Annotated in this window: 211 protein-coding genes, 4 tRNA genes, 1 other RNA gene and 2 pseudogenes (2 of these 218 running past the window's edge); 101 read left to right on the forward strand and 117 right to left on the reverse strand. The window is 65.3% G+C overall.

Annotated features, from left to right (window positions below; genetic code table 11):
• On the forward strand, positions 1 to 1,366 hold the 3' portion of the coding sequence (locus ACFFF7_RS03250; protein ID WP_379479921.1) for a leucyl aminopeptidase family protein. It extends 17 nt beyond the left edge of the window; only the last 1,366 of its 1,383 coding nucleotides appear in the window; the start codon falls outside the window, past its left edge; it ends in the stop codon at positions 1,364 to 1,366.
• A 4-nt stretch (positions 1,367 to 1,370) separates the two neighbouring features.
• On the opposite strand, the gene ACFFF7_RS03255 is transcribed toward ACFFF7_RS03250, so the two are convergent.
• Entirely contained in the window at positions 1,371 to 3,347 is a 1,977-nt protein-coding gene (locus tag ACFFF7_RS03255) for a TIR domain-containing protein (protein ID WP_379479922.1), read from the reverse strand.
• Positions 3,348 to 3,479: 132 nt separating this feature from the next.
• Between ACFFF7_RS03255 and ACFFF7_RS03260 the strand changes: the two genes are divergently transcribed.
• From ACFFF7_RS03260 to ACFFF7_RS03275, 4 genes and pseudogenes are all read left to right on the forward strand, one after another.
• Positions 3,480 to 3,884, forward strand: a complete 405-nt coding sequence (locus ACFFF7_RS03260) for an SH3 domain-containing protein (RefSeq protein ID WP_379479923.1) — start codon at positions 3,480 to 3,482, stop codon at positions 3,882 to 3,884.
• Positions 3,881 to 4,804, forward strand: coding sequence for an N-acetyl-gamma-glutamyl-phosphate reductase (argC, locus tag ACFFF7_RS03265; protein WP_379479924.1), 924 nt, complete (start codon positions 3,881 to 3,883; stop codon positions 4,802 to 4,804). Before ACFFF7_RS03260 ends, argC begins: the two co-directional genes overlap by 4 nt.
• Positions 4,805 to 5,038: 234 nt before the next feature.
• Positions 5,039 to 5,647: a hypothetical protein gene (locus ACFFF7_RS03270; RefSeq protein ID WP_379479925.1), complete on the forward strand. Its 609-nt coding sequence runs from the start codon at positions 5,039 to 5,041 to the stop codon at positions 5,645 to 5,647.
• Positions 5,648 to 5,685: 38 nt separating this feature from the next.
• Positions 5,686 to 5,781: pseudogene (locus ACFFF7_RS03275) on the forward strand (N-acetyl-gamma-glutamyl-phosphate reductase); the annotation flags it as partial.
• A 15-nt stretch (positions 5,782 to 5,796) separates the two neighbouring features.
• Here the strand turns inward: ACFFF7_RS03275 and ACFFF7_RS03280 are convergent.
• Positions 5,797 to 6,294: a cupin domain-containing protein gene (locus tag ACFFF7_RS03280; protein WP_379479926.1), complete on the reverse strand. Its 498-nt coding sequence runs from the start codon at positions 6,292 to 6,294 to the stop codon at positions 5,797 to 5,799.
• 42 nt (positions 6,295 to 6,336) lie between these two features.
• Positions 6,337 to 7,089, reverse strand: a complete 753-nt coding sequence (locus ACFFF7_RS03285; RefSeq protein WP_379479927.1) for an iron-containing redox enzyme family protein — start codon at positions 7,087 to 7,089, stop codon at positions 6,337 to 6,339.
• A gap of 393 nt (positions 7,090 to 7,482) precedes the next feature.
• On the opposite strand from ACFFF7_RS03285, the gene ACFFF7_RS03290 reads away from it, so the two are divergent.
• The 10 genes from ACFFF7_RS03290 to ACFFF7_RS03335 all read left to right on the forward strand — a co-directional run bounded on the left by ACFFF7_RS03290 (position 7,483) and on the right by ACFFF7_RS03335 (position 16,547).
• Positions 7,483 to 7,821: a P-II family nitrogen regulator gene (locus ACFFF7_RS03290; RefSeq protein WP_379479928.1), complete on the forward strand. Its 339-nt coding sequence runs from the start codon at positions 7,483 to 7,485 to the stop codon at positions 7,819 to 7,821.
• 47 nt (positions 7,822 to 7,868) lie between these two features.
• Positions 7,869 to 9,278, forward strand: a complete 1,410-nt coding sequence (glnA, locus tag ACFFF7_RS03295) for a type I glutamate--ammonia ligase (protein ID WP_379479929.1) — start codon at positions 7,869 to 7,871, stop codon at positions 9,276 to 9,278.
• 430 nt (positions 9,279 to 9,708) lie between these two features.
• Complete coding sequence (locus ACFFF7_RS03300) at positions 9,709 to 10,284, forward strand: lysozyme (protein WP_379479930.1); 576 nt, start codon at positions 9,709 to 9,711, stop codon at positions 10,282 to 10,284.
• A gap of 88 nt (positions 10,285 to 10,372) precedes the next feature.
• A complete protein-coding gene (locus ACFFF7_RS03305; protein ID WP_379479931.1) occupies positions 10,373 to 11,797 on the forward strand; it encodes an aldehyde dehydrogenase family protein in 1,425 nt (474 codons plus the stop codon).
• Between the two features lie 107 nt (positions 11,798 to 11,904).
• Complete coding sequence (locus ACFFF7_RS03310; protein ID WP_379479932.1) at positions 11,905 to 13,029, forward strand: AraC family transcriptional regulator; 1,125 nt, start codon at positions 11,905 to 11,907, stop codon at positions 13,027 to 13,029.
• Positions 13,007 to 14,521 carry a S41 family peptidase gene (locus tag ACFFF7_RS03315; RefSeq protein WP_379479933.1) on the forward strand — a complete coding sequence of 505 codons (1,515 nt, stop codon included), beginning with the start codon at positions 13,007 to 13,009 and terminating at the stop codon, positions 14,519 to 14,521. The genes ACFFF7_RS03310 and ACFFF7_RS03315 overlap by 23 nt, the downstream gene beginning before the upstream one ends.
• Positions 14,522 to 14,589: 68 nt before the next feature.
• Positions 14,590 to 14,910, forward strand: a complete 321-nt coding sequence (locus ACFFF7_RS03320; RefSeq protein WP_379479934.1) for an ArsR/SmtB family transcription factor — start codon at positions 14,590 to 14,592, stop codon at positions 14,908 to 14,910.
• On the forward strand, positions 14,907 to 15,383 hold the full coding sequence (locus ACFFF7_RS03325; protein ID WP_379479935.1) for an ArsI/CadI family heavy metal resistance metalloenzyme: 477 nt from the start codon (positions 14,907 to 14,909) through the stop codon (positions 15,381 to 15,383). Before ACFFF7_RS03320 ends, ACFFF7_RS03325 begins: the two co-directional genes overlap by 4 nt.
• A gap of 7 nt (positions 15,384 to 15,390) precedes the next feature.
• Positions 15,391 to 15,894 carry an arsenate reductase ArsC gene (locus tag ACFFF7_RS03330; protein WP_379479936.1) on the forward strand — a complete coding sequence of 168 codons (504 nt, stop codon included), beginning with the start codon at positions 15,391 to 15,393 and terminating at the stop codon, positions 15,892 to 15,894.
• Positions 15,891 to 16,547 (forward strand): aquaporin, encoded by a 657-nt coding sequence (locus tag ACFFF7_RS03335; protein ID WP_379479937.1) that lies wholly within the window; start codon positions 15,891 to 15,893, stop codon positions 16,545 to 16,547. The genes ACFFF7_RS03330 and ACFFF7_RS03335 overlap by 4 nt, the downstream gene beginning before the upstream one ends.
• Here ACFFF7_RS03335 and ACFFF7_RS03340 read toward each other — a convergent pair.
• From ACFFF7_RS03340 to ACFFF7_RS03350, 3 genes are all read right to left on the reverse strand, one after another.
• Positions 16,544 to 17,401: an arginyltransferase gene (locus ACFFF7_RS03340; RefSeq protein WP_379479938.1), complete on the reverse strand. Its 858-nt coding sequence runs from the start codon at positions 17,399 to 17,401 to the stop codon at positions 16,544 to 16,546. The two genes, ACFFF7_RS03335 and ACFFF7_RS03340, sit on opposite strands and share 4 nt — an antisense overlap.
• 157 nt (positions 17,402 to 17,558) lie before the next feature.
• Positions 17,559 to 18,806, reverse strand: a complete 1,248-nt coding sequence (locus ACFFF7_RS03345) for a threonine ammonia-lyase (protein WP_379479939.1) — start codon at positions 18,804 to 18,806, stop codon at positions 17,559 to 17,561.
• Between the two features lie 11 nt (positions 18,807 to 18,817).
• Positions 18,818 to 19,204, reverse strand: coding sequence for a VanZ family protein (locus ACFFF7_RS03350; RefSeq protein ID WP_379479940.1), 387 nt, complete (start codon positions 19,202 to 19,204; stop codon positions 18,818 to 18,820).
• 84 nt (positions 19,205 to 19,288) lie between these two features.
• Between ACFFF7_RS03350 and ACFFF7_RS03355 the strand changes: the two genes are divergently transcribed.
• Both ACFFF7_RS03355 and ACFFF7_RS03360 read left to right on the forward strand, forming a co-directional pair.
• A complete protein-coding gene (locus ACFFF7_RS03355; RefSeq protein WP_379479941.1) occupies positions 19,289 to 20,185 on the forward strand; it encodes an NAD(P)-dependent oxidoreductase in 897 nt (298 codons plus the stop codon).
• A complete protein-coding gene (locus ACFFF7_RS03360; RefSeq protein ID WP_379480459.1) occupies positions 20,185 to 21,993 on the forward strand; it encodes an amidohydrolase in 1,809 nt (602 codons plus the stop codon). Before ACFFF7_RS03355 ends, ACFFF7_RS03360 begins: the two co-directional genes overlap by 1 nt.
• On the opposite strand, the gene tatC is transcribed toward ACFFF7_RS03360, so the two are convergent.
• From tatC to ACFFF7_RS03405, 9 genes are all read right to left on the reverse strand, one after another.
• Complete coding sequence (gene tatC / locus ACFFF7_RS03365) at positions 21,990 to 22,775, reverse strand: twin-arginine translocase subunit TatC (protein ID WP_379479942.1); 786 nt, start codon at positions 22,773 to 22,775, stop codon at positions 21,990 to 21,992. The two genes, ACFFF7_RS03360 and tatC, sit on opposite strands and share 4 nt — an antisense overlap.
• On the reverse strand, positions 22,775 to 23,146 hold the full coding sequence (gene tatB, locus ACFFF7_RS03370; RefSeq protein ID WP_379479943.1) for a Sec-independent protein translocase protein TatB: 372 nt from the start codon (positions 23,144 to 23,146) through the stop codon (positions 22,775 to 22,777). Before tatB ends, tatC begins: the two co-directional genes overlap by 1 nt.
• A gap of 25 nt (positions 23,147 to 23,171) precedes the next feature.
• Complete coding sequence (gene tatA, locus ACFFF7_RS03375; protein WP_379479944.1) at positions 23,172 to 23,429, reverse strand: twin-arginine translocase TatA/TatE family subunit; 258 nt, start codon at positions 23,427 to 23,429, stop codon at positions 23,172 to 23,174.
• 86 nt (positions 23,430 to 23,515) lie between these two features.
• Entirely contained in the window at positions 23,516 to 24,136 is a 621-nt protein-coding gene (gene scpB / locus ACFFF7_RS03380) for an SMC-Scp complex subunit ScpB (protein WP_379479945.1), read from the reverse strand.
• Positions 24,133 to 24,933: a segregation and condensation protein A gene (locus tag ACFFF7_RS03385; RefSeq protein ID WP_379479946.1), complete on the reverse strand. Its 801-nt coding sequence runs from the start codon at positions 24,931 to 24,933 to the stop codon at positions 24,133 to 24,135. The genes scpB and ACFFF7_RS03385 overlap by 4 nt, the downstream gene beginning before the upstream one ends.
• Positions 24,930 to 25,949, reverse strand: coding sequence for a beta-N-acetylhexosaminidase (gene nagZ, locus ACFFF7_RS03390; protein WP_379479947.1), 1,020 nt, complete (start codon positions 25,947 to 25,949; stop codon positions 24,930 to 24,932). The genes ACFFF7_RS03385 and nagZ overlap by 4 nt, the downstream gene beginning before the upstream one ends.
• Positions 25,950 to 26,020: 71 nt before the next feature.
• Entirely contained in the window at positions 26,021 to 26,758 is a 738-nt protein-coding gene (locus ACFFF7_RS03395) for an SPOR domain-containing protein (protein ID WP_379479948.1), read from the reverse strand.
• 2 nt (positions 26,759 to 26,760) lie between these two features.
• Entirely contained in the window at positions 26,761 to 28,503 is a 1,743-nt protein-coding gene (gene argS, locus ACFFF7_RS03400) for an arginine--tRNA ligase (protein WP_379479949.1), read from the reverse strand.
• A 62-nt stretch (positions 28,504 to 28,565) separates the two neighbouring features.
• Positions 28,566 to 29,216 (reverse strand): hypothetical protein, encoded by a 651-nt coding sequence (locus tag ACFFF7_RS03405; RefSeq protein ID WP_379479950.1) that lies wholly within the window; start codon positions 29,214 to 29,216, stop codon positions 28,566 to 28,568.
• Positions 29,217 to 29,298: 82 nt separating this feature from the next.
• Here ACFFF7_RS03405 and ispH point away from each other — a divergent pair, with 82 nt between their 5' ends.
• Genes ispH through rnhA form a run of 3 tightly spaced genes read left to right on the forward strand, consistent with a single transcriptional unit; the run spans position 29,299 to position 31,685 of the window.
• Positions 29,299 to 30,261 carry a 4-hydroxy-3-methylbut-2-enyl diphosphate reductase gene (gene ispH, locus ACFFF7_RS03410; protein WP_379479951.1) on the forward strand — a complete coding sequence of 321 codons (963 nt, stop codon included), beginning with the start codon at positions 29,299 to 29,301 and terminating at the stop codon, positions 30,259 to 30,261.
• 6 nt (positions 30,262 to 30,267) lie between these two features.
• Positions 30,268 to 31,251: a homoserine kinase gene (thrB, locus tag ACFFF7_RS03415; protein ID WP_379479952.1), complete on the forward strand. Its 984-nt coding sequence runs from the start codon at positions 30,268 to 30,270 to the stop codon at positions 31,249 to 31,251.
• Entirely contained in the window at positions 31,248 to 31,685 is a 438-nt protein-coding gene (gene rnhA / locus ACFFF7_RS03420) for a ribonuclease HI (protein WP_379479953.1), read from the forward strand. The genes thrB and rnhA overlap by 4 nt, the downstream gene beginning before the upstream one ends.
• Here rnhA and ACFFF7_RS03425 read toward each other — a convergent pair whose 3' ends face one another.
• The 3 genes from ACFFF7_RS03425 to ACFFF7_RS03435 are packed head-to-tail and all read right to left on the reverse strand — an operon-like array spanning position 31,686 to position 33,984.
• On the reverse strand, positions 31,686 to 31,868 hold the full coding sequence (locus ACFFF7_RS03425; RefSeq protein WP_379479954.1) for a YegP family protein: 183 nt from the start codon (positions 31,866 to 31,868) through the stop codon (positions 31,686 to 31,688). It lies immediately after the preceding gene.
• 51 nt (positions 31,869 to 31,919) lie between these two features.
• Positions 31,920 to 33,008: an NAD(P)/FAD-dependent oxidoreductase gene (locus ACFFF7_RS03430; protein WP_379479955.1), complete on the reverse strand. Its 1,089-nt coding sequence runs from the start codon at positions 33,006 to 33,008 to the stop codon at positions 31,920 to 31,922.
• 4 nt (positions 33,009 to 33,012) lie between these two features.
• Positions 33,013 to 33,984 (reverse strand): alpha/beta fold hydrolase, encoded by a 972-nt coding sequence (locus ACFFF7_RS03435; RefSeq protein ID WP_379479956.1) that lies wholly within the window; start codon positions 33,982 to 33,984, stop codon positions 33,013 to 33,015.
• A gap of 83 nt (positions 33,985 to 34,067) precedes the next feature.
• On the opposite strand from ACFFF7_RS03435, the gene ACFFF7_RS03440 reads away from it, so the two are divergent.
• From ACFFF7_RS03440 to ACFFF7_RS03470, 7 genes are all read left to right on the forward strand, one after another.
• Complete coding sequence (locus ACFFF7_RS03440; RefSeq protein ID WP_379479957.1) at positions 34,068 to 34,568, forward strand: A24 family peptidase; 501 nt, start codon at positions 34,068 to 34,070, stop codon at positions 34,566 to 34,568.
• 72 nt (positions 34,569 to 34,640) lie between these two features.
• Complete coding sequence (cpaB, locus tag ACFFF7_RS03445; RefSeq protein WP_379479958.1) at positions 34,641 to 35,678, forward strand: Flp pilus assembly protein CpaB; 1,038 nt, start codon at positions 34,641 to 34,643, stop codon at positions 35,676 to 35,678.
• 49 nt (positions 35,679 to 35,727) lie between these two features.
• Positions 35,728 to 37,320 (forward strand): type II and III secretion system protein family protein, encoded by a 1,593-nt coding sequence (locus ACFFF7_RS03450; protein ID WP_379479959.1) that lies wholly within the window; start codon positions 35,728 to 35,730, stop codon positions 37,318 to 37,320.
• Positions 37,321 to 37,335: 15 nt separating this feature from the next.
• The gene (locus ACFFF7_RS03455; protein ID WP_379479960.1) at positions 37,336 to 37,989 is read left to right on the forward strand and encodes a CpaD family pilus assembly protein; all 654 of its coding nucleotides are present in this window, start codon (positions 37,336 to 37,338) and stop codon (positions 37,987 to 37,989) included.
• Positions 37,990 to 37,993: 4 nt separating this feature from the next.
• Positions 37,994 to 39,277 carry a pilus assembly protein CpaE gene (locus ACFFF7_RS03460; RefSeq protein WP_379479961.1) on the forward strand — a complete coding sequence of 428 codons (1,284 nt, stop codon included), beginning with the start codon at positions 37,994 to 37,996 and terminating at the stop codon, positions 39,275 to 39,277.
• Between the two features lie 78 nt (positions 39,278 to 39,355).
• Entirely contained in the window at positions 39,356 to 40,327 is a 972-nt protein-coding gene (locus ACFFF7_RS03465) for a type II secretion system F family protein (RefSeq protein ID WP_379479962.1), read from the forward strand.
• 17 nt (positions 40,328 to 40,344) lie between these two features.
• Positions 40,345 to 41,364, forward strand: a complete 1,020-nt coding sequence (locus tag ACFFF7_RS03470) for a type II secretion system F family protein (RefSeq protein WP_379479963.1) — start codon at positions 40,345 to 40,347, stop codon at positions 41,362 to 41,364.
• A gap of 57 nt (positions 41,365 to 41,421) precedes the next feature.
• On the opposite strand, the gene ACFFF7_RS03475 is transcribed toward ACFFF7_RS03470, so the two are convergent.
• The 8 genes from ACFFF7_RS03475 to ACFFF7_RS03510 all read right to left on the reverse strand — a co-directional run bounded on the left by ACFFF7_RS03475 (position 41,422) and on the right by ACFFF7_RS03510 (position 48,067).
• Positions 41,422 to 42,432, reverse strand: a complete 1,011-nt coding sequence (locus tag ACFFF7_RS03475; protein WP_379479964.1) for a fumarylacetoacetate hydrolase family protein — start codon at positions 42,430 to 42,432, stop codon at positions 41,422 to 41,424.
• Entirely contained in the window at positions 42,429 to 42,884 is a 456-nt protein-coding gene (locus tag ACFFF7_RS03480; RefSeq protein ID WP_379479965.1) for a MarR family winged helix-turn-helix transcriptional regulator, read from the reverse strand. Before ACFFF7_RS03480 ends, ACFFF7_RS03475 begins: the two co-directional genes overlap by 4 nt.
• A gap of 76 nt (positions 42,885 to 42,960) precedes the next feature.
• Positions 42,961 to 43,596 (reverse strand): maleylacetoacetate isomerase, encoded by a 636-nt coding sequence (gene maiA / locus ACFFF7_RS03485; RefSeq protein ID WP_379479966.1) that lies wholly within the window; start codon positions 43,594 to 43,596, stop codon positions 42,961 to 42,963.
• Complete coding sequence (gene mtnP / locus ACFFF7_RS03490; protein ID WP_379479967.1) at positions 43,596 to 44,462, reverse strand: S-methyl-5'-thioadenosine phosphorylase; 867 nt, start codon at positions 44,460 to 44,462, stop codon at positions 43,596 to 43,598. Before mtnP ends, maiA begins: the two co-directional genes overlap by 1 nt.
• Positions 44,462 to 45,094 carry a TetR family transcriptional regulator gene (locus tag ACFFF7_RS03495; RefSeq protein WP_379479968.1) on the reverse strand — a complete coding sequence of 211 codons (633 nt, stop codon included), beginning with the start codon at positions 45,092 to 45,094 and terminating at the stop codon, positions 44,462 to 44,464. Before ACFFF7_RS03495 ends, mtnP begins: the two co-directional genes overlap by 1 nt.
• Complete coding sequence (locus ACFFF7_RS03500; RefSeq protein ID WP_379479969.1) at positions 45,091 to 45,963, reverse strand: crotonase/enoyl-CoA hydratase family protein; 873 nt, start codon at positions 45,961 to 45,963, stop codon at positions 45,091 to 45,093. Before ACFFF7_RS03500 ends, ACFFF7_RS03495 begins: the two co-directional genes overlap by 4 nt.
• A 63-nt stretch (positions 45,964 to 46,026) precedes the next feature.
• Positions 46,027 to 46,809: an SDR family NAD(P)-dependent oxidoreductase gene (locus tag ACFFF7_RS03505; protein ID WP_379479970.1), complete on the reverse strand. Its 783-nt coding sequence runs from the start codon at positions 46,807 to 46,809 to the stop codon at positions 46,027 to 46,029.
• An 85-nt stretch (positions 46,810 to 46,894) separates the two neighbouring features.
• A complete protein-coding gene (locus ACFFF7_RS03510) occupies positions 46,895 to 48,067 on the reverse strand; it encodes an acetyl-CoA C-acetyltransferase (protein ID WP_379479971.1) in 1,173 nt (390 codons plus the stop codon).
• A gap of 111 nt (positions 48,068 to 48,178) precedes the next feature.
• Between ACFFF7_RS03510 and ACFFF7_RS03515 the strand changes: the two genes are divergently transcribed.
• Positions 48,179 to 48,805: a glutathione S-transferase family protein gene (locus tag ACFFF7_RS03515; protein WP_379479972.1), complete on the forward strand. Its 627-nt coding sequence runs from the start codon at positions 48,179 to 48,181 to the stop codon at positions 48,803 to 48,805.
• Here ACFFF7_RS03515 and clpB read toward each other — a convergent pair.
• Positions 48,802 to 51,384 (reverse strand): ATP-dependent chaperone ClpB, encoded by a 2,583-nt coding sequence (clpB, locus tag ACFFF7_RS03520; RefSeq protein WP_379479973.1) that lies wholly within the window; start codon positions 51,382 to 51,384, stop codon positions 48,802 to 48,804. The two genes, ACFFF7_RS03515 and clpB, sit on opposite strands and share 4 nt — an antisense overlap.
• Before the next feature lie 116 nt (positions 51,385 to 51,500).
• Between clpB and ACFFF7_RS03525 the strand changes: the two genes are divergently transcribed.
• The 3 genes from ACFFF7_RS03525 to ACFFF7_RS03535 are packed head-to-tail and all read left to right on the forward strand — an operon-like array spanning position 51,501 to position 57,008.
• Positions 51,501 to 53,699 carry a penicillin acylase family protein gene (locus ACFFF7_RS03525; RefSeq protein ID WP_379479974.1) on the forward strand — a complete coding sequence of 733 codons (2,199 nt, stop codon included), beginning with the start codon at positions 51,501 to 51,503 and terminating at the stop codon, positions 53,697 to 53,699.
• A gap of 60 nt (positions 53,700 to 53,759) precedes the next feature.
• Complete coding sequence (locus ACFFF7_RS03530) at positions 53,760 to 56,663, forward strand: M16 family metallopeptidase (RefSeq protein WP_379479975.1); 2,904 nt, start codon at positions 53,760 to 53,762, stop codon at positions 56,661 to 56,663.
• 45 nt (positions 56,664 to 56,708) lie between these two features.
• Positions 56,709 to 57,008: a hypothetical protein gene (locus tag ACFFF7_RS03535; RefSeq protein ID WP_379479976.1), complete on the forward strand. Its 300-nt coding sequence runs from the start codon at positions 56,709 to 56,711 to the stop codon at positions 57,006 to 57,008.
• Positions 57,009 to 57,069: 61 nt separating this feature from the next.
• Here the strand turns inward: ACFFF7_RS03535 and ACFFF7_RS03540 are convergent, their stop codons facing one another.
• From ACFFF7_RS03540 to rpsU, 7 genes are all read right to left on the reverse strand, one after another.
• Entirely contained in the window at positions 57,070 to 57,981 is a 912-nt protein-coding gene (locus ACFFF7_RS03540) for a hypothetical protein (protein ID WP_379479977.1), read from the reverse strand.
• Entirely contained in the window at positions 57,978 to 58,628 is a 651-nt protein-coding gene (locus ACFFF7_RS03545; protein WP_379479978.1) for a hypothetical protein, read from the reverse strand. The genes ACFFF7_RS03540 and ACFFF7_RS03545 overlap by 4 nt, the downstream gene beginning before the upstream one ends.
• A 98-nt stretch (positions 58,629 to 58,726) precedes the next feature.
• Positions 58,727 to 60,223: an Asp-tRNA(Asn)/Glu-tRNA(Gln) amidotransferase subunit GatB gene (gatB, locus tag ACFFF7_RS03550; RefSeq protein ID WP_379479979.1), complete on the reverse strand. Its 1,497-nt coding sequence runs from the start codon at positions 60,221 to 60,223 to the stop codon at positions 58,727 to 58,729.
• Position 60,224: 1 nt separating this feature from the next.
• The gene (gatA, locus tag ACFFF7_RS03555; protein ID WP_379479980.1) at positions 60,225 to 61,712 is read right to left on the reverse strand and encodes an Asp-tRNA(Asn)/Glu-tRNA(Gln) amidotransferase subunit GatA; all 1,488 of its coding nucleotides are present in this window, start codon (positions 61,710 to 61,712) and stop codon (positions 60,225 to 60,227) included.
• Entirely contained in the window at positions 61,712 to 62,014 is a 303-nt protein-coding gene (gene gatC, locus ACFFF7_RS03560) for an Asp-tRNA(Asn)/Glu-tRNA(Gln) amidotransferase subunit GatC (RefSeq protein ID WP_379479981.1), read from the reverse strand. Before gatC ends, gatA begins: the two co-directional genes overlap by 1 nt.
• Positions 62,015 to 62,094: 80 nt before the next feature.
• Positions 62,095 to 62,676 (reverse strand): FKBP-type peptidyl-prolyl cis-trans isomerase, encoded by a 582-nt coding sequence (locus ACFFF7_RS03565; RefSeq protein WP_379479982.1) that lies wholly within the window; start codon positions 62,674 to 62,676, stop codon positions 62,095 to 62,097.
• A gap of 97 nt (positions 62,677 to 62,773) precedes the next feature.
• Positions 62,774 to 62,980, reverse strand: coding sequence for a 30S ribosomal protein S21 (rpsU, locus tag ACFFF7_RS03570; RefSeq protein ID WP_147088947.1), 207 nt, complete (start codon positions 62,978 to 62,980; stop codon positions 62,774 to 62,776).
• Between the two features lie 215 nt (positions 62,981 to 63,195).
• Here rpsU and crcB point away from each other — a divergent pair, with 215 nt between their 5' ends.
• The 6 genes from crcB to ACFFF7_RS03600 are packed head-to-tail and all read left to right on the forward strand — an operon-like array spanning position 63,196 to position 66,920.
• Positions 63,196 to 63,588: a fluoride efflux transporter CrcB gene (crcB, locus tag ACFFF7_RS03575; protein ID WP_379479983.1), complete on the forward strand. Its 393-nt coding sequence runs from the start codon at positions 63,196 to 63,198 to the stop codon at positions 63,586 to 63,588.
• A complete protein-coding gene (locus ACFFF7_RS03580) occupies positions 63,585 to 64,757 on the forward strand; it encodes an RluA family pseudouridine synthase (RefSeq protein ID WP_379479984.1) in 1,173 nt (390 codons plus the stop codon). The genes crcB and ACFFF7_RS03580 overlap by 4 nt, the downstream gene beginning before the upstream one ends.
• Positions 64,758 to 64,760: 3 nt before the next feature.
• Positions 64,761 to 65,369 carry an FMN-binding negative transcriptional regulator gene (locus ACFFF7_RS03585; protein WP_379479985.1) on the forward strand — a complete coding sequence of 203 codons (609 nt, stop codon included), beginning with the start codon at positions 64,761 to 64,763 and terminating at the stop codon, positions 65,367 to 65,369.
• Positions 65,366 to 66,019 carry an HAD-IA family hydrolase gene (locus ACFFF7_RS03590; protein ID WP_379479986.1) on the forward strand — a complete coding sequence of 218 codons (654 nt, stop codon included), beginning with the start codon at positions 65,366 to 65,368 and terminating at the stop codon, positions 66,017 to 66,019. Before ACFFF7_RS03585 ends, ACFFF7_RS03590 begins: the two co-directional genes overlap by 4 nt.
• The gene (locus tag ACFFF7_RS03595; protein ID WP_379479987.1) at positions 66,016 to 66,228 is read left to right on the forward strand and encodes a hypothetical protein; all 213 of its coding nucleotides are present in this window, start codon (positions 66,016 to 66,018) and stop codon (positions 66,226 to 66,228) included. The genes ACFFF7_RS03590 and ACFFF7_RS03595 overlap by 4 nt, the downstream gene beginning before the upstream one ends.
• The gene (locus tag ACFFF7_RS03600) at positions 66,225 to 66,920 is read left to right on the forward strand and encodes an ATP12 family chaperone protein (protein ID WP_379479988.1); all 696 of its coding nucleotides are present in this window, start codon (positions 66,225 to 66,227) and stop codon (positions 66,918 to 66,920) included. Before ACFFF7_RS03595 ends, ACFFF7_RS03600 begins: the two co-directional genes overlap by 4 nt.
• 486 nt (positions 66,921 to 67,406) lie before the next feature.
• Here the strand turns inward: ACFFF7_RS03600 and ACFFF7_RS03605 are convergent, their stop codons facing one another.
• From ACFFF7_RS03605 to ACFFF7_RS03620, 4 genes are read right to left on the reverse strand one after another with little or no spacing between them, the layout of a single operon-like run.
• Entirely contained in the window at positions 67,407 to 68,009 is a 603-nt protein-coding gene (locus tag ACFFF7_RS03605; protein ID WP_379479989.1) for an ABC-type transport auxiliary lipoprotein family protein, read from the reverse strand.
• Positions 68,006 to 68,944, reverse strand: a complete 939-nt coding sequence (locus ACFFF7_RS03610; RefSeq protein WP_379479990.1) for an MlaD family protein — start codon at positions 68,942 to 68,944, stop codon at positions 68,006 to 68,008. Before ACFFF7_RS03610 ends, ACFFF7_RS03605 begins: the two co-directional genes overlap by 4 nt.
• A gap of 9 nt (positions 68,945 to 68,953) precedes the next feature.
• The gene (locus ACFFF7_RS03615; protein WP_379479991.1) at positions 68,954 to 69,802 is read right to left on the reverse strand and encodes an ABC transporter ATP-binding protein; all 849 of its coding nucleotides are present in this window, start codon (positions 69,800 to 69,802) and stop codon (positions 68,954 to 68,956) included.
• A complete protein-coding gene (locus ACFFF7_RS03620; RefSeq protein WP_379479992.1) occupies positions 69,799 to 70,911 on the reverse strand; it encodes an ABC transporter permease in 1,113 nt (370 codons plus the stop codon). Before ACFFF7_RS03620 ends, ACFFF7_RS03615 begins: the two co-directional genes overlap by 4 nt.
• Positions 70,912 to 70,988: 77 nt before the next feature.
• Between ACFFF7_RS03620 and ACFFF7_RS03625 the strand changes: the two genes are divergently transcribed.
• Positions 70,989 to 73,817 (forward strand): valine--tRNA ligase, encoded by a 2,829-nt coding sequence (locus tag ACFFF7_RS03625; RefSeq protein WP_379479993.1) that lies wholly within the window; start codon positions 70,989 to 70,991, stop codon positions 73,815 to 73,817.
• 172 nt (positions 73,818 to 73,989) lie between these two features.
• Here the strand turns inward: ACFFF7_RS03625 and ACFFF7_RS03630 are convergent, their stop codons facing one another.
• Positions 73,990 to 74,868 carry an aldo/keto reductase family oxidoreductase gene (locus tag ACFFF7_RS03630; RefSeq protein ID WP_379479994.1) on the reverse strand — a complete coding sequence of 293 codons (879 nt, stop codon included), beginning with the start codon at positions 74,866 to 74,868 and terminating at the stop codon, positions 73,990 to 73,992.
• A gap of 243 nt (positions 74,869 to 75,111) precedes the next feature.
• On the opposite strand from ACFFF7_RS03630, the gene ACFFF7_RS03635 reads away from it, so the two are divergent.
• Positions 75,112 to 75,843 carry a 7-carboxy-7-deazaguanine synthase QueE gene (locus tag ACFFF7_RS03635; RefSeq protein ID WP_379479995.1) on the forward strand — a complete coding sequence of 244 codons (732 nt, stop codon included), beginning with the start codon at positions 75,112 to 75,114 and terminating at the stop codon, positions 75,841 to 75,843.
• Between the two features lie 7 nt (positions 75,844 to 75,850).
• Complete coding sequence (locus tag ACFFF7_RS03640) at positions 75,851 to 77,272, forward strand: MATE family efflux transporter (protein WP_379479996.1); 1,422 nt, start codon at positions 75,851 to 75,853, stop codon at positions 77,270 to 77,272.
• Between the two features lie 142 nt (positions 77,273 to 77,414).
• Here ACFFF7_RS03640 and ACFFF7_RS03645 read toward each other — a convergent pair whose 3' ends face one another.
• From ACFFF7_RS03645 to ACFFF7_RS03665, 5 genes are all read right to left on the reverse strand, one after another.
• Positions 77,415 to 79,127 (reverse strand): ATP-binding protein, encoded by a 1,713-nt coding sequence (locus ACFFF7_RS03645; protein WP_379479997.1) that lies wholly within the window; start codon positions 79,125 to 79,127, stop codon positions 77,415 to 77,417.
• Positions 79,128 to 79,218: 91 nt separating this feature from the next.
• On the reverse strand, positions 79,219 to 79,971 hold the full coding sequence (locus ACFFF7_RS03650) for a TIGR02186 family protein (protein ID WP_379479998.1): 753 nt from the start codon (positions 79,969 to 79,971) through the stop codon (positions 79,219 to 79,221).
• Entirely contained in the window at positions 79,968 to 80,882 is a 915-nt protein-coding gene (locus ACFFF7_RS03655) for a sulfite exporter TauE/SafE family protein (protein ID WP_379479999.1), read from the reverse strand. Before ACFFF7_RS03655 ends, ACFFF7_RS03650 begins: the two co-directional genes overlap by 4 nt.
• 52 nt (positions 80,883 to 80,934) lie before the next feature.
• A complete protein-coding gene (locus ACFFF7_RS03660) occupies positions 80,935 to 82,125 on the reverse strand; it encodes a hypothetical protein (protein WP_379480000.1) in 1,191 nt (396 codons plus the stop codon).
• A gap of 2 nt (positions 82,126 to 82,127) precedes the next feature.
• Positions 82,128 to 83,567 (reverse strand): glycosyl transferase family protein, encoded by a 1,440-nt coding sequence (locus ACFFF7_RS03665; RefSeq protein WP_379480001.1) that lies wholly within the window; start codon positions 83,565 to 83,567, stop codon positions 82,128 to 82,130.
• Between the two features lie 148 nt (positions 83,568 to 83,715).
• Between ACFFF7_RS03665 and nhaA the strand changes: the two genes are divergently transcribed.
• Complete coding sequence (gene nhaA / locus ACFFF7_RS03670; RefSeq protein WP_379480002.1) at positions 83,716 to 84,906, forward strand: Na+/H+ antiporter NhaA; 1,191 nt, start codon at positions 83,716 to 83,718, stop codon at positions 84,904 to 84,906.
• Positions 84,907 to 84,910: 4 nt separating this feature from the next.
• Here nhaA and ACFFF7_RS03675 read toward each other — a convergent pair whose 3' ends face one another.
• Positions 84,911 to 85,345, reverse strand: a complete 435-nt coding sequence (locus ACFFF7_RS03675) for a VOC family protein (RefSeq protein ID WP_379480003.1) — start codon at positions 85,343 to 85,345, stop codon at positions 84,911 to 84,913.
• A gap of 87 nt (positions 85,346 to 85,432) precedes the next feature.
• Complete coding sequence (locus ACFFF7_RS03680; protein ID WP_379480004.1) at positions 85,433 to 86,194, reverse strand: TorF family putative porin; 762 nt, start codon at positions 86,192 to 86,194, stop codon at positions 85,433 to 85,435.
• A 284-nt stretch (positions 86,195 to 86,478) separates the two neighbouring features.
• On the opposite strand from ACFFF7_RS03680, the gene ACFFF7_RS03685 reads away from it, so the two are divergent.
• Both ACFFF7_RS03685 and ACFFF7_RS03690 read left to right on the forward strand, forming a co-directional pair.
• A complete protein-coding gene (locus ACFFF7_RS03685; RefSeq protein WP_379480005.1) occupies positions 86,479 to 87,273 on the forward strand; it encodes a metallophosphoesterase in 795 nt (264 codons plus the stop codon).
• Positions 87,273 to 88,583, forward strand: a complete 1,311-nt coding sequence (locus ACFFF7_RS03690; RefSeq protein WP_379480006.1) for a UDP-glucose dehydrogenase family protein — start codon at positions 87,273 to 87,275, stop codon at positions 88,581 to 88,583. The genes ACFFF7_RS03685 and ACFFF7_RS03690 overlap by 1 nt, the downstream gene beginning before the upstream one ends.
• A gap of 6 nt (positions 88,584 to 88,589) precedes the next feature.
• Here the strand turns inward: ACFFF7_RS03690 and ACFFF7_RS03695 are convergent, their stop codons facing one another.
• From ACFFF7_RS03695 to ACFFF7_RS03720, 6 genes are all read right to left on the reverse strand, one after another.
• Positions 88,590 to 88,745, reverse strand: a complete 156-nt coding sequence (locus tag ACFFF7_RS03695) for a hypothetical protein (protein ID WP_379480007.1) — start codon at positions 88,743 to 88,745, stop codon at positions 88,590 to 88,592.
• A gap of 25 nt (positions 88,746 to 88,770) precedes the next feature.
• Positions 88,771 to 89,159: RNase P RNA component class A (gene rnpB / locus ACFFF7_RS03700), an RNA gene on the reverse strand.
• A 91-nt stretch (positions 89,160 to 89,250) separates the two neighbouring features.
• Positions 89,251 to 89,598 carry a hypothetical protein gene (locus ACFFF7_RS03705; protein WP_379480008.1) on the reverse strand — a complete coding sequence of 116 codons (348 nt, stop codon included), beginning with the start codon at positions 89,596 to 89,598 and terminating at the stop codon, positions 89,251 to 89,253.
• Complete coding sequence (locus tag ACFFF7_RS03710) at positions 89,595 to 90,302, reverse strand: N-acetylmuramoyl-L-alanine amidase (RefSeq protein ID WP_379480009.1); 708 nt, start codon at positions 90,300 to 90,302, stop codon at positions 89,595 to 89,597. The genes ACFFF7_RS03705 and ACFFF7_RS03710 overlap by 4 nt, the downstream gene beginning before the upstream one ends.
• Positions 90,299 to 90,940: a histidine phosphotransferase family protein gene (locus tag ACFFF7_RS03715; RefSeq protein WP_379480010.1), complete on the reverse strand. Its 642-nt coding sequence runs from the start codon at positions 90,938 to 90,940 to the stop codon at positions 90,299 to 90,301. Before ACFFF7_RS03715 ends, ACFFF7_RS03710 begins: the two co-directional genes overlap by 4 nt.
• Positions 90,941 to 90,967: 27 nt before the next feature.
• Positions 90,968 to 91,363, reverse strand: coding sequence for a M67 family metallopeptidase (locus tag ACFFF7_RS03720; RefSeq protein ID WP_379480011.1), 396 nt, complete (start codon positions 91,361 to 91,363; stop codon positions 90,968 to 90,970).
• Positions 91,364 to 91,379: 16 nt separating this feature from the next.
• On the opposite strand from ACFFF7_RS03720, the gene ACFFF7_RS03725 reads away from it, so the two are divergent.
• Positions 91,380 to 92,336, forward strand: a complete 957-nt coding sequence (locus ACFFF7_RS03725) for an RluA family pseudouridine synthase (RefSeq protein WP_379480012.1) — start codon at positions 91,380 to 91,382, stop codon at positions 92,334 to 92,336.
• A gap of 99 nt (positions 92,337 to 92,435) precedes the next feature.
• Positions 92,436 to 93,353, forward strand: a complete 918-nt coding sequence (gene rpoH, locus ACFFF7_RS03730) for an RNA polymerase sigma factor RpoH (protein ID WP_379480460.1) — start codon at positions 92,436 to 92,438, stop codon at positions 93,351 to 93,353.
• A 16-nt stretch (positions 93,354 to 93,369) separates the two neighbouring features.
• On the opposite strand, the gene ACFFF7_RS03735 is transcribed toward rpoH, so the two are convergent.
• Positions 93,370 to 94,197, reverse strand: a complete 828-nt coding sequence (locus tag ACFFF7_RS03735; RefSeq protein WP_379480013.1) for a transporter — start codon at positions 94,195 to 94,197, stop codon at positions 93,370 to 93,372.
• Positions 94,198 to 94,244: 47 nt separating this feature from the next.
• Here ACFFF7_RS03735 and ACFFF7_RS03740 point away from each other — a divergent pair, with 47 nt between their 5' ends.
• The 3 genes from ACFFF7_RS03740 (at position 94,245) to mtgA (ending at position 97,687) form a co-directional block, all read left to right on the forward strand.
• Positions 94,245 to 95,576, forward strand: a complete 1,332-nt coding sequence (locus ACFFF7_RS03740) for an acyltransferase family protein (protein ID WP_379480014.1) — start codon at positions 94,245 to 94,247, stop codon at positions 95,574 to 95,576.
• A 137-nt stretch (positions 95,577 to 95,713) separates the two neighbouring features.
• Positions 95,714 to 96,868: an OmpA family protein gene (locus tag ACFFF7_RS03745; protein ID WP_379480015.1), complete on the forward strand. Its 1,155-nt coding sequence runs from the start codon at positions 95,714 to 95,716 to the stop codon at positions 96,866 to 96,868.
• Positions 96,869 to 96,961: 93 nt separating this feature from the next.
• Positions 96,962 to 97,687, forward strand: a complete 726-nt coding sequence (gene mtgA, locus ACFFF7_RS03750; RefSeq protein ID WP_379480016.1) for a monofunctional biosynthetic peptidoglycan transglycosylase — start codon at positions 96,962 to 96,964, stop codon at positions 97,685 to 97,687.
• Positions 97,688 to 97,745: 58 nt separating this feature from the next.
• On the opposite strand, the gene ACFFF7_RS03755 is transcribed toward mtgA, so the two are convergent.
• Complete coding sequence (locus tag ACFFF7_RS03755; RefSeq protein ID WP_379480017.1) at positions 97,746 to 101,474, reverse strand: TonB-dependent receptor; 3,729 nt, start codon at positions 101,472 to 101,474, stop codon at positions 97,746 to 97,748.
• On the opposite strand from ACFFF7_RS03755, the gene ACFFF7_RS03760 reads away from it, so the two are divergent.
• Both ACFFF7_RS03760 and ACFFF7_RS03765 read left to right on the forward strand, forming a co-directional pair.
• On the forward strand, positions 101,370 to 102,353 hold the full coding sequence (locus ACFFF7_RS03760; RefSeq protein ID WP_379480018.1) for a cation diffusion facilitator family transporter: 984 nt from the start codon (positions 101,370 to 101,372) through the stop codon (positions 102,351 to 102,353). The two genes, ACFFF7_RS03755 and ACFFF7_RS03760, sit on opposite strands and share 105 nt — an antisense overlap.
• 92 nt (positions 102,354 to 102,445) lie before the next feature.
• Positions 102,446 to 102,961 (forward strand): nuclear transport factor 2 family protein, encoded by a 516-nt coding sequence (locus ACFFF7_RS03765; protein WP_379480019.1) that lies wholly within the window; start codon positions 102,446 to 102,448, stop codon positions 102,959 to 102,961.
• 6 nt (positions 102,962 to 102,967) lie between these two features.
• On the opposite strand, the gene ACFFF7_RS03770 is transcribed toward ACFFF7_RS03765, so the two are convergent.
• The 4 genes from ACFFF7_RS03770 to ACFFF7_RS03785 all read right to left on the reverse strand — a co-directional run bounded on the left by ACFFF7_RS03770 (position 102,968) and on the right by ACFFF7_RS03785 (position 109,021).
• Complete coding sequence (locus ACFFF7_RS03770) at positions 102,968 to 103,663, reverse strand: aspartate/glutamate racemase family protein (protein WP_379480020.1); 696 nt, start codon at positions 103,661 to 103,663, stop codon at positions 102,968 to 102,970.
• Between the two features lie 13 nt (positions 103,664 to 103,676).
• Positions 103,677 to 104,933: an ATP-dependent Clp protease ATP-binding subunit ClpX gene (gene clpX / locus ACFFF7_RS03775; protein WP_379480021.1), complete on the reverse strand. Its 1,257-nt coding sequence runs from the start codon at positions 104,931 to 104,933 to the stop codon at positions 103,677 to 103,679.
• A gap of 119 nt (positions 104,934 to 105,052) precedes the next feature.
• Entirely contained in the window at positions 105,053 to 105,742 is a 690-nt protein-coding gene (locus ACFFF7_RS03780; RefSeq protein ID WP_379480022.1) for an ATP-dependent Clp protease proteolytic subunit, read from the reverse strand.
• 99 nt (positions 105,743 to 105,841) lie between these two features.
• A complete protein-coding gene (locus ACFFF7_RS03785) occupies positions 105,842 to 109,021 on the reverse strand; it encodes a beta strand repeat-containing protein (RefSeq protein ID WP_379480023.1) in 3,180 nt (1,059 codons plus the stop codon).
• A gap of 137 nt (positions 109,022 to 109,158) precedes the next feature.
• On the opposite strand from ACFFF7_RS03785, the gene ACFFF7_RS03790 reads away from it, so the two are divergent.
• A complete protein-coding gene (locus ACFFF7_RS03790) occupies positions 109,159 to 110,664 on the forward strand; it encodes an amidase (protein WP_379480024.1) in 1,506 nt (501 codons plus the stop codon).
• A gap of 74 nt (positions 110,665 to 110,738) precedes the next feature.
• Here the strand turns inward: ACFFF7_RS03790 and tig are convergent, their stop codons facing one another.
• A complete protein-coding gene (gene tig, locus ACFFF7_RS03795) occupies positions 110,739 to 112,238 on the reverse strand; it encodes a trigger factor (protein ID WP_379480025.1) in 1,500 nt (499 codons plus the stop codon).
• Between the two features lie 56 nt (positions 112,239 to 112,294).
• A tRNA-Leu gene (locus ACFFF7_RS03800) sits at positions 112,295 to 112,379 on the reverse strand.
• A 125-nt stretch (positions 112,380 to 112,504) separates the two neighbouring features.
• Here ACFFF7_RS03800 and ACFFF7_RS03805 point away from each other — a divergent pair.
• Positions 112,505 to 112,669: a hypothetical protein gene (locus tag ACFFF7_RS03805; RefSeq protein ID WP_379480026.1), complete on the forward strand. Its 165-nt coding sequence runs from the start codon at positions 112,505 to 112,507 to the stop codon at positions 112,667 to 112,669.
• Here the strand turns inward: ACFFF7_RS03805 and sppA are convergent.
• Positions 112,666 to 114,555: a signal peptide peptidase SppA gene (gene sppA, locus ACFFF7_RS03810; RefSeq protein ID WP_379480027.1), complete on the reverse strand. Its 1,890-nt coding sequence runs from the start codon at positions 114,553 to 114,555 to the stop codon at positions 112,666 to 112,668. The two genes, ACFFF7_RS03805 and sppA, sit on opposite strands and share 4 nt — an antisense overlap.
• A gap of 145 nt (positions 114,556 to 114,700) precedes the next feature.
• Here sppA and ACFFF7_RS03815 point away from each other — a divergent pair, with 145 nt between their 5' ends.
• Together ACFFF7_RS03815 and ACFFF7_RS03820 are read left to right on the forward strand one after the other, a co-directional pair.
• Positions 114,701 to 115,711, forward strand: coding sequence for an aspartate carbamoyltransferase catalytic subunit (locus ACFFF7_RS03815; RefSeq protein WP_379480028.1), 1,011 nt, complete (start codon positions 114,701 to 114,703; stop codon positions 115,709 to 115,711).
• Positions 115,708 to 116,943 (forward strand): dihydroorotase, encoded by a 1,236-nt coding sequence (locus ACFFF7_RS03820; protein ID WP_379480029.1) that lies wholly within the window; start codon positions 115,708 to 115,710, stop codon positions 116,941 to 116,943. Before ACFFF7_RS03815 ends, ACFFF7_RS03820 begins: the two co-directional genes overlap by 4 nt.
• A 75-nt stretch (positions 116,944 to 117,018) precedes the next feature.
• Here the strand turns inward: ACFFF7_RS03820 and ACFFF7_RS03825 are convergent, their stop codons facing one another.
• Genes ACFFF7_RS03825 through ACFFF7_RS03835 form a run of 3 tightly spaced genes read right to left on the reverse strand, consistent with a single transcriptional unit; the run spans position 117,019 to position 119,675 of the window.
• Entirely contained in the window at positions 117,019 to 118,485 is a 1,467-nt protein-coding gene (locus ACFFF7_RS03825; protein WP_379480030.1) for an SPOR domain-containing protein, read from the reverse strand.
• Between the two features lie 22 nt (positions 118,486 to 118,507).
• Positions 118,508 to 118,939 (reverse strand): hypothetical protein, encoded by a 432-nt coding sequence (locus tag ACFFF7_RS03830; RefSeq protein WP_379480031.1) that lies wholly within the window; start codon positions 118,937 to 118,939, stop codon positions 118,508 to 118,510.
• Between the two features lie 16 nt (positions 118,940 to 118,955).
• The gene (locus tag ACFFF7_RS03835) at positions 118,956 to 119,675 is read right to left on the reverse strand and encodes an AAA family ATPase (protein ID WP_379480032.1); all 720 of its coding nucleotides are present in this window, start codon (positions 119,673 to 119,675) and stop codon (positions 118,956 to 118,958) included.
• Positions 119,676 to 119,921: 246 nt separating this feature from the next.
• Between ACFFF7_RS03835 and ACFFF7_RS03840 the strand changes: the two genes are divergently transcribed.
• Both ACFFF7_RS03840 and ACFFF7_RS03845 read left to right on the forward strand, forming a co-directional pair.
• Positions 119,922 to 121,013: an SPOR domain-containing protein gene (locus tag ACFFF7_RS03840; RefSeq protein ID WP_379480033.1), complete on the forward strand. Its 1,092-nt coding sequence runs from the start codon at positions 119,922 to 119,924 to the stop codon at positions 121,011 to 121,013.
• A gap of 69 nt (positions 121,014 to 121,082) precedes the next feature.
• Positions 121,083 to 122,354, forward strand: a complete 1,272-nt coding sequence (locus ACFFF7_RS03845) for a DUF418 domain-containing protein (protein WP_379480034.1) — start codon at positions 121,083 to 121,085, stop codon at positions 122,352 to 122,354.
• Positions 122,355 to 122,542: 188 nt separating this feature from the next.
• On the opposite strand, the gene der is transcribed toward ACFFF7_RS03845, so the two are convergent.
• The gene (gene der, locus ACFFF7_RS03850; protein WP_379480035.1) at positions 122,543 to 123,943 is read right to left on the reverse strand and encodes a ribosome biogenesis GTPase Der; all 1,401 of its coding nucleotides are present in this window, start codon (positions 123,941 to 123,943) and stop codon (positions 122,543 to 122,545) included.
• 100 nt (positions 123,944 to 124,043) lie between these two features.
• Here der and ACFFF7_RS03855 point away from each other — a divergent pair, with 100 nt between their 5' ends.
• A complete protein-coding gene (locus tag ACFFF7_RS03855; RefSeq protein WP_379480036.1) occupies positions 124,044 to 124,655 on the forward strand; it encodes a CHAP domain-containing protein in 612 nt (203 codons plus the stop codon).
• Positions 124,656 to 124,658: 3 nt separating this feature from the next.
• Here the strand turns inward: ACFFF7_RS03855 and ACFFF7_RS03860 are convergent, their stop codons facing one another.
• Entirely contained in the window at positions 124,659 to 124,949 is a 291-nt protein-coding gene (locus ACFFF7_RS03860) for a DUF3297 family protein (protein WP_379480037.1), read from the reverse strand.
• Between the two features lie 79 nt (positions 124,950 to 125,028).
• Between ACFFF7_RS03860 and ACFFF7_RS03865 the strand changes: the two genes are divergently transcribed.
• Positions 125,029 to 125,103 (forward strand) — tRNA-Val (locus tag ACFFF7_RS03865).
• A gap of 122 nt (positions 125,104 to 125,225) precedes the next feature.
• Here the strand turns inward: ACFFF7_RS03865 and ACFFF7_RS03870 are convergent.
• A complete protein-coding gene (locus tag ACFFF7_RS03870) occupies positions 125,226 to 125,660 on the reverse strand; it encodes a hypothetical protein (protein WP_379480038.1) in 435 nt (144 codons plus the stop codon).
• Positions 125,661 to 126,011: 351 nt separating this feature from the next.
• Positions 126,012 to 127,187: a replication initiation protein RepC gene (repC, locus tag ACFFF7_RS03875; RefSeq protein WP_379480039.1), complete on the reverse strand. Its 1,176-nt coding sequence runs from the start codon at positions 127,185 to 127,187 to the stop codon at positions 126,012 to 126,014.
• Between the two features lie 425 nt (positions 127,188 to 127,612).
• Here repC and ACFFF7_RS03880 point away from each other — a divergent pair, with 425 nt between their 5' ends.
• From ACFFF7_RS03880 to ACFFF7_RS03895, 4 genes are read left to right on the forward strand one after another with little or no spacing between them, the layout of a single operon-like run.
• Entirely contained in the window at positions 127,613 to 127,807 is a 195-nt protein-coding gene (locus tag ACFFF7_RS03880) for a YgaP family membrane protein (protein WP_379480040.1), read from the forward strand.
• A gap of 45 nt (positions 127,808 to 127,852) precedes the next feature.
• Positions 127,853 to 129,130, forward strand: coding sequence for a serine--tRNA ligase (gene serS, locus ACFFF7_RS03885; RefSeq protein WP_379480041.1), 1,278 nt, complete (start codon positions 127,853 to 127,855; stop codon positions 129,128 to 129,130).
• Between the two features lie 20 nt (positions 129,131 to 129,150).
• On the forward strand, positions 129,151 to 129,912 hold the full coding sequence (gene surE / locus ACFFF7_RS03890) for a 5'/3'-nucleotidase SurE (RefSeq protein WP_379480042.1): 762 nt from the start codon (positions 129,151 to 129,153) through the stop codon (positions 129,910 to 129,912).
• The gene (locus tag ACFFF7_RS03895; protein ID WP_379480043.1) at positions 129,912 to 130,778 is read left to right on the forward strand and encodes a peptidoglycan DD-metalloendopeptidase family protein; all 867 of its coding nucleotides are present in this window, start codon (positions 129,912 to 129,914) and stop codon (positions 130,776 to 130,778) included. Before surE ends, ACFFF7_RS03895 begins: the two co-directional genes overlap by 1 nt.
• On the opposite strand, the gene ACFFF7_RS03900 is transcribed toward ACFFF7_RS03895, so the two are convergent.
• The gene (locus tag ACFFF7_RS03900) at positions 130,775 to 131,170 is read right to left on the reverse strand and encodes a DUF1761 domain-containing protein (RefSeq protein WP_379480044.1); all 396 of its coding nucleotides are present in this window, start codon (positions 131,168 to 131,170) and stop codon (positions 130,775 to 130,777) included. The two genes, ACFFF7_RS03895 and ACFFF7_RS03900, sit on opposite strands and share 4 nt — an antisense overlap.
• Before the next feature lie 73 nt (positions 131,171 to 131,243).
• Between ACFFF7_RS03900 and rimO the strand changes: the two genes are divergently transcribed.
• Both rimO and ACFFF7_RS03910 read left to right on the forward strand, forming a co-directional pair.
• Entirely contained in the window at positions 131,244 to 132,614 is a 1,371-nt protein-coding gene (gene rimO / locus ACFFF7_RS03905; protein WP_379480045.1) for a 30S ribosomal protein S12 methylthiotransferase RimO, read from the forward strand.
• Between the two features lie 281 nt (positions 132,615 to 132,895).
• Positions 132,896 to 134,485, forward strand: coding sequence for a DEAD/DEAH box helicase (locus ACFFF7_RS03910; protein ID WP_379480046.1), 1,590 nt, complete (start codon positions 132,896 to 132,898; stop codon positions 134,483 to 134,485).
• A gap of 68 nt (positions 134,486 to 134,553) precedes the next feature.
• Here the strand turns inward: ACFFF7_RS03910 and ACFFF7_RS03915 are convergent, their stop codons facing one another.
• Positions 134,554 to 135,465, reverse strand: coding sequence for a cation diffusion facilitator family transporter (locus tag ACFFF7_RS03915; protein ID WP_379480047.1), 912 nt, complete (start codon positions 135,463 to 135,465; stop codon positions 134,554 to 134,556).
• Between the two features lie 99 nt (positions 135,466 to 135,564).
• Between ACFFF7_RS03915 and ACFFF7_RS03920 the strand changes: the two genes are divergently transcribed.
• Positions 135,565 to 136,962: a serine hydrolase domain-containing protein gene (locus ACFFF7_RS03920; RefSeq protein ID WP_379480048.1), complete on the forward strand. Its 1,398-nt coding sequence runs from the start codon at positions 135,565 to 135,567 to the stop codon at positions 136,960 to 136,962.
• 1 nt (position 136,963) lies between these two features.
• Here the strand turns inward: ACFFF7_RS03920 and ACFFF7_RS03925 are convergent, their stop codons facing one another.
• Positions 136,964 to 137,938, reverse strand: coding sequence for a magnesium and cobalt transport protein CorA (locus ACFFF7_RS03925; protein WP_379480049.1), 975 nt, complete (start codon positions 137,936 to 137,938; stop codon positions 136,964 to 136,966).
• A gap of 103 nt (positions 137,939 to 138,041) precedes the next feature.
• Between ACFFF7_RS03925 and ACFFF7_RS03930 the strand changes: the two genes are divergently transcribed.
• Genes ACFFF7_RS03930 through ACFFF7_RS03940 form a run of 3 tightly spaced genes read left to right on the forward strand, consistent with a single transcriptional unit; the run spans position 138,042 to position 140,885 of the window.
• A complete protein-coding gene (locus ACFFF7_RS03930; protein ID WP_379480050.1) occupies positions 138,042 to 139,535 on the forward strand; it encodes a flavin-containing monooxygenase in 1,494 nt (497 codons plus the stop codon).
• 38 nt (positions 139,536 to 139,573) lie between these two features.
• A complete protein-coding gene (locus ACFFF7_RS03935) occupies positions 139,574 to 140,335 on the forward strand; it encodes a competence/damage-inducible protein A (RefSeq protein WP_379480051.1) in 762 nt (253 codons plus the stop codon).
• Positions 140,336 to 140,345: 10 nt separating this feature from the next.
• On the forward strand, positions 140,346 to 140,885 hold the full coding sequence (locus ACFFF7_RS03940) for a hypothetical protein (RefSeq protein WP_379480052.1): 540 nt from the start codon (positions 140,346 to 140,348) through the stop codon (positions 140,883 to 140,885).
• Between the two features lie 58 nt (positions 140,886 to 140,943).
• On the opposite strand, the gene rplA is transcribed toward ACFFF7_RS03940, so the two are convergent.
• Positions 140,944 to 141,645, reverse strand: a complete 702-nt coding sequence (gene rplA, locus ACFFF7_RS03945) for a 50S ribosomal protein L1 (protein WP_379480053.1) — start codon at positions 141,643 to 141,645, stop codon at positions 140,944 to 140,946.
• A 4-nt stretch (positions 141,646 to 141,649) separates the two neighbouring features.
• Positions 141,650 to 142,081 carry a 50S ribosomal protein L11 gene (gene rplK / locus ACFFF7_RS03950; RefSeq protein ID WP_379480054.1) on the reverse strand — a complete coding sequence of 144 codons (432 nt, stop codon included), beginning with the start codon at positions 142,079 to 142,081 and terminating at the stop codon, positions 141,650 to 141,652.
• Positions 142,082 to 142,294: 213 nt separating this feature from the next.
• Here rplK and ACFFF7_RS03955 point away from each other — a divergent pair, with 213 nt between their 5' ends.
• Positions 142,295 to 143,344, forward strand: a complete 1,050-nt coding sequence (locus ACFFF7_RS03955) for an aspartyl protease family protein (RefSeq protein ID WP_379480055.1) — start codon at positions 142,295 to 142,297, stop codon at positions 143,342 to 143,344.
• A gap of 10 nt (positions 143,345 to 143,354) precedes the next feature.
• On the opposite strand, the gene nusG is transcribed toward ACFFF7_RS03955, so the two are convergent.
• The 4 genes from nusG to ACFFF7_RS03975 all read right to left on the reverse strand — a co-directional run bounded on the left by nusG (position 143,355) and on the right by ACFFF7_RS03975 (position 145,876).
• Entirely contained in the window at positions 143,355 to 143,891 is a 537-nt protein-coding gene (gene nusG / locus ACFFF7_RS03960; protein ID WP_379480056.1) for a transcription termination/antitermination protein NusG, read from the reverse strand.
• Positions 143,892 to 143,915: 24 nt separating this feature from the next.
• Positions 143,916 to 144,110, reverse strand: coding sequence for a preprotein translocase subunit SecE (secE, locus tag ACFFF7_RS03965; RefSeq protein ID WP_379480057.1), 195 nt, complete (start codon positions 144,108 to 144,110; stop codon positions 143,916 to 143,918).
• Between the two features lie 138 nt (positions 144,111 to 144,248).
• On the reverse strand, positions 144,249 to 145,757 hold the full coding sequence (locus tag ACFFF7_RS03970; RefSeq protein ID WP_379480058.1) for a hypothetical protein: 1,509 nt from the start codon (positions 145,755 to 145,757) through the stop codon (positions 144,249 to 144,251).
• 43 nt (positions 145,758 to 145,800) lie between these two features.
• Positions 145,801 to 145,876, reverse strand: a tRNA-Trp gene (locus tag ACFFF7_RS03975).
• Between the two features lie 92 nt (positions 145,877 to 145,968).
• Here ACFFF7_RS03975 and aat point away from each other — a divergent pair.
• Positions 145,969 to 146,745 carry a leucyl/phenylalanyl-tRNA--protein transferase gene (gene aat, locus ACFFF7_RS03980; protein WP_379480059.1) on the forward strand — a complete coding sequence of 259 codons (777 nt, stop codon included), beginning with the start codon at positions 145,969 to 145,971 and terminating at the stop codon, positions 146,743 to 146,745.
• A gap of 35 nt (positions 146,746 to 146,780) precedes the next feature.
• On the opposite strand, the pseudogene ACFFF7_RS03985 reads toward aat, so the two are convergent.
• The 5 genes and pseudogenes from ACFFF7_RS03985 to ACFFF7_RS04005 form a co-directional block, all read right to left on the reverse strand.
• A pseudogene (locus tag ACFFF7_RS03985) lies at positions 146,781 to 147,305 on the reverse strand (DUF2155 domain-containing protein); the annotation flags it as partial.
• Positions 147,199 to 147,612: an NADH:ubiquinone oxidoreductase subunit NDUFA12 gene (locus ACFFF7_RS03990; RefSeq protein WP_379480060.1), complete on the reverse strand. Its 414-nt coding sequence runs from the start codon at positions 147,610 to 147,612 to the stop codon at positions 147,199 to 147,201. The gene ACFFF7_RS03990 and the pseudogene ACFFF7_RS03985, both read right to left, overlap by 107 nt.
• 41 nt (positions 147,613 to 147,653) lie before the next feature.
• Positions 147,654 to 148,304, reverse strand: coding sequence for a glutathione S-transferase family protein (locus ACFFF7_RS03995; protein WP_379480061.1), 651 nt, complete (start codon positions 148,302 to 148,304; stop codon positions 147,654 to 147,656).
• Positions 148,304 to 148,789, reverse strand: coding sequence for a DUF192 domain-containing protein (locus tag ACFFF7_RS04000; protein WP_379480062.1), 486 nt, complete (start codon positions 148,787 to 148,789; stop codon positions 148,304 to 148,306). Before ACFFF7_RS04000 ends, ACFFF7_RS03995 begins: the two co-directional genes overlap by 1 nt.
• Entirely contained in the window at positions 148,786 to 149,328 is a 543-nt protein-coding gene (locus ACFFF7_RS04005) for a regulatory protein RecX (protein ID WP_379480063.1), read from the reverse strand. Before ACFFF7_RS04005 ends, ACFFF7_RS04000 begins: the two co-directional genes overlap by 4 nt.
• A gap of 139 nt (positions 149,329 to 149,467) precedes the next feature.
• On the opposite strand from ACFFF7_RS04005, the gene ACFFF7_RS04010 reads away from it, so the two are divergent.
• Both ACFFF7_RS04010 and ACFFF7_RS04015 read left to right on the forward strand, forming a co-directional pair.
• On the forward strand, positions 149,468 to 151,228 hold the full coding sequence (locus ACFFF7_RS04010; protein ID WP_379480064.1) for a fatty acyl-AMP ligase: 1,761 nt from the start codon (positions 149,468 to 149,470) through the stop codon (positions 151,226 to 151,228).
• A gap of 183 nt (positions 151,229 to 151,411) precedes the next feature.
• Complete coding sequence (locus tag ACFFF7_RS04015) at positions 151,412 to 154,693, forward strand: trifunctional glycoside hydrolase family 18/polysaccharide deacetylase/glycosyltransferase family 2 protein (protein WP_379480461.1); 3,282 nt, start codon at positions 151,412 to 151,414, stop codon at positions 154,691 to 154,693.
• Here ACFFF7_RS04015 and chrA read toward each other — a convergent pair.
• The gene (chrA, locus tag ACFFF7_RS04020; protein WP_379480065.1) at positions 154,690 to 155,997 is read right to left on the reverse strand and encodes a chromate efflux transporter; all 1,308 of its coding nucleotides are present in this window, start codon (positions 155,995 to 155,997) and stop codon (positions 154,690 to 154,692) included. The two genes, ACFFF7_RS04015 and chrA, sit on opposite strands and share 4 nt — an antisense overlap.
• A gap of 231 nt (positions 155,998 to 156,228) precedes the next feature.
• Between chrA and ACFFF7_RS04025 the strand changes: the two genes are divergently transcribed.
• From ACFFF7_RS04025 to ACFFF7_RS04035, 3 genes are read left to right on the forward strand one after another with little or no spacing between them, the layout of a single operon-like run.
• Positions 156,229 to 157,437 (forward strand): toxic anion resistance protein, encoded by a 1,209-nt coding sequence (locus tag ACFFF7_RS04025; RefSeq protein ID WP_379480066.1) that lies wholly within the window; start codon positions 156,229 to 156,231, stop codon positions 157,435 to 157,437.
• Positions 157,438 to 157,443: 6 nt separating this feature from the next.
• The gene (locus ACFFF7_RS04030; RefSeq protein ID WP_379480067.1) at positions 157,444 to 158,190 is read left to right on the forward strand and encodes a hypothetical protein; all 747 of its coding nucleotides are present in this window, start codon (positions 157,444 to 157,446) and stop codon (positions 158,188 to 158,190) included.
• Positions 158,190 to 158,486 carry a polyhydroxyalkanoic acid system family protein gene (locus tag ACFFF7_RS04035; protein WP_379480068.1) on the forward strand — a complete coding sequence of 99 codons (297 nt, stop codon included), beginning with the start codon at positions 158,190 to 158,192 and terminating at the stop codon, positions 158,484 to 158,486. Before ACFFF7_RS04030 ends, ACFFF7_RS04035 begins: the two co-directional genes overlap by 1 nt.
• Here ACFFF7_RS04035 and ACFFF7_RS04040 read toward each other — a convergent pair.
• Positions 158,483 to 158,923 carry a DUF2721 domain-containing protein gene (locus tag ACFFF7_RS04040; RefSeq protein WP_379480069.1) on the reverse strand — a complete coding sequence of 147 codons (441 nt, stop codon included), beginning with the start codon at positions 158,921 to 158,923 and terminating at the stop codon, positions 158,483 to 158,485. The genes ACFFF7_RS04035 and ACFFF7_RS04040 overlap by 4 nt on opposite strands.
• 75 nt (positions 158,924 to 158,998) lie before the next feature.
• Between ACFFF7_RS04040 and ACFFF7_RS04045 the strand changes: the two genes are divergently transcribed.
• Entirely contained in the window at positions 158,999 to 159,550 is a 552-nt protein-coding gene (locus ACFFF7_RS04045; RefSeq protein WP_379480070.1) for a lipocalin family protein, read from the forward strand.
• Positions 159,551 to 159,554: 4 nt separating this feature from the next.
• Here the strand turns inward: ACFFF7_RS04045 and ACFFF7_RS04050 are convergent, their stop codons facing one another.
• The 4 genes from ACFFF7_RS04050 to cysD are packed head-to-tail and all read right to left on the reverse strand — an operon-like array spanning position 159,555 to position 163,886.
• Positions 159,555 to 160,286, reverse strand: a complete 732-nt coding sequence (locus ACFFF7_RS04050; protein ID WP_379480071.1) for an energy transducer TonB — start codon at positions 160,284 to 160,286, stop codon at positions 159,555 to 159,557.
• 35 nt (positions 160,287 to 160,321) lie between these two features.
• Complete coding sequence (locus ACFFF7_RS04055; protein WP_379480072.1) at positions 160,322 to 161,050, reverse strand: 3'(2'),5'-bisphosphate nucleotidase CysQ; 729 nt, start codon at positions 161,048 to 161,050, stop codon at positions 160,322 to 160,324.
• The gene (cysN, locus tag ACFFF7_RS04060) at positions 161,047 to 162,978 is read right to left on the reverse strand and encodes a sulfate adenylyltransferase subunit CysN (protein WP_379480073.1); all 1,932 of its coding nucleotides are present in this window, start codon (positions 162,976 to 162,978) and stop codon (positions 161,047 to 161,049) included. Before cysN ends, ACFFF7_RS04055 begins: the two co-directional genes overlap by 4 nt.
• A 2-nt stretch (positions 162,979 to 162,980) precedes the next feature.
• The gene (gene cysD, locus ACFFF7_RS04065; RefSeq protein ID WP_379480074.1) at positions 162,981 to 163,886 is read right to left on the reverse strand and encodes a sulfate adenylyltransferase subunit CysD; all 906 of its coding nucleotides are present in this window, start codon (positions 163,884 to 163,886) and stop codon (positions 162,981 to 162,983) included.
• 209 nt (positions 163,887 to 164,095) lie between these two features.
• Between cysD and ACFFF7_RS04070 the strand changes: the two genes are divergently transcribed.
• The 10 genes from ACFFF7_RS04070 to ACFFF7_RS04115 all read left to right on the forward strand — a co-directional run bounded on the left by ACFFF7_RS04070 (position 164,096) and on the right by ACFFF7_RS04115 (position 175,953).
• On the forward strand, positions 164,096 to 165,445 hold the full coding sequence (locus ACFFF7_RS04070; protein WP_379480075.1) for a glutamine synthetase family protein: 1,350 nt from the start codon (positions 164,096 to 164,098) through the stop codon (positions 165,443 to 165,445).
• A 106-nt stretch (positions 165,446 to 165,551) separates the two neighbouring features.
• Complete coding sequence (locus ACFFF7_RS04075; RefSeq protein ID WP_379480076.1) at positions 165,552 to 166,823, forward strand: NAD(P)/FAD-dependent oxidoreductase; 1,272 nt, start codon at positions 165,552 to 165,554, stop codon at positions 166,821 to 166,823.
• The gene (locus ACFFF7_RS04080; protein ID WP_379480077.1) at positions 166,820 to 168,172 is read left to right on the forward strand and encodes an aspartate aminotransferase family protein; all 1,353 of its coding nucleotides are present in this window, start codon (positions 166,820 to 166,822) and stop codon (positions 168,170 to 168,172) included. The genes ACFFF7_RS04075 and ACFFF7_RS04080 overlap by 4 nt, the downstream gene beginning before the upstream one ends.
• Before the next feature lie 2 nt (positions 168,173 to 168,174).
• Positions 168,175 to 169,563, forward strand: a complete 1,389-nt coding sequence (locus ACFFF7_RS04085) for a glutamine synthetase family protein (RefSeq protein ID WP_379480078.1) — start codon at positions 168,175 to 168,177, stop codon at positions 169,561 to 169,563.
• A gap of 143 nt (positions 169,564 to 169,706) precedes the next feature.
• Positions 169,707 to 170,828 (forward strand): ABC transporter substrate-binding protein, encoded by a 1,122-nt coding sequence (locus ACFFF7_RS04090; protein WP_379480079.1) that lies wholly within the window; start codon positions 169,707 to 169,709, stop codon positions 170,826 to 170,828.
• 12 nt (positions 170,829 to 170,840) lie between these two features.
• A complete protein-coding gene (locus ACFFF7_RS04095) occupies positions 170,841 to 171,752 on the forward strand; it encodes an ABC transporter permease (protein WP_379480080.1) in 912 nt (303 codons plus the stop codon).
• Positions 171,752 to 172,594, forward strand: a complete 843-nt coding sequence (locus ACFFF7_RS04100; RefSeq protein ID WP_379480081.1) for an ABC transporter permease — start codon at positions 171,752 to 171,754, stop codon at positions 172,592 to 172,594. Before ACFFF7_RS04095 ends, ACFFF7_RS04100 begins: the two co-directional genes overlap by 1 nt.
• Positions 172,594 to 173,724: an ABC transporter ATP-binding protein gene (locus ACFFF7_RS04105; RefSeq protein WP_379480082.1), complete on the forward strand. Its 1,131-nt coding sequence runs from the start codon at positions 172,594 to 172,596 to the stop codon at positions 173,722 to 173,724. The genes ACFFF7_RS04100 and ACFFF7_RS04105 overlap by 1 nt, the downstream gene beginning before the upstream one ends.
• A 1-nt stretch (position 173,725) precedes the next feature.
• Entirely contained in the window at positions 173,726 to 174,463 is a 738-nt protein-coding gene (locus tag ACFFF7_RS04110; protein ID WP_379480083.1) for a gamma-glutamyl-gamma-aminobutyrate hydrolase family protein, read from the forward strand.
• Between the two features lie 110 nt (positions 174,464 to 174,573).
• Positions 174,574 to 175,953, forward strand: coding sequence for an aspartate aminotransferase family protein (locus tag ACFFF7_RS04115; RefSeq protein ID WP_379480084.1), 1,380 nt, complete (start codon positions 174,574 to 174,576; stop codon positions 175,951 to 175,953).
• A 51-nt stretch (positions 175,954 to 176,004) separates the two neighbouring features.
• Here the strand turns inward: ACFFF7_RS04115 and ACFFF7_RS04120 are convergent, their stop codons facing one another.
• The 5 genes from ACFFF7_RS04120 to ACFFF7_RS04140 form a co-directional block, all read right to left on the reverse strand.
• Positions 176,005 to 178,776, reverse strand: a complete 2,772-nt coding sequence (locus tag ACFFF7_RS04120) for a M10 family metallopeptidase C-terminal domain-containing protein (protein WP_379480085.1) — start codon at positions 178,774 to 178,776, stop codon at positions 176,005 to 176,007.
• Between the two features lie 54 nt (positions 178,777 to 178,830).
• The gene (locus tag ACFFF7_RS04125; protein WP_379480086.1) at positions 178,831 to 179,235 is read right to left on the reverse strand and encodes a hypothetical protein; all 405 of its coding nucleotides are present in this window, start codon (positions 179,233 to 179,235) and stop codon (positions 178,831 to 178,833) included.
• 355 nt (positions 179,236 to 179,590) lie between these two features.
• On the reverse strand, positions 179,591 to 179,905 hold the full coding sequence (locus ACFFF7_RS04130; RefSeq protein ID WP_379480087.1) for a hypothetical protein: 315 nt from the start codon (positions 179,903 to 179,905) through the stop codon (positions 179,591 to 179,593).
• A 17-nt stretch (positions 179,906 to 179,922) separates the two neighbouring features.
• The gene (locus ACFFF7_RS04135) at positions 179,923 to 180,216 is read right to left on the reverse strand and encodes a hypothetical protein (protein ID WP_379480088.1); all 294 of its coding nucleotides are present in this window, start codon (positions 180,214 to 180,216) and stop codon (positions 179,923 to 179,925) included.
• Positions 180,217 to 180,247: 31 nt separating this feature from the next.
• On the reverse strand, positions 180,248 to 180,478 hold the full coding sequence (locus tag ACFFF7_RS04140; RefSeq protein WP_379480089.1) for a hypothetical protein: 231 nt from the start codon (positions 180,476 to 180,478) through the stop codon (positions 180,248 to 180,250).
• Between the two features lie 286 nt (positions 180,479 to 180,764).
• Here ACFFF7_RS04140 and ACFFF7_RS04145 point away from each other — a divergent pair, with 286 nt between their 5' ends.
• Positions 180,765 to 181,034, forward strand: coding sequence for a GlsB/YeaQ/YmgE family stress response membrane protein (locus tag ACFFF7_RS04145; RefSeq protein ID WP_379480090.1), 270 nt, complete (start codon positions 180,765 to 180,767; stop codon positions 181,032 to 181,034).
• A gap of 150 nt (positions 181,035 to 181,184) precedes the next feature.
• Positions 181,185 to 181,796, forward strand: a complete 612-nt coding sequence (locus tag ACFFF7_RS04150) for a superoxide dismutase (protein ID WP_379480091.1) — start codon at positions 181,185 to 181,187, stop codon at positions 181,794 to 181,796.
• 46 nt (positions 181,797 to 181,842) lie between these two features.
• Here the strand turns inward: ACFFF7_RS04150 and ACFFF7_RS04155 are convergent, their stop codons facing one another.
• The 3 genes from ACFFF7_RS04155 to ACFFF7_RS04165 are packed head-to-tail and all read right to left on the reverse strand — an operon-like array spanning position 181,843 to position 182,783.
• Entirely contained in the window at positions 181,843 to 182,370 is a 528-nt protein-coding gene (locus ACFFF7_RS04155) for a sigma-70 family RNA polymerase sigma factor (RefSeq protein ID WP_379480092.1), read from the reverse strand.
• Entirely contained in the window at positions 182,363 to 182,548 is a 186-nt protein-coding gene (locus ACFFF7_RS04160; protein ID WP_379480093.1) for a NepR family anti-sigma factor, read from the reverse strand. The genes ACFFF7_RS04155 and ACFFF7_RS04160 overlap by 8 nt, the downstream gene beginning before the upstream one ends.
• Positions 182,549 to 182,582: 34 nt before the next feature.
• Entirely contained in the window at positions 182,583 to 182,783 is a 201-nt protein-coding gene (locus ACFFF7_RS04165; RefSeq protein ID WP_379480094.1) for a hypothetical protein, read from the reverse strand.
• A gap of 32 nt (positions 182,784 to 182,815) precedes the next feature.
• On the opposite strand from ACFFF7_RS04165, the gene ACFFF7_RS04170 reads away from it, so the two are divergent.
• Positions 182,816 to 184,402, forward strand: coding sequence for a CHASE domain-containing protein (locus ACFFF7_RS04170; protein WP_379480095.1), 1,587 nt, complete (start codon positions 182,816 to 182,818; stop codon positions 184,400 to 184,402).
• A 33-nt stretch (positions 184,403 to 184,435) separates the two neighbouring features.
• On the opposite strand, the gene ACFFF7_RS04175 is transcribed toward ACFFF7_RS04170, so the two are convergent.
• Positions 184,436 to 185,236, reverse strand: a complete 801-nt coding sequence (locus tag ACFFF7_RS04175; RefSeq protein ID WP_379480096.1) for a response regulator — start codon at positions 185,234 to 185,236, stop codon at positions 184,436 to 184,438.
• 241 nt (positions 185,237 to 185,477) lie between these two features.
• Here ACFFF7_RS04175 and ACFFF7_RS04180 point away from each other — a divergent pair, with 241 nt between their 5' ends.
• Both ACFFF7_RS04180 and ACFFF7_RS04185 read left to right on the forward strand, forming a co-directional pair.
• On the forward strand, positions 185,478 to 186,137 hold the full coding sequence (locus tag ACFFF7_RS04180; RefSeq protein WP_379480097.1) for a sigma-70 family RNA polymerase sigma factor: 660 nt from the start codon (positions 185,478 to 185,480) through the stop codon (positions 186,135 to 186,137).
• Positions 186,138 to 186,162: 25 nt separating this feature from the next.
• A complete protein-coding gene (locus tag ACFFF7_RS04185) occupies positions 186,163 to 186,549 on the forward strand; it encodes a response regulator (protein WP_379480098.1) in 387 nt (128 codons plus the stop codon).
• Between the two features lie 14 nt (positions 186,550 to 186,563).
• On the opposite strand, the gene ACFFF7_RS04190 is transcribed toward ACFFF7_RS04185, so the two are convergent.
• Both ACFFF7_RS04190 and ACFFF7_RS04195 read right to left on the reverse strand, forming a co-directional pair.
• Entirely contained in the window at positions 186,564 to 188,438 is a 1,875-nt protein-coding gene (locus tag ACFFF7_RS04190) for an AMP-binding protein (protein ID WP_379480099.1), read from the reverse strand.
• Positions 188,439 to 188,461: 23 nt separating this feature from the next.
• Positions 188,462 to 188,965, reverse strand: a complete 504-nt coding sequence (locus ACFFF7_RS04195; RefSeq protein ID WP_379480100.1) for a GNAT family N-acetyltransferase — start codon at positions 188,963 to 188,965, stop codon at positions 188,462 to 188,464.
• A gap of 220 nt (positions 188,966 to 189,185) precedes the next feature.
• Between ACFFF7_RS04195 and acs the strand changes: the two genes are divergently transcribed.
• A complete protein-coding gene (acs, locus tag ACFFF7_RS04200; protein ID WP_379480101.1) occupies positions 189,186 to 191,135 on the forward strand; it encodes an acetate--CoA ligase in 1,950 nt (649 codons plus the stop codon).
• A gap of 48 nt (positions 191,136 to 191,183) precedes the next feature.
• Here the strand turns inward: acs and ACFFF7_RS04205 are convergent.
• From ACFFF7_RS04205 to ACFFF7_RS04225, 5 genes are all read right to left on the reverse strand, one after another.
• Positions 191,184 to 191,259 (reverse strand) — tRNA-Lys (locus ACFFF7_RS04205).
• Between the two features lie 38 nt (positions 191,260 to 191,297).
• Positions 191,298 to 191,789 carry a 2-amino-4-hydroxy-6-hydroxymethyldihydropteridine diphosphokinase gene (folK, locus tag ACFFF7_RS04210; protein WP_379480102.1) on the reverse strand — a complete coding sequence of 164 codons (492 nt, stop codon included), beginning with the start codon at positions 191,787 to 191,789 and terminating at the stop codon, positions 191,298 to 191,300.
• Positions 191,790 to 191,793: 4 nt separating this feature from the next.
• Positions 191,794 to 192,645, reverse strand: a complete 852-nt coding sequence (gene aguB, locus ACFFF7_RS04215) for an N-carbamoylputrescine amidase (RefSeq protein ID WP_379480103.1) — start codon at positions 192,643 to 192,645, stop codon at positions 191,794 to 191,796.
• Positions 192,646 to 192,693: 48 nt separating this feature from the next.
• On the reverse strand, positions 192,694 to 193,140 hold the full coding sequence (locus ACFFF7_RS04220) for a YybH family protein (protein WP_379480104.1): 447 nt from the start codon (positions 193,138 to 193,140) through the stop codon (positions 192,694 to 192,696).
• Positions 193,141 to 193,159: 19 nt separating this feature from the next.
• The gene (locus ACFFF7_RS04225; protein WP_379480105.1) at positions 193,160 to 194,011 is read right to left on the reverse strand and encodes a class I SAM-dependent methyltransferase; all 852 of its coding nucleotides are present in this window, start codon (positions 194,009 to 194,011) and stop codon (positions 193,160 to 193,162) included.
• A 108-nt stretch (positions 194,012 to 194,119) separates the two neighbouring features.
• Between ACFFF7_RS04225 and msrA the strand changes: the two genes are divergently transcribed.
• The gene (gene msrA, locus ACFFF7_RS04230) at positions 194,120 to 194,650 is read left to right on the forward strand and encodes a peptide-methionine (S)-S-oxide reductase MsrA (protein ID WP_379480106.1); all 531 of its coding nucleotides are present in this window, start codon (positions 194,120 to 194,122) and stop codon (positions 194,648 to 194,650) included.
• On the opposite strand, the gene ACFFF7_RS04235 is transcribed toward msrA, so the two are convergent.
• Positions 194,647 to 196,779, reverse strand: coding sequence for a penicillin acylase family protein (locus ACFFF7_RS04235; RefSeq protein ID WP_379480107.1), 2,133 nt, complete (start codon positions 196,777 to 196,779; stop codon positions 194,647 to 194,649). The genes msrA and ACFFF7_RS04235 overlap by 4 nt on opposite strands.
• Positions 196,780 to 196,821: 42 nt before the next feature.
• On the reverse strand, positions 196,822 to 198,057 hold the full coding sequence (locus tag ACFFF7_RS04240) for an RsmB/NOP family class I SAM-dependent RNA methyltransferase (protein ID WP_379480108.1): 1,236 nt from the start codon (positions 198,055 to 198,057) through the stop codon (positions 196,822 to 196,824).
• 54 nt (positions 198,058 to 198,111) lie between these two features.
• On the opposite strand from ACFFF7_RS04240, the gene ACFFF7_RS04245 reads away from it, so the two are divergent.
• Complete coding sequence (locus ACFFF7_RS04245; RefSeq protein ID WP_379480109.1) at positions 198,112 to 198,279, forward strand: DUF1674 domain-containing protein; 168 nt, start codon at positions 198,112 to 198,114, stop codon at positions 198,277 to 198,279.
• Here the strand turns inward: ACFFF7_RS04245 and ACFFF7_RS04250 are convergent.
• The 4 genes from ACFFF7_RS04250 to ACFFF7_RS04265 are packed head-to-tail and all read right to left on the reverse strand — an operon-like array spanning position 198,276 to position 203,953.
• The gene (locus tag ACFFF7_RS04250) at positions 198,276 to 199,652 is read right to left on the reverse strand and encodes a cytochrome P450 (protein ID WP_379480110.1); all 1,377 of its coding nucleotides are present in this window, start codon (positions 199,650 to 199,652) and stop codon (positions 198,276 to 198,278) included. The genes ACFFF7_RS04245 and ACFFF7_RS04250 overlap by 4 nt on opposite strands.
• Positions 199,653 to 199,693: 41 nt before the next feature.
• Complete coding sequence (gene hemH / locus ACFFF7_RS04255) at positions 199,694 to 200,707, reverse strand: ferrochelatase (protein ID WP_379480111.1); 1,014 nt, start codon at positions 200,705 to 200,707, stop codon at positions 199,694 to 199,696.
• Positions 200,707 to 202,974 (reverse strand): xanthine dehydrogenase family protein molybdopterin-binding subunit, encoded by a 2,268-nt coding sequence (locus tag ACFFF7_RS04260; RefSeq protein ID WP_379480112.1) that lies wholly within the window; start codon positions 202,972 to 202,974, stop codon positions 200,707 to 200,709. The genes hemH and ACFFF7_RS04260 overlap by 1 nt, the downstream gene beginning before the upstream one ends.
• A 4-nt stretch (positions 202,975 to 202,978) precedes the next feature.
• Positions 202,979 to 203,953 (reverse strand): Mrp/NBP35 family ATP-binding protein, encoded by a 975-nt coding sequence (locus ACFFF7_RS04265; RefSeq protein WP_379480113.1) that lies wholly within the window; start codon positions 203,951 to 203,953, stop codon positions 202,979 to 202,981.
• 91 nt (positions 203,954 to 204,044) lie between these two features.
• Between ACFFF7_RS04265 and hflK the strand changes: the two genes are divergently transcribed.
• The 3 genes from hflK (at position 204,045) to ACFFF7_RS04280 (ending at position 207,596) form a co-directional block, all read left to right on the forward strand.
• Positions 204,045 to 205,139 (forward strand): protease modulator HflK, encoded by a 1,095-nt coding sequence (gene hflK / locus ACFFF7_RS04270; protein ID WP_379480114.1) that lies wholly within the window; start codon positions 204,045 to 204,047, stop codon positions 205,137 to 205,139.
• 2 nt (positions 205,140 to 205,141) lie between these two features.
• Complete coding sequence (locus ACFFF7_RS04275) at positions 205,142 to 205,981, forward strand: SPFH domain-containing protein (RefSeq protein ID WP_379480115.1); 840 nt, start codon at positions 205,142 to 205,144, stop codon at positions 205,979 to 205,981.
• Between the two features lie 79 nt (positions 205,982 to 206,060).
• Positions 206,061 to 207,596 carry a Do family serine endopeptidase gene (locus ACFFF7_RS04280; RefSeq protein ID WP_379480116.1) on the forward strand — a complete coding sequence of 512 codons (1,536 nt, stop codon included), beginning with the start codon at positions 206,061 to 206,063 and terminating at the stop codon, positions 207,594 to 207,596.
• Positions 207,597 to 207,677: 81 nt separating this feature from the next.
• On the opposite strand, the gene ACFFF7_RS04285 is transcribed toward ACFFF7_RS04280, so the two are convergent.
• The 4 genes from ACFFF7_RS04285 to ACFFF7_RS04300 form a co-directional block, all read right to left on the reverse strand.
• Positions 207,678 to 209,765 (reverse strand): transglycosylase domain-containing protein, encoded by a 2,088-nt coding sequence (locus ACFFF7_RS04285; RefSeq protein ID WP_379480117.1) that lies wholly within the window; start codon positions 209,763 to 209,765, stop codon positions 207,678 to 207,680.
• Between the two features lie 105 nt (positions 209,766 to 209,870).
• Positions 209,871 to 210,272: a peptide-methionine (R)-S-oxide reductase MsrB gene (gene msrB / locus ACFFF7_RS04290; protein ID WP_379480118.1), complete on the reverse strand. Its 402-nt coding sequence runs from the start codon at positions 210,270 to 210,272 to the stop codon at positions 209,871 to 209,873.
• A 37-nt stretch (positions 210,273 to 210,309) separates the two neighbouring features.
• Positions 210,310 to 210,759 carry an NfeD family protein gene (locus ACFFF7_RS04295; protein ID WP_379480119.1) on the reverse strand — a complete coding sequence of 150 codons (450 nt, stop codon included), beginning with the start codon at positions 210,757 to 210,759 and terminating at the stop codon, positions 210,310 to 210,312.
• A complete protein-coding gene (locus tag ACFFF7_RS04300) occupies positions 210,756 to 211,676 on the reverse strand; it encodes an SPFH domain-containing protein (RefSeq protein WP_379480120.1) in 921 nt (306 codons plus the stop codon). The genes ACFFF7_RS04295 and ACFFF7_RS04300 overlap by 4 nt, the downstream gene beginning before the upstream one ends.
• A gap of 111 nt (positions 211,677 to 211,787) precedes the next feature.
• Between ACFFF7_RS04300 and ACFFF7_RS04305 the strand changes: the two genes are divergently transcribed.
• Positions 211,788 to 212,240, forward strand: a complete 453-nt coding sequence (locus ACFFF7_RS04305) for a hypothetical protein (protein WP_379480121.1) — start codon at positions 211,788 to 211,790, stop codon at positions 212,238 to 212,240.
• On the opposite strand, the gene ACFFF7_RS04310 is transcribed toward ACFFF7_RS04305, so the two are convergent.
• The 3 genes from ACFFF7_RS04310 to ACFFF7_RS04320 are packed head-to-tail and all read right to left on the reverse strand — an operon-like array spanning position 212,230 to position 215,926.
• Complete coding sequence (locus ACFFF7_RS04310) at positions 212,230 to 213,411, reverse strand: BaiN/RdsA family NAD(P)/FAD-dependent oxidoreductase (RefSeq protein ID WP_379480122.1); 1,182 nt, start codon at positions 213,409 to 213,411, stop codon at positions 212,230 to 212,232. The genes ACFFF7_RS04305 and ACFFF7_RS04310 overlap by 11 nt on opposite strands.
• Positions 213,408 to 215,027, reverse strand: coding sequence for an NAD(P)/FAD-dependent oxidoreductase (locus ACFFF7_RS04315; protein WP_379480123.1), 1,620 nt, complete (start codon positions 215,025 to 215,027; stop codon positions 213,408 to 213,410). The genes ACFFF7_RS04310 and ACFFF7_RS04315 overlap by 4 nt, the downstream gene beginning before the upstream one ends.
• A gap of 20 nt (positions 215,028 to 215,047) precedes the next feature.
• The gene (locus ACFFF7_RS04320; protein ID WP_379480124.1) at positions 215,048 to 215,926 is read right to left on the reverse strand and encodes a dienelactone hydrolase family protein; all 879 of its coding nucleotides are present in this window, start codon (positions 215,924 to 215,926) and stop codon (positions 215,048 to 215,050) included.
• 130 nt (positions 215,927 to 216,056) lie between these two features.
• On the opposite strand from ACFFF7_RS04320, the gene ACFFF7_RS04325 reads away from it, so the two are divergent.
• The 3 genes from ACFFF7_RS04325 to ACFFF7_RS04335 all read left to right on the forward strand — a co-directional run.
• Positions 216,057 to 216,893, forward strand: a complete 837-nt coding sequence (locus tag ACFFF7_RS04325; protein WP_379480125.1) for an SDR family oxidoreductase — start codon at positions 216,057 to 216,059, stop codon at positions 216,891 to 216,893.
• A 103-nt stretch (positions 216,894 to 216,996) separates the two neighbouring features.
• On the forward strand, positions 216,997 to 219,105 hold the full coding sequence (locus tag ACFFF7_RS04330; protein ID WP_379480126.1) for a PQQ-dependent dehydrogenase, methanol/ethanol family: 2,109 nt from the start codon (positions 216,997 to 216,999) through the stop codon (positions 219,103 to 219,105).
• A gap of 90 nt (positions 219,106 to 219,195) precedes the next feature.
• Positions 219,196 to 219,842: the 5' portion of a YeiH family protein gene (locus ACFFF7_RS04335; protein ID WP_379480127.1), read on the forward strand. It continues 457 nt past the right edge of the window; 647 of the gene's 1,104 nt are visible here — the first part of the coding sequence; its start codon is at positions 219,196 to 219,198; the stop codon falls past the right edge of the window.

Genomic DNA, 219,842 nt, shown 5'->3' on the forward strand with positions numbered 1-219,842 from the left:
CTTGATCCAGCCCGACCGCGACCAGACCGCGATTGCCATCCACCTGATCGACAAGGGCGGCCTCGACGCTTTCGTCAAAACGCTGTCGGCACCGCAGCGTTCCGCGCTGGAAGCACAAAAGTTCGCCGCCGATGGCTTTTCCCACGCGATCCTGCCCGATGGCGACGGATGGTGCGTGGTCGCCGGCGTGGCCAATAAGGACAGTCTGTCGAGCTGGTGCCTGGCCCGACTGGCCGAGGTCCTGCCCGCCGGAACCTATCGGCTGAGCAGCGGTGATCCCGGCCCCGGGCTGCACGGCTGGGTGACCGGGCAATACCGCTTCGACCGCTATCGCAGCGACAGCGAGCCCGATGGGCCGCGCGTGCTGCTGACCAAGGCGGTCAAGGCGATCGAACCTGCGCTGGCCGAGGCAGCGGCGGTGGCGCTGGTCCGCGATCTGGTCAATACCCCCGCTGAAGACATGGGCCCGGCCCAGCTGGAACAAGAGGCCCAGCTAATCGCCAAGGCCCATCACGCAGAATTCAAGGTCACCACCGGCGACGCGCTGGAGCGCGGCTTTCCGATGGTCCACGCGGTCGGCCGCGCCGCTTCGCGCCACCATGCCCCGCGGCTGATCGAACTGCACTGGGGCGATCCCAAGCATCCGAAGATTGCGCTGGTCGGCAAGGGGGTGTGCTTCGATTCGGGCGGGCTCGACATCAAGCCGTCGAGCGGAATGCTGCTGATGAAGAAGGACATGGGCGGTGCGGCCCACGCCCTGGCGCTGGCCAGGCTGGTCATGCAGCACAAGCTGAAGGTTCGGCTCCATTTGCTGATCCCTGCGGTCGAGAACGCCATATCCGGCAATGCCTTCCGCCCTGGCGACGTGCTGCGCAGCCGCAAGGGCCTCAGCGTCGAGATCGGCAATACCGACGCCGAAGGGCGGCTGGTGCTGGGCGATGCGCTGGCCCGGGCGGGTGAGGAAGAGCCCGAACTGGTGATCGATTTCGCCACCCTGACCGGCGCTGCGCGGGTCGCGGTTGGCCCGGATCTGCCCGCGCTGTTTACCCGGCGCGATGAAACGGCGGCGCAGATGCTGGCCTGCGGCACGGCGGCGGACGATCCATGCTGGCGGTTGCCGCTGTACGACGGCTACAAGGACTACCTCAAGAGCGACATCGCCGATCTGGGCAACGCCGGGGGCAACGGCTTTGCCGGGGCCAGCGTGGCGGCGATGTTCCTTGACCGGTTCGTCTCCGAAGGCGTGGACTGGGCCCATTTCGACACCTTCGCCTGGCGTCCCGCGGCCAAGCCGGGCCGGCCCAAGGGCGGCGACGCGCTGGGCTTGCGTGCGGCGTGGGGATTGCTCAAGGCGCGCTACGGCTAGCGCATCATCCGCCGGTGAAGCCGGCCCAGCCAGCCGGACTTGCCGGGCACTTCCAGCGCAGCCCCGGCTCGGCGCAGAAATCGGGCAGCTGCGCCAGACGGGCCCAGACCACCGGCAGGCGCTGCTGGCGCACGAACCGGGCAAAGCGCGGATCGGCGCGAAACGGTGCCATGAAATCCGAAAACCAGCTGAAGCCATAGTGTTCAGCCATCGGCGGCAGAGCCAGCGCGATCCGGTAGGCCGCGTCGATCTGGCCAAGCTGGACCAGGTTGCGCACCGCCAGCACCTTGGCCCGGTCGGGCAAAGCCTCCGCCGCGGCAGCGATGTCCGCGGCGTGCTTTGCGGCCTGGTTCGGGGCCAGCCGTGCCGCGACAAAGGGCCGCCAGACCTCGGGAAATTCGAAGCGGTAGTCGGGATGCGCCGCCGGATCGCTTAGCGCCGCCAGCGCCGCTGCCGGATCGTTCAGCCGCGCAGCGATCTCGAAGCGGAGCAGCGCGGTATAGAATTCGCCGGGCAGGTTCTGCCGGGCGTCGGCCAGCACTTTCAGCGCCAACGTCAGGCGGCCGTTGAAGGCATAGCCTTCGGCGAGGTTGGCTTGGTTGAGCCGCGAGAACGGATCGAGTTTCGCGGCCACTTCGCTCTCGCGCAGTGCCTCGGCCGCCATGCCCAGATTGCCCAGCACGACCGACAGGTGCATGTGTAGCTCACTGGTGCTGGGATCGGCAGCGATGCCCTTCCGCGACATGGCGATGCTCTCCGGAAAACCGTCGAGACCGCGGTTGTTCTCGGACAGGACGAAATAGGCCACGCCGATCCCCGGATCCAGTTCGAGCGCCTTGCGCGCCTCGTTCTGCGCACGGGTGACAACCTCGGCCCATTGGCTTCTCGGCACGCCGGAATAGATGCCTTTTCCCCAATATATCGCTGCGGCGTACATCCCGCGGGCTTGGGCAAAGTCAGGGCGGCGGGCGACCACCTGCTCCAGATAGCCGCGCGCGGTCGGCCAGTCGGTGTGATAGCTTTCGCAGCCCGAAAGGAACAACTTGAGCGTTGCCTGGTCGATGTCTGATGGGCGCTTCGAGCGCGAACCGAAGGCGCAGATCAGCACTTCGGCAATCTTGCCCGCCATCTGCAGGCGCAATGTCCGCGCCTCCGCTGCCGGGGCTTCGAATTCGCGCGACCACAGGATCGAACCGCTGTCGGCGTCGACCAGCCTGACCGTGGCATGCATCTGCCCGGCGTTTGACTGGGCATTGCCGGTGACGGCAAAGCCCGATGCCTTGCGGCCCTGGCCAGGTTCGCTGGCCTCGGTGAAATCGAGCGTCGTGTCGTTGCCGACCACGATCCGCGCCAGGTCGGTCGACAGGCTTTCGCTCAGCAACCGGGCATCGCCGTCTCCCGCGGCGAATTTCAGCGACTGAACCATCACGTGCGGCGCGGCCGGAGCCCGGTGGAACAGTGTCCATCCGCCCAGGGCGGCGACCACCGCGGCCGCGCCCAGTGCAGGCAGCGTCCATCGCCGCAGAGATCGCGGCGCCGGCGAAACCGGGCCAGGCACCACGGCCAATCGCGGGTCGTCGGTGCCGCGGCGGACAACCTGGCGGACATCCTCGACCACGCCGCGCCAGACCGGATCGTCCGCCGCACCGTGCCATGCGGCAAGATCGGCGGTCTGGATCAGTTCGAACATGATCGGGCGCTTGCACGGCTCGATCATTACCGGCACCAGCTTGTTCAGCCGCTCACCTTCGGTCGCTTCGGCGCGGACCCAGCGCGATTCCACCGAATGCTGCGACCACAGCACGACAACCGAGCGGGCATCGGCCAGCGCCTGCTCGGTCACCGCGTCATAGTGCTCGCCCGATCGCAGCGCGGTGTCCCACCACACGGTGAGCCCCGCAGCGGCGAAGGCGTCGGCAAATTGCCTGGCCCGCGCGGCGTCCTGACGGTTGTAGGATAAAAAGACGTCGGGCCTTGCCACGGCGGTCCCCCCAGTGCCGAAATGGTCGGTCAGATCGCCCGCCAAGGCAAGGGAATTGTCCGCAATGCAGCCACCCTACGGTTGCAGCGCCAGGCATTTCCGCGCAGAATTGGCGCGGGGGACAGGCGCACCATGGATAACTTGCTAGTGGGGGCCAGCGGCGCTAATCGCCCGATCTTCCGTTTCGAGGGGCCGAATACCTTGCCAGCCAGCGCCATCCCGACCGAACAATTGCGGCTTTCCGGGCCGAGCGAGAAGCTTGACGCGCCGCACTGGCCGGTGCGCGGCGATCTGGCCCACATCCGCCTGGCCGGCCGTGTCTTCGTGCCGCATTATGCCGTGCCGATGGAACGTCAGATCGTGCCCGCCGGGGCCAAGCTGTTCGCGCTGAACAGCAAGGAATCCGAAGTGCGCGCAACGCTGGGCGGCAACAGCCTGTTCAACGTGCTGGACGTGACCGGCGGCTGGGCCTGGGGCCAGGTCGGCGAGGATGGCTTTGTCGGCTATGTGCCGGTTGAGGCGCTTTCGGCGGGATGACCAGCCGGGTTTTCATCGACGGCGCCGCCGGAACCACGGGCCTTGAAATCGTCGAGCGGCTCGCCCCGCGCAGCGAATTCGAACTGATCCTGCTCGACGACGACCAGCGCAAGAGTACCGAGGCCCGCCGCGAGGCCTATCACGCTGCGGACTTTGCCGTGCTGTGCCTGCCCGACGAGGCCGCGGTCGAGGCGGTCGCGCTGGCCGAGGGTAGCGCGGTCCGCATCGTCGATGCTTCCAGCGCGCACCGCGTTTCACCGGGCTGGACCTATGGCTTTCCCGAACTGGTCGGCCGCGACAAGGTCGCCGCGGCCAGCCGCGTTTCCAATCCCGGCTGCTATCCCACCGGATTCCTGTCCCTGCTTGCCCCGCTGGTGCGCAAGGGCCTGCTGCCGGGCGACTGGCCCTACACCTGCCACGCCGTCTCGGGCTATTCGGGCGGCGGCAAGGCGCTGATCGCGCGATTCGAGGCGGACGGCGACATTGCCTTTCGCGACTATGGCCTGGCCATGGGCCACAAGCACGTTCCCGAAATGCAGAAGTACGCCGGCCTCGCCCATGCCCCGCTGTTCGCCCCCGCGGTGGTCGCGGCGCACCGCGGGATGGTGGTCGAAGTGCCACTGCATCTGGGCGCAATGGCCCACGCCGCGCCGACCGACGGACTGCGCGACTGCCTGGTCGATTTCTATGCCGGATCGCCGGTGGTCCGGGTGCACGAGGAGACCCCGGACGAGCTTCTGCTGCGCGCCTCGGCCAAGCCGTCGGACCGGCTCGACCTCTACGTCTTCGGCAGCCGCGACGGCAGCCAGGCCCGGCTGGTGGCGGTGCTCGACAACCTGGGCAAAGGCGCCAGCGGCGCGGCGGTGCAGAGCCTCAACCTGATGGCCGGACTGGCGGAAACTGCGGGCCTGGTGCTGTAAGCCCATCGCCGCGACCCCGGCCTGCCCGCAATGGATCGCGCTGACGCGCAATTCTGCCGTTGGCAGCGGAACGTCCTGTTCTCAAACGCCTCTTCGGCCAATTTGTTTACGTCCTGCCTTTAGAATTGCCCCACGATTTGGCATGTTGGCGAGCTGGGCGTGGAGGGGATCGTGGGACTTTGGGTTGCAAGCAGGACGAATCGCAAGGCGCTTATGGCGGGCGCCTGCTTCGCGATGCTGCTGTCCGTCACTGCCTGCCAGAAAGCAGATAAAAAGCGTGCCGCAAAGGCTGAAGTTGAGCCTTCCCCAAAGGTCCACGCTACCGCCGGAGCAAGTTCTATGGCCGATGAAGTCTCCTGGTACCAAAGGGCCATCCGGATTCCCACCGTTCCTCCCGACCCGGACTGGAAATGGACCAAGCGCCTCTGGCCAAATGGCGGCTGGACCGTGCAAAACGAGCGCGCTGGCTGGACAGTCCACGTTAATTCCCCTGGTTCGCGGGACAACATGACGTTTATAGATTTTCTTGATACAAATGATAAATTATTAAAATCATATGCAATTGAAGAATTCTCAAATATAAGAGTCTCGAAATTCACAAATCTTCGCGCGTCGAAATTCAAACTAATATTCAGAATAGTTTCAATAATGACTGTTTCTGGCAAAGTTGGAATAGATTATAGCCTGGAAGACGAATCAAATGACAACAGCGGAATTGACGTTGATGATTTGGCAAAGGTGATATCGATGCTATCTGTTCGAGAGGGCGTGGATCAGGATCAATATGAGATACTGTATGACAAGCCCCGGAGGGAGAAGGGAGAGTCGACAAGGTATTGGTGATATCGATGCAGAAATAACCGGATTTCTCAAATCGCATGATGCTCGACAACCTCGGCAAGGGTGCCAGCGGCGCGGCGGTACAGAGCCTCAACCTGATGGCCGGACTGGCCGAGACGGCGGGGCTGGCGCTCTGATCGGATGGCCGGGCGTCAGACCTGCTCTTTCACGTCGGCACCCTTGACGGCCAATCGCGTCCGTTTGTCATAATCGCCCAGAACCGCTTTGGTGAGCCCGAAATCGGTGACCGCCAATATCACCAGGTCGTCAGTTGGCGACAGATTCCGAGACTGGTGGAAGGCCCACCGCGGGACAAAGGCCACCCCGCCCGCCTCAAGCGCCAGCACGTCTTCGCCAATCTGCACCTCTGCTTTGCCGCTGATCACATAAAAAAGCGACTCATGGGCATGCCGGTGCAGCTCGTTGTTCTTCCCGGGCGCGATCCGCACCACGCGCGGGTCGAACACCTGCGTACCGGCAAAGTCCAGCACATCAACCGAGAAATCGATAGCCAAGCGTTCGTTGCGATTGCGATAGATCTCCCGGTTGCCGGTCAGAATGTTTGCGTGAAATTCGCTCGGCGGGCGATCCGCGGCAAGCGGCTTTCGCGCCTCGATGTTGTCGATGATGGAAACGACGTCAGGGTTCATGGAATAATCCTGTCAGTTGCGAAAACGTTTGGGCGGCCGCGGCTAGGCAGCTTCGGCATGATCGAAGCGCGATAGCGCCCGTCCGTAAAGCCAATCCCAGTAAGCCGATCGCAATGACAACGCCTTGATCATGCCTTTGCGCAGTTCGCCCTTGCCCGCCGGGGTGTCGGCAAAGCTGCGCGAGATTTCCTCGAGTGCTTCCTGGTGGTGATCGTCCACCGCCGTGTGCAACGGGAAGAACACCGTATCGCGCGGAGCAAGCGACGAGCGGGCCAGCGCCTTCACAAATGGCCCGTAGATCGTGCTCACGATGTTTTCAGTCCCAAGCCCAAGGGCCCCCAATGCTTCGGCTGCTGAACCGAAGGTAAGGGTCGCGAGGAAAGATTCGCGCCAGCAGACAAGTTCGACAGCGTCGTTTTCGGGCGCATAAGGCGCGACGATTCCGGTCGCCTCACGGAACCGGCGGAACAGCAGGGGATGCGGAATGCCTTCGATCCACTCGCGCTCGATTCCGATCGCGGCCAGCTCGGCATATTCGTCTTCATCATAGACACCTGACTCTTCGGTCAGGTTCTGCAGCAGGCTGGCCCGGTGGGCGGGCACTTCGAGCCGCGAGATGACTGCGGTCAGATAGCGCGGAAAGTTGATCGAGTAGCCGTAATAGTTTTCGGCAAAATCGCGCAGAAGCCAGTCGACATCGGCACCTTCTCCCTCTGCCAGCAGCCTTAGATAGGGGTGATTTACCGCGCGGTGATTCAACGCTTCTTCGACAAGATCCGTTATTGAAACAGGCACATATCCTCCGTAGTCGTTCGAGGTTCAAGCCTGGACAGGCAGGCTTGCAACCGGTCCGGGGAGCTATCCCGGATCGCAATCGCATGGGACCATTGGCGGAGTACCGGTACAATTCGGAACATGGCCCTTGCGGGTTCGATCACATGGAGTGCCTAAAAACTGGGCAGTTGCTGCCGAAGAATTAGGCAAGTCCGTGGCGGCCTGCGCGTGTCAATGTTGCGCATGCCCCGCCTCAGTGATTCATATATTGCGATTCCGGCCTTTTCCCGCCTTCGCACATCGCCTAGGGCCGCTGCACGAGTGCTGGCACGATTCTTGAACCATCAGATTCGTGAGGCAGATGGACTGGCCGGCCCGCAATCGCGGTGCCGGTTTGCTGCGCGGGGGACCCACGTGAAAAAGATCGAAGCGATCATCAAGCCGTTCAAGCTCGACGAAGTGAAGGAAGCGCTTCACGAAGTCGGCGTGTCCGGGATCACTGTTACCGAAGCCAAGGGCTTCGGCCGCCAGAAGGGCCACACCGAGCTCTATCGCGGTGCCGAATACGTCGTCGATTTTCTGCCCAAGGTGAAGCTTGAAGTGGTCGTGCCCGACAGCCTGGCCGAACGCGTGGTCGAAGCAATCGCCGGCGCGGCGCAGACCGGACGCATCGGCGACGGCAAGATTTTTGTAATCCCGGTGGAAAGCGCGCTGCGCATCCGCACCGGCGAACGCGACGACGACGCAATCTGATTACCCGGCTTCCGGGACCGTAAATCCAGACAAAGGAAACTAGTGAAATGGCCAAGGCGAAGGACATCATCAAGCGTATCAAGGACGAAGAGATCGAGTGGGTTGACCTGCGCTTCACCGACCCCAAGGGCAAGTGGCAGCACCTGACTATGGTTTCGTCGGTGATGGGCGAGGACGAGCTGGAAGACGGCCTGATGTTCGACGGATCGTCGATCGAAGGCTGGAAGGCGATCAACGAATCCGACATGATCCTGAAGCCCGACCTCGACTCGGTGTTCATCGATCCGTTCAGCGCGACCCCGATGATGATCATCAACTGCGACATCGTCGAACCGTCAACCGGCGATCTTTACAGCCGCGATCCGCGCTCCACCGCCAAGCGCGCCGAGGCCTATGTCAAGGCAAGCGGCGTGGGCGATACCGTCTATGTCGGGCCCGAAGCCGAATTCTTCATGTTCGACGACGTGCGCTTTTACGACGGCTATGACGGCAACGGTTTCAAGCTTGACGACATCGAGCTGCCGACCAATTCGGACACCAAGTACGAAGCCGGCAACCTGGCCCACCGTCCGCGCGCCAAGGGCGGGTACTTCCCGGTCGCCCCGGTCGACAGCGCCGTCGACATCCGCGGCGAGATGGTCGCGACCATGCTGGAAATGGGCCTGCCCTGCGACAAGCATCACCACGAAGTCGCCAGCGCGCAGCACGAACTGGGGCTGACCTTCGGCACCCTGGTGCAGACCGCCGACCGTATGCAGGTCTACAAGTATGTCGTCCACCAGGTCGCCCAGGCCTATGGCAAGACCGCGACCTTCATGCCCAAGCCGATCATGAAGGACAACGGATCGGGGATGCACACCCACATCTCGATCTGGGAAGGCGGCAAGCCGCTGTTCGCCGGCAACGGTTATGCCGGCCTGTCCGACATGTGCCTGTATTTCATCGGCGGCGTGATCAAGCACGCCAAGGCATTGAACGCCTTCACCAACCCGACCACCAACAGCTACAAGCGCCTGGTCCCGGGTTACGAAGCCCCGGTGCTGCTGGCCTATTCGGCGCGCAACCGCTCGGCCTCGTGCCGCATCCCCTATGGTGCGGGCGACAAGGCGAAGCGGGTTGAGTTCCGCTTCCCCGATGCGATGGCCAACCCTTACCTGTGCTATTCGGCGCTGCTGATGGCCGGGCTCGACGGGATCAAGAACAAGATCCACCCGGGCGAGGCGATGGACAAGAACCTCTACGATCTGCCCCCGGCCGAACTGGCCCAGGTGCCGACCGTGTGCGGGTCTTTGCGCGAAGCACTGGAAAGCCTGGAAGCCGACTATGACTTCCTGCTCCAGGGCGGGGTGTTCACCAAGGACCAGATCGAATCCTACATCGAACTGAAGTGGCCCGAAGTGCTGCGCTGGGAAACCACGCCTTCGGCCGTCGAGTTCGACATGTATTACAGCTACTGACAAGCAGCTGAAATCACCGAGGGGGCGTCCGGAGCAATCCGGGCGCCCTTTTCTGTTAGGGGCAATTTATTGCGCGGACCGGTCGAATTGCGCAGCGATGCTGTCACGCACCGAGCCAGTGCCGAAATCATACGTATACGCACGATGAAATCGTTTTGCATGCACCCCTGTGCTGCCTAAGCGGCGCGCTTTCCGAGAGGGGCTGATGGTCGCTGTAACGGCTGACCGGTCCGGATAACGGCCTCTGCTGCACCATTCCATTGGCGGATCCCGTCTGGGTTGCTGCTTCAGAGTACGTTTCCGCCCTTCGGGTCGCACCAGGGCCAGCCTTCGGGCTGGTCCTGGATTCGACATCCAGGACCAGAAATCATTTTCCTACATCGCCCAAGGCTGCCTAGTTGGCGGGCCTGCAGTTACACGGCGAGGCTCCATGGACTTTTCACTCGACTTCTTCTCCGCGCTGCGGCGGATGAAGGCGCGCCGGCTGGCCGCTGCGCCTGCGCCAGTGCCGGATCATGGCGGGTTTTGCAGCGCAGAAACCCTTCCAACGTCAATCGGTCCAGCCGGGCTGGCGCTTATCAAGACCTTCGAAGGCTGCGCAAAGCGGCGGCAGGACGGTCGGTTCGAGGCCTATCCCGATCCTGGTACCGGCGGTGATCCCTGGACCATCGGCTGGGGCGCGACCGGCAAGGACATCGTTCCCGGCCTGATCTGGACCGAGGAGCAGTGCGATGCCCGGCTGGCGCGCGACATTGTCCGCTTCAGTGCCGAAGTGGCCCGCGCCCTGTCCGGGGCGGCAACCAGCCAGGCCCAGTTCGACGCGCTGGTCAGCTTTCACTACAACACCGGCGCAATCGCCCGGGCCACCCTGACCCGATTGCACCGCGGCGGCGATCATGCCGGTGCGGCGGCCGAATTCGGCAAGTGGGTTCACGCCGGAGGCAAGCGGCTCAACGGACTGGTTCGGCGCCGGGCTGCCGAAGCGGCGCTGTACCGGGGCAAGTGACCCGGACAACATCAATTGCATCTTGCAATCTGCCCCGCAGGCTCCGACATAGAGAAAAATTAATCGTCCAGTTAAAGGAGATTCGAGGATGCGCGAGCGGCTGCAACATTACATCGACGGCAAGTGGGTGGACAGCGAAGGCGGCGCCCGCCGTGAAGTCATCAATCCCGCCACCGAAGAGGCCTGCGCGGTCATTTCGGTCGGTACCAAGGCCGATGTCGACAAGGCCGTGGCGGCCGCCCGCCGCGCTTTCAAGTCGTACAGCCAGACCACGCGCGAAGAGCGCCTGGCCCTGCTCGAACGCATCGTCGAGGAGTACAAGAAGCGCGCGCAGGACCTGGCCCAGTCGATGGCCGAGGAAATGGGCGCACCGCTGTCCTTCGCGCTGACCGCGCAGGTCGGGGCCGGGATCGGCGGCTTCATGTCGACGATCGAAGCGCTGAAGAACTTCGACTTCATGGAAGACGGCCCGGGCTACAAGGTCGCTTACGAGCCGATCGGCGTGGTCGGCATGATCACCCCGTGGAACTGGCCGCTCAACCAGATCGCGCTCAAGGTCGCGCCGGCACTGGCCGCGGGCGACACCATGGTGCTCAAGCCTTCGGAAGAATGCCCGACCAACGCGGCGATCTTTGCCGAAATCCTTGACGCGGCGGGCGTGCCGCCGGGCGTGTTCAACCTGGTCAACGGCGATGGACCGACCACCGGCACCGCCATTTCCAGCCACCCCGACGTTGAAATGGTCAGCTTTACCGGATCGACCCGCGCCGGGATCCAGGTGGCGATTGCCGCCGCCCCGACCGTCAAGCGCGTCCACCAGGAACTGGGCGGCAAGTCGCCAAACCTGGTCCTGCCCGACGCCGACCTGGCAACCCATCTGGCTCCGGTCGCCATGGGTCCGCTGATCAACACCGGCCAGTCGTGCATCTCGCCGACCAAGGTACTGGTCGCCAAGGACCGCGAGGCCGAAGTCGTCGGCTTCTACAAGGCGATGTATTCGGCCACCCCGGTCGGCGATCCGATGGCCGAGGGCAATCACCTGGGCCCGGTGGTCAACAAGGCCCAGTACGACAAGGTCAAGGACCTGATCCAGTCGGCGATCGACCAGGGCGCCAAGCTGGAAACCGGCGGCACCGACCTGCCCCCGGGGGTCAACCGCGGCTACTTCATCCAGCCGACCGTGTTCTCCGGCGTGACCGCCGACATGCGGATCGCGCAGGAGGAAATCTTCGGTCCGGTGGCGACGATCCTGACCTACGACAGCCTGGAAGACGGGATCGAGATGGCCAATGCCACCGAATACGGCCTTTCTGCAGCGATCACCGGCGATCCGGCCAAGGCCGCGGGCGTGGCGGGCAAGCTGCGCGCCGGCATGGTCGCGATCAACAACTGGGGTCCCAGCCCGGGTGCGCCGTTCGGCGGCTACAAGCAGTCGGGCAACGGCCGCGAGGGCGGCCTGGCCGGCCTCAAGGACTTCATGGAAATGAAGGCGATTTCCGGCCTGCCGGCCTGATCACGCTTTCCTGACATGAAACAAGACCCCTTCCCGCCCGCGCGGGGAGGGGTTTTGCTTTGCCCGGCGGGCTTGCTCGCCACGCGGCGATCTGCAAGGCTCAGGTCATGCTGGAAGGGCTGACGTTCGGGTGGCGCACCGCGGTACTGACTGTCGCCCTGGCGCAACTCCTGCTTCTGGCAACAGCCTTGCTGCGATCGCTATCAAACCGGGCCGCCAACCGGATCCTGGCCGCGCTGCTGACCGTGATGGCGCTTATCCTGGTCCCGTGGCTGATCGGGTTTGCGGGGTTCTATGACAAGTGGCGCTGGCTGACCTTTGCGCCGGTCCAGATCACGCTGGCGGTCGTGCCGCTTGGCTGGCTTTACCTCCGCGCCCTGACCGAAGGCGCATTGCCGGCGGGGTGGCGGTGGCACCTTGTGCCGGCAGCGGCGCAGACGCTGTACCTGGGTGCCTGCTTTGCCCTGCCCTTCGACACCAAGATGACATGGGCAGACCTGTCTGCGACCGGGTACAAACTGGTCGGTGCGGCCGCCTTGCTGGCGCAGATCGCATTCTATGGCCGGGACGCCGCGCTGCGGCTGGCCGACTGGCGCAGGCTGCTGGCCGATCATGTCGCCAACACCAACCGCTTTGCCGCGCGCTGGCTGAGCGCGGCGATGCTGGCTCTGGGGCTGCTACTTGCGGTGTGGAGCGGCTATCTGTTGTGGGATCTGGTCAGCCCGCTTGGCTACAAGGGGCTGATGGGGCTTTACCTGGCGATCGCCGCCACCGCGCTGTACCTGGGGATCGAAGGCTGGCGCCACGTCACCCTGCCCTTTCCGCATCTGGCGGACCTTGTCCCCGCCCCGGCGAGCGAGCCGCGCGACTGGGCGGCGCTGGGCCGCGAATGGGCTGCGCAGATCCGCGCCGAAGGCTGGGCGCGCGATCCTGACTTGACCCTTGCCCTGCTGGCCAGGCGGCTGGGCACCAATACCGGCTATCTCAGCCGGGCGATCAACCAGGGCGCGGGGACGAATTTCGCCAGCTTCATCGCCGGTCTGCGCGCCGAGGCGGTGGCAGCGCGCCTGGATGCGGGCGACAGCGCCGATCTGCTGACGCTCGCGCTGGAGGAAGGCTTCGGATCGAAGGCCAGTTTCAACCGTGCCTTCATCGCAAGGATGGGAGAGACGCCATCGCGCTATCGCCGCCGCGTCGCAAAACCTGAAAATGCGTCTGGCCACCGGTTTTGAGGCGCTGAAATTCGCCCTTGGCGTCATGATCACGACCATGACCGACCGCCGCTCCCTGCTCCGCACTGGCGCCGCCCTGCTTGCCGCAGGCACCGCCGCCCCCTTTGCCCGCGCCGCTGCCAGCAGCACTGCCCCGGCGCTTGACGATCCGACGATCGTACGCCGCGCCCTGGCGCTCCACCCGGGCCTCTACCGCTATCTTTCACCCCGCGGCTTCGAACGGCGCATGGCGCAGTTCGAGCGGGAATGGACGGCCAGCCCTGACCTGGCCCAGCGCTTCCTTGCCCTGTCGCGGCTGACAGCCGCCGTGCGCTGCGGCCACACCCAGTGCAACCCGTTCAACCAGAGCAAGGCTGTCAGCACGGCCCTGTTCGAACGCCCGACGCGCCTGCCCTTCACCTTTCGCTGGCTGGGTGGACGCATGGTCATCACCGGCGATAGCGGGGCCATGATCGGGATCGCCCGCGGCAGCGTGGTCGAGCGGATCAACGGGCAAAGCCCGCAGGCCATGCTGGACACGCTTGTCCGCTATGCCCGCGCCGACGGCAGCAACGATGCCAAGCGAATTGCCCAGATGGAAATGCGCGGGACCGAAGAATTCGAGACCTTCGACATTTATCAGGGGCTGCTGTTCCCGCCGGGAGCAGAGGGTCATCGCACTGTCTGGCGCGAACCTGGCGGTAGTCGGCGGCAAGCGCTGCTGCCGACAATAACCGCTGCCCAGCGCAATGCCGCGCATCCCCGCCGGGACGATACCGGACCGCTGTGGGACTGGCGCGTCGATGCCGATGGCATTGCCGTGCTGACCATGCCGTCGTGGGTCACCTATCACGGCAACTGGGACTGGCAGGGCTGGCTGACCGAGCGCCTTGCCGCGTTGGGCGGCGCCAAGGGTCTCGTCATCGATCTGCGCGAGAACGAAGGCGGCACCGATTGCGGCACCTTCCTGCTGGAACGCCTGATTGCCAAACCCTTCAAACCGCTGCGTTATGACAGCCGCATTGCCTATCGCCAGACCCCGGCCGCGTTGCGCCCGTTCTTGGATACCTGGGATGCCAGCTTTCACACGCTGGGCGAGAGCGCCAAGGTGGACGGCCACGGCAACCTTGTAGTCGACGGTGACGGCGGCGAGGACGCGACTATTCCCGCCGCGCCGCGCATTCCGGTGCCGACGGCGGTGCTGATCGGGCCGGTCAACAGCTCTGCCACCTTCAGCTTCGCGCGGCGGGTCAAGCAGGCCGGAGCAGCGCGGCTGTTCGGCACGGCCACCGGCGGTAACCTGCGCGGGATCAATGGCGGTGCCTATTTCTTCGTGCGTTTGCCGCAAAGCGGGCTGGAATTCGATCTGCCGATCAAGGGTTATTACCCCGAACGACCGCAAGCGGATTCGGGGGTCAATCCCGATATCATGGTTGTACAGACCATCGCCGACATCGCCGCCGGGCGCGATCCAGCCATGACGGCTGCCCGTCGGTATCTCCTCAGCCGCTGACCTCGCCCTCTTGACGGGCTGTCCTTAATTCGATATTTCAAGAATCATCGAATTAAGGACAGCCGCCGATGCAACCCAATCAAGCCGTACAATCGCTCGGTGCCCTGGCGCAGGAGCACCGGCTGGCGGCATTCCGCCTGCTGGTCCAGGCCGGACCCGATGGCATGGCCGCGGGCGCGCTGTCGGATGCGCTCGGCATTCCCGCCTCCTCGCTCAGCTTCCATCTGGCCCAGCTCAGCCACGCCGGGCTGGTCAGCCAGCGCCGCGCCGGCCGCTCGATCATCTATGCCGCGGACTATGCCGCGATGAACGGGCTGCTCTCGTTCCTCACCGAAAACTGCTGCGCCGGCGCGAGCTGCGCAGCCACCAGCGAAAGGCGCGTCGCATGAAGCGTTTCCATGTCCACGTCGGGGTCAGCGACCTTGACCAGTCGATCGCATTCTATTCGGGCCTGTTCGGCGCCGCGCCCAGCGTGACCAAGCCCGACTATGCCAAGTGGATGCTCGACGATCCGCGCGTCAATTTCGCGATCTCGCAGAAGTGCGGCGCCGCCAAGGGCGTCGAGCATCTGGGTCTGCAAGTCGAAGATCAGGACGAACTGGCGCAGGTCTATGGCGCGCTTGAAGCTGCCGGCCGGCCGGTGCTGGAAGAAGGCGCGACAACCTGCTGTTATGCCCAGTCGGAAAAGAGCTGGATTGCCGATCCTGATGGGGTGGTGTGGGAAGCCTTTCTGACCAGTGGCGAAGCGACCGTCTACGGTGCCGGGCCCGAGCTGGAACGGCTGGCATCGGCCAAAGCGGCGGCTGGCGCGTGCTGCGCGCCGCAAGTCAGCGCTCCGGCAACCGACACTTGCTGCGGATAGGCCAGCAATGCCTGAAGTGAAATCCGTACTGGTGCTTTGCACCGGCAATTCGGCACGCTCGATCCTGGGGGAAGCGCTGTTCATTCGGCTCGGCGAAGGGCGGATCAACGCCTATAGCGCGGGCAGCAAGCCCAGGGGCGTGCCCCATCCCGGCGCGCTGCGCTTGCTGGCCGCCAAGGGCGTCGATACCGCGCGGTTCCGCTCAAAGAGCTGGCTTGAATACACCGGACCGGATGCGCCGCCGATCGACCTGGCGATTACAGTCTGCGGCAATGCCGCCGGAGAAGCCTGCCCGGTGTTCCCCGGTACCCCGCTGCGTGCGCATTGGGGCCTGTCCGACCCGGCCGATGTGCAGGGGAGCAATGTCCAGGTCGACGCGGCCTTTGCCGAAACCTGGCGCTTGCTGGAAATGCGAGTCCGCGCCTTCCTCGCGCTGGACCTGGCCGCACTGGACCGCGCCGAAGCCGAACGCGCACTGGCCCTGATCGGTCAAATGGAAGGCGCGGCATGAGGGCTGCCCTGTGGACCGAGGCCGTTGGCAGCTTCCTGCTGTTTGCAACGGTGATCGGATCGGGGATCATGGCCGAGAGCCTGTCCGGCGGCAACGTGGCACTGGCCCTGCTGGGCAACACTGCGGCGACTGCGGCAATGCTCTATGTCCTGATCGCCATGCTTGCTCCGCTTTCCGGCGCGCATTTCAACCCAGCGGTGACGCTGGTGATGACCCTGCGCGGCGAAGGGACCTGGGGCGGGTTCATTGCGATGGTTGCGGCGCAAGTGGGCGGCGGTGTGCTGGGCGTGTGGACGTCCCACGCCATGTTCGACCTGCCGATCTGGCAGGTGTCGCAGCATCTGCGCGGCGGCAGCGGCCAGTGGCTGGGCGAATTCGTCGCCACCTTCGGCCTTGTCACCACGATCCTGCTGACTGCGCGGCACCGGCCGCAATCGGTCCCGGCCAGCGTCGCGTTGTACATTGCCGCGGCGTACTGGTTTACCTCGTCGACGAGCTTCGCCAATCCGGCAATCACGCTGGCGCGCAGCCTGAGCGACACGTTTGCGGGGATCGCGCCAGCAAGCGTATTTGGATTTGTTGCTGCGCAGTTTGCCGGTGCGCTCGCCGCGAACGCATTCGACAAGGCGGTAATGAATCAGCCGAAGCCTTAGGCGTCTTCGACCCGGTACTGGACGTGCCCGCCATGGGCACCGTCCTTGGTCAGGCCATCGAGCGGCAAGGCGTCGCTTCGGCGCAGCTGCGCGGCGGCGGCGATCAGGCGGTCCTGCTCGTCCTCGCTGATCCGGCTCCAGCCATCGCGGCCCAGTCGTTCCAGCGGACGATAGCGAACCTTGTACTGCATTCGCACCGAGCCATCGACCCAGTAGCCCAGGTAGACATAGGGCAGACCTTCGTCGGCGGCGCGGCGGATGTGATCGAGGATGATGTAGTTGCCAAGCCCCTCACGCGTCGTGCTCTCCGGCTCGTAGAAGCTGTAGATCATCGACAGCCCGTCGCCCTGGCGGTCAGTCAGACAAGCCCCGACCAGCCGGCCCGGGGTGCCGTCGGCAGTCGGTTCGCGGTATTCGGTTACGCAGGTATCGACCGGGGTGTGCTCGACCATGTCGGCAAAGTCGATCTCGTCCATGTTGGCCATGCCGCCGCCAGGATGGCGATGGGCGAGATAGCGCTGGAGCAGTTCGAACTGTTCGACCGTCGACCACGGGCGGCACTGAGTGGCGACAAGATCGGAATTGGCCTTGAGCGTGCGCTTCTGGGTCGACGAGGGGCGAAATTCACCCGCGACGACGCGGACCGAAACGCAGGCGCTGCAATCGACGCAGGATGGGCGATAGGCCACGGTCTGGCTGCGGCGGAAGCCGATCCGGCCCAGCGCATCGTTGAGCTGATCGGCATGCGGCCCCTTGAGCTCGGTAAACACCTTGCGCTCGCTGCGGCCCGGCAAATAGGGGCACGGTGCCGCGCTCGTCACGAAGAATCGGGGAAAGCGAACGGGTGCCGTCACAGGGGCGCAACATCCTTAAAACTGGATTACCGGCGCACTATGACAAGGCATTGATCGCGTTGAAAGTCTTTTAACCACGAAACAGCGTTAACAGGCACTTAGTTTGCACAGCTGGCGCCGCAAGAGCCCCGGCAGGGCTTGACTCCGATTCGAAGCTTCAGCCCAGCTCGACCGTATCGACCTCGTAGCCCGCGGCGCGCAGACTGGCGACCAGCGCATCGAGCTGATCGCGGTCGCGCGCTTCGCATTCGATATCGGTGATCAGGCCCTTGGCCGGCAGGTGGGTGAAGATCCGCTGGTGGTAGATCTCGATGATGTTGACGTTGTGACGGTCGAACTCGCGCATCACCTTGAACAGCGCACCGGGGCGGTCCTGCAGGGTCAGCCGCAGCCGGGCGAGGCGGCCCGAACGGGCAAGATCACGCAGCAGCACGTTGGCCAGCAGGCGCGTGTCGATGTTGCCGCCGCAGATCGGAATGCCGACCTTGCGGCCCTTGAACAGCTCTGGATAGGCCAGCACCGCCGCCAGTCCCGCCGCGCCCGCACCTTCGGCCACGGTCTTTTCGATCTGCAGCAGCAGCGACACCGCCGTTTCCAGCTGGGCTTCGCTGACCAGCACGATATCATCGAGCAGGCCGGCGAGAGTGCGCGCGGTGAACACACCCGGTTCCTTGACCGCAATGCCCTCGGCCAGGGTATCGCCGCCGCACGGCAGGTGCGTGCCCTTGAGCCGGTTGTACATCGAGGGAAACAGTTCGGCCTCGACCCCGATCAGGCCGATCCCCGGCTTGATCGCGCGCGCCGCGGTGCCCATGCCCGAAGCCAGCCCGCCCCCACCGATCGGAATGACCAGCATGTCGAGCTCGGGCACGTCCTCGAGCATTTCCAGCGCGACCGTGCCCTGTCCGGCAGCCACCAGCGGATCGTCGAACGGGTGGATGAAGGTCAACCCCAGTTCCGCCTCGAGCAGGCGGGCGTGGGCATAGGCATCGTCGAAGGTCTCGCCTTCCAGAACCACCGTGCCGCCGACCGATTCGGTCTGCATGACCTTCACCGTCGGGGTCGTGCGCGGCATGACGATCGTCACCGGAATGCCCAGGCGGCGGCCGTGATAGGACAGGCCCTGGGCGTGGTTGCCCGCCGATGCCGCGATCACCCCGCGGGCGCGCTGCTCTGCCGACAGATGCAGCAAAGCGTTGAGCGCGCCGCGTTCCTTATAGGCGGCGGTGAACTGCAGATTCTCGAACTTCAGCCAGATGTCGGCCCCGGTAATCTGGCTCAGCGTGATGCTGTAATCGCAGTCGGTGCGCACGACCGCGCCTGCGATGCGCTGGGCCGCGGCACGGATGTCTTCGATCGTCAGGGTCTGCGCATCGGCCGATGCGGGCTGGGCAAGCTGGTCCATGGGCAAGGCCGTTACGGCAAAGGTGCGCGCGGCGCAAACCGGATCAGGACCCCGCGCGCCAGCAAAGTGGCGGCGGCGATCGCCGCGCTGTCGGCCACCCAGTCGCGCCAATCGGCATCGCGGTGCAGCGCCGGGATCGCCTGCAGCAACTCGATCAGCGCGCCGAAGCCGCTCAGCGCCAGCGCGATGCGCCAGGCCGGCGCGCGCGGCCAGGCCAGATTCGCAGTTCCGGTCAGTGCTGCGAAAGCCAGCATGTGTTCGGCCTTGTCGCCCAGCCGATCGAGCGGCAGCCCAGGCGGATAGGGGTCGAGCGCGAAAAACAGCGCGGTTGCCAGCAGCATCCAGAACAGCGGGCGCATCAAGGCGGGATCGAACAGGGCGGCGGCAAGGCGAGTCATGCCGCGCCCATAGCCGCTGCGACCGGCCTGTGACAGATGCCTTTGCGCTGGCGGTGCCACTGAAATTGGCTAAGGATCGGCAGCATGAGCCAACCGCTGAATATTGCTTTCCTGGGTCTTGGCGTGATGGGCGGCGCGATTGCGCGGCATATTGCCCAGGCCGGACACCACCTCACCGTCTATAACCGCTCCATGGGCCGGATCGAACGCTGGCAGCAGGCCAATCCCGGCGTGCCGATCCGCATTGCCGAAAGCCCGGCCGATGCCGCCACGGGCGCCGATGCGGTGCTGACCTGTGTCGGCAATGACGATGACCTAGCCGATGTCGTGCTGGGCCCGATGGGGGTTTTCACCACCCTGCGTCGCGGCGCGGTGTTCATCGATCATACCACCGTATCGGCCCGCATTGCACGGCAGATCGCGGTCGAAGCGCGCGATCTGGAAGTGCACTGCGTCGATGCCCCGGTTACCGGCGGCCAGGCGGGGGCGGAAAAGGGCCAGCTGACCGTGATGTGCGGCGGCCGCGCCGATGCAGTCGAAGCCGCCCAGCCGATCATGGCAAGCTATACCAAGCGGATCGTCCACGTCGGCAAGGCCGGCGCCGGGCAGACCTGCAAGATGGTCAACCAGATCGCCTTTGCCGGGATCATCGCCAGCCTGTCCGAGGCGCTGCGCTTCGCCCAGTCGGCCCACCTCGATCTCGACAAGGTTTACGAGGCGATTTCCGGTGGTGCCGCGCAAAGCTGGCAGATGGACAACCGCTGGCACACCATGGCCAGGGACGAATTCGACTTCGGCTTTGCGGTCGACTGGATGCGCAAGGATCTGGGCCTGACGCTGGATGAAGGCCGCTCGATCGGGGTCTCGCTGCCCGTGGCGGCGCAGATCGACCAGATCTATGCGCAGGTTCAGGCAATCGGCGGCGGACGCCAGGATACTTCGGCACTGGTTCGGGTGCTGCCGCGAAAGGGCAAGGCATGATGTTTCGTTTTCTGGCGGCTGCGGCGGTTCTCGCCATTGCCGCGCCCGCACTGGCCGACACCCTGGTCGACAATGTCGACGGGCTGACCCTGGACGAAAAGGGTCAGGTCGAACGCTTTAACGGCCTGCTGATCGGCGAGGATGGACGGATCGTCCAGGTCTTCCACCGCGGCGACAAGCGCCCGGCCAAGGTCGATTACATGGTCGACGGCAAGGGCCGCGTGCTGATGCCCGGGATGATCGATGCCCATGCCCATATCATGGGGCTGGGGTTCGGAGCGCTGACGCTCGACCTGTCGGAAACCACCTCGCTGGCCCAGGCGCAGCAGTTGATTGCAGCCTATGCCGCAGCGCACCCCGATCGGCCGTGGATCCTGGGTCGCGGGTGGAACCAGGAACTGTGGAAGCTGGGCCGCTTTCCCACTGCCGCCGAACTTGACGCGGTGGTCGGCGATCGTCCGGTCTGGCTGGAACGGGTCGATGGCCATGCCGGCTGGGCCAACAGCCGGGCGATGGCCGCGGCGGGGGTTACCGCGGGAAGCAAGGATCCGGCCGGCGGCCAGATCATCCGCCTGGGGCTGAGCGCGGCGGCGCCCGCGACCGCCGCACCGGGCAAGGGCCCTGCCCTGTCTGCCAAGCCCGGCACCAAGATTCGGCCTGCGGCTCCGACGGGCAATCTCGGCAAGCCGAGCGGCATTTTTGTCGACAACGCGATGAACCTGATCGGCGCTGCCGTGCCGCCACCGCGCCCCGAAGACCGCGATGTGGCGCTGGGCAAGGCGCAGGAAATCCTGCTGAAATACGGCGTCACGGCGGCTGCCGACATGGGCTCCAGCATCGAGGACTGGCAAGCCTTCCGCCGCGCCGGCGATACCGGTGCGCTGCGGGTGCGGATCATGAGCTATGCCGCCGGGATCGACAACATGGCGCTGATCGGCGGACCCGGACCCAGCCCGTGGCTTTACGACGACAAGCTGCGGCTCAACGGGGTCAAGCTTTACGCCGACGGCGCGCTCGGTTCACGCGGGGCCAGCCTCAAGCTGCCCTACAGCGACAGTCCAGGTGCCAGGGGCCTGCGCATCACCCAAGACACCGCGCTCAAGAACATGATGAGCCGCGCCGCTTTCGACCACTTCCAGATTGCGGTCCACGCCATCGGTGACGAGGCCAATGCCGCGGTGCTCTCCGCCTATGAGGAACTGGCCCAGACCTACAAGGGTGACCGGCGCTGGCGAATCGAACATGCCCAGATCCTCGATCCGACCGATATTCCGCGCTTCGCCAAGGGCAACATCATCGCTTCGATGCAGCCGGTCCACGAAACCAGCGACCGCCTGATGGCCGAAGCGCGACTCGGCCCGAACCGGTTGAGCGGGGCCTATGCGTGGAATTCGATCCTCAAGACCGGCGGGCGGCTGGCTTTCGGTTCGGACGCGCCGGTCGAGCTGCCCGATCCCTGGGCCGGCTTCGCCGCGGCGATCACCCGGCAGGGCCCGGACGGTGAGCCGCAGGGCGGCTGGCAACCGCAGGAACGCATCACCCGCGAGCAGGCGCTGGCGGGCTATACCACCGGCGCAGCCTATGCCGGCTTCGGCGACGGCCATTTCGGCCGCCTGACCCGCGGCCAGCGCGCCGATTTCCTGCTGGTCGATCGCGACCCGATGCTGGCCAGCCCGGCCGATGTGCGCGCGACCAAGGTGCTGCAGACCTGGGTGGGCGGGCAACTGATGTACGATGCGGCAAAGCCGCCGGCGCCGGTCGCGGAACCCGCGGCGCGCGAACGCCCGGTTGCGACAGACGGGCGTTAGGGCAGGTCTGCGGGGGGAACTGCGGGCAGAACTTCCGACGTCCGCCGCTCGCCCAGGCGCATCACGATCAGCGAGCCTTCGAACAATAGCAGCATCGGCACCAGCAGCATCAGCTGGCTGACCACGTCGGGCGGAGTGATGATCGCCGCGACTGCGGTGATCGCGACGATCACATAGCGGCGCATCCCGGCCAGCTGGGCGCGGCTGACGATCCCTGCGCGGTTGAGCAGGAGCAGCAGGACGGGCAGCAGGAAGCTGATCCCGAAGGCCAGTATGAACTGCATCACCAGCCCGAGGTAATCCCCGGTCGCGGGCAAGGCCTTCAATTGCAGGCCGCCCTTGTTGCCCTCGAAGCCCAGCATCCAGCGGAACGCGGTGGGCATGACCACGTAATAGGCCAGCGCCGCGCCCATCGTGAAGAGCACCGGCGTGGCGATCAGGAACGGCAGGAAGGCTTTCTTTTCCTTGGCATAGAGCCCCGGCGCGACGAAGGCCCACAGCTGGTTGGCGATCACCGGGAAAGCCAGGCAGAACGCCCCGAACAGCGAGACTTTCAGCTCGACGAAGAAGGCTTCGTAGAGCTTGGTATAGATCAACTCGTTCTGCCCGGCACGAATCAGCGGCTGGACCAGGAAGCCCAGTATCGCGTCGGAGAAATAGAGGCACACCCCGAAGGCCACGGCCAGTGCGGCGATAGCGCGCAGCAGCCGGGTGCGCAGTTCGATCAGGTGATCGAGCAGCGGGGCCTGGCTCTCATCGATGTCGCGGATCTGGAATGCCATCAGTCGGCCTTCGGGGCGGGCAGCGGCAGTTCCGGGGCTGCAGCCTCAGCCTCTGCCGGGGCGGGCAACGGGGTCATCAGCGGTGCGGCGCCGGGATCCGGGCCGACCAGCGCAGCCTCGGCACTCGCCGAACCGGGCGGATGGGCGGACATGATCGCGTCGTTCTTCTCGCGCCAGGCCTTTTCCATCTCCTCCAGCTCCGCTTCGCGGATCATGGTCTCGATACCGGTGCGGAAATGGCCCGAAACGCGGCGAATCCGGGCGATCCACTGCCCCGCGGTGCGCAGCGCACGCGGTAGGTCCTTGGGCCCGATGACGACGATCGCGATGATCGCCGTCAGCAGCATTTCATCCCAGCCGATGTCGAACATGGCGCGGGTTCCGCCCCTTCAGGGCTCAGTTCTGCGGCGGAGTGCTGGCGGAATCGATCACCGTCTCGCCATTCAGCGTGGCCTGGCTGGCGGGGGACGGCGGCGGAATCTGCTGGGCCGGCGGCACGGCGGTGGCACCCGGCTTGACCTCTTCGTTCATGCCTTCCTTGAAGCTTTTGATGCCCTTGCCGAAATCGCCCATCATTTCGGAAATGCGGCCGCGGCCGAACAGCACCAGCACGACCAGCGCAAGGATGACCAGATGCGGAAGCGACAGACCCATGGGAAAACTCCTGAATTACCGGGCAACGCGGCCCTGGGGGCCCCTGCTTTGATGCTCATTTAGGCCATGTCGGGGCGCATTGCCAGTCAATCGACGGCTTCGCTGTCGCTTTCACCTTCAACCGCTTCATCCGCTTCAGCCGGTTCATCCGGGGTGTCCATCGCCGCTGCCAGCGCCTCTTCCACCGGGTCGAGCAGCCCGGCGGCGCGCAGTTCGTCGATGCCGGGCAGGTCGCGGCGGCTTTCCAGCCCGAAGTGCGTCAGGAAATCGGGCGTGGTGGCATAGATCACCGGACGCCCCGGCACTTCGCGCCGCCCGACGATCCGCACCCAGCCCGCTTCCATCAGCACGTCGAGCGTACCCTTGGCGGTCTGCACCCCGCGAATCGCCTCGATCTCGGCCCGGCTGACCGGTTCGTGATAGGCGACGATCGCCAGCACTTCTGTCGCCGCGCGCGACAGGCGGCGCACCTCTTCCTTTTCGCGGCGCAGCAAGTGGGCCAGATCGGGCGCGGTTTCGAAATGCCAGCGCTTGCCGCGCTCCACCAGGTGTATCCCGCGCCCGGCATAGGTTTCGGCCAGTTCGGCCAGTGCCGCCTTCACATCGGCGCCGCCCAAATGAAGCGCAATTGCCTCGGCGCTCATCGGCTCTTCTGCGGCGAACAGTGTCGCTTCGACCGCGCGAACCAGATCGTCGGGGAGAGTCATGCCTTGACGGCCTTCAGATGCAGCGGGCCGAAGGTATGCTCCTGGCGCAGTTCCGCCTTGCCCAGCCGGGCCAATTCGAGCGCGGCAACAAAGCTGGAAGCCAGCGCCGAACGGCGCAGCTTGGGATCGGCGTGCGGTGGGAGGAAATCGCGCAGCTCCATCCAGTCGAGATTGACCCCGAGCATCGCCGATACCCGCGACAGTGCGCTGTCGAGCGTCATCACCATGCGGTCGCGGACCATGTGAACCACTGGCTGGGTCCGCGCCTTGATCTGGCCGTAAGCCTGGACCAGCGCGAACCAGTCGCACTGCCACAGTGCCTTGCGATCGATCCGCAGGCCTTCGGGCGCGCCGCGGGCAAACACGTCGCGGCCCAGCCGGTCGCGCCCCATCAGGCGGCCTGCGGCATCGCGCATCGCAGCCAGCCGCTGCAACCGCAATTGCAGGCGCAGCGCAAGTTCCTCGGGGCTGGGATCCTCCTGCTCCTCGCGCGGGAGCAGCAGCGCCGACTTGAGGTAGGCCAGCCACGCCGCCATCACCAGATAGTCCGCCGCCAGTTCCAGCCGCAACGCCTCGGCCTGCTCGATATAGGTCAGGTATTGGTCGACCAGCTCAAGGATGGATATCCGCCGCAGATCGACTTTCTGCCGCCGGGCGAGATCGAGCAGCAGGTCGAGCGGCCCTTCCCACCCGTCGAGTTCAAGGTACAGCGCCTCCTCCCCTGCAGCAGCGGCGGCAACGCCCTGCCAGTCGTCGTCGGGGAAAGTCACCGCGGGGCTATCGATCGCCCCGCTCACGCCTGCTGCTCCGCCAATGCCAGCAACGCGTCGCGCTTGGCCAGCAGCTCCGGCTGACGCCCCGCAGCGCCATCGACGCGGGTGCCAGCCAGCGCGCGCTCAAGCCTGGCTGCGGTTTCCGCTGACATCACCCCGCAGCGCTCGACAATGCCGATCATGTCTTCCATTCTGGCCCAGCAGTTGAGCGCAATGTCGCAGCCCGCCGCAATGGCGCGCGCGGCGCGTTCGGGCACACTGCCAGACAGCGCTTCCATGTCGAGATCGTCGGTCAGCAGCAGCCCCTCGAAACCGATCCTGCCGCGGATGATGTCACGCACGATCTTGGGCGACTGAGTTGCCGGCCATTCGCGGTCCCAGGCGGTGAACAGCAGGTGGCCGGTCATCCCGATCGGCGCGTCGCTCAGGGCGATGAACGGGGCGAGATCGGCCTCCAGCTCTTCCGCGCTGGCGGTGACCGTGGGCATTTCCTTGTGGGTGTCGGTGGTGGTGCGGCCGTGGCCGGGCATGTGCTTGATCGTTCCGGCGATCCCGGCCCGCGCCAGCCCGTCGAGCACCGCGCGGCCCAGCGCGGCGACCCGCAGCGGCTCGTGCCCCAGTGCGCGGTCGCCGATCACGTCATGCGCGCCTTCCTGGCGCACGTCGAGCACCGGGGCGTGGGTGCAGGTGATCCCGACTTCGGCCAGATCATGGCCCATCGCTTCGGCATTGGCGCGCGCCGCTTCAATCGCGCTGGCCGGGGCAATGTCGTAAAGCGTGTCGAACAACGCCCCGGCGGGATAGGCCGGCCATACCGGCGGGCGCATCCGCGCCACCCGCCCACCTTCCTGGTCGATCGTGATCAGCAGGCGGTCGCGCCCGTGGATCGCGCGCAGATCATCGGTCAGCGCGCGGACCTGGGCGAGATCGGCAATGTTCCGGCCGAACAGGATATAGCCCGCCGGATCGGACTCACGGAAAAAGGCGCGCTCATCGGCGCTGAGTGTCAGTCCAGAAAGGCCGAAGATCGCAGGTGTCATGACGGTGTGAGAGTCGCAGGATCGCGCGCCCAGTGCAAGGACGCGCGTTCCCAGACGTGTGGATTACCGGCTCACTTCACCTGGCAGGAGACGCCCGCAGCCTTGAGCTTGCCGCACAGCGCATTGGCTGCACCAGCATCGCCCGCCACCGCCTGCAGGCGATAGACCTTGCCGATATCGGCGCTGCCCTCCAGCACGCGGTGCGACACGCCGGACAGCGCACCGCCGGCCTGGCCGACCAGTTTGTCCCAGCCGGCTTCGGCCGCCGCCTTGGAGCTGTACGCACCAACCTGAACACCAACTCCGCCGCTGGCGGCAGGAGCCGGAGCTGGCGCTGGCGCTGCGCCGGGCTTGGCAGTGGGCGGCGTCGGGGTTGAAACGACTGCGGTGCTGGCATCGCCCATCTTGGCGGGCCGGCTCTGCCCTTCGGAAACGGCAAAGCTGGTGTCGCCGGTGCCGTCGAAGGTCTTGCCGCCGGGATTCTTGGGCGCTTCCTTGTAGGGTTCCTTGGGCGCGGCAATCACGCTGCCATCGGCCACGGCGGTGCCGGCACCGCCGCGATGCGAGGCCCACCAGATCCCGCCGACGATCGCCAGCAGGGCAACGCCGCTCAGCACGATCAGGCCGAGCATGCTCTTGCCCGCGCCGTCCTCGGCGTAGTCATCATCCTCTGCGGATTCCAGCCAGGGCAGGCGCTCTTCGTCCTCGGCCAGGTCGAGTCGTTCCGTTTCCAGCGGTTGGTCTTCCTCGCCAGCGCTCCAGGTCTGCGGCTCTTCGCCTTCGACCCGGTCGTCGTTGTCGCCCGTCATGGTCACATTTCCTCCACCGCCTCGACCCCCAACAGGGCGAGGCCGTTGCGGATAAGTTGCCCGATCTGGGACGCAAGATAAAGCCTCGCCCCGCTGAGGTGGGCGTCTTGTGCCACAATGAAGCGCTTTTCGGGCCGGTCATTGCCCAGGTTCCAGTATCCGTGAAGCGCGCCGGCCAGGTCATAAAGGTAGAACGCGATGCGGTGCGGTTCGCGAGCCTGGGCCGCGGCCTCGACCAGCCGCGGGAACTGCGCGGCCAGCTTGACCAGCGCCAGCTCTTCCTCGCCCAGCAGGTCGATCGCCTCGGCCGAGGGGGTGAAGCCCTCCGCCGCGCCCTTGCGCAGGGTCGAACGGATCCGGGCGTGGGCATATTGGACATAGAACACCGGGTTGTCCTTCGAGGCTTCGACCACCTTGTCGAAATCGAAGTCCATCTGCGCTTCGGGCTTGCGGGTCAGCATGGTGAAGCGGACGACATCCTTGCCGACCATTTCGACGACGTCGGCCAGCGTGACGAAATTGCCCGAACGCTTCGACATCTTGAACGGTTCGCCGCCCTTCATCAGCTGGACCATCTGGACCAGCTTGACCTCGAACGGCTTGGGGCTGCCCTCGGCCCCCGTCAGCGCGGCGACCGCGGCCTTGATCCGCTTGACCGTGCCGGCGTGATCGGCGCCCCAGATATCGACCAGCGCATCGGCCTTTTCCGCTTTCTGGAAGTGGTAGGCGAGATCGGCCCCGAAATAGGTCCAGCTGCCGTCGCTCTTCTTGATCGGGCGGTCTTGGTCGTCGCCAAACCTGGTCGAGCGGAACAGCGGCAGCTCGACCGGCTCCCAGTCGTCCAGCGCCTTGCCCTTGGGTGCCTCGAGCTGGCCGTCATAGACCAGGTCGTGGGCGCGCAGCCACGCTTCAGCCTGTTCGGGCTTGCCGGCCGCCTGCAATTCGGCCTCGGAACTGAACAGGTCGTGGTGGATGCCCAGCAAGGCCAGGTCGGCCTTGATCATGTCGAGCATCGCCGCCACCGCACGGGTGCGGAACAGGACAAGCCATTCGCTTTCCGCAGCCTTGGCATAGCGATCGCCGAATTCCGCGGCGAGCGCCTGACCCACCGGAACCAGATAGTCGCCGGGATAAAGCCCTTCGGGGACGTCGCCGACGTTTTCGCCCAGGGCTTCGCGGTAGCGGACGTGCGCAGAACGGGCGAGCACGTCGACCTGGCCGCCGGCATCGTTGACGTAGTATTCGCGGATGACCTTGTGCCCGGCGAATTCAAGCAGGCTGGCCAGAGCATCGCCGACCACCGCGCCGCGGCAATGGCCCATGTGCATCGGTCCGGTCGGGTTGGCCGAGACATATTCGACATTGACCGTCTGCCCCGCCCCCATCGCCGAGCGGCCGTAGTCGTCGCCCAGCGCGGCAATCGTGCGCAGTTCTTCGCGCCACAGGCTGGCATCGAGCCGCAGGTTGAGGAAGCCCGGACCGGCAATCTCGACCGCAGTGACCCCGGCGACCTTGCCCAGTTCTGCCGCAAGCGCTTCGGCCAGGGCGCGCGGGTTCATCCCCGCAGGCTTGGCCAGGACCATCGCCGCGTTGGTCGCGAGGTCACCATGCGCGGGATCGCGCGGCGGCTCGACCGCGACCGCAGTGCGCGGCAGCGGCGGCAGGGTACCCGCGGCCTGAAGCGCATCGAGCGCGGCATTGACGTGGCCGGCGAAGGCGGCGTGAAGCGTGGTAGTCTCGGTCATGCCGCGCGGTTAGCGGGTTTGCGGCAAGAATCAAACCTCCCCGGATGCGGGGAGCAACGCGCCTAGCGCGTGCCGTTGTAGTTGAGCTGGTTCTGGTCGAGCTGGAAGCCGACCAGCAGTTCGAACGTGGCGCGGGCAACCGCGGCCTTGACGTCGGGTTCGGACAGCGGATCGATCGCCGCATCGGCCTCGCCGGCCTTGCGCTGGCGGGTGATACGTTCACGAATGTCGGCAGGCAGGGTCGCTTCGGCCCGGTCGACATAGGCGGAGCCGGTGCCGCTGGCCTGGGCCCGTTCCTGACCATCGGCGAAGCTCAGCGTGACCTGGCCGACGCGCTTGGAGATCACCGCGGTCCCGCCGCGCAGAACCGTGGCGAAATAGGGGATGCTCACCTGGCGCGCGCCGCGAGTGTCGGTGCGGCGGGCGAGCACATCGAAGGTTGCCTGGGTAAACACCTTGTCGCCGCTGTCGTTGCAGGTCGAACGAACGTTGGTCATCGCGGCGACCACGTCAATGTTGTCGGCAGTCGTGCTGCCGGGCGTACGGAACAGCGTCACATCGCCGGTGTAGTCGGGAATGCCGACGGCCGGGCAGGCGCTGCGCACAGCCTGGATGCCGACGCCCTGATCCACGACGATTTCACCGGTCGAGGAACAGCCCGCCAGGGCAGCAACCAGCGTGGCAGTGGCAATCAGGCGGGGGCGAACGATCATTTCGGCTTCCTTGCTTTTCGGCCTGCGGCTCGATTTCCGCTTGCCCTAGCCGCACACAAGCGAAAGCGCTAGGGGGGCGAACATGAACGCTGCCTTTCCCGACGGGGCCCTGCCTCCGATGCACCTGCTGCTGGCCGCACCGCGCGGATTCTGCGCCGGTGTCGACCGCGCGATCGAAATCGTCGAGCGGGCGCTGGTCCGCTATGGCAAGCCGGTCTACGTCCGCCACGAAATCGTCCACAACCAGTATGTCGTCGATGGCCTGCGCGAAAAAGGCGCGGTGTTCGTCGAGGAACTGGACGAGGTGCCTGACGGTGCCCAGGTGGTGTTCAGCGCTCACGGCGTGCCGAAGTCGGTGCCGGCCGAGGCAACGAATCGCGGGCTCGACTGGCTGGATGCGACCTGCCCGCTGGTCAGCAAGGTCCACCGCCAGGCTGAGCGTCAGATCGAGGCTGGCCGCCACATCCTGTTCATCGGCCACAAGGGCCATCCCGAAGTGATCGGCACGATGGGCCAGGTGCCGGAAGGTTCTATCACGCTGGTCGAGACCGAAGAAGACGCCGAGCAACTGACGTTTCCCGAAGGCGCCGCGCTGGCCTTCCTGACCCAGACCACCCTGTCGGTTGACGATACCGCGCAGATCGTTGCCGCGTTGCAGCGCCGCTTTCCGCAGATCGTCGCGCCGCGCGCCGAGGACATCTGCTATGCCACGTCGAACCGCCAGGCCGCGGTCAAGGCGATCGCGCCGCGCTGCCAGCTGGTACTGGTGATCGGCAGTCCGAAAAGCTCGAACTCGCTGCGCCTGCTTGAAGTGGCGGAACGCTGCGGCGCAAAGTCCTACATGGTCCAGCGCGCTGCGGAGATCGATCCGGCCTGGCTCGACGGGGTCGAGACGATGGGCCTTACCGCCGGTGCCTCCGCTCCCGAAGCACTGGTCGATGAAGTCGTTGCCCGGATCGCATCGCTGCGCGACATCACTGTCGAAAAGGTCGTCATCACCGAAGAACACATGGTGTTCAAGCTGCCGCGCCAGCTGACGGACTGATCCACCGTGGCGGTCTATACCCACCTTGGTGCCGAGGACATGGCCGCGCTGATCGCCGCGTTTGACGTCGGCGAACTGCGCAGCGCCAAGGGCATTGCGGAAGGGGTGTCCAATTCCAACTGGCTGATCGAAACCTCGGGCCGCGATGGAACCGGCGCGCGGTTCATCCTGACAATGTACGAATACCGCATCGACACCGCCGAGCTGCCCTATTTCCTGGGCCTGCTCGATCACCTAGCGGCCAGGGGCTGTCCGGTGCCGCGCACGATCCATGACCGCGAAGGCAACCTGTTCCGCGTGATCGATGGCAAGTGCGTGGCCTTGATCGAGTTTCTGCCCGGAGTCTCGGTCAGTCAGCCCATCCCGGCACAGGCATACGCAGTGGGACAAGCCTTGGCCCAGGTCCACCTCGCCGCGGCGGATTTCCCGGCGACCCGCGCCAACGGCATGGACCTGGCTGAATCGCGCCGCCTGCTCAAAGCCTGCGGACCGTCCGGCCTGGCGGAGATCGACGCGGCGCTGCCCGCACTGGTCACGGATGCGCTGGACACGCTTGAACGGGAATGGCCGACAGGCCTGCCGCGCTCGGTGATCCACGCCGATCTGTTTCCTGACAACGTGCTGATGCTGGGCAGCAAGGTCAGCGGGCTGATCGACTTCTATTTCGCCTGCAACGACATCACGGCTTACGACGTGGCGACTACCCATGCCGCCTGGTGCTTTTCGGGCGATGGCCGGACGTTCGATCCGGCCTTGTCGCAGGCCTTGCTGGCCGGATACGCAGCCGCTCGTCCGCTGTCCGATCCGGAACGCGCGGCCTTGCCGGTGCTGGCGCGCGGGGCGTGCCTGCGCTTTGTCGCCTCGCGCGCCTATGACTGGCTCAACACCCCGCGCGGCGCGCTGGTCATGCCCAAGGACCCGATGGCCTTTGCCAGGCGCATGGCTTTCTACGCCGATCCGGCCAATGCCGCCGTCTTCGCTGCAGCATGAAGCACGTCGAGATTTTCACCGATGGCGCCTGCAAGGGCAATCCTGGCCCCGGCGGCTGGGGCGCGGTGCTGCGCACGGATGAGCGTGAAAAGGAATTGAGCGGCAGCGATCCGGCGACGACCAACAACCGGATGGAACTGACCGCCGTGATCCGCGCGCTCAATGCGCTGAAGCAGCCGTGCGACGTCGCGCTGCATACCGACAGCCGCTATGTGATCGACGGGATCACCGGCTGGGTGTTCGGCTGGCAGAAGAACGGCTGGAAGAACGCGGCAAAGAAGCCCGTCGCCAATGCTGACCTGTGGCAGGATCTGCTGGCCGCCGTGCGCCCCCACAAGATCAAATGGGTCTGGGTCAAGGGCCACAACGGCCACGCGGAAAACGAGCGCGCCGACCGCCTGGCCAGCAACGCAGCAGACGCGGCGCGGGTCTGATCAGTCGGTCGTGGTGTCGACCGTTTCAGCGGCTGGCCCGTTCTTCTTGATCGATTCGATCGCGTTCCTGGCGCTGGCCTTGCTGCTGTAGCCTTCGGTCCAGAAGATCGTTTCCGCATTGTAGCAGAAATAGGCAACGAACTCCCCGCCCTTGTTCTTACGAATTTCAAACCGGTGTGCCATGCGACTCTCCATTGCTGGTGACGCGAAGACTATCGCAAAGATCGGCAATTGCTAGCGGGCAAATCGCGCCGGATCATAGGGGTTCGGATCGACCGCGCCCGGCGCTTGCCCCCGCAGCAGCCGCAGTGCCAGGTCCGCTGCCGCCGGGGCAGTCTGGATGCCGAACCCGCCCTGCCCGGCAAACCAGAAGAAGTCCGGCACTGCCGCGTCGAAACCATAGACCGGCAGCCGGTCCGGCGCGAAGCTGCGCAGCCCGGCCCAGCGCTGTTCGACCTGTTCGATCGGCCAGTCGACCACCTGCTGGAAGCGGTCGATCGCTAGGGCCACGTCAATCTCTTCCGCCGCCGCATCGCACGGTTCGCACGGCGTTTCATCGTGCGGGCTGAGCCACAGCTTGCCGCCCTCTGGCTTGAAATAGAACAGCTCGTCGATCCCGAAGGTCAGGGGCAGATCGGCGGGTACGGGCACCCCCATGCGCAGCTGCGCGACGGTGCGGCGATATGGCTGGATGCCCAGCGGCGCAGCACCGGCCAGTACGGCGACCGGATCGGCCCAAGCCCCGGCCGCGTCGATCAGCACCCGCGCGGTGAACCTGTGTCCCGCCTCGGTTTGCAGGTGCCACAGCCCGTCACGGCGCTGCGCCGTGTCCAGCCGGGCACGGCTCACGATTTCTGCCCCGCCGCGCCGCGCTTCGCTGAGCCAGTGCTGGTGGAGCGCGGCAACGTCGATGTCCTGGCAATCGGGCTCATAGGCGCCGCTGCGCCATTGCGGGTCGAGCTCCGGCAACCGAACTTCCAGCGCGGCACGGTCGAGCGGTTCGACCCGCACGCCAAGCGCGGTGAATTCGGCAATGAACGCGTCGAGTTCGGCCTTTTCCTCTGCCCGCGCCAGAGTCAGCGCGCCGCGCGGTGAGACGAAGCCATGCGCCTGAAGAAAGTCGGCCGACGCCGTGGTCAGTGGCTGCACCAGCGGCCCGCCATAGCTTTCGGTCCAGAACGCGGCGGAGCGGCCGGTCGAATGATAGCCCGGCTGATCCTCGGCCTCGAGCACCAGCACCCGGCCGTCTTCGATCAGTCCCGCGGCCAGCGAGGCACCGGCGATGCCCGCGCCGACAATGGCGTAATCGAAGGCCTGGCTCACCGCCCTAATCCTCGGCGATGCGGTGCAGGAAGTCGTCGCAGGCTTCGACCGCGCGGTTGCGCACGGCGTCTTCCTCGCGCAGCAGTTCGTGGCGGCCTTCCTCGCCAAAGCGGACCAGTTCGCAGTCGCGCAGCTGCGCTACGGCGCGGACGATCGCGGCATAGCCGACCAGCTCGTCATGCGCCGCGCCAAGGATCAGCACCGGCATGCGCACCGCATCGAGCGCGCCGCGCCGGTCGAGCACCCGCATCGAGGCATAGGCGCGTTCGACCCAGCCCCACGATCCTGGCCCCATCGCCAGCTCGGGCCGCGCCTTTCGCCACCACAGCTCGTCGGCATAGCGGGCACCGTCATGGGTCAGCAGATCGATCCGGTCAGAGGGCACCTCACCCGGCTTTTCGCTCCACTTCCAGGCGGGGCGGCGCGGATCGCCGATGCGGCACATCAGCTTGGCCGCCAGATGGGTGATCAGGTCCGGCGCATAGGAATCGCGAAAGCCCAGCATCGGCGCGGACAGGATCAGGCCATCGGGACTGACCCTGCCCTCTGCCGCGGCGCGCAGCACCAGGTGCCCGCCCATCGAATGCCCGGCCAGAACGTGCGGTCCCGGCGTATCAGAACACCACTGCGGCCAGAACGCGGCAAGATCGCCGACCCAGGTCGCGAAATCGTCGATATGACCCGTGACGTCATCGGTGCCCAGTCGGCCCGACCCCGCCTGCCCCCGCCAGTCGATCGCGGTGACGTGCCAGCCCAGTCCGTGCCAGTGGTGCAGCGTTTCCAGATACTTTTCATAGCAATCGCCGCGCCCCGGGCAGAACAGCAGGGAGCCTTGCGCCGGCTGCGCCGCGCCCGGCCAGTCGATCCGGCGGATGGCGTGGCCATCCGGGGCCAGCCATTTACCTTCCTGCGCCGCGGCAGGGATTGCGCGGCGATCGATTGCGCCGCTGCTGGCCGGTTCGCTTGCTTGGTACATTTGCCTAATTCCGGCCTCTTGGGACTGGTTACTTTTTAGTAAGTCCTGCCGTTTACACGTGCTGCCTGAGACCAGGGGGCACCATGCCGGACATCGATATTCGTTACCTACTGCAAGGGGCGTTGGCAATCGCGCTGGTGGTTGCCGCCTTTACCGATATTCGCCGTCGTCAGATCGACAACTGGCTGAACCTGGGCATTGCGCTGACCGCGCCGCTGTACTGGTGGGCCGCCGGCTATTCGCTGTGGCCGGACGTAGCCTATCAGCTGGGCCTGGCCCTGGCCGTCTTCGCGTTTTTCGCGGTTCTGTTCGCGCTGCGCTGGATGGGTGGCGGCGATGTAAAGCTGCTGACCGCGCTGGCGCTGTGGATTGCACCGCACTGGTTCTGGAAGCTTCTGGTCGTCATGGCCCTGGTTGGCGGGTTGCTGACCATTGTTACCGGAGCCTGGCACATCGCCCGGCGTCAGCGCGACAAGGCTGCCATTCCTTACGGCGTGGCCATCGCCACTGCCGGCCTGTGGGTGATCGCCACCCAGTATTCCAACACCGTAACGATCACCAGCCTGTCAACCGGGCTGCAGTGAACCTGATTTTAACCAGTTTGCCCGAAGAAGCATGGAACGATTTCGGGACACTACGAGGGGGCTTGCTTAGCCATGGATAAGAAGAAGCTGATGCTGCTGATGGGGGCAATGGTCGTGGCGATTGGCACGGCTCTGGCTGCCCGCAGTCTTTTCGTAGGCGCCGCCGCGCCCAAGGTCGAAGCGGCCCAGCAGGTGCCCAAGGGACCTAAGGTGCTGGTCGCCCAGCGCGGCCTGCCGGTCGGCACGATCATCACCGCCGATTCGGTTTCGTACCAGCAGTGGCCCAAGGAAATGATCCAGGACGCCTATTACATCGACGGCGAATCCGACATCAACAAACTGCTTGGCACCGTGGTCCGCTATCCGATCACGGCCGGCCAGCCGGTTACCCAGGGCGCCCTGGTCAAGCCAGGCGATCGCGGCTTCCTCGCCGCCGCGCTTGGCCCCGGCATGCGCGCCGTGACCATTCCGGTGTCGAAGCAGACCGGCGTTGCCGGCTTCATCTTCCCGGGCGACCACGTCGACCTGGTGCTGACCCAGCAGGTCAAGCCGACCGACAGCGGCGACACGCTCAAGACCGCGGAAACCATCATCCGCAACCTGCGCGTGCTGGCCACCGACCAGTCAACTGAAACCGAAACCGAAAACGGCAAGACCGTGGTCAAGACCGCCAGCAACGTCACGCTGGAAGTCACCCCCAAGCTGGCCGAGAAGATCGCGGTTGCCGATAACGTCGGCAAGCTCAGCCTGTCGCTGCGCAGCCTTGCCGACAGCCAGGCCGATCTCGACCGCGCGGTTGCCAGCGGCAGCGTCAAGGTGCCCGGCAACATGAGCAAGGAAGAAGAGGACAAGTTCCTGTCGCAGTCGCTCAACCGTCCGATCGACAGCGGCTCGACCTTTGTCACCGGCGGCGACGTGTCGCGCTTCCAGCGCCGCTCGATGCCCAGCCAGGCCCAGGCCCAGCGCGCGTCGGCATCGTCGTATGGCGGTTCGTTCTCGCAACCCTCGCCCGCTTACGGCGGTGCGCGCCCGGCGGTTGTTCGTTCTGGCCCCGTGGTCCGTGTGACCCGCGGCAAGGTCACCACCGAAGAATCCGTGGGGAGCCGTTGAGATGAAGTCTGTCGCCAACCACTCCCGTTCCGCCACGAAAGGCCGATCGATGAACCGTCTTGCCACCAAGTTTCTGGCCGCCGCGGCTCTCGCCGCACCGCTTGCCCTGCTTCCCGCGACTGCGGCACAGGCGCAGTCGGTCTCGCGCCCGGCCAATGACATCGTGCTTTCGATCGGCCGCGGCCAGCTGGTTACCGTGGCCGGGGCGATGACCGATGTGTTCGTTGCCAATGAAAGCATTGCCGACGTCCAGGTCAAGTCGCCGCGCCAGCTCTATGTCTTCGGCAAGGCCGGCGGTGAAACCACCGTCTATGCCAGCAATGCCGCGGGCGACGTGATCTGGTCGGCCAACGTCCGGGTCGGTTCGAACATCGACAGCGTCGACCAGATGCTGCGCATGGCCATGCCAGATGCACATGTCGCCGTATCGACCATGGGGACCAACACCTTCCTGCTGACCGGCACCATCGCCGCGCCGGAAGACGCGGCCGAGGCCCAGCGCCTGGTCCAGGCCTTTGTCGGCAAGGAAGCCAATGTCATCACCCGTCTGAAAATGGCGACGCCGCTGCAGGTCAACCTGCAGGTCCGCTTTGCCGAAGTCAGCCGTTCGCTGGTGCGCCAGATTGGCGTGAACCTGACGACAATGGATGGATCGGGTGGGTTTCAGTTCGGAATCGGACAAGGTCGCACCGGAGCATTCAACGCGTTCCGTCCCAATTCGGTGCTGGGAGTCGGCAATAAGCCGCAGCTCACCATCCCCGATCCCAATGATCCGACCAAGACGATCACGCTGGACGGCAGCTCGATCAATCCGATCACGGCCGGGAGCACTTTGGGTTTTGCAGGCAAGCTGCTCGGCCTCGATCTGCTGGGCGCACTCGACCTTGGCGAATCGCTGGGTCTCGTAACCTCGCTTTCGACTCCCAACCTGACGGCACTTTCGGGCGAAACGGCCGACTTCCTCGCTGGCGGCGAATATCCGATCCCGATCAGCCAGGGCCTGGGCACGACTTCAGTCGAATACAAGAAATTCGGTGTCAGTCTGGCCTATACCCCAACGGTGCTGGCCAATGGCCGGATTTCGATGCGGGTCCGCCCGGAAGTGTCTGAACTGTCGAGCCAGGGAGCGATCACGCTCAACGGCTTCCAGGTTCCGGCCCTGACCGTGCGCCGCGCCGAAACGACGATCGAACTAGGCTCTGGCCAGAGCTTCATGATCGCGGGGCTGATGAGCAACAGCGCGCAGAACACGCTGAAGAAGATGCCGGGCGCAGGCGATATCCCGATCCTGGGTTCGCTGTTCCGCTCGACCAACTTCCAGCGCGGCGAGACCGAACTGGTGATCGTGGTCACCCCGTACCTGGTCAACCCGGTCAACGCCAATGACATCAAGCTGCCGACCGATGGCTATCAGAACGCCAACACGCTGCAGCAGCTGCTGGGCCACTTTGAAAACGACGGCAAGACGGGCGGTGATCGTCCCAAGCCTTCGACCGGTCCTTCGGCTGCGACAGGACCGAAGGTCGGTGCGCTCGACGCCGCTCCGGTTCAGGCCCCGACCAAGGAAGAGAAGAAGTCAAAGCGCAAGGCGCGGACCGCGGATGCATCGAAAGATGCGGCCCCCGGCTTCAGCCTGAATTGAGAGAGGTGACGATCGATGCGTAACTCAACCAACCGGACCGCCTTTGCCGCGGCCATCACCCTCTCGCTTGGCCTGGCCCTTGGCGGCTGCGGCGGTGTCATGGGCGGCAATCGCAGCCTTGAAAGCGTCCACCAGCCAGTGGTCGAACGGACCAATTACACGCTTGATGTAACCGCGGGCCCCGGCGGACTTTCGCTGCCCGAACAGCGCCGCCTGGCGGGCTGGTTCGAAGCGATGGACCTGCGCTACGGCGACCGGATCTCGCTCGACGATCCGCTGTCCAGCGGCGCAACCCGCAGCGCGGTCGAAGCTGTGGCCAGCCGCTTTGGCATGCTGGTCGGTGACGAGGCCCCGGCAACCCCGGGCTATGTCAACGCCGGCACGGTGCGTGTCGTCGTGACCCGCTCGACCGCATCGGTACCGGGCTGCCCGGACTGGTCGCGCAAGACCGACATCACGCTGAACAATGCCACCAGCACCAATTACGGCTGTGCCAGCAATTCCAACCTTGCCGCGATGGTCGCGGATCCCGAACACCTGATCAAGGGTGCCGAAGGAACCGGCCGTACCATCGTGATGAGTTCGACCAAGGCCATCGACAGCTATCGCGAAGCCAAGCCGACCGGCGAAGGCGGACTGAAGCAGGAATCCACGAAGGACGGGAAGTAAGACCATGAACGCTCCCTGGAAGCCCGGCACCCCCGGCAACCGCGACGCCTTCAACGCCTTCATCTGCGATGAAGCAGCGCTGGACGTCCTGCGCCCTGTCGTTATCGAAATGGGCTGGCAGCCTGAAAAGTGCAACAAGGGCGGCCTGCGCAACGCCGTCCAGTCGCTCTCGATCACGGCCAGCCCCAACATCCTGATGGTCGACCTTTCGGAAAGCGGCGACCCGCTGTCCGACATCAACGCCCTGGCCGAGGTTTGCGAACCCGGCACGGTGGTGATCGCGGTCGGGCAGGTCAATGACGTGCGCCTCTATCGCGATCTCGTCGCCAGCGGCATTCACGACTATCTGCTCAAGCCGTTGCAGCCCTCGCAGGTCCGCGATGCCCTGGTCAATGCCCAGGCCGTATTCGCCGCGCCCAAGCATCACGATCCGGCTGTGGCCAAACGGCACATCTCGACCGCGGTGATCGGCACGCGCGGCGGGGTCGGTGCCTCGACGCTGGCCACCTCGCTCGCCTGGCTGTTCTCGGCCGATGAGAAGATGCCGACGGCGATGCTCGACCTCGACGTTCACTTCGGCACAGGTGCTCTGGCGCTTGACCTCGAACCGGGCCGCGGCCTGACCGACGCAATCGAGAACCCGGGCCGCATCGACGGTCTGTTCATCGAACGCGCGATGATCCGCGCCAACGATCACCTGGCGATCCTTTCGGCCGAAGCGCCGATGAATTCGCCGCTGATGACCGATGGTGCCGCATTCGTGCAGCTGGAGGAAGAATTCCGCCAGGCCTTCGAAATGACGGTCATCGATCTGCCGCGCAACATGCTGATCAATTTCCCGCACCTGCTGGCGGACGTGAACGTGGTCCTGCTGACCACCGAAATGACCCTGGCCGGCGCGCGCGATGCGATCCGCATCCTCTCCTGGCTCAAGACCAATGCTGCCCACGTTCAGCCGATCGTGATTGCCAACAAGGTCCAGTCGGGCGTTGCCGAGATCACCAAGGCGGACTTTGAAGCCTCAATCGAACGCAAGATCGGGTTCTCGATCCCTTACGACGTCAAGGCCGCGACCAATGCCGCCAAGCTTGGCCAGACCTTTGCCGATGCCAACCGCAGCAGCAAGGCCGGCAGCGTGATCCGCGACATCGCCCGGGCCGTCATGGGCGTTGGCCAGGGTGAGATCGTCGAAGCGGCGGTCAAGACCAAGACCTCACTGCTCGGCAAGCTCGACTTCAAGACGATGCTGCCGAAGAAGAACAAGACACCCGCTGCGGCCCAGGCCTGATCTGGAATCGATGCGGACCGGCACCGTTCCCGCACCCGTGCGGGACGGCAGCCCTGACAAGGAAGGCGTAAGACGCAGATGGGCATGATCCAGCTCCTGCTCGTGGCCATGGGCCTGATGGCCTTCATGGTGCTCGGCTATCTGGCCTTTTCCGGGCCGTCGGTGGCGAAGGAAAGCGCGCGCCGCCTGCAGGCGGTGCGCTATCGCCATTCGGAAAGCACCATCGACCGGGTCGAGGCGCAGCTGAAAAAGGCGGTCGCCGCACGCAAGCCGAAGATGCACCAGATTGCCGGCTCGGAATCGCGCGTCGCCGCCCTGGCGCTGCGCCTGCACCGCACGGGCAAGGGCTGGACGCTTAGCCAGTACCTTTATGCTTCGGGCGGGATTGCCTTGACGATTTGCGTACTGATGTACCTCAAGACCGGCGCCGCGCTGCTCTCGCTCGGCTTCGGCCTGATCGTTGGTGCCGGCGTGCCGCACATGGTCGTCAACAGCGCAATCAAGAAGCGCTACGTCAACTTCACCACCAAGTTTCCCGACGCGATCGAACTGCTTGTGCGCGGCCTGCGCTCGGGCCTGCCGGTCACCGAAACGCTTGGCGTGATCGCCTCGGAAGTGCCCGGCCCGGTGGGCGAGGAGTTCAAGTCGATCACCGAACGCATCAAGATCGGCAAGACCATGGAGGACGCCCTTCAGGACACTGCCGACCGGCTAAACATGCCTGAATTCAGCTTCTTCTGCATCACTCTGGCGATCCAGCGCGAAACCGGTGGCAACCTGGCCGAAACGCTGTCGAACCTGGCCGACGTGCTGCGCAAGCGCGGGCAGATGAAGCTGAAGATCAAGGCGATGAGCTCGGAATCGAAGGCATCGGCCTATATCGTCGGCGCGCTGCCCTTCACCGTCTTCGGCCTGATCTGGTTCGTCAATCCCAGCTATATCGGCGGGTTCTTTACCGATGAGCGTCTGATCGTGATTGGCCTTGGCGGCCTTGTCTGGATGAGCCTTGGCGGGTTCATCATGGGCAAGATGGTCAGCTTCGAAATCTGAGCGGGAGGAATTAGGACATGTTGAATACCCCGCCCGGACCAACCCTCCTCGGCGTCGACGTCATCTGGGCTGGCACCCTGCTGGCCGGCATGGCAGCCGCCGCGATCATGTTCGCGATCTATGCCGCGGTGACCATCCGCGACCCGATGGCCAAGCGCGTCAAGGCGCTCAACGAGCGGCGCGAGCAGCTCAAGAGCGGCATCGTTACCCAGTCGGCCAAGAAGCGCGCCAAGATCGTTCGCAAGAACGAGACGACCGACAAGATGCGCGACACGCTGTCGTCGCTGAAAGTGTTGCAGGCCAGCCAGGTCGCTTCGGTCCAGCAGGCGCTGGCCCAGGCCGGCATCCGCAAGAAGGAATATGCCGTCGCGGTCATCTTCGCCCGCATGGTGCTGCCGGTGCTGTTCGGCGTCACGGCGGCAGCGCTGATCTACTGGATCAACGTCTTCCCCGAATGGGGTCCGACCAAGAAGTTCGCGCTGTTCGCGGGCATGACCATTCTTGGCTACAAGGCGCCTGATCTCTACATCAACAACATCAAGAAAAAGCGCACCAACGAGATCCGCAAGGGCCTGCCCGACGCGCTCGATCTGCTGGTGATCTGCGCCGAAGCCGGCCTGACCGTCGACGCCGCGTTCAACCGCGTCGCCAAGGAACTGGGCCGGGCCTATCCCGAGCTGGGCGACGAATTCGCGCTGACCGCGATCGAGCTGTCGTTCCTCGGCGAACGCCGCCAGGCCTTCGAAAACCTGGCTTACCGCGTCGACCTTGAAGCGGTGAAGGGCGTTACCACGACTATGATCCAGACCGAACGCTATGGTACGCCGCTGGCCTCTGCCCTGCGCGTGCTGTCGGCGGAATTCCGCAACGAACGCATGATGCGCGCCGAAGAAAAGGCCGCGCGTCTGCCGGCGATCATGACCGTGCCGCTGATCCTGTTCATTCTGCCGGTGCTGTTCATCGTGATCCTTGGCCCTGCGGCCTGCTCGATCAGCGATGCCTTCGCCGGGGGCACTCCGGGTGCCAAGACCGGCTAAGGTTCAGACCTGGACGAAACAATTGCCCCCGTACCGCAAGGTGCGGGGGTTGTTGTTTCAGGGTGCCGTCACCGTCTGCTCGATCGCACCGAAGATGGTGTGCCCGGCGCGGTCTTTCATCTCGATCCGCACCGTGTCGCCATGGCGCAGGAACGGCGTGGTCGCCGCTCCCGTAGCGATGGTTTCGACCATCCGCTGTTCGGCAATGCAGCTGTAGCCGCGTCCGCCCTGGCTGACCGGCCGGCCGGGCGAGCCATCGGGATCGCGGTTGGATACGGTACCCGATCCGATGATCGATCCCGCCCCGACGTTGCGCGTCCTGGCCAGATGCGCGATCAGTGTGCCGAAATCGAAAGTGCATTCCTCGCCCGCCTCGGCACGGCCGAACGGCTGGCCGTTCAGATCGACCAGCAGCGGCAAGCTCAGCCGGCCACCCGACCAGGCATCGCCAAGCGCGTCGGGCGTGACGAACACCGGCGAGAAGTGGGTGGCAGGCTTGGACTGGACGAAGCCGAAGCCCTTGGCCAGTTCGCCCGGAATCAGATTGCGCAAGGACACATCGTTGACCAGCCCGACCAGCCGGACCTGCGCCAGCGCGGCGGCGGCATCGACGCCCTGCGGCACGTCGCCGGTGACGACGCAGATCTCTGCCTCAAGATCGCAGCCCCAGGCCTCGTCGGCCAGCACGATCGGGGCGCGTCCGCCGCGCAGATCGTCGCTGCCGCCCTGGTACATCAGCGGATCGTGCCAGAAGCTGTCGGGAAGCTCCGCCCCGCGCGCCTTGCGCACCAGCTCGACGTGATTGACGTAGGCCGAGCCGTCGGCCCACTGATAGGCGCGCGGCAGCGGGGCCAGTGCTTCGCGCTCGTGAAAGCGTTCGAGCGGGATCGCTTCATGCGCGACGTCGGTGGCCAGCGCGCGCAGCGCCGGTTCGTGCCGGTCCCAGTCGTCCAGCGCGGCTTGCAGCGTGGGCACGAGATGCTGGGCCGATGCGCACCAGTGGAGATCGTCGCTGACCACCACCAGTCGTCCATCACGGGTGCTGCCGGGCAGAGTTGCAAGCTTCATTCAGGGTTCTCCATATGTCCGGCGGCTTCGTTCAGGCGGGCGAGCAGCGTCTTGAACGTGGCGCGCTCTTCCGGGTCGAAGGTTGAGAACAGGCGGCGTTCCATGTCCAGCGCGATCGGCATGATCGCGCCGTGCATCGCCCGGCCCGCCGCGGTCAGTTCCAGGTGGTGCGAGCGCCCGTCGGCATCGTTGGGGCTGCGCGCGATCAGGCCGCGCGCTTCCATCACCTTGCAGGCGCGGTTGACCGCCACCTTGTCCATCCGCGTCGCCCCGACCAGCGAGCGCTGGGTCATCGCCCCGGCATCGCCCAGCACCGCCATGACCCGCCATTCGGGAATCTTGAGGCCGAAGCGGGCGCGATATTCATCGGCGATCCGGTCGCTCACCACGTTCGAGGTGACCGACAGAAGGTAGGGCAGAAAGTCCGCAAGGCGCGCTTGTCTGGCTGTCATTGGCAACCCGGTTCCATATGCAACCAGTTTGCTAGGGCCATGGCCGGCCAAGCGCAATGGCCATGGCCGGCATTTTTCAAGCGGGTCGGACCGCTTCGGGCGCGGCAGCGGCAAAGGCCGGCAGCGCGCGCAGCCGTTCGTCCACCGCGACCAGCCGCGGGAATTGGTCCAGCGGCACTTCGAACCGGCGGGCATTGGCCATTTGCGGCACCAGACACACGTCGGCCAGGTTGGGCCGGTCTCCGCCCAGCAGGCCGTCTGCTGGGGCCTGCTCTTCCAGCGAAGCGAACCCTTCGAGGATCCAGTGGTGATACCAGCGATTGACCGCGGCCTCGTCCGCGCCCAGTTCGCGGCGCAGGTAATTGAGCACGCGCAGGTTGTTGATCGGGTGGACATCGGCGGCGATGATCAGTGCCTGGGCCAGCACCCGCGACCGCGCGGCCGGATCGGACGGCACCATCGGCGGATCGTCGACCCGGGCATCGAGATAGTCGATGATCGCGAGGCTTTGCGTCAGCAAGTGCCCGTCGATCGCCAGGGCAGGCACAAGCCCTTGCGGGTTGAGCGCGGTATAGTCCGCATTGGCTTGTTCGCCCTTGGCCAGATCGATGGGCACTGCGCGATAGGCGATGCCCTTGAGGTTCAGGACGATGCGAACGCGATAAGCCGCGCTGGAGCGCCAGTAATCGTAGAGCACGACCGCGCCGCTCATCACAGCACCCGCCCGGCCACGGCCTGCAGCTTGGCGGCAAGCGCCCGATCGCGCTGCGCCGGGGCCGTCATGATGGCGAAGTCCAGCGCGCGGTCGATCGGGCTCGCTTCGCGCTCCGGCGGCAGGTCGGCGGCGAAGCGGCGCATGGCCTGCTGTGCCGTGGCGACGTTGGCCGCCATCACGGCAAGCACGGCGGCGGCATCGACCCCGGCCTCGTTCTCGCGCCAGGAATCGTAGTCGGTGACCATGCCGAGCAGGGCATAGGGCAGCTCGGCCTCACGCGCGAGGCGGGCTTCGGGCATGGCGGTCATGCCGATCACATCGGCGCCCCAGGCTTGATACAGGCGGCTTTCCGCCCGGGTCGAAAACTGCGGTCCTTCCATCGCCAAGTAGGTGCCACCGTCATGAACGGTCGCCCCTTCCGCCGTCACCGCGGCGACCAGCGCGCTGCGCAGCCGGTCGCAGACCGGGTCGGCCAGACTAACATGAGCGACCATGCCGGGGCCGAAGAAGCTCCCTTCGCGGCCGCTCGTGCGGTCGATGAACTGGTCGACGGCGACAAAGTGTCCCGGCGCCATGGCCTCGTTCAGTGATCCGATTGCCGACAGGGCAATCACATCCGTCACGCCGCAGCGCTTCAACGCGTCGATATTGGCGCGGTAATTTACTGCCGAGGGCGGAATGCGGTGACCGGCACCATGCCGCGCCAGAAAGGTGAAGCGTACCCCGCCCAGGGTTCCAGTCGTTACCGGTCCGGATGGCAGGCCGAACGGACTCTCGACCTCGATCTCTTGTGCATTTTCCAGGTCCAGCCCCGCAGCCAGTCCCGACCCGCCGACAATCCCGATGTGCCAGGCGCCTGCCATCAGTGCGCGAGGATGCCGGCCATGATCGTGTCGATGCAGTGCTGGCGATAGCGGTCGCGCAGTTCTTCGGTAAGCGCCTCGGTATCGTAGCAATGCTTGAGCACCAGCCGCGAAGAGAAGAAGCGGTCACAGGCGCCAGTGGTGGTGAAATAGAACATCTGCGGATCGATTTCGCGGAACACACCCTGCTTCATCCCGTCCTCGATCAGCTTGTCATAGGCGCGGCTGAGCGGGCTGAGATAATTGTCGGCAATCCGGTGCGCCTCGTCAGGGTCGCTTTCGCGCACTAGCCGCATCAGCAGGCGGTTGAGATAGGGGGTCTTGTAATAGGTATCGACCACCGCGCCGATGTGGCGGCGCAGCCGCACTTCGGGGGCCATGTCCTTGGCCAGCAGGGCATCGACCGACTGGACGATGCCCGCCATGTCGCGATCGAGCAGCGCCTTGAGCAATCCGGCCTTGTTGCCGAAATAGTATTTAACCAGTGCCGAGTTGAGCCCCGAGCGCAGCGACAGTTCGGACAGCGAGATATCGACGATATCGCCTTCGCGCATGATGTCCGACGCGGTCTGCAGCAGCAGATCGCGGGCGCCCGGTGGCGCTTCGGTCGTTTCAAGCGGTGCGCTGCTCATTCGTACTCCGGTTCGCTGCCCCACCACGGGTAGAAGTCGGGCATATCCTGTGAAACCCGCAACGGAAAGGCGGGCGGCCGCTTCTCGAGGAAGCTTTGCACACCTTCCTTCGCGTCTGCCCCTTTGGACAGGCGATAGATCGCCCGGCTGTCGACCTTGTGCGCCGCCATCGGGTGATCGCCCGAGGGATTGCGCCACAGCATCGCCCGGGTCATCGCGATCGATACGGCAGAGGTGTTGTCGGCAATCTCGCGCGCCAGGCCGCGGGCCGCATCGATCAATTCACCCTGCGGATGGACCGAACGGACCAGCCCGCCGCGCAGCGCTTCCTGGGCATCGAAGATCCGCCCGGTCATGCACCATTCCAGCGCCTGCTGCACGCCGACCAGGCGCGGCAGGAACCAGCTCGAACAGGCTTCGGGGACGATCCCGCGGCGGGCGAAGACGAAGCCGTAGCGCGCGTTGTCGCTGGCCAGGCGGATGTCCATCGGCAGCTGCATGGTGATGCCCACGCCAACGGCAGCGCCATTGCAGGCCGAGATCAGCGGCTTCTTCGACTGGAACAGGCGCAGCGTCAGCAGCCCGCCGCCGTCGCGTACGCGGGGATCGGACAGGTCGCTGACCGGATCGCCGCTGGAAAACACCGCGCGGCCATCGTCCGGGGTCAGATCGGCCCCGGCGCAGAACGCCCGTTCCCCCGCCCCGGTGAAGATCACCGCGCGCACCGCATCATCGGCGTCGGTGCGGTCCATCGCGTCGATGATCTCGTTCATCATCGTGCCGGTGAAGGCGTTCATCTTTTCCGGGCGGTTGAGCGTCAGCGTGGCAATGCCCTCGCTGATGTCGAGCGCGATCTGCGAGTAACCCATCAAACTCTCTCCTTTACGGCCAGGGCGGCGTTCGTGCGCCGCCCCTGGCCCGATCTGCGGCGCTTAGCGCGGCGCCATACGGATGCCGCCATCGAGCCGCACGTCCTCGCCGTTGAAATAGCCGTTCTCGATCATGCACATCGCGAGGCTGGCATATTCCACCGGATTGCCGAGACGCTTGGGGTTGAGCACCGTGGCGCCCAGCGCATCGCGCACGTTCTGCGGCGCGCCGGCCAGCAGCGGCGTGTCGAAAATGCCCGGCAGGATGGTGTTGACGCGGATGTTCTCGCTCGCCAGGTCGCGCGCGATCGGCAGGGTCATGCCGACGACGCCGCCCTTCGAGGCGGAATAGGCGGCCTGGCCCATCTGGCCGTCCTCGGCCGCGACCGAGGCGGTGTTGACGATGGCGCCGCGATCGCCGTCGTCCTGCGGATCGAGCGTCAGCATGCCCGCCGCCGACTTGGCGATGCAGCGGAAGGTCCCGACCAGGTTGATCTGGATGATCCAGTTGAACGCATCGAGCGGGAAGTGCTTGATTGAACCGTCGGTCTTGCTGCGGCTGGCGGTTTTGATCGCGTTGCCGGTGCCGGCGCAGTTGACCAGGATCCGTTCCTGCCCATGGGCTTCTCGCGCCTTGGCAAAGGCGGCATCGACCGAGGCATCGTCGGTGACGTTGCATTCGCAGAAAACGCCGCCGATCTCGGCAGCCATCGCCTTGCCCTTTTCTTCCTGCAGGTCGAAAATCGCGACCTTGACGCCCTTGGCGGCCAGCGCCCGCGCGGTTGCCGCACCCAGGCCCGAAGCGCCGCCGGTAACGACTGCGGCGACCGTGTTGTCGAGTATCATTTCATCGCTCTCCGTATGGATTTTGAAAATCTAAAGTATAGTTCAGCTTTGCCCAGTCCAGTTCGACGACCGGGTTAAGCCTCGCTCAGACCAATTCAACAATCGTGACATTGGCGACACCGCCACCTTCGCACATCGTCTGCAGACCGTATTTCTTGCCCCGCGCCTTGAGCGCGTGGAGCAGCGTTGCCATCAGCTTGGTACCCGAGGCACCGAGCGGGTGACCCAGCGCAATCGCACCGCCGTTGACGTTGAGCTTTTCGGGATCGGCCCCGGTGTGCTTGAGCCAGGCGAGCGGCACCGAAGCGAAGGCTTCGTTGACTTCATAGAGGTCGATGTCGCCGATCGACAGCCCGGCGCGGGCCAGGGCCTTGTCGGTGGCGAACAGCGGTTCTTCCAGCATGATCACCGGATCGCCTGCGGTCACCGTCAGGGTGTGGATGCGGGCCAGCGGGGTCAGGTTGTAGCGCTTGAGCGCTTCTTCCGAAACGACCAGCGCGGCCGAGGAGCCATCACAGATCTGGCTGGAGGTGGCCGCGGTCAGCGTGCCCTTTTCGTTGAGCAGCTTGACCCCGGAAATGCTTTCCAGCGTCGCGTCCCAGCGGATCCCTTCATCGACGGTGTGCCAGGCCTTGCCCTCGGCAGTCTCGATCTCGATCGGGACGATCTCGTCCTTGAACGCCCCGGCATTGGTCGCGGCGATCGCCTTCTGGTGGCTCGACAGGGCAAAACGGTCGAGGTCGTCCTTGGTCAGGCCGTGCTTCTGGACGATCATTTCCGCGCCCATGAACTGCGACCACATGATCCCGGGATACTTGGCCTCAAGCCCCGGCGACTTGTAGTTGCCCAGCCCTTCCTTGGCGTGGAACATCGCGGTCGAGCCCATCGGCACGCGGGTCATGCTTTCGACCCCGGCAGCGATGACCACGTCCTGGGTTCCGCTCATCACCGCCTGGGCAGCAAACTGGATCGCCTGCTGCGAAGATCCGCACTGTCGGTCGATGGTCACGGCGGGGGTCGACTGCGGCAACAGCTTCGAGGCGAGCACGGCATTGCGCCCGACCTGCATCGACTGTTCGCCGCCCTGGCCGACGCAGCCCATCACGACATCATCGATCGCAGCCGGATCCATGCCCGTCTGGGTCAGCAGGTGATCGAGCGAGGCCGCCGCAAGGTCGACCGGGTGGACGCCGGCCAGCCGTCCGCCGCGGCGTCCCCCGGCAGTGCGAACGGCATCGACGATATAGGCAACTGACATGACTTCGACTCCTGCGAATGACTCTTTAATCGCTCGATTAAAGCGCTCCCCTTGTCAGGTCAATCGGGCAATGCCACCATTTGCCCGCGGCGTGTCCGGGAGAGTTAAGCAATGCAGCTAATCGGCCAGTTCGACAGCCCTTTCGTTCGCCGCGTCGGCATCGCGTTAGAACTCTATGGCATGGCCTACGAGCATCTGCCCTGGTCAACCTTTGGCGACTGGGAGCGGTTCGCCCGTCACAATCCGCTACGTCGTGTGCCGACGCTGGTGCTCGACAGCGGGGAGGCGCTGATCGACAGCGCGGCGATTCTCGACCACCTTGACGAGCTGCACGGCCGCGACAGCGCGCTGATCGTTGCATCGGGTGAGCGACGCCGCTCGGCGTTGCGGCGCATCGCCATGGCAACCGGCACCGCGGACAAGGCGGTGTCGTTCTTCTACGCGCGGCTGTTCGCCGACAGGCTCGATCCGGACTTCACTGCCCGCTGCGAAGACCAGATCCGCGCGGGACTGGCTGATCTCGAGGCAGAATGTGGTGCCCGAACACGCGAATGGTGGCATGGCGACGGTCCCGGCCACGACGACATCGCGGTGGCCTGCGTCGCGCGGTTCCTGTCGGAAGCCTATGCCCACCTCGTCACGCTGGGCAACTACCCGGCGTTGGTGGCGCACTGCGCTGCGGCGGAAGGGCTGACCGTCTTCAAAAGGGTCAGCCAGCCCTTCGTTCCGCCCAGCTAGGCGACCTTCATCACCAGCGCGCCGTCGCCCTCGTCGATCTTGACCGTCGAGCCATCGGGCACTTCGCCGCCGAGCAGCTTTTCCGCCAGCGGATCCTGCAGATAGCGCTGCACCGCACGCTTCAGCGGGCGCGCGCCATAGACCGGATCGTAGCCGACCCGGCCAAGCCAACGCTTGGCCGCATCGGTCAGTTCGATCTGGATCTTGCGGTCCTTGAGCAGGCTGGCGACCCGGCCGACCTGGATTTCGACGATCGGCGCCATGTGATCCTGGCCCAGGCGGTGGAACAGGATGATCTCATCGAGCCGGTTGAGGAATTCGGGGCGGAAATGGCCGCGGACGATTTCCATCACCTGCGGCTCGACGCTTTCAACGCTTTGCCCGTCCTCGAGATTGGCGAGGTACTGGCTGCCAAGGTTGCTGGTCAGGATGATCAGGGTGTTGGTGAAATCGACCACCCGGCCCTGTCCGTCGGTCAGGCGGCCGTCGTCGAGCACCTGGAGCAGGACGTTGAAGACGTCGGCATGGGCTTTCTCGACCTCGTCGAACAAGACCACCTGATAGGGCCGCCGACGAACCGCTTCGGTTAGAACGCCGCCTTCATCATAACCAACATAGCCCGGAGGGGCGCCGATCAGTCGGCTGACCGAATGCTTTTCCATGAATTCCGACATGTCGATCCGGACCATCGCGGTGTCGTCGTCGAACAGGAACCCGGCCAGCGCCTTGGTCAGCTCGGTCTTGCCGACCCCCGTCGGGCCGAGGAACAGGAAGCTGCCGAGCGGGCGGTTGGGATCCTGCAGCCCGGCCCGCGCGCGGCGCACCGCCTTGGATACGGCGACAACCGCGTCCTGCTGGCCGATCACCCGCTTGCCGATAACCTCTTCCATCCTGAGCAGCTTCTCGCGCTCGCCCTGCATCATCCGCTCGACCGGGACCCCGGTCCACTTGGCGACAACCGCAGCGATGTCCTCGGCAGTCACTTCCTCGCGCAGCAGCATGTTCGAGGTATCGACGTTCTGCGCCTCGGCCAGCCGCTTTTCCAGCTCGGGGATCTTGCCGTAGGACAGTTCGCCCGCCTTGGCGAGATCGCCGGCGCGCTGCGCCTGTTCCAGCTCGATCCGCGCCGCGTCGAGCGCTTCCTTGATCTTGCCTTCGGCGGCGATCTTGTCGCGTTCATTCTGCCAGCGGGTGGTGACCTCGGCCGACTGCTGTTCGAGATTGCCAAGCTCGGCGCGCAGCACCGCCAGGCGGTCCTTGCTCGCCTGGTCGCTTTCCTTGGCCAGCGCCATTTCCTCGATCTTGAGCTGGATGATCCGCCGGTCGAGCACCTCGATCTCTTCGGGCTTGCTTTCCACTTCCATGCGGATGCGGCTGGCGGCCTCGTCCATCAGGTCGATCGCCTTGTCGGGCAGGAAGCGGTCGGCGATGTAGCGGTTCGACAGCGTCGCGGCAGCGACGATCGCGCTGTCGGTGATCCGCACCCCGTGGTGCAGTTCATAGCGGTCCTTCAGCCCGCGCAGGATGCTGATCGTGTCCTCGACGGTCGGCTCACCCACGAACACCGGCTGGAAGCGGCGTTGCAGCGCCGGGTCCTTTTCGACGTGCTTCTGGTACTCGTCGAGCGTGGTCGCGCCGATGCAATGCAGTTCGCCGCGCGCCAATGCGGGCTTCAGGAGGTTGGAAGCGTCCATCGCCCCCTCGCCCTTGCCCGCGCCGATCAGGGTGTGCATCTCGTCGATGAACAGGATGATCTCGCCCTCGGCGCCCTTGACCTCGTCGAGCACGGCCTTGAGCCGCTCCTCGAACTCGCCGCGGTACTTCGCGCCCGCGATCAGGCTGCCCATGTCGAGGCTCATCAGGCGGCGGTCCTTGAGGCTGTCGGGCACGTCGCCATTGGCGATGCGCAGCGCCAGCCCTTCGGCAATCGCTGTCTTGCCCACCCCGGGTTCGCCGATCAGCGCCGGGTTGTTCTTGGTCCGGCGGGCCAGGATCTGGATCGTCCGGCGGATTTCCTCGTCGCGGCCGATCACCGGATCGAGCTTGCCGGCGCGCGCCGCTTCGGTCAGGTCGCGGGCGTATTTCTTCATCGCGTCATAGGCGTTTTCGGCGCTGGCATTGTCGGCGGTGCGCCCGCCGGTCAGTTCCTGGATCGCGGCTTCGAGCGCCTTGGGATCGACCCCGGCGGCTTTCAGCGCCTGGCCCGCCGGATTGGTCGCGTTCAGCGCCAATGCCTGAAGCATGCGCTGGACCGAGACGAAGCTGTCACCGGCCTTGGCCGAAATCTGTTCGGCCTGGTCGAGCACGCGCACCGCATCGTTTTCCAGCCCCGGCGCGGCCTGCGCGCCGCTGCCTGAAACCGCGGGTATCTTGCCCAGCGCCTCGTCGACCTTGGCCACCGCGATCTGCGGGTTGCCGCCGGCGCGCTGGATCAGCCCGGCGGCCATGCCTTCGTTATCCTCGAGCAGGGCCTTGAGGATATGTTCGGGGGTGATCCGCTGGTGGCTCATCCGCACGGCAACGGTCTGCGCGCTCTGCAGGAAACCCTTGGCGCGGTCGGTGAATTTTTCGAGGTTCATAGGTGTATCAGCCTCCTGTTACACCGCAAGGTAGTGTTGCGAATTGGCAACACAAGAGGTGCTTGCGAAAATTGTCCAAGCATGACTACCACGCAGCCAAAGGGAGACAATTGATCATGCGCAAGGGAATGGCCCGCACGGGCTGGGTCGTTCTGGGTCTTTTTCTGGTTGCACTGGTCGCTCTGGCCAGCTGGGAACCCTTCCTGGCCGAGCAGCCCGGCCCGCCGCCGCCGCCCCGCGCCTACGCGGCCGAAGTGATCCGCGACGAATTCGGCGTGCCGCACATCCACGGCCGGACCGATGCAGATACCGCCTTCGGCGTGGCCTGGGCCCATGCCGAGGACGACTTCTCGACCCTGCAGGATGTCGTGGCGATGACCCGCGGGCGCTATGGCGCGATAGCCGGGCAGTCCGGTGCCGGGGTCGATTTCGCCTATCACTTCCTTGGCGCGCGCGAAACCGCGCGGCGGCATTACGGAGCACTGCCCGCCGATGTCCGCGCCGTGCTCGATGCCTATGCGAGCGGGCTCAACCGCTATGCGCAGAAGCACCCCGGCGAGATCAAGCTGGCGCGGCTGTTCCCGGTCAACGGCGAGGACATCGCCACCGGCTTTGCCTTGCGCCAACCATTCTTCTTCGGGCTCGACAGCGTGCTCGGGCCGCTGGCCGAGGGCAAACCGTTCCGGGCCGAACACGGCCCGCCGCTGAATGGCAAACCGCTGCCCGACTTCACCCAGGGCGGCGGCGATCAGCTGGTCCCTACCCCGCCGATGCCGTTACCGATGGGCGAGACGGCCGAGAACAGCGGATCCAACGCCTTTGCCATCAGCCCGGCGCGCGGCGGTGACGGAGTGACCCGGCTGCTCTCCAACAGCCACCAGCCCTACAAGGGCGGGGTCGCCTGGTACGAGCTGGAAATTTCGAGCGACCAGGGCTGGCACTTTGCCGGGGCGACCTTCCCGGGATCGCCCTATCCCTTCCTGGGCCACAACGAGACGCTGGGCTGGACCAATACCGTCAACCGCCCCGACCTGATCGACATCTACAAGCTGCAGGTCGATTCCGACGCGGTGCACTACAAGCTGGACGGCAAGTGGCTGCCGCTTGAGCACCACCGCGTCTGGCTGCCGGTACGCATCGGCCCGATCGTGCTGCCGATACCGCGCGACATATGGCGCAGCGTCCACGGCCCGGCGCTGGTCACCAAGCGCGGCACCTATGCGCTGCGCTATGCCGGGATCGATTCGATCGCCAGCCTCGAACAATACTACCGCATTACCAAGGCGCGCGATTTCGGCGAGTGGAAGCAGGCAATGGCAATCCAGGGAGTGCCGGCGACCAACTTCATCTACGCCGACAAGGCCGGCAACATTGCCTATGTCTACAACGCCGCGATCCCCGACCGAAAGGCCGGTCCGGACTGGCGCCATCCCGTCGACGGCACCCGCTCCGACCTGATCTGGCAGGGCCCGATCCCCTGGACCAGCTATCCGCAGGTGACCAACCCGGCCTCGGGCTTCGTGTTCAATTCGAACAACACCCCGCTGCTTGCCGCCGGGCCGGGCAGCGAGATCGATCCGGCGAAAGTGCCCGCGATCTGGGGCGTCGAGACCGACCTGACCAACCGCGCCCGCCGCGCAGTCAAGCTGCTGTCCGCCCCCGGACCGATCACCCGCGAACGGCTGCTGACGACCAAGTTCGACACCGGCTACGAACGCGCCGGCTATGTCGCCTTCATGTTCGACGGGATCGCCCGACTCAACCTCAAGCAAGGTTCAGATCTGGCCAAAGCCCAGGCATTGCTCGCCACCTGGGATCTTACCGCCGACGGCAAGGGCGGTGCCGATGCGCTGGCGGTGATGGTGCTCGAACAGGCGATGAAGAACAGTTATGGCCTGAAAGTGCCGCCCGATCCGCGCACGGAACTGGCCAAGGCGGTCGAACATCTGACCAGATACTTCGGGCGGATCGATCCTCCGCTGGGCGATGTCATCCGCATCCGCCAGGGCAAGATTGACCTGCCCAATGATGGCGGCGGCGATACGCTGCGCGCCTCGACCGACTGGGATGTCGATCGCGACGGCCGCCTGTCGGTCAAGCACGGCGACAGCTTCGTCATGCTGGTCGAATGGGGCAAGGACGGGCAGGTCCGCTCGCAATCGATCCAGCCCTATGGCGCGGCGACCACCCGCCCGAACGATCCGCACTATGCCGACCAGGCGGCGCTGTTCGTCCAGCACCGGTTCAAGCCGGTGTGGTTCAACCGCGCCGATGTGGCCGCACATGCGGTTCGTCGATACAAAGTGGCCAATTGACCCAAGACGGTTTTGGCTGAACACAAGCATTCCAACGCTGCCCGAACCCGAAGGATCGCCATGCGCCGTCTTGTTGCCGTTTCCCTGATCGCCTTGTCGCTGTCCGCCTGTGCAGCCAAGCCCGACACCATCGTCTCGGCCGTCCCGCCGGCACAGCCTGTCGCGGCGCCCGCGCGGGTTGAACCCGCCCCAGCGTCGCTGGCCGATCTGGTCAAGGCGGTCGACATTCCGTACGAAAAGTTCACCCTCGCCAACGGCTTGACCGTGCTGGTTCACACCGACCGCAAGGCGCCGATCGTCGGGGTGACGACCTATTACCGGGTCGGATCGAAGAGCGAGCCCAAGGGCCGGACCGGATTTGCCCACCTGTTCGAGCACCTGATGTTCGGCGGATCGGAGAACGTCCCCAATTTCGACATCCCGCTGGAAGGAGCCGGATCGACCAGCACCAACGGATCGACCTGGTACGACCGCACCAACTATGTCGAAACCGTCCCCAAGGGCGCGGTCGAGCTGGCGCTGTTCATGGAAAGCGACCGGATGGGCCACCTGCTGGGCGCGGTGACCCAGGACAAGCTCGATAAGCAGCGCGGCGTGGTCCAGAACGAAAAGCGCCAGGGCGATAACCAGCCCTATGGCCTGGAAGACTATGCCATCGGCGATGCGCTGTTCCCGGTCGGCCATCCCTATCGTCATTCGACGATCGGCTCGATGGCCGACCTCAACGCTGCGGCGCTGGGCGACGTGCGCAAGTGGTTCACCGATAACTATGGCCCCAACAACGCCATTCTTGCGCTGTCGGGCGATATCGATGCGGCGACCGCCCGCTCGCTGGTCGAAAAGTGGTTTGGCCAGATCCCCGCTGGCCCGGCCGTGCCCAAGGTCTTCGCGGGACCGGTCGATCTGCCCGCACCGGTAACGCGCGACATCGCCGACCAGGTCCCCAACCTGCGGCTGACCCGCACCTGGAGCGGCCCGGGGATCAATTCGGACGACGCAGAGGCGCTGGAAGTGGGAATGGACATCTTGGGCGGCCTGGCCAGCTCGCGGCTCGACAACGCGCTGGTGCGCGGATCGCAGCAGGCCGTCGGGGTATCGGCAACGGCCCAGCAGCACGAGCAGACCAGCTGGTTGCAGGCGTCGATGATGGTCAAGGATGGGGTGCCCCGCGCCGCTGCCGAAGCCGCGTTCGACGCGGTGATTGCAAAGTTCCTGACCGAAGGGCCGAGCGAGGACGAAGTCCGCCGTTCCGCCACCCGCCTGGTCAGCCAGGAGATCGGCCGGCTGGAACAGGTCGGCGACTTTGGCGGCAAGGGCATGACCCTGATCGAAGGGCAGCTCTATTCGGGCGATCCCGCCAAGTACAAGGCCCAGCTGCAGCGGATCGCGGCGCTGACCCCGGCCGACGTCAAGGCGGCCATGAACCGCTGGCTCAGCCGTCCGGTGGTCGCGGTCAACACCGTGCCCGGCACCCGCACCGAAAAGGGCGAGACGTTGGGCGGCTGGGGTGACGAGGCGACCAGCCCGGCTCCGAAGCCCGATGCGAAGAAGCCCGCGCCCAAGCTTGTCACCGGACCCAAGCGCACCGCACCTGCGGTCGCCCCGGTGGGCGATCTGGCCTTTCCCGCAATCGAGCGCGGCAAGCTGGCCAACGGCATTCCGGTTACGCTGGTGCGGCGGACCAGCGTGCCCAAGGTGGTGATCAGCCTGAACTTCGATGCCGGAACCGCGGCCGATGCGCTCGACACGCCGGGAACCCAGTCGCTGATGCTCAACCTGCTCGACGAGGGCACCCAGACCCGCGACGCGACCCAGATTGCCGAGGCGCAAGAACGGCTTGGCGCGACGATCGGCGCGGCCGCCGGGCTGGATAGCAGCGCGGTGACTCTCGACGCCCTGACCGCCAACCTGGCCCCGTCGCTGGAACTGCTGGCCGACGTGGTCCGCCGCCCGGCCTTCCGAGGCGAAGACGTCGGCCGTGTGCGCGACCAGCGGCTGAGCCAGATCGCCCAGGTCGAGGCCAATCCCAGCGGGCTTGCCGCGCGGGCGATCGCGCCGATCCTGTTCGGGGCCGACCATCCCTATGGCCTGCCCGGCGATGGCCTCGGATCGAAGGCAGCAGTGGCGGCTATGACCCCCGCCACGCTCAGCGCCGCGCACGACCGCTGGATCCGGCCCGACAGCCTGAAGATCACCGCGGTCGGCGACGTTACGATGGAGGCGCTGCTGGCCGTGCTCAACCAGAGCTTCGGCGATTGGGCGGCTCCGGCGACCCCGCGACCGGTCAAGGATCTCAGCCGCCCGGCCCCGGCTCCGCGTCCGCGGATCGTGCTGATCGATCGCCCCAATTCGCCGCAGTCGGTGATCTTCGGTGGACGCGTCCTGCCGCTGACCGGACGCGATCAGGACAAGGAAGCGCTGGACCTGGCCAACGAAGTGCTGGGCAACGGCTTTCTCAGCCGGCTCAACATGGACCTGCGCGAGGACAAGGGCTGGTCCTATGGCGTGCGCTCGATGGTTCCCAGCCCGCTCGGCCCGCGCTCGCTGCTGGTCATGGCTCCGGTCCAGGCCGATCGCACCGGGGATTCGATCAAGCTGATCTTGGCTGACATGGCGGCCTTTCCGGCCACCAAGCCAGTCGACAAGGTTGAACTGGGGCGGGTGACCGACGGCAACATCCGTGGGCTGCCCAACCGCTTCCAGACCAACATGCAGGTGCTGGGCGCGGTGGTGACAAACGAACGGCTGGGCCGCCCCGACAACTACATCGGCACCCTGGCCAGCCGCTACCGCGCGGTCGATTCCAGGGCGATTGACGCGATGGCCAAGGCCTATCTGGGCCGCGACGGCCTGACCTTTGTGGTGGTAGGCGATCGCAAGGCAGTTGAACCGCAGCTCAAGGGGATTGGCCTGCCGGTCGAACTTGCAAATCCCGTTGACTCGGGCGCATCATCGGGCAAGTGAAGTGACAACACTTACTTACCCCCCTGTCAGTTGAGGAGAGAGACCATGTCAGTTGCCGGCACTTACGAATGCGTGACCAAGACCCCGATGGGTGACCAGAAGAGCGATGTGACGATCAATGTCGACGGTGACACCTTCACCGGCACCAATGCCGGGGCGATGGGTTCGCTGGAGATGGAGAACGGCAAGGTCGACGGCAACAAGCTGACCTGGACGATGAAGATGACCGTGCCGATGCCGATGACCCTGGAAGGCGAAGCCACCGTCGATGGCGACACCCTGACCGGCACGGTCAAGGCCGGCGCGTTCGGCAGCTTCCCGATCAACGGCACCCGCAAGGGCTGACCCTTCGCAAGTTCACCGAGGAAGGGCGCCGGAAGCAATTCCGGCGCCCTTTTCGTTGGTGCTATTTCTTGATCCGGACCTGGGTGCGGATCGCCGGATTTGGCACATCCTGCCCGGTGCGCTCGTCGATCACCGTGTCGCGGCGATAGCCGAGAATACCGGCCACCGGCGGCATCCGGTCGATCGGCAGGCCGAAATAGTTGTTAAGCTTGCCATTGGCGTGAAGTTCGACCTGGACCGCGGGCAGCGCTTTGAGCGAAGCCGGGACGCCAAAGGCCAGCGCGGGCGGGGTCCACAGCGGGTCCTTGCCCTTGGCCTTGCGCTCCTCGTTCTGCGTCAGCATCGCCTGGGTGCCGACGCTGTACGGCGGGGCGATCTTGGGCAGGGCGGCCAGGGCATTGCCCAGATCGGTGATCACGCCGCCCTTCACCTCGAAGCGGACCGTGCCCATGCAATAGCATTGCCCGGCCGGGGCGAGGTTCGGCGCATAGTACATCGGACCGTAATAGATATAGGTCCCCGGCTTGACCGCGGTCAGATAGGTGAACTGGGTGTCGCTCTTGCCGAAGACGAACATCGGTCCGAAGGACACCATGTCGCGCAGTTCGATCGCGCCGATCGAGAAGGTCTCGCGAGTCGGCTCCTCGGGCTTTGGCGGCAGTTTGTCCTTGGTCGCCTTGGCCAGCGCCACGTCCTTTTCCCAGCTCTTGACCGCGCTGGCGTACTTCTTCTTGGCCTTGGCGAAGCCTTCGTCCCAGTCCTTCTGGTATTCGGTGCGGGTGCTGTCATCGGGCACGCGCAGGAACACGCCCTGGCTGCGGTTCGCGCCCTGGACGAAAAGATAGCCCTGGGTCGGATCAAGGTTGGCCTTGCCCGACAGCAGGTTCTTTTCCTCGACCGCCTGCGCGTGAACGGCCAGTGGGGTCAGGGCGAGGGCGGCCAGCGCCGCGATGGCGGTACGCAGCGCCCTCACAGTCCCAGCTCCTTGGCGGCGGGTTTCGGTCCCGAGGCGACCAGCGCCTGCAGCTCGAGCGCCTCGTTGCGCTCGCCCTCCTTCTTGCGCCCGTTGCCTTCCTCGAAGTTGAAGGTCTTCCACAGATCGCCCGACAGGCCGTAGCGCTGATAGCCCTTGAACCCCATGCAATTGCGCAGGTTGATGCGGCGCTGCTGGCGCCGCGCAGCCGAGCCGAAGATCGCGTCGGCCATCAATCCGCCCAGCGCCCCGCCGATGCCGCCGGCGAGGACGCCGTACTGCGCCATCGCCGCGCCCATCGCCGCGTCGTTGCCGCCCATGTAGATGTTCGACCCGCTGGCCAGCGCGTCGCATTCGCGCACGTCGTTGAAGGCATCGACATAGCTGGTGCCGTCGCGATGGAAGTAGAAATACTTGTCGTAATCCGCGACGATCTCGGGCGTTGCGGCATAGTCCAGCTTGGGCCGGGTCAGCGTTGCGGGATCGGGCAGGTCATAGACCGGCGCGGCGATCGCGCCAGTGACCGCGGGCGGCGGGGCCACTTCGGCTGGGGTGGCGGCTGGCGCAGCAGCCTGGTCCTGGGCCAGCGCGGGCGCAGCGCCCAGCACCAGCGACGCCGCAGCGGCGGCCACGCACAATCGTTTCATCAGACATCCCCCGTCTCGAAAACGGCCAGGATCGCTACCCAGCCCCGAACGCAGGAATAGCTGCCCGATCGCTGCGCGCAACCGGGAAAATCGCGTGGTTACGCCAGCTTGGCCTTCAGCACCTGGTTGACCAGCTGCGGGTTGCCCTTGCCCTGCATCGCTTTCATCGTCTGGCCGACGAAGAAGCCGAACAGGGCCTCCTTGCCGCCGCGATATTCGGCGACCTTGTCGGCATTGGCGGCAAGAACGGCATCGACCGCGGCCTCGATCGCGCCGGTGTCGCTGGTCTGCTTGAGGCCCTCGCGCTCGACGATGGCGGCGGCACCGTCACCGCTCTCGAGCATCTTTTCGAGCACCTGCTTGGCAATGCTGCCCGAGATCGTCCCGTCAGCGATCAGCGCGAGCAGCTCGGCTCCGCCCTGCGGCGTTACCGGGCTTTCACCAAGCCCCTTGCCCAGCTTGTTGAGCGCGCCGAACAACTCCGATATCAGCCAGTTCGACGCCTGCTTGGCGAGGTCCGCCTCGCCCTTGCCGGCCTTGGCGGCAGCGGCGGCGACCAGCGCCTCGAACCAGCGCGCGGTCTCGACATCGGCGGTCAGCACCCCGGCGTTGTAGGGCGACAGCCCCAGCGCGGTTTCATAGCGGTGGCGCTTGGCGTCGGGCAGTTCGGGCAAGCTGGCGCGGCAATCTTCCAGGAACGCATCGTCCAGTTCCAGCGGCAGCAGGTCGGGATCGGGGAAATAGCGGTAATCGTGCGCGTCTTCCTTGCTGCGCATCGAGCGGGTCACGTTCTTGTCGGGATCGTAGAGCCGGGTTTCCTGGACGATCGTGCCGCCATCCTCCAGCACGTCGACCTGGCGGCGCGCCTCGCTTTCGACCACGGCCATGACGAAGCGGACCGAGTTGACGTTCTTGGTCTCGGTCCGGGTGCCGAACGGCTCGCCCGGTTTGCGCACGCTGACGTTGACGTCGGCGCGCATCGAGCCCTGGTCCATGTTTCCGTCGCATGACCCGACATAGCGCAGGATCGCGCGCAGCTTGGCCAGATAGGCCCCGGCCTCGGCCGGGCTGCGCATGTCCGGGCGGCTGACGATTTCCATCAGCGCCACGCCCGAACGATTGAGATCGACATAGGACATCGTCGGGTGCTGATCGTGCATCAGCTTGCCGGCGTCCTGCTCGACGTGGATCCGCTCGATCCCGATGGTCTTGGTGCTGCCTTCGGGGTCCTTCTCGTCAAGGATCACCTCGACCGCGCCCTCGCCCACCAGCGGGTGGTAAAGCTGGCTGATCTGGTAGCCCTGCGGCAGGTCGGCGTAGAAGTAGTTCTTGCGATCGAACCGCGACCACTTGTTGATCTTGGCCCCCACCGCCATGCCGGTACGCACTGCCTGGCGGATGCATTCGCGGTTGGGCACCGGCAGCATCCCCGGCATCGCCGCGTCGACCAGCGACACCTGCGAATTCGGTTCCGCCCCGAAGGCCGTCGCCGCGCCGGAGAACAGCTTGGACTGCGAAGTGACCTGCGCGTGGACCTCAAGGCCGATCACGACCTCCCACTCGCCCGTTGCGCCCTGGATGCGATAGTTGCTCATCTTACCACCACTTTTCCGGCTTGGCCGAGAAGGCCGCGCGGTTCTCGATCGCCAGCCCGGCATTGAGCACGCCCTGCTCGTCGAAGGCCTTGCCGACGATCTGCAGGCCGAGCGGCAGGCCCTCGCGGTTGAGACCCGCCGGGACCGACATCGCCGGCAGGCCGGCCAGCGAGGCGGGCACGGCGAAGACGTCGTTGAGGTACATCGCCAGCGGGTCCGAAACCATCTCGCCAAGGCCGAACGCCGCGGTCGGCGCGGTCGGGGCGAGGATCACGTCGCACAGGGTGAAAGCGTTCTTGAAGTCCTGTGCGATCAGGGTGCGGACCTTCTGCGCCTGGGTGTAATAGGCGTCGTAGAATCCGGCGCTGAGCACATAGGTGCCGATCAGGATTCGGCGCTTGACCTCTGCCCCGAAGCCGGCGGCGCGGGTCGCGGCGTACATGTCCTGCAGGTTGGCGCCCTCGGGCAGGTCGCGCAGGCCGTAGCGCACCCCGTCATAGCGGGCGAGGTTGCTTGAGGCTTCGGCCGGGGCGATGATGTAGTAGGCCGGCAGCGCATATTTGGTATGCGGCAGCGAGACGTCGACCACGTCGGCACCGGCGTCCCTCAGCCAGGCGATCCCCTGGTCCCAGCTCGCAGCGACATCCGCGTCCATGCCGTCCATGCGGTATTCGCGCGGGATACCGACCTTCTTGCCGCGCAGGTCGCCCGACAGCGCCGCTTCCCAGTCGGGCACCGGCATATCGAGGCTGGTCGCATCCTTGGAATCGAACCCGGCCATGGCTTCGAGCATGATCGCGCAGTCGCGCACGTCGCGCGCCATCGGCCCGGCCTGGTCGAGGCTGCTGGCGAAGGCGACGATGCCCCAGCGGCTGCAGCGCCCGTAGGTGGGTTTGATCCCCGAAATGCCGGTGAAGGCGGCGGGCTGGCGGATCGAACCGCCGGTATCGGTGCCGGTCGCTGCCGGGCACAGCCGCGCCGACACGGCGGACGAGCTGCCGCCCGAGGAGCCGCCGGGGGCGAGCGGGGCGTTGCCGCCGTCCTTGCGTCGCCACGGTGAGATCACGTTGCCGAAGTAGCTGGTCTCGTTCGACGAGCCCATCGCGAACTGGTCGAGATTGAGCTTGCCCAGCATCCCCGCGCCGGCATCCCACAACTTCTGCGAAACCGTGCTTTCGTATTCGGGGGTGAACCCTTCAAGGATGTGGCTGGCCGCGGTGGTCTGGACGCCGCGCGTGGCGAACAGATCCTTCATCCCGATCGGCACGCCGCCCATCTTGCCCAGCGGCTGGCCCGCGGCGCGGCGCGCGTCGGTGGCGCGGGCGGCGTCGAGCGCCTTTTCGGGCGTGGTGACGATAAAGGCGTTGAGCGCGGACTGCGCCGCGGCGACATTGGCGTTGAACGCCTCGGCCACTTCAACCGCGGTGAAAGTGCCCGCGGCCACCCCGTCGCGGATCGCGGCGACGCCCAGTTCGGTAAGGTCGCTCACTATTCGATCACCTTGGGTACGCCGAAGAAGCCATGTTCGGCCGCCGGGGCGTTGGCCAGCACCGCATCGCGCACGCCGCCGCCGGTCAGCGGATCGGCGCCGATCACGTCGTCGCGCAGGCGCAGGTGGTTTTCGATCACCGCGGTCATCGGCTCGACTCCCGAGACATCGACTTCGCCGAGCTGTTCGACCCAGGCGAGAATCCCGTTGAGTTCGGGAACCATTGCCGCGATTTCGGCTTCGCTGACCTTGATCCGGGCCAGCGAGGCGATCTTGGCCACGGTGGCGGTATCGACCGACATGGCAATCCTTCACATGAAATGGGTTACGCGTGGGGCGCGCTAGCACCCCGGAAAACGGGCTTCAAGCGGGCCTTGCGGCCTTATTGCGGTTGCGGCGCACCCGGCGGCATGCCGCGCACTTCGCCGCCCGGACCTGCGGGCCCGCCCTTGCCGCCCTGCTGCTGCATCTGCTGCTGCAACTGCTGGATCATCGCCTGCTGCTGCTCGACCTCGGCACGGCTTTTGAAGTCGATCAGCTCGATGTCGAAGTTGAGATCCGAATTGGCCGGAATCTCGACCTTGCCGGTCTCGGGATTGCGCTGTTCCTTGTCGCCGTAACCCAGCGCGGCGGGGATCACGACCTTGTAGCTGCCGCCCTTCTGCATCTGCGTCAACGCCTTGCCGAAGCCGGGGATGACCCCCTGCATGTCGAGCGCGCCCTGGCCCTCCGGCTGGAACACCGTGCCGTTGTCGAGCGTGCCCTTCATCTTCACCAGCACCAAGTCGGCGGCGGTCGGCGACGGACCGGTTCCGGCCTTGACCACCTGAACCTTGACCCCGACGGGCAGCGTTGCCCAGGCCAGCCCGCCGGCAGCCAGCGCGGCAGCGGCAACGCCCAGCCACAGCTTGCCCAGCGCGCCCTTGGCGATGGGCTGAAGCGGAACGCGGGTGATCTCGGTCATGCAAATATCCCTGGTGGCGCGCAGCAAAAAGGGCGCGGGTTGTGTCCGCGCCCTCTTGGCTCAACAGTCGCTTGGGTTCAAGCGGAGTCGACGGGTCTTACTTGACGCCGTCGCGTTCCATCCGCTTGCGCTCCATCTTGCGGGCGCGGCGAACGGCGGCGGCCTTTTCACGGGCGCGCTTTTCCGACGGCTTTTCGAAGTGACGGCGCAGCTTCATCTCGCGGTACACGCCCTCACGCTGCAGCTTCTTCTTGAGCGCGCGGAGAGCCTGTTCGACGTTGTTGTCGCGGACGAGAATTTGCATAAACCGGAACACCTCAATTAAACCAAAAGACCAGAGCCCCGCTGCAAACGGTGCGGGGATGCGCCTTCAAAAAGAAAGACGAAAACGGGCCGAATCCTTACAGGAACGGCTCGAACCGGCGGGCGGCTAGCAGAGAGTCGGACCCTGCGCAAGCATTTGCGTCGAAAAAGCCGCAGAACTGGTCAGTGCGCGCAGACCTCGCTAAGGGCCGTTCGATGACATCATCGTCCTTCCTTTCTTCCTCGCTGGCCGTTGCCCTGGGCGGCGGTTTCGGCGCCTGGCTGCGCTTTGGCGTGGGCCGGCTGATCGGCCTGTCCGGCTATCCCTTTCCCTGGGCGACGCTGAGCGTCAACCTGGCCGGCAGCCTGGCGATGGGGCTGCTTGCCGGCTGGCTGGCGCGTCACGGCCAGGGGGGCGAGCACTGGCGGCTGCTGCTGGGCGTGGGCGTGCTCGGCGGGTTCACCACCTTTTCCGCCTTCAGCCTGGAGCTGGCGCTGATGATCGAGCGCGGGGCGCTGGGCACGGCGGCGTTATACGTTGCCGTCTCGGTGCTGGGCGGAATCGCCGGGCTGTTTGCCGGGCTCGCTGTGATGCGAGTGGCGACATGAAGCCCGCCGACAACGTCCGCCAGTTCACCGTCGGCGCCGACGACGACGGCGCGCGGCTCGACCGCTGGTTCAAACGCCACTTGCCGCAGGTCGGCTTCGCCACGGTCAGCCGGTGGGCGCGGACCGGGCAGATCCGTCTCGACGGCAAGCGTGCCGATGTGGCCGACCGGATCCTCGCCGGCCAGATCATCCGCGTGCCCCCCGGCGGCGATGCCCCGGAAAAGGGCAAGAAGCTGCGTGAGCGGAGGCCGCTGACCGCCGAACAGACCGCGCAGGCCGAAGCGATGCTGATCGTGAAGACCCCCGCCGCGCTGGTGCTGAACAAGCCGCCGGGCCTGGCCACACAGGGCGGCAGCGGCACCTATGCCCATGTCGATGGGCTGCTCGATGCCTATGCCGGGGCCGACGAACCGCGCCCGCGGCTGGTCCACCGGCTCGACAAGGATACCAGCGGCGTGCTGCTGATCGCCCGCACACCGGGCAGTGCGGCCTACTTCTCCAAGCACTTTTCGGGCCGCTCGGCGCGCAAGATCTATTGGGCACTGGTCATCGGCGTGCCCGATATCGAAGACGGGCTGATCGAACTGCCGCTGGGCAAGCAGCCCGGCACCGGCGGCGAGAAGATGATGGTCGACGAAAGCGAGCAGGGCCAGTCGGCCCGCACCCGCTACCGCGTGATCGACCGCGCCGGCAACCGCGCCGCCTGGGTCGAGCTGCAACCCTTGACCGGGCGCACGCACCAGCTGCGCGTCCATATGGCGGCGATCGGCCATCCGATCGTCGGCGACGGCAAGTACGGCGGGCAGGAGGCGTTCCTGTCGGGCAGCATCAGCCGCAAGATGCACCTTCACGCGCGCCGCCTGCTGATCGACCAGCCGGGCGAGGCCAAGGCGATCGACGTCACCGCCGAGCTGCCCGAGCATTTCGCCGCGAGCATGGAAAGCCTGGGCTTCGATCCCGCCGACGGCGCCAACCTGCGCCAGGCTCCGCCCCCGCCCCCGCGCGAAGTGCTCAAGCAGCAGGCCAAGGCCCATGCCAAGCAGGTCCGCAAGGAACGCCGCGGCGAGCGGCGGGGGCGCGGCGCAGCGGCGGACAAGCCGCTCAAGAAAGGCGGCCCGACCAAGGGCAAGGGTTCACCCAAGCCTGCTGGCGGCAAGCCGAAGCGATAGGCGATGCATCCCAATCCCGCCTTTCGCCGCGCCGACCGGGTCCTGCTCGAAGCGATGCTGGAGGAGGTCGGCTTCGGCATGATCTTCGCCGCCACGCCCGACGGCCCGCGCGTGGCCCATGTGCCGCTGCTCTACACCGGTGACGGCGCGGTGCAGTTCCATCTCGCGCGGGGCAATGCCCTGACCCGGCATCTCGACGGCGCGACCGTGCTGGCGGTGGTCAACGGCCCCGACGGTTATGTCAGCCCGCGCTGGTATGCCGATCCGGATCAGGTGCCGACCTGGAACTATGCCGCGCTCGAGCTGGAAGGCCGGGTGCGGCGGATGGACGACGAGGGCCTGCTCGGACAGGTCACCGCACTGTCCGACAAGCACGAGGCGCGGGTCAGCGAAGGCGCGCCGTGGACGATGGACAAGCTCTCCCCGGCGCGCAAGCGCGGTCTGCTGGCGAGCATTGTCGGGTTCGAGATCGAGGTGCAGGTCTGGCGCGAAACGCTCAAGCTCAGCCAGAACAAGGACATCGCTGACCGCACCCGCGCCGCCGACGGGCTCGAGGCCGAGGGATCGCCCGCCATCGCCCAGCTGATGCGCACGCTGGGGCCCGCAGGATGAGCGTGCGGCTGGCCGTGTTCGATTGCGACGGCACCCTGGTCGATGGCCAGGCCGCGGTCTGCGACGCGATGGATGCGGCCTTTGCCGCGGTCGGCCTGGCCGCGCCCGATCGCCACGCGGTGCGCCGCGCGGTCGGGCTGAGCCTGCCCCAGGCGATCCGCCTGCTTCTGCCCCATGCCGCAGACGAACAGCGCGGCCAGATCGACCGCGCTTATCGCGAGGCGTTCCGCCAGACCCGCGAAAGCGGCGCGCTGGTCGAACCGCTGTACGACGGAATTGCTCCGCTGATCGCCGCGCTGCACGATCAGGGCTGGGCGCTGGGCGTCGCCACGGGCAAGAGCGACCGCGGACTGGGGCACTGCCTCGCCACGCACGAATTGAGCCGCTATTTCACCACCCTGCAGACCGCCGACCGCCACCCATCCAAGCCGCACCCAGCCATGCTGGAAGCCGCGATGGACGATTGCCTGGCCTTGCCCGCCGATACCGTGATGATCGGCGACACCCAGTACGATGTGGCGATGGCCGCCGCGATCGGGGTGCGCGCGATCGGGGTCGACTGGGGCTATCACACCCCCGATGAACTGCTTTCCGCCGGGGCCGCAGCCATCGCCACCTCCCCCGCCCACTTGCTGGAGCTTTTGTCATGACCAATCCCGATCCTGCCCGGCAGCGGTTCATTGTCCTGCAACTGATGCGCCTGAGCGGCGCTTTCTTCGCCCTGCTGGGGCTGCTGGTGATCGCCCGCAAGGTCGATATGCCGGTCGTCGCCGGCTATGTCTTCCTGCTGGTCGGCTTCGTCGACCTGTTCGTGGTCCCGCTGCTGCTGGCCAAGCGCTGGAAATCGCCGCCGCAATGAAGCGCTTCTATGCCTATGCCGGGGTGATCGCAGTCGATGATGGCTGGCAGGTCGCGCTCGACGGGCGCGGGATCAAGACCCAGGGCGGCCGACCGCAGATCGTGCCCAGCCAGGCGCTGGCCCATGCCCTGGCCGATGAATGGCACGGCCAAGGGGCCGACATCGATCCCGCCCGGTTCGTGCTGCGCGACATGGCCGATTTCGCCATCGATCTGATCGCGCCCGACCGCGACGCCGCGATCACAGCGCTGATGCGCTTCGCCGAGAGCGACACGCTGTGCTACCGCGCCGAGGCGGGTGAAGCGCTGCACGCGCGCCAGAGCGAACTGTGGGAGCCGCTGCTTCAGGCTGCCGAAGCGCGCTATGACGTGCACCTCACCCGGATCGACGGGATCACGCACCGCCCCCAGCCCGCGGCAACCCTCGAGCGACTGCGCGCCGCGCTGAGCGCGCAGGACGCCTTTGCCCTGTCCGCGCTCAACACGCTGGCCTCCCTGGCCGCATCGCTTGTCGTCGGCCTCGCGGCGCTGGAACCGGAGGCCGAGGCAGAAGCGCTATGGGCGGTCGCCAACCTGGAAGAGGACTGGCAGGCCGATCTATGGGGCAAGGACTGGGAAGCCGAAGAGCGCCGCGCCAAACGGCTGGCGATTTTTACCGCGGCGATGGACTTTGCGCGGTTGGCACGGAGATAATTGCGCAGCTTATCGACGACATGTCCAGCTTCGGAGACATTCACGAAACGTCGACAGGGCGGGGATGTCAGGGTTAGCCGACATCTGAACCACCCAGCATCTAATGGCTGTAGATCAAATTTGCGACAGCGTTCGACCCCCAAACAAAAGCTCCGAAAGCAAAAGTCTCAACTCCGACAATTGCGTACCGGTGCCGCCATCGAAGCAACCTACTTCCCGCAAAAAGAGCGACGGCAAATGCGGCTGCAGGGAATAGAGGCAGGCGCTCTACCTCGTTCGACGGGAGGTAAGGAAGAGTAAAAAAGAGAGCTGCTAAGAGCATTGCCATTTCGGCAACGAAAATACCGCATTGCTTCATGTTGCTAGCTTATTCTCTTTCACGCCGGATGCAATTGCATGTCCGCAAATGTTGTCGTGTCCGGACAGTCCGCCTTTACGCGCTTTGGTTTCAGAAGCAGACGCTACAAACCGGTGGTCGGCCGAATCCTAACCCGCCACCCAGGCGGCAACCTCCGCCGCCACGGTATTCGCCGCCTCGTTGATCGCCCGGCCGACGGCTTCCGGTTTGGCCTGCACGCCATCTACCTTCGCTTCGAACCGTCGCACGGTGACCGCATCGCGGGGTCCGCTGAGCAGGGCGTCATAGCGCACCACGACGCTGGAGGTGCGCGCGTCGTAGCCCATGTCGAGCAGTTTGCCGCCCAGGCGGCGGCCGCTGGCAGGAACCGGCTGGTCATCCTCGAACACCAGCTGCTTGCTGCCGGCGCGGATCGTTTCGGCGAGCAGCGCACGGAACTGGCGGGCGGGGCGTTCGACCCACTGCGCATTCTGCAGGTAGGCGATGTCGGTATCGCCGACCCGCACCGGCACGCGCATCGCCGCCAGCTCCTTGCCGACTTCCGGTTCGGCAATCGACAGCGATGTGGCGGGCGTTCCCGAAACCGCGACGCCAACCGGGGCGATCACAGCGGCGTTCAGGCGCAGCAGGGTTGGCGGCGGCTTGGCCCCTCCCAGGCCGAGACAGCCCGACAGCAGGACAAGCGGCGCCAGCACGGCAGCGCGAAGGAGCATTGGCTTGATCATAGTCATGGCTTGTAATCCGGAAGCTTGTCGCCGCCGAGCAGGCCGCCGGCGCCCTTCTCGTCGATCTTTTCGGTGACGTCGCGCAGCGCGCGGGTGGTGGCGCGCAGATCGCGGATTGCGGCTTCGGCGGCGGGCAGCGTCGATTCATTGAGCTGCTTGGTTACCGGGCGAACGTCCTTCATCGTCTGCTCAAGCTGATCGGCTGCGCCCTGCGCGCTCTTCAGCGTCTTGCGCAGCGATTCGGCCAGGCTCTGCCCTTCGCCGTTGACCAGCTGGTCGGTCGAATTGGCGACCTTTTCAAAACTGGCGAGCGTTAGCTTGGCCTGGACCAGCGTAGACTGCAATTCCACCATCGCGCGTTCGAACTGGGGTGAAGCCTGGGCCACATTGGCAGTCAGCTTGTCGGTATTGGCCAGAATGTTCTGGATCGATTTCTGGTTGTTGTCGGACAGCACCAGGGTCAGCCGCTCGGTCAGCGTCGCCAGCCGTTCGAGCAGCACCGGCGCGGAATTGAGCAGCTCGCCCAGCCCGCCGCGCTTGGTCGGGATCACGGGCGCGCCTTCGGGGCCCTTTTCGGTCAGCGGCGGGGCGCCCTTGACCGCGCCTTCCAGCTGGACGTTGGAAACGCCGGTAAAGCTGCCCTGCATCGTCGCGGTTACGCCTTGCAGGATCGGCACGCCATCATCGATGGCAATGCGCACCCGGACAAAGCTGGGATCCTTGCGCCACAGTTCGATCGTCTTGACCTGACCGACCGGCACGCCGGAAAAGGTCACGCTCGAACCCTTGGACAGGCCGTCGACCGACTGCTTGAAGAAGATGTCGTATTCGTTGAGGTTGCCCTCACCCAGGCGGGCGATCCAGATGACGAAAGCCGCGATCACCCCCAGCAAAGCCAGCGTGACCACACCCACCCAAACGTGATTGGCACGTGTTTCCATTCGCCTGCCTTATGCCCCTGTGTCCGGTTGATTGTCCATCGCCTTGGCGCGCGCCGCCGCCTTGTGCGCCGCGCGCGTGCGGGTCTGCGCCGCCTGCGCCGCCCGGCCGCGTGGGCCGTTGAAATATTCCTGGATCCACGGGTGGTCCAGCTTGAGCAAGTTGGGGATCGTATCGACCGCGATCACCCGCTTGTCGGCCAGCACCGCCACCCGGTCGCAGATCTCGTACAGGGTATCGAGGTCGTGCGTGATCAGGAACACCGTCAGCCCCAACGTCTCCTGCAGTTCCAGCGTCAGCTGGTCGAAGGCGGCAGCGCCGATCGGATCGAGCCCGGCGGTCGGCTCGTCAAGGAACAGCAGTTCGGGATCGAGCGCCAGGGCCCGGGCCAGACCCGCGCGCTTGCGCATTCCGCCCGACAATTCGGAAGGATACTTGCTCGCCGCTTCGGGCGGCAGGCCTGACAGCATGACCTTGAACCGGGCGATCTCGTGCAGCAGGTCTTCACTGAGGTCGGGGTAGAATTCCTTGAGCGGCACTTCGACGTTTTCCGCCACGGTCAGCGTCGAAAACAGCGCCCCGCCCTGGAACAGCACGCCCCAGCGGCTGCGGATGTCGATATCGTCGTCATCGCGCGCCGCGGTAATCTCGTCCCCCAGCACGTCGATACGGCCCGCGTCAGGCACCTGCAGCCCGATGATCGAGCGCATCAGCACCGATTTGCCGGTGCCCGATCCGCCGACCACGCCGATGATCTCGCCCCGGCGCACCTTGAGCGAGAGATCCTCGTGGATCACGTGTTCGCCAAAGGCATTGCGCAGCCCTTCGACGACAATCGGAAAGTCGGCGTCCTGGCTCATCCCCAGCCCACTTCGCTGAAGAACACCGCAAAGAACGCGTCGAGCACGATTACCGCGAAGATCGCCTGGACCACCGCGATGGTGGTGCGCAGGCCCACTTCCTCGGAATTGCCTTCGACCTGCATGCCCTGATAGCACCCGGCCAAGGCGACGATCGCCCCGAATACCGGGGCCTTGATGAAGCCGACCCACAGGTCGTGCAGCGGCACCACTTCCTGAATGCGGACGAGGAAGGTCATGAAGGGGATGCCCAGCGTCAGGGTCGAGATGGTCGCCCCGCCGACGATCGCGCAAAGCGCGGCGTAGAAGCCGAGCAGCAGCATCATGAAGGTCGAGGCCAGCACCCGCGGGATGATCAGCGCCTCGACCGGGGAAACCCCGATGGTGCGCATCGCATCGACCTCCTCGGTCAGCCGCATCGTGCCGATCTGCGCGGCAAAGGCCGAGCCCGAGCGGCCCGCGACCATGATCGCGGTCATCAGAACACCCAATTCACGAAAGGCCAGCCGCCCGGTCAGGTTGATGGTGTAGATCTCCGCACCGAACTGCTGCAGCTGCACCGCGCCCTGCTGGGCAATGACGATGCCGACCAGGAAGCTCATCAGCCCGATGATCCCCAGCGCCGACACCCCGACCAGTTCCATCTGGCGGACCAGCGCCTTGATCCGGAAACGTCCCGGATGGCGCAGCAGCGATCCGCTGGCGATCAGGATCGCCCCGACAAAGCCGAGGAAAGCGATCACCCCGCGCCCGGCCCCGACGACGTAGTCGCCGATCGAATCGAGCACGCGCTGGGCGGTTGGCAGGCGCGGTGCGGCAACCGGGGTATCGTCATCGGCCGGGCAGACCGCGGCGATCAGGCGCTGGGCCTGATCGCTCGCCCCGACGATCCTGGCGTGATGCTCGTCGGCCAGCCGCCAGGCCAGCCAGGCACCGGCGGTGTCGATCGCCTCGACCTGGCTGAGATCAACCTGTGCGACCGGGCCGGCCACAGCGCGCAATTCGCGGTCGATCGCCGCGATCGACGACACCAGCAGCCGCCCGCTGAGCGCGATGGTCTGCGCGCCGGCGTCATCGGTGCTAAGGGAAAACTCACAACGTCTGCGCATTGCCCGCGCTTGTGCGGTAAAATCGCCCCGCCGACAAGCTTGCCAGTGCAGCGGCCCGCTGGCAAAGCGCCCCGATCATGACTGATCCTACGCTCGAAAAGACGTTCGACCCCGCCGCGATCGAGGCAAAGTGGTATGAACACTGGGAAACGAACGGACTGTTCCGCCCGGAACGGCCCACTGCCGAGCCCTTTACCATCGTCAATCCGCCGCCCAACGTGACGGGCAGCCTGCACATCGGCCATGCGCTCGACAATACGCTGCAGGACGTGGTGATCCGTTATGAGCGGCTGCGCGGCAAGGACGCGTTGTGGGTCGTCGGCACCGACCACGCCGGGATCGCCACCCAGATGGTGGTCGAGCGCCAGCTGGAAGAACGCCAGGACAAGCGCACCAACTATTCCCGCGACGACTTCGTTGCCAAGGTGTGGGACTGGAAAGCTGAAAGCGGCGGGACGATCACCCGTCAGCTGCGCCGGCTGGGCTGCTCGATGGACTGGAGCCGCGAGCAGTTCACCATGGACCCGCACTTCACCAAGGCGGTGATCAAGGTCTTCGTCGACCTCTATAACCAAGGGCTGATCTACCGCGACAAACGCCTGGTCAACTGGGATCCCAAGCTCAAGACTGCGATCAGCGACCTCGAGGTCGAAACGCGCGAGGTCAAGGGCAGCTTCTGGCGCTTCCGCTATCCCTTCGCCGATGGCAGTGGCGCGGTCGAGGTGGCGACGACCCGGCCCGAGACCATGCTGGCCGACATGTGCGTGGCAGTGAACCCCGAGGATGCGCGCTACAAGGCGGTGATCGGCAAGGACATCCGCCAGCCGCTGACCGGCCGCCTGTTCAAGGTGGTGGCCGACGAGCACGCCGACCCGGAGCTGGGCTCTGGCGTGGTCAAGATCACCCCGGGACACGATTTCAACGACTTCGAAGTGGGCAAACGTGCCGGGATCAAGCCCGCCGACATGCTCAACATGTTCGATGCCGAAGCTTGCGTGGTGCAGACCGCCGACGGGCTGGTGCCGGCCGAATTCGTCGGGATGGAACGCTTTGCCGCGCGCAAGCTGGTGGTCGAGCGGATGAAGGAAGCGGGCTTCCTGATCCCCTGGACCGACAAGGACGGCGCCGAGCACGACGCCGAACCGCGCACGATCCAGACCCCCTTCGGCGACCGCGGTGGGGTCGAGATCGAACCGTGGCTGACCGACCAGTGGTATGTGAATGCCGAGGTTTTGGCGCAGAAGCCGATCGAAGCAGTAAAAAGCGGCGCGATCGAGATCGTGCCCAAGAGCTGGGAGAAGACCTTCTTCAACTGGATGGAAAACATCCAGCCGTGGTGTGTTTCTCGGCAGCTGTGGTGGGGGCACCGGATTCCGGCGTGGTTTGGGCCAGGCCTGCGGCCGGATGGTAGTCTAGTCACCGGCGACGTAATTCGCGTGGACGCTGACTGGAAGCCGACGACCCGAATGCCAATTGAGGAGCGCATCTTCGTTGCCCAGACTGAAGAAGAGGCTCTTGAACAAGCTCGGGCGTTCTATCCTGAAGGCGTAACGATCCGCTTTTCCGACGACTGGACCGACCGAGGTCAGAATGAGGCTAACATAGCTGTTCTGCGCCAGGACGAGGACGTCCTCGACACCTGGTTCTCCTCGGCGCTGTGGCCCTTTGCCACGCTGGGCTGGCCCGAGCAGACCGGTCTGGTCAGCCGCCACTACCCCAACAACCTGCTGATCTCGGGCTTCGACATCCTGTTCTTCTGGGACGCGCGGATGATGATGATGGGTCAGGCGATGACCGGCGAAAACCCGTGGCCGCGGCTGTACCTGCACGGGCTGGTCCGCGCGCCCGACGGGCAGAAGATGTCCAAGTCCAAGGGCAACGTGGTCGATCCGCTCGGCCTGATCGACAAGTTCGGGGCCGACGCGCTGCGCTTCTTCATGGCGGCGATGGAAAGCCAGGGCCGCGACATCAAGATGGATGAGCGCCGGGTCGAAGGCTATCGCAACTTCGCCACAAAGCTGTGGAACGCCGCCCGGTTCTGCCAGAGCAACGGGATCGGCGCGAGCACCTCGCTGGCCGCACCCACGGCGACCAGCGCGGTCAACAAGTGGATCATCGGCGAAGTGGTCGAAACCCTTGCCGAACTCGACAAGGCAATGGCCGACCTGCGCTTCGACGCCGCGGCCAATGCGGTCTACCACTTCGTCTGGGACCAGTTCTGCGACTGGTACATCGAACTGATCAAGGGCAGCTTCGATGATGAGACCAAGGCCGTCGCCGGCTGGGTGCTCGACCAGATCCTGGTCATGCTCCATCCCTTCATGCCCTTCGTCACCGAAGAGCTGTGGTCGAAGCTGGGTGACCGCGCGCACTATCCGCTGATCACGGCGAAGTGGCCGGAGCCGGGGGCGGCTGTCGATGCCGAGGCCAAGGCAGAGGTGGAGTGGTTGATTGGAATGATTAGCGCCGTTCGCGGCGCGCGAGCTGAGCTCAATGTCCCGCCGGGTGCCCAGATTCAAATCTACCAGCCAGAAAAGCTGGCCGACGCTGAAGCTCGATTGATCTCGAATTCTTCTTCACTTGAGAGAATGGCGAAGGTTTTTCCGACCCGATTGACCGCGTCTATTGAAGCGGAAGGCATTTCGGGATCAGCGCAGATTGCTGTCGATGGCGTCTTGTATGTGATGCCCCTTCGCGGCCATATCGATTTGGAAGCCGAAAAGGCCCGCCTGACCAAAGCCCTCGATACCGCGACCAAGGAAGCCAGGTCACTCGAAGGGCGCCTGTCCAACCCGGCTTTCGCCGAAAAGGCCAAGCCCGAAGCGGTCGAAAAAGCCCGCGCCGACCATGCCATGCACGCGGCCGAGGCCGAGCGGCTGGCGGCGGCACTGGCGCGGTTGGGCTGAGCCAGGTCCTCTCCATTTTCTGCGAATGCAGCAAATGGGGAGGTGGCAGCGGCGTCCAGCCGCTGACGGAGGGGTATCGACGCCAGCGGGGAACCCCCTCCGTCTCGTCCTGCGGACGATCCACCTCCCCATTTGTGCCATTCGGCAAAAATGGAGAGGATCGGATTACGGCCTACCCCCCGATCGCGTTCAGCCGCGCTACCGCTGCCTCCGGCAGTACGAGCGCAGCCGCGGCGAGGTTTTCACCCAGGTGCGCAAGCGATGAGGTGCCCGGGATCAGCAGCACGTTGGGCGATCGCTGCAGCAGCCAGGCCAGCGCGACCTGCATCGGCGTGGCAGCCAGTTCGGCGGCGACCGCATCGAGCTCGGCCGATTGCAGCGGACTGAACCCGCCGAGCGGGAAGAACGGGACATAGGCGATCCCTTCGCCGGCCAGCCAGTCGATCAGCGCGTCGTCGCCGCGATTGGCCAGGTTGTAGGCATTCTGGACGCAGACGACCTCGACGATCCTGCGCCCGTCCTCGATCTGCCGGCGGGTGACGTTGGACAGGCCGATGTGGCGGATCAGCCCTTCCTGCTGCATCGCCGCCAGCGCTTCCAGCTGGATCTCTAGCGGGCCTTCGGCGGGGGCGTGGATGCCGTGCATCGAGCGCATGTTGACCACCTCGATCTGGTCGAGGCCGAGGTTTTCCAGGTTGCTCTCCACCCCGCGGCGCAGTTCGTCAGGGCTGAATGCGCCGAGCCATTCGCCCTTGTCGCCGCGCCGCCCGCCCAGCTTGGTGACCAGGGTCAGGTTTGCCGGATAGGGATGTAATGCCTCGCGGATCAGCCGGTTGGTGACATAGGGGCCGTAATAATCGCTGGTGTCGATATGATCGACCCCGGCGGCGAACGCGGCGCGCAGCACGGCGATAGCCGCGTCATGGTCGCGCGGCGGGCCGAACACGCCGGGCCCGGCCAGCTGCATCGCGCCATATCCCATGCGCTTTACCCTTCGATCCCCCAGCATCCACGTACCGGCGGCGGCGAGATCGGTGGCGGTTGCGGTCATGGCGTAACTCCCTGGCTGAAGCGCGCGATGTAGGGACGCGCGACGGCGGCGGTAAGGGCCACACGTTTCCTACCCGGCCTAATTGTGCAAAAGGGAGGTTATGCCGCATCCCCGCACCCTTACTGTCACCGTCCGGGGTGACGCCGGATCACGCAAGGCGACAAATGGTGACACCCTGGTCTTCATCGCCATGCACCCTGTGAATTGTGTCAACTTCCACCAGGAAAGCGGGGTCTTTCCTGAATGCTGACGCTGGCCACCACCAATCCGGGCGAGCCGGAAATCTTCGCCTCGCTGCAGGGCGAGGGGGCGAGCGTGGGGCGGCCCGTGGCCTTCGTGCGGCTGTCGCGCTGCAACCTGGCCTGCACCTGGTGCGACACCGCCTATACCTGGCGCTTCGAGGGCGACAACCGCTCCCACCGCGACGACCTGGTGTTTGAGCGCAGCGCCAATCAGGTCACGCTGGAAGAGGCCGATGTCGCAGCGCGGATCATGGCGCTGGGCCAGGACCGGCTGGTGATCACCGGGGGCGAGCCGCTGCTTCAGGGCGCGGCGCTGGCGCGAATGGTTGCGCTGCTGGACGGGATGAGCATCGAGGTCGAAACCAACGGCAGTGTCGCGCCGCACCCGGCGCTCGACAGCCAGGTCGCGCAGTACAACGTCAGCCCCAAGCTCGCCCATTCGGGCAACCCCGGGGAACTTGCGCTGGTGGTCGACCGTTTGGCGGCCTGGGCGCGCGATCCGCGGGCCGTGTTCAAATTCGTCGTCGCCGCACCCGGCGACCTGGCAGAGGTGGAAGCTTTGCAGCAGGCCCATGCGATCCCGTCAGAACGCCTCTATCTGATGGGCGAAGGGACAGATAGCGCCACGCTGCGCGAACGTGCCAGGTGGCTGTCGGGCGAATGCCTGGCGCGCGGCTGGCGCTTTACCGACCGGCTGCACATCCACCTTTACGGCGACACCCGCGGGACCTGACATAGCCATGGACGCACCGACAACGATTCCGCAGGACGAAGCGCCAGCCCCCGCCCCGCGCCGCGGCGACCTGACCAGCGGTCCGATCCGCCGCACGCTGGTGCTGTTTGCCCTGCCGACGCTGATGGGCAATGTCCTGCAATCGCTCAACGCCTCGATCAACACGGTGTGGATCGGGCGGCTGCTGGGCGAAGCCGCGCTGACCGCGACGGCCAACAGCAACATCGTGATGTTCCTGATCTTTGCCGCGGTGTTCGGCCTGTCGATGGCCACCACGGTGCGGGTCGGCCAGCATTTCGGGGCAAAGAATCTCGATGCGGCGCGGCGCAGTTTCGGCACCGGGGTCGGGCTGTGCCTGATCGTCTCGGTGCTGGTGGCGCTGCTCGGCTGGCTGGGCGCGCCGGCCCTGCTCGGCCTGCTCAGCGTGCCCGAAGCCTCGCGCGCGCTGGCACTGACCTACCTGCGGGTGATCTTCCTGGTCATCCCGGGGATGACGCTGACGGTGATGATATCGATGGGCATGCGCGGATCGGGCGATGCGCGCACCCCGCTCTATTTCCAGATCCTCACCGCCGTTCTCGACGTGATCCTCAACCCGCTGTTCATCGCCGGGATCGGGCCGTTTCCGAAAATGGGCATTGCCGGCGCGGCCGTGGCCACGGCCATCGCCACGGTGGTCGGGCTGGGCGGGATGATCGCGTGGATCTATACCAAGGATCTGCCGCTGCGGCTGCACGGGCGCGAGCTGCGCTATCTGATCCCCGCGCGCGAGGAACTGCGCTTCATCGTCGGCAAGGGGCTGCCGATGGGGGCGCAAATGCTGGTGATTTCGGGGGCCGGGCTGATCTTCATTGGCCTGGTCAACCGCGAAGGGCTGATGACCGCGGCGGCCTATGGCGCGCTGCTGCAGATCTGGAACTATATCCAGATGCCCAGCCTGGCGATGGGCGCAGCAGTCAGCGCGATGGTCGCCCAGCACATCGGCGCGCGGCGCGAGGACCGGGTCGACCGCATCGGCATCGATGGTGCGGTGGTCAACCTGATGATGACCGGGGCGCTGATCGCGCTGCTGCTGGCCTTCGATACTGCTGCGCTCAAGCTGTTTCTGGGCAGCGAAAGCCCCTCGATCGTGCTGGCCCGGCACATCCAGTGGCTGTCGATCTGGTCGTACCTGCCGTTCGGGGTGACCATCGTGCTGTTCGGCACGCTGCGCGCCTATGGCGTGGTGCTGACCCCGATCCTGGTCCTGCTTGCCGCGATGTATGCGGTTCGGCTGGGATTCTACTGGCTGGCCTATCCGGCGCTGGGCAGCGACGCGCTGTGGCTGTCGTTCAGCGTCGGCTCGCTGGCCTCGATGGCCCTGGCGCTATGGGCCTATACCCACGGCGCATGGCGCAAGACGATGAAAGCGCGGATCGTGCCGATTTAGTTGGGTCGCCTTGCGGCAACAGCACAACACCGGCCCGCTCCCCCGGCCCGACCACCCGTTCAGAGTACCCTATGGGTGGTCGGGCCGGGGGAGCGGGCCGGTGTTGCAGGACAATCGCGGAGGCGATTGGCCAACACGATAGCTATCTACCCTGGGCGCGCCATCGCTGGACGGTGCGCAGGACCATGTCTTCTTCGCCGCCCGAGGTGTTCCACAGGTCGGTGAACGAGGGGTCGGCCGAAGCGGGGCGCTTGACCTCTTCCAGTTCGTCGAAGCTGACGCGGATCGGGATCGAAACGCCTTCGCCGCAGATGATGCATTCGCGGTTGCGCAGCGCCGGGATCGCATCGAGGAAGCCGCGCGCGCCTTCGGGCATCGCCGCCTTGACGAAGGCCTGGTCGCGATCGTTGTTGAGGCGCATCGAGATGATCGTGCCGCATTGCGACAGCACGCCTTCGGCCAGATCCGACGGGCGCTGGGTAATCAGGCCCAGCGAAATGCCGTACTTGCGGCCTTCCTTGGCGATGCGGCTGAGGATCCGGCCGACCGAAGAGCCATCGGCGTTCTTCTCGTTCGGGACATAGCGGTGCGCTTCTTCGCAGACCAGCAGCACCGGGCGGGTCTTTTCATCGCGCGCCCAGATCGCGAAGTCGAAGACCAGGCGGCTGAGCACCGCGACCACGGTGCTGGTGATATCCGACGGCACACCCGACACGTCGATGATCGAGATCGGCTTGCCGCGGCTGGGCATGCGGAAGATCTTGGCGATGAATTCGGCCATGGTATCGCCGACCAGCATGCCGCTGAACATGAACTGATAGCGCGGATCGCCTTTCAATTCGTCGATTTTGGTCTTGATCCGCATGAACGGCGCAGAGGAGGTTGCCTTGTCGAGCTTGCCCATCTCGTTCTGCAGGATCGTGGTCAGGTCCGACAGCAGATAGGGCACCGGACTGTCGACGGTCAGCTTGCCCATCGTTTCTGCCAGCCGGTTCTTCATCCGCGCGGCGAGCAGGCACTTGGCCAGAATGTCGGCGTCTTCCTGGCGCTGGTTGCCGGTCGAGGTCAGGAACACTTCGCAGTGTTCTTCGAAGTTCATCAGCCAGTACGGCATGTTGAGATTCGACACGTCAAAGATCATGCCGGTCTGCTTGAAGGCCGCGCCATATTCGCCGTGCGGGTCGATCATCACGATATGCCCTTCGGGGGCAAATTCGCAGATGCGGTGGAGGATCAGCGAGGCGCTGGTCGATTTGCCGGTGCCGGTCGAGCCGAGCAGGGCAAAGTGCTTGCCCAGCAGGGCATCGATGTAGAGGCCGGCGCGGATGTCGCGGGTCGGGAAGACGGTGCCGATCTGGACGTTGGGCCGCCCGTCCGAGGCATAGATCTGCTTGAGGTCGTTGCTGGTGGCGGGATAGATCAGCGCGCCGGGGATCGGGTAGCGGGTGACGCCGCGGCGGAACGAATGGATCCGGCCGGTCAGGCGTTCCTCGTCGCCTTCGCCCAGGAAGTCGATCGCGGCCATGATCCCGCCAGGGGTCTTGGCATCCTGACGTTGGGTCCGCACCGAGGCAAGCAGCCAGCCGCGCCCGACCCGGATCTTGATCTGGCTTCCGACCTGGCCAGCCAATGCCACCGAAGGGTCAGGATCGCCCGAGCATTCCTGCAGCCGGGTCAGGTCAAGCGCGATGTGCGATCCGGCCCCGGCAATTTCCAGCACGATCCCGATCGGATCGCGGGCATTGTCGACGCCCGATCCAGCCACCTGCGCTGCAACCTGCGCCGCATCGGCGGGTACCTCGTTCGCAGATGCCGGACGCGCATTTGCTCCGCCCTGATAACCCATGTCATTCATGAAAGGCGTATCCCCTGCGACCGTTAAACCTTTGTCGCGGCAGATTTAGCTGCGCAGGGTTAAAAAGCGCTAAACCGGAAGGCCTTGCCGATCAGATCAGGGCGAAGAGACGCCCAGCCAGAAAACCCATGGCGATCGATATTCCAACGGCAACAAGGCCATAAAGGAAGCCGTCGTTGCGCGCGAAAAGCTCGACGAAGCGCTCGAACCCCTGCTTCCTGACTTCGACCCGGCTGATCGCCGATGCCACCACGCGGCCGCGGGTTATTGCGAAGGTTTCGGCGGTGTAGGTCCCCGTCTGCACGTTCGACGGCAGCGTGATCCGCGCCTGATAGAGAACCTGCGCGTTGACCTTCACCCCGCTCGAGTCCTCCTTGTAAAGGTTGTCCCGGTGCATCAGATCGACCAGCCCGGCAGAAAATCGCGCTTGTTCCTTTGGATTGTACGATCCGATCGGCGAAAGCTGCAGCCAGGGCAGGCCAAGTTCGTAAATCGCCGCGGTCTTGTCATCTACGATCCGCGCGATCGGCTTCGACGAAGCCACCGCGAAAAAGGTCGGGGCAGAGCGGAATTCTGTGCTGGAGGCATTGACCCAGATCCCGGCAATGCGCTGCTTTTCGCGCAGGACGATCGAGCGGGTAGGCCCCTTCAACACAACGACAATATCGTAATCCTGCCCGGCGCGCGTGCCTTCCGGGGTCAGGATCGCGCCGAACAGCAGCAAGTCGGCGCCGCGGAAACCCTGACGGACCTGGATCTCGTGCTGGGAAATCTCAGGGACCAGGATCGGATCGCGCGCCGCCGTCAGCACAAGCAGCGCCAGCAGGGCAAACATGCGCCTCATAGTGGCGCGACCGTGTAGATCTCGTCAGGTTGCCAGCCCAGACCAAGCGCCATTCTCAAGGCGATGATCAGAACCAGCGCGGCCAGAACGAAGCGCAGCCGCTCAGCCGGAATCTTCTGCGCCAGTTGTGCCCCGATCTGGGCACCTGAAACCGATCCGATCAACAACAGCACCGCCAGCACGACATCGACTGCGCGGGTGGTCATGGCGTGCATCATCGTCGTCGCCATGGTTACGAACAGGATCTGGAACAACGAGGTGCCGACGACGACGCCCGCGCTCATTCCCAGAATGTACAGCATCGCCGGGACCAGTACGAAGCCACCGCCGATCCCCATCAGCATGGTAAGGATGCCGGTGAAGATGCCAAGCAGCAGCGGTGCCAGCGGCGAGATGTACAGGCCCGAGCGATAGAACCGCCAGCGCAGCGGCAAGCTGGCGACCATCGGATGGTGACGCCGCTTGCGCGCGGGCAGCGCGATGCCCTTGCGCTGGGCCTGCACTGCTTGCCAGCTCTCTCGCGCCATGACCCCGCCGATCCCGCCCAGCAGCAGGACATAGAGCACGTTGATCACCACATCGATCTGGCCGATTTCCTGCAAAATGCGGAAGATGCCCGCCCCCAGCACTGTGCCGACCAGCCCGCCGGCGACCATTACCGCGCCCATCTGGTAATCAACGCCGCCGCGCTTCGAATGGGCCAGAACACCCGAAACGCTGGCACCGGTCACCTGGCTTGCGGCAGAGGCAGCAGCCACGGTCGGCGGAATGCCATAGAAGATCATCAGCGGGGTTGTCAGGAAACCGCCGCCGACGCCGAACATGCCCGAGAGTATGCCCGTCAGCGCCCCGAGCGCGACGATGACCAGGCCATTCACCGAAAGGTTGGCAATCGGAAGGTAGACGTTCATGCCGTTGTCTTCCGCCTACCCCACCCGCGCGACGGAAAAAAGGCGCAGCGTGCTAAAATCCGGCGGATAGCGTTATTGCCGGTCCCGAGGTCGGCGCGGCATTGCCCGCCACGCGGAACCGCCAGTCGGCGGCGATACGTCCGCCCACCGGTCCCAGAGGCACGTCGAGCGTAGCCGTGGGCCCGAAATCGAGCCGCTTCGCCCCCTTCTGCGCCCCGCCCCAGGTCCCTGCTCCGGCGCGCAGTTGCCACCGTCCGGCGCTGATCAGGCGCCGCTCCAGACGCCCCTGACCGTCGATAAAGGCCGTCGCGCCGCGGCCACCGACATAGCCGGCCTGAACATAGGCCTCACCGCGCAGGCCAAAGGGAAGATCGGCTGGCGCAAGCTCGCTGACCAAGGCCGCCGCGGGCCTGACGATCGTCCCGGTCATGGTCCGGGTAGCCCGGACCTCGGCCATGGCCGCAACCGGAACGCGCGCAAGTGGCCGGGCCGAAAATCCTGCAGCGATCTCCTCGCCGCGGGGTGCGTGCAGGGCCGTGCTTGCGCGCAGATAGAGCGAAGGCCGCTGCGGGCTGGACGGTGCCAGGCGATAACGGATGACCGCGCCGGCCTGGCTTGCGCCATAGGCCCCGACCGGCAGATTGGCGCCCGGCAGTCCGGATCCGGGCAGGTTGAACCCGTTGCCGCCCCGGCGCAGCAGCAGCCACGCATCGGCGGACCAGCGTCGATCGACCCTGCCCCGCACCGGAGGCGGCGGCGGCTCGGCCGGTGCGCCCAAAGCGGGCATGGGCAATTGCGACAAGGCCGCAAGGTAGAGCAGCTGATGCCCCGCGGCGATCCGGGCGCTCGATGAGCTGGGTCGCGACGCTGAGACCGACGGCGGCGCAACCGCCTGTGGTTCAGGAGCGCCGGCCCGTGGCGGCGCCGGCTCCCATACAGGTGCAGCAACCGGCGCGAACGTGCGAAGATGACTACCCGCTTCGACCTGGGATGCCACGGTAGGCGCAGCGACAGGAGCCGGTTTGGGGAAGTGGGCAAAGCCAATCGGTGCTGCCGTTGCCGACGATCCTGCCTGGACCTGGCGGGGAGCCTGCGCCTTGTCGGCTGGTTTGCCAGCGTGCGTGGCCGGCGGCGTTTCACCGCCGGTCTGCGCCCACACGACACTGCGCATGCCGACCCATGCGCCCATGATCAGCACAAGAGCAACAACGGGCTGCCCGCGCCGCGCGGTGGGGCCGCGCATTGTCATGCCTTGACTCGCTTGCGTACTGGCTGGGGGGCCAGCGGCTGCAATCCGGCAGCAGGATGGGCATGGTGCGCCGTCTTGTCCCAGATCACGCTCTGCCCGGCCAGCGAGCGCAGATAGGCTGCCAGCGCGCGCCGCCCGGCCATAATGGCAATGACATTGCCAACCGGGATGCGCAGGACTGCCCGGATACTTTCAGACAATCCGTATTCGCGCGCGGTGAACACCGCGCGCACTGTTGCGCGCCAGAGGAACCCGATGAGACTGAGCGTCAGCATGGCATGCACCGCGCCGCTCAGGGGCTGCCCTTCGACCACGCCGAATTGCTGCGCCAGGATCAGTGCCACGTCGATCACCAACAACAGGTAGGCGGCAAACAGGACCAGGGCGGTCAACGGACCGCGGCGATCGCGCAGCGCCATCCACAGTTCGATCGGCCGCCCGTTCCAGCCCATCCGGTCCCACGCCTGGAAGGCAATGCCGTGCACCCAGCGCGTCTTCTGGCGGACCGCCGCCCCCAGCGCGCTGGGGAAGTAGCTGGACGTCGCGACAAGCGTGCCGGCGGCGTCGCGCAGACGCAGGAACGTGCTGCCGCGTCCATCGCGCGAAAGCAGCAGGCCAAGCTCGTAATCCTCGGTCAGGCAATCGGTGGCAAAGGGTCCGAAGGCGCCGCTCTGGGCGCGCTGTTCGGCCAGACGGGCCAGTGCGGCGCGCGCAAAGCCGCAGCCAACCCCGGCGGCGGGGATCGCCGCGCCCATGGCCGATCTTACCACCAGCGCCTTGGCATGGGCCTCGGTAAATTCATCGGCATAGTGGCCGGCTATCCACTGAGACGATGGCTGCAAGGCGGGACGGACCGGGAGTTGCACGAAATCGTGACTGCCAAGCGCAGCGTCGATTGCCTGCAAAGCGGCGGGATGGACCATGTCCTCGGCATCGTGAAGGATGACTCCGCGGAACATCTGGCCGCTGCGCGCTTCATCTTGGCACAGCGCGGCATAGAGGCGATTGAGGCAGTCGGCCTTGGTGGTCGGCCCATAGGCCCCGTGGACGACCAGACGAACCCGCTGATCGCCGCCGCAACCGTCCATCGCTGCTGCCAGAGTTGCGGCATCATTGCCATAGCAGCCGATGTAAAAGCGCACCTCGCGCTGCGACCAGGTCGCGGTCATATGCGCGATTGTCGTGGCAATAACGGCAGCTTCCTGGAACGCCGGGATCAGAATCGCCGCGGGTCCCGCCAGTTCGGCACGGCCAAAGCCGGCCGGCAAGCGACCCGTCCGCGCCCGTCCGGTCAGACGCAGCCACACCCAGGTCATGTCGATCGCGAACTCGTCGATCAGGCCGATGACGAACCAGAAGGCCGCAAAGACCAGCAGCTCCCGCTCGACAAGCACCAGCACATGCAAGATCGGATCAAGTCCGAATCCCGAAAACATGAGTCCTGCAAGCCCCTTGTGAACCAAACGAAAACGAAGACTATGTGCGATTGGGCAGCGGTGCAATCCGCACACGGGGTCAATTTCCTGCCCTGTTAGAAGTATACAGGCTTGTGCCGGCCGCGATTTTGTCTGATCGCCTTTCCCAATGCCGCAGCGCCGTCATCCGATCACGAAGCTTGCTGCCATCGTCATGCGATTGTTGCGCGGCGAATCAGGAGCTGGTCTGATCCTGATGGCCGTCGCCGCAGCGGCGATGATTTGCGCAAATTCGTCCCTGGCGGATGCTTACCATAGCCTGTTCCACGGCCACCTGGGCTGGAGCCCGGTGGCCAAGCTCGATAGCTTGCACCTGTGGATCAACGATGCCGTCATGGCAGTCTTCTTCTTTGTCGTCGGGCTTGAGATCAAACGCGAAGTTCTGGACGGCGAACTGGCGCATCCGGCGCAGCGCCGGCTTCCCGTTCTCGCAGCGATCGCGGGGATGGCGGTGCCGGCCATTGTCTTCCTGTTCGTCACAAACGGTCAGGACGGGATCGGATCCGGCTGGGCCATCCCCGCTGCGACCGACATAGCCTTTGCGCTTGGTGTGCTGAGCCTGCTGGGCACACGGGTACCGCCATCGCTGCGACTATTCCTGCTGACGGTTGCCATTGTCGATGATCTGGGCGCCGTGGCCATCATCGCCCTGGTCTATACGGCGGATATCGCATGGCTTTGGCTTGGCCTGGCCGCCGCCGCGCTTGGTGGGCTTGCCGCACTCAACCGCCTGGGCGTGATGCGCGGCTGGCCCTATGTGCTGGGCGCCGTGGCGCTGTGGTTTGCCGTCCTGCATTCGGGGGTTCATGCCACGGTTGCCGGCGTACTGTCCGCACTCTGCGTGCCGCTGTCACCGGGCAAGAGCGGGGACAGCCTGCTGCTGCGGATGGAGCACGCGCTGGCCCCGCTCAGCGCCTATCTGATCGTGCCGCTGTTCGGCTTTGCCAATGCCGGGGTGCACTTGCCTGCGGGGGATGGGCCGGGCTTCTTCGCCGCGCTGCCGCTTGGCGTCGCGCTCGGACTGTTCATGGGCAAGCAGGTGGGCATTCTTGGCGCAGTGGTTCTGGCCGAGCGTACGGGCTTTGCGGCGCGTCCAGCAGGGGCCAGCCTGATCCAGGTGTGGGGCGTGGCACTGCTGTGCGGGATCGGCTTTACGATGAGCCTGTTTATCGCCCAGCTGGCCTTTCCGGCCAACCCGCAACTGGTGGAGGATGCCAAGCTTGGCGTCATCCTTGGCTCGACCGTTGCCGCGCTGTGCGGCTATGCCGTGTTGCGCCTTGCCGCCCGCGCGGCGAACTAGGTTCTTACCAGCTGCCGGTGTTGGGCATCGAGGCCCAGGGTTCCTGTGGCGGCAAGTGCCCGTCCTGCAACAGCTCGACCGAAATGCCGTCCGGCGATTTGACGAAAGCCATGTGTCCGTCGCGCGGCGGACGGTGGATCGTATGGCCTGCGGCCATCAGCGCGGCGCAGGTCGCGTAGATATCGTCGACCCGGTAGGCGAGATGCCCGAAATTGCGCCCGCCCCCATAGGATTCGACGCTGCCGTTCTCTCCGGGCCAGTTGTACGTCAACTCGACCTCGGCCACGCCTTCCTGGCCTTCGGCGGCCAGGAAGATCAGCGTGAAGCGGCCTTGCTCGCTGGAAAAGCGGCGCACTTCCCTGACCCCGAACAGGTCGAAGAAGGCGATGGTGGCGTCCGGGTCGGTGACGCGGATCATGGTGTGGAGGTAGCGGGTCATAGGCCCTTCGCTACCACGCGCAATCGGCACGGGAAAGGCCCGCCCCCCGCAAAGGGGACGGGCCTTGCCTGAATTGCAACGCTTCGATCAGAACGAGAGCTTGACCGAGCCGACAACCGTGTCGTTTGAGAAGCCATCGATCGATGCCCCGTCGACGCCAACGTACTGTGCGCCAACCGACAGGTGATCGGTGATGTTGTACGTGGCGCCAACCGAATAGTCGAAGCCGCCATCGGTGCTGGTCAGTGTCAGGCGGTTCGGCGAAAGCGCACCGCTGGTATAGCCGAGGTGGGCACTGAGATCGACCGGGACGCCGGGGATGCTGGTGCCCAGTTCACCGAAGACATAGAAGTTGTCGTCGCCGCCCAGTGCGTCCTGCTTCCAGGCGTAGTTGACACCGACCTTCGCGGTTACCGGGCCAAGGCCGGTCGAAAGCGAAGCATAGGGCTCGAAATAGTTGCCCTTGATGAGCGGGTTGGTACCGTTCGGATAGGTATACCAGGTAACGCCGACGTCGGCCGTCAGGCCGCTGGCGACATCGCCCGACCAGCCGGCATAGACGTCGAGTTCGGCCGAACCGTAGACGTCGAGGGCGTCCTGCTCAAGGCTGGAGCCCCACACACCGGCGTAGATGCCGCTGGAATGGGCGACGTTGATCTGACCCTGTACGGCAAAGTCGCCGCCCGAATAGGACAGGCCGCGCCAGCGGTAATCGGTAACGCCCGTGGCGTAGCCGCTGATGGTGATGTCCTTCGGCGGATCGGTTTCATCGTCGGCGAAGGCCGGACTGGCAATCAGGCCGCCGGCGAGAACTGTGGCAGCCAGAAGGCCGCGGATGGACGTGAGCATGACAATCTTCCCTTGTTGTAATCAGGTCTTCGGATTGGATCGCTTCGTCCCGCCTGCGCTCTTTCGCTGCGTCTCGTGACGGAAGCAATCTGATCGAGCGGGCCGAGGCTGCAGTCATTTGCTGCACTGCACAAGTTGAAAATTGGTATATCGTTGCGCTAAGCGCACGCACTGTGTCATTCCTGCAACGGTTCCAGATGCAAGGATTTCACGCCACGCCGGGACAAGTCATTGTTTGGCAAGGCGGGGGTGGCTATAGCGCCGCGACCCGCCAGATCCCTTAGATGAACCTGTTCCGCCGCCTTTTCAGCGCCGCCGATCGCGCCCCCCTTGCCGCCGTTCCGCCGGGACAGCGCGTCTATGCAGTGGGCGACGTTCACGGATGCCGCGCGTTGTTCGGCGCGCTGGTTGCCGCGATCGAAACCGACGATGCAGCCCGCGCGCCGGCGGATACGGTCATCATATTGCTGGGCGACCTGATCGACCGCGGCCCCGACAGCGCCGGAGTCGTCGCCGCATCGCGCGCTCTGCAGGCCCGCCGCGCGGTCCGCATCCTCAAGGGCAATCACGAGGAAATGCTGCTCGAAAGCCTGACCAGCCGCGATGTCCTGCGCGAATTCCTGCGCTATGGCGGACGCGAGACGGTGCTGTCCTATGGCATCGACCCTGCAGCCTATCACGCGGCCGCCCTCGATGACGTGCAGGCGCTGATCGACACGCACATTCCCCGGGAAGACCTGGACTTCATCGCCGCCTTTGAAGACAGCCTGACCATCGGCGATTACCACTTCGTCCATGCCGGGGTCCGCCCCGGGGTGCCGCTCGACCAGCAAAGCGTCAGCGACCAGCACTGGATTCGCGGCACTTTCCTGGCCCAGGATGACGGTTTCGGTGCGGTGGTAGTGCATGGCCACACGATATTCGCTAAGCCTGAAATCAAGGCAGGCCGGATCGGTATCGACACCGGTGCCTATACCACCGGTTGCCTGACCGCGCTGGGGCTGCAAGGCACCGAGCGCTGGCTGATCGAGGCAAGAGACAACGACGGCGCGATCACCACCGCGCAAAGGAGCATTTGATGAAGATCGCGATGGTCGGTTCGGGCTATGTCGGCCTGGTTTCGGGCGCCTGCTTTGCCGATTTCGGCCACGACGTGGTCTGCATCGACAAGGATCCGGCCAAGATCGACAGCCTGCACAAGGGCGTGATGCCGATCTACGAACCCGGCCTGGCCGAATTGGTGGCGGGCAACGTCAAGGCCGGGCGGCTGACCTTCACCACTGACCTTGCCGAAGGAATCGCGGACGCATCGGCGATTTTCATTGCGGTCGGCACCCCTAGCCGCCGCGGCGATGGCCACGCCGACCTGTCCTATGTCTATGCCGTGGCCGAGGAGATCGGCGCAAATCTCAAGCAACCCGCAGTGATCGTCACCAAGTCGACTGTGCCGGTGGGCACCGGCGACGAGGTCGAGCGGATCCTGAGCGAAGCCAATCCGGGCGTGCAGTTCGCGGTTGCCTCCAACCCCGAGTTCCTGCGCGAAGGCGCGGCGATCGGCGATTTCAAGCATCCCGACCGGATTGTCGTCGGCACCGAGGATGACTGGGCGCGGAGCGTGATGAACGAGGTCTATCGCCCGCTGTTCCTCAACAAGTCGCCGATCCTGTTCACCAGCCGGCGCTCGTCGGAGCTGATCAAGTACGCTGCCAACGCCTTCCTTGCGGTCAAGATCACCTTCATCAACGAGATGGCCGACCTGTGCGAAAAGGTTGGCGCCGACGTCCAGGACATCAGCCGCGGGATCGGCATGGACGGGCGGATTGGGCCGAAGTTCCTCCACGCTGGGCCGGGCTATGGCGGATCGTGCTTCCCCAAGGATACCCTGGCACTGCTCAAGACCGCCGAGGATTACGAGGCCCCGACCCGCATCGTCGAGGCGGTGGTGGCGGTCAACGACAGCCGCAAGCGCGCGATGGGGCGCAAGGTGATCGAGGCGCTGGGCGGGATGGATGCGGCGCGCGGCAAGAAGGTTGCGCTGCTTGGCCTGACCTTCAAACCCAACACCGACGACATGCGCGACGCCCCCAGTATCGCCATCGCCCTGGCGCTGTCCGACGCCGGGGTCGAAGTGGCGGGCTACGATCCCGAGGGGATGGAACTGGCCGCACCGCTGATGCCCGACGTGGCGATGCAGAAGACCGCCTACGACGCGATCGCGGGCGCCGACGCGACGGTGATCGTCACCGAATGGGACGCCTTCCGCGCGCTCGATCTCGACCGGGTCAAGCGCATCGCCGCGGCCCCGGTGCTGGTCGACCTGCGCAACGTCTATGACCCCGCCGAAGTGCGCGCCAAGGGCTTTACCTATGTGAGTGTCGGGCGGCCCTAAACCGGATCAGCGCACCCTAATCCGGCTGGTCAGGTGGAAGCGAAAGCAGCGATCGCAGCGATAGGGCCGCAGCGGCGTGTCTGCACCGGCAGCGGCAAGCAAGGCGTGCTGCCGGCTGGCGTAGCGGACCTTTTTTGCGCAGATGCTCAGCCGGGTGCGCATGGGACTGGTCGGGCCTTCAAAAATTTACGCCAGGGGGCCTGTAAGCCGGGTTCTGTAGCGCGGACGGTATCCCAGGAGAGACCGTATCCGCACTGGCAGCCATTCCTCTAGGCGGCGCATTGCTGCGACGCTCAAGCAATCAACCCGGGCGGTCGGGTCCGAAACAGACCTGCTGTTGCCAGCGCGCCGCCCCTATTCGATCTTGCTCCGGGTGGGGTTTGCCGTGCGGCCCCTGTTACCAGGCGCCCGGTGCGCTCTTACCGCACCCTTTCACCCTTACCTCTTGCGAGGCGGTCTGCTCTCTGTGGCACTTTCCCTGGGGTCACCCCCGGCGGGCATTACCCGCCACCCTTGTTTCGTGGAGCCCGGACTTTCCTCGGCATCTTGCGATGACGCGGCTGCCCGGCCCCCTGGCGTGAACAATCTATAGATGGTCGAAGTCCTGTATGCAAACCAGCGACCGATGAAATGAAAATGCCAGCGCTATCTCGTTCGCGACTTGTGCCTAAAGATCTCGTCGCAAGGTGCAGTTTGTGTCGCGTGGCGGACATCGACGCCAATCGTTTTCCGCAATCAGGACGATCGTCATCGCGAAGCATAACAGGGCTAACCAGAAGGACCAAAAGCTGGTGTGGAAGCCTGCAGAACGCTGCAATGTCCCAGGTTCGTTGCGGACCCGTATCCGGTTACCGATGAAAAATGTAGTCGTCCACAGGATGGCCAACACAGGAACGATATAGTCGCCTTCTCCAAATATCAGCATTAAAATCAATGCGATGAGAACTGGCGCGACTATCCAGATTTTCGCCAGCCATAAGCCCTTCAATGTCACCAACGAAGAACCGACCATCATCTCGTCTTTCCGCTATCCCTGTCCAGCAGCAGCGCAAACAGCATCGCCGAGCACTCCCCGTCGACCACGCCGTCGATCATGTGCGGACGCCAGCGGCGCTGGAAGGCGCGCATCGCGGCGGGCGGGTCCGCGATGTCGTAGCCGAAGCGTTCGAGCGCGAGGAAGAAGGCGCCATCGTTCTCGTAGGGGCTGGGCATCTGCACCTTCGGGCGCGGCAGCGCGAGGCGGTGAGCGGCGAGGAGATCCCAGTCGAACAGTTCGCCCGGATCCTCCTTGCGCGCCGGGGCGATGTCGGAATGGGCGACCACGTTGGCGCGCGGGATGTCGTGGCGTTTGACGATCTCGGCCAGCAGCGGCAGCAGCGCTTCCATCTGGGCGTCGGTAAAGGGGCGATAGCCGAACTCGTGACCGGGATTGACCAGCTCGATCCCGACCGAGGCCGAATTGATGTCGGTCACCCCGCGCCAGAACGAGCGACCGGCGTGCCAGGCGCGCTTGTCTTCAGCGACCAGGGCGTGGACGGTGCCGTCCTCTTCGATGCAGTAATGCGCCGAAACGCGCACTTCGGCATCGGGATCACACAGCCGCTCGATCGCCTCGGCCCCGGTGCGCATGCCGGTGTAGTGCAGCACCGCCATCGACACCGGCAGCAAACGCTCGCCCCAATTGGGCGACGGCGTGTGGCGATGGACCAGCTCGCTCATGCGTCCGGCAGCACCGCGCCCATCACCAGGGCTTCGTCGCTGAGCGCGAATTGCAGACCGCCGCCGTGGCTCTTGGCGAGCTGCTGGATCATGTAGGCCGGTGCAGTGCGGCTGGACAGCTGCCCCGCCGGCAGCGACCCGTCGAGTGCCTGGCCGACCACCGGATCGAAAGCGATCTTCGGCCCGGCGGCGCGGACCACGATCTCACTCGCCCCGCCGCGCTGTTCGGCACCGATATCCAGCGTGCCGCCGCGGACCAGCGCCTCGATCCCGATGTGCGCCAGGTTGAGCAGGATCTTGACCGCCGCCTTGGGCAGGCTGGGCGCGCCGAGTGACCAGTTGATCGTCGTGCGCCCGCCGCTGGCGACCAGCGCATCGATCAGCGCGCGCGGCTCATCGACCGCGACCATGTCGCCGAACCCGCCCGCAGCCCCGAAGGCCAGGCGGAAGAACTTCAATTTGTCGGCACTGGTGCGGGCGCTCTGCTCGAGCAGTTCCATGCAGCGCTTGCGCATCTCCGGGTCTTTTTCCTCGGCCAGCAGCTCAAGCCCGTTGGTCATCGCGCCGACGGGCGAGAGCAGATCGTGGCACAGGCGCGAACAGAGCAGGCTGGCAAGGTCAACAGCAGCGTCGGGCATCGACTATCCTTCTGGTTTGGCCTGTCCTTAGCCTTCCACGAGTCGCAGGGGAAGCGCCTGAAAGCCCGCGGCGGTATCGCGCCAGACCAGCACCGCCTCATTCGCGACGATTGCCCACAGCCGCCCGTCGCCTGCCGCCTGGGCGCGGTCGCTGGGCGAAGGGTCGGCGCGGCCATTGGGATGCGAGTGGTAATAGCCGAGCAGCTGCGCTCCGCCGCTGCGTTCGGCCTTGTGCGCTGTGATCAGCGCGGCCGGGTCGATCTCGAAATGGCGCGCCGGATCGGGATGGACGTTGGCAGCCGGAACCGCCCGCTCGATCCGCACGCCCTGCCCCAGCAGCAACCCGCAACATTCGAAGGGGTGCGCTCGTGCCGCTTCTTCCAGCAGTGTGGCATGTACGCCACTTGTCAGTTCGATCCCCATGCCCACATCCCTAACCATGAACGGGGGGGAACGCATCATCGAAGGCGCGATCGGCGCAGCGGGGGTTCGGCTCGACAAGGCGCTGGCCGAAGCGAGCGGCCTATCGCGAGAGCGGATCAAGGCGCTGATGGGCGAAGGCCGGGTCATGCTGGGCGGCAAGGAAGTGCACCAGGCCAGCCTCAAGCCCGACCTGGGCACCGCCTTCACCATCCGCGTGCCCGAAGCCGCTCCTGCCGTTGCCCAGGCGCAGGATATTCCTCTGACCGTGGCGTTCGAGGACGAATATCTGATCGTGATCGACAAGCCTGCCGGGCTGGTGGTTCATCCCGCCGCAGGCAATCTTGACGGCACGCTGGTCAACGCGCTGCTGCACCACTGCAAGGGCGAGCTTTCCGGCATCGGCGGGGTGATCCGGCCCGGCATCGTCCACCGCATCGACAAGGAAACTTCTGGCTTGCTGGTCGTAGCCAAGACCGACAAGGCCCACGAAGGGCTGGCCCAGCAATTTGCCGACCATTCGATCGAGCGAGCCTATCTGGCCGTGGTGGCAGGCGTGCCCAAGCCGCCGGCGGGCACGGTCAGCGGGCACATCGGCCGCTCCGACCATGACCGCAAGAAAATGGCGGTGCTTCACGAACTCAACCAGCGCGGCAAGCACGCCGTAACGCATTATCGCCTGCTGAAGGCTTTCACCGGCGCATCGCTGGTCGAATGCCGGCTGGAAACCGGGCGAACCCATCAGGTCCGCGTTCACATGGCCTCAATCGGTCATGCGCTATTGGGCGATCCGGTTTATGGACGCAGCCCGACCCGCCTTCGCCCGATTCTTCAGGCGATTCGCTTTACCCGACAGGCGCTGCACGCGGCCGTTCTCGGCTTCGTTCACCCTGTCACCGGGGACGAGCTGCGCTTCGAAAGCACGCTCCCTGCCGATATGGAGGAACTGTTGGTCGAATTGGGGCGTTCAAGCTGATCTATTGGTGTAGAAGTGTACTCTATGTGGTCTCCGCCACCGGATGCCTCTAAAGGGTCCGGTAAGGGCAGGCCGACGATGAAAGGACGAATGAAGACGATGTCCGAACGTGACAGCAATCTGCCGGCCAAGGGCAGCGCATCGATGCCCAGCCTCAGCGGTGAGCAGGGCCTCAACCGCTATCTGGCTGAAATCAAGAAATTTCCGCTACTTACGCCCGAGCAGGAATACATGCTCGCCAAGCGTTATGCCGAACATCAGGATCCCGAAGCGGCCAAGCAGCTGGTCACCAGCCACCTGCGACTCGTGGCGAAGATCGCCATGGGCTATCGCGGGTATGGCTTGCCGGTCAGCGAACTGATCGCCGAGGGCAACATCGGCCTGATGCAGGGCGTCAAGAAGTTCGAGCCCGACCGCGGCTTCCGCCTCGCCACCTATGCGATGTGGTGGATCAAGGCGAGCATCCAGGAATTCATCCTGCGCAGCTGGTCGCTGGTCAAGATGGGCACCACCGCGGCGCAGAAGAAGCTGTTCTTCAATCTGCGGCGGATGAAGAAGAACCTCGACGCCTACGAGGATTCGGATCTGCATCCTGATCAGGTTCGCAAGATTGCCACCGACCTTGGCGTGTCCGAGCAGGAAGTGGTCAACATGAACCGCCGGATGATGATGGGCGGCGATGCATCGCTCAACATCTCGTTCAACGAGGACGGCGAAGGCCAGTGGCAGGACCTGCTTGAAGACAACGGCCCGCTGCAGGACAAGATCGTCGAGGACGCGCAGGAAGCCAGCACGCGCCACGCCCTGCTGGTCGAGGCGATGGACACGCTGAACGACCGCGAGAAGCACATCCTCACCCAGCGCCGGCTGATCGACGATCCGCAGACGCTGGAAGAGCTGAGCCAGGAATACAACGTCAGCCGCGAACGCGTCCGCCAGATCGAGGTGCGCGCCTTCGAGAAGTTGCAAAAGGCGATGCTGCGCATCGCCACCGACAAGCGCCTGCTGGCGGCGTAAGGGCGCTGTTTGGCGACTAGAATCGGCGCGCCAGGCCCAGGCTGATCGCCCGGCCTGGCGTCGCCGCAGTCAGTCCAAGGTCGATCTCCGCATCGAGTTGCCAATCACGCGCTGGCTGCCAGGCCAGCGAAAATGCCGCCTGCGCGGTGGTGAAATGCCCGGCCGGATCCAGATTGCGCCAACCGGCCAGCTCGATCTCGGCCGACAGCGATCGGCCCAGCGACCGGCCCAGCCCGACAACTCCGCCCCAGGCCAGATGACGACCGCTACCGCTGGCATTCGCCGCGGCGGCTATTTCCGGCGTGAGGCCAAGTTCGAAATCGTTGGAGAGCGGCAAGGTAGCGGGCAACTTGGCCCCGACCGACCAAGTCCCTGCGCCGATCCCCGAACGGCCCGTCGGCAATGTCAGAAAGACCTGCGCTGCTACTGATCCATTGGCCCCGCTCAGGCCGCGTTGCATTGCCACGATGACATCGCCAAGGCCGCTTTCCCTGGAATTCGAACCAGTTGCCCTGTTCCTGACGCGGCTGGCACTAAAGCCGTCGTGCCCGATTTGCACTTCCGTCCGCTCGCCAACCCCGATCCGCACCAGGACTTCTCCGGCGTTCCATTCGTCGCTTACTGCAGCGGCGTCGCTCGAATGGTCCCAGCCGGCAATTCCCAGTTCGATCATCACATCGCCCGGGGCAAGCGTGCATGAGGACGTCCCCAATCCGGGCCGGTCGGCGCAGAATTCACGATCGTCGGCCTCGGCGATGCCCGGCAGGCCAAGCGCCAGAAACAGGCCGCCGATCAATCGGACAGTCAGCGAAAGGGTGCGCAGATGCGGCAGGGCTTTCTTCATCGTCATTCGCCTATATGACGATGAAGTCTGTGTTGTCAGGGGGATCGATGGCCGCGAATTCGAAATTGTGGGCGCGTGCTGCCGGCTTGGCGCAGCAGACCCTGCCCAGCCGCAATCGCTATGTCGATTTCCTGCGCGCGCTATCGATCCTGGCGGTGGTTGTGGGACATTGGCTGGTCGCCGCGCCCTATATCAAGGACGGCGCGGTGGTTGGCGGGCATCTGCTAGGCATCCTGCCGTGGAGCCAGTGGCTGACCTGGCTGTTCCAGGTCATGCCGCTGTTTTTCCTGGTCGGCGGCTATTCCAACGGGGTGTCGTGGGCGGCCAACCGGCGCGACGGGGGAACTTATATCGGGTGGTACGCGGGCCGGCTTCGGCGGCTGGTCTGGCCGCTGATGCCGCTGTTCGTGATCTGGACACTGTTCGCGCTGTTCGGCACCGCGCTGGGGGTAGAGCGCGCGATCGTCAAGCTGGCGGCGCAGCTGGCCTTGGTGCCGGTATGGTTCCTGGCGGTCTATCTGGGGGTTGCCGCCGTGGTGCCGTGGTCGTGGGCGGCGTGGCGGCGCTGGGGACTGGGCTCCATCGCAGCGCTGATCCTGGGCGCGATCGCTGTCGACGTGGCGCGGCTGCACTTTGGCGTGCCGCTGATCGGCTTTGCCAATTTCGGCTTCGTGTGGCTGGCGGTGCACCAGCTGGGTTATGCCTGGCCGGAAGGACGGATCGGGCGCCGCGGCGCGTTGGCGGTGGCGCTGGGCGGATTCGCGTGCCTGCTCGCGTTGGTCCACTTCGGTCCCTATCCCGTCGCGATGATCGGCGTTCCGGGAAGCGATCTCAGCAACTCGATGCCGCCGACCCTGGCATTGCTCGCCCTGGGCCTGACCCAGACCGGAGTTGCCTTGCTGCTCGAGCCTGCTGCGCGGCGCTGGTTGCAGCGCCCGCTGGTGTGGACCGCAGTGGTGCTGGTGAACGGCATGATCATGACGATCTACCTGTGGCACCTGACCGCCTTCGTGCTGGTCATGGTCGCAGCCTGGCTGGCCGGCGGGCTGGGCCTGCACGTCACCCCCGGCAGCGGTGCCTGGTGGCTGGCACGGCCGCTGTGGTTCGCGGTCTATGTACTGGCGCTGCTGCCAATGATCGCACGCTTCAGCCGTTATGAGAACATGGGACGCGGCAGCAATGACCGGGAATTGCCACTGTGGCGCTTGGTCGTGGCGCTGGTGATGATCTGCATCGGCCTGGCCGGAACTGCGGCAATCAGCATCGCCAGTCCCGATGGCGTGACCGGCGTACGCTTGTGGCTGGTCGCCATGCCAGTGGTGGGTGCCGCACTGATCGGATTTGGCCCGGTCCACTCGCTGGCGCGGCGGATCGGCTGACACCTGAAAAAATTCTTCAAGAATGTCGGAAAAGGCAAATTATTCCGGAATGGAGTGCGCTATACTGATCGCAACGACAGCAATAATCGCTGCGCCTTACGATAGGGTCGCTTGTTCAGGGAACGAGAGGAATTCCAATGCGTAAGCTTATCCTGTTGGCCGCGCTTTCCAGCACAGCCTTCGCATCACAAGCGGTCGCGCGCGACGATTCGTGGTATATCGAGGCCGATGGCGGCGTGTCGTTCTTCCGCGACAGCCATTTCTCGCTGCCGCAGATTTCGAACAACTTCGAAGCCGTTGCCGGAACCGAAATCGCCGTTGTCGATACCAAGACCGGTTTCGATTTCGGCGGGATCGTCGGCTATGATTTCGGACCCTTCCGCCTTGAAGCGGAAGCCAGCTATCGCCGCGCATCTGCCCAAGCGCTCACCGTTTGGGCCGGTCAGGGTACCTATCCGGTATCACCCGGAACCGGGCATGTCAGCGCGCTCAGCTTCATGCTCAACGGACTGATCGACGTCGGCAGTGACGACGGCCTGCAAGGCTTTGCCGGTGGCGGCGTCGGCTACAGCCACGCCAAGATCCAGGTTGCTTCCACTCCCGCAACGTTCACGTCCTTCGGCATGGACGGCAGCGACGACGGGTTTGCCTGGCAATTGCTGGCCGGGATCCGTTATCCGCTTAGCGACCATGTCGATATCGGCCTGAAATATCGCTACTTCAACCAGAGCAAGATCGATGTTCCGGCGACCTACACGTTCAGCGGCGAGGGTGTTTTCACCAGCGCCGACAATGTCCGTGGCCGCCTGCAATCGCATTCGGCACTGCTGACTCTGGCTTACAACTTCGGTGCGCCGGTGGCTCCGCCCCCGCCGCCTCCCCCGCCGCCGCCGCCTCCGCCGCCCCCGCCGCCTCCCCCGCCGCCTCCGCCGGTCGTGGAATGCAACAAGGGCCCCTACATCGTGTTCTTCGACTGGGATAAGTCGGACATCACGCCGGAAGCCGCGTCGATCCTCGACAGCGCGATTACCGCCTATGGCAACTGCGCCAACACCCCGATCATGCTGGCCGGTTATGCCGACCGTTCGGGCAGCCCGACCTACAACCAGGGCCTGTCGGAACGTCGCAACACCTCGGTGCGTGGTTACCTGTCCTCGCATGGCGTGCCGGACGGCGCGATCACCAGCCAGGGCTTCGGGGAAAACAACCCCCGCGTGCCGACCGCCGATGGCGTTCGCGAACTCCAGAACCGCCGGGTGGAAATCACCTACGGTCCGGGTTCGGGTATGTAACAAGCGAACATATCGTCTCACCGAGGGAGGGGCCGGAGCGATCCGGCCCCTTTTTCTTTGCGCGCGCGAATCGCGGCGTTAGAATCGCGGTCAATGAAGCGCTTCCTCACGCCCTCGCGGCCCTCGTCGAAACACGGATTCGCCTATCGCCTGGGCTGGTGGATCGGGCGGGCAATCATTGCCTTCCTGGTGATCAGCATCAGCATGACCGTGCTCTACAAATTCGTGCCCGTGCCGGTGACGCTGACCATGGTGCTCGATTCCAACGGTTTCGACAAAAGCTGGCAGCCGCTCAGCCGGATCGACCGCACCATGGTTGATGCGGTGATCGCCGGGGAAGACGCCAAGTTCTGCAGCCACAGCGGCTTCGATCAGGAAGCGATCGAAAAGGCGATCGAGCGCAACGCCCGCTCGTCACGCCTGCGCGGTGGATCGACGATCAGCCAGCAGACCGCCAAGAACGTGTTCCTGTGGCAGGGCACCGGCTGGACCCGCTATCTGCGCAAGGGGCTGGAAGCCTGGTTCACCGTGCTGATCGAGAACATCTGGGGCAAGCGGCGAATCATGGAGGTCTATCTCAATGTCGCCGAAACCGGGATCGGCACCTACGGCGTCGAAGCCGGTGCCAGGAAGTACTTCGGCCATTCCGCCGCGCGGCTGACCCGGGTTGAGGCAGCCCGCATCGCCGCCGCGCTGCCCGCACCCAAGCGCCGCGAAGTCGTGGCCCCCGGCGGCTTCACCCGCCGCCACGGCAATGCCATCGCATCGCGCAGCAATGTCGTGCGTAACGAAGCCATGGACGCCTGCGTCTATCGCTGAGGGCAAAAAGAAGGGGACGCCGAAGCGCCCCCTTCCCCGAATTCTATGGTCATCGAGGTCAGAACTTCACTCGGGCCCCGACGCGGATGCCGTAAAGCGACTGGCGCGCCTGAAGCTGCACGTTGGGCGAAGTAACGCGGGTGTATTGGTACTGTCCGCACGAGTTGGTCGGATTGGTCGTGGCCAGACAGGTGACGGTGACCAGTGCCGCATTGTAAGGGAACGGGAACTGACGGAGCGCGCCCCAATCCTTGTCGATCAAGTTCAGCGCGTTCTCGATGTCGGCAAAGAGCTCGAACTTGGCACCGTTCACGACCGGAAGGGGGATTTCCTGACCGAAATGCAAGTCGATCTTGAAGAAATCAGGTGATGTCTGACTGTTCTTAGGTACGATCTGGCCACGGAACTTTTCGAGACCCAAGGACGTAACCAGCGCGTTGAAGTTGGCTTCGTTCTGCGTGGCAGTGGTGGTTACGCCATTGACCGTATCGGATCCGAACACAACCCTCGGATCGCCCCCCGTCGTCGGAACATAGAGCAGCATGTTGCCAAGGTTTCCGACGGTGCCGAACACTGAACCACGACCTGACGAGCGGTCGAGCATGGTGATGCTATAGGGTCGGCCCGAACGATATTCCCCAAACAGACCAAAGCTCGTCTTGTTGTCTCCGAACAGTCGCGGCGTCAGATTGATGCCGAACTTCCACTGGTCGCGGTATTCATAGATCGAACGCCCGTATTCCGGGATATTCGGATCAGTGAACGCGTTGTTGCCGTAGTTCGAAGACGAGGTCGACGAGGTCAGTGCCGAGCGATCCTTGACGTCGGACCGTGTGTAGCTTCCGTCGATCGACACTGAACGGCCAAACTTCTTCTCAAAACGGAACGTGCCGAAGATACCGCGGCCATCGCTGGTATTTGTGAGCATCAGATCACGGTTCGTCGTGGCGATGCCCCCGAATGCGCCATAGCGCACGCGACCGTCCGGCAAGGTGCCAACCGGAACCGAGCGAAGGTCGGTCCACATGTAGGCATCGATGGTCTTGTCGTACAGGAACTGCACGCCAAACATCCAGTCGTCGCCGAGCGGACCGAGATCGGCGCTATAGTCAGCCTGAAGCGAGACCTTCATCTTGTTGGCCAGACGCAGGTTGGGGTCGATTACATCGGTGGCGGCGGATGCCAGTGAGGCAACGTTGGTGGTCAGGTAATTTATGACGCTCTGCGGGATCGCGCCGCTGGTAAGTGGATTCGCCAAGGTGCCAAGTGCGCTGCACGTGTTGCCCGATGCGACACAGTTAGACCGGTTGATGTCGACCTGGTTGGTCAACTGGCCCGTGTTTGAAAAGACGTTCGACAGGAACACGTCCGGCGTGCCGCCGCCAAATATGCCGACGCCGCCGCGAACGATCAGACGATCGGTCGGCTCCCACGTGAATGCCATGCGCGGCTGGAACAGGGCACGGCCCTTGAACGTTGCACGGTTGCTAAACCCATAGCGACCGGTGAAGTTCGCGTTCAACGGCGGCGGCGGGTTGTTGTCAAATAGGTCATAGCGAAGTCCAACCGACACGTTCAGCGAGTCAGACACTTCCCATTCGTCCTGGATCCCAAAGGTCCAGTTGCGGGTGGTGAACTGCGCTGCCGCATCGTTCGGATCGTTCGACGGGACCGCATTCTGATACCGCAGACGGTTCGCAAGGCCGGACTGGAAATCGGCAATCGAATCGAAATAGAAATCGCCCAGCGAACGCTGCAGGAACAGGTTGAAGGTATCGATGGTGGTGTAGCCAGCCATCAGACGCAGCGACTGCGAACCGAGTTCAACCCTTGCGGTGAGGTCGATCGACAGGTTGTCGGTGTTGAGCGCGTTGGAGTGACGGCTGACGTCGGGACCAATGAACAGGCGCTCGGAGCCGCAAGATGTAGCCGAGTTGCTGCCGCTGTTGACCGACGTCGGGTCAAGGCAGATTTCCATGTTCGGGAATGCCTGCCCACCAAACGGGGTCTGCGAACGGTTATAGTCGCGATAGGACGCACGCAGGGTGGTCGAGAAGGTATCGGACCACGATGAGTTTAATTCAAAGGTCCCGGAATTGACTTCCTCACGCAATTCATAGCCGTTCGACTTCAAACCAAGGCCGTATACCGGGGTCAGGAAGTTATTCTGCTGGAACTGGTTCGTGCCGACGTTACGAATGTAGGTCAGCGCCGCACGATGCCCATCGCTGATGTTCCAGTCGAGCTTGGCAACGATCTTTTCATCCTGCTCTTGCGCCGTCGTCAGCAAACCCTGCGTGTCATAACCGAAACGGGTCTGAGCAATCTGCGTTACCGAATCGATTTCGGCCTGGGTGATGCCCGGAACCTGGTTCGCGAAGGCCGGACCGACGCCATCTTCGATCGGCTTGCCTTCCTTCGTGCGCTCATACGCGGCCATGAAGAAGAGCTTGTCCTTGATGATCGGACCCGAGAGCCAACCGCCATATTGCTTCGAATTGAAGTCCAGCGCGACGTTGACATTCTTGGTCTTGCTGCCGGTCAGGCCGTCGTTGGTGTAGCTGAAGAAGCCGCCGCCGTGCAGCTTGTTGCCACCCGAACGGAGGACGACATTGATTGCGCCGCCCTGCATATCGCCTTCGGCGATGTCATACGGCGCAACCTTGACCGAGAACTGTTCGATCGCATCGTAAGGAACCGGGCCGCGGTTGGTTGGGAGACCGCCGTTGTTCAGACCGAAATCGTCAGACATCTGCATGCCGTCAACCGAGAAGCGATTGAGCCGGCCATTGTTACCAGCGATTTCAATGGTGCGGCTGTTGGTGAGGTCGATGGTCACCAGCGGATCACGGCGGGCAAGGTCGCGGATGTCGCGGTTGATCGAAGCCGCATTGTCGATCTCGGCCCGACCCAGCGCAGTGGTGGGGCCATCGCTGTTCTTGATGCGAGGCTGGACCGAAGAGGCGCTGACAACGATCTGCTGTTCGGCCTGCAGGCTGACCGGAAGCCGAACTGGCACCCCGGCTTCCAGATAGAGGTCATTGATTGTGCCAACCTGAAAACCGTCGGCTTCGACGGTGACCGTGAACGGACCACCGACGCGCAAACCGTTCACGGCGAAGGTGCCGTCATTCGCGGTTGTAGTCACGGCCGTGGTGCCCGACGGATCATGAGTGACCGTGACCGTGGCACCGGCAATCGGTGCACTGCCCGAAGTCACCGAACCGCGAACGGCCGATGAGGTTTCCTGCGCCATTGCCGGAGCGGCAACCATGCCGCACGCGAGAGAGATGCTGGCCGCGCTGGCGGCGAGGAAAAATTTGAGCTGCATTTCGTCTGTCCCCACTTGCCCCGCGAAAGGGCGTGAATTCAATTCGTTACGGATGGAAAGTCCGGTGCGAATCGCCCCTGACCCCTGAACCTGCAGATTCCCATACAAGTCCGCTCCGGCACAAAAAACAGAGTAACGTGACAGATTGTTGACACCGGTAGAGCGCAAGGCGAGCAGGGCTGGCGCAGTAGCAATATTGTGACTCAAGGGCCTGGCATTTGGTAATGTTGCTTTAATTCGGCACGGTGTGCGTTTCCTTTTCCCGCAATCGTGGTTAAAACTGAAGCGTGGTTTCTTGCTGCACTGCGGCATTTGTGCAACGCTAGGTGCGAAAGGCAGGACATAAGGGAAATGCAAGGCCACGATCATGACGCGAAAGCGCACGGACACGGCCATGCGCTTGGCCATGCACATGGGCATGGCCACCATCACCACGGCCATGGTCAGGGCAGTCATGGCACGGCCTTTGCCATCGCGGTTGTGCTCAACGCCGGTTTCGTGGTGGCGGAAGCCGTCGCCAGCTTCGTCAGTGGCTCTGCCGCGCTGCTGGCGGATGCCGGGCACAACCTGGGCGACGTGCTGTCATTGCTGCTCGCCTGGGGGGCATCTGTACTGGCGGCGCGCCCCGCGTCCAAGGGCTTCACCTATGGCCTCAAGAGCAGCTCGATCCTGGCGGCAATTGCCAATGCCGCGCTGCTTTGGGTGGCGCTGGGGGCCGTGCTGATCGAGACGCTGCGACGGTTCTGGCAGCCCGAGCAGGTCAACGGCTGGCAGATGATGGCTGTCGCCGCGGTCGGGATCGTGATCAATCTGGCTTCGGCGCTGCTGTTCGCACGCGGGCGCAAATCGGACCTCAACCTGCGCGCGGCCTTCCAGCATCTGATGGCCGATGCGGTCGTTTCGGCCAGCGTCGTCGGTGCGGGACTGGTGATCATGCTGACCGGGCAGAACTGGATCGATCCGGTGGCCAGCCTGATCATCACGCTGGGGCTGGCCTGGGCCAGTTGGGACTTGCTCAAGGACGCAATCAAGATGGGCCTGCTGGCCGTTCCCGCACACATCGACGAAGCAGCGGTGCGCGTCTACCTGACCGGCTTGCCCGGTGTCGCGGCCGTGCATGACCTGCACATCTGGCCGATGAGCACCACCGAAACCGCCTTTACCGCCCACCTGATCATGCCGGGCGGCCATGCCGGCGATTCGTTCCTGAGCGCGATCGCCGCAGAGCTTGAGAGCCGCTTCGGGATCCAGCATGCCACCATCCAGATCGAAGCTGCGGCAGCCGAGTGCAAGCTGCATGCTGCCTCCGCCAAACATGCCGGACACGCCCACTGACGATGCTCAAGCCCCGTTCATCGAACGCGGGCTAGGCGCGATCGCCGCGCAGTGTTCAGCTGCGAGCGAATTCCAGTGCCAAGGAGATTTTGATGCGCGCTTCCTTCCATCACGCCGGCCTGATCGCCGCCGCCTTCACTAGCATCGCGCTGGTCGCTCCGGCCCAGGCCCAGGACGATGCCAAGGCCCAGTTCCAGGCGCGTTACGGCGAATTGCGCACCGCGATGGAGGCCCACGATGCCGCCGCGCTGGGCAAGATCATGGCGAGTGACTACACGATGACCGACGTCCAGGGCGGCACTCACAGCGCGGCCGAAGTTATGGAGCGGATGACCAGGATGGCCGGCAAATCGCCCGATCCGTCGCGCAAGGTTGAAACCAAGGTGCTCTCGGCTGTTGTCACGGGCGATGCTGCCACGGTCGAACAGCAGCTGGTCGGCGGCGGCAAACGCGCGGGCGACGACGGCGTCGAACACAGCATGGAAATGGTCATGAACGCGACCGACAGCTGGGCCAAGCGCGGCGATGCCTGGGTCCTGGTCAAGAGCGTACAGACCGGCATGACCGTCAAGCGCGACGGCGAAGTGTTCTTCCAGCAGGGCAAGTAAGCGCCCTCAGGCCAGCGCGCGCTCCACGGCCGCAGCGGCGTGGAGCGCCGTGGTGTCGAACAGCGGCACCGGATAGGCCGCATCGGGCTCGACCAGTAGGACAAGCTCGGTGCAGCCCAGGATTACGGCTTCAGCGCCAGCGGCGGCAAGTTCGTCGATCAGTCCGCGAAAGCGCGCCTGCGATGCCGCTTCGATTTTGCCAGCGACCAGTTCGTCGAAGATGATCCGGTGAATGTCGGCGCGGCCCGCCGCATCGGGCACGAAACACTCGATCCCTGACACCTCGCGGATGCGATCGACCAGGAACGGGCGGTCCATGGTGAAGCCGGTGCCGAGCAGACCGGCCCGCGCCACGCCCTGTGCCGCCATTGCCGCGCCAGTCGGATCGGCGATGTGGAGCACCGGCAGCGACGTCGCCGCCTCGACCGCATCCAGACACAGGTGCATCGTATTGGCGCAGATCAGGATGAAATCGGCCCCGGCAGCGGCCAGCGCCCGCGCCGCATCGGCCATGATTTCGCCGAGCCGATCCCATTCGCCGGCGTGCTGCAGGGTCGCGATCTCGTCGAAATCGACCGAATAGAGCACGATCCGCGCCGAATGCACCCCGCCGAGCCGCTCCAGCACGAGCTGGTTGAGAATGCGGTAGTATTCGGCGGTGCTTTTCCAGCTGATCCCGCCGATCAGGCCGATGGTCTTCACGTGGCTGGCCGGGTCAGGCCGCCTCTTCCTTGGCCTTGAGCACGCGGATCGGTTCCTTGCGGCCTTCGACCACGTCCTTGTCGACCACCACTTCGGCGATGTCGGTTTCGGTCGGCAGATCGAACATCGTGTCGAGCAGCAGCCCTTCGACGATCGAGCGCAGCCCGCGCGCGCCGGTCTTGCGTTCGATCGCCTTCTGGGCAATCGCCTCGAGCGCGTCGTCAGTGAAGGTCAGTTCGACGTCTTCCAGCTCGAACAGCTTGGCATACTGCTTGACCAGCGCGTTCTTGGGTTCCTTGAGGATCTTGACCAGCGCCTCGATATCGAGGTCGTTGAGGGTCGCGATCACCGGCAGACGGCCGACGAATTCGGGGATCAGACCGAACTTGAGCAGATCCTCGGGCTCGGCCTTCTGGAGCAATTCACCAACCCGGCGCTTGTCGGGATCGGCCACATGCGCGCCGAAGCCGATCGAGCGCTTCTGCAGGCGGTCGGCAATGATCTTTTCGAGTCCGGCAAAGGCGCCGCCGCAAATGAACAGGATGTTGGTCGTGTCGACCTGGAGAAATTCCTGCTGCGGATGCTTGCGTCCGCCCTGCGGCGGCACCGAGGCGGTGGTGCCTTCCATCAGCTTGAGCAGCGCCTGCTGCACACCCTCGCCCGAAACGTCGCGGGTGATGCTGGGGTTTTCCGCCTTGCGGCTGATCTTGTCGATCTCGTCGATGTAGACGATGCCGTGCTGCGCCTTCTCGACGTTGTAGTCGCTCGATTGCAGCAGCTTGAGGATGATGTTCTCGACATCCTCACCGACATAGCCGGCTTCGGTCAGCGTCGTCGCATCGGCCATGGTGAACGGCACGTCGAAAGTCTTGGCCAGGGTCTGGGCCAGCAGCGTCTTGCCGCTGCCGGTCGGGCCGACCAGCAGGATATTGGACTTCGACAGCTCGACCTCGCCGCCCTTGCCGCTGTGCTTGAGGCGCTTGTAGTGGTTGTGCACCGCGACCGAGAGAACGCGTTTTGCCCGGTCCTGACCGATGACATAGTCGTTCAGCGTTTCGAAGATGTCCTTGGGGCTGGGGACGCCGCCATCCTTCTTGCCGGCGATGCCGGCCTTGGTTTCCTCGCGAATGATATCGTTGCACAGCTCGACGCATTCATCGCAGATGAACACGGTCGGGCCGGCAATCAGCTTGCGCACCTCATGCTGCGACTTGCCGCAGAAGCTGCAGTACAGCGTGCTTTTCGCGTCGGAACCTTGCAGTTTGGTCATGCCTTAATCCATCTGCCCCGCGCCGGCGGGGATTCGCCGGAGTGTAACCCGGCGCGGCGATTCTTCAATCCTGTGTCATAGTACGGCCAAATTGACCGCGCCTGAAGCGTCAGGGTTACTTATTCCTTGGCGTCCTTGGCCGTATCGCCGCCATCGGCCTCGGCTGCGGGACGGCTTTCGAAGACCTTGTCGACGATCCCGAAATCCTTGGCTTCCCCGGCATCGAGCCAGGTATCGCGGTCCAGCGCCAGGTCGATTTCCTCGACGGGCTTGCCCGTGTACTTGGCGTAAAGCTCGTTCAGCCGCTTGCGCAGGCGGAGGATTTCGCGCGCCTGAATCTCGATGTCGCTGGCCATGCCGCGCGCACCGCCCGACGGCTGGTGGACCATGATCCGTGCCTGCGGCAGAGCGATGCGCATCCCCGGTTCGCCCGAGGCGAGCAGGAAGCTGCCCATCGAGCAGGCCTGGCCGATGCACACCGTCGACACCCGCGGGCGGATGTACTGCATGGTATCGTGGATCGCGAGACCCGCCGTCACCACGCCGCCCGGCGAGTTGATGTACATCGAGATATCCTTCGACGGATTCTCGCTTTCCAGGAACAGCAGCTGGGCGACGATGACCGAGGCCATGTGATCCTCAACCTCACCGGTGACGAAGATGATCCGTTCGCGCAGCAGCCGCGAATAGATGTCGAAGCTGCGTTCCCCGCGGCTCGATTGTTCGACCACCATCGGGATCAGCGCCCCGGTCACGGGGTCGCGGGTAAATTTGCCTTGGGCATTTGACGAACCGAACAGGTCGAGCATGGAAGTCCTCTTGTGCGTTGGTCCGCCTATGTCGGCTCTGATGCGCCGATGTTCAAGGGCATTAACCCTTGGCTGATCGTCAGGGCCACCCGTCCGGCCTCAGCCGAACTGGAAATCGCCTGCGGTCAGCGTACTCATCTGCACGCCGACCAGCACCACGAAGTTGCCGCCGCCCAGATCGATCGCGCCATCGCTGCCGTTCTGGACAAAGTGCGTCTGCGCCTGGGCGAAGTCGGTATAGATCCCGTTCAGCTGGACCTTGTCTTCGCCGTGATGGAAATCGCCGATCACGTCCTGGCCCGATGCAGCATCGAACACGAAGATGTCGGTGCCCGCGGTGCCGCCGGGTCGATCCCCGAAAAGCAAGTCGTTGCCGCCCTTGCCGTTCAGCGTATCGTTGCCGTCGTTGCCCAGCAGCCAGTTGCTCGACGCACTGCCGGTCAGCACGTTGTTAAGATCGTTGCCCGCGGCGAACGGGGTGGTGCCGGCAAGGATGCAGTTCTCGACATTGGCCCACAGATAATAGCCCGCACCGACGATGTCGGCGATGACGGTATCGGTGCCCTCGCCAACGCCCTCGAAGATGATGTCGTCGGGCGTATCGACGTAGTAGGTGTCGTCGCCTTCGGCCCCGTTGAGGATGTCGTAATCGCCAAGGCCCGAGTTGGCGAAGAGCGTGTCGTCGCCCAGCCCGCCGACCATGATGTCGGTATCGAAGGTCGCGCCGCCGGTCAGGGAGTCGTTACCGTCGCCGCCGTAGAGCGCGTCGGCATCGGCCCCGCCGTTCAGCGTATCGCCCCCCGCACCGCCGACCAGATAGTCGATGCCGGCGTCACCGCCAAGCGTATCGGCTCCGTCTTCGCCGAACAGCAAATCGTTTCCGGCCCCGCCGCTGATCGCATCATCGCCCAGGCCGCCGATCAGCAGGTTGCCGCCAGCATTCCCGGTGATCGAATTGGCGAGCTCGTTACCAACGCCGTACCAATTGTTCGATCCATCGGTGAACATCAGATTCTCGACATTCGCATAGAGGTAGAAATCGTTGGATGCGACGACGGTGTCGATCCCGCCGGCCGCATTCTCGAATACCAGATCGGCCTGCTGGTCGACGTAATAGAGGTCGTGGCCCAGTCCGCCGGTCATGGTATCGGCCCCCAGCCGGCCATCGAGCACGTCGTCGCCGGCGTTGCCGATCAGCACATCGGCCGCCGAGGACCCATAGAGCGTATCGGCGCCAGCCGCCCCGATCAGCGCCTGATTGAAACTTGCCCCATCCAGCGCGCTAAGGGTCATGCCCGCCGTGTCGGTGTTGGCAACCACCAGCGCCACGACATCGCCGCCGGGACCGTTGGTCCAGTTGCTGACCGCGACGTTGGGCATGACCGCGCCCGGGGCGATTGCGACAATGGCGAGCTGGTCGATCCCTGCGCCGCCAACCACCGCGGTGATGCCCGACGCCGCATATTGCTGAAGCACCATGACCCCGGTCACGGTCTGGCCGACCTTGGAATCGAACTGGAGTGTCTCGATCCCTGCAACCGTCGAGGCAAAATACAGGTTGTGCGCGCTGAATGCGCTGCCGCCGAAGCTGCGCAGGACAAGCGTGTCCTGCCCCGTCCCGCCATCGATGATCGGCGCGCCGAAAAAGCCAGTGGGATTGATCGCGCCGTCGAGGATGATGATGTCGTTGCCGGCGTCGCCGAACAGCTGGTCGGCCCCGCCGCCGCTGTAGATCCGGTCCGCGCTGTCGGCTCCGTGAAGCTGGTCGTCCGCGCCGCGGCCGAACTGGATGTCGGCAAAGGCCGTACCGGGATCGACCTGGGTGAAGTTATCCGTGCTCAGGATGAAATCGGCGGAGGTCAATCCACTGGCCTGCACCCCGTTCATGCGCACTTCGATGTGTTCGCCGCCGGTGTCGGCGACAAAGGCAGCGCCACCGGCCTGTTGGACCAGGAAATCCTGAACCCGCGCCATCGAAATGAGGCCGCTGCCGCCAAGGTCGAACAGATCCTGACCCTGGGTAAAGTCGGTGATGGTCACAATGCCGCCGGCCACGGAAAAGGTATCGTTGCCGCCGCCGCCGGTCACCGTCTGGTTGCCCGCGCCAAGCGAGATGTAATCGCCGCGCGACGTGCCGACCACCGAAACGCCGTTGCCGTCTGCCGTGGTGATGCGGAAATTGACGTCCGCCCCGGCAAGGAAGGTGTACTGCGATCCGTTGAAGCTGCCGCCGAAATCCAGCGTGACCTCGACCGAGCCGGTACCGCCCCAGAATGTCGCCGCCGGAAGCATGGCGAGATGCGCCTGATCGAGCCGCAGGACCGCGGCATACTGGCGCGGCGCAGTCGGCGTCACCGGGCCGTAATCGGCCTGCAGGATGACCCCTTCGATGCTGGTCAGCGTGGCCTGCAGGGTGACGTCGCCGCCGATGCTGATCGCGTCGGTACCGCTGCCGCCGTTCCACACCCCGCCCGCGCCGGTGAAGGTCGTGGGGGCAAGCCAGGTTACGCCGTTGGCCGCCGCCGTATTGGCGATAATGATCAGATCGTTGCCGCCGCCTGCATTGACCTGATCCGCGCCGCGGCTGGCTTCGAACATGTCGGCGTTGCCGGAACCGTTCAGGATATCGTCGCCCGCACCGCCGCTGAGCACCTGTAGGAACGTGGCCCCGGCAAGGGCGTTGAGCGTCACGCTTGTTCCGGCGGGCGTTCCCGCTGACAATGCCACGAAATCGCCGCCTTCCCAGGCATTGAGCGGCACCGCATCCCAGTTGGAAAGTGAAAGGGCCGGCATGGTGAACGTGCCTGCGGCGGTTCCTGTCAGCAATGAAAGGACATCGCGTCCGACGTTTCCGACGACCTGGCTGATGCCGGTCGAGGCCCAGCTCGACAGGTTGAACACGCCCTGCACGGTATTGCCGACCTGCGAGCCATAGACCAGTTGCTCGATCGAGGTCACAGTCGCGCTGCTGAATGAATGCGGAGAAAGCAGACCAATCGACGTGGGAAAGGGCGATGGGAACCCTGACAGGACTTCAAGCTGGATCGTATCGGTCCCGGCACCGCCATTGAAGCTCTCGCCAGCGCTTGAGACGGTATTTTCGACGAACGTGTCGTTGCCGTTGCCGCCGCTGAGACTGTCGACGCCCGATCCGCCGAAAATGAGATCGTTGCCGTCACCGCCATCGATCGTGTCATTGCCGCCCAGGCCGTTGATGACGTCATCGCCCGCCGTACCCGTCAGATTGTCGGGCCCGGTGGTTCCATCGATAATCGGCATGTGTGCTCTCCCCTGTCTCCGCAACGCACGTCCCGCAGCGAATCCATCAATTGCTGCCCGATCCGGACAGATTTGCAACCAGAATCAATGGGTGACGCACTCTTGTCTTAATGCGATCCGTACCGCACAATCCTACTATGAAACCACTTTGCCTGCTGCCCCCCGTCGCTCTTTCCATGCTTCTTGCCGCCTGCGCATCGGTTCCGGTCATTCCGCAGACGCGAAGCGCCGAACCGGCAGGACAGGTTGCCCAATATCTCGCCCGGATCGATGCGCTGGATGATAGCGGGCCACGACTCAACGCGGTCATGACGATCAATCCCGCAGCGCTGCGCAGCGTGTCCGAACAGACTGCCAAGGGCGGACCGCTGGCTGGCAAGGCAATGCTGATCAAGGACAACATCGAAACCGCGGATGCCATGGCGACCACCGCCGGCAGCCTTGCCCTGAAAGACAACGTTACCGGTCGCGATGCACCTCTGGTGGCAAAGCTGCGCGCCGCCGGGGTGGTCATCCTGGGCAAGACCAACCTGTCCGAATGGGCCAATATCCGCTCGTCCGGCTCGTCCTCGGGGTGGAGCGCAACGGGCGGGCAGACGAAGAACCCCCATGCCACCGACCGCAGTCCGTGCGGATCATCTTCGGGCAGCGGTGCCGCCATCGCGGCGGGCATGGCCTGGGCAGCGATCGGGACGGAAACCGACGGATCGATCACTTGCCCGGCCAGCGTCAACGGCATCGTCGGCTTCAAGCCCACTGTCGGCATGGTGAGCCGCACCCACATCGTCCCGATCAGCCATAGCCAGGACACCGCCGGCCCTATGACCACCTCGGTCAAGGATGCGGCCCTGATCATGAACGCCATCGCGGGCCCGGACCCGGCCGACACGGCGACCGAGCGCGCGGCACTGCACGTGACCGATTTCACCGCCGGCCTGAACAGCGCAAGCCTGGCCGGGGTGCGGATCGGCGTGCTGCGCAAACAGGCCGGCAACCACGCCGGTGTTAACCGCCTGTTCGATCAGGCCCTGGCCGATCTCAGGCGCGCCGGGGCAGAGCTGGTCGAGATCAACTATGATCCCGATCCGGCAATGTTCAACGATGAAGGCACGGTGCTCTATTATGAGCTAAAGCATGACCTTGGGGCCTATCTGGCCGCATTGCCCGGCGATCCGCCGATCCGCAGCCTGGCCGATGCCATCGCGTTCAACAAGGCTAATGCGGCCGAAGAACTGCGCTGGTTCGGGCAGGAGACGTTCGAAAAGGCAGTCAAGCTGGATGATGCGACGGCCTATCAAAAGGCGCGCGACAATTCGCTGCGCCTGGCGGGCAAGGACGGCATCGACAAGCTGCTTGCCGCCAACAAGGTCTCGTTCCTGGTCGCGCCGACCGGTCCGCCAGCCTGGCCGATCGACCTGATCGCCGGCGATCACTACCTCGACATCGGCGCGGGCAGCCTGCCGGCCATCGCCGGATATCCGCACCTGTCGGTGCCGATGGGCGACGTCGACGGGCTGCCGGTCGGCCTGTCGATCATCGGCGCGGCGTGGCAAGACAAGGCCGTGCTGGACGCGGGTGCAGCCTATGAACGCGCCCGCACCGCCGCGCTGCGCGCGCCGAGCTTTAAGCGCTGGGGCGAATAGCGAAGAGGCGAATAACGAGAACGGCCCGCCGCGGACAAGCCGGGCGGGCCGTGATCTCGTAGTATCTGAAGCGCTTACTTCTTGGCAGCGGCCTTCTTAGCCGGTGCCTTCTTCGGCGCGGCTTCAGCCTCGGCCTTTTCGGCCTTGGGCTTGGCTTCCTTTTTCGGCGCAGCGTCAGCCTTGGCTGCAGCTTCCTTCTTCGCCGCGGGCTTCTTGGCCGGCTTGGCGTCCTTGGCGGGTGCGGCTTCCTCGGCCTCGATCGCGGCCTGGAGCTCGTCCCTGGTCACGGTCTTTTCGGTGACTTCGGCCTTGTCGAACAGGAAATCGACAACCTTGTCCTCGTACAGCGGGGCGCGCAGCTGGGCGGCGGCCATCGGGTCCTGCTGGACGTATTCATAGAACCGCTCACGGTCCTCGGGGCGATACTGCTGCGCGGCCTGCGCCATCAGCATCTGCATTTCTTGGTTGCTGACCTCGACGTTGTTGGCCTGGCCGATTTCGGACAGCAGCAGGCCGAGGCGGACGCGGCGCACGGCGATGGTGCGGTAATCGTCCTTCTCGGCCTCGATTTCCTTCAGCGCGGCTTCGGGGTCTTCCTCGCCCTGGGCTTCCTGGGTCAGCTGCTGCCAGATTTGCGCGAATTCGGCTTCGACCATGCTCGGCGGGACGTCGAAATCGTGACCTGCGGCCAGCTGATCGAGCAGCGCGCGCTTCATCTGGGTGCGGGTCAGGCCGGCAGTTTCCTGTTCCAGCTGGCCGCGCAGCAGGCCCTTGAGCTGGGCCAGGTCGGTCAGGCCCAGGCCCTTGGCGAAATCGTCGTCGATCTTGGTTTCGCCGGGCACCTTCACCGCCTTGACGGTGATGTCGAAGGTTGCGCTGGCGCCCTTGAGGTTTTCGGCCGGATAGTCGTCCGGGAAGGTTACGGTGATAACCTTCTCGTCGCCTTCCTTGACCCCGACCAGCTGTTCTTCGAAGCCGGGGATGAAGCGGCCCGAACCGAGCTCCAGCGCGGTGTCCTGCGCCGCGCCGCCTTCGAAGGGCACGCCGTCAACCTTGCCGAGGAAATCGATGATCAGCTGATCGCCGTCTTCGGCCTTCTTGCCTTTCTTGGCATCGACGAAGTTCTTCGCGCCGGCGGCCAACTTGGCCAGCTGCTCGTCGACTTCGCCGTCGCTGACCGGAACCACCAGCTTGTCGAGCTTGAGCCCGTCGAGGCTGGGGGTGGCGATCGTCGGCAGGACTTCCAGGCTGACGGTCAGCGCGGCGTCCTTGCCCTCTTCGTATCCGGGGGCCAGATCGATCTGCGGCTGCATCGCCGGACGCAGCTTGTGGTCGGCAACGACCTGGTCGATCGCTTCGCGGACCGAGGTGTTGAGCGCTTCCTGGTGGAGCGCTGGACCGTGCATCTTCTTGACCAGATTGGCGGGCACCTTGCCCGGACGGAAGCCCGGCATGCGTACCTGGGGGGCGATCTTGGTCACTTCGCCGTCGATCTTTGCGGCAATATCCTTGGCCGTAATCGTCACCGCATAGGCGCGCTTCAAACCTTCGTTGGTGGTCTCGACAATCTGCATGACAATGGAAGCCTTCTCGAACTGCAATTTCTTCGCCGATTCCCGGGCAGCTGAACTGGTGCGGGCGAAGGGACTCGAACCCCCACATCTTGCGATACTGGTACCTAAAACCAGCGCGTCTACCAATTCCGCCACGCCCGCGCGCCGACGAAGCCTTGAATCAAGGCGTGGCCCTTAGTGGCCAAGAGGCGAAAGGGCAAGGCCGCACAGTCTTGTGCGGAACGGATCGCGCGCCCATCTGTTGGTAAGCCGAGAGGAACACCCCAATGGCCACCCAACCCGACCCTGCCCCCGACACGATCGAACCGCAAAGCCCACCCGAACGGCCCGACCAGCGGCCGGTGCCGGAAGCGCCGCCGAGCCAGCCGATCGAAACCCCCGAACCGTCGCCCGACGTCAACGAGCCAGGCCGCGGCCCGGACGAGTTCTAAAAGCCGGCAAAGGCCGCAATCCGCGCCAGCCAGCCAGGGTCGCCCGCCGCTTTGGGCCGGGCCATCGGCGATACCGGGCAATCGAGGCAATAGGCCTGGGCACCGCGCGTGCCGAGCATCCGCTGGACGCTGGCCACCCCTTGCACCATCTGGCTCTGCTGACGGAGCGCCACCAAGCCTGCGAGATCGCTGGCCGGCGCACTCTCGCCCGCGTCGTCTTCATCGCCGCCGGTCAGGCGCTCGATCAGGCTGGCATAGCGGTTGTCGCTGCGCCCATAGAATTCGGCGTGCCAATCATTGCCCAGCTTGGCGGCCTGGGCGGCATAGGCGACGGCATCGTCAAGCCCGCCGAACTGGTCGACCAGCCCGTTCTGCCGCGCCGTGCCGCCATCCCACACCCGGCCTTGAGCAATGGCATCGACCTGCTCGGGCGTCTTGCCGCGCGACTTGGCGACAAGGCCGATGAAGCGGGCATAGCCGTTCTCGATACTGGCCTGCAGCATCGCCTCCACCTCTGGTGTAAAGCCGCTGAGCACGTCGGGCTGGCCGGACAGCGGCGTGGTCTGCACCCCGTCCCCCTTGACCCCGTACTGCGCCAGCGTGCGCTCGAAGCTGGGGATCAGCGCAAATATTCCGATCGATCCGGTGATCGTCCCCGGTTCGGCAAAGATCCGCTGCGCCGGAGTCGACACCCAATAGCCACCGCTGGCCGCAAGGTTGGCCATCGATACCACGACCGGGCGTTTCTTCGCCTTGAACCGCTCGATCGCATTGCGGATCTGCTCCGATGCCATGACCGAACCGCCGGGCGAATCGACCCGCAGGACCAGCGCCGGGGCATCGTCGGCATTGGCCTTGTCGATCAGCCGGGCGATCCGCTCGCCGCCGGCGGTGCCGGGTCCGGCCTTGCCGTCGACGATCTCGCCGGCAACGGTCACCACGGCCACAGCCTTGCCATCGTCCGCTTCCGGATGGGCCGCCAGCATGGCCGGAAGGGCTGTGTGCGCATAGGCGCCGGGCCGGGTCGATGCCGGATCCGTGCCAGCGATTTCCTTGACGCGTTCGCCAAAGGCAACCTTGTCACCGATGCGGTCGACCAGTCCCGCTGCAAGCGAGGCTTGTGCCGCATCGCCGCCCGTGGCCTTCAGCCAGCCGACCGGATCGCCGGTTACCTTGGCGATATCGGCCTTGGGCCGGGCCTTGGCGACATTGGCCTTCCAGTTATCCCACAGCGCGGCATAGAGCGCGCGGCGCGCCTCGAGCGAGGGCGCCGAAGCGCTGTCGCGAACGTAAGGTTCGACGAAATCCTTGTAGGTGCCGACCTTGTAGACGTGGGTGTTGATCTTGAAGCGTTCGAGCAGCGGGCCATAGTACAGCGACTTGCCCCCTGGCCCCATGACGAAAGCGCCGCCCAGCGGATCGACCCAGGCCTCGCTGGCATGGGCGGCCAGCATGACCCCGTCGTCGACATAGCCGGTGGCATAGGTCAGTACCGGCTTCTTCGCGGCGCGCACCGCATCCATCGCCGCGCCGATTTCCTCCATGTGGACGATCCCGCCCCCGGCAAATTGCGACAGGTCGAGCACGACCGCCTTGATCCGGTCATCGCTGGCCCCCGCGCGGATTGCGCGGGCCACGTCGCGGGCACGGTATTCCTTTTGGGGCTCGGCCTGCGAGAGAAGCATTTCAAGCGGATCGACCGCGGCCGGCTCTTCCACCACCGCACCGTCAAGCTTGACCAGCAAGGCGCCGTCGCGGACCACCCCGGCGCTTGGCCGCGTGGTCAGCACGGCAAACAGGCCAAGGAAGAACAGCAGCATGAACAGCAGGACCAGGCCGTCCTTGATCGCAACAAGCAGGTGCCAGACCTTGCGGGCAAAAATCATGCGGAATCCTTGGCTAAACGCTTTGTCGGTGCCTTAGCATCGCCTTCGGCAAAGACCATAGCCCGTCGATGGACGCGGTTTGTCCACCGCCCAACGGTAAATCGACTTGAGCCGGGCTGTTCGCATGGCTAGGACGCTGTCTTCAATGACATCTGCAGAACCAACGCTGTCGGGCCGCTATCCAGCCGGTTCCGCCGCCTTTCCGCACCGCGACCTGATCGGCCTGGCCGGTCTGGCTCCGTGGGAGATCCTGTTCCTGCTCGACGAGGCGGAACAATGGGTCGATTTGAACCGTCAGCCGCAGAAGCGGGTCGACCGTCTGGCCGGACTGACGATCATCAACGCCTTCTTCGAAAACTCGACCCGGACGCTGCTCAGCTTCGAGATCGCCGGCAAGCGGCTTGGTGCCGACGTGATCAACATGGCGGTAGCGCAGTCGAGCGTGAAGAAGGGCGAAACCCTGATCGACACGGCCATGACGCTGAACGCGATGCATGCCGATGCCATGGTGATCCGCCACCAGAGCAGCGGTGCAGTGCGGCTGATCGCGGAAAAGGTCGATTGCCCGGTGCTCAATGCCGGGGATGGCCAGCACGAACACCCCACCCAGGGGCTGCTCGATGCCCTGACGATCCGCAAATACATGCAGGGCAAGGGCGCGCAGGGCGATTTCGGCGGGCTGACCGTGACGATCTGCGGCGACATCCTGCACAGCCGGGTTGCCCGGTCCAACATCCATTGCCTGACCACGCTGGGCGCCGACGTCCGCGTCTGCGCCCCGCCTGCGCTGATGCCGGCGCAGATCGAGGCGATGAAGGTCACGCCGTTCCATAATTTCGACGCGGCGCTGAAAGGGGCCGACGTGGTGATGATGCTGCGCCTGCAGCAGGAACGAATGAGCGGCCAGTTCATCCCCAGCCCGCGTGAATATCGCCACCTCTATGGACTCACGATGGAGCGGCTGGCCTTGGCCGATGTTGATGCACTGGTCATGCACCCCGGGCCGATGAACCGCGGGATCGAGATCGACAGCAATGTCGCCGATCTGGCCGGACGATCGGCGATCACCACCCAGGTCGAGATGGGGGTGGCGATCCGGATGGCCTGCCTCGACGTGCTGACCCGCAAAAGCCGCGGCGTGGAGGGCTGGGCATGAAGCCGCTGGCACCGCTGACCGTCGTGGGCGGCAGACTTGTCCTGCCTGAAGGCAATCCTGTCGCCGGCGCGCTGCGCTGCGAAGGGGATCGGATCGTCGCGCTTGGGGCCGATGTCGTGCCGCTGGACGGCGACCGGGTGATTGATGCCAAGGGCTTGCTGATTGCCCCGGGCCTGGTCGACCTTGGCGTCTTCGCCATCGACAAGCCGGCGCTCCACTTCGGCGGGATCACCCGCGCGGCACTGATGCCCGATCAGGGCACGGTGCTGGACAAGCCGTCGGCGGTGCGCTTTGCCGCCCAATCGGGCAAGCCCGGTCTGTGGGTCCATCCGCTGGCTGCGGCCACCAAAGGGCTGGAGGGCAGCGATCTGGCCGAACTGGCGCTGATGCGCGCCGCCGGGGCCCGCGCCGTGGCAACCGGGCGGCGCTGGATCGCCGACAGCGGGACCATGCACCGCCTGCTGTCCTATTGCGCGATGCTGGACCTGACCGTGGTCTGCCATGCCGAGGATGCCGGGCTGACCGGGTCTGCCGTGACCACCGCCGGCGAAATGGCGACTCGCCTGGGCCTGCCCGCCGCCCCGGCCGAAGCCGAAGCCCTGGCCATCGCCCGCGATCTGCAACTGGCCGAACTGACCGGCGCGCGGATCCATTTCCGCCAGGTCACCACGACGCGCGGGCTGGACCTGATCCGCACCGCCAAGGCGCGGGGAATCGCGGTTTCGGCCGGGGTAACACCGGCCCATTTCATGCTGTCGGACACGGCGGTCGGCGATTTCCGCACCTTCACCCGTTTCTCACCCCCGCTGCGCAGCGAGGATGACCGGCAGGCCGTGCGCGCGGCGCTGCGCGACGGAACGATCGACGTGATTGCCTCGGGCCACGATCCGCGCGGCCCCGAGGACAAGCGCCTGCCCTTTGCCGATGCGGAACCTGGCATGGCCGGCGCAGAGACCTTGCTGCCGCTGACGCTGTCGCTCGTCCGTGACGGGGTGATCGATCTGGCCCGCGCCTTTGCCTTGCTGGCAGGCAACCCGGCGCACCTGCTGGGGGTCGATGCCGGCATGCTGACAGCGGGATATCAGGCCGATTTCGCGCTCATCGATGCAGACCGCCCATGGATCGTCGATTCGAACCGGATGGCGGCCAGCGCGGGCAACACTCCGTTCGACAAGCAGGGCGTGCAGGGCCGGGTCGTGTCGCTGTTCAAAGGCGGCGTCGAAGTCGCCTGAAAGCAAGAACCCTCCCCCGTGGAGGCGGGAGAGGGTTCATGCGCGATCCGACTTTTTCAGTCTTGTTATAGGGTCTCAGCGACGGGCCGAAGCCGGGCCGGCAGCGCCGCGCACGGGCGTGCTGGCGGCAACGCGGACGTGCTGGGCCGGTGCCTTGGCCGCGGCAAAGGCCGGGGCGCTCAGGCTCTTTCCGGTCGGGGCAAAGCGGTTGGTGGCATAAGCGAAGCAAACCCCGCCGCGCGTCTTGACGGTCGAGCACAGGCCCGAGGCGCTGCGCGAATCGAACCCTGCGGCGGCGACGCGCCAGAACTGCTTGCCGTGCACCGTCGCCTGGGTGATCTGCATGTGGAAGCGGCGCAGCTCGGGGTTCTTGGCAGCGAACAGGCCCCAGGCGCGGCGCGCGCCCTGCTGGCTGGAGAAGCTGCCGAGCTGGACCGCATGGCTGCCCTTGGCCGAAACCGTGGCGGTGCGCGGACGCAGGCCGGCGCGGTGCAGTGACTTCACCGAAGTCGCCACGTGGACCGGGCGGGCCTTGACCGGCGCAGCGACCGGAGCCGGGCTGGAAGCAAATGCCGCGGCAAAGGCCTGCGGCTGGGCGGCCGGGGCTTCGGCAGCGGGAGCCACTGCCGGTGCGGCAGCCGGTGCGTCAACCGGCGCATACTGCGCCAGAGCGGCAGCCGATTCCGCCGGAACCGGCGCTATCGGGGCGGGCGCGGCAGCAACCGCGGGCAGTTCGTTATTGGCGGCGACGGCCTTGATCGCGCCGGTTTCGGCAGCAAGCTGTTCCTGTGCCGGGCTGTCGCCCAGGGCGAGCATCTTCGGCTGGCCGGGATCATCCCGCAGCGGCGCACGGATCAGGCCGGCAACGCGGGCCTTGGCATCTTCTGGCTTGGCCGTGGCCGCCCAATCGCTGAGGCGGGCGTCGAGCTGGTTGGCTGGCACGTCCTGCGCCGCCATCACGCGCGCTTCGCGCCAGCGGCCGTCGAGCGCATAGGCATAGGCCAGGTTCTGGCGCAGCTTGACCGAATTGTCGCCGGCGCGCAGCTGATCCGCCAGGATCGCCACGCCGCGGCTCGATTCGCCAGCCAGGGCCAGCGCCAGGCCAAGGTCGGTCCCGGGAATGGCATCGCGCCAGTCATCCAGGATCGCCACGGCTTCGCGATTGCGGCCCGCAGCAACGTCGGCCAGTGCCAGTGCCAGGGCGGTGCGAGCGCTGTTATCACCCAGCTTCATGGCGTCGTTGAAAGTGGTGGTAGCCGAATCGAAGCGGCCCGCCTTGAAATAGGCCTGCCCCAGCACGGCGCGATAGGACGGCTCGCGGGGGTTGGCGGCAACGGCAGCCTCGGCCAGCTCGATCGCCTTGTCGTACTTGCCCTTGGCCAGCATCTTGCCGGCTTCGGCCATCGTTTCATCGGGAGTCGACTTGGCGACCGCACTGACGCTCATGGTCCCGCCGGCAAGCAGGGCGGCGGCAGCGACACCGGCGATCCCGAGCGGAAGACCAAGAACCTTGGCTTTGCGGCTGATGCGATGGTCGGTCATGGGTAGTCCCCCTTCAAAAAAATCAAGAATTGTGCGGCTTGACAGTGACCTGCGCGGCAAGCGCAGCCACGTCGGGCAATTCGTCGAGCAGGCGATCGATGGCATCGGTCACCAGTTGCTGGGCGCTGCGCCCCTTGACCGTGCAGGCCAGGCGGAGCTTGAGGTGGCGCTCGGCATCGACGCGCAGCGTAAAGGCAGCGCGGCGACCGTCTGCCAGGGCCGAACTGCGATCGGCAGTCCGGCGCACCGCGGCACGAACCTTGGGCGCGATGCTGTATACTTCGGCGCTTTCGTGATGATCGTCGTGGCCCATGTCGTTCCAGCCGAGATCTTCGACCTGACGGGCCAGCGCGTCGTGCTGCAATGGGCCAAGCTGTGGCCGCATAGCCGGCTTGGCGCCGCCCTTGCGGGCCAGCAGACTTGGGCTGAGCGATGCGAAGGGTTTATCGGACATGCCTCCGGTCGCTCCCTTACGAACCGGCTACGCGGCGGCCAAAGCCACCTGCGGGGCGGTGCACGCCCTGAATCGACGAAACGCTGGTCGGTGCAGCGAAGACCGTGCGGCGGAAATTCTTTTCCAGACGGTCCGAGATGTAGTTCCACAGCGCGGTCACTTCGGCGGCGCTGCGACCGTTGGGATCGACTTCCATCACCGTGCGACCGTCGATCATCGAGGCGGCGAAATCGGTGCGATGATGCAGCGTGATCGGGGCAACTGTGCCGTGCTGCGACAGCGCAACGGCAGCTTCCGAAGTGATCTTGGCCTTGGGCGTCGCGGCGTTGACCACGAAGATCAGCGGCTTCCCGGCGCGTTCGCACAGGTCGACCGTGGCGCCCACGGCGCGCAGATCGTGCGGGCTGGGACGGGTCGGCACGACGATCAGTTCGGCCACCGAAATGACGCTCTGGATCGCCATGGTGATCGCCGGCGGGGTATCGATGACGGCCAGCTTGAAGCCCTGCTGGCGCAGGACGGCAAGATCGGCGGCGAGCCGGGCGACGGTTGTCTGGGCGAATGCGGGGAATTCATCCTCGCGCTCGTTCCACCAATCGGCCAGCGAACCTTGCGGATCGATGTCGATAAGAACGACCGGACCAGCGCCAGCCCGCTGGGCTTGCACGGCGAGGTGCCCTGACAAGGTTGTCTTGCCCGAACCACCCTTCTGCGATGCCAATGCCAAAACGCGCAAAGCCAAATCCCCCTAAAATTGCAGCAAACCCAATTGGACTTGCACTGGGGGATCGCAGAACGTTCCTAATTTTGGGTTAAGGGCAGGAGCAATGAATTGCGCCTTTCAGCACGGATCGGGTGACATATTCTTTGCTAACCCGATCTTCACCATGCAGATTTACCGTCGCAAACCGCAAGGCGATGCCGCGCGTCCGGGCACGGGATCCAGGGGCGGTAACGCGCAGGACGGAACGGGATTTTGCCGATGGGTCGCAAGACTTTCACTACTCTGGGCGCAATGACTGCGCTTGTCTTCCTTGCCGTACCAGCTGCTGCCGATACCAAGGCCGGTGTCGACGCCTGGAGCCGGGGCGATTTTGCCGCTGCCGTTCGTGAATGGCAGGGCGAGGCCCTGAAGGGCGATGCCGACGCGCTTTACAACCTTGGCCAGGCCTTTCGCCTGGGCAAAGGGGTGCCGCAGAACCTGACCAAGGCCGAGGACATGTATGGCCGCGCCGCCGGGCTTGGCCATGTCCAGGCCGCGGACAATTATGGACTGCTGCTGTTCCAGCGCGGCGAACAGGCGCGCGCCATGCCTTATGTTAGCGCGGCCGCGGGGCGCGGTGATCCGCGCGCGCAGTACTTGCTGGGGATTGCCCACTTCAATGGGCAGCTGATCGCGAAGGACTGGGTCCGCGCCTATGCCCTGGTCAGTCTTGCCCAGCAGCAAGGGGTCGGCCCGGCGACGACTGCGCTCAAGCAGATGGACGGGTTCATTCCGCTCGACCAGCGCCAGCAGGCCGCGCAACTGGCAATCGAGCTGCGCAGCCAGGCCGATACGACCCGTGCGCGCCAGCTCGCTGCCGCCGATTTGGGGGCGACGGTGTCGGTTGGCGTGCCGTCCCCAGTTGCCGTCACCCTGCCGCGCCCCGTTCCTGTGGCCAGCGCGGCCGACGTCGACAACGACGGCCCCGCCACGGCCGGCGCGGACTATGCCCGTCCTGCGGTGTCCGCGCCGCGGCCGTCGGCGGTCGTCGCGACAGTGCCGCCTGCACCGCGTCCGTCTGCCGTGGTAGCCCCGGCGCCCCGCCCGGCACCCGCAGTCACGGCTGCCGCGCCGAAACAGACGGGGCCATGGCGCGTTCAATTGGGGGCGTTTGGCGTTGCCGCCAATGCCGATGCGCTGTGGAATCGGCTCAAGGGCCGGCCAGAGCTTGCCGGCCATCCGCGGATCAACGTCAAGGCCGGGGCTGTGACCAAGCTGCAAGCCGGCGGCTTCGCCAGCCAGGGCGCGGCCAGGGCCGCTTGCGACAAGCTGGCCGCCGCCGGCACCAGCTGCGTCGCCGCCAGCAATTAGCCCAAGCGCGATTTCGGCTTGTATTCCCATCCTGCTGTCATAGAAGAATAATACAGCAGGGAGGACGTGGTGGAGGCTTTGACAGCGGACCAGCGCGCGCGCGCGCCGGTCGATCGGGGAGAGCGCCTGGTCACGCTTGACTTCATCCGCGGCATTGCCGTGCTGGGCATCGTCTTCGCCAACATCGCCGCCTTCGGGCAGACGATGATGGCCTATATCTGGCCCTATGCCCTCGCCCACCCGCCGGGGCCATCGGACAAGCTGTTCTGGCTGGTCCAATACGTGCTGGTCGACGGCAAGATGCGCGGGTTGTTCACCTTGCTGTTCGGCGCGGGCATGATGCTGTTCATGCAGCGCGCCTGGGCCCGCGGAGCCACGCGCTGGCTGCAGGCACGGCGGCTCGGCTGGCTGTTCCTGTTCGGCTTAGCCCACTTTCTGCTGCTGTGGCACGGCGACATCCTGCAGCTCTACGCGGTCAGCGGCCTGCTGCTGCTTCCGGCGCTGACCTGGCGGCCCAAGGCCAAGCTGATCACCGGCCTGACGCTCTACGTCCTGGGGAGCCTGGCCTTTGGGTTCCAGCTTGGCGGTGCCTATGCGGCATCGACCAATCCCGCGATCGCCGCAAGGCTGAAGCCCGAACAGCGCAAGGAAGTATTCGAAAGCGAGGCCAAGACCATCAAGAACAACGCCGATCTGATCCACCTCTACCGCGACGGCAGTTTCGCCCAGGTGGCGCGGCACATGGTGTTCGAGAAAGCCGGGCCCAGCATCGGCCAGACGATCTTCCTGGCATTGGTCGAAACGATGCCGCTGACACTGATCGGCATGGCGCTGTTTGAACTGGGCCTGTTCAACGGCGGAATGGATCCGGCGGCGATGCGCCGCTGGGGCTGGACCGGAGTACTTGCCGGCAGCGCGATCACGCTGACCCTGGGGCTGTGGGCCTATGGTGCAGACTTTCCGTTCTTCCTGACCTTCTTCGTCTTCATCGGCGCCTCGCCCCTGCCCCGCCTCGCGGTCATCCTGGGATTGGCCGCGCTGCTGGCACTGTGGGCGCCGCGCGCGATTCAGACCGCGCTGGGCCAGCGGCTTGTCGCGGCGGGACGCATGGCGTTCTCGAACTATCTGGGCACCTCGCTGCTGCTCGTCCCGATCTTCAACGGCTGGGGGCTTGGCCTGTTCGGACGGTTCGGCCGGGTCGAGCTGTTCGGCTTCGTGATCGCCGTGTGGATCCTTATGCTGCTGTGGTCTGAGGCATGGCTCGAGCGCTATCGCTATGGCCCGCTAGAATGGCTGTGGCGCTGCCTGACCTATGGCCGGATATTCCCGCTGCGGCGCTAATCCCGCCTGTCGCGTTGTTGCAAGGCGCGCTGCCGCATCTGCGCTATGACACCTGCGTCACTGCGGGGAGACTGCAATGCGGGCGTTTCTGATCTTGTTCGGGGCGATTGCACTGATGACTGCGCTGGTCATTCCGGCCTGGGCGGCATCGGCCTGAACCGACTTGGCGCAACAGCGCCGCCAGGCATTCAATTCTTGTACGGATTCTTCGCGCTGCGCAGCGTCAGTCGCACCGGGACCGCGTCAAAGCCCAGATCGCGGCGGATGCCGTTGACCAGATAGCGCTGATAGCTCATCGGCAGGTCATCCAGCCGGGTGCCGAACATCACGAAGCCGGGCGGGCGGATCTTGGCCTGGGTGATATAGCGCAGCTTGATCCGCTTGCCGCCCGGCGCGGGCGGCGGGTTCTTGGCCAGCACTTCGTCGAACCAGCGGTTGAGCAGGCCTGTGGGCACGCGTTTCGACCAGGCCGCGCGGACTTCGAACGCGGCCTTGAGCAGGGTGTCGAGCCCCTTGCCGGTGCGCGCCGAAACCGCCAGCACCGGCAGGCCCTTGACCTGGGCCAGACCTTCGTCAAGCGCGGCGCGGATGCCGTTGAACAGACCCGAGGCATCCTCCGCCACATCCCACTTGTTGATCGCGACCAGCAGCGCGCGGCCCTCTTCCAGCACCATGCTGGCGATCTTGAGGTCCTGGTGTTCGAGGCCCCGGGTCGCATCAAGCAGCAGTACGACCACTTCGGCAAAGTCGATCGCGTGGCGCGCGTCGGCGACCGCCATCTTTTCCAGCTTGTCGACCACCAGCGCCTTCTTGCGCATCCCGGCGGTGTCGATCAGCCGCACCGGCCGCACCTCGCCGCTGTCGGGATCGGTCCACTGCCAGTCGACCGCGATCGAATCGCGGGTAATCCCGGCCTCGGGCCCGGTCAGCAGGCGGTCTTCCTGCAGCAGGGCGTTGATCAGGGTCGACTTGCCGGCGTTCGGCCGCCCGACGATCGCCAGCTTGAGCGGGGCGCGGTTGAGCGCTTCCTCGTCCTCTTCCTCGTCGACGATGACTTCCTCGTCGCGGGCGCGCTGGCCTTCGTCGAGGTGCGGCAGCAGCGCATCGAACAGATCGGCCATGCCCTCGCCATGTTCCGCAGACAGCGCCACCGGATCGCCCAGCCCCAGCGAGAACGCCTCGAACAACCCGTGGTCGCCAGCCTTGCCCTCGGCCTTGTTGGCGATCACCACGATCGGCACGGTGCTTTCGCGCAGGTAGCGACCGATTTCCTCATCCAGCGGGGTAAGCCCGGCGCGGGCGTCGATCACGAACAGCGCGACATCGGCGCCTTCGAGCGAGGCCTCGGTCTGTTTGCGCATCCGCCCCGGCAGGGTCGCGGCGTCCTCGTCCTCCCACCCGGCAGTATCGACGATGGTGAAATCCAGGCCCAGCAGGTGTGCATCGCCCATGCGCCGGTCGCGGGTCACCCCGGGCTGGTCGTCGACCAGCGCCAGCTTCTTGCCGACCAGCCGGTTCCACAGCGTGGACTTGCCGACATTGGGACGACCGATAATGATGACCGTCGGAAGATCTGGGGAAAGCGCCATGCCCTGCCCCTGACCGCATGCGCGGGTTTTGGCAAGCGTTGCGGGGCGGAGGGGGCCCGTGTTTACGCGATACTAACCCTGTTCTGGCAGCAACAGGGCCATGACGCGCTTGTCTCGCCTACTTGCCGCTCTGGGCCTGCTCGCATGCGCCGCACCGGCCCTTGCCGATCCGGTGATCGACGACAGCCGCCTGGTTTCCGGCGGAGGCAGCGCCAGCCTGCCCCCCTATCTTCAATGCGTGCCCTATGCCCGGCAGGTATCGGGCATCGCGATCTACGGTGATGCCCATACCTGGTGGAACCAGGCCGAGGGCCGCTATGCCCGCGGCTCGCGGCCGAAAATCGGCGCCGTGATGACCTTCAGGCCGCACGGCAATTCGACCCTGGGTCACGTTGCCGCGGTCAGCCGGATCGTCGATTCGCGCACCGTGCTGGTCCGCCATGCCAACTGGAGCCCGATCGATGGGCGGCGCGGCCAGATCGAGGACAACGTCAAGGTGGTCGACGTGTCGCCCGCCGGCGACTGGTCCGAAGTGCGGGTGTGGTACGCGCCGATCGGCAACCTGGGCGGCGCGCACTGGCCGGTTCAGGGCTTCATCTATCCCGGCAAGCCGAAGCAGGGTGATGTGCGTCCGGCATCGACCGGTGTCGCTGGGCCGACCGTGGGTGCCGACCCGATCGCGGCGATCATCAAGCGAAGGATGCGCTGGTAGGGGTCAGGCCTTCGCCACCGGGGGATTATCGCCCAAATCCTCGTACCAGGCTTCGACCGGGCCATTGAGCTTGAGGGTCAGGGGATTGCCATGGCGGTCCATGGTCTTGCCTGCCTGAACCCGCACCCAGCCTTCGGAGATGCAATATTCCTCGACATTGGTGCGGACCACGCCCTTGAAGCGGATGCCGACGCCGCGCTGCAGCTTGTCGGCGTCGAACCATTCGCTGCGCGGATGGATCGCCAGGCGGTCGGGCGGAAGGTCGGGTCCGGTGGTCGTGGTATCGTCGCTCATGGCAGGTGCCTCTAGGTTGCTTTGCCCGCTTGTCAATTCGCCGCAGCTTCTCTAATGGCCCGCCTTCCGCAGCGGAAGTGGGCGCGTAGCTCAGCGGTAGAGCACACCCTTCACACGGGTGGGGTCACAGGTTCAATCCCTGTCGCGCCCACCATAAATACCCTTGAAATATAGGGAATTTATGGATGGACCCACTTCCATTCCGCAGGTCTTCACCCCGTTTTTCGACGAAAATGGGGTCGATTCGACCCTCGCTCGTACAAAATCCGTACAACGTCAGGGCTCCTTTCTGAGTTTCAGACCGGTGTTGGTCTCAGCCGTGTGCAGTCCGCGCAGCATGGCTTGGTTGACCTTGCCTTGGGCGTCCTCCGCGTGCGTGTAGGTGTTGCGCATCAGGTTGAGGTCCGACCATCCGCCGAACGCCCCGGCCGCCTTCTCGTCGAGCATCTTCTTCTCGTGCCGTTGCGTGCTGCGCAGGAGCCGATCCTGCTCGACCATGTTGTCGCGCAACTGCGCGGCGAGAGCATTTAGGGTGCCGCCCAGCTTAGGGCCGCCCACCTCCTGAAAAGCTAGGCGACCTGCATCGTGCGCCTCGATCGCTTCGGTCGCGATGAGACGCATGACCTCGGTTCGTGACAGTCCCTTCACGCTACAAATTCGATCGATCCCGGCGAGGGTGCGATCGTCGTAGTTGACGTTGACCTGGCCCATATCAGACCCTCCCGACTTCGGGATGGAAGCGGCGACGGGCTGCGGCGCCTATTCCACAACACATTGAAATATTGACGTTATAGAAGGGAGCTCTAGCCGTTTTCGCGGTAGAAAGAGCTTTTGGGACCGGATTAAGGACCGGCCTAGCGCCTAGAACCACGGAACTCCGCCGGGTTCGGAATCTCCCGGGACTGCTACCCCGTAGCGTGTTGTGTGCCCCTTCAAGCAAAAAAAGCCAGAGGATCCCGCTGAGGTCATTGGCGCCTTCCCAGGATGCCGAAAGGGCATTTCCAGCGGGGCCAGAACGGCCCAACAGCCATTCGAGGGGATCGGCCAAATTGGCGTGCGAGTTCATGCCGCGTCTCCTCTGAAGGTGCCGATGCGCGAGAGGATTTGGGCTGTAAGGGAAGCCATGCTTTGGCCCTGATCGGGTTCAGGCGGCGATGCCTCTGACACGGCACCGGACCCCGCCAGTTCATCCCGCTGGAAAGCCCTCAGCAACCCTTCGAGATTGAAGCCGCCGCTTTTGGCTCGCCTGACCATGCCGCTGAGGCATTTGCCTGCATGTTCCGCTCGGTAGCGGTGGCCCGACTGGAGGCGGGAGTTTCGATCGATGACTAGCACGCACAGTGCCGCTCGCTCCCGTCCCAGCAGAGAGCAAGCCTTGCCCCAGGTCCGCTGGCCAATGCCGAGCCAGCTTGCCGTTTGCCGCGACGCCTCGACCAGGCTCGGCCACCCTGGATCGCCATGCCCGCTGGCAATCAGGCGAAACTCGTTCGAGGCGAGTTCCAGTGCAACGCGAGGCGTGATCGTCGGCTCAGTCGGGCGCTCGCTACAGGATCGTGATGAATCCTGATTCTGTATGTTGGGTCGGCTGTTTTCTTCCGGTCGATCGGAAGTTTTCTTCGCACGGGGATCGCTGGCGAGGTCCGCCAGCACGGCTTGGAGAGCGGCCCGGATCGTCTCCAGCTTCTCGATGCGCTGAATAGGAGCTATCCGGCCATCGGGCAGGATCGCGTCAGCCCGTGCCATCAGTTCCGGCTCGGCGCCATTGCGGATCAAGCGCCGCAGTCGGCGAATCTCGGCCTTGCAGGTGTCGATCGCATGCTGCTCGAGTTCGCGTGCTTCCCATGCGGCCTTCAGGTCGGCGTAGCGCTCGATCAGAGGTGCAAGGTTAATCCCGGCTGCCCAGCGGATGACACCGCCGCTCCTGAGACCAGAGCGGGCACCATTTCCGCCGGTGGTCCTGGCGATCAGCCCCTTCGCTTCCAGCTCGCGCTCGGCGTCATTGATGGCCCGGCTGCACAGGTCGAGGTCATCGGCAGTCCGGCAGACCCGATCCCACAACGCGCAGATGCGACCAGTCCGGTAGTCATCGTCGCGTGAGCGCCAGACATAATGCCTGAGCACCCGCGTTGCCGTGCTGGACAGGCCAAGGCCCCGCTTGCCGAGATCCTCGACCAGCGACAGCAGATCGATGCGCCTGACGCCGGCATGAAGGCCCCCATGAACTAGGGTCGCGCTCATGCGGCACCGCCTGCTAGCTCGGCGCTTGCACGGGATTCCGTGATATCGTATGAAAAGGCAGTAGCTGCGACGCTATCGAAATGACCGCTGGCGAGGGTTGCAGCCCTTCCGGCGGTTTTTCGTTTCCGGTCCGGTGGTCTGGGGACCGCCTCCGTCGCTGGCCAAACCCGACCAAATCGATGCGTTTCCGTGGGCCTCAAGGAGCCTGCTCGTACAAATCGCGTACAGTCGGCGTCGTACAAGAGCCTGTTTTCGCAAACAAAACAGCTAACTAGCTGATTTGACTGGCTCCCTTCACACGGGTGGGGTCACAGGTTCAATCCCTGTCGCGCCCACCACTTCCGGATCGCGTTGATCACGATCAATGCATCAAAGATACCTTTGCTCCACGTTCGGGCCCTTGGTCCAGGCGGAGGAAGGTCATCATGTTCAGTACCAATGTCGGCAGTGCCGATCGCGTGTTCCGGATCGGTCTCGGGATTGTTCTCCTGGCCCTGGTCTTCGTCGGACCGCGCACGCAGTGGGGCTGGCTGGGGCTGATTCCGCTGGCGACGGGCCTGCTGCGTACCTGTCCGCTCTACAGCCTGTTCGGCATGAACACCTGCGGCTCCGCGCGCTGACCTGACCTTGCGTCGGGCAGGTCGACGCGGCATAGCGCCGCCACCATGCACGACATCAGGTTCATCCGCGAAAATCCCGAAGCCTTCGACGCCGGTCTGGCGCGGCGCGGGCTGGAACCGCAGTCCGCAGCGATTCTGGCGCTGGACAGCCAGCGCCGCGCGGTGGCGACGCGGATGCAGGACGCGCAAAGCCAGCGCAACGACGCGTCCAAGGCGATCGGCGCGGCGATGGGCCGCGGCGACAAGGACGAGGCCGAACGGCTGAAGGCGGCCGTCGCGTCGCTCAAGGACGCCCTCCCCGCGCTGGAGGCCGAAGATCGTGACCTGCTGGCCCGGCTGACCGACATGCTGGCGCGCATTCCCAACCTTCCGGCATGCGATGTCCCCGATGGTCCGGATGAGGCGCACAATGTCGAGGTTGGGAGCTGGGGCACGCGGCGCGAATTCGCTTTCACCCCGCGCGAGCATGCCGACCTTGGCCCCGCACTGGGGATGGATTTCGAAACCGGCGCGGCGATCAGCGGCGCGCGCTTTACCTTTCTGCGCGGGCACATGGCGCGGCTGCACCGGGCGATCGGCCAGTTCATGCTAGATCGCAATACGGACGAAGCCGGCTACACGGAATGCAACCCGCCAGTTCTGGTCCGCGACGAGGCGATGTACGGCACCGACAAATTGCCCAAGTTCGCCGAGGATTCGTTCCGCACCACCGATGGCCGCTGGCTGATCCCGACTTCCGAAGTCAGCCTGACCAGTTCGGTGATGGACCAGATCATCGACGCGGCGGCGCTGCCCCTGCGCATGACCGCGCTGACGCTGTGCTTCCGCAGCGAGGCCGGGGCCGCAGGCAAGGATACGCGCGGTTTCATCCGCCAGCACCAGTTCGAGAAGTGCGAGCTGGTCAGCGTGGTCCGCCCCGAGGAGAGCGAAGCCGAGCACGAACGGATGACCGAGACGGCGGAGATGATCCTCAAACTGCTCGAGCTGCCCTACCGCAAGATCGTGCTGTGCACCGGCGACATGGGCTTCGGCGCGCGCAAGACCTATGACCTCGAGGTCTGGTTGCCCGGGCAGGGCGCTTACCGCGAGATCAGTTCGTGCTCCAACTGCGGCGATTTCCAGGCACGGCGGATGAACGCGCGCTACCGGCCCGAAGGACAGAAGGGGACCGAGTTCGTCCATACCCTCAACGGTTCGGGCCTGGCAGTGGGACGCACGCTGGTGGCGGTGCTGGAGAACTATCAGCAAGAAGACGGCTCGGTCGAAGTGCCGCAGGCGCTGCTGCCCTACATGGGCGGGCTCGCCGTGCTGCGGCCCCAGTAAACACGCGACAAAGGACTCTGATGCGCATCCTGCTCACCAACGACGACGGCATCCACGCCCCCGGCCTTGAGGTGCTCGAGCGGATTGCCAGGCAGTTCAGCGACGACGTGTGGATCGTCGCCCCGGCCGAGGAACAGTCCGGCGCGGGCCATTCGCTGACGCTGAGTCGGCCGGTGCGGCTGCGCCAGTTCGACGAGCGCCGCTTTGCCGTATCCGGCACGCCGACCGACGCGGTGATGATGGCGCTGCGCACGGTCATGCCCGCCGCGCCCGACCTGATCCTGTCGGGTGTCAACCGCGGTGCCAACCTGGGCGATGACGTGACCTATTCAGGCACCGTTTCCGCCGCGATCGAGGGGGCACTGGCCGGGATCCGCTCGATCGCGCTGAGCCAGGTCTATGAAAAGGAAGGCATGGGCGACACCGTGCCCTTTGCCGCAGCCGAGGCATGGGGTGTGCGGGCCATTCGCCCCCTGCTTGGCCTGCCCTTCGCGCCGCGCAGCCTGGTCAACGTCAACTTTCCGCCGCTGCCAGCCGATCAGGTCCAGGGCATTCGCGTGGTTCGCCAGGGATTTCATGACTATGCGCGCGGTTCGGTGGTAGAAGGGATCGACCCGAGAGGCTACCGCTACTTCTGGTTCGGCCTCCATGGGATCGAGCATACCCCGGGCCACGAGACCGACCTTGAAGCAATCCAGGATGGCTTTGTCTCGGTGACCCCGCTCCAGCTGGACCTGACCCACGATGCCTCGTTGGCCGAGCTGACCGGACGGTACGTCTGATGCGCGGCGCGGCAGCACTTCTGCTGGCCGCAAGCGTGCTGCTGATCGCGGCCGCCGATCCCGATCCGAAGACTGAGACCACCCACGTCGTCAAGGACGGCGAAACGCTGGGGGGGATCGCCAACCGGGCCGAAATGCCGCGCGTGCTGATCATCGAAGCCAATGGCCTGAAAGCGCCCTATGCCCTGCGCCTGGGGCAGAAACTGGTCATCCCGCGCCGCCGGATCCACACGGTAAAGGACGGCGAAACCGGCTTTGGCATTGCCATGGATTATGGCGTGCCGTGGAGCGCGATCGCCACGGCCAGCGGGATCGATCCCAAGGCGGCGGTCAAGCCCGGGCAGAAGCTGACCGTACCGACTCTGGCCAAGCCCCCGGTGACAGCGTCCCCCTTGGCGGCCGCATTGCCTGCCGCGCTGACATCGCCCTCAGCAACGCCCAGTGAAGAGCCGGCCAAACTGGCCGACACCCCAGCCCCGGCCTTCCGCTGGCCCGTCGATGGCAAGGTCCGCCGGGGTTTCGTTGCCAAGCAGGGCGACAAGCCCTGGCACGACGGAATCGATGTTATTGCCCCCAGGGGTACCGCAGTGCGCGCGGCTGCCGCGGGCAAGGTGATCTTCGCCGGCGATGGACCAAGGGAATACGGCAAGACCGTAATCCTGTTCCACAGCGGGCGCTGGACCACGACCTACTCCTACCTTGACCAGATCACAATCAAGGACGGCGAAACGGTGGGAGCCGGCGAGCGCATCGGCTTCAACGGCCAGACCGGCCTGGCCAGCGAGCCCCAGCTGCATTTCGAAGTGCGCAGGAACCGCGTGCCACTCGATCCGGCCAAGTACCTGCCGAAAGCGAAGAAGCCTTAGCCGAGCAAGACGAAGACTGCGCCGACGACGGCCATTCCGACCACCAGGTGACCGGCATCGATCAGGAACAGGGTCAGCGACTTGCGCTGATGCAGGTAATTGATCCCTACTGCCGGGGCCATCACCGTCGCGGCAAAACCCAGTGCCATCATCATCACAACGTGGGGCGCGGGCTGGGTCCGGGCGAACAGATGGCCCAGGGTCGATACCACCAGAAATTCGCACAACAGGGTCAGGCCCATGACACGCGCGATCGCCGCACCGCGCGGTGCCGGGCCGACGCCGACTTCGCGCTGCCACGGCACGGCGAACAGCGCACCGTACCACACCGCCCCCACCGCAAAGAACAACAGGGTGCCCACGCCCACTGCCAGCCAGTTTACTGCACCCATTGTCATTCTCCTTTTGCGTGCCCTGCGCAGGGCAGTAGCACTTTCCTGCCGCGCGGTGTAAGGGCCGCCCCCCATGGCTACAGTAATTCCTGATCAGAAGCGCGTCGGCATGGTTTCGCTCGGCTGCCCCAAGGCGCTGGTCGATTCCGAACGCATCCTCACCCGGCTGCGCGCCGATGGCTATGCCATGTCGCCCAACTATGCCGGAGCAGACGTGGTGCTGGTCAACACCTGCGGCTTCCTTGACAGCGCCAAGGAAGAGAGTCTTGCCGCCATCGGTGAGGCGATTGCCGAGAACGGTCGGGTGATCGTCACCGGCTGCATGGGCAATGAGGCCGCGCTGATCCGGGCGAAGTTCCCCGCGGTCCTCGCCGTCACCGGAGCGCACCAGTACGAAGCGGTGGTTGAAGCCGTGCATGAAGCCGCCCCGCCCACCCAGGGCCCGTTCATCGACCTGATCCCTCAGCCCGACGTCAAGCTGACCCCGCGCCATTACAGTTACCTCAAGATCAGCGAAGGCTGTAATCACGCCTGCGCCTTCTGCATCATCCCCAGCCTTCGCGGCAAACTCGCCAGCCGCCGCATCGACGCGGTGCTGCGCGAGGCGGAGAAGCTGGTCGCTGCCGGCACCCGCGAGCTGCTGGTGATCAGCCAGGACACCAGCGCCTACGGCGTCGATGTGCGGCACGAGGAACGCATGTGGAAGGACCACCCGGTCCGCACCCACATGACCGACCTGGCCCGCGAACTGGGCGGCCTGCGCACCCCGGAAGGCGTGCCGCCATGGGTCCGGCTCCACTACGTCTACCCCTACCCCCACGTCGATGCGGTGATCCCGCTGATGGCCGAAGGGCTGATCACTCCCTACCTCGACATCCCGTTCCAGCACGCCGCGCCGTCGGTGCTGAAAGCGATGAAGCGCCCGGCCAACGAGGCCAAGGTGCTCGAACGGATCAAGGCCTGGCGCGCTATCGCGCCCGATCTCACCATCCGCTCCAGCTTTGTGGTCGGCTTCCCCGGCGAGACCGAGGCCGATTTCCAGTACCTACTCGACTGGCTCGACGAGGCCCAATTGGACCGCGTCGGCGCCTTCCGCTTCGAACCGGTCGAAGGCGCGGCGGCCAACCTGCTGCCCGATCCGGTGCCCGAAGCGCTCAAGGAAGAACGCTATGCCCGAATCATGGCCAAGACCGAGACGATTAGCGCCGCGAAACTGGCCAATAAGGTCGGCCGCCTGCTCCCGGTGATCGTCGACGAGGTCGGCGAGCCGGACGAGGACGGCGATGTGGGCGCCACCGCCCGCAGCCAGGCCGACGCCCCGGAAATCGACGGCGCGGTGTTCCTGCGCCAGGTTCCGGCTACGCTCCAGCCAGGCGACATCGTCCTCGCTCGAATCGAGGATGCCGACGCCCATGACCTGTTCGGGGTGATCGAGCCAAGCTGACCGGCACCCCTCACCGCCGCGGCCATTCCGGCCAGCCGCGTAATTTCCTTGCTTTTTGTCGCAACGCAACATAAAGGGCGCGCAACACGACCGGCCTTGTGGGCAAAACCGCAAGGAATCTCGGCGCAGCGTGAGGCCTCCTTTCCAGGAATGGCCGCCCCGAATGCCCGGTCGATCCGAACCTGAAGCCACCTTCTTCACGCAGGGTCGCATCGAAACGAACCTTGCTTCGTGTCGAGCGGATTTCCCGTGCGCGCGCTGCTTCAATCTGTGAGTATTTCATGACCTATTTTTCCGACCTTGGCCTGGCCGAGCCGCTTGTCCGTGCGCTTGAAGCCAAGGGCTATACCGATCCCACCCCGATCCAGAAGCAGGCGATCCCCGCGCTGCTCGAAGGGCGCGACCTGCTGGGTATCGCCCAGACCGGCACCGGCAAGACAGCAGCCTTTGCGCTGCCCTCGCTGCACCGCCTGGCTGCCGATCCCAAGGGCCGCATGCCCGCTTCGTGCCGCATGCTGGTCCTTTCGCCCACGCGTGAACTGGCCGCCCAGATCGCCGAAAACATGCGCGGCTATGCCAAGTTCCTCAACCTGTCGGTACAGTGCGTGTTCGGCGGCTTGCCGGTGGGCAAGCAGGCCCGCGCGCTGGTTGGCGGCACCGACATCCTGGTCGCCACGCCGGGCCGTCTGCTCGACCTGATCGACCAGCGCGCGCTGACGCTGCGCAATGTCGAGATCTTCGTGCTCGACGAAGCCGACCAGATGATGGACCTGGGCTTTATCGTGCCCCTGAAGCGCGTCGCCGCGATGCTGCCCAAGGAACGCCAGAGCCTGTTCTTCAGTGCGACCATGCCCAAGGCGATCGCCGATCTGGGGCGCCAGTTCATCAACAACCCGGTGCGAGTCGAAGTCAGCCCGCAGGCAACCACCGCGGAGCGGGTCGAGCAGTACGCGATCTTCATCAACCAGGCCGAAAAGCAGGCGCTGCTGACGCTGTCGCTGCGCAAGGGGCTGGCCCTGCGCGAAGACGGCACCAGCGAAATCAACCGCGCGCTCGTCTTCACCCGGACCAAGCACGGCGCCGACCGCGTCGTCCGTCACCTCTCCACCGCCGGGGTCAACGCCGCGGCGATCCACGGCAACAAGAGCCAGGCCCAGCGCACCGCCGCGCTGCTCGCCTTCCGCAAGGGCACCACCCCGGTGCTGGTCGCAACCGACATCGCCGCGCGCGGGATCGACGTGTCGGGCGTCAGCCACGTGTTCAACTATGAGCTGCCCAACGTGGCCGAACAATACGTCCACCGCATCGGGCGGACGGCCCGCGCGGGGGCCGATGGCGCCGCGCTGAGCTTTGTCGCGCCCGACGAGAAGCCGTACTTGCGCGATATCGAGAAGCTGACCGGGATCAAGCTGGGAACCGTGCCGCTGCCCGACAACTTCCAGAAAGAAGCCGCCAGTCTGCCCGCCCCCAGCCGCAAGCCGGCCGAGGCCGAGCAGGACGCGCGCCGCGAGGCGCGCGATGCACGTGGCCGCGGCGGCCAGCGTGGCGGCGGCCGTCCCGGCGGCAACCGCCCCAACAACAACCGCTCGAACGGCGGGCAGAGCCGCGACGGCCAGAGCCGCGACCAGTATATCCGCAACGAGCGGATGGGCGATGCGCGCAAGGCCTCGGCCCCGCGCGGCCCGGTGTTCAATCCGCTGGGCGATGATGCCCGGCGCGATGAGCGTCCGGCGCGCAGCGAACGCCCGGTCGCCCAGCACCGCGATGCCGTCCGCCCGGCCGGCGGCCAGCCCCGCGGCGACGGCCAGGGCAAGCGCCCCGGCGCCCACGGCAAGAAGCCCAATGGCGGCGGCCAGCGCCGCTGGGGCTAAGCGTCCGGCGAAATTTGCACTATCGAGGCGGCGGCTTCCCTAAGCGGAAGCCGCCGCTTTCGTTTGCTTCAGTGGTCGGCCGGGTCGCGCGGGCGGACATAGACGCGCGCGACGATCGGAAAGCTTTGCGCGACCTGCTGTTCAATCGCGCGGACGGTCTGCTCAACCTCGCGCGCCGAAATCGTGTCGACGAAATCGGCGCTGATGATCGCGGTGACCATGGTCGGTGAGGAATGGACCGTCTTCACGTCGTGCACGGCCACGATGTTGTCGTGGCCGTCGGCGCAGCTGCGGATCTGCGCGACGAGTTCGGGATCCGCGGCCTCGCCGATCAGCAGACCCTTGGCCTCGTACAGCAGGACCACCGCCAGTACGCCGAGCACCAGCCCGATCAGGACCGAGGCCAGGCCGTCCCACATCGGATTGCCGGTAAGCAGGCTGAGCGCCAGGCCGATCGCCGCTACGACCAGGCCGACCAGAGCGCCGCTGTTTTCGAGCAGGATGACCAGCGTCGCGGCGTCCTTGGTGTCGCGCACTTCCTGCCAGATCGTGCCCTGCCGCTTGGCATTGAAATCCCTGAGCGCGGCCAGCGTCGACCAGCCTTCGAGAGCAAATGCGATACCCAGAACCGCAAAGGCGATCATCGGGCTGAACGCCGGCTCCGGATCGAGGATGTGCAGGATGCCTTCGTAGACAGAGACACCTGCGCCCAGCGCAAAGACCAGGATCGCGACGATGAATGACCAGAAGTACAGTTCGCGCCCATAGCCGAAGGGATGGAGCGCATCGGGCGGCTTGCGGCTGCGCCGGGTGCCGTAGATCAGCAGCAGCTGATTGGTCGAATCGACCAGACTGTGCACGCCTTCGGTCAGCATTGCGGACGACCCGGTGATTGCTGCCGCAACGAACTTGGCTACCGCGATGCCCAGGTTGGCGACCAGCGCGATGACAATGGTGCGGGTACTGCCTTGTGCGGCCATTCCGGTTTTGTCCTTCGGTTGCCGAGCGCTGTTAGCCGTTCGTCGAATGCGGGGGAAGCGCGGGCTTGATCGCGGCATCGACTGGTCTAGCCTGCAATCATGCTTCGCCATGCCCTTGCGCTTGCCGCACTCGCCCTGCCCCTGCCCGCCCTGGCCCAGGCGCTGACTCCTGCCGAACAGACCGCGATCGACCAAGCGGTGACCGCGACGCTGAAGGAGACCGGTGTGCCCTCGGCGCAGGTAGCCGTAGTGCGCGGCGGGCAGATCGTGCTCGACAAGGCCTGGGGCAAGGCCAGCGAGCGGATCCCGGTGGCGAACGAGAAGCTGCCTTACCAGATCGCGTCGAATTCCAAGCAGTTCCTTGCCGCGCTGCTGCTGCTGCTGGAAGACGACGGCAAGCTCAGCCTCGACGACACGGTCGCCAAGTGGCTGCCCGACGTGTCGGGGGCGGAGCGGATGACCGTGCGCCAGCTGCTGTCGCATACTTCAGGTCTGCAGGATTTCTGGCCGCAGGATTACCTGTTTTCCGACATGACCAAACCCACGCAGCCTCAGGGCATTGTCGATCGCTGGGCGAAGAAGCCGCTCGACTACGCGCCGGGCACCCGGATGCAGTATTCGAACACCGGCTATGTTGTCGCCGGGCTGATCGCCGAAAAGGCCGGGGGCAAGCCGCTGTGGCAGCAGTTCGACGAACGGCTGTTCACCCCGCTGGGAATCAAGCCGCACAAGCTGGACGAGACCAACGGCCCAGCCTTTCCCGAGGGTTATCACCGCGCCGCGCTGGGTCCGGTGCGCGCTGCAACGCCGCCGGCCCGGGGCTGGCTGTGGGCGGCAGGCGAACTGTCGATGACTGCCGCCGAACTGGCCAAATGGGACATCGCGCGGATGAACCGCACCCTGCTGCCGCGCGAAGACTGGGAAGAGATGGAAACCCCGGTGCGGCTGGCCGACGGGACCGCGAGCGGGTATGGCCTTGGTGTGACCAAGCATCAGGTCAAGGGCCGCACCGTGGTCGATCATGGCGGCGAATCGGTCGGGTTTCTCTCGCAGAGCAGCACCTGGATCGACGACAAGGTCGCGGTGGTCGTGCTGACCAATGCCGATTTCGCCGGGGTGCCCGACAGCCTGACCGACAAGATCGCCGAGGTGGTCCTGCCCAAGGCGATGCAGGCCGACATTGGCGAGGCCGCGCGCGACGAAGACGCCCGCGCCACCCTGGCGGAACTGACCGCGGGCAAGCTCGATCCGGCGCGCTATACCGCAAACGCACGGTTCTATTTCACGGCGCAGACATTGGGCGATTACGCGCAGAGCCTGTCCCCGCTCGGTACCCCGCAAGAGGTCAAGGCGCTGGGCAAGCCCCGCCTGCGCGGCGGCTTCGTCAACCGCAACTTCGCACTGAGCTACAAGGACGGGCAGAAGCTGGTGCTGATTACCTATGCCGAACCGGGCGAAAAGGGCCGATGGGAGCAATTCATCGTTATGCCGCGCTGAACTAGAGCCAACCAATCTTCCGGAAGCGCAGAAACAGGCCGCCGCAAATCGCGATGATCACGGCCCAGACCGCGGGATAACCCCACTTGCTGTGCAGTTCGGGCATGTAGTCGAAGTTCATCCCGTAGATGCCCGCGATTGCAGTCGGCACCGCCAGGATCGCGGCATAGGCGGCGAGCTGCCGGGTCATGTCGCCCTGACGGTGCTGTTCGAGCAGCGCTGCGGTCTCAACAATGCTGGCCAGCGTTTCGCGCAACATCGACATCCGCGTCATCGTCCGCCGGACATGGTCGAGCACGTCGCGGAACCACACCCGCGCGGCGGGATCGATGGTCGGCAGTTCGGTGGTGACCAGCCGCTCGCACACTTCCTCCATCGGCCCGACGATCCGGGTGAACTTGCGGAAGCTGCGGCGCAGGCGGAAAATGCGGCGGATTGTCGAGGGTTCCGGGAACGTGTCGATTGCCCGTTCTTCCAGGCTTTGAACCCCGTCCTCCAGCCGGTCGAGCACCGGCTCGTACCCATCGACGATGAAATCCAGGATCGCATGGGCGACATAGTCCGGCCCTTCGATCAGCCGTTCGGCGTGGCTTTCCAGTCGGTCGCGCAGCGCTGTGTGGGCGCGGGTCGATCCCATGCGGACAGTGACGACAAAATCGCGGCCAAGGAAGATCGCGGTCTGGCCATAGGCGATATTCTCGCCCTCGATCAGCGCGGCGGTGCGCGCGACGATGAACAGCTGGTGGCCATAGATTTCCACCTTGGGCATCTGCGTCGGGGTCAGCGCATCCTCGACCGCCAGCGGATGCAGGCCGAACTGGCGGCGGACCAGGTCCATTTCCTCGCCCGTCGGATCGGCCAGTCCGACCCAGTCGAACACGTGGGGCGGCAGTTCATCGCGCGGGGTTCCGGTGACCGGCTGGTTTTCGGGCGATGCCTTGCCGCTTGCATAGCGGCGTGATGCGATGATGGCCATGTGCTCCCCGTGCCAAAGCCGCAAGCTGCTGGCAATCCCGCTGCGGCTCTGTTAAGTGGCCGATTAAGACTGAATGGCGCAGCCGCAGCGGGAGAAGAGGCATATGAACGCGATCACGACGATCGAGGACACGTTCGACGTATTGATCGTCGGCGCCGGGATATCCGGCATCGGCATGGCGGTGCACCTGACCCGCGATTGCCCGGACAAGCGCTTTGCCATTCTTGATCGCCGTAGCCAGATCGGCGGGACCTGGGATCTGTTCCGCTATCCCGGGATCCGCAGTGACAGCGACATGCACACGCTGGGCTTTTCCTTTGCCCCGTGGAAGCACGAAAAGTCGATTGCCGATGGCCCCGCCATTCTCGAATACCTGAACGACATCGCCGATCAGCACGGCCTGCGCGACAAGATGCGCTTCGACCAGAAGGTCATCTCCGCAGACTGGGACAGCAAGACCGCCATGTGGACAGTCGTGACCGAGCAGGCCGACGGCTCACATCGGCGTCTGCAGGGCCGGTTCCTGTTCCTGGGTTCGGGCTATTACGACTACGACGATCCCTACAACGCCATGTTCCCCGGCCGCGACTCGTTCAAGGGGCAGGTTATCCACCCGCAGTTCTGGCCCGCCGACCTTGACTATCAGGGCAAGAAGGTTGTCGTGATCGGTTCCGGCGCCACCGCGGTGACGATCGTTCCCGCCATGGCCCATTCGGGCGCAGCGCACGTCACCCAGCTGCAGCGCACGCCGACCTACATGGTCAGCCGCCCGGCCCGCGACGCGATCGCCAATGGCCTGCGCAAGGTGCTGCCGGAGCGTGTCGCCTATGCCATCACCCGGTTCAAGAACATCACGCTGCAAAGCTTCATGTTCAAGCGCGTCCGCGAAAAGCCGGAAAAGGCGCGCGAAATGATCCTGGGCGAGACCGCCAAGCATCTAGGCGAACGCTACAACGAGCGTGATTTCGTGCCGCCCTACAACCCGTGGGAACAGCGCCTGTGCCTGGTGCCCGATGCCGACTTCTTCCGCGCGATCAACGAAGGCAAGGCCGACGTGGTGACCGATCACATCGAACGCTTCGATGCCACCGGGATCCAGCTCAAGTCGGGCCAGCACCTTGACGCCGACATCATCGTCACCGCCACCGGACTAAGCCTGGCGGTTGCCGGCAAGATCGCGGTTTCGGTCGACGGCAAGCCGGTCGATTTCGGCAAGACCTTCAATTACCGCAACTGCATGTTCTCGAACGTGCCCAACCTGGCCGGGGTGTTCGGCTATATCAACGCCAGCTGGACGCTGCGGGTCGATATCGTCGCCGAATATCTGACCCGGCTGCTCAAGCAAATGGACACCTATGGCGCCGTGGCGGCGACCCCGGTGCTGCCCGACGATGCCCGCCCAGAGGCAATCGACTCGTTTGAAGGGTTCTCTTCCGGCTATCTCGAACGCGCCAAGGACCGCATGCCCAAGAACGCTCCCAGCCTGCCGTGGCGGCTCAACCAGGATTACCGCAAGGACCGTATCGACATGCGCCAGGCGCCGATCGACGATGGGGTGCTGCAATTCCGCCGCGCACGGGAACTGGTTTCGGCCTGACCTTGCCCTTGACCGCGTGGTGACTTAACGCGTGTCGCATGAGCACTGCCGAACGCATCTGGACCGCCGCGCTGCTGGTGATCGGTGACGAAATCCTTTCGGGCCGGACCCAGGACAAGAACGTCGCCCAGGTCGCCACCTGGCTCAACGTCCAGGGCATCCGCCTGGCCGAAGTGCGCGTGGTGGGCGACCGCGAGGAGGCGATCGTCGAGGCGGTCAATGCCCTGCGCGCGCGCAACGACTACCTGTTCACCACCGGCGGGATCGGCCCGACCCACGATGACATCACCGTCGATGCCGTAGCCGCGGCGCTGGGCGTGGGGGTGGTGATCCATCCCGAGGCGCGGGCCATTCTGGAACGCTATTACGAGACCCGTGGGGGGCTGAACGAAGCACGGCTGCGCATGGCGCGGGTGCCGGACGGGGCCGAGCTGATCCCCAACCGCATGTCGGGCGCTCCGGGCATTCGTTGCGGCAACGTCTTCCTGATGGCCGGAGTGCCGTCGATCACAGCGGGGATGCTCGACGCGCTGACCGGCACGCTCGAAGGCGGCCTGCCGGTGCTGAGCGAGACCATCGGCAGCTGGGTGGCGGAAAGCGAAATCGCCGACCTGCTGCGCCAGACCGAGTCCGCGCACGAAGGCTGCGCGATCGGATCCTATCCGTTCTTTCGCGAAGGCCGGGTTGGGGCCAATTTCGTCGTCCGCGCGGTCGATCCTGCGGTGCTGTCAGCCTGCGCCGAAGCCCTGCTGACCGGTTTGCGGGCGATGGGCCGCGAGGCCGTACCCGGTGGGATATAGGGCAGCGATCGTGACCCTTGCTTCCGCTGCGGGACTGGCCTCGGCCTGCACCGCCGATCACGATAGCATCGCCGCGCTGGAACGCGCGCTGCAATCCAACCCCAGCGCCACCCGCGCGCTGGAAGGGTGGTGCGCGGCGCGCGGGCTGGACGACCATCCGTCGATCGTTGCGCGGCGCCTCAAGGGCGAAGCCGGTCCAGAGCCCGAATACCTGCGCGCGCGGCTGGGCGTGACCGGGGATGCCCAGCTGGGCTATCGTCATGTCGAGTTGGTTTGCGGCAACCGGGTGCTGTCGGTGGCGCACAACTGGTATCTGCGCGAACACCTGAGTGCAGAGATGAACGCCGCGCTGGACGGCAGCGAAATACCGTTCGGCAAGGTGGTGGCGCCGCTGCGCTTTACCCGCGAGACGATCGACAGCCGCCACGGCGGCGAGCCGGGTTGCCCGCCAGGCACTGTCCTGTCGCAGATTGCACTGCTGCGCCTGCCCGACGGCCGGCCGCTGGCGCTGGTGACTGAGTGCTACACCCGCTCCGCGATCGCAAAATGACATATGAAAAGGGCCGGAGGTTTCCCCCCGGCCCCTTTCGGTATGCAGTCAGGCTGGCTTAGCCGCCGTGGACTTCGGCCACGTCGATCTTGATGCCCGGGCCCATCGACGAGGACAGTCCGACCTTCTTCAGGTACTTGCCCTTGGCGCCGGCCGGCTTGGCCTTGACCACGGCATCGACGAAGGCGTCGAAGTTGGCGCGCAGCGCTTCGTTCGAGAAGCTCAGCTTGCCGATCCCGCCGTGGATGATCCCGGCCTTTTCGACGCGGTATTCGACCTGGCCGCCCTTGGCCGCCTTGACGGCTTCGGCGACGTTCGGGGTGACGGTGCCCAGCTTGGGGTTAGGCATCAGGCCCTTGGGACCCAGCACCTTGCCCAGGCGGCCGACCACACCCATCATGTCCGGGGTCGCGATGACCCGGCCATAATCGAGGTTGCCGTTCTGCATGTCTTCCAGCAGGTCTTCGGCGCCGACCTTGTCAGCCCCGGCAGCCAGCGCCTTTTCGGCGTTGTCGCCGCGGGCGAAGACCGCAACCTTGACGTCCTTGCCGGTGCCCGAAGGCAGCACGACCATGCCGCGGACCATCTGGTCGGCGTGGCGCGGATCGACGCCCAGGTTGAGCGAAACTTCCAGCGTTTCGTCGAACTTGGTGCGCTTGAGGTCCTTGATCAGCTGGATCGCTTCATCGACGCCATACAGCGCCTGGTTGTCGCCCAGCTTTTCGGTCAGAGCCTTCTGGTTCTTGGTCTGCTTTGCCATGTCCTTAGCCCTCCACAACCTGGAGACCCATCGAACGGGCCGAGCCCTCGATGATCTTGGTCGCCTGTTCGATGTCGTTCGCGTTCAGATCCTTGAACTTGGTCTGGGCGATTTCGGCCAGCTGCGAACGCTTGATCGTTCCCGCCGACACCTTGCCCGGCTCCTTCGAGCCCGACTTGAGGTTGGCGGCCTTCTTGATCAGGAACGAAGCCGGGGGGGTCTTGGTGACAAAGGTGAAGCTGCGATCGGCATAGACCGTGATGATGGTCGGGATCGGCATCGACGCTTCAAGTTCCTGCGTGGCGGCGTTGAACGCCTTGCAGAATTCCATGATGTTGACGCCACGCTGACCCAGCGCCGGGCCGATCGGCGGCGACGGGGTCGCCTTGCCTGCAGGAACCTGCAGCTTGATATAGCCTTCAATCTTCTTGGCCACGGTGGGCCTCCTTTCTTCCTGTCGGGCCGGAAATCCGGACCCTCAGAGTGAGCGGTCAAGCAAGGGATGCGAATCCCTCTTCCGCGCGGAATCGCCTCGCAATAGCCAAGCGAAGGCGCGCGCCTAGGCGAAAGTCGGCGCGAATGCAACCTTCGTCGACAGAGAGTGGTCTGCCGCGCATGATTGGCCTAGACCCGCTGCGGGAGAGAGCCATTGCGCAAAATCACGTTCGTTACCGGAATTCTTGGCGCCGCCAGCGCGCTGTCGCTGGGCGCGGTTGCTGCGGCCGAACGCGCGCCAAAGCCAAGGCCGGTCTATGGCCAGATGCCCCCGCTGCGTCCGGCGGTGATCGACGACGCACTGGAAATCGGCGGCGAGGAAATTGCCGCGCGCAAGCTCAATTCGCGGCTGACCGTCGAAGTCGGGGTCAACGGCACCGGGCCTTACCGCTTCGTGGTCGACAGCGGCGCGGATACCTCGGTGATCGGCGAGCGGCTGGCGAATGCGCTGCTCCTGCCGTCGGGACGGACCGTTCTGCTCAATGCCGTAACCGAATCGCGGCGGGTCGACCGGGTGCTGGTCGATGCCTTGCAGGTTGGACCCAGCCAGTTCCGCGCGCTCGAACTGCCGCGCCTGGAAGAACGGCACATCGGTGCAAGCGGGATGATCGGGCTGGATGCGCTGGTCGAACAGCGACTGATGCTCGATTTCGAAAAGCGCCGGATCAGCGTGGAGGATGCCAGCAGGCCGGCACCGCGCCTTGACGGCGAAATCGTCGTGACGGCGCGGCTCAAGCGCGGGCAGTTGATCCTTACCCAGGTCAAGGCGCGCAATCTGGCACTGGATGCGGTGATCGATACAGGTTCCGAAGTGACGATCGGCAATTCGGCGCTGCGCACGCAGATCGCCCGGCGCAAGAATGCCCGGATCGTCAAGGCGCAGATCGTCGGCGTCACCGGCAAGGCGGTCGACATCGATCTGGTCTATGTCGAAGAGCTCAAGATCGGTTCGATCTCGCTCAGCAATGTGCCGATTGCCTTTGCCGACGTGCCGCCGTTCAAGGTCTTCGGGCTGGACAAGCGCCCTGCGCTGCTGCTCGGCACCGATCTGATGGAAAACTTCCGCAAGGTCAGCCTGGATTTCCGGGCGCGCAAGGTGCGCTTTCAGCTGCGCAAGTGTGCCCCCCAGGACGTCCAGTTCACCTACGGCGAACCGACCATCCTGCGCGGCGATCGCAACAATCCGGCTTCGTGCCGGCCCTGACGGGCAAGCCTTACTTGACCAGTTCGACGTGCTCGAAATCGAGTTCCACCGGAGTGGCGCGGCCGAAGATCGAGACCGAGACCTTTACCCGGTTCTTGTCGAAATCGAGTTCCTCGACGATGCCGGTGAACGAATTGAACGGCCCGTCGAGCACCTTGACCGAATCGCCGATCTCGTAATCGACGCTGATGTGCTTCTTCGGTTCGGCCGCGGCGGCATCGCGAGCGCCGAAATAGCGCGCGGCCTCACGGTCGGAAATCGGCTGCGGCTTGCCTGCGTGGCCCAGGAAGCCGGTGACCTTCGGGGTGTTCTTGATCAGGTGATAAACGTCGTCATTCATCAGCAGCTTGGCCAGCACATAGCCCGGCATGGTCTTGCGTTCGACCTGAACCTTCTTGCCGCGCTTGACCTCGGTCACCGTTTCGTGCGGGACTTCGACCGCTTCGACCAGGGCTTCGAGGCCCATGCGTTCAGCCTCGGACAAGATAGACTCGCGAACCTTGTTCTCGAACCCCGAATAGGCGTGGATGATGTACCAGCGAGCCATGATATTACCTTGCTAAATCCCGTTTCAGGCGAGCGACAACAGCCAATGCACGATCTGGCCGAACACCGTGTCGATGCCCAGGAAGAACAGCGCCAGGATGACCATCAGGATCCCCACGAACATTGCTGTCGTCGTGGTTTCCTGGCGGCTGGGCCAGACGACCTTGCGTGCTTCCGCCTGGACCTGACGCATGAATTCGCCGGGAGTGATCTTGGCCATGGCTGATTAGCCTTTGCTGCGTGAACGGTTGAAACCAAATCGCCTTCCGGCTTTCGGGTACAGCGCCGCTCCCGGCGGCTGGCTGGCAGCGCGTCCGGGGGTAAGGCGTGTTCCCGATGTCGGAAGACACCGCCGCACTTAGCTACCGGTTCTGCGTTTTGCAAGCCGTGCCAGCAGCGTGTGGCGGTCGGCCTCGATCACCCGGGCGCGCAGCGGCAGCTTGTCGGGGCGGTTGCTGCCCACGTACCAGAACCAGTCGGCGTTCTTGGCCGGGTCATAGCTGAGCAGGTTTATGTAGGCGCCGCTGCGATGGTACAGCCGGTGATAGGGATCGCGGAAATAGGGGCCGCCCTCGTTGATCGTCAGCATGTGGACCATCGGCAGGGCGAAGTTGCAATTGACCAGCGCATCGCGGCGGACCAGCGCATAGCCGCAGATGTGTTCCTGCGGGTTGTACTGCCACTGCCGCCGCTCGGTGATTACAACGGTGGCGAGCTTGGCGCCCATCGGCAAGCGGTCGATCGTCTGCAGCAGATGCGCGGTTTCGCGCGAATCGCGCTTCCAGTTGTCGGTGGTCAAGGCGAGCCGGCCGAGGAACAGCAGCGCCGCGGCCAGCATCACCCAGCGCGGCGCGCGCCAGGCAAGTGCGAGGCAGCCAACCATCAGCCCGGTCGAGATCATCCGCGCATCGACCAGATCGCCGGCGAAGATGTGCCGCGGCAAGGCCAGTGAGCTGAGCAGCAGCAGCACGGTGGCCCAGCCCAGCCGCGGATCGATCCTCCGCAGTCCGGCCGAAACGGCCAGAATGCCAAGGATCAGGATCAGGCTGGCGTAATCGAGCCATTCGATCGAATCGCGCATCGCCTGCTTCCAGATCGACCATTTGTAGACCGACACCGATTCGCCGTAACCGTAGGAGGCCAGACCCTTGGTCCCGGCCCCGAACAGCAGCGCCAGCACCGGAAATGCCAGCGGCCACGGGGCAATGAACGCGCGCCAGTCACGGGTGCGGTTCCATTCATAGGCAAAGACCATCAGGCCCAGAGCGCCCCAGCCCGAAACGTGGCAGACCCAGACCAGAAAGCCCGCCGGAACCATCACCGCCGCGCGCCAGCGCTTGCCTTCCAGCAGCACCCAGGCGGCGAAGACGAACAGCGCCGCAGCCAGCGACAGTCCGAAATTGAGGAAGCCAAGCAGCAGCGCGGGCGACCAGATGAAGCACATCGCCAGCACCGCGCCCACCCCGATACGGCGGCGCAGAACCCATTCGACGGCTATTATGCCCAGGCCGGTGATCAGCGGAATGATCCCGACCACGATCCGCCCCGCCGTTTCAAGTGGGAACCAGGCAGCCAGCGGACGGATCAGCAGATCGGCGCCCAGATTGCCCATCCAGCGCCATTTGAAGCCGTAGTATTGTTGCAGGAACTGCGAATGATCGCGTTCCAGCATGACGTGAAAACGGGCCAGATGCGCCGGATAGTCAACCATCTGCGGATAGACCGCAACCAGCACCGGCAAGACCGAAACCAGCGTCAGAAGGAGCGCAAAGATCAGACTTTCGCGCGGGCCGGGCTCACCCTGCAGCCAGGCCCGGGGCGTGAAACCTCCCTTGGAAAACTGCTCTTGTGGCGGCTCGGCTGACATCGCGGGCAAGGCACTATCGCTGTTGGGGGCGGTACGGGAAAACTGGCAGGAGTGGGGGGACTCGAACCCACGGCCCTCGGTTTTGGAGACCGATGCTCTACCAACTGAGCTACACTCCTGCGGGCGGGGTGCCTCTAGACAGGTGCAGGGCTTTAGGCAAGGCGAGATTCAGCCTCTCCCCGCGCATTGCGCGAACTGCTAACAGCGCGGCGTGCACGCGCCCGTTACGCCCCCGCCGATCGATTCCGACCTGCTGCTGCTGGCCTATCGCAGCGGAATCTTCCCGATGGCCGATACGCGCAGCGATCCCGATGTCTTCTGGGTCGAACCACGCCGCCGCGGAATTCTGCCGCTGGACGGATTCCACTGCTCGCATTCGCTGGCCAAAGTCCTGCGCCGCGGCATTTTTGCGGTGACCTGCAACGCCGCCTTCGGCGAGGTGATCGAAGCCTGCGCCGGCCCGCGCCGCGACGGCGGCGATACGTGGATTTCGGACCGGATCGAGGCCAGCTACCGCGCGCTGCACGCGGAAGGCCACGCTCATTCGGTCGAATGCTGGCAGGACGGGCGGCTCGTCGGCGGGCTTTACGGCGTCGGGTTCGACCGGGTGTTCTGCGGCGAATCGATGTTCAGCCGCGTCCCCGACGCGTCGAAAGTGGCATTGGCCTGGCTGGTTGCGGCGCTGCGCCGCGGGGGAACGCGGCTGCTCGATTGCCAGTTCATCACCCCGCACCTGGCGACGATGGGCGCGGTTGAAATCGACGAGGCCGACTATCTGGAGCGCCTGCGCGCCGCTCAGGTATCGACCGACGGGCTCGGCGCTGCCGAGGGGGATGGCTTGGGCGACGGCGCTGCCGAAGGCTTCGCGGCAGGCGCGCCGCTGGCATTGCCTGACGGCTTTGCCGCGCTGCTGGCCGATGCGGCCGGTGCCGGACTGTCTTCCTCGCCCGGGAACTTCATCGCACAGTCCTTGACCCAGACGTCATAGACCGGGTGCTCGACGACATTGAGGCTCGGCGAGTTCTTGAACAGCCAGCCGGAAAACACCGTGCGCCAGGCCAGTGGCTTGTCCACGGTCTCGCGCTCTTCGACGAAAACCTGAACGAAAGCGCCGGTTTCAGCCGGGCTTTCCCACGGCAGCGTCCGTTCGCAGCTGGCCAGCTTGACCACCACGTTGCCGACCCGGCGCGCTTCGCCTGGCTTCAGCACCAGGTCCTGTTCCAGATTGTTGCGCTTGTTGAGCAGGCCCAGTGTGGCGACGCGGTCCTTGACCGGGGTGCCGTATTCGCTTTCCACCGCCGGCGCGCCCGAGGGACCGGCGGCACCGACATCCTTGGGCACTTCGGTCGCGGTGGCTTCGGCACCTTCGTCCCGGCCCTTGCCGCAGGCGGCGAGAGCCAGCGTCGTTGTCAGCAAAAGGGCGATCGCCCGCGCCATGCCGTTACGCGTCCGGCGACCAGGCTTCATAGTCACCCGTCGCCGCAGCACGCTTGCCGCCGCGCTCCAGCGCGCCGGCCGGGCGATAGGCGCGAACCGTGCCGGTGGCATTGGGGGTATAGTCTGCTTCCCAGATCCGCGCCGGGGGCAGGTTCGATTCGGGCACGCCAGCCAGCGACCCGTGCAGCCAGCCGTGCCATTCGGCCGGCACGTTGCTGGCATCGTTGGCCCCGGAATAGATCACCCAGCGGCGTTCCTTGCCGGCAAAGGGATGGCCCTTGGGAAAGGGCTTCTTCGCCCGGAAATAGGCGTTGCCGAACACGTCGCTGCCGACCTTTTCGCCGGTCATCGCCGAATTGAACGCGGTGCCAACGGTGGCGCCGTTCCACCAGGTGAAGATCTTGCCAAGGATTCCCATGCGCCGCGCCTAGCGGAACTGGGGGGCGGTGGGCAAGGGGATTAGGCGTCCGCGGGCCGGGTGTTCACGGCAAGCTGTGCAGCGAACGCACGCTGGTAGGCCGGCCGCGCCTCGCCCCGCGCAACGTATGCGTCGAGAAGGGGCCATTCGGCCAGCAGGCCGGAGGGTCGGGCGCGCAGCAGCACCGAAACCATCATCAGGTCCCCCGCCGAAAACGCGCCGTCGAGCCACTCACTCTGGCCCAAATGAGCGGTGAGCTGATCGAGCCGTGGGCGCAGTCGGGCCAGAACCAGCGGCCAGCGCTCTTCCGCCCACGGCCGGTCGCCCTCGAAGATCTTGGCGACGGTGACGTCGACGATCGGCGGCTCAACCGTGTTCAGCGCTGCGAACATCCACATGATCGCCCGGCTGCGCGCCGTCGCGTCGTCCGGGAGCAGATGGCCGAATCGCTCGGCGATGCGCAACACGATTGCCCCGCTTTCGAACAGCGTGACGTCACCGTCGTCATAGGTCGGTATCTGCCCGAAGGGATTGCGCCCCAGATGCCGGGGTTGCTTCAGCGCGGCAAAGGTCACCAGGTCGACAACATAGGGCTGCCCGACCTCCTCCAGCGCCCAGCGCACCCGCGTGTCGCGAGCCAGCCCCTTGCCGCCATCGGGTGAGCGGTCGAAAGCGGTGATGTTGATCGGCATCACCAGTTGACTACATCACCAACGCCGATCCCCAGTTCCTTGGTCCGCCCGGCGTTGAGTTCGAGCACGCCCTTGACCACGCCCGCGCTGTAGAGCGGGGTCAGGTCATAGGGCTGGGCATCGGCCACGTTGAGGATCCTGCCGTCGGTGCCGATGTAGATGATATCCAGCGGAATTACCGTGTTCTTCATCCAGAAGCTGGCGGTGCGCGGCGGGTTCATCGGGAAGATCATGCCTTCGTCTGCGCCCATCGCGGTGCGGAACATCAGCCCCATGGCCTGTTGCTGCGACGTACTGGCAACCTCGACCTGAAACGTGTGCTTCCGGCCGGCATGGGTCACCGTCAGCGGGATCACCGGCAAGCCCGAGGTTGGATGAACCGCGGGAGTGCCTTGCGTCGACTGCGGCGCGGCATCGCCCGAACTGGGCGAGCAGGCGACCAGCAGCAGGGTGAAGGGGGCAAGCAGGTTCCAGCGCATTGTCATTCCTCGGTACTTTCGGCCCATTCCTCGGCCGTTGCGATGGTCGCCGCATTGACCAGAAAGCGCGCGCTGTCCAGCGAGTGTCCACCGCGCAGCATGGCGGCGACCTGCTTTTCCCGCGCCGCCCGGTCGGCGGGCGGTGCGCCGAACGGGCCGAGCCGCCGCTTGCGCGCCAGGGCCAGCGCCGCCTGGCGCTGTTCGACCTGGCCGGGGCGGGCTTCGTCACGCGCCGCTTCGTCGATCCCGGCGGCGTAGAGCGCCTGGCCGATGCGCCGCTGGCCATAACCGCGGCGCAGCAGGCTGCCGGTCTTGGCCCGGGCAAAGGCGGCATCGTCGACATAGCCCAGCGCGACATAGCGCGCGACCGTGGCGGCAACCGGCGGATCGCCCTCCTCTTCCCAGCCGCGTTCGCGCAGCTTGCGGCGCAGATAGCCGTCGAGCTTGGCCGCGCTGGTGGCGAAGCGCGCGACATAGGCGAGCGCCAGTTCTTCCAGCCGGGCGGCAGTCAACGGGCGGGGAATGCGGCGGGGCGGACGGTCCATTGGCCTTATTCGTGCCACACATTGCGGCAATTGGGGAGGCCAGTCTGTGGGCGGATGAGGTGCCCGCATATCAATGCACACGCCGCAGGTAACATCGGAAAACGGTGCATCCTGTTGGTCAAAAACGGGTTTTCGCCGAATGAACGATGCCGCCACACTGGTGACGAGCACCTCCGGTACCATGGTGCCGACACCGAACGAAGACGATCTGCCCCGCCGCTTTGCCGACTTTGCCACCTTCGGCGATGCGCTGGACTATGCGGCGCAAGGCAAGCGCGGGATGAACTTTCACGATCCGCGCGGCAATCTGGCCCGGGTCTATCCGTTCAGCGAACTGCGCCAGGATGCGCTGGCCATGGCCCGCCGCCTGATCGCCCACGGCGTGAAGAAGGAAGACCGCGTTGCGCTAGTCGCCGAGACCGGGGCAGAATTCGCTGCGCTGTTTTGCGGCTGCATCTATGCCGGGGCCTGGCCGGTGCCACTGCCGCTGCCCACCAGCTTCGGCGGCAAGGAAAGCTATATCGACCAGTTGGCGGTCCAGCTGGCAAGCAGCGATCCTACGATCCTGTTCTACCCAGCGGTAATCGCCGAAATGGCCGGTGCCGCTGCCGCGCGGCAAGGCTGCCAGGGCATCACCTGGGAAGACTTTGCCCAGACTGACGCGCCGGAATGCACGCTGCCCACGGCCAATCCCGGCGACATCTGCTATCTGCAGTATTCGAGCGGATCGACCCGTTTCCCCCACGGGGTCGCAGTGACCCATGCCAGCCTGCTCAACAACCTCGCCGGGCATGCCCACGGGATGAAGTTCCAGCAAAGCGACCGCTGCATCAGCTGGCTGCCGTGGTACCACGACATGGGGCTGGTCGGCTGCTTCCTCTCGCTGATCGCCAACCAGGTGTCGGTCGACTACCTCAAGACCGAGGATTTCGCCCGCCGTCCGCTTGCCTGGCTCGATCTGATCAGCCGCAATCCCGGCACCTCGTGTTCCTATTCGCCGACCTTCGGCTATGACATCTGCGCGCGGCGCATTTCCAGCCAGAGCCACGTGGCCGATCGTTTCGACCTGTCGCGCTGGCGGATCGCCGGCAACGGCGCCGACATGATCCGCCCGGATGTGATGCAAAGCTTCGTCAACGCCTTTGCCGAGGCCGGGTTCACGGCCGATGCCTTCCTGCCCAGCTATGGCCTGGCTGAGGCCACGCTGGCGGTTACCGTTATGCCGCCGGGCGAAGGCATCCGCGTCGAGCTGGTAGAGGAAGAGCGTCTTTCGGGCACCCCGCGCGATCTGTCGCGCCCGGCGCGCTATCGTGCGATCGTCAACTGCGGCAAGGCGATCAAGGACATGGCCGTCGAAGTGCGCGGCGAAAGCGGCAAGGCCCTGTCCGATCATCACATCGGCAAGGTTTGGTGCAAGGGCCCGTCGGTCATGCACAGCTATTTCCGCGATCCGGAATCGACGGCAGCGTGCCTGGTCGATGGCTGGCTCGACACCGGCGACATGGGCTATCTGGTCGATGGCTACCTGTTCATCGTCGGCCGGGCCAAGGATATGATCATCATCAATGGCAAGAACCACTGGCCGCAGGACATCGAATGGGCGGTCGAACAGCTGCCCGGGTTCCACCAGGGTGATATCGCCGCATTCAGTGTCGAGACCGAAAACGGCGAGGAAGTGCCCGCAGTGCTGGTCCACTGCCGCGTTTCCGATCCGGAGGAACGGATCAAACTGCACGACCAGATCCGCGACAAGGTCCGTTCGATCACCGGCATGAACTGCGTGATCGAGCTGGTCCCGCCGCGCACCCTGCCGCGCACCAGCTCGGGCAAGCTGAGCCGGGCCAAGGCCAAGAAGCTGTACCTGTCGGGCGAGATCGAGCCGTTCAAGCTCGCCGCCTGATTTGTAACGCCGCGCATACAATTTCGGTGATTGCCGAACCGCGCGAACAGGCCTAACTGCCCGCGCCACAGGCAGGTTGCCGCGGGGTTTGTGCCCGCAGGCAGCGCGTGCCGCAGTGGCGAGGCTGGCGTGGCCGAACGACCGATCTTTTTCGATGCCAGCGGACGCCGCAACCGCTGGACCATGCGCGGCTTCTTCACCGCACTGGCGCTGCTGCTGATCACGGCGGGGGTCTTTGCCGCAACCGTGGTCGAGGCGCCGATTCCCGGCCCGCTGGCCCTGGCGATGGAACGTCCGCGGCCACGCCCGATCGCGCACCAGGTCAGCAAGGCAATCGGCTCGGTCGCGCGCTGGCTGCCCGGCGGCGCGGTTCACGGCAGCCCGGCGCATCCGATCCGGCTTGGCTTCTATGTTCCGTGGGACGACGCCAGCCGCGCCTCGCTGGCTGCACACATCGGCGAGCTTGACTGGCTGGTGCCTGGGCTGTTCTCGGTCACCGGGCCCGATCACAAGCTGACCGTCTTTCCCGACCAGCGGCTCGACCAGTTGCTGGCCGCGACGCCGCGGCCGCCAGCCGTCGTGCCGATGGTCCAGAACATCCTCAACGAGAAGTGGGACCCCCAAGGTGCTGCCCAGCTGCTCCACGATCCGGCCGCGCGGGCGCGGCTGCTCGATCAGCTTGAGCCGCAACTGCTGCGGATGAAGGCGATCGGGGTGATGTTCGACATCGAAGGCCTGCCGCGTTCGGCCCAGGGCGACTACTTGCGCTTTCTGGCCGAGGCGAAGCAGCGTTATGCCGCGCACCACTGGCTGATCACCCTGTCGGTCCCGCTTGACGACAGCGACTGGGACCTGGCCGCCTATGGCCGGGTCGCCGACCGCGTGCTGCTGATGGATTACGACGAGCACACCACCGATTTCGAGGCCGGGCCGATCGCCAGCCAGGCCTGGTTCGTCGACCATCTCAAGGCGGCGCTGCGGCAGATTCCGCGGAGCAAGGCGATCGTCGGGATCGGCAACTATGCCTATGACTGGACCGGTGAGGGCAAGGGCGACACGCCCTCGGTCGAAGAAGCCTGGCTGATCGCGCACGACAGCGAGGCCCCGGTGCTGTTCGATCATGCCAGCGGTAACGCCACCTTCACCTACGAAGAGAACGGCGCGGCGCATACGGTCTGGCTGCTCGACGCGGCGAGCGCGTGGAACCAGCTGCGCGCGGTCGATCTCGAAGGGGTTGCCGGGGTCGGGCTGTGGCGGCTCGGCACCGAAGATCCCGACGTGTGGAAAGTGCTGGCGGCCTATCGCAGCGGCAAATTGCCCGACATTGCGCACCCGCGCTCGCAGCTCGATGTCGATGTCGAAGGCAGCGGGGAAATCCTGCGGGTCGATGCCGTGCCGACCGCGGGTAGCCGGACGGTCACGCGCGATGCCAAGGGGCTGATCGTCGATCAGCAGTTCGCGGCCTTGCCCACGCCTTACGAGGTCCACCGCGCCGGTTATCAGCCGGGCCTGATCGCGCTGACCTTCGACGATGGTCCCGATCCGGAATGGACCCCGCAGATCCTCGACATCCTCAAGGCCAAGCACGCGCCGGCAACCTTCTTCGTCATCGGCGAGAACGCGCTGCCGCACCCGCTGCTGATGAAGCGGATCGCCGACGAGGGGCACGAGATCGGCAACCACAGCTTCACCCATCCCAACCTGGCGCTGGTTTCGGCTGAAAGTACGCGGATCGAGCTCAACGGTACGCAGCGGCTGGTCGAAGCCTATACCGGGCGGTCGCTGCGGCTGTTCCGCGCGCCCTATTTCGGCGATGCCGAGCCGACCACCGCGAACGAGCTGCTGCCCGCGCTGACCGCGCAGCAGGACGGTTATACCAATGTCGGGCTCCACGTCGATCCGAACGACTGGAAACGCCCCCCTGCGTCCGAAATCGTCGCCAGCACCCTGGCCCAGGTCCGCACCGGCGATCCCGAGACTTCGGCCCAGATCGTCCTGCTGCACGATGGCGGCGGGGACCGGTCGGCCACGGTGGCGGCATTGCCGGCACTGATCGACGGGCTGCGCGCGCGCGGCTTCACCCTCGTTCCGATCTCGCGCCTCGCCGGGCTCAGCCACGATCAGGTGATGCCCCCGGTCAGCGGGCACGATCTGCTGTCAGTGCGCGCCGACATCGGCGTGTTCCTGTTCTTCGGGATGATCGGCTACCTGCTCAAGTGGCTTTTCTTCGCAGTGATCGCACTGGGCATCGGCCGCGCGGTGATGCTGGCCAGCCTGGCCTGGATCAGCGACCGTCCGCGCAACCGGCCCGTGCCGCCACCGATCGATCCCGAGCGCTTTGTCTCGGTGCTGATCCCCGCCTTCAACGAGGCCCGGGTGATCGAGGCATCGGTGCGCCGTGTGCTCGACAGCCGTGACGTCCGCCTCGAAGTGATCGTGATCGACGACGGTTCGAAGGACGACACCAGCGCGATCGTCGCCCGCGCCTTTGGCGGCGATCCGCGGGTGCGGCTGCTGACCCTGGCCAACGGCGGCAAGGCCCGCGCGCTCAACCAGGGGCTCACGCTGGCCAGCGGCGAGATTATCATCGCCCTCGACGCCGACACCCAGTTCGAGGCCGAGACCATCGCCCGGCTGGCACGGTGGTTCGTCGATCCGGCAATCGGTGCGGTGGCCGGCAATGCCAAGGTCGGTAATCGCCACAATCTGGTGACCCGCTGGCAAGCGGTTGAATATGTCACCGCGCAGAACCTGGAACGCCGCGCGCTGGCCCGGTTCGACGCGATCATGGTGGTGCCCGGCGCGGTCGGCGCCTGGCGCCGCGCCGCGCTCGACAGCGTCGGCGGCTATCCGGTCGATACCTTGGCCGAGGATCAGGACCTGACCATCGCGATTCAGCGCCAGGGCTGGCAGGTCGGCTACGACGTCGATGCAGTGGCCTGGACCGAGGCCCCTGAAACATTCCGCGCGCTGGCCAAGCAGCGCTTCCGTTGGGCCTTCGGCACGCTGCAGTGCCTGTGGAAGCATCGCTCGATCCTGCGCAGTGGCAAGCCCGAGGGGCTGGCCTGGATCGGCATTCCGCAGGCATGGCTGTTCCAGATCGGCTTTGCTGCGGTGTCCCCGTTGATCGACCTGGCCCTGGTCGTCAGTGTGATTTCGACCTGGCGCAACGTCAGCGATCACGGCTGGGCCCAGACGCAAAGCGACGTGCTGCGCATGGGCCTGTACTGGATCGCCTTCACCGCGATCGACATCCTGTGCGGCTGGGTCGCCTACCGCCTGGAAAAGCGCGAGGCGCGCTATCCCGCGCTGCTGCTGGTCGCCCAGCGCTTCGTCTATCGCCAGCTGATGTACGGTGTGGTGATCCGCGCGCTGGTCAACGCGCTGCGCGGGCCGTGGGTCGGCTGGGGCAAGCTGGAGCGCAGCGGCCGGGTCGATGCCGGCGCTCCGGCCCCGGAGGGCTAGATCGCGCCCAGACCCAGCCCCGCTGCCGCGCAGACCGCCAGCACCCGGATCACATTCCACTTGAAGCGGAACACCAGCACGGCAGCCGCGACGGCGATGATCGCCGCGCGCCAATCGAGGCTGGCCGGATCGGGCAGCGCAACCGTACTGACCGTCACGGTTCGGGCGAACAGCACATGGACCGCGAACCACACCGACAGGTTGGCAATCACCCCGACCACCGCCGCAGTGATCCCGGCCAGCGCGCCTTTAAGCCGCGGCGCGCGTTCCAGCCGTTCCATCCACGGGGCCAGAGCAAAGATCCACATGAAGCACGGCACAAAGGTGACCCAGGTGGTCAGCAGGGCGCCAAGCAGCCCGCCGACCAGCGGCGAGAACGGTGCCGCTGCGCGCAGCCCCGCCAGATAGCCAACGAATTGGGTGACCATGATCAGCGGCCCCGGCGTCGTTTCGGCCAGGCCCAGCCCGTCGGCCATCTCGCCCGCGCCAAGCCAGGCGTAGTGGTCCACCGCCTGCTGCGCCATGTAGGCAAGCACGGCATAGGCCCCGCCGAAGGTCACCACCGCCAGCTTCGAAAAGAACAGCCCGATCTGCCACAGCACATGATCCGGGCCGAGCGTGACCAGGATCAGCGCCAGAGGCGCGGCCCAGGCGGCGGCGCCGACCAGCACCGCGCGCAAGGTAGCACCCCACGGCCGGGGCAAGTTCGCGTCGAGCGGTGCGACCGGCTTCAGCTTGAGCAGGTCCGGCCGCCGCGCCGCCGCCACCGCGCCGGCAATCGCCGCCAGCAGCAGCACCAGCGGGAAGGGCAGGGCCAGCACGAACAGCGCGGCAAAGGCGGCCACGGCAATGCCCAGCTTGAACCGCGTATCGAGCGCGCGCCCGGCAACTCGCAGCAGCGCCTGGACCACGATCGCCAGCACCGCTGCCTTGATCCCCAGGAATATCGCCGCGAACCACGCCAGCCCCGTGGCAGCGCTGTAAAGCACTGACAGCGCCAGCATGACCAGCGCCCCGGGGATGACGAACAGACTGCCGGCCAGCAGCCCGCCCCTGGCCCCGTGCAGCTTCCACCCGATCCAGATCGCCAACTGCTGCGCCTCGGGCCCGGGCAGCAGGTGGCACAGGTTGAGCGCGTGAAGGAACTGGTCCTCGTCGACCCAGCAGCGTTCCTCGACGATTTCGCGGTGCATCAGCGCGATCTGCCCGGCGGGCCCGCCAAAGCTGAGGCAGCCGATGCGCAGCGAGACGCGGAACAGATCACCGATGGTGGGAGAGGAATTGACGGGCGCAGCACTCTGCACAGAACATGACCTTTCCGTCCGCACAAGGTCGGACCGACGGAAAGGCAACGCTTGGGCTGGCGCCTGACCGGGAGGTTGCCGTGATCCCGATGTGACGACGATGTAACCGCTCGGCCGCGCCGCGCAAGGGGGTTTACGCGCGGTGCAACCGTCCTATTTGCGTAATACAGCTTGCGCAAAGCCGGTGTCTGCCCCATTTATGCCGGACACTTGCAAATACGGGATAGTTCCATGGCCACCACGCCGACCACGACCGAAACCGCCGCGCCGACCATCACGCTGACTCCGCCCGATCCGGTGCCGGTGGTCACGCCCGAAGCGGCAGTCGGCCTGGTCCCGGTTTCGGACGAGAACAAGTCCAAGCTCGATGCCAAGGTCGATGCCTTTGTCGCCGACCTCGTTGCCTCGGATTCGAATTCGCCCGAATTCGGCAAGAAGGTCGATCAGATCACCAACATGGGGCGCAAGGAGATCATGACCGCCGCGGCGATGTCGAACCGCTTCCTCGACCGCCCGGTGCGGGCAATGGACAAGGATTCGGGCGTCGGCGCCAATCTGGCCGAGCTGCGCCGCACGGTGGAAGAACTCGATCCGGGCAAGGCCGGCAAGCTGTCCACGGGCCGCAAGATCTTGGGGATCATCCCCTTCGGCAATTCGGTGAAGCGCTATTTCACCAGCTATCAGTCGGCCCAGGGCCACATCCAGTCGATCCTGACTCACTTGTCGTCGGGCAAGGACGAACTGCTGATGGACAATGCCGCGATCGACGTCGAACGGCAGAAGCTGTGGGAAGCGATGGGCAGTCTTGAGCAGATGGTCCACATCTCCAAGACGCTCGACACCAAGCTTGAGGAAAAGGCCGCCGATCTTGATGCGACCGATCCGGCCAAGGCCAAGGCGATCCGCGAGAGCGCGCTGTTCTATGTCCGCCAGCGCACCCAGGATCTGCTCACCCAGATGGCGGTCTCGGTGCAGGGTTACTTGGCGCTCGATCTGGTCAAGAAGAACAACGTCGAGCTGGTCAAGGGCGTCGACCGCGCCAGCACCACCACGGTCGGCGCGCTGCGCACCGCGGTGACCGTGGCCCAGGCGATGACCAACCAGCGGCTGGTGCTGCAGCAGATCACCGCGCTCAACACCACCACTGCCAACCTGATCGATTCGACCAGCACCCTGCTGCGCGACCAGACCGGCAAGATCCACGAGCAGGCCGCATCCAGCACGATCCCGATCGAGACGCTGCAGCGCGCTTTCCAGAACATCTACGACACGATGGACAACATCGACACCTTCAAGGTCAAGGCACTGGAAAACATGAAGCAGACCGTGACCACGCTGTCGGCCGAGGTCGAAAAGTCCAAGGGCTATATCGCCCGCGCCGAAGGTGCCGCCCAGGCCGCCAAGGCCGCAGATGCGCCAAGCCTGCTGACAGCCGAGTAAGGCACCATGGCGGGCGAATCGCACCAGCATCAGCAGATCATGCGCGCGGCCAGCACCTCGCTGGTCAACAACCGCGACTTCGGCGGACGCCGCGCCGGTTCGATCGGGCGGCGCTCGGCCGCAATCAAGCGCGACCATCTGTTCCGCAAGTTGGTGCGCGCCATGCTAGCGCTGGGTGGCGTGGTGATTGCGGCCACCGTGGCCGGGCTAGTGCTCGACGGGATCGGCTGGACCGGGATCATCGTCACCATGCTGGCAATGATCGGCGCAGTCGCGTTCTTCTCGACCTTCCCGCGGATCAAGGTGCCGACCATCGAATCGCTGGGCACCGGCGACACCAAATCGCTGGTCGGGCGCACCGAGCTGTGGCTGGAGCGCCAGCGCCCCGCCCTGCCCGCGCCCGCGATCCAGCTGGTCGACCAGATCGGCGGCCAGCTCGACGCGCTGGGGCTCCAGCTTGACGGGCTTGACGGCAATACCCCGGCGGCGCGCGACGTGCGCAAGCTGGTCGGGGAAACCCTGCCCAACCTGGTTTCGACCTATACTTCGATACCCCGCCATCTGCGCAGCGAGGCGCAGGCCGGACGCACCCCGGACCAGCAGCTGACCGAAAGTCTGGGCAAGATCAGCACCGAGATCGACAGCGTAACCCGCCAGCTGGCCGCAGGCGCGATCGACAACCTGGCGATCCAGACCCGCTATCTCGACTACAAGTATGGCGACGGGCTGGAAGCCGGCGAGAAGCAGGGCTGATGCGGGTTCCGATCCCCCACAGCCTCGACAAGGACGAAGTGCGCCGCCGCCTGCGGGCGCGGACTGGCGAGATCGCCGATTTCATTCCCGGCGGCATGGCCGATGTCACCACCGACTGGCCCGACGACGACACGATGGTCCTGAATGTCAGCGCGATGGGCAAGTCGATCGATGGCACGGTCAAGATCGAGGACGGGCAGGTCGTCTTCACCATCGACTTCCCGCCCGCGCTGGCCTTTGTCGAAGGCATGGTCCGCGGTCAGGTCGAGGCCAAGGGGCGCAAGCTGCTGCGTTAGATCTCGCGCTCAAGCTCCAGGTAAACCCGCGGAATGCGCAGCTGCTGCGCGGAAATCTGGGTCTCGCGCAGGAACAGCACCAGCGCCCACATCAGTAGAAGGATCGCCGTCAGGAAGGTCGCGGCGGCAACGCGCTGCAGCTTGAAGTCGACCAATTCTTCCATGAACAGCACCGCCACCGTCAGCCCGACCGACAGGCCGCTGACCACCATCAGGCGGATCGCGCGGGTGATCAGGCCGATGCGCTGGTCGATCATGCGGATTTCCGCAACGACTTCGTCGTGGTCCGGCCCTTCGGTCGCCATGTGGCGGTCCTGCAGTGCCCGGGCGCGGTCGACCACCCGGCCGAGCCGGCTCGACAGCAGGTTGAGGATATTGCCCATCGCCACCAGGACGAACACCGGGGCAAGCGCGAGCTGGATGGTCTGGGCGATCATGTCCCTTGGTTTAGCTTGACCGAATAGGCACCGACAAGCACGGAACCATGGCCCCGTTCGAAAGTTCTCGGTTCCATGAAACGCAAGCGCGCCCTGATCGTCGCCGCCCTGGCCGGTTCTGCCCTTTTGCTGGGCGGCTGCGCCACAGTCTTTTCCAGGCATCCCGTCGGCAATGCGGCGGTGCCGCAGCCGGCCAAGGCGGTGGAACTGCAGCGCTATCTGGGCAAGTGGTACGAACTGGCCCGCTATGAACAGGGCTTCCAGAAGGATTGCGACGGCGTGACCGCCGAATACGCCTTGCGCGACGATGGCAAGATTTCGGTGCTCAACCGCTGCCGCAAACCCGACGGCAAGATCGACGATGCCAAGGGTACGGCGAAGATTGTCGACACCGCGACCAACGCCAAACTCAAGGTCAGCTTCTTCGGCCCGTTCTATGGCGATTACTGGGTGCTGGACCACGCCGACGATTACAGCTGGTCGATCGTGGGTGAACCGTCGGGCCGCTACCTGTGGCTACTGTCGCGCGACGCCGCGCCCGGCAAGGATCGGCTCGATGCGGTGATCGCCCGTGCCAGGGCGCTGGGCTACGACACGTCGATGCTGCGCATCACCCGGCAACCCTGACCGGTCAGAAAAAGAACTTCTGCTGCCAGTAGAAGGTCGAGGTCACGGGTTCCCCGGCGCTGTTCATCGCCGGCTTGAAGCGCAGCTTGTCCATCGCCAGGCGGCAGGTCGCCGCGTCGGTATCCGGCAGCCCGCTGGGGCGATAGACCTTGCACGCCGTCGCGCGGCCACTGGGGCTGACGGTCAGGGCGATGATCACCGACTTGCCGATCCGCGCCTCGCGCCCGCCGGCGGGAATCGGGAAGTCGCGCGCGCTGTTCAGCTGGCCGGAAATGTGCACCGCCTTGCTCGCCGCGCCGCCGCCATCGCCATTGCCGCCCGCGCCGCTGCCGGTGCCCGAACCGGTTCCGCCTGCTCCGGTGCCGGTGCCGCGATCCTTGGCGCCCGAGGTATCGGCGCTGCCGGTGCTTGCCGCCTTGGGTGCCGGCGACTTGGCGATCGGGATCTTCGGAACCGGCGCCTTGGTTTCGCGCGGCACGGCCTTCTTGCCGATCTCGCCCGACGCACCGCTCATCTTCTCTTCCCTGGGCGGTTCGGGCGGCTTGGGCGGCGGGGTGGTGACGGTGACCGTAAAGGTCGAGACCACCGCATCGACCGCCTTGGCCGCGAAATCCGGGGCGAAGGCGCGGATCAGGCCCAGGACGACCGCAACCTGCAGCAGCACCACCCCAATTGCCACGCCGATCTTGACGCGCCGCGGCGACGAGATGTCGAGTTCGTCCTCTTGGCTGTCCATGCCCGGGCTATGCCATGCTATTGTTCGTGCGGCAATTACAGCGAAGCGAATGCAGCCAGCACCGGCCGCGCCCATTCCTGCCGGCAGATCAGCAGATCGGGCAGGTAGGGATCGGGATTGTTGTAGCGCATCGGCGAACCGTCGGCCCGGCTGACGTGCAGCCCGGCGGCCTGGGCCACGGCAACGGGCGCGCAATTGTCCCACTCATACTGCCCGCCGGTGTGGAGATAGATTTCGGCCTCGCCGCGGACCACGGCCATGGCCTTGGCCCCGGCGCTGCCCATTCCCACCAGTTCGCCGCCGATGATCCGCGCCACCGCCTCGGCCTCGGGCGCGGGACGGCTGCGGCTGACCAGCATCTGCGGGCGGCGGTGCGGCATTGACATAGACGCGGGCGAATCGCTGCGCAGAACCAGGCCCAGCGCGGGCAGGGCCACCGCCCCGTCGCTGGCTGCGCCATTGACCGCCAGCCCGACGTGGACCGCCCAGTCGTCGCGCCCCTCGCCATATTCGCGGGTCCCATCGAGCGGATCGACGATCCAGCAGCGCCCGGCGGACAGCCGCGCGGCGCTGTCCTTTTCCTCTTCGGAGAGCAGCGCATCGAGCGGACGTTCGCGGCGCAGCGCCTCGCACAGAAAGGCATTGGCCTGGCGGTCGGCCTCCGCGCCCAGCGCCTTGCCTTCCAGCCGCCTGCCGGCGCGCAGTGCCAGCAGGATCCGCCCCGCCCCGGCGGCGAGCTCTGCGGCCAGCGCGGCGTCGGTCATATCGTCGGCATCCACATTTCAGCGCGCGCGCCCAGCACATAGTCGACGATCCGCTCGGCCGCGGCCTCGCTGCTCTCGCGGGTGGTGTCGATACGCAGTTCGGGCATGTGGGGCACTTCGTAGGGGCTGTCGATCCCGGTGAAGTTCTTGAGCTGGCCGCTGCGCGCCTTCCTGTAAAGCCCCTTCACGTCGCGCGCCTCGGCCACGTCCAGCGGGGTGTCGACGAAGACCTCGATAAACTCGCCCGGCGGCAGCATCGAGCGGGCAAGGTCGCGATCGGCGCGGAACGGGCTGATGAAGGCGGTCAGCACGATCAGCCCGGCATCGGTCATCAGCTTGGCCACTTCGCCGACGCGGCGAATGTTCTCGATCCGGTCTGCCTCGGTAAAGCCAAGGTCCTTGTTGAGCCCGTGGCGGACGTTGTCACCGTCGAGCAGGAAGGTGTGGTGGCCCAGCGCGTGGAGCTTCTTTTCGACCAGGTTGGCAATGGTCGACTTGCCCGATCCCGATAGACCGGTGAACCACAGCACCGCCGGCTTCTGCCGCTTGAGCGCGGCGTGCGCCTCACGCGTCACGTCGAGCGCCTGCCAGTGGACGTTCTGGGCGCGGCGCAGGCTGAAGTTGAGCATCCCGGCGCCGACCGTGGCATTGCTGAGCTTGTCGATCAGGATGAACCCGCCCAAGGTCCGGCTGTCGGCATAGGGTTCGAACACCAGCGGCTTGTCGCAGGCCAGTTCGGCGACGCCGATGGCGTTGAGCTCGAGCGTCTTTGCCGCGAGCTGGTCGAGCGTGTTGACGTTGACCGTGTATTTGGGCTGCTGGACCGTCGCCGAAACGGTCTGAGTGCCGAGCTTGAGCCAATAGGCGCGGCCGACGTGGAGCGGCTCGTCCGCCATCCACACCAGCGTCGCTTCGAACTGGTCGGCCACCTCGGGCGGCGCATCGGCTGCGGCGAGGACATCGCCGCGCGAACAGTCGATCTCGTCGGCCAGGGTCAAGGTCACCGCCTGGCCCGCCGCGGCCTGGTCAAGGTCCCCATCAAGCGTGACGATCCGTTCGACCGTGCTGGTCTTGCCCGAAGGCAGCACCCGCACCGCGTCACCCGGCTTGACCGTGCCCGCCGCGATCAGCCCGGCAAAGCCGCGAAAATCGAGGTTGGGGCGATTGACCCATTGCACCGGCATGCGAAACGGCTTGGTCTGGTCGGTGGTCGCATCGAGTTCGACCGTGTCGAGGTGTTCGATCAGGCTGGGTCCGTGGTACCACGGGGTATTGACCGATTCCGCCGTGACATTGTCGCCCTTGAACCCCGAAATCGGGATGGCGGTGAAATGGTCGATCCCGATCGAGGCGGCGAAGTGCAGGTAATCGGCAACGATGGCGTCGAACGTGACCTGATCGTAGCCGACCAGGTCCATCTTGTTGACCGCCAGCACCAGGTGGCGGATGCCGAGCAGGTGGCACAGGTAGGTGTGGCGGCGGGTTTGCGTCAGCACCCCCTTGCGCGCGTCGATCAGGATTACCGCAAGATCGGCGGTGCTCGCCCCGGTGACCATGTTGCGGGTGTACTGCTCGTGCCCCGGGCAATCAGCGACGATGAACTTGCGGCTCTCGGTGTTGAAGAAGCGGTAGGCAACGTCGATGGTGATGCCCTGCTCGCGCTCGGCGGCGAGGCCGTCGACCAGCAGCGCGAAATCGATCTCCTGGCCCTGGGTCCCCTGCTTGCGGCTGTCGCTTTCCAGCGCGGCGAGCTGGTCCTCGAAGATCATCTTCGAATCGTAGAGCAGCCGCCCGATCAGGGTCGACTTGCCATCGTCGACGCTGCCGCAGGTGATGAAGCGCAGCATGGTCTTGTGCTGATGCCGCGCGAGGTAGGCGTCGATGTCCTCGGCGATCAGGGTGTCGGTGACATAAGTCGGGGCGCTCATGGTCAGAAATACCCCTGCTGCTTCTTGACTTCCATTCCCGCCCCGCCGGCATCCTTGTCGATTGCCCGGCCCTGGCGTTCGCTGGTGGTGGTCAGCAGCGTTTCCTGGATCACGTCGCTGAGCGTCGCTGCGGTGCTTTCGACCGCGCCGGTCAGCGGATAGCAGCCCAGCGTGCGAAAACGGATCGAGCGAAGGGCCGGCACTTCGCCCGGCGCCAGCGGAAAGCGGTCATCGTCGACCATCAGCAGCATGCCGTCGCGCTCCACCGTCGGGCGCGGCGCGGCGAAATACAGCGGGACGATCGGAATGCCTTCGAGCTGGATGTACTGCCACACGTCGAGCTCGGTCCAGTTGCTGATCGGGAAGACCCGGATCGATTCCCCCTTGTGCTTGCGCGCGTTGTAGAGGTTCCACAGCTCGGGCCGCTGGTTCTTGGGGTCCCAGCCGTGGCTGGCGGTGCGGAAGCTGAAGATGCGCTCCTTGGCCCGGCTCTTTTCCTCGTCGCGACGCGCCCCGCCGAAAGCCGCATCGAAGCGGTAGTGATCGAGCGCCTGCTTGAGCCCCTCGGTCTTCCACATGTCGGTGTGCAGCGCGCCGTGGTCAAACGGGTTGATCCCGCGCGCCTTGGCCTCCTGGTTCTGCCAGACCAGCAGCTCCATCCCGCTGTCCTGGGCCATGCGGTCGCGCAGGTCGTACATCGCCCGGAACTTCCAGGTGGTATCGACGTGGAGCAACGGGAACGGCGGCGGCGCAGGGTAGAACGCCTTGCGCGCCAGGTGCAGCATCACCGCGCTGTCCTTGCCCACCGAATAGAGCATCACCGGGCGTTCCGCCTCGGCCACCACTTCGCGCATGATGTGGATGGCTTCGGCTTCCAGCCGTTGCAGATGGGTCAGCGTGGTGGTCATTGTGCCGCCCCTCTAGTGACGTGGTCCGCGCTTGGCGATTTAGCATTTTTGTTACGGGGGCAAGCCGTGCTGTCAGCCTTGCGGCCGGCGACGCAAACGTGCAGCAGCCGATTTTGGGGGGTTGGCGGCCTGCGTTTGGCCCACTAGGCTGCATAAACGGGGGATCGTGCCGCCGGCGCGGCCCCGCGACCAAACCAAGAAGACAACCCATGACGCCCGACATTGCCGCCTGGATCCGCGAACGAGGGATCAGCGAGGTCGAATGCATCGTCCCGGACATGAACGGGATCCAGCGGGGCAAGGTGCTGCCCGCCACCAAGTTCCTCAAGTCGATGACCGACAAGACCCTGCGCATTCCCGGCAGCGTCTATATCGTCACCGTCACGGGCGGCTATCCCGAGGACGTCGAGCATATTGTGCCCGATTTCGATCCCGACCTGATCCTGGCGCCCGACATTTCCACGATCCGCGAAGCGCCGGGCTACAAGACCCCGACCGCCTATGTCATTTGCGACAGCTATCACGGCAACGGCAAGGCGGTGGAGATCGCCCCGCGCCAGATCCTGAAAAAGGTGCTGGCGCTGTACGAGGCCAAGGGCTGGCAGCCGGTGATCGCGCCCGAGGCCGAGTTCTATCTGGTCAACAAGAACCTCGACGCCGATTTCCCGCTGACCCCGCCGCCGGGCCGTTCGGGCCGGGCCGAGACCGCCAGCGAAGCCTTCGGGCTCGAAGCGCTGAGCGAGTTCGAGGACATCATCGAGCAGGTCTATGACTGGTGCGAAAAGGCCGAGCTTAACATCGACACGATGATCCACGAGGCCGGCGCCGCCCAGCTCGAGGTCAACTTCGTCCACGGCGATCCGCTGGCGCTGGCCGACCAGGTGCTGCTGTTCAAGCGCATCGTCCGCCAGGTTGCGCTGGAACACGGGGTCTATGCCACCTTCATGGCCAAGCCGATGTCCGACCAGCCGGGCAGCGCGATGCATATCCACCAGTCGGTGCTCAACGCGGAGACCGGCAAGAACATCTTCTCGACCGGCAATGGCCGCGATTCGGCGCTGTTCCGCAGCCACATCGCCGGCCTGGTCCGCCTGATGCCGCAGATCCTGCCGCTGGTCGCTCCCAACGTTAACTCGTTCCGGCGGATGCGGCCCGATACCGCTGCACCGATCAACGTTCATTGGGGCAGCGACAACCGCAGCTGCGGGTTCCGCGTGCCGATCTGCGAAAGCAAGGACCGCCGGGTCGAAAACCGCCTGCCGGGGGCCGATTCCAACCCCTACCTCGCGATCGCCGCATCTTTGATCTGCGGCTATATCGGCATGGTCGAGCGGATGATTCCGCCGAAGATCATGGAAGGCAACGCCTACAACCGCGCCCGCACCCTGCCCCGCACGCTCGAGGCGGCGCTCGACCGGTTCTACAACTGCAAGCCGGTCAAACGCGAGCTGGGCGAACAGTTCTTCGAGATCTTCTGGGCTATCAAGGACGCCGAGCTTTACGCCTACCAGTCGGTAATCTCCTCGTGGGAACGCGAACACCTGCTGCTGAAGGTGTGATCTTGGCTTCTTACCCCCGTCCGTTCGTGTCGAGCGAAGTCGAGACACGTTGCGCGCTGCGTCTCGACTTCGCTCGACGCGAACGGGGTTGGGGTGTGGCTTGGATATGACCTACCACGCGCCGTCCTATTACGCGGCCACCGCCAATGTCTTTGCGCCGCAGTCGCCGCTGGACGGCGATGCGCGGGCCGACGTCGTGGTGATCGGCGGTGGGTTTACCGGGCTGTCCGCGGCGCTCCACGCCGCCGAAGCAGGCTTTTCGGTGTTACTGCTGGAAGGCAAGCGGATCGGCTGGGGCGCATCGGGGCGCAACGGCGGGCAGCTGATCCCTGGCATGCGTTGGAGCATCACCGAACTGGCAGAGCGCTTTGGCGAGAACCACGCCGCGCGGCTGGTCGGTCTGGCTAATGAAGCCGTCGGCATGGTCAAGGGCCGGATCGCCCGCCACGCGATTGCCTGCGATTTGCGCGAAGGCCACTTTCACGCCGCAGTCAAACCGGCGCACCTGGACGACATGCGCCGCGAGGTGGACATGCTGCAGCGCCTGCTCGGCTACGACAGCGCGCGGGTGGTCGAGGCAACGGACCTGCCCGAACAGGTCGCCAGCCCGCTCTATTGCGGCGGACTGCACGACACCGATGGCGGTCATTTCCACCCGCTGAACTATGCGCTGGGGCTGGCCGAGGCGGCGCTGGCCGCAGGGGTGCGGATCTGCGAGGACAGCCCGATCACCGCGCTGCGCCACGGCTCGCCGGTCGAAGCGCGCACCGCGCACGGCACCGTCACCGCCAAGTTCGGCGTGCTGGCCTGCGACGCCTTCATGGATGAAATCGAGCCGAGCCTGGGCCGCTGGACCATGCCGGTGGCCAACTACAACGTCGCCACTGCGCCGCTGGGCGAAGCGGCCGCGCGCGCCCTGATCCCGACCGGCGCGGCGGTGGCGGACAGCCGCTTCGTGCTCAATTACTACCGCCTAAGCGCCGACCACCGGCTGATCTTCGGCGGGGGCGAGAAATATTCGCCGCGCCCGCCCGCCGATGTCGCCGGGTTCGTCCGGCCCTATCTCGAACAGGTCTTTCCGCAGTTGAAAGGCGTCGCCATCGATCACGCCTGGGGCGGCATGGTCGGGGTCACGCTCAACCGCCTGCCGCATTTCGGACGGATCGGGGACATCTTCTATGCCCATGGCTATTCCGGCCACGGCGCGCTGCTGACCACGCTGGCCGGCAGCCTGATCGCCGAAGCGATGCAAGGCACGGCCGAGCGCTTCGACCTGTTCGCAAACTTGCCCGGCACGCCCTTCCCCGGCGGGCCCCTGCTGCGCCATCCGCTCTATGTGGCGGGGATGCTATGGTATGCGCTAAGGGACCGGCTATGATCAGCCAGCGCGCCATCCAGACCATGCTTGCCGCCGAGCGCGAAGGCTACGTCGCGGCCAACCCGCGCTCCGCCGCGCTGGCGCAGGAGGCGGCGCGCCACTGGCACCGCGGGGTGCCGTTCCACTGGATGCTCGACTGGGGCACCCCCTTCCCGCTGTTCGCTGCCAGGGCGCAGGGGGCCGCGCTGTGGGACGCCGACGGCCATCGCTATGACGATTTCTGCCTGGGCGATACCGGATCGATGTTCGGCCATTCGCCCGCGCCGGTCGCCCGCGCCATCGCCGCGCAGGCCAGCTTGGGGCTGACCTATATGCTGCCCACCGCAGACGCAGTGGTGGTGGCCGACGAGCTTGCCAAACGCTTCCTGCTGCCATTCTGGCAAGTGACCAGCAGCGCCAGCGAGGCCAACCGCGCGGTGATCCGCTGGTGCCGCGGGATCACCGGCCGCGACAAGGTGCTGGTCTTCAATGGCTGCTATCACGGCGCGGTCGACGACGTGTTCGTCGACCTGCGCGGCGGCGTGCCCGAACTGCGCCGTAGCCTGGTCGGCCAGGTCTACGACATGCGCGAACATACCGTGGTGATCGAGTTCAACGATCTGCCCGCGCTGGAGGCAGCACTGGCCAAGGGTGACGTCGCCTGCGTGCTGATGGAACCGGCGATGACCAACGTCGGCATGGTCCTGCCCGATCCGGGTTACCTTGAGGCCCTGCGCCAGCTGACCACGCACCACGGCGCGCTGCTGGTGTTCGACGAGACCCACACGATCTCGACCGGTTACGGCGGCCATACCGCCACCCACGGCCCGCTGCCCGACCTGTTCGTGCTGGGCAAGCCGGTCGCCGGCGGCGTGCCCTGCGCGGTCTACGGCTTCTCTGCCGAGGTCGCCGAGCGGATGGAGCGCTGCCGCGCCGAGGGCGAAACCGGCCATTCGGGGATCGGCACCACGCTCTCGGCCAACGCCCTCGCCCTCGCCGCGATGCGCGCCTGCCTGAGCGAGGTGATGACCCCCGCGGCCTATGCCCACATGCTGCCGCTGGCCGAAGACCTGGCCGCCAAGCTGCGCGCGGTGATCGCCGCCAATGGCCTCGCCTGGCACGTCACCCACATCGGCGCGCGCGGCGAGTTCCTGTGCACCGACAAGCCCCCGCGCAACGGCAGCGAGGCGCGCAAGGCGATGCAAGGGCCGCTCGAACACGCGCTGCACCTGTTCCTGATCAACCGCGGCGTGCTGATCGCGCCGTTCCACAACATGACCCTGGTCAGCCCGGCGACAACGCCCGCGCAGGTTGACCGATTGGCCGAAGTGCTCGACCAATGCCTCAAGACCCTGATCGGACATTCCTGATTATGACCAAGCCCCCGCACGCCTCGAACCACCGCGCCACCGTCGACGAAGCCAAGGCCTTCTTCGCCGCCAATCCCGACATCGACGCGATCGACATCATCTTCACCAACATGTGCGGCGTGCCGCGCGGCAAGCGGCTGCGCCAGCATGAAGTGATCGCGGTCTACGAGGCCGGGCGCTTCCTCCCCGGATCGGTGCTGGTGGTTGATACCGTCGGCCGCGATACCGAAGAGACGGGCCTGGTCTGGGAAGACGGCGATGCCGACCGCTATGTCTACCCCGTCCCCGGCACGCTGGTCCGCGCGCCGTGGCTGGGCGACAATGCCGCGCAGTTCCTGACCAGCTTTTACGAGCTTGACGGCACCCCCAACGACCTCGACCCGCGCCACGTGCTGGGCGCCGTGATCGACGAACTGGCCAAGGACGGGCTGACCCCGGTGGTCGCGGTCGAGCTCGAGTTCTACCTCGTCGACATCTCGAACGGACGCCCGGTCCCGGCGAAAAGCCCGGTCACCGGGCACCGCTCGACCGAAATCGAAGTCTATGGCCTGCGCGAAATGGAGGACTTCAAGCCGTTCTTCGACGATCTCTACGCCGCCTGCGATGCGCAGGGCCTGCCTTTGGAAAGCGGCATTTCGGAGTTTGCCCCGGGCCAGTTCGAGTTCACCCTGCGCCACAAGCCCGACGCGCTGCGCGCCACCGACGATGCGATCATGTACAAGCGCGTGGTCAAGGGCGTCGCGGTCAAGCACGGGTTCGAGGCGACCTTCATGGCCAAGCCCTTTGCCGAGGCGGCGGGCAGCGGCATGCACCTGCACATCTCGATGAACGACAAGGACGGCAAGAACGCCTTCGCCAGCGACGATCCCGCCGGCACCCCGCTGCTGCGCCACGCCATTGGGGGCATGAAGGGGAGCCTTGCGGATTCGATGGCGATCTTTGCCCCCAACGCCAATTCATACCGCCGCTTCAAGGCCAATTCCTATGCGCCCGTCGCGCCAACCTGGGGGGTCAACAACCGCACCGTCAGCTTGCGTGTCCCCGCCGGATCGCCCGCCTCGCGCCACGTCGAACACCGCGTCTGCGGCGCCGATGCCAATCCCTATCTGGCGATGGCCGCAGTGCTCGCGGCGATGTGCGAAGGGATGCGGCAGCAGACCGATCCCGGCCCGGCAGTGGTCGGCAACGGCTACGAAGCCGAAGAAGCCAAGGTCCGCCTGCCCAACCACTGGGGCGCGGCGATCGAGGCGTTCGAACAGTCGGCGCCGATGAAGCAGTATCTGGGCGAACGGTTCGTCCGCAATTTCTGCATTGTGAAGGGCGTCGAAATGGCGCGCTTCATGGCGGAGGTGCCGGAAATGGACTTCACCTGGTATTTGCGGAATGCGTGATCTTCGCGGCCACACCGCGGCAGGGGCAAGAATAGTGCGCTTGCACACGCTTTTTTGCACGGACGTGACAATCGCCGCTTGCGGCGCGGCCAATCGCGGTTAGCATCGTGTCGCAGTGCAACATGGGCGCGAAGGGGTGAGTCATGACGGACACCGGTATTAATCGCAGCATGCGTCTGGGGCGGCGCTCGCTCCTCCAGTCGCTGGGCGTGGCGGCGATCGGAATCAGTTTCGGCGGGCTGGCGGCCTGCGGCAAGACCAGCAGCGGCAGCAACGGCAAGATCGCGGCGACAGGGGAAGAGCCCAAGCTCAACTTCTACAACTGGGATACCTATATCGGCGAAACCACGCTGGCCGATTTCAAGGGCGCCAGCGGCACCGACGTCAACATGACGATGTTCGCCAGCAACGACGAGCTGTTCGCCAAGCTGCGCGCGGGCAACCCCGGCTATGACGTGATCGTCCCGTCGAACGACTTCGTCGAGCGGATGGCCGCAGCCGACATGATCGTCGCGCTCGACCATGCGCAGATCCCCAACCTGAAGAACATCGACCCCAGCTTCATCGACGTGCCCTATGATCCCGGCCGCAAGTATTCGATGCCCTATACCTGGCTGACGCTGGGGATCGGCTATCGCAAGTCGAAGGTGAAGGTGAAACCCGACAGCTGGAAAGTGCTGTTCGACAGCGACGAATACAAGGGCCGCATTGCCGTGCTGAGCGAGGCCGGCGACATGTTCCGGCTTTACGGCAAGTACCTGGGCAAGTCGGTCAACGCGCTGACCCCGGACGACATCAAGACCATCGCCGCGATGATGGAAAAGCAGAAGCCGTTCATCAAAGCCTTCCACGAGGACAACGGCCAGGACCTGCTGCTCAAGGGCGAGGTCGATCTGGTGCTCGAATACAACGGCGACATCGCCCAGATCATGGCCGAGGACGACGACATCGACTTCGTCCTGCCCAAGGAGGGCAGCCAGCTCAATTCGGACACGCTGTGCATTCCCAAGGGCGCGCCGCACCCCAAAAACGCCCATGCCTTCATCAACTATCTGCTCGACGCCGAGGTCGACAAGAAGATCACCGAAACGATCCTCTATCCCACCCCCAACGCCGCGGCCAAGGCGCTGATGCCGGACGATTACAAGAACAATCCGGTGATCTTCCCGTCCAAGGAGCAGCTCGCCAAGTGCGAATATGCCAAGTACCGGCCGGACATCCAGCCGCTTTACGAGGAGGCCTTCACGCGGGTCCGCGCGAGCTAAGGCTGGCGCCCGGTGGCACTGGAGAACTGGCAGGAGCACAAGCGCCCCTTCGCGGCCATCGCGGGGGCGCCAATCCTGTGGCTGGCGCTGTTCTTCATCGTGCCGATGGCCATCGTCTGGCTGTACAGCTTCGGCGCGAATTCGGGCGCGGCAGACATTGCCATCACCGGCACCTTGGATAACTACAAGCGCGCGGTCGAATGGCTGTACCTGTCGATCTTCCTGAAGAGCCTGGCGGTCGCCGCGCTGGTCACCCTGTTGTGCCTGGTCATCGGCTTTCCCGTGGCGATGGCGATCACCTTTGCCGCGGAAAAGTGGCGACCGTGGCTGCTGCTGGGGATCATGCTGCCGTTCTGGACCAACCTGCTGATCCGCACCTATGCGCTGATGACCGTGCTGGGCGGCAACGGCTATGCCAATCGCGGGCTCGGCGCGCTGTGGAACGGGGCGAGCTGGCTGAAAACGCTGGTCGGGCTGCAACCGCTTGAAGCCTGGACCCCGGTCCAGCTGCTCTACAACAATTTCGCCGTGGTGCTGGGGCTGGTCTATGTCCACCTGCCCTTCATGGTCCTGCCGCTCTATTCGGCGCTCGACCGGCTCGATCGCTCGCTGATCGAGGCCAGCCTGGATCTCGGCGCCGGGCACCTGCGCACGCTGACCCGGATTGTCGTCCCGCTGGCCGGACCAGGTATCCTGGCGGGCGTGATGATCACGCTGATCCCGGCACTGGGCGCATACCTCACCCCGGATCTGATGGGCGGGACCGAAAGCCAGATGATCGCCAATGTGATCGAGCGTCAGTTCAAGCGCGCCAATGACTGGCCGTTCGGCGCGGCACTGTCGTTCCTGCTGATCTATGCGATGTTCATCCTGGTCGCGCTGCAATCATTGCGCAGCGGCCGGACCCCGAAGGAGGCCCATTGATGGCCCTCTTCAACCGCACCCCGATCGCCCCGCTGGAATATACCCGCAAGGCGTGGATGCGGCTGTGGATGATCGCGGTGATGGTGTTCCTCTACGCCCCGCTGCTGGTGCTGATGGTGTTCAGCTTCAACGATTCCAAGCGCAACGTGGTGTGGAAGGGCTTCACGCTCAAATATTACCAGAAGGCGCTGCATAACGATTCGCTGATCGAGGCGCTGGTCAATTCGCTGACCATCGCGCTGCTCGCCACGGTGATCAGCGTGGTGCTGGGGGCGATGGCGGGCCTGATGCTGTGGCGCTTCCGTTTCCCCTTCAAGGGCGCGGTCGAAGGGGCGATGTCGCTGCCGATCATCGTGCCCGAAATCTGCATGGGCGTGGCGATGCTGATCTTCTTTGCCAAGGTGCAGTGGCCGGTCGGGCTGCCCTGGCCGCTCAACCTGTCGGCGATCACCATCGCCCACATCACCTTCTGCTTCCCCTTCGTCGCATTGGTGGTGCGCAGCCGCATGGCCAGCTTCAACCGTGAGCAGGAGGAAGCGGCCAAGGACCTGGGCGCCAGCGAATGGGCCACCTTCCGCGACATCCTGTTGCCGCACATGAAGCCGGGCCTGGTCGCCGGCGCGCTGCTGGCCTTCACCCTCAGCCTCGACGATTTCGTCATCACCTTTTTCACCAGCGGGCCCGACACCGTGACCTTCCCGGTCAAGGTCTATTCGATGGTCCGCTTCTCGGTCACGCCGGAAGTCAACGCGGCCTCGACCATCCTGATCATCCTGACCATCGCCCTGACCGCCGTAGCCCTGAAGCTGCAAGGCGTGAAGGCCATCGCGGACGCCCATTGATGCCCGATCCTGCCCAGCCGATCATCCAGATCCGCAACGTCACCAAACGCTTCGGCAAGGTTGCCGCGGTCGACAACGTCAGTCTGGATATCCTGGCCGGCGAGTTCTTCGTCCTGCTCGGCCCCTCGGGCTGCGGCAAGACCACCCTTCTGCGGATGATTGCCGGATTCGAGCTGCCGACCGAGGGCCAGATCCTGATCGACGGGCAGGACATGGCCGGGATCCCGCCCAACAAGCGCCCGGTCAACATGGTGTTCCAGTCCTATGCGGTGTTCCCGCACATGAGCGTGGCGGAAAACGTCGGCTACGGCCTCAAGATCGCCGGGGTCGGTCGGGCCGAGCGCGACGAGCGCGTGCGCGAGGCGCTTGATCTGATCAAGCTGCAGGGTTTTGAGGAGCGCAAGCCCGACCAGATGTCGGGCGGGCAGCGCCAGCGCGTCGCCCTGGCCCGCAGTCTGGTGATGCGGCCCAAAGTGTTGCTGCTCGACGAGCCTCTCTCGGCGCTCGATGCCAAGCTGCGCGCGCAGATGCAGTTCGAGCTATCGGAACTGCAGGACAAGGTCGGGATCACCTTCGTCACGGTCACCCACGACCAGGACGAGGCGCTGTCGATGGCCAGCCGGGTCGCGGTGATGAACAAGGGCGAAGTGGCGCAGCTGGCCACCCCGGCCGACCTCTACGAGTTTCCGGTCAACCGCTTCGTCGCCGATTTCGTCGGCTCGGTGAACCTGTTCGAAGGCAAGCTGACGCTGGACGAACCCGACAAGGCGGCGGTCGATTGCCCCGGAGTCGGCAAGGTCTATCTCAACCACGGGGTGACCGGCCCGCACGGCGCCGACGTGTGGATCGCGCTGCGGCCCGAGAAGATCTATCTCCACGTCCCCGGCGAAGGCAAGGCGATCCGCGCCGCCGGGCAGGACGCGCCCGATGGCTACAATCTCGCCCGCGGCCGGATCAAGGGAATGAGCTATCTGGGCGACATCACGCTTTACGAAATCAAGCTGGACGACGGACAGATGATCCGCGTGTCGCGCCCCAACCTCTCGCGCCACGATCAGGAACATTTCACCTGGGACGACCGCGTTTCGATGCACTGGCGCGCCGACAGCCCGGTCGTCCTGCTGAGCTGAAATGAGCACCCGTCCGGTCCTGGGCGTGATCGCCTGCACCCGTCAGGTCGGCACCGAGCCGGCCCAGGCGGTGATGGAACGCTATATCCGCGCGGCGATGCGCCACGCCGATGTCGCCGCACTGATCGTCCCTTCGCTGGCCGACCTGATGAGCGCGCGCGAGGTCGCCGACCGGCTCGACGGCATCCTGCTGACCGGCAGTCCTTCCAACGTCGCGCCCGGACGCTATGACGATGCGGACGGAGACGGCCCGTTCGATGAGGGGCGCGACGAGATCGCGCTGAGTCTGGTCGGCCAGATGATCGACCGCGCCCGCCCGGTGTTCGGCATCTGCCGGGGCTTTCAGGAAATCAACGTCGCGCTGGGCGGCACCCTGCGCCGCGATACTTCGGCCAACGACGACCTGATCCGCCACCATGCCCCCGACGGCAGCGCCTTCGATGCGATGTTCGATCACCTGCACCCGGTGCACATGAGCGAAGGCGGGATGATCGCCCGCGCGCTGGGCAAGACCGATGCCACGGTCAATTCGGTCCACTATCAGGGTGTCGGCACGCTCGCCCCCGGCCTGTCGGTCGAAGCCGTCGCGCCCGACGGCCTTGTCGAAGCCTACTCCGCCCGCCCCAACGGCGCGCCGCTGGTCGCGGTGCAATGGCATCCCGAATGGGACGCCGACACCAATCCCGACAGCGCCGCCTACTTCCACCTCCTCGGCAAAGCGCTTAGGGGGGAAGCATGAACACGCGAGTCACCCGGACCAACCGCTTCTTGGCACGGATCGGCTTCTCTCCCTGACTGGGGGCGCGGCGCGCTGCGCCTTGCCCGTTCCAGTCATTCAGGAGAGCAATCATGCCCCGCAATTACGATATCGCCGAACTCAAGCGCCTAGACGTCGCGCACCACCTGCCCGCGCAGCAGGACTACAAGCTGATCGAGGACATCGGCGGCAGCCGGATCATAACCCATGCCGACGGCTGCTACATCCACGACGGCGACGGCAACCGGATCCTCGACGGGATGGCGGGTCTGTGGTGCGTCAATGTCGGCTATGGCCGCGAGGAACTGGTCGAGGTTGCCGCAGAACAGATGCGCGAGCTGCCGTTCTACAACACCTTCTTCAAGACCGTTACGCCCCCGACAGTCATGCTGGCCACCAAGATCGCCAGCCTGACCGGCGGCAAGCTGCAGCACGTGTTCTTCAATGCCTCGGGCAGCGAAGCCAACGACACGGTCTTCCGAATGGTCCGCCACTACTGGAAGCTGAAGGGCGAGCCCAAACGCAATGTCTTCATCAGCCGCTGGAACGCCTATCACGGCAGCACCGTCGCCGGGGTCAGCCTGGGCGGGATGAAAGGCATGCACGCCCAGGGCGACCTGCCGGTCCCCGGAGTCGAGCATGTCCGCCAGCCCTACTGGTTCGGCGAAGGCTTCGGCAGCGACCCGGTCCAGTTCGGCCAGGACTGCGCCGCCGCGATCGAGGAGCGGATCCTGGCGGTCGGGCCCGAGAACGTCGCCGCCTTCATCGGCGAACCGGCCCAGGGCGCCGGCGGGGTGATCATTCCGCCGCCGGGTTACTGGCAGGCGGTTCAGGCGATCTGCCACAAGTACGGCATCCTGCTGGTCGCCGACGAGGTGATCACCGGGTTTGGCCGGACCGGCGAATGGTTCGGCCACCAGACGCTGGGCTTCACCCCGGACATCGTCTCGATGGCCAAGGGGCTGTCGTCGGGCTACTTGCCGATCAGCGCCAATGCGGTGTCGAGCGAGATTGTCGAGGTGCTCAAGACCGGGGGCGATTTCGTCCATGGCTTCACCTATTCGGGCCACCCGGTCTGCGCCGCGGTGGCGCTGCGCAACATCGAGATCATGGAGCGCGAGGATCTGCCCGGCCGGGTCCGGGACGATGTCGGGCCCTATCTTGCCGAAGCGCTTAAGCGGCTGAACGGCCATCCGCTGGTCGGCGAAACGCGCTCGATCGGGCTGCTTGGCGCGGTCGAGATTGTCGCGCAGCCGGGGACCAACACGCGCTGGGGCGGCGCAGAAGGCAACGCCGGACCGGTGGTGCGTGACCGCTGCATCGAGAACGGCCTGATGGTCCGCGGCATCCGGGACACCATCGTCATGTGCCCGCCATTGATCATCGAGCGCAGCCAGATCGACGATATGATCGCAATCATCGCCAAGTCACTGGACGAAGCCTTGCCGATCCTGCGCGCGATGACCTTCTGAGCAGACGCGGCTGGGGGCCGGGCGCGGTTCAACCGCGGCCCGGCCCGCCAATCAACCGAACAGGAAGTCGCTGGCGGTCAGGGTGCTGAGCTGCACGCCCTGCAGGACGATGAAGTTGCCGCCGCCCAGATCGATCGCGCCGTCACTGCCGTTCTGGTGGAACGAGTTCTGCACCTGGGCAAACGTGGTCAGCGAGCCGATCAGCTGGATCCGGTCGGAGCCGTGCTGGAAATCGCCAATCACGTCCTGGCCGTTGCCGGCGTCGAAAACGAAGGTATCGCTGCCTGCCTGGCCAAACAGGACATCGTTTCCGCCCTTGCCGTTAAGCACGTCGTTGCCGTCGCCGCCCAGCAGATAGTTGCCGATCGCATTGCCGGTCAGATTGTTGTCGAGCGCATTGCCGACGCCGAACGGGGTCTGGCCGGTCAGCACCAGATTCTCGATATTGTCGTACAGGTAGTATCCGGCACCGTTGATGCCGGCATAGACTGTGTCGATGCCTTCGTTCAGCTGCTCGAAGACCAGGTCGGCGGGCGTATCGACATAGAACGTGTCGTTGCCCAGGTTGCCATACATGCGGTCATAGTCGCCCAGGCCGCTGTCGCCATGCAGGATGTCATCACCATTGCCGCCGACCATGATGTCGGTGTCGAAGGTCAGCCCGCCCCACAGGGTGTCGTTGCCGTCCTCGCCATACATTTCGTCGGCATCGGCCCCGCCGTCGAGGGTATCGTTCCCGATCCCGGCAACGATGTAGTCAACCCCGGCATCGCCGAACAGGTTGTCCGCGCCGCCTTCGCCAAAGATCGAATCGCGCGCGTCGCCGCCATGGATTTCGTCATTGCCGAGCCCGCCCAGCAGCAGGTTCTGCCCGGCGTTGCCATTGATGAGATTGTCGAGTTCGTTGCCAACGCCGAACAGGCCCGCAGTGCCGGTCAGGGTCAGGCGTTCGATATTCCCGAACAGATAGTAGTTCGCGCTCGATTCGACCGTGTCGGTGCCTTCGCCCGCATTTTCGAAGACAAGCTCTCCCTGCTGGTCGACCACGAAGGTGTCGTTACCCGCGCCGCCATAGAACTGATCGATGCCGGTCCCGCCTTCAAGCCGGTTGTTGGCGGCGTTGCCGATGAGCACGTCCGTGCCCGAGCCGGTGATGGCATTTTCGATGATGGTGCCGCGGGCAATGACCATGTTGCCAACGAAGTTGCCGACGTTTGAAAAGGCTTCGGGATTGAGATCGACCCGCGCATTCGACGAATAGCCGGAGAAGTTGACCGTATCGATCCCGCCATTGTCGATAATGGTGAACGAGACCCCGCTCGAACCGACCGCAGCATCGTAGGCATCGCGGCCGGTGGTGTTGCCAAAGCCATAGACAGTGTCGCCTGTGCGGGTCAGCGTGTTGGCGCCGTACAGGTTGGCAATGGCAATGATATCAGCCGCCATCGGCGTCGCCACGAACTGCTTGGTAAATCCAAGATTGGCGAAATAGGTGTTCTCGCGCTGGTCGAAGTACGACATGATCGACGTCGCCCAGTCATCGTTGAGATAGGACACGTCGTCCGGATAGGTCGCAGTAGTGTTGTAGTTTCCGGCGTGACCAAGGCCCAGAGCGTGCCCGATCTCGTGGATATAGGTCTGCAGCGAATAGGTCCGCAGACCGCTACCGTAATTCGAGATCCAGGTCGTCGACACGTTGACCGTCGAACTGACGATCAAGCCGCTGCCATTGGTGACCGAATTGGAAAAGGCGCCACTCTGGTTATCATCGAAAACAATCTGGCCGCCGCTGGCAACTTCAGAGAAATTGATGCCCGAGGCATCTGTCCACAGCTTCAGGGCTTCGCGGGCCAGAGTCTGCCCTTCGGGGGTCAAGGCGGTCAAATCGACCTTCAGCGTGCCACCCGGCGCGACATCGAAGTGGCGGCTCGACCCGCTCCAATAAGTCGAAGTTAGCTGCGTCGCGATCTGATCGTTGGTGTAAAGCGGCAGTGGTGGCGCGATCGACGCGTTGACCTTGTAGCCCGCCGTTTCAGCCTGATTGCCCCATACCCCGACGTCGACATAGTAGGTGCCGGTGGTGGGTGCGGTGAAACGAATGCGCGAAAAGCCGCCGCCGCCCAATCCATCATCGTTATAGGCCAGCGGATTGCCGCTCGCATCGCGAAGGTACAGGACGGTGTCGACAACGACCCCGCTTTCTGTGGAGGTGGTCAGCAGGTAGGATTGCCCCTGGGCAAGCTGGATCGCATACCAATCATGATCGCCCGTCGATTCAAAGGCGCCGGTTGCCGATCCGCCTACCGCGAGACTGGCCGTAGTGGCCGTCGAACCCAGTGCTGAATCGAAGGCAGGGCTGGACATCGTCAGGTAAAAGGTGCCGGTATCGCTCTGATAACCGCTGGTATCGATGTAATAGGTGCCGGTCGTCGTCGCCGTGTAGGTAATTTCAGACCAGGTCAGGTTGCCGCCGAAGATGACATCGTCATTCTCGGCAATCAGCGCACCGGTCGAATCGCGCAGGGCAAGGACGCTGTCCGACAGCGTCAACGACAATTGGGTGGAGATCGTGTAGGTCTGCCCGGCATTGAGTGTGACACGATACCAGTCATGGTCGCCCGCGGAATCGATCGAGCCGGTGATATAGCCGCCCGGCGTGACCGAATAGGTTGTCGCCGTGGTGGCGGGGATCAGATCGGTTGCTGACGATGGAACGGATCCGCTTTGCGCAGGACCATGACCGAGACCGTCCTGATCGATCGGCACATCTGTAATGCCGGCCAAGTCCAAATGACCGTCATCGAACGAATTGGTATCAATCATGATGCTGCGACCTACCTAGCTGCGACCCGATCTGTGCTGACCGGCAAAGGTTAATTATCCATTTTTCAACGCCGTTGCCAACAGTTCGGCTAGCTTGTCCACGTCGCTTGGCCGCATTGTCCGATCCATTACGTCGATTGTCAGCGGCCCGCTGGCGACACTGCGACCATTGACGCGACCGCGCAGTCCTGCAGTCAGGGCGTTGGGCCGCGGATGGCTTACTGTCACGACAAACGCATCGCCCTGCGGCAGCGACTTGCCGGCGGCAACCACCGTTACCCGGCGTCCCAGCCGCGCCGTCAACGCCTGCGCGATCGCACTGCAAAGCCGATCTTCGTTCATATGATCCTTGGCCTTGGGCACCGCAGTGCATTGCAGCGGCGCGGCGCGCGTACCCGGTTGTGCGGCACCTGCTGCGGCTGCGGCGCCGACACAGGCAAGGAAAACCAGTTCGCGCAATGACGTCTCCGCTCGATCTTGGGCACGTGCGGCATAGCCATGCCGGCTTTATGTGCGGTGAACGCCTTGCGGAATTGAGCCTGATCGATGCCTTTTGAACGGTCGGCTGCACCAGGAAAGCGCAATGGCAAATTCTTCGCAAATTTCCGGGAACCAAATTCGCCCCTTGTGCATTTCACTGTCAACACCGGCGGCGATCCCCTCCCCCCGAACCCTGCTGACGGTGCACTCCGAGGCCTCCCGCACATTGTGTTGGAGGCCTCGACTTTTACCCGGCAAGACCAAATCAAAGCGATGTACGCAAATAAGCCCGCGCTTTCCCGAAGCGCGGGCTGTATTGCATGCGTTGAATTTGTCAGGCTGCGGCGTCGACTTCGGACTGAATCGCGCTCAGCGCATCGCTTACCCGCCGCGCCTCGCTAGCAAGCCGCGCCTCGGCTTCGGCGCGGATGGGGTCGGATGCGCTCATCCCTTCGGACTCGGCAGCAAGCTGTGCGTCGACCTCGTCCTTCCATTGCTTCAGCAGCGTATGGCGCTCCGCGATGGCAAGTTCGACGTCTTCGCGCAGATCCTCAGGGCTGGCGTAGTGACGGCGCGGATCAGGCGCGCGGTCGGACTGTGCGTCGCTCTGGACGCTTTCGGCTGGGGTGGTGTCAAACTGACCGGACATGTTTGGTCCTTTCCTGTTCAGGCTGCTTTGGCACGCGGTGGTTTGGCAGCCTTGCGCGGTGACGACTTCGTGCGCGCGGCACGCGTCCGCCGCGTGGATTCGGCGGGGCTGGCTGCGCGGTTATGGCGCAGGTAGCGGTACAGCAGCCCTGCGCCGACAAGGGCTATAGCCGCCGGTCCCGAGCGCATTGCCCAACGGGCGGCCAGCGCGGTTACGCCGCTGCCAAGCAGGGGATTATCCCGTGTAAATTCGCTGACGGCGTCGCCGATACTGTGTGGCAGAATTCTGGCGGCGAAGTTTATCATGGTCATGTTCCTTGATGTGTCAGTGCATGTTGTCTGTTCAGCGGCGACGCGGCGCCAGGGCCCGGCGGCCGCCTTGCGGTGCCAGGCAGCGCCCCGTCACCAGCGGATAGTCCGCGCGCAGCGAGACATCGGATTGGAGCGCGGCTTCCAGCTGTCCCTCGCACGCGCTCATGGTGGCGAATGTCGGCGCGGGGGCGTGCAAGCGCACGCAAGCCTGACCGTCATCGGCGCAGCCGAAGAGTACAAGTGCGAAGAGCGTCGTGGTCATATCGCGTTCCTGGCTTGGTGGTCCCGGGCCCGCCGACAATCTGTTGCCGGCGTCTGTGGGATGAACACGCACTTGCGCGATCAGTTCCCATGCGCTTGCTGGCCAAGGCGGGGGCGCGCGCCCTTATGCGCGCGCAGATCCTTATTCCTGCTTTGGGCGCGATGCAGCGCAGATCGCTTGACCGGCCCGCATTTCAAAATTTGCCGATCTGCCATTGCGCAAGTTGGAACAAATGCCCCGTCGGCAAGTTTTGTTGGGCAGGAACAGCAGGCAAAGGAATTTCAACATGGGTCTTATCATTCTTCTTATCGTCGGCGGCGTCATCGGCTGGCTTGCCAGCATGGTCATGCGCACTGACGGCCAGCAGGGCATCATCCTCAACGTCGTCGTGGGTATCGTTGGCGCGCTGCTCGCCGGCTTCCTCGTTACTCCGCTTATCGGCGGTGCCCCGATCACCAGCGGTTCGTTTGACGTGATGTCGCTGGTGTCGTCGTTTATCGGCGCCATTATCCTTCTGGCGATCGTGAACCTGTTCCGTCGCGGTTCGGTTCGGTAAGCCAATCAACAGTTACTGCCAGGTAGCGCCCCGACGTTGCCTGGCATCAACAGGGCTTGGGGGTGGTGAGCGAAAGCTGCCGCCCCCAAGTCATTTCAGGGTCGCACGCGTTCCGTGTCGCCCTGCCATTGCACCTCCGGAGCATACCCGATGGCCATCATTCTTCCCCCGCTTCCCTTTGCCGAATCCGCGCTTGAACCAGAAATTTCGGCGGAAACCCTCGCCGTTCATCACGGCAAGCACCACAAGGCCTATGTCGACAAGACCAATGGTCTGATCGAAGGAACGGCGCTGGCAGACGCCGCGCTCAACACGATCGTTATCGAAGCAAACCGTGCCGGCAACACCAAGCTGTTCAATCAGGCGTCACAGGCCTGGAACCACGGCTTCTACTGGAACTCGCTGAGCCCGCAGGGTGACAAACCCGACGATCAGCTGACGAAGGCGATCGACGCCGCGTTCGGCTCGTACGACGCCCTGGTCAAGGACCTGGTGGTGCAGGGCGAAGGTCATTTCGGGTCGGGCTGGGCCTGGCTGCTGGCCGACGGCGATACGCTTTCGGTCGCGACGACGCATGATGCCGGCTCTCCCCTGACGGGAACGGCAAGGCCGCTGCTGGTTATCGATGTGTGGGAGCATGCCTATTACATCGATCGCAAGAATGATCGGAAGGCCTACCTGACGGCGGCGCTTGGCTTGCTCAACTGGAGCTTCGCCAACGAAAACTTTGCGCGCGTGGAAGCCTGGAACTACCCCGATTGAAACGGTCCGGCGAGGGTGCTGCGCGCCCTCGCCGCGGTCTGCCGCGTCAGTCGTGCGCGGATGGTTCGAGGATCTGGTGCAACTGGCCGCGGCCGCGCGCGACGCGGCTTTTCATCGTGCCGATCGGCACCCCGCAGATCGAAGCTGCCTCTTCATAGGAAAAGCCGCCGGCCCCAACCAGCAGCAGGGCCTCGCGCCGCTCTTCCGGAAGCTGGGCCAGTGCGCGCTGCAGATCCTGCATGTGCAGCCCTTCCTCTTGCGTCGCGCGATCGACCAGCGTGGCCTCGGCAACGCCGGGCTCAAGCTGCGTCTGCCGGCGGTTCTTGCGCAGGTCGTTGAGGAAATGGTTGCGCAGGATCGTGAAGGTCCACGCCTTCATCGACGTGCCGGGGGTAAAGCTGCCCTGCGCAGTCCAGGCGCGCATGACCGTTTCCTGGACCAGATCGTCAGCCTGTTCAGGCCTTCCACACAAACCGCGGGCGAACGCGCGTAACTGCGGCAGCAGAGCCATGAGATCGCGGCGGAAGGTGTCGCTTGGGGGAGAGATCGCAGCCCCGGATTCGCCCTCAGACATCGTCGGCCTGATCAAGCTTCTTCAGCAGATCGTCGAAGCTGTCAGGCAAGGGTTCATTGGCGACACTGTCATAGAGCTTGCGCAAGCCGTCGGCCCAGCCAGGCTGACGCGGTGACGCGGTCTTTTTGGGGTCACCGTCCTTCGATTTGCCGGACTTGCTGAAATCCTGATCGGTCACATGTGCTCCGTGAGGCTCTGACAAGCCTCTAACATCAGTTCGTATATAAACCATGCCCAAAGTCGGCAATATCGGGAACAATCGCAAGCCGATATGGTTCCTGCTTGAGGGGCTGAGCACCGCGTGCAAAAATCGACATGGTGGTGCCAGAAGACAGCGGGTTCGGATAACGATTGAATGGAACAATGGCTCGAACGACGGGTTCAGCGGCAGGCATGGTTTCTGCGCTTTCCACGCGCCCTGCCCTTTGCGCTTTTTGCACTGGGCATGGTCATAACGCTGCTGGTCATCTTCAACATCGAGATGGCCGACAAGCAGGCCCGCCAGCTGGAGCTTGACCGAGATACCACCGCCCTCGCGGGGGAGCTGGAACGCAAGGCGACCGAGAACATCGCCTATCTTAATGCTGCGGCATCGATGCTGTCGGTAACGCGCAACGTCCAGGAAAACGAGTTTGCGCAATTCGTCACCGATATGAGCACCAACCACCTTTCACGCGGTGCGCTTGGCATGGGGTGGGCGCAATGGGCCCGTCCTGGTGATATTGCCGCGATCGAAGCCGGTATTGCGGCGCGCGGCATCGGGACGGCAGTCAAGGTCAGACCCGTACCCGCAGATCCGAAAACCAACATGGCGGTAATCGCCTTTCTCGAGCCGCAGACCGCCGACAATCGCCGGGTGCTGGGTTTTGACATGGCATCAGAAGCAGTGCGCCGCGACGCAATCGAGCGGGCCATCGAAACCGGCCGTGCTGCCGTAAGTGGCAAGGTTCAGCTGATGCAGGATGAGCAGCGGAGTCCCTCGGCAGGCATCCTGATATTCGTGCCCGTGTTTGAACGCGCACCGGACGGACGGATCCAGCGCAGCGCACTCAAGGGCTTGGCCTACACGCCGCTGCGGGTCCAGCAATTCCTCGAAGCGATCAGCCCGGGCTTCGATCGCGCCGGCGCCGGCGTCGCGCTCTATGATGGCCCGGCCTTGCCACAAAACCGCATGGCATCGACCGGTCCGGTGAACAGTGATCACAGCGTGATGGAGCGCAGGGTGGCCTTCGGTGACCGCACCTGGACGCTGACCGTTACAGCAAGCCAGGCGCCGGGATTGACCTTGGCATCGATGGTTGCGCTTGTTGCCGGGGTTGCGGTCAGCCTTTTGCTGCTTGCCCTGACGATGGTGATCATCACGCGGGCCGCCGACGATCGGCGCGTACTTGAATCGCTGGCCGCACAGGAAGCAATCCGGACTTCGCTAACGCGCGAGCTCAACCATCGGGTCAAGAACACCCTGGCCAACGTCCTTTCGATCGTTGCGCTGACCCGGCGTCGTTCAAGCAATCTGGAAGAATTCGCCGATAGCCTGTCGGGACGGCTGCGCGCCCTGTCCGCCACGCACGACCTGCTGTCGCAGCGCAATTGGACCGATGCGCCGGTTGGGGAAGTGGTGCGGGCCGAACTGGCGCCCTATCTGGAACCCGAAGATCACCAGACCGACATTTCCGGGCCGGAGATCGCGCTTGGCCCCAACGACGCGCTATCGCTGGGCCTTGCCCTGCATGAACTGGCGACCAATGCGGCCAAATACGGCGCACTGAGCGTCCCGGGAGGCCACGTGTCCGTTACCTGGTCACGCATGGAAGAGGGTCTGTGCAAGGTTGAATGGAAAGAAAGCGGCGGACCACCGGTGCAAACACCCGGTCGCCGCGGCTTTGGCATGGATCTGATCCAGAAGATCGTCAGCCACGAACTGCGCGCACCGGTCGAATTGACGTTCGATCCAGGTGGCGTCCGCTGCGTGCTGACCGTGCCGATCCGCACCCTGGGCAATTTCGCACTGCGTGACGGCGCGGCGGGCTGATCCCCGCGACACCGTCAAACAAGGCACGTCGGATCAATCGATCCGGGCGGTCGATCCGAAGAACAGCGCCTGGCTGATCGCGGCGCGCAGCGTGTCTTCGCGAAAGGGCTTGGTCACCAGATAGGTCGGTTCGGGGCGCTCGCCGGTGAGCAGTCGCTCAGGATAGGCGGTCACAAAGACGACCGGGACGCTCGCCAGCTTGAGAATGTCTTCAATCGCGTCGATCCCGCTGCTCTGGTCGGCAAGCTGGATATCGGCAAGAACCAGTCCCGGTGCCGTGCGCGAGAAGGCTTCAACCGCTTGGGTCCGGGTGGAGGCGGTGGCGACAACGACATGGCCCAGATCGGCAACCAGCGCTTCCAGCTGCATCGCAATCAGGGGTTCGTCCTCGATGATCAGAACCTGCGTGGCGGATTCCTCGTCAATTTCGGACACGGCGCGCGCAACCAGCGCGGCCACTTCTGCGGGTTCGAGACCAAGAATTTCGCCTGCTTCACGCTCGTTGAATTCTTCCAGCGTGGTCAGCAGCAAGGCCTGGCGATGTTCGGGCGGAATGCGGTCAAGCCGGGCCTGGGCCGACGTTTCGGCCGACGACAGGTCGGCGGGTGCATCGCTGAAGGCCGCTTCGACGTGACCTTGCGCCCACACCCGGGTGAAAGCTCGGTACAGGGCAACCCGGCCTTCGCCGATCTCGTCACGAAGGTCCGGGTCGGCAATGGCCGCTTCAAGCAGTTCACGGACATAGGCGTCGCCCGAACGCTGGGACCCGGTCAAAGCGCGGGCATAACGGCGCAGCAGGGGAAGCCTTTCGGCGAGAGCTTGTCTGAATGGCATGTTTGAACTCACTGGATAGGTTGCCCATACGGCAACCGAGCGTGCAGGGGTTACCGGTTCATCGCGCATCGCGCAACCGGGTTGCATGGCCCCGCAGTGGCCTGAACTGGCCCAGCAACGTGCACTTTTGCGCACGCCGCTGCCATTTTGACGCCAACCGTGATGGCGATTGCCATTTTCCGGGAACTTTTTCCGCAAGGTCCGTGTTCAAGTCGCGTACTGCACACAAGGAGTGGGGAATATGCACGGAACCATCGACGCATCGCTGACGACCGGTACCCAGGAAGACGCTGTCCATGAAGCCCTTGATGACCGCGCGTTCAAGGATGCGCTCGCCCAGGTAACCCCGCACCTCCGCGGCTTTGCCCGCACCCTGTGCGGCTGCCGCGAACGCGCCGACGACCTGGCGCAGGAAACCCTGCTCAAGGCCTGGTCGGCGCGCGCCAGCTATCGCGCCGGGACCAATTTCAAGGCCTGGACCTTCACCATTTTGCGCAACCACTTTTATAGTGAGGCGCGCCGCGCCCGCTTCACCGGCGAATACGATCAGGACATGGCGGAGCGCACCCTGCGGACTTTCGGCAATCAGGAAGATTCGCTCGAACTCACCGATGTCGCCCGCGCATTGGCGACTCTGCCCGCGACACACCGTGACGCCTTGATCCTGGTTGCCGTCGGCGACATGTCCTATGAGGCAATTGCTGACATCTGCGGGATTGCGCTAGGCACGGTAAAAAGCCGCATCTGCCGCGCCAGGGCCATGCTCGCCAGCGTGCTGGAAAGCGGTCAGCTGCCAGATTCGCGCCACGATTTCGTCATGGAAGGCGACGCTATCGAACTGATGTTCAATGAGCTGCGCCGCGTGTCCAACACCAATGCCGCAACCCGTATTGCGGCCTAAGAAGGTATGTAACTGGTAATTCGCTATGGCAGACGTTCTCATCGTTGAAGATGAATTCCTGGTCGCGCTCGACCTTGAAGACATCATTTTCCAGGCTGGTCACGGCATCATCGGCGTTGTCGCGGACAAGCGCGGCATTGCCGAAATCAGCGCCGCACCAAAGGTGGCGCTTGTCGACCTCAACCTGCGCGATGGCCGCACGGGTCCCGCAATCGCGCGTGAGCTGGCGGAACGCTTCGGCACCAAGATCATCTTCGTAACGGCCAATCCTGACCAGATCGAAAGCCCCCCGCCGACAGCCCTTGGCTACATTCGCAAACCGTTCAACCACGACGATGTTCTGGGCGCGCTGGCACTTGCGATGGGCACGGCGCGTGCCGAACGGCCACGGGGGCTCCACCCGCTTCAATAGCGGCGCCGGCTTGCTCAGTTCCCGTTGACCACCGCTGCGATGGCCGCAGGTACCGCGGGATCCTCGATTGTTGGCGGCACGACCCAGTCTTGGCCATTGACGATCGTACGCAGCAAGTTGCGCAGGATCTTGCCTGATCGCGTCTTTGGCAAAGCGCCGACGACAAAGGCCGTCTTGAGCGCGGCGACCGCGCCCAGTTCGCCGCGCACTGCGGCAATGACCCGGGCTTGCAGCGCCGCATCTGTTTCCGCGCCAGCCCGGACAACCACAAAGGCCACCGGGATCATCCCCTTGATCGCGTCATCCGCGCCAATCACGGCGCATTCCGCGACGCCGTCCTGCTGCGCCACGATCTGCTCCATCTGCCCGGTGGAGAGGCGGTGTCCGGCGACGTTGATGATGTCGTCGGTCCGGCCCATAATGTTGAGAAATCCGTCAGCATCGAAGTGGCCGGCGTCGCCCGTTTCGTAATAGCCCGAAAACCCGGCGAAATTCTTGTCGTATCCGGCCGGGTTGTTCCACAGCGTGCGGAACGCCCCCGGCGCAAGCGGAGCCTTGATCACAACCGCGCCGCTTTCCCCGGCGGGCAACGCATGTCCGCTTTCGTCCAGCACCGCGAATTCGTAGCCCGGCACCGGAAACCCGGCACTGCCCGGCCTGCGTCGCAGATCACCCAAGGCGAAGCACGACGCTATGGCCGGCCAGCCCAGTTCGGTCTGCCACCAATGATCGATCACCGGCAGGCCGCTGTGCTTCTCAAGCCAGGCGATGGTGTCAGGATCGGCGCGTTCACCAGCCAGGAAAATCACCCGGCAGTCACCTGTGCCGATTTCGTGCAGCAGTGTCGCCTCGGGGTCTTCCTTGCGGATCGCGCGGATCGCAGTCGGCGCGGTGAAGAAGCTTTTCACGCCGTGCCGGGTCATTACGCGCCAAAAGGTCCCGGGATCGGGGGTGCCAACCGGCTTGCCTTCGAACAGCACGGTCGTCGCACCGACCAGCAGCGGTGCATAAACGATATAGCTGTGCCCGACGACCCAGCCGACGTCGCTGGCCGCCCAGAACGGATCACCCGGTCCGATCCCATAGATATTGGCCATCGACCAGGCGAGCGCCACGGCGTGTCCGCCATTCTCGCGGACAATGCCCTTGGGCGTGCCGGTCGTGCCGGACGTATAGAGGATGTACAAAGGATCGGTGGCAGCAAGCTGCGCGCAGGGCGGGACGGCATCGCCCGCGCAAGCGCGGCGCAGCGCGGCCCAGTCGTGATCGCGCGGTGCGGACAGTTCGGCGCCAAGTTGATTGCGCTGGCAGACCACGACATGTTCGACGCCGTGGCTGGCCAGCCGCAGCGCTTCATCGACCATCGGCTTGTAGGGAATGATCCGGCTGCCTTCGATGCCGCAGCTGGCGGCCAGCAACACGCGCGGGGTCGCGTCGTCGATCCGCTTGGCCAGTTCGAGCGGGGCAAAGCCGCCGAACACGACCGAATGGACTGCGCCAAGCCGCGCACAGGCGAGCATCGCAAAGACCGTTTCCGGGATCATCGGCATATAGATAATGACCCGGTCGCCCTTGCACACGCCCAGGCGCACCAGCATCGCCGCGACCCGGCCGACTTCGTCGAGCAACTGGGCATAGGTGTATTGGCGGCAGCTTTCGGTGACCGGGCTGTCATGGATCAGCGCCAGCGCCTGACCCCGACCGGAAGCAACGTGGCGATCGATGCAATTGAATGCGGTGTTCAGCGTGCCGTCGGCAAACCAGCCCCGCGCATCGTCCCAGGCGCGCTGCGGCGGTGCGCACCAGTCGATCGCCTGCGCCGCGTCGCTCCAGAAGCCTTCGCGATCTTGAATGCTGCGTTGCCAGGCGCGCTGATAGGCTTCATTCATCGCGGCATACCCCCTCCCTCCGCCTATCGGAAGGTCTTCGAAAGAATCACCAGGTTCGGCTCACCATCGAACGGCTCCGGGGTAAAGCCCTTCTCGCGTTCGAGTTCGATCGCGGCATGGTTGTCGCGGCTTTCGATGGCAATCACGCGACGCACCCCGCGCCCCTGGGCCTCGCCGCCCAGAACATCGAGCAGGGCCCAGCCGACGCCCTTGCCCTTGTAATCGGCGCGGACCGAAACGGCGATCTCGCCGCAATCCAATGCCTTGTCGCAGGCCAGCAAGGCCGAACCGACAAGTTCACCATTGGCGCTGTCAAAGGCGAGGAAGCTTTCAGACTGGTAGTGATCGGCTTCCAGGAGCGGCACCAGCTGATTGTGGCTGACATGGTCGGCAGCGGCCAGGAAGCGGAACCGCCGGTCCTCGTCACTGACCTGGTCAAAGAAGGCCTGCAGTGCGGGTTCATCATCCGCAGTAGCGATGCGGACCGACAGGCCGAGTCCGGTCCGGGTGGTAAGGTGTGTTTGCATTGGACTCTCCAGTAGTGCGCCTTGCCATTTCCGATGCAGCCGCGCCGCGCCTTGATCTTGGACAAAGCGGGGCACGTGGGCCCAAATCACGAATGATCAAATCTGGGCCCTGGCAACACCGCGATGTCGCAGGTCTGGGCTCGCCGGGGCGCACGTTCTGCGCTAGGCACGGCCCTGCCAGCTTTGACTGACTGGTTTGTGATGGAATAGGAGAGCCGGATTGGGTGAAGCCGTGTATCCCGTGCCCGCAGAATGGGCACAGAGCGCATTGATAGATGAAGCCGGGTACACCGACATGTACCGCCGCTCGGTCGACGACGCCGACGCCTTCTGGCGCGAAGAGGCCAAGCGGATCGACTGGATCAAGCCATTTACCCAGGTCCGCGAAACCAGCTTTCATGAAGCCGATTTCGGCATCCGTTGGTTTGGCGACGGGACGCTCAACCTGTCAGCCAATGCGCTTGACCGTCACCTGGCCCAGCGCGCCGAAACGGTGGCGATCATCTGGGAGCCCGACAGTCCGGATGAACCGGCGCGCAAGATTACCTATCGCCAGCTGCACGAAGACGTCTGCCGCTTTGCCAACCTGATGAAATCGCGCGGGGTCAAGAAGGGCGACCGCGTTACCATCTATCTGCCGATGGTGCCCGAAGCAGCCGTCGCCATGCTGGCCTGCGCGCGGATCGGAGCGATCCATTCGGTGGTGTTCGGCGGGTTCAGCCCGGATTCGCTCGCCAGCCGGATCGAGGATTGCGACAGCACCGTGGTGCTGACCGCCGACGAAGGCCTGCGCGGCGGCAAGGCCGTACCGCTGAAGGCCAATGTCGATGCGGCGCTGGCCAATCTGCCCTCGGTCGAAACGGTGATCGTGCTGAAGCGTACCGGCGGGGCCGTGACGATGCAGGACGGCCGCGACATCGACTGGCACGATGGCGTCGCCGCGCAAAGCGCCGATTGCCCGCCCGAAGAAATGGGCGCGGAAGACCCGCTGTTCATCCTCTACACCTCGGGATCGACCGGCAAGCCCAAGGGCGTGCTCCACACCACCGGCGGCTATGGCGTCTGGGCTTCGATGACGCACCAGTACGTGTTCGATTATCGGCCCGGACAGATATACTGGTGCACGGCCGATGTCGGCTGGGTCACCGGGCACAGCTACATCGTCTATGGACCGCTGATCAACGGCGCGACCACGCTGATGTTCGAAGGGATACCCAACTATCCCGACCCCAGCCGCTTCTGGCAGGTGATCGACAAGCACCAGGTCGAAATCTTCTATACCGCCCCCACGGCACTGCGCGCGCTGATGCGCGAGGGCGATGACTGGGTGACGCGGACCAGTCGCAGCAGCCTGCGCTTGCTCGGCTCGGTTGGCGAGCCGATCAATCCCGAAGCGTGGGAATGGTATCACCGCGTGGTTGGCGAACACCGCTGCCCGATCGTCGACACCTGGTGGCAGACTGAAACCGGCGGCGTGTTGATCAGCCCGCTGCCCGGCGCGACCGCGCTCAAGCCCGGATCGGCAACCAAGCCGTTCTTTGGCGTACAACCGATGCTGGTCGACAATGACGGGGCAGAGATCGACGGCGCGGGGGACGGCTGCCTGGTGATCAAGGACAGCTGGCCGGGCCAGATGCGCACCGTGTGGGGCGATTACGAACGCTTTTTCCAGACCTATTTCAGCACCTTCAAGGGGCTGTACTTCACCGGCGACGGCTGCCGCCGCGACGGCGACGGGTACTACTGGATCACCGGGCGGATCGATGACGTGATCAACGTGTCGGGTCACCGCATGGGCACCGCCGAGGTCGAATCGGCGCTGGTCGCCCATCCCAAGGTGGCCGAGGCCGCGGTGGTCGGCATGCCGCACGACATCAAGGGCCAGGGCATCTATGCCTTCGTGACCACCAACGCCGATGTCGAACCGGACGAAGCCCTGCGCAAGGAGCTGGTCCAGTGGGTTCGCCGCGAGATCGGACCGATTGCCACGCCTGACGTGATCCAGTTCGCGCCGGGCCTGCCCAAGACCCGTTCGGGTAAGATCATGCGCCGCATCCTGCGCAAGATTGGCGAGAACGACGTCGGCAATCTGGGCGACACCTCGACTCTGGCCGATCCTTCGGTGGTCGATCACCTGCTGGCCAACCGGCCCGGCCAGGACCCTGGCTAAGCGCAAACCGCAACCCTGGCCGAGGGTCGGCCAATCGTCTGGGAACGGTGGTGAGCCCTGCTGGGTTCGAACCAGCGACCTACTGATTAAAAGTCAGTTGCTCTACCGACTGAGCTAAGGGCCCGACCACGCCGCGTGCCCTAGGGCTGGGCCGGTTCCGGGTCAAGGGCAGCGAACGGGGCGCAAGCGGCGAAATGCCAGATTCTGCACGGTCAGGCCGGTCATCGGATCACGCCAGTGCGGTGCGATTGCGCGGGCGGGACCGAGCACGAACGCACGTTCGCGAAATGCGGGATGCGGAATGATCAGGTCCGGGGAAACCCAAGCCCCGCCGCTCCACAGCACGATGTCGAGATCAAGCACACGCGCGGTCCAGCGCTGTCCGCCTTGGCGGCGCCCGAACTGACGCTCGATCCGCTTGAGCGCGCGCAGCAATGCTGCCGGGTCCTTGTGAGTCCTGACCACGGCCGCAGCGTTGGCATAGCGGCGCAGCGATGGTCCCAGCGGCGCCGAACGCATGACCGGGGCAAGCACCAGAACCTTGACGTCGGCCTGACCCAGCGCCCGCGCGGCTGCCGCGATCACCCGCTCTGGCGAGCCATGGTGCGGGTGGCGCCGGTTCGATCCCAGCGCGATGAGATAGCGCTGGGCCATTCGTTCACACGTCCTGGCTGATCCGGCCGTAAAGCTGCGGGCGCCGATCGCGGAAAAAACCCATGCCGGCGCGGTGGCACGCGGCGCGGGCAAGGTCCAGCGTGGCGATCAATACGCCGCTGTCTTCTGCACCATACTCGGCCAGGTAATCGCCCCATTCGTCGGTGATGAAGCTGTGGCCGTAGAAACGCTGGCCGTCTTCGCTGCCGGTGCGGTTGGCGGCGACCACCGGCATGCAGTTCGACACCGCGTGGCCCAGCATGGCGCGGCGCCACATCCGGCTGGTGTCGAGATCTTCGTCATAGGGTTCGGAGCCGATGGCAGTGGGATAGAACAGCACTTCGGCCCCCATCAGCGCCATCACGCGGGCACATTCGGGGTACCACTGGTCCCAGCAGATCCCCACGCCGATGCGCGTTCCGAACAGGTCCCACACCTTGAAGCCATCGTTGCCGGGGCGAAAATAGTACTTTTCCTCATAGCCCGGGCCGTCGGGAATGTGACTTTTGCGATAGGTGCCCATGATCTCCCCGTCAGGACCGATCATGGCCATGGTGTTGTAATAGTGATGCCCGTCGCGTTCGAAGAAGCTGGTCGGGATCGCCACCTTGTGCTGGCGGGCCAGCGCCTGCATCGCCTTGACCGACGGATGCTCTGCCGTCGGCCGGGCCAGCGCGAACAGTGCCTCATCCTCGACCTTGCAGAAATAAGGGCCGGAAAACAGCTCGGGCGGGAGAATCACCTGCGCGCCCTGCCGCGCCGCGTCCTCGACCAGCATCGAAACGGCAACGATGTTCTCCGCCTCGTCAGTCGAACCGAGAGGGAGCTGCAGGGCGGCGACGATCAGCGTGGTCATGGCGCGAGGCTTACGCCGGGCGTGCGCCCGGCGGCAAGTGCCTGCGTGTCAGCTGCTGTGATCCGCAACGATATGCCAGGCGCCCTTGTCGCGGCGAAACAACACCGAGGTCACGCCACTTGCCGATTTTCCGTCCAGGTAGGTCAGGGTGTAGCGCGCGATGTAAAGCGCCATGCGGTTGCCCAGCGGCCGGTAGTTCAGCGTCTCGAAGGTCAAGGTGCCGCGCTTGGCCGAATCGGCAAATCCGAAGTCCTTGAGATAGTGATCGGCGATCGCCTGCTTGCCGCGGATCAGACCGTTGCCCGACACGAACGTCGTTTCCGTCGAGGGCGAATAGACCGCCATGAACTTGTCGAGATCACCGCTGTTCCAGCCCGAAGCGCTGGCCTGCATAGACGAGACAATCTGGGCCAGCTGCGGCGGCGCAGGCTTGGCATTGGCGGGGCTGCCCAGCGCGAGCGAGGCTGCCGCAAGCAGCAGTGCAACCTCTTTCATGATTGGCGTGCGCACCGTGTCAGACCCGCTTGCGGAACAGCAGGGTCATCCGGTCGCTTTCGCCGATCGCCTGAAGCCGCGGCTTGTCGGCTTCGGTCGCATCGCGCAGATTGGGCGGCAGGGTCCACACCCCGTTTGGCCAGTTGGCCGGATCGCGGGGGTTGGCGTTGGCCGCGCTGCGCCCGACGAAGCTGAAGCCGTTCATTTCCATGAAGGCGATCACGTCCTTTTCGCGCAGATAGCCCTTGGAACCGTCGGTATAGCTGAACGGCGCATCGGCCTTGGCGCGGTGCTGTTCGATCCCGATCATCCCGTCGGGCCTCAGCAGATCGCGCATCGCCTTGACCTCGCGGTCGGCGATGTCCCAGCGCAGCAGGTTGTGCATCATCCGCATGATCAGGATGCGGTCGAAAGTGCCCTTCTCGCCCGCCGGAACCGCATCCAGCGTCAGTGCCGAAAACCGCTCTGCCGGGATGCCCGACCAGTTTGCGATCTCGGCCGGATATTTGGCAGCGCCTTCACGGATGCCCTTCTGGCTGGCCTCGCTGAAAGCGCCAGACGTCGGATCGAAATAGAGCCCGACAAGCTTGCCCTTCGGACCAAGATAGAGCCCGAGAAGGCGCGAATACCACTCACCCCCCGGCGCATATTCGCCAACTTTCATGTCCGGCGCGACCTGGAAGAAGGCCAGCGTTTCGGCTGGCTTGCGATACTGGTCGCGCGGCCGGTCCTTGTCCCGAAGCGGACTGGCGACGGCGGCTGCCAGTTCGGGATTGATCTGCGCCGCCTGCTTGCCGCCGGGCGCGGCAAGCGCCAGGCTGGCGGGGATTGCGAGCGACAGGGCGAGTATCGGCAAAATAGCGCGGCGCATCGGGGTCGGTCCTTCCACAAGGTGATCGTTGCATCCTAATCTGCAGCAAGGCGATGACAAGCGCGGGACGGCTACCTATCTTGCAGCAGAACAACAAGGACACGGAACATGACACAGGCAATCCTGGCCGGCGGCTGCTTCTGGTGCGTCGAGGCGGTGTTTCGCAGCATCGCCGGGGTCAGCGCAGTGGAAAGCGGCTATATCGGCGGGTCGGGTGCCAATCCCACCTATAAGCAGGTGTGCAGCGGCACCACCGGCCATGCCGAGGCGATCCGGGTGACCTTCGATCCCGCGGTGGTCAGCCTGGCCGACCTGCTCGACATCCACATGGCGACCCACGACCCCAGCCAGCTCAACCGCCAGGGCAACGATGTCGGCACCCAGTACCGCTCGGCGTTGTTCCCGCTGGACGATGCCCAGCGCGGCGAAATGCAGGCGGCAATCGACCGCTGGAACGAAGGCCACCCCGGCCAGCGCGCCGTGACCACAATCGAGGGTCCGGCGACATGGAACCTGGCAGAGGACTATCACCAGGAATACTGGGAGGGCGAAGGCCAGCGTAACCCCTATTGCCTGGCCGTGATCCCGCCCAAGCTGGCAAAATTGCAGGCCGGCTTTGCGGAGAAGGTGAAGGGTTAGTTGCCCTTCACCACCTTGCTGCCTTTTATGTGCCCGGCCAGCTCGTCGGGATAGAAGTAGACCGGGCGCAGGTTGCCGTCGGCATAGCGCTGGACCTGATCGGCAAAGTGGGGTGAGGCGGGATCGCCGCTTTCCCCGCCCGCCGTCACCGCCCGCGCTTTGACCCGCGGCCCGAACTCGACCGCGGCGACGAAGCTGTTGCCATAGCTGCCATAGAACCGCTTGGTCCCCGGATAGCGGCTCGCCCCGAACGAGGCGAGCGAGCCCCAGTTGGCCGACGCGAACGGCACCGGCGTGCTCGGCCGGGCATCGTCGAAGGTCTGCCGGATCGCGCCGTCAATGCGCTGGAAGCGGTTGATTTCGCCCCACGGCACTTGCCATGATCCGAAGTCGGCGGTCAGCCGGGCCATCGCCTGATCAAGCGCGTCCAGCTTTTGCGCGGGCGTCGCCTTGGTCGCAATCCAGTCTTCCAGCTCGATCCGCTGCGCCGCGGCGGTTTCCGCACCCATCGCGCCAAGCGCTTCGCCCCAGAATACCGCCAGGCTGGTCTCGGTCGAACCGAGGCTCCACTTGCAGTCCCACTTGCGCAGCATCTCGACCGCTTCGCCCCGTTTCGCATCGGGCGCGGCCTGATGCGCGGCAACCAGCGTCGGGATCAGCTGGGCAAAGCTGGGCAGCCACGGATCATAGGCGGCGGTGACCAGACCATCGAGCGAGAAACGCGGCGTGGCCGAAAGCATCGCGATGGCATGCGGTGTGCGTGGTTCCTGTCCGAAGGTGTCGAGATAACGCGGATAGGCAGCCTGCTTCGGGCTATCCTTGCCCGCGGCCCACCACGGCCCATCGTTGACGTTGAAGGCCCAGCCGTTCTTCGGATTGACCACTTCGGGCAGGCTATCCAGCGTGTGCAGCCCCTGCCAGTCGGTGGCGGGATCGCTGCCATCGACCGGACGCGTGTAATCGAAGCGCTGGTCGCGCACTGGCATGAACTGCGGCATGAACAGCGCGACCTCACCCTTGCTGTCGGAAAACAATGTGTTGTTCGACGAATTGGCCTTTAGCGCGGCAACTTTGCGGAAGCCGGCAATGTCGCTGACTTTGGTGCGCAGGAAGCTTTGCTGCAAGGCGGCGACCGGGCGGTTCATCAGAGCGGTTGCCACCCACTTGTCACCCTGGGCGCGGACAATCGGGCCGTGATGGGTCGCATAGGTCGTAAAGGTTCTTGTGCCCATTGTGCCGTCGGCCTTGCGATAGGACAGCGTGATCGGGCGCTCCCAGACCGGGCGGTCGTCCTTGCCATAGCGATAGGTGAACCCCTTGCCCAAGGGCGTCACGGTCTCCGCAAACTCGTCGATATTGTCGACGCCGCTGGACGTATGCATCCATCCCGCCTTGGCATTGAAGCCCTGGTAGATGAAGAACTGCCCCCAGGTCGCCGCTCCATAGGCATTCAGCCCTTGGTCGCTGCTGACCTGCTGCTCCGAACGGAAGAAGAAGCTGGTGTGCGGGTTGATCAGCAACAGGGCGTGACCGCTGGTGCTGTGCGACGGGGCGATGACGATGCCGTTGGAGCCGAGGGGCTCGCGCTGTACGACGCCGCGCTCGTCATCGGTCATGGCGATCGTGCGCTTTTCATAGAACGCCTGCAGCTGCGACAGCGGAACGCTCTCGATATCGCCGCCGATGCTGCCTTCGGAAAAGCTCAGCGCCATCCACGGTTCGAACCGGGTTATCACCTTGGGCTTCACCTGGGGGTGATCGGCCAGAAACCGGTTCAATCCGGCCGCCCAGCCCTGCATCAGCGCCTTCAGCCACGGCGGGCTTTTGGCATACTGCGCCTTGAGGTCGGCGGGGTCGATCCACAGCCGCTGGCGCAGATCCTGCCAGATCGCCTGCTCTCCCTCGGCCTCGGCGCGGCGGCCAAGGCTGGTCAGATAGTTCATCTCGATTCGGTTGAAGTCGTCCTCGGCCTGGGCATAGATCATCCCGAACACGGCATCGGCATCTGTCTTGCCGTGGACGTGGGCAATTCCCCAATCGTCGCGCTTGATCTCGGCGCTGTAGGGCGCGGCCAGGGCGGGCGCAGACAGGACCAGCGGCAAAGCGGTAAGCAAGAAGGCGCGGCGCATCGATTTCCCCCAAAGATCAGGGGGTGATAGTGCCAGCCCTGATCACAAGGGCAAGTGCCAGCGTGCAACAAAGAACCCGTCGAGCCCGCCCGCTTCGGCCAGCATCGCCGGATCGGTGCGGAGCCAACCTTGAGCCGTTGGCGCAAGCCCGCCCGGCAGTTCGGCCGCCGTGATCGGTGCGGGCGGCAAGGTCAGGCGCGCGGCCTGCTCTTCGCCCTCGGCGCGCTCGAGCGAGCAGGTGGCGAAGACCAGCGCGCCGCCGGGTTTGACCCAGCCGCTGGCGCGGTCCAGCAACGCCGCTTGCAACTCCGCCATTTCGGCGATCTGTCTTGGGCCTATGCGGTGCAGCACGTCGGGATGGCGCCGGGCGGTGCCGGTGGCGGTGCACGGTGCGTCGAGCAGCACTGCATCGAACGGCTCCGCCGGCAGCCAATCAAGTGCGTCGGCCTTGATCACCTTGGCAGCCAGCCCGGTGCGGGCCAGATTGGCCTCCATCCGTTCGATCCGCTTGGCGCTGGCATCGATCGCGGTGACCTGCCAGCCGGCGGCGGCCAGTTGCAGCGTCTTGCCGCCGGGCGCGGCGCAGAGATCGAGCACGCGGCGACCCTCTCCCTTGCCGAGCAAGCGCGCCGGGAGGCTGGCGGCAAGGTCCTGGACCCACCAGGCGCCCGCATCGAACCCGTCGAGGTTCTCGATCGCAGTTCCGCGCGGCAGGCGCAAATGGCCGGGCATCAGCGATACGCCGCCCAGCCGATCGGCCCATTCGGCAGTGGCAGCGGGATCGCGCAGCGTCAGGTCAAGCGGCGGCGGCTCGGCTAGTCCGGCGGCGATCGCGGCGGCGCGTTCGCCCCAGCGCTCGCACACCGCATCCGGCAGCGTCGGCGCGGCCGGCAGCGCTGCCCCGCGCTTGACCAGCGCCGAGAACACCCCGTGGGCCAGCCGCCGCGGTCCGCCGGTCAGCAGGGGCAGTCCGGTCGCGATCACCGCGTGGGGCGGAGTCTCGAGCCGCAGCCAGCCGGCCAGCATGATCTGCAACACCCCGCGCGCCTTGGCATCGCCAGGCAGGACCTGGCGGGTCGCGCTGTCGATCATGGCATCGAGATCGGTCAGCCAGCGCAGGACCTCGCCCGCCAGCGCCCGGGCCAGGGCCTTGTCAGGCCCGCTGCGCAGCGCGGACAAGGCCGCAGCGCCTGCCTGGTCGAGCGTCTCGCCCCTGCGCAGCACTGCATCGAGCAGCCGCAGCGCCGCCTTGCGCGCGGGGAAACCGGGAATGTCCATCGGCCGCCCCTAGAGGCAATTGCCAGCAAGGGCCAGCGCGCGGTATGACGCGCCATGACCAAGCGCGCGACCCAGCGGCCCGAACCGTTCGAAAAGCCGAGCTACTGGAGCAATGCCCCTGCGCCCAAGCCTGCCCCGGCCAAGCCGGAACCCGATCCGGATGGCCTCTCCCCGACGCGCTACGGCGACTGGGTCAGGGCCGGCATCGCGGTGGATTTCTAAACCGGCGCGAAGGTGACCGTCAGCCCGTCGCTGGGCTTGGGGATCGGCCACGGCTGCCACTTGGGGGCATAGCCGGGCTCAATCTCGATCCGGTAGCGGGTCAGCAGCTGGGCCATCAGGATCTTCACCTGCATATAGGCAAAGTGCAGCCCCAGGCACATGTGCGCGCCGCCGCCGAAGGGGATCCAGGCATATTTATGCCGCTTGGCGACTTCCTCGGGGGTGAAGCGCAGCGGATCGAAGCGGTCGGGATCGGGCCAGTATTCGTCCATCTTGTGGACCATCGAGGCGCTGATGCCGACCTGGGTGCCGGCCGGAATGCGGTAGCCGCCGAAGGTGAACTCCTTGAGCGCGCGGCGCGGGGTGCTGGGCACCGGCGGAATCAGTCGCAGCGCTTCCTTGAAGGCCATTTCGGTCAGTTCCAGCTTGCCCAGATCGTCGTAGGACACCGCTCGGCCCGGACCGCCGGTGACGGCCAGCGCCTCGGCCCGCAGCTTGTCCTGCCATTCGGGGTTCTTCGCCAGCAGCCAGACCAGCGAGGTCGCGCTGGAGGTGATGGTATCGTGCGCGGCCATCATCAGAAAGATCATGTGATCGACCACTTCGTCGACCGGGAGCATCGAACCGTCGTCGCGCGTCGCGGTGGCGAACTGGCTGAACATGTCCTGCCCGCCGCCTTCGGCGCGGCGCTTGATCGTCTCCGCCGTGAACCATTCGACCAGGAACTTGCGCCCTGCCGCGCCGCGGCCCATCGCGGTGAAGGGCAGCGGTTTGCGCACCACGCCAACCGCGGCCTGGACCATGTCAACGAAGGCCTTGTTGATCGCGTCGGCCTCGGGCCCGAGCGGCACGCCAAGGAAGCTGTCGGCGGCGAGATCGAGCGTCAGCTTCTTGATCGCCGGATAGAACTGCATCGTCCGGCCCGACCAGTTGGCGACTTCCCCCGCGATCCCGCGGTTGAGCGCATCGGCATAGTGCCGCATCGGCCCGGGCTTGAAGGCGATCGACAGGGCGCGGCGATCGATCCGGTGATGGTCGAAATCCATCAGCATCAGCCCGCGTGGAAACAGCAGGTCGAGCACAGGGCCCCAGCCCTGTTCGCTCGAGAAGATCTTCTCCCGGTCGAACAGCACCAGCTCGTTGGCATCGGCCCCGACCAGCGACACTTGGCGGCTGCCGAAGCTGTTCGAACGCCAGACATTGCCATAAGTCTCGCGCATGCGCTTGCCGTAACCGACCGGATCGGCGAGCACTTTCAATGTGGTTCCCAGCACCGGCCAGCCATCGTCGCCCGGAATGTGATTCAGCGAATCCGGCTTCTGGCGCTGGGACCAATGGGTGAATGCGGGTTTTTCGGGTGCGAGCGTGGCCATGTCTATCCTCTTACTGACAGACGTGTAACTTAATCGTTCCGCTAAATCCATCCCGCCAATTCGCGCCGCACCAGCGCTTCAAGCATCGCCATGCCGGCGTCCGAGGTATTGAGACAATCGAGTGCCGCGAACTGCGTCCCGCCAGCCTCGACAAACTGTTCCTTGCCGCGGATTGCCAGCTCTTCCCGGGTTTCTAGGCAGTCGGCGGAAAAGCCCGGGGCGGCGATGGCCAGGCGGCGGGTGCCGTTCTGCGCTTCGGCGGCGAGCACCGCGTCGGTCGCCGGTTCAAGCCACTTGGCCCGGCCGAAGCGCGACTGGAAACTGGTCTCGATCCGCAGGTCCGGGAACTGCGGGGCCAGCGCCGCGGCCAGCAGCCGCGCGGTCTTGCGGCACTGACAGTGGTAGGGATCGCCAAGGTGAAGGGTCCGCTCGGGCATGCCGTGAAACGACAGCAGCAGCACTTCGGGGACGAAATCGAGCGCGGCCAGTTGGCGCGCGGTGTCGGCGCGCAGCGCCTCGATATGCAGCGGATCGTCGTAATAGGGCGGCAGGGTGCGCAGCGCCGGCTGCCAGCGCATCGCCGCCAGCTGCGCGCCCAGTGCGTCGATCACCGTGGCGGTGGTTGCGCCCGAATATTGCGGATAGAGCGGAGCGACCAGGATCCGCTCGCACCCCTGGTCCTTCAGTGCCTCGATCTGCGTGCCGATCGCGGGATTGCCATAGCGCATGGCCCAATCGACCATTGCGTCGTCACCCAGCCGCGCCTGCAAGGCAAGCGCCTGCGCCTTGGTAATTGCCGCGAGTGGCGAACCGTCTTCGCTCCACACCTGGCTATAGGCATGGGCGCTTTTCTTCGGCCGGGTGTTGAGAATGATCCCGTTGAGGATCGGCCACCACACCAGCCGCGGAATCTCGACCACGCGGCGGTCGGACAGGAATTCCTTGAGATAGCGCCGCACCGACGCGGCATCCGGCGCGTCAGGGGTACCCAGATTGACCAGCAGCACGCCGATTTTTGGCGCAGCAATCGCAGGATGATCGGCTGGGCGCGGCATCACAGCCCCGCCCCGGTCAGCGGCAGGTTGCGGATGCGCGTTCCGCCCGCGGCATAAAGCGCATTGGCGATCGCCGGGACAACCGCGGCCACGCCCAGTTCGCCGGGGTCGAACGGATCGGCCTCGCTTTCGATGAAATCCACTTCAATCTCCGGACAGTCGCCAAGCAGCGGCAAGCCCAGCATGCCGAGCCGCCCGATCTGGGGCAAGCCATTGGCATAGGTGGTGGTGCAGCCGTTGGCGAGGCCCATGCCGAAGACCAGCCCGCCCTCGATCTGCTGGCGGGCGATGTCGGCGTTGATGATCCGGCCCAGATCAGCCACCGCGGTCAGCTTGTCGACGCGGATCCCGCGCTCGTCACGGCGGGCGCTGGCGATCACCGCGATCCGCCCTTCACGGCCGGCGGTGTCCATCCGGAAACAGGCCACGCCCTGGCTGCTGCCCACGGCACCGCCGCCCCATTCCGCTAGAGTTGCGGCGCGCTGCAGCACATTGGCGAGCTTCACATCCTGCCCCAGCATGGCGATCCGGTAGGACAGCGGCTCGCGCCCGGCCTTGGCCGCGAGCTCGTCGATGAAGGTCTCGATCAGGAAGCAACCAAGCGCCCCGCCGTTGCCGCGCATCCGCCCCGTCGGCAGGGCGATCTGCGCCGGGCAATGCTCGACCAGCAGATGCTCGATCCCATAGGGCGGGACCAGTCCGGCAAAGAACAAGGGATCGGCCTGGTTCTGCGCGGCCAGGGCATCGCGCACGCTGTCCCCATCGAAGAGGCGCTTGCCGAACTCCGCTGTTGTGGCGGGCATGGCGATCCGCAGCTTGAGCGCGGTCAGCGATCCATCGGCCGCGGTGCGCGCGCCCAGGATCGCCCGGGCCGGGCTGCGCGGGCGGGCGGCGACATGTTCCTGCCAGCGCGACCAGGTCAGTTGCACCGGTTTGCCCAGCTGCTTGGCGATGAGTGCAACCTCGCCGGCGTGGTCGTTTTCCAGCCGCGCATCGAAGCTGCCGCCGCCGGGCACGGGGTAGAGCAAGACCTGATCGATCGAGAGCCCTGCCGCCACGGCTGCCGCGCGCCGCGCCGCCTGCGGGGACTGGCTGGCCAGCCATAGTTCCAGCTTGCCGTCGCTGAAGCGCGCCGTCGCGCTGGCAGTCTCCAACGTAGCGTGAAGCGCGGGGGCGATCGAATAGCCCGCGACATGTTCGTACTTGCTGCCCATCCACGCGTCGGGATCCCCGCGCTCGGTCATCCGGACTGCATCGCCATAGCGAAGTGCGTGGTCCAGCGCCTTGCCGATTGCCGCACTGTCGGCGCGTTCGCCCACTGCAAAGCGTGGCGCGATCAGGGCCAGCGCACGCTCTGCCGCCCACCAGGTGGTGCCCACCGCCGCCAGCCAGTCGGGCCCGTTGACCAGCTTGAGCAGGCCCTTGACCCCCTGGGCCAGGTTGGTGTCGTAGCCGGCCAGCTTGGCTTTGCCCTGCGGGGCATGGCGGATCGCGGCGAAGACCATGTCGGGCAGGCGCACATCGGCGGCAAAGGTATAACTGCCGTCGACCTTGGCCGGCAGGTCGAGCCGGGGAAAGCGCAGCGGCGCGCCCGGCGGAAATTCCGCAGCCTGTTCCAGCGGCGGCTGGACGCGCAGCACCGGTGGATCGGGCGGGGCATAACCCGCCGCATCCTCGACCAGCTGCGCGAACGACAGCTTGTTCTTGCCGTGGAGGATGAAGCCGCCTTCGGATTCGCACTCTTCCCAGGCGACGCCCCACTTCGCCGCAGCGGCCCGGGCCAGCATGGCGCGGGCCGAGGCGGCAGCAACCCGTGCCGGATACTCGAACGCCGCCAGTGATGTCCCGTCGGCCATGACGTTGAAGGCCTCTTCCTCGGCAAAGCGCTTGGCCAGGAATGCGTCGGGCGATCCGGCAAGGCCGGGTACCAATGGCAGCCACAGCCGCGACCAGCGCGCCGCAAGCACGGCATTGCCGTAGACCCCGCTGACCGGGGCCGGCTCGACCGCGACCTGACGCCAGTCAGCGCCCAGCTCCATCGCGACGATCTGCGGGATCAGTGTCGTAATGCCATGACCCATCTCGGCCTCGGGTACGGCCACGGTAACCACGCCGTCACTGCCGATCTTGAGCCAGCTGTCGAAGGCAACCTCGCCCTCGCCGGCAGGCAGCGGCGCGGAAAAGCGTCGCGGGGTCAGCGTCCAGGCCAGCAGCAGCCCGCCGGCCGCGCCGACGCCCAGCAAGACACCGCGGCGTGAGAGGTGCATCGGCCTAGCGCTCCGGCCCAGCGTCGAGCCAGGCGGCGACCTTCGTGGCCAATGCGGCAAAGGCCTGCGCCTGCGGCCCTTCGCCCGCGGCGGGCGGTGTGCCGGCATCGCTGGCCTGGCGGATCGCCAGATCGAGCGGGATGCGACCGAGGAAGGCGTGGCCCAGCTCGGCCGCCGCCGCCTCGGCTCCGCCGCTGCCGAAGGGATCGCTGACCTCGCCGCAATGCGGGCAGACATAGCCGGCCATGTTCTCGACCATGCCGATCACCGGGACCTGGCCGACTTCGAACAGCTGCATCGCCCGCCGCGCATCGATCAGTGCCAGATCTTGCGGGGTCGAGACGATCACCGCGCCGTCGGGCTTGTGGCGCTGGAGCATGGTCAACTGCACATCGCCGGTCCCCGGCGGCAAATCGACCACCAGCAGGTCGATGTCGCCCCAGTGGGCATCGATCAGCTGGCCAAGCGCATTGCCCGCCATCGGCCCGCGCCAGGCGATCGCCTTGTCGGGTTCGATCAGTTGCCCCATCGACAGCACCGGCACCCCCCAACGGTTGGGGACGGGTATCATCTTGTTGTCGCGGGCGGCCGGCTTGATCCCCTCGCTGCCCATCAGTCGCGGCTGCGACGGGCCATAGATATCGGCGTCGACCAGCCCGACCTTGCGCCCCATCCGCGCCAGGGCCACGGCCAGGTTGGCCGATACGGTCGATTTGCCGACCCCGCCCTTGCCCGATCCCACCGCGATGATCCGCCGCCGCACCTTGTCCGCGGTCAGTGCGATCCGCACATCGCGCACGCCCGGCTGTCCGGCCAGCGCCGCTTTGACGCCAGCTTCGAGTTCGCCGCGCTCATCCGCATCGAGGCCTGCGGCGTCGAGCACGACAATCGCCGTCCCCTCGGCCAGACGCAGGCTTTGCAGGCGGGACTGGACATCGTGGGAAAGCGCGGCGCGCAGCGCGTCGGTCGGGTCGGTCATGCAACCCCACTAGCAAGGAAAAAGCGACGCGAGACACTGTTTTTGTGCGCCGGCGCTCCTATAACGTATTTCGATGAGAATAGCGGGTGATTTGAGCAAGGGTCGCGGGCTGGCAATGGCCGGTCCGAAAAGCCCGTGGGGCGAAGGCGATGGCGCGGCAGAGGTCGATCCGCCGCGCGCCGAAGACAACGCGGGCGATACGGACAAGCCGGATGCTGCAACTGCGCCGCGCCCGCTCAATCCATGGCTGCCCCCTGCGCCCAGCGATGCGGAACGCCGCGCCGCCAATATCGACGATCTCTTCCGCCAACGCGCCAAATTGCGCCCCGGTGGCGGCGCGCCGTTCAAGCGCAGCTGGCTGTCGCTGCTGGCCGCCGGGCTGGTCGCGGTGTGGATCGGCGGCACCTCGGTCCATTACCTTGGCAAGGGTGAGCAGGGTTTGGTGACGACGTTCGGGCGCTTCGACCGCGCTGTCGGCCCGGGCCTGACCCTGACCCTGCCCTGGCCCGCGCAAATCCTCTCGATCCGCAATGTCACCAAGATCGAAGAGACGGTCCTGCCGAACAAGGACGGCGAGAACCTGATGCTGACCCGCGATCGCCAGTTGATCGACCTGACCGCCAAGGTCCGTTGGCGGGTGACTGACCTCAGCCGCTTTGCCTATGCCTCCGCCGACACCGCCGCACTGGTTGCACGGCTGGCCAATGCCGAAGTCCATGCCGCGGTGGCCGAGCAGCGCTTCGACGAACTGAACGAAGGGCAGCGCCGCGGCGAACTGCATCAGCTGATCGCCGCGCGCAGCCAGGCCGCAATCGACGCGCTCAAGCTGGGCGTGCGGATCGAAGGGGTTGAAGTGGTCCGTGCCGGACCGCCGCAAAAGCTAGTCGACGCCTTCCGCAAGGTTGGCGAGGCGCGTGAGGCCGCCCGCCAGGAAGTTTCCAAGGCCACTGCTGCCGCGCAAAAGATCCTGAGCGACGCCAATGTCGAGGCGGACGAGTTCGAAAGCGTCTACGTCCAGTACCAGGCCTCGCCCGAAATCACCCGCAAGCGCCGCTATTACGAGGCGATGGAGCGTGTGCTGGTCAACAACAAGGTCGTGGTTGGCGGTACCAACGCTACGGTTGATGTGGCGCCGCCTGCTCCAACAGCGACGGCCGCAACGCCCAGCCCGACGGGAGCGCCCTGACCATGGCGGCATCATTTCCCCGCAGCCGCGCTGCCCTGTTCGTGTTCGGCACGCTCGCCATCCTGGCCGGACTTTGCGTCACAGCCGTCCCGGAAACCAGCCAGGCGGTGGTGACCCGGATGGGTGAGCCGGTGCGCGTGGTCAATCGCTGGACCCCGGGTTCGACCCCGGGCGGCGGCGGCATGCTGGTTCACTTGCCGATCGTCGAACAGGTCGAATGGGTCGACCGCGGCCTGTTCGGGTTCACGGCGGACCGGCTGCCGGTGCGCGGCGCGGACCAGTCGCCGCTGCTGGTTGACGCAACGGTCACGCTGCGCGCCTACGATCCGGTCAGGCTGGTCAGCAATTCGGGATCGGTCGACAAGGCGGTGACGCAGCTGCGCGATGCGCTGTCCGCGCTGGCCCAGCAGGAACTGGGCAGCGTCGATACGGGCCGCCTGATTCTGCCCGGCAGCGGCGGTGCGACGGCCCGGCTGCGCGCGGCGCTGGACGCACGCGCCCGCCCGCTGGGGCTGCAGGTCGTCGATCTGCGGCTGGGCGGCGCGGCCCTGCCCGAAGGGGAATTGCAGCAGGCCTTTGAACGGATGCAGGACGAACGCGAGCGTCTGGCGGCGAACGAAACCGAAGCCGGCGCGCGCGAGGCCGAGCGCATCGCGACCGAAGCGCGGACCGAGGCAGCCCGCGTGCTGGGGGCCAGCGCGGGCAAGGATCCGCAGTTCTACGACTTCTACCGGGCCATGCGCAGTTACGAGGTCGTCTTTGCCGATCCGCGGAACAAGGGCGCCACGACGATCATTCTGGGACCTGACAGCGAGTATCTGAAACAGTTCAAGGGGCAGTAGCCCATTCAATTCCCGTTCAGGCAAACCGGCGTGAATCCCCGCAGGGTCTGGATGTGACCAAGAGAAGGATTTGAGACACGTGCGATACGCTTATGGAGTGACTTCGGCGCTGCTGCTCGGCGGCGCGGCTGCAACCCTGATCACCGGTCTTCCCGCCGGAGCACAGGTTGCCCAGAACGATGCCAGCCAGATGCAGGGCGTGGTCCCGCGCGCCGGTGCCCCGGCCAGCTTTGCCGACCTGACGCAGCAGCTGCAACCTGCCGTGGTCAACATTTCGACCCGGCAGAAAATCCAGGTCGCAGCAGGCGGCAATCCCTTTGCCGGCACCCCGTTCGAAGGCCTGTTCGGCGGCGGCGGCAACAATGGCGCGCCGCAAACGCGCGAGGCGCAGTCGCTGGGTTCGGGCTTCATCGTTTCGTCCGACGGCTATGTCGTGACCAACAACCACGTCATCACCGCGGAGGGCAAGGGCCAGGTCGAATCGATCACCGTGACCATGCCTGATGGCACCGAATACCCGGCCAAGCTGGTCGGCAAGGATGCACCGTCGGATCTGGCGGTGCTGAAGATCACCGCCAGCAAGCCGCTACCCTTCGTCAAGTTCGGCGACAGCAGAAGCGCCCGCGTCGGCGACTGGGTTATTGCCATCGGCAATCCCTTTGGCCTGGGCGGCACTGTGACATCGGGGATCGTTTCGGCGGTAACCCGCTCGACCGGTTCGGGCAGTGCCTACGACCGCTACATCCAGACCGATGCCTCGATCAACCGCGGCAATTCGGGCGGGCCGATGTTCGACATGAAGGGCCAGGTGATCGGCATCAACAACGCAATCTTCTCGCCCACCGGCGGCTCGGTCGGGATCGGTTTTGCCATTCCCGCCGAAACCGCCGCGCCGATCGTCGACAAGCTGATCAAGGGTGTGTCGATCGATCGCGGCTATCTGGGCGTACAAATCCAGCCCGTGACCGAGGACGTCGCTGATTCGCTGGGCCTGGCCCACAACCGCGGCGAACTGGTCCAGTCGGTCCAGCCCGGCCAGCCCGCCGCCACTGCCGGGATCCAGCCGGGCGACGTGGTGCTGAAGGTTGATGGCAAGGACGTCAGCCCAGATCAGACGCTGTCCTACATTGTCGCCAACACCGCGCCGGGCAAGCGCATCCCGATCGAATTGATCCGCCAGGGCAAGCGACTGACCCTGACCGCGACGGTCGGCAAGCGCCCGAGCGAAGAGGAGATGGCCAAGCAGAGCTTCAATCCCAACGCGACGCCGCAGGACGATCCCTACAGCCAGGATCAGACACAGGGCGAAGGCCTTGCCGCCAAGGCGCTTGGCCTGTCGGTGCTGGCGATGACCCCTCAGATCGCCGGGCAGCTGGGCGTGCCGACCACGACCCGCGGCGTGGTGGTGGCTCAGGTTGATCAATCGTCCGACGCCGCCGCTCGCGGCTTTCAGCGCGGCGACATCATCCTGTCGGCCAACTACCGCGACACGGCCAGCGTGGCTGACCTGGAAACCGTCATTCGCGGGGCCAAGGCAGAAAATCGCTCGGCCATCCTGCTGCGTGCCCAGCGCCGCGGCCAGCCCGCTGCCTATATCCCGGTGCGGCTGCGCTGATCCCTTAGTCACGCACCAAGGAAGAAGGCCCGGGTTCCGCAATGGAGCCCGGGCCTTTCCTTTTGTCGGTGTCCGCTGCGGTCAGCCCGGCGGCCTGGTCTTGCCGCCGGTGGCCTGATTGAGAAAATCCTCATTGGCGGCGGGCGGCGGATCCTGGGGCAGCGGGGCCACGTCATCGGGATCGTAGGGCTTCGGCTCGTCCCCGCCCCGGCCCTTTTCACGCGGGGTGGTGGGATCGATCAGATTGCCCTGATCGTCAGGGTAATAGTACTCGTCCGGATTGCCCGCCATGCTTGCCTCGTCGTCGGGCTCAAGCTGCCAGGCCGGGAGGGTAACCTCGGTATCAAACTTCTCGATCGGGCGACCGGCGACGGCGACCTTCATGAATGCGGCAAAGGCCCGTGCCGGAGCGGTGCCGCCCTGCAAGCCGTTCACCGGCTTGTCGTCATCGCGGCCCATCCACACGCCGGTAGTGACCCCGCTGGAAAAGCCGAGAAACCAGCCATCCTTGTTCGACGTGGTGGTCCCGGTCTTGCCGGCCACAGGCCGACCGATCTGCGCGGCGCGGCCGGTGCCGGTGCTTACCGCAGATTGCAGCAGGTCGGTGATTCCGGCGGCGACATAGGCCGGGACCAGCATCTGCCCGCCCTTGGCTTCGCGCTGGTAAAGCACGCGCCCGTCGGTGGTCGTCACCTTGCTGATCCCATAGGGTTCGATCGCCTGGCCCTTGGCCGAAACCGCGGCAAAGGCCCGGGTCATGTCGATCAGCCGAACCTCGTTCGCGCCCAGCACCATCGAGGGATAGGTGCTGATCGGCGTGGTGATGCCAAACCGGCGCGCCATGCCGGCCACTGCGGCAAAGCCGACTTCGTTGCCCAGCTGCGCGGCGACGGTGTTCTTGGAATAGGCGAAGGCCGTGCGCACGTCGATTTCGCCGGCATAGGTTCCGCCCGAATTGCGAGGGGTCCAGCCCTGGATCGTCACTGGTTCGTCGACCACCTTGGCATCGGGGGTATAGCCCGCTTCCAGCGCGGAGAGATAGACGAACAGCTTCCACGCCGATCCCGGCTGGCGCACGGCGTTGGTCGCGCGGTTGTAGTTCGAGGTGACGTAGTCGGTTCCGCCGACCATCGCCAACACCGCGCCGTCGCGGTCCATGCTGACCAGTGCGCCCTGCGCGCCGCCCGGTACGGTGTTCTTGATCGTGTCGGTGGCGGTGGACTGCAGTTTCGGATCGAGCGTGGTCCAGACCTCGATCGGTTCGGTCACTTCGCCCAGCAGCAGGTCGAGCTGCGGCAAGGCCCAGTCGGTAAAGTAGCGCGCCGAATTCTGGCCCTTTTCGGCGGCGAAGGTCAGCGCCTTGAAATCGACGCCGTTGGCCTCAGCCGCGCTGATCGCGCCGTTCTGCTGCATCAGCGACAGTACAACCTTGGCCCGGTCGACAGCAGCTACGGCATCGGCGGTCGGCGAATAGTGCGACGGCGCCTTGACCAGCCCGGCAATGATCGCCGCTTCGGGCAGCGACAGCTGCGTTCCGGCGTGGCCGAAGAACTTGCGGCTGGCGGAATCGACGCCGTAAGCGCCGCCGCCGAAATAGACCTTGTTGAGATAGGCTTCGAGGATCTGGTCCTTGGAAAACTTCCATTCCAGCGCCAGCGCCAGCACGATCTCGCGCAGCTTGCGGCTCCAGGTACGGTCGTTGTTGAGGAACACCGTGCGCGCCAGCTGCTGGGTGATGGTCGAGCCGCCCTGCTTGAAGCGGCCTTCCTTGTACCGCACGTAGAACGAGCGGGCGACGCCGATCGGATCGATCCCGATATGGCTGCGAAAGCGCTTGTCCTCGGTGGACAGCATCGCATCCTTCATCACCTGCGGGATCTGCCCATAGGGCACCCACTTGCCGTAGCTTGGCCCCATCGAGAACAGTTCCGAACCGTCGCGCGCGCGCACCACGATCATCTGCCCGGCCTGGCTGGTCTTGAGCTCCTGATAGCTCGGCAGCGTCCGCGCGGTCAGCCCGACTGCCACCGCCAGCGCGATCGCACCAAGCAGAGCGGCGGCAACACCCCAGACGAAGATGCGGCGGATCATCCGGCGCCAGCCCGACCGGGGAGCGGGCTCAGGCTGGCCGCCTCGCGGCGCGGTGCGCCGGGTATCGCTTCTGGCCATAAGGCTCGATCATTCCTCCCGCACAGGACGAAGGCCCCGGCGCTCGCGGCGGTACATAGGGTATTTGTTACGCAGGGTTAATGCCCAATTCGACAGGCGGCACATTCAGTCCTGCGGTTTGAAATCCAGGCTGGCGCTGTTGATGCAGTAACGCAGCCCGCCAGCGTCGCGCGGGCCATCGGGGAATACGTGGCCCAGATGCCCGTCGCACCTGGCGCAGCGCACTTCGGTGCGGACCATGCCGAGCGAAACGTCCCGCACAGTATCGACAGCATCACCTTCGACCGGGGCGGTATAGCTCGGCCAGCCCGATCCCGAATCGTACTTGGTCGCCGATGAAAATAGCGGCGCGCCGCAGCCGGCGCACATGTAGACCCCGGTGGCCTTGTTCTGGTCGTACTTGCCGGCAAAGGCGCGTTCGGTGCCGTGCTGACGCAGCACCTGGTACTGTTCGGGGGACAGCTTTTCGCGCCATTCGGCATCGGTCAGTTCGATCTTTTCCGTCATCGCAAACTCCTTGCCCCCGTGCTGCGCCTAGATGGGGTCAGTGCAGGTGTTCGACAACAAGCGTTGCGCCGTCGTGGGCAGTTACCCGCATTTTCGTGCCGGGTTCGGCATCGGGTCCGCGCGCCATCCATTCGCTGTCGCCCATGCGGACGCGGCCGCTGCCGGGGCCAAGCGCCTCGGTGACGACCACGACCTCGCCAACCGCGCGCGCGCCGCGGTCGTTCATCAGGGGATCGGCGGCTTCGACCGGATTGCGGCGCAGCCAGTTGCGGCCGATGAACAGCGAGGCGATCGCCAGCACCGCGAACAGCACCACCTGCAGCGGCACGCCGATCGGCAGGATCCAGGAGACCAACCCGGTAACCAGCGCCGCGCCAGCCAGCCAGATCAGGAACACGCCCGGAATGACCATCTCGCCGATGGCCAGGACCAGCCCCAGTCCCAGCCACAGCCAATGCGGCGATGCGCTGTCGATCAGGCCGATCACTTGGCCGCGCCCTGGCTGCCCAGCGCATCCTTGACCAGTTCGCCGATCCCGCCGATCGATCCGATCAGCTGGGTCGCCTCGACCGGGAAGAGGATCGTCTTGGCATTGGGTGAGGTGGCGAAGGAGGCCACGGCCTCAGTATATTTCTGCGCGACAAAGTAATTGAGCGCCTGGGTGCCCGACGTGGCGATCGCCTCGGACACGACCTGGGTCGCGCGGGCCTCAGCCTCGGCCGAGCGTTCGCGGGCTTCGGCATCGCGGAAAGCGGCTTCCTTGCGGCCTTCGGCTGACAGGATCGCGCCCTGCTTTTCACCCTCGGCGCGCAGGATCTCGGCGGCGCGCAGACCTTCGGCTTCAAGGATGTTGGCGCGCTTTTCGCGCTCGGCCTTCATCTGCCGGGCCATGGCGTTGGAAATGTCGGCAGGCGGACGGATGTCCTTGATCTCGATGCGGGTGATCTTGACCCCCCACGGCGCGGTGGCGTGGTCGATCACCATCAGCAGCTTGGCGTTGATTTCGTCGCGCCGCGACAGCGTCTCGTCCAGGTCCATCGAGCCCATCACCGTGCGCAGGTTGGTGGTGGTCAGCTGCATGATCGCGACATAGAGGTTCGACACCTCGTAGGCGGCCTTGCCGGCATCGAGCACCTGGAAGAAGACGATGGCGTCGACGCCGACCATCGCGTTGTCCTTGGTGATGATTTCCTGGCCGGGAATGTCAAGCACCTGCTCCATCATGTTGATCTTGTGGCCGATCCGGTCGACGAAGGGGACGATCACGTGCAGGCCCGGTGTGGCTGCCAGGGTGAACTTGCCCAACCGCTCGATCGTGTAGACATAGCCCTGGCGCACCACGCGCACGCCCATCAGGATGAAGATGAAAACCACGCCCAGAAGCGCAATCAGCACGCCGCCCATCAAAATACTCCCAACCCGTTGAAGAAGCGATGTTAGCGGCTGCGCGCGGGGCGACAAGCGAAACCGGCGTGCTTAACCCGGTGGTAACCACGATTGGGTAGTTTGCCCGGCATGATCCAGGAAAACTCACTCAAATTCGGCCAGGCCTTCTATGGGACAGAGCATCCCGAAACCGCCGCGCAGCGGATAAAGAAGGACTATGTCGACACCATGATCGCGCTCAAGCGCGAGAACATGGAGCGCGTCTATTCCTATGTTTCGGGGCTGATGGACAAGGCCAAGGAAGAGCTGGGCCACGCCCGCAGCGGGGGATCGAGCGGGGATCACCGCAAGCAGGCCCTGCGCGCCCACATTGATGAGATCGCTGCATATCTCAAGGGCCAGGCTCTCGACGTCGCGCCACCCGAAACCGGCAGCGACGGACACTATGTCCTGAACGACATCGCCGCCTTTTTTGGCCGGGTGAAATGCGTGATGGACCAGTGGTACGATGGCCATCTGATCGCGATGTATGATGAGATGGTGGTGCTGACCAACCTCAAGACCAAGACAGTCAAGGAATAGCTCGCCCCGCGGCCGCGCCGCTGGCCCAGGCCCACTGGAAGTTGTAGCCGCCCAGCCAGCCCGTCACGTCGACTGCCTCGCCGATCGCATAGAGCCCCGGCACCTTGCGCGCTTCCATCGTCTGCGATGACAGCCCCGCGGTGGCGATGCCGCCAGCGGTGACCTCGGCCTTGGCGAAGCCTTCGGTGCCATTGGGATGGAAGGCCCAGCCGCGCAGGGCAGCTTCGACCCCACGCAGCGCCTTGTCGGTCAGCGCAACCAATTCGCCTGCAACACCAACACGTTCGAGCAGGGCATCGGCTAGCCGTTCGGGCAGGCGATCGGTGACGACCCGGCGCAGGCTTTGGCGCGGGCTGTTGCGCTTGGCTTCGAGCAGCCAGCCTTCCGTCGCGTCGGGCACGAAGTCGACCTGGATCGCCGTTCGGTGCTGCCAATAGCTGCTGATCTGCAACATCGCCGGGCCGCTGAGCCCGCGATGCGTAAACAGCGCTGCCTCGCGAAAACGGGTCTTGGTCCAGCGCACCTCAACCTCGGTTGAGACTCCCGACAATTCGCGGAACAGCACCTCGTCCCCGCCCAGCGTGAAAGGCACCAGTGCCGGGCGCGGCTGGACCACAGCCAGGCCGAAACGGCGGGCCAGATCATAGGCGAAGCTGGTTGCGCCGAGCTTGGGGATCGAAGGCCCGCCGGTCGCAACGACAAGCGCCGGAGCAGTGTAAGCCGTGCCGCCCACGGTCACGCGGAACAAGCCATCGCCGTGATCGACCGCATCGACCGGAATGCCCAGGGCCATCTGCACCTGGCCCCTGGCGCATTCCTCCAGCAACAGATCGACCACCTGCCGGGCCGAGCCATCGCAGAATAGCTGCCCCAGCGTCTTCTCGTGCCAGACGATGCCATGTGCCTCGACCAGATCGAGGAAGTCGCGCGGGGTGTAGCGGCTCAGCGCCGATTTGGCGAAGTGTGGGTTGTCCGACAGGAACCGGTCAGGCGCCGTATACAGGTTGGTGAAATTGCAGCGCCCGCCGCCCGAAATCAGGATCTTGCGCCCCGGCTCGTGATTGTGATCGACCAGCAGCACCCGCTTGCCGCGCTGCCCGGCCTGGGCCGCGGCCATCATCCCGGCCGCGCCTGCACCGATGACGATCGCGTCGTGGGAGGATGCGCTCATTGCGCGAGGATCGACTGTGCCACGGCTTCGCCCAGCTTGATCCCGTCGATCGCGGCGGAGAGAATTCCGCCCGCATAGCCAGCGCCCTCGCCGCCCGGGAACAATCCGGCGACGTTGAGCGATTGCAGGTCCTTGCCCCGGGTGATCCGCAGCGGGCTGGAGGTGCGCGTCTCGACCCCGGTCATGATGACGTCCGGGTCGTCGTAACGGGCAATCTGGCGGCCGAACACCGGCAGCGCCTCGCGCATCGCTTCGATCGCAAAGTCGGGCAGGCACTGCGACAGGTCGGTCGGCGTCACCCCCGGCTTGTAGCTCGGCTGGACCGAGCCAAGCGCGGTCGAGGCGCGGCCGGCGAGGAAATCCCCGACCCGCTGCCCCGGCGCCTTGTAACCGCCGCCGCCCGCGGCAAAGGCCAGGCTTTCCCACTTGCGCTGGAATTCGATCCCCGCCAGCGGTCCGTCCGGATAGTCACGGGCCGGATCGATCGCCACGACGAAGCCCGCATTGGCGTTGAATTCGGCGCGCGAATACTGGCTCATCCCGTTGGTGACGACGCGGCCCTCCTCGCTGGTCGCGGCGACCACGCGCCCGCCCGGGCACATGCAGAATGAATAGACCGTGCGCTCGTTCGACGCATGATGGACCAGGCTATAGGCGGCCGGGCCAAGGTCGGGATGCTTGGCAAAGCGGCCATAGCGCGCCGCGTCGATCCAGGCTTGCGGGTGTTCGATCCTGACCCCGATCGAGAACGGCTTGGCCTCAAGATGAACCCCGCGGGCGTGGAGCATTTCGAAAGTCGGCCGCGCCGAATGGCCGACCGCCAGCACAACGTGATCGGCCTCCAGAAAACTGCCGTCGTGCAGATGCAGCCCGCGCAGCGCATAGCTGTCACCGCGCCGTTCCAGTTCGAGATCGTCGACCCGGGTCTGCCAGCGGTATTCGCCGCCCAGCGCCTCGATCCCGGCGCGCAGGCTTTCGACCATGGTGACAAGGCGGAACGTGCCGATATGCGGGTGGGCTTCCCACAGTATGTCGTCGGGTGCTCCGGCCTTGACGAATTCTTCCAGCACCTTGCGGCCAAGGAAGCGCGGATCCTTGACCCGGCAATAGAGTTTGCCGTCGGAGAAGGTTCCGGCCCCGCCTTCGCCGAACTGGACGTTGCTGTCGGGATCGAGCTCGCCGCGCCGCCACAGGCCCCAGGTGTCCTTGGTGCGCTGGCGCACCACCTTGCCGCGATCGACGATGATCGGGCGCAGCCCCATCTGCGCCAGGACCAGCCCGGCAAACAGGCCGCACGGCCCCGCCCCGATCACCACCGGGCGCTTGCCGCTCCACCCCTGCGGTGCATGGACCGGCGGATGCCAGGCCATGTCCGGGGTCGGGCGCACGTCCTTGTCCCCGGCCAGCCGCGCCAGCACTTCGCCCTCGTCCGTCACATCGACGTCGAAAGTGTAGACTAACAGGATCGCCGACTTGCGCCGCGCATCGTTGCCACGCTTGAACAGCGACCAGCCACGCAGGCGATCTGCATCGACGCCCAGCCGCGCGCAGATTGCAGGGACAATCGCTTCGGCCGGATGGTCAAGCGGCAGGGACAGGCCGGACAGGCGGATCATGGCGCCCGCCCCTAAAGCAGCTAGAGCCCCTTGAACAGCACCAGCATCCGCTCCCACGCGCGATCGGCTTCGGCCTTGTCATAGACCGGTGCGTCGAGCGTGCACCAGCCATGGTCGGCGTTGTAAACCTCGACCTCGGCCGGACGCCCCGCAGCCTTGGCAGCAGCCTTCAGTGCATCCTTGTCGCCAGGGGCACGGGCATCATCGCTGCGGGCAATGGCGAAGAGAAAGCTGGCCTTGGTCGCCACCAGCAGCTTGCTGGGGCTGTCCGGCGTATCGCCAACCAGCCCGGCACCGTGAAACGAAGCCGCCGCCCTGACCCGGTCGGGCGCGGCGAAGGCGGTGCGCACCGTGTACGGCCCGCCCATGCAGTAACCGCAAGTGCCGATGCCGCGCTGCGCGTGGACGCTGCGCTGCTTGCCCAGCCAGGCAACGAAGGCCTTGGCATCGCTGATCGTCCCCGCCGGCGTGATCGCGGCGATCATGGGCTTCAGCTTGGCCTGCCCTTCGGGGGTGCGCCATTCGGCGATCGAGTTCAGGATCGGCGCGGGGGAGGAACGGTAATAGTGGTTGACCACCAGCACGGCATAGCCGGCGCGGGCCAAACGCCGCCCCATTTCCTTGTAAGCGTCGCGCAGCCCGGCAATATCCGGCCACATGATCACACCGGGGAAGCGCCCGCGCTGGGGCCGCACATAGAAGGCGTCGGCGGTACCGTCGGGCGTGACGATCCGGACCGTCTCTTCGCTGAGGCCGCCCTTGTCGGTCATCCGGGCATCGGCACAGGCGGCGACCAGGGTCGCCACGCTGGCGGTCCCAGCGGCCGCGAACTGGCGCCGGTTGAGCCCGCGCCCGGCCAGCGCGGCATCGTCCTGTCGTGCCGTGAATTCATCGCACATCATGCGTCTCCTGCGATCCCCGAACGCGCAGGATAGCCTTGAGGCGCAAGAGGTCCAGCCCTGACTTGGGGACTGGACGCGGCGCGCCGTACGGATATGTTAATCGCGCAATTAAATCGGAGAGGCAGACATGGCAGACCACATCACCGGCAAGTCGATCGTCATTACCGGCGGCGGCGGCGGCTTTGGCCGACTGATCGCGACCAAGGCGGCGGCACGCGGGGCCAGGGTGACGCTGGGGGATATCGATCTTGCCGCAGCCCAGGCGGTCGCGGCCGAAATCGTCGCGGCAGGCGGCAGCGCCCAGGCGCTAGCTGTCGACGTGACCGAACTGCCCCAGATGAAAGCGCTGGTCGCTGCCGCTGGCGCAGCTTTCGACGCGGTCGACGTGATGATCAATAATGCCGGGATCATGCCGCTGGCCTTCTTTGCCGATCACGCGGCGGCCCACGCAGCCTGGCTGCGCTGCATCGACATCAACATCAAGGGCGTGCTCAACGGTCAGGTCGCAGCCTATGACGCGATGATCGCGCAGGGCCGCGGCCACGTCATCAACGTCTCGTCGATCTATGGCAATTTCCCGGTGACCGGGGCGGCGGTCTATGGCGCGACCAAGGCGGCGGTCAATTTCCTCTCGGAAAGCCTGCGGGTGGAAGCGCGCGGCAAGATCAAGGTGACGATCATCAAGCCGACCGGGGTTCCCGCCACCGGGCTTTCCGGGTCGGTCATCAACCCGGCGGCCAGTATCGGCATTCTGGGCCAGAACGCCGAGGAATTCGGCGCGATGATCGCCGCAATGCAGGACGGAACCTTTCCGGCCGCGCGGCTCGATCCCGAACAGATCGACTATGCCTCGCTGGCACCCGAACACATCGCCGATGCAGTGCTGCTGGCGATCGACCAGCCCTGGGGGGTCTCGCTGGGCGACATCACGGTGCGCGCGGCGGGCGACCACTTCGTCCTTTGATCGGCTAATCGCGCGATTAAACTTGCAATCGCGGTGTGAATGCGGCGAATTGCCCTGGCTGACTCGCGACAAGGCGGGCGGCATGAGGAGAGGATACCGACCCATGCGTTTGAGGCTTCTGGCTGCAACGGCCCTGCTGGCCCTGACATCGTGCAATAACAGCAAGACCGCGTCTCCGCCGGCGACCAGCGGTGTGACCGACGCGATGATTGCCGACGCAGCCGAAGGCGAGTGGCTGAGCTATGGCCGCGACTATGCCGAGCAGCGCTTCTCCACGCTAAAGCAGGTCAACGACAGCAATGTCGGGCAGATGGGTCTGGCCTGGTTTGCCGACCTTGATACCGCGCGCGGCCAGGAAGCGACGCCGTTGATGCACGACGGTGTGCTGTACATTTCCACCGCCTGGTCGATGGTCAAGGCCTATGACGCCAAGACCGGCGCACTCAAATGGGCCTATGATCCCCAGGTCGCGCGCGAAAAGCTGGTCGATGTGTGCTGCGATGCGGTCAACCGCGGGGTCGCGCTCTATGGCGACAAGGTCTACGTCGCCACGCTTGACGGGCGGCTTGTCGCACTCGACCAGAAGACCGGCAAGGTCGTCTGGACCAAGCAGACCTTCCCGGCCGACAGCCACATGGCGATTACCGGTGCACCGCGCGTGGTCAAGGGCAAGATCCTGATCGGATCGGCGGGGGCCGAATACTTCACCCGCGGCTACCTTGCCGCCTTCGATCCGCAGACCGGCAACGAGCTGTGGAAGTTCTATACCGTGCCGGGCGACCCATCGAAGCCGCAGGAAGGCAAGCACCTCGATGCGGCGGCCAAGACCTGGAGCGGCGATTTCTGGAAGACCGGCGGCGGCGGCACCGTTTGGGATTCGATCACTTATGATCCGGTCACCAACCTGGTCTATTTCGGCACCGCCAATGCCGAGCCGTGGAACCCGGCGCACCGCAACACCAACGGCGCGGGCGACAGCCTTTATACCGCCTCGATCGTCGCGGTGAACGCCGATACCGGCGAGTATGCCTGGCATTTCCAGGAAACCCCGGAAGACCGCTGGGATTTCGACAGCAACCAGCAGATTACCGTCGCCGACCTGATGATCGGCGGGCAGAAGCAGCACGTCATCATGCACGCGCCGAAGAACGGGTTCTTCTATGTGCTGGACGCCAAGACCGGCAAGTTCATCTCGGGCAAGCCGTTCGTCGACGGGATCAACTGGGCCAGCGGGCTCGATCCGGTCACTGGCCGGCCCAGCGTCAATCCCGATGCCAAGTACGAAGTCACCGGCAAGCCATTCCTGGGGTCCCCCGGCGCAGTCGGCGCGCATAGCTGGACCCCGATGAGCTTCAGCCCGTTGACCGGCCTGGTCTATATTCCGACCAACAATACGCCCCAGCTCTATGCGCCGGATCCCGACTGGAAGCCGGGCACCACCGGGTTCCAGCTGGGCATCGACGCCACGCTGGGCAATCTGCCAGCCGACAAGAAGGTCCGCGATGCCACCGCCGCGGCACTGACCGGGGCGCTGGTCGCGTTCGATCCGGTCGCGGGCAAGGTCAAATGGAAGGTACCCTATCCGATGCCGACCAACGGCGGCACCCTGGCCACCGCGGGTAATCTGGTTTTCCAGGGTACGGCCACCGGCGAGTTCAACGCTTACAGCGCCGATGCCGGCAAGAAGCTGTGGTCGTTCGGCACGCAGAGCGGTGTGCTGGCCGCGCCGATGACCTACTCGATCGGCGGCGAACAGTATGTCGCCGTACTGGCCGGATGGGGCGGGGTCTGGGACGTTTCGGGCGGATCGCTGGTCAGCCCGAAGATCACCCCCAACATCAGCCGTCTGCTGGTGTTCAAGCTGGGTGCCAAGGGCACGCTGCCCGCACCGCCGCCCAGCGCCAAGCGCGTGCTCGATCCGCCGCCATCGACCGGCACGCCCGAGCAGATCGCCCTGGGCACGAAGCTCTATTCAAACTCGTGTTCGGTCTGCCACGGCAACGCCGCGGTGGCCGGTGCGCTCAACCCCGATTTGCGGCACTCGACAGCACTGGGCAATCCCAAGCTGTGGCAGGACATCGTCCACGACGGGCTGCTCAAGCAGAACGGGATGGTCGCCTGGAAGGGCCAGTTCACCCCCGAACAGATCGAGGCGATCCGCCTGTTCGTGGTCAAGCGCGCCAACGAGGACAAGGCGCTGGGCGGGAACTAGACAAGGCCGCGCATTCGCCGCATTCACCCTTCCGTCGGTGCCGTTCTTGCGGCATGACACCGTGAGACACACGGCTGGCGGCTGGGGCGAATGATGGACGTTAGAAGCACGGCGAAAGGGATCGACTGGGACAGCCTGTCCTATGGCGGCGATCTGTTCGGCGAACTGCAGCTGGCCGAAGCGGCACCGCCCGCGCGCCAGCGGATGCTGGCGCTCTCGGCACTGTGGCCGGGTCTTGCCGTCTGTGCCGTGGCTGCCGGGGCAGCGGCCTGGCTGTCCGATCACTATGGCTTCCCGATCATCCTGCTGGGGCTGCTGGTCGGGCTGTCGCTGAATTTCATTTCACAGGATCTGCGTACCCACAAGGGCCTCGATTTTGCCTCGCGCACCTGCCTGCGGATCGGGATCGTCGTGCTGGGCTTCCAGGTGACCTTCATGCAGATTGCCGCCCTGGGCCTGGCACCCTTCGCGGCGCTGACCGTGGTCATGGCGGTGACCTTTGCGGCGGGCATGGGCGGCGCGAAAATCGCCGGGCAATCGCGCTATGCCGGGATTCTGGCCGGCGGCGCGACCGCGGTATGCGGGGCCAGCGCGGCGCTCGCGCTGTACGGGGTGATCGGCAAGGACCGCCTCAGCCAGGCGCAGTTCGCGCTGACCCTGGTCGGGGTTTCGCTCGCCAGCGCCTTCGCCATGTCGGTTTATCCGGTGCTCGCTGCCGAACTCGGGCTCAGCCACGG

Source organism: Novosphingobium aquiterrae (assembly GCF_042434435.1).
Taxonomy (GTDB): domain Bacteria; phylum Pseudomonadota; class Alphaproteobacteria; order Sphingomonadales; family Sphingomonadaceae; genus Novosphingobium; species Novosphingobium aquiterrae.

What these genes read in the sequence shown, in the direction of transcription:
- ACFFF7_RS03910 (WP_379480046.1), top strand. Translation starts at nt 132,896, where the DNA reads ATGACCTATTTTTCCGACCTTGGCCTGGCCGAGCCGCTTGTCCGTGCG.
- ACFFF7_RS04330 (WP_379480126.1), top strand. Translation starts at nt 216,997, where the DNA reads ATGCGTTTGAGGCTTCTGGCTGCAACGGCCCTGCTGGCCCTGACATCG.
- ACFFF7_RS03480 (WP_379479965.1), bottom strand. Translation starts at nt 42,884, where the DNA reads ATGACAGCCAGACAAGCGCGCCTTGCGGACTTTCTGCCCTACCTTCTG.
- ACFFF7_RS03280 (WP_379479926.1), bottom strand. Translation starts at nt 6,294, where the DNA reads ATGAACCCTGACGTCGTTTCCATCATCGACAACATCGAGGCGCGAAAG.
- ACFFF7_RS03345 (WP_379479939.1), bottom strand. Translation starts at nt 18,806, where the DNA reads ATGGACCAGCTTGCCCAGCCCGCATCGGCCGATGCGCAGACCCTGACG.
- cpaB (WP_379479958.1), top strand. Translation starts at nt 34,641, where the DNA reads ATGGATAAGAAGAAGCTGATGCTGCTGATGGGGGCAATGGTCGTGGCG.
- ACFFF7_RS03785 (WP_379480023.1), bottom strand. Translation starts at nt 109,021, where the DNA reads ATGCCGATTATCGATGGAACCACCGGGCCCGACAATCTGACGGGTACG.
- ACFFF7_RS03895 (WP_379480043.1), top strand. Translation starts at nt 129,912, where the DNA reads ATGCGCGGCGCGGCAGCACTTCTGCTGGCCGCAAGCGTGCTGCTGATC.
- gatB (WP_379479979.1), bottom strand. Translation starts at nt 60,223, where the DNA reads ATGAGCAACTATCGCATCCAGGGCGCAACGGGCGAGTGGGAGGTCGTG.
- ACFFF7_RS04010 (WP_379480064.1), top strand. Translation starts at nt 149,468, where the DNA reads ATGAACGATGCCGCCACACTGGTGACGAGCACCTCCGGTACCATGGTG.
- ACFFF7_RS03715 (WP_379480010.1), bottom strand. Translation starts at nt 90,940, where the DNA reads ATGCCCGACGCTGCTGTTGACCTTGCCAGCCTGCTCTGTTCGCGCCTG.
- ACFFF7_RS03360 (WP_379480459.1), top strand. Translation starts at nt 20,185, where the DNA reads ATGTTTCGTTTTCTGGCGGCTGCGGCGGTTCTCGCCATTGCCGCGCCC.
- ACFFF7_RS03595 (WP_379479987.1), top strand. Translation starts at nt 66,016, where the DNA reads ATGACCAATCCCGATCCTGCCCGGCAGCGGTTCATTGTCCTGCAACTG.
- ACFFF7_RS04300 (WP_379480120.1), bottom strand. Translation starts at nt 211,676, where the DNA reads ATGGGCGGCGTGCTGATTGCGCTTCTGGGCGTGGTTTTCATCTTCATC.
- rpoH (WP_379480460.1), top strand. Translation starts at nt 92,436, where the DNA reads ATGTCCGAACGTGACAGCAATCTGCCGGCCAAGGGCAGCGCATCGATG.
- ACFFF7_RS04150 (WP_379480091.1), top strand. Translation starts at nt 181,185, where the DNA reads ATGGCCATCATTCTTCCCCCGCTTCCCTTTGCCGAATCCGCGCTTGAA.
- ACFFF7_RS03650 (WP_379479998.1), bottom strand. Translation starts at nt 79,971, where the DNA reads ATGAGGCGCATGTTTGCCCTGCTGGCGCTGCTTGTGCTGACGGCGGCG.
- ACFFF7_RS03270 (WP_379479925.1), top strand. Translation starts at nt 5,039, where the DNA reads ATGCTGCTGTCCGTCACTGCCTGCCAGAAAGCAGATAAAAAGCGTGCC.
- cysN (WP_379480073.1), bottom strand. Translation starts at nt 162,978, where the DNA reads ATGAGCGCCCCGACTTATGTCACCGACACCCTGATCGCCGAGGACATC.
- ACFFF7_RS04260 (WP_379480112.1), bottom strand. Translation starts at nt 202,974, where the DNA reads ATGCACCTCTCACGCCGCGGTGTCTTGCTGGGCGTCGGCGCGGCCGGC.
- ACFFF7_RS04220 (WP_379480104.1), bottom strand. Translation starts at nt 193,140, where the DNA reads ATGAAAGAGGTTGCACTGCTGCTTGCGGCAGCCTCGCTCGCGCTGGGC.
- ACFFF7_RS04085 (WP_379480078.1), top strand. Translation starts at nt 168,175, where the DNA reads ATGACCAAGCCCCCGCACGCCTCGAACCACCGCGCCACCGTCGACGAA.
- ACFFF7_RS04175 (WP_379480096.1), bottom strand. Translation starts at nt 185,236, where the DNA reads ATGCCATTCAGACAAGCTCTCGCCGAAAGGCTTCCCCTGCTGCGCCGT.
- ACFFF7_RS03625 (WP_379479993.1), top strand. Translation starts at nt 70,989, where the DNA reads ATGACTGATCCTACGCTCGAAAAGACGTTCGACCCCGCCGCGATCGAG.
- ACFFF7_RS04055 (WP_379480072.1), bottom strand. Translation starts at nt 161,050, where the DNA reads ATGACCGACGCCGCGCTGGCCGCAGAGCTCGCCGCCGGGGCGGGGCGG.
- ACFFF7_RS04075 (WP_379480076.1), top strand. Translation starts at nt 165,552, where the DNA reads ATGACCTACCACGCGCCGTCCTATTACGCGGCCACCGCCAATGTCTTT.
- ACFFF7_RS03635 (WP_379479995.1), top strand. Translation starts at nt 75,112, where the DNA reads ATGCTGACGCTGGCCACCACCAATCCGGGCGAGCCGGAAATCTTCGCC.
- rnhA (WP_379479953.1), top strand. Translation starts at nt 31,248, where the DNA reads ATGAAGCACGTCGAGATTTTCACCGATGGCGCCTGCAAGGGCAATCCT.
- ACFFF7_RS03620 (WP_379479992.1), bottom strand. Translation starts at nt 70,911, where the DNA reads ATGCGCAGACGTTGTGAGTTTTCCCTTAGCACCGATGACGCCGGCGCG.
- der (WP_379480035.1), bottom strand. Translation starts at nt 123,943, where the DNA reads ATGGCGCTTTCCCCAGATCTTCCGACGGTCATCATTATCGGTCGTCCC.
- ACFFF7_RS03815 (WP_379480028.1), top strand. Translation starts at nt 114,701, where the DNA reads ATGACATCTGCAGAACCAACGCTGTCGGGCCGCTATCCAGCCGGTTCC.
- rimO (WP_379480045.1), top strand. Translation starts at nt 131,244, where the DNA reads ATGGCTACAGTAATTCCTGATCAGAAGCGCGTCGGCATGGTTTCGCTC.
- ACFFF7_RS03740 (WP_379480014.1), top strand. Translation starts at nt 94,245, where the DNA reads ATGGCCGCGAATTCGAAATTGTGGGCGCGTGCTGCCGGCTTGGCGCAG.
- ACFFF7_RS03325 (WP_379479935.1), top strand. Translation starts at nt 14,907, where the DNA reads ATGAAGCGTTTCCATGTCCACGTCGGGGTCAGCGACCTTGACCAGTCG.
- ACFFF7_RS03405 (WP_379479950.1), bottom strand. Translation starts at nt 29,216, where the DNA reads ATGATCGTTCGCCCCCGCCTGATTGCCACTGCCACGCTGGTTGCTGCC.
- ACFFF7_RS03425 (WP_379479954.1), bottom strand. Translation starts at nt 31,868, where the DNA reads ATGGCACACCGGTTTGAAATTCGTAAGAACAAGGGCGGGGAGTTCGTT.
- ACFFF7_RS03705 (WP_379480008.1), bottom strand. Translation starts at nt 89,598, where the DNA reads ATGATGGTCGGTTCTTCGTTGGTGACATTGAAGGGCTTATGGCTGGCG.
- ACFFF7_RS04180 (WP_379480097.1), top strand. Translation starts at nt 185,478, where the DNA reads ATGCACGGAACCATCGACGCATCGCTGACGACCGGTACCCAGGAAGAC.
- ACFFF7_RS03450 (WP_379479959.1), top strand. Translation starts at nt 35,728, where the DNA reads ATGAACCGTCTTGCCACCAAGTTTCTGGCCGCCGCGGCTCTCGCCGCA.
- ACFFF7_RS03440 (WP_379479957.1), top strand. Translation starts at nt 34,068, where the DNA reads ATGCCGGACATCGATATTCGTTACCTACTGCAAGGGGCGTTGGCAATC.
- ACFFF7_RS03695 (WP_379480007.1), bottom strand. Translation starts at nt 88,745, where the DNA reads ATGCGCACCCGGCTGAGCATCTGCGCAAAAAAGGTCCGCTACGCCAGC.
- mtnP (WP_379479967.1), bottom strand. Translation starts at nt 44,462, where the DNA reads ATGGCAGGCGCCTGGCACATCGGGATTGTCGGCGGGTCGGGACTGGCT.
- ACFFF7_RS03335 (WP_379479937.1), top strand. Translation starts at nt 15,891, where the DNA reads ATGAGGGCTGCCCTGTGGACCGAGGCCGTTGGCAGCTTCCTGCTGTTT.
- glnA (WP_379479929.1), top strand. Translation starts at nt 7,869, where the DNA reads ATGGCCAAGGCGAAGGACATCATCAAGCGTATCAAGGACGAAGAGATC.
- clpX (WP_379480021.1), bottom strand. Translation starts at nt 104,933, where the DNA reads ATGACCAAACTGCAAGGTTCCGACGCGAAAAGCACGCTGTACTGCAGC.
- ACFFF7_RS04035 (WP_379480068.1), top strand. Translation starts at nt 158,190, where the DNA reads ATGCGGGTTCCGATCCCCCACAGCCTCGACAAGGACGAAGTGCGCCGC.
- nagZ (WP_379479947.1), bottom strand. Translation starts at nt 25,949, where the DNA reads ATGACACCTGCGATCTTCGGCCTTTCTGGACTGACACTCAGCGCCGAT.
- ACFFF7_RS04025 (WP_379480066.1), top strand. Translation starts at nt 156,229, where the DNA reads ATGGCCACCACGCCGACCACGACCGAAACCGCCGCGCCGACCATCACG.
- ACFFF7_RS04225 (WP_379480105.1), bottom strand. Translation starts at nt 194,011, where the DNA reads ATGCGCCGCGCTATTTTGCCGATACTCGCCCTGTCGCTCGCAATCCCC.
- ACFFF7_RS04240 (WP_379480108.1), bottom strand. Translation starts at nt 198,057, where the DNA reads ATGGACATTCCCGGTTTCCCCGCGCGCAAGGCGGCGCTGCGGCTGCTC.
- ACFFF7_RS03870 (WP_379480038.1), bottom strand. Translation starts at nt 125,660, where the DNA reads ATGGGCCAGGTCAACGTCAACTACGACGATCGCACCCTCGCCGGGATC.
- ACFFF7_RS03820 (WP_379480029.1), top strand. Translation starts at nt 115,708, where the DNA reads ATGAAGCCGCTGGCACCGCTGACCGTCGTGGGCGGCAGACTTGTCCTG.
- ACFFF7_RS03505 (WP_379479970.1), bottom strand. Translation starts at nt 46,809, where the DNA reads ATGATACTCGACAACACGGTCGCCGCAGTCGTTACCGGCGGCGCTTCG.
- ACFFF7_RS03565 (WP_379479982.1), bottom strand. Translation starts at nt 62,676, where the DNA reads ATGACCGAGATCACCCGCGTTCCGCTTCAGCCCATCGCCAAGGGCGCG.
- ACFFF7_RS03465 (WP_379479962.1), top strand. Translation starts at nt 39,356, where the DNA reads ATGGGCATGATCCAGCTCCTGCTCGTGGCCATGGGCCTGATGGCCTTC.
- ACFFF7_RS04040 (WP_379480069.1), bottom strand. Translation starts at nt 158,923, where the DNA reads ATGATCGCCCAGACCATCCAGCTCGCGCTTGCCCCGGTGTTCGTCCTG.
- maiA (WP_379479966.1), bottom strand. Translation starts at nt 43,596, where the DNA reads ATGAGCGGCGCGGTCGTGCTCTACGATTACTGGCGCTCCAGCGCGGCT.
- ACFFF7_RS04155 (WP_379480092.1), bottom strand. Translation starts at nt 182,370, where the DNA reads ATGTCTGAGGGCGAATCCGGGGCTGCGATCTCTCCCCCAAGCGACACC.
- ACFFF7_RS03930 (WP_379480050.1), top strand. Translation starts at nt 138,042, where the DNA reads ATGAACGCGATCACGACGATCGAGGACACGTTCGACGTATTGATCGTC.
- ACFFF7_RS03900 (WP_379480044.1), bottom strand. Translation starts at nt 131,170, where the DNA reads ATGGGTGCAGTAAACTGGCTGGCAGTGGGCGTGGGCACCCTGTTGTTC.
- ACFFF7_RS03685 (WP_379480005.1), top strand. Translation starts at nt 86,479, where the DNA reads ATGAACCTGTTCCGCCGCCTTTTCAGCGCCGCCGATCGCGCCCCCCTT.
- rplA (WP_379480053.1), bottom strand. Translation starts at nt 141,645, where the DNA reads ATGGCAAAGCAGACCAAGAACCAGAAGGCTCTGACCGAAAAGCTGGGC.
- ACFFF7_RS03755 (WP_379480017.1), bottom strand. Translation starts at nt 101,474, where the DNA reads ATGACTGCCCTGACCATGGCCGTGGTGATGGTGGCCATGCCCATGTGC.
- ACFFF7_RS03765 (WP_379480019.1), top strand. Translation starts at nt 102,446, where the DNA reads ATGCGCGCTTCCTTCCATCACGCCGGCCTGATCGCCGCCGCCTTCACT.
- ACFFF7_RS03455 (WP_379479960.1), top strand. Translation starts at nt 37,336, where the DNA reads ATGCGTAACTCAACCAACCGGACCGCCTTTGCCGCGGCCATCACCCTC.
- ACFFF7_RS04140 (WP_379480089.1), bottom strand. Translation starts at nt 180,478, where the DNA reads ATGACCACGACGCTCTTCGCACTTGTACTCTTCGGCTGCGCCGATGAC.
- ACFFF7_RS03725 (WP_379480012.1), top strand. Translation starts at nt 91,380, where the DNA reads ATGAACGGGGGGGAACGCATCATCGAAGGCGCGATCGGCGCAGCGGGG.
- ACFFF7_RS03780 (WP_379480022.1), bottom strand. Translation starts at nt 105,742, where the DNA reads ATGCTCGACCTGTTCGGTTCGTCAAATGCCCAAGGCAAATTTACCCGC.
- ACFFF7_RS03660 (WP_379480000.1), bottom strand. Translation starts at nt 82,125, where the DNA reads ATGCGCGGCCCCACCGCGCGGCGCGGGCAGCCCGTTGTTGCTCTTGTG.
- ispH (WP_379479951.1), top strand. Translation starts at nt 29,299, where the DNA reads ATGAACGCTGCCTTTCCCGACGGGGCCCTGCCTCCGATGCACCTGCTG.
- mtgA (WP_379480016.1), top strand. Translation starts at nt 96,962, where the DNA reads ATGAAGCGCTTCCTCACGCCCTCGCGGCCCTCGTCGAAACACGGATTC.
- repC (WP_379480039.1), bottom strand. Translation starts at nt 127,187, where the DNA reads ATGAGCGCGACCCTAGTTCATGGGGGCCTTCATGCCGGCGTCAGGCGC.
- ACFFF7_RS04115 (WP_379480084.1), top strand. Translation starts at nt 174,574, where the DNA reads ATGCCCCGCAATTACGATATCGCCGAACTCAAGCGCCTAGACGTCGCG.
- ACFFF7_RS03645 (WP_379479997.1), bottom strand. Translation starts at nt 79,127, where the DNA reads ATGAATGACATGGGTTATCAGGGCGGAGCAAATGCGCGTCCGGCATCT.
- ACFFF7_RS03920 (WP_379480048.1), top strand. Translation starts at nt 135,565, where the DNA reads ATGCTTCGCCATGCCCTTGCGCTTGCCGCACTCGCCCTGCCCCTGCCC.
- ACFFF7_RS03640 (WP_379479996.1), top strand. Translation starts at nt 75,851, where the DNA reads ATGGACGCACCGACAACGATTCCGCAGGACGAAGCGCCAGCCCCCGCC.
- hemH (WP_379480111.1), bottom strand. Translation starts at nt 200,707, where the DNA reads ATGCCGCGCCCAGCCGATCATCCTGCGATTGCTGCGCCAAAAATCGGC.
- ACFFF7_RS04120 (WP_379480085.1), bottom strand. Translation starts at nt 178,776, where the DNA reads ATGATTGATACCAATTCGTTCGATGACGGTCATTTGGACTTGGCCGGC.
- ACFFF7_RS03735 (WP_379480013.1), bottom strand. Translation starts at nt 94,197, where the DNA reads ATGAAGAAAGCCCTGCCGCATCTGCGCACCCTTTCGCTGACTGTCCGA.
- ACFFF7_RS03260 (WP_379479923.1), top strand. Translation starts at nt 3,480, where the DNA reads ATGGATAACTTGCTAGTGGGGGCCAGCGGCGCTAATCGCCCGATCTTC.
- ACFFF7_RS03745 (WP_379480015.1), top strand. Translation starts at nt 95,714, where the DNA reads ATGCGTAAGCTTATCCTGTTGGCCGCGCTTTCCAGCACAGCCTTCGCA.
- ACFFF7_RS03680 (WP_379480004.1), bottom strand. Translation starts at nt 86,194, where the DNA reads ATGCTCACGTCCATCCGCGGCCTTCTGGCTGCCACAGTTCTCGCCGGC.
- ACFFF7_RS03500 (WP_379479969.1), bottom strand. Translation starts at nt 45,963, where the DNA reads ATGGGTTACTCGCAGATCGCGCTCGACATCAGCGAGGGCATTGCCACG.
- ACFFF7_RS03515 (WP_379479972.1), top strand. Translation starts at nt 48,179, where the DNA reads ATGCAGCTAATCGGCCAGTTCGACAGCCCTTTCGTTCGCCGCGTCGGC.
- sppA (WP_379480027.1), bottom strand. Translation starts at nt 114,555, where the DNA reads ATGATTTTTGCCCGCAAGGTCTGGCACCTGCTTGTTGCGATCAAGGAC.
- ACFFF7_RS03320 (WP_379479934.1), top strand. Translation starts at nt 14,590, where the DNA reads ATGCAACCCAATCAAGCCGTACAATCGCTCGGTGCCCTGGCGCAGGAG.
- ACFFF7_RS03350 (WP_379479940.1), bottom strand. Translation starts at nt 19,204, where the DNA reads ATGACTCGCCTTGCCGCCGCCCTGTTCGATCCCGCCTTGATGCGCCCG.
- ACFFF7_RS04105 (WP_379480082.1), top strand. Translation starts at nt 172,594, where the DNA reads ATGCCCGATCCTGCCCAGCCGATCATCCAGATCCGCAACGTCACCAAA.
- ACFFF7_RS04265 (WP_379480113.1), bottom strand. Translation starts at nt 203,953, where the DNA reads ATGACCGACCCGACCGACGCGCTGCGCGCCGCGCTTTCCCACGATGTC.
- ACFFF7_RS03300 (WP_379479930.1), top strand. Translation starts at nt 9,709, where the DNA reads ATGGACTTTTCACTCGACTTCTTCTCCGCGCTGCGGCGGATGAAGGCG.
- aguB (WP_379480103.1), bottom strand. Translation starts at nt 192,645, where the DNA reads ATGACCACGCTGATCGTCGCCGCCCTGCAGCTCCCTCTCGGTTCGACT.
- serS (WP_379480041.1), top strand. Translation starts at nt 127,853, where the DNA reads ATGCACGACATCAGGTTCATCCGCGAAAATCCCGAAGCCTTCGACGCC.
- ACFFF7_RS03855 (WP_379480036.1), top strand. Translation starts at nt 124,044, where the DNA reads ATGACGCGCTTGTCTCGCCTACTTGCCGCTCTGGGCCTGCTCGCATGC.
- ACFFF7_RS03585 (WP_379479985.1), top strand. Translation starts at nt 64,761, where the DNA reads ATGCATCCCAATCCCGCCTTTCGCCGCGCCGACCGGGTCCTGCTCGAA.
- ACFFF7_RS04045 (WP_379480070.1), top strand. Translation starts at nt 158,999, where the DNA reads ATGAAACGCAAGCGCGCCCTGATCGTCGCCGCCCTGGCCGGTTCTGCC.
- ACFFF7_RS04315 (WP_379480123.1), bottom strand. Translation starts at nt 215,027, where the DNA reads ATGATCCGCCTGTCCGGCCTGTCCCTGCCGCTTGACCATCCGGCCGAA.
- ACFFF7_RS04170 (WP_379480095.1), top strand. Translation starts at nt 182,816, where the DNA reads ATGGTCATAACGCTGCTGGTCATCTTCAACATCGAGATGGCCGACAAG.
- ACFFF7_RS03460 (WP_379479961.1), top strand. Translation starts at nt 37,994, where the DNA reads ATGAACGCTCCCTGGAAGCCCGGCACCCCCGGCAACCGCGACGCCTTC.
- ACFFF7_RS04185 (WP_379480098.1), top strand. Translation starts at nt 186,163, where the DNA reads ATGGCAGACGTTCTCATCGTTGAAGATGAATTCCTGGTCGCGCTCGAC.
- ACFFF7_RS03925 (WP_379480049.1), bottom strand. Translation starts at nt 137,938, where the DNA reads ATGGCCATCATCGCATCACGCCGCTATGCAAGCGGCAAGGCATCGCCC.
- ACFFF7_RS03525 (WP_379479974.1), top strand. Translation starts at nt 51,501, where the DNA reads ATGCGCAAGGGAATGGCCCGCACGGGCTGGGTCGTTCTGGGTCTTTTT.
- ACFFF7_RS03915 (WP_379480047.1), bottom strand. Translation starts at nt 135,465, where the DNA reads ATGGCCGCACAAGGCAGTACCCGCACCATTGTCATCGCGCTGGTCGCC.
- ACFFF7_RS03710 (WP_379480009.1), bottom strand. Translation starts at nt 90,302, where the DNA reads ATGAGCGAGCTGGTCCATCGCCACACGCCGTCGCCCAATTGGGGCGAG.
- ACFFF7_RS03580 (WP_379479984.1), top strand. Translation starts at nt 63,585, where the DNA reads ATGAAGCCCGCCGACAACGTCCGCCAGTTCACCGTCGGCGCCGACGAC.
- ACFFF7_RS04310 (WP_379480122.1), bottom strand. Translation starts at nt 213,411, where the DNA reads ATGAGCGCATCCTCCCACGACGCGATCGTCATCGGTGCAGGCGCGGCC.
- ACFFF7_RS04130 (WP_379480087.1), bottom strand. Translation starts at nt 179,905, where the DNA reads ATGTCCGGTCAGTTTGACACCACCCCAGCCGAAAGCGTCCAGAGCGAC.
- ACFFF7_RS03530 (WP_379479975.1), top strand. Translation starts at nt 53,760, where the DNA reads ATGCGCCGTCTTGTTGCCGTTTCCCTGATCGCCTTGTCGCTGTCCGCC.
- ACFFF7_RS03790 (WP_379480024.1), top strand. Translation starts at nt 109,159, where the DNA reads ATGAAACCACTTTGCCTGCTGCCCCCCGTCGCTCTTTCCATGCTTCTT.
- ACFFF7_RS03675 (WP_379480003.1), bottom strand. Translation starts at nt 85,345, where the DNA reads ATGACCCGCTACCTCCACACCATGATCCGCGTCACCGACCCGGACGCC.
- ACFFF7_RS04090 (WP_379480079.1), top strand. Translation starts at nt 169,707, where the DNA reads ATGACGGACACCGGTATTAATCGCAGCATGCGTCTGGGGCGGCGCTCG.
- ACFFF7_RS03720 (WP_379480011.1), bottom strand. Translation starts at nt 91,363, where the DNA reads ATGGGGATCGAACTGACAAGTGGCGTACATGCCACACTGCTGGAAGAA.
- ACFFF7_RS04325 (WP_379480125.1), top strand. Translation starts at nt 216,057, where the DNA reads ATGGCAGACCACATCACCGGCAAGTCGATCGTCATTACCGGCGGCGGC.
- ACFFF7_RS03330 (WP_379479936.1), top strand. Translation starts at nt 15,391, where the DNA reads ATGCCTGAAGTGAAATCCGTACTGGTGCTTTGCACCGGCAATTCGGCA.
- ACFFF7_RS04250 (WP_379480110.1), bottom strand. Translation starts at nt 199,652, where the DNA reads ATGGCCACGCTCGCACCCGAAAAACCCGCATTCACCCATTGGTCCCAG.
- ACFFF7_RS04135 (WP_379480088.1), bottom strand. Translation starts at nt 180,216, where the DNA reads ATGACCATGATAAACTTCGCCGCCAGAATTCTGCCACACAGTATCGGC.
- ACFFF7_RS04145 (WP_379480090.1), top strand. Translation starts at nt 180,765, where the DNA reads ATGGGTCTTATCATTCTTCTTATCGTCGGCGGCGTCATCGGCTGGCTT.
- ACFFF7_RS04015 (WP_379480461.1), top strand. Translation starts at nt 151,412, where the DNA reads ATGCGCGGCTTCTTCACCGCACTGGCGCTGCTGCTGATCACGGCGGGG.
- ACFFF7_RS03535 (WP_379479976.1), top strand. Translation starts at nt 56,709, where the DNA reads ATGTCAGTTGCCGGCACTTACGAATGCGTGACCAAGACCCCGATGGGT.
- ACFFF7_RS03995 (WP_379480061.1), bottom strand. Translation starts at nt 148,304, where the DNA reads ATGCCGATCAACATCACCGCTTTCGACCGCTCACCCGATGGCGGCAAG.
- ACFFF7_RS03475 (WP_379479964.1), bottom strand. Translation starts at nt 42,432, where the DNA reads ATGAAGCTTGCAACTCTGCCCGGCAGCACCCGTGATGGACGACTGGTG.
- ACFFF7_RS03310 (WP_379479932.1), top strand. Translation starts at nt 11,905, where the DNA reads ATGCTGGAAGGGCTGACGTTCGGGTGGCGCACCGCGGTACTGACTGTC.
- ACFFF7_RS03605 (WP_379479989.1), bottom strand. Translation starts at nt 68,009, where the DNA reads ATGACTATGATCAAGCCAATGCTCCTTCGCGCTGCCGTGCTGGCGCCG.
- ACFFF7_RS04005 (WP_379480063.1), bottom strand. Translation starts at nt 149,328, where the DNA reads ATGGACCGTCCGCCCCGCCGCATTCCCCGCCCGTTGACTGCCGCCCGG.
- ACFFF7_RS03830 (WP_379480031.1), bottom strand. Translation starts at nt 118,939, where the DNA reads ATGTCCGATAAACCCTTCGCATCGCTCAGCCCAAGTCTGCTGGCCCGC.
- ACFFF7_RS03315 (WP_379479933.1), top strand. Translation starts at nt 13,007, where the DNA reads ATGCGTCTGGCCACCGGTTTTGAGGCGCTGAAATTCGCCCTTGGCGTC.
- ACFFF7_RS03860 (WP_379480037.1), bottom strand. Translation starts at nt 124,949, where the DNA reads ATGAGCGACGATACCACGACCACCGGACCCGACCTTCCGCCCGACCGC.
- ACFFF7_RS04190 (WP_379480099.1), bottom strand. Translation starts at nt 188,438, where the DNA reads ATGAATGAAGCCTATCAGCGCGCCTGGCAACGCAGCATTCAAGATCGC.
- ACFFF7_RS03590 (WP_379479986.1), top strand. Translation starts at nt 65,366, where the DNA reads ATGAGCGTGCGGCTGGCCGTGTTCGATTGCGACGGCACCCTGGTCGAT.
- ACFFF7_RS03840 (WP_379480033.1), top strand. Translation starts at nt 119,922, where the DNA reads ATGGGTCGCAAGACTTTCACTACTCTGGGCGCAATGACTGCGCTTGTC.
- cysD (WP_379480074.1), bottom strand. Translation starts at nt 163,886, where the DNA reads ATGACCACCACGCTGACCCATCTGCAACGGCTGGAAGCCGAAGCCATC.
- tig (WP_379480025.1), bottom strand. Translation starts at nt 112,238, where the DNA reads ATGCAGATTGTCGAGACCACCAACGAAGGTTTGAAGCGCGCCTATGCG.
- ACFFF7_RS03690 (WP_379480006.1), top strand. Translation starts at nt 87,273, where the DNA reads ATGAAGATCGCGATGGTCGGTTCGGGCTATGTCGGCCTGGTTTCGGGC.
- ACFFF7_RS04070 (WP_379480075.1), top strand. Translation starts at nt 164,096, where the DNA reads ATGACGCCCGACATTGCCGCCTGGATCCGCGAACGAGGGATCAGCGAG.
- gatC (WP_379479981.1), bottom strand. Translation starts at nt 62,014, where the DNA reads ATGTCGGTCGATACCGCCACCGTGGCCAAGATCGCCTCGCTGGCCCGG.
- ACFFF7_RS03435 (WP_379479956.1), bottom strand. Translation starts at nt 33,984, where the DNA reads ATGTACCAAGCAAGCGAACCGGCCAGCAGCGGCGCAATCGATCGCCGC.
- ACFFF7_RS04320 (WP_379480124.1), bottom strand. Translation starts at nt 215,926, where the DNA reads ATGTGCGATGAATTCACGGCACGACAGGACGATGCCGCGCTGGCCGGG.
- ACFFF7_RS03990 (WP_379480060.1), bottom strand. Translation starts at nt 147,612, where the DNA reads ATGGGAATCCTTGGCAAGATCTTCACCTGGTGGAACGGCGCCACCGTT.
- ACFFF7_RS03470 (WP_379479963.1), top strand. Translation starts at nt 40,345, where the DNA reads ATGTTGAATACCCCGCCCGGACCAACCCTCCTCGGCGTCGACGTCATC.
- secE (WP_379480057.1), bottom strand. Translation starts at nt 144,110, where the DNA reads ATGGCCAAGATCACTCCCGGCGAATTCATGCGTCAGGTCCAGGCGGAA.
- ACFFF7_RS03600 (WP_379479988.1), top strand. Translation starts at nt 66,225, where the DNA reads ATGAAGCGCTTCTATGCCTATGCCGGGGTGATCGCAGTCGATGATGGC.
- argC (WP_379479924.1), top strand. Translation starts at nt 3,881, where the DNA reads ATGACCAGCCGGGTTTTCATCGACGGCGCCGCCGGAACCACGGGCCTT.
- ACFFF7_RS03630 (WP_379479994.1), bottom strand. Translation starts at nt 74,868, where the DNA reads ATGACCGCAACCGCCACCGATCTCGCCGCCGCCGGTACGTGGATGCTG.
- ACFFF7_RS03395 (WP_379479948.1), bottom strand. Translation starts at nt 26,758, where the DNA reads ATGACGGGCGACAACGACGACCGGGTCGAAGGCGAAGAGCCGCAGACC.
- ACFFF7_RS04235 (WP_379480107.1), bottom strand. Translation starts at nt 196,779, where the DNA reads ATGCGCCGCGCCTTCTTGCTTACCGCTTTGCCGCTGGTCCTGTCTGCG.
- ACFFF7_RS03615 (WP_379479991.1), bottom strand. Translation starts at nt 69,802, where the DNA reads ATGAGCCAGGACGCCGACTTTCCGATTGTCGTCGAAGGGCTGCGCAAT.
- ACFFF7_RS03545 (WP_379479978.1), bottom strand. Translation starts at nt 58,628, where the DNA reads ATGAAACGATTGTGCGTGGCCGCCGCTGCGGCGTCGCTGGTGCTGGGC.
- ACFFF7_RS03610 (WP_379479990.1), bottom strand. Translation starts at nt 68,944, where the DNA reads ATGGAAACACGTGCCAATCACGTTTGGGTGGGTGTGGTCACGCTGGCT.
- ACFFF7_RS04030 (WP_379480067.1), top strand. Translation starts at nt 157,444, where the DNA reads ATGGCGGGCGAATCGCACCAGCATCAGCAGATCATGCGCGCGGCCAGC.
- ACFFF7_RS04080 (WP_379480077.1), top strand. Translation starts at nt 166,820, where the DNA reads ATGATCAGCCAGCGCGCCATCCAGACCATGCTTGCCGCCGAGCGCGAA.
- tatA (WP_379479944.1), bottom strand. Translation starts at nt 23,429, where the DNA reads ATGGGTCTGTCGCTTCCGCATCTGGTCATCCTTGCGCTGGTCGTGCTG.
- crcB (WP_379479983.1), top strand. Translation starts at nt 63,196, where the DNA reads ATGACATCATCGTCCTTCCTTTCTTCCTCGCTGGCCGTTGCCCTGGGC.
- ACFFF7_RS03805 (WP_379480026.1), top strand. Translation starts at nt 112,505, where the DNA reads ATGGCCACCCAACCCGACCCTGCCCCCGACACGATCGAACCGCAAAGC.
- ACFFF7_RS03665 (WP_379480001.1), bottom strand. Translation starts at nt 83,567, where the DNA reads ATGTTTTCGGGATTCGGACTTGATCCGATCTTGCATGTGCTGGTGCTT.
- scpB (WP_379479945.1), bottom strand. Translation starts at nt 24,136, where the DNA reads ATGACTCTCCCCGACGATCTGGTTCGCGCGGTCGAAGCGACACTGTTC.
- nusG (WP_379480056.1), bottom strand. Translation starts at nt 143,891, where the DNA reads ATGGCTCGCTGGTACATCATCCACGCCTATTCGGGGTTCGAGAACAAG.
- argS (WP_379479949.1), bottom strand. Translation starts at nt 28,503, where the DNA reads ATGACCGAGACTACCACGCTTCACGCCGCCTTCGCCGGCCACGTCAAT.
- ACFFF7_RS03935 (WP_379480051.1), top strand. Translation starts at nt 139,574, where the DNA reads ATGAGCACTGCCGAACGCATCTGGACCGCCGCGCTGCTGGTGATCGGT.
- clpB (WP_379479973.1), bottom strand. Translation starts at nt 51,384, where the DNA reads ATGAACCTCGAAAAATTCACCGACCGCGCCAAGGGTTTCCTGCAGAGC.
- ACFFF7_RS03880 (WP_379480040.1), top strand. Translation starts at nt 127,613, where the DNA reads ATGTTCAGTACCAATGTCGGCAGTGCCGATCGCGTGTTCCGGATCGGT.
- nhaA (WP_379480002.1), top strand. Translation starts at nt 83,716, where the DNA reads ATGCCGCAGCGCCGTCATCCGATCACGAAGCTTGCTGCCATCGTCATG.
- rpsU (WP_147088947.1), bottom strand. Translation starts at nt 62,980, where the DNA reads ATGCAAATTCTCGTCCGCGACAACAACGTCGAACAGGCTCTCCGCGCG.
- ACFFF7_RS03495 (WP_379479968.1), bottom strand. Translation starts at nt 45,094, where the DNA reads ATGAGCAGCGCACCGCTTGAAACGACCGAAGCGCCACCGGGCGCCCGC.
- ACFFF7_RS04275 (WP_379480115.1), top strand. Translation starts at nt 205,142, where the DNA reads ATGGCGGCATCATTTCCCCGCAGCCGCGCTGCCCTGTTCGTGTTCGGC.
- ACFFF7_RS04305 (WP_379480121.1), top strand. Translation starts at nt 211,788, where the DNA reads ATGATCCAGGAAAACTCACTCAAATTCGGCCAGGCCTTCTATGGGACA.
- msrB (WP_379480118.1), bottom strand. Translation starts at nt 210,272, where the DNA reads ATGACGGAAAAGATCGAACTGACCGATGCCGAATGGCGCGAAAAGCTG.
- ACFFF7_RS04100 (WP_379480081.1), top strand. Translation starts at nt 171,752, where the DNA reads ATGGCCCTCTTCAACCGCACCCCGATCGCCCCGCTGGAATATACCCGC.
- ACFFF7_RS03825 (WP_379480030.1), bottom strand. Translation starts at nt 118,485, where the DNA reads ATGACCGACCATCGCATCAGCCGCAAAGCCAAGGTTCTTGGTCTTCCG.
- ACFFF7_RS03305 (WP_379479931.1), top strand. Translation starts at nt 10,373, where the DNA reads ATGCGCGAGCGGCTGCAACATTACATCGACGGCAAGTGGGTGGACAGC.
- ACFFF7_RS04245 (WP_379480109.1), top strand. Translation starts at nt 198,112, where the DNA reads ATGACCAAGCGCGCGACCCAGCGGCCCGAACCGTTCGAAAAGCCGAGC.
- tatB (WP_379479943.1), bottom strand. Translation starts at nt 23,146, where the DNA reads ATGTTCGACATCGGCTGGGATGAAATGCTGCTGACGGCGATCATCGCG.
- ACFFF7_RS04050 (WP_379480071.1), bottom strand. Translation starts at nt 160,286, where the DNA reads ATGGACAGCCAAGAGGACGAACTCGACATCTCGTCGCCGCGGCGCGTC.
- msrA (WP_379480106.1), top strand. Translation starts at nt 194,120, where the DNA reads ATGACACAGGCAATCCTGGCCGGCGGCTGCTTCTGGTGCGTCGAGGCG.
- ACFFF7_RS03760 (WP_379480018.1), top strand. Translation starts at nt 101,370, where the DNA reads ATGCAAGGCCACGATCATGACGCGAAAGCGCACGGACACGGCCATGCG.
- folK (WP_379480102.1), bottom strand. Translation starts at nt 191,789, where the DNA reads ATGGCCCAGCGCTATCTCATCGCGCTGGGATCGAACCGGCGCCACCCG.
- surE (WP_379480042.1), top strand. Translation starts at nt 129,151, where the DNA reads ATGCGCATCCTGCTCACCAACGACGACGGCATCCACGCCCCCGGCCTT.
- ACFFF7_RS03355 (WP_379479941.1), top strand. Translation starts at nt 19,289, where the DNA reads ATGAGCCAACCGCTGAATATTGCTTTCCTGGGTCTTGGCGTGATGGGC.
- tatC (WP_379479942.1), bottom strand. Translation starts at nt 22,775, where the DNA reads ATGGCATTCCAGATCCGCGACATCGATGAGAGCCAGGCCCCGCTGCTC.
- ACFFF7_RS03510 (WP_379479971.1), bottom strand. Translation starts at nt 48,067, where the DNA reads ATGTCAGTTGCCTATATCGTCGATGCCGTTCGCACTGCCGGGGGACGC.
- ACFFF7_RS03655 (WP_379479999.1), bottom strand. Translation starts at nt 80,882, where the DNA reads ATGAACGTCTACCTTCCGATTGCCAACCTTTCGGTGAATGGCCTGGTC.
- ACFFF7_RS04195 (WP_379480100.1), bottom strand. Translation starts at nt 188,965, where the DNA reads ATGCAAACACACCTTACCACCCGGACCGGACTCGGCCTGTCGGTCCGC.
- ACFFF7_RS04000 (WP_379480062.1), bottom strand. Translation starts at nt 148,789, where the DNA reads ATGACAATGCGCTGGAACCTGCTTGCCCCCTTCACCCTGCTGCTGGTC.
- ACFFF7_RS03970 (WP_379480058.1), bottom strand. Translation starts at nt 145,757, where the DNA reads ATGTCAGCCGAGCCGCCACAAGAGCAGTTTTCCAAGGGAGGTTTCACG.
- ACFFF7_RS04110 (WP_379480083.1), top strand. Translation starts at nt 173,726, where the DNA reads ATGAGCACCCGTCCGGTCCTGGGCGTGATCGCCTGCACCCGTCAGGTC.
- ACFFF7_RS04285 (WP_379480117.1), bottom strand. Translation starts at nt 209,765, where the DNA reads ATGGCCAGAAGCGATACCCGGCGCACCGCGCCGCGAGGCGGCCAGCCT.